The organism is Mumia sp. ZJ430, assembly GCF_011751845.1.
Lineage (GTDB): Bacteria > Actinomycetota > Actinomycetes > Propionibacteriales > Nocardioidaceae > Mumia.
This window is the reverse complement of record NZ_JAAHFK010000002.1, coordinates 673,705-901,938: the sequence shown is the minus strand read 5'-3', so window position 1 is coordinate 901,938 and position 228,234 is coordinate 673,705. Positions and strand designations below refer to the sequence as shown.

Genomic DNA, 228,234 nt, shown 5'->3' with positions numbered 1-228,234 from the left:
GCCGCGTGGACCGTCACATCGAGTTGCGGTGATGGCGGCGCCCCGGATGTCGCTCTTCGAGCTGGCGATCGTCGTCGAGGTGTTCGCGCTCGAGCGCCCCGAGCTCGACGTCGACCACTGGTACGCCGTCCAGGTCTTCACCCCTCACGACGCCGGAGTCGCGGCACTGGGCGGCATGCAGCTCGATGTCGAAGCAGGGGTCGAGGCCATGGCGGTGGCCGACACCGTCATCGTCCCCAGCTGGCCTGTCGACCTCGAGCCCTCCGAGGAGATCTGTAGAGGAATCAGGGCAGCGTACGAACGCGGCGCGCGCGTCGTCTCCATCTGCTCGGGAGCGTTCGTGCTCGCGGCCGCCGGTCTGCTCGACGGTCGCCGCACCGCCACGCACTGGCGCTACGCCGACGAGTTGGCTCGTCGCTTTCCCCGACTCCAGGTCGACCGCGACGTGCTCTACGTGGACGACGATCGGGTGCTCACCTCTGCCGGCTCGGCTGCGGGCATCGATCTCAGCCTGCACATCATCCGGAAGGATCACGGCGCCGCCATCGCGAACGCGGTGGCTCGCCGGCTCGTCGTGCCCCCGATCCGTGAGGGCGGGCAAGCACAGTACGTCGAGGCGCCCGTCGCGCGGGCAGACGACGACCGCATCCAGCAGCTGATCGAGTGGGTGGTCGAAGACCCGCGTCGCCCCGTGTCGGTTGCCGCCGCCGCGCAACGGGTCAACATGTCGGAGCGCACGTTCAGCAGGCATTTCAAGAAGGTCACCGGCTCGACCTTCTACGACTGGCTCACCGAGCGTCGGCTCCACCAGAGCACAGAGCTGCTCGAGACGAGTGACGAGACGATCGACGTCATCGCACAGCGCGTGGGGTTCACAGATCCCACGGCGTACCGGCGACAGTTCAAGGCCAGGTTCCTGACCACCCCGTCGGGTTATCGCAGCGCGTTCAGAAGGGTCAGCACTCCGCCGACCTCGTAGAGGACCCGTCCGGTGGTGGAATGTCTTCCATCCGTCGTGCGATCGAAGGAGTCGACCCGATGACCAAGTACCTCATCTCGTTCCCGAGTGCCGCCATGGACTTGTCCGGCGAGGATCTGCACGCCGTGTCGGAGGAGTCGCACGCCGTCGTGCAGGAGGCGAAAGATGCCGGCGTCTGGGTGTTCGGCGGCGGCATCGATGAGAGCGTTCCGCCGGTCATGGTCGACGCCGAGGGCACGGTGACCGAGGGCACCTACCCGCAGACGAAGGAGCTCGAGGGCGGCTACGCGGTCCTGGAGCTGCCGTCCCGCGAGGCCGCGCTGGAGTGGGCCGCGAAGATCGCGGCATCCTGCCGATGCGCGCAGGAGGTGCGGGCTTTCCAGTACGACCCCGCGAGCTGACGCGCCCGTCAGGTCGTACGAGTCAGGCCGCGCGCTGCAGGCGCCACACGTTGTCGACGCGCGTGCCCGTACGGCCGTCCGGTGCGGTCGAGGTGCTCGCGACGCCGTCGAGCGTCACGACCTTCCACTCGTCCTCGGGCAGGTCGAGCGCGGTCATCACCTCGTCGAGCGTCGGGAAGACGGCGCCGGGTACGGAGTGCTCGTGCGGCTCGGCCCACGACGGCCAGCCGCCGTGCATGACGACGAGGAGCGTGCCGTCGGGCGCGACCGCCTCGGCCGCGCTGCGTAGGACGCCGTCTTGGTCGAGGGCGACGGGGGACTGGAGGAACTGCGCGCTGACGAGGTCGTACGAGCCTGCAGGAAACGTGGTGCCGAGCTCGTGCTGCTCCCAGGCCGTACGGTCCGTGACTCCCGCGTCAGCCGCGTGAGCGGCGGCGCGGTCGAGCGCGGTACGGGAGATGTCGACGCCCGTCACGGTCCAGCCCTGCGTGGCGAGCCAGACGGCGTCCGCGCCCTCGCCGCAGCCGAGGTCGAGGGCGGTGCCGGGCGTGAGATCGGCGACTTCGCGGACGAGGAGCGGGTTTGGCTTGCCGCTCCACACGCGGTCGGAGCCGCCGTACCGCTGCTCCCAGAACTCGGTGGGGTCGGTCGGGGTGGTGGGGTGGTCGGCGTGGGTGGTCATCGCGCTCCTCGGGTCGTGCGGGTGTCCTTTAGGGATAGCCGACGGGAGGGGTGGGTGCCAAAGGCGTTTGCTGGAATGGCAAGGGGTCTCGACAGGCTCGACCGGCGGTGGGGCGGGTTTCGACAGGCTCAACCAACGGGTGGGTGGGAGCGGCCGTAGCCGGACTCGCGGGTCAGCTTCTCCAGCAGCGGCTGCACCCGATAGGGGAGCGGCGTCGAGATCGCCAGCGTCGACGTCGTGTGTCGGACACCGGGGGTGTCGATGATCCGCACGACGACCTCCTGGAGCTCGGCGTGCGTCACCGCCGCGACCCGCACCCGCAGGTCTTCGCGCCCGGCCTGCGTGATGATCTCGAGCACCTCGGGGATCTGCGCGACCTCCTGCACGACGTGCGCCATGCGCCGCTGGTCGAGCTCGATGTCGACGAACGCCTGCACCGGCACGCCGATCGCCTCGAGGTCGACGTCTGGGCGGAAGCCCCGTACGACTCCGGTGTCCTCGAGCCGCTTCAGTCGCGCCTGCACGGTGTTGCGGGCGACGCCGAGCGCCGCCGCGAGCTCCACGACGCCGGCTCGTGCGTTGCGGGTCAGTCTCCCGATGATCTCGGCGTCGAGGCGGTCCAGTCGCGGCACGGGGTCGAGTCTGTCAGACCAGCAGGTCGACCGGTACGCCTTCCTCGCGCAGCTGCTCGACGTACGTGGCGACGTTGCGCAGCTTCACGTCCTCGTACCCGCGCACGACGTCCGGCAGCGCAGCGATCCGCACCGCGCGCTCGTACGACTCCGCGCTGAGCCCGGCGACGAGCGTGTCGACCACGCCCTCGTAGTGGCTCACGAGACGCCGCTCGAGACGGCGCACCTTCGCGTAGCCGAACGGGTCGAACGGCGTGCCACGCAACCCCTTCATCCGTGCGAGCCCGCGCAGCACGACGTGCGAGCGCGGCGCGAAGCCGACCTTCTTCGAGCGGCCCATCGCCTTCAGCGCCGGCGGGTGGAGCTTGTAGGTCATCCGCGACCCGCCCGGCACCTGCCGCGCGACCTCGTCGGCGAAGGCGGCGTCGGTGAGCAGACGCGCGACCTCGTACTCGTCCTTGTATGCGGTGAGCTTGAACAGGGAGGTGGCGACCGCCTGCGTGAGCCGCTCGTCGGAGCCCACGACGCGCTCGGCGTCGCGGACGGCGGCGACCCGTGCGACATACCGCTCGGCCGTCGCCATCCCCTGGAACCGCACCAGGTCGCTCGCGCGCCGCGCCACCGTCGCGCGGATCGCGTCGGAGAAGCCCGCCGCGTCGACCGCCGGCACCGCGATCAGCGCCGCCTCGACCGTACGAGGGCTCGCCGCGGCGGCGAACGCAGCCGGGTCGGCGACCGCGACGCGGCCCCACCGGAACGCGGCGACGTTCGCGTCGACGGCGACGCCGTTGAGGCCGATCGCCTCCTCGATCGCCGCGGCGGGGATCGGGAGGGCGCCGGTCTGATAGGCAGCGCCGACCAGCAGGAAGTTCGCCGTGGTCGTGCTCCCGAACAGCTCCTCGGCCGCCTCGAGCGCGTCGAGTGTCATGACGTCGCGCGACACGGTGCCGAGCCGGTCGATGAGCTCAGCCGTCTCCGGATAGCCGACCGACGCGTCGTACACCATGTCGCCCGTCGGGGTCTTGCTCGTCGACGCGATCGCGACCGTCGTCGCCGGGTCCCCGTACGAGAGGCCCTTCGGGGATGTCGCCGCGAGCAGGTCGAAGGCGAGGACGCAGTCGGCGCCCTGCGGCGTGAGGCGGTTGGACGGCTCGAGGCCGCCGGAGGACGAACGCGGCGAAAAGCGCAGGTGGCCCGTCACCGGTCCGGCCTTCTGGCTCAGCCCGGTCTGGTCGAGCGTCTCGGTGTCGAAGCCCGCCCGCAGCGCCGCCGTCGCGAGCACCTGGTTGACGGTGAGGATGCCCGTGCCGCCGATGCCCGCGAGGAACACGTCGTGCGTGCCACGGAGCGGGGGAGCGGCAGGATCGGCGACGGCCGGAGGCGTCGGCGTCGCGCGACGCGGCGACTTCGTCGAGGGGTCGACCTCGACCGTCACGAACGACGGGCAGTCGCCGTCGAGGCACGAGTAGTCGGTGTTGCACGACGTCTGGTCGATGCGCGTCTTGCGGCCGTACTCGGTCTCGACCGGCTGCACCGACAGGCAGTTGCTCTTGACGCCGCAGTCGCCGCACCCCTCGCAGACGGCCTCGTTGATCACGACACGCGTGTTGCGGGCGGGGAGCGTGCCCCGCTTGCGCTGGCGACGCGCGTCGGCGGCGCAGTGCTGGTCATAGATCAGCACGGTCACGCCGGGGACGTCGCGCAGGATCCGCTGCGCCTCGTCGAGCCGGTCGCGATGCCAGAGCGTCGTGCCCTTGGCGAGCGCGCGCTTGCGGTGCCGCTGCGGCTCGTCGGCGACGACGATGATGCGGGCGACGCCTTCGTCGCTGAGCTTGTGCGTGAGCTGTGGGACGGTGAGCGCGCCCTGAGCATCCTGCGCGCCGGTCATCGCGACGACGTCGTTGTAGAGGATCTTGTAGGTGATGTTCACGCCGGCGGCCAGGCACGCCTGGATCGCGAGCTGGCCGGAGTGGAAGTAGGTGCCGTCGCCGATGTTCTGGAACGTGTGGCCCGCGCGCGTGAACGCGGACTGCCCGATCCACTGGCTGCCCTCGCCGCCCATCTGCGTGAAGCCCGTGACCGCGCTGTCCTCGCGGCCGGACGTCGACACCATGATGTGGCAGCCGATCCCGCCCGCGGCGAGCGAGCCCTCAGGCACGGCGGTGGAGCGGTTGTGGGGGCAGCCGCTGCAGAAGTACGGCGCGCGCGACGTCGTCAGGAGCGGGAGGGCGATGGTCTTCGGGCGCGGCGGCGTGATGGCGACGCGGTCGCCGAGGACGTGCCGCAGCGGAGCGAGGAGCCTGCCGGAGGTGACCTCGCCGTCGGCCGGTACGAGGGAGAGGCCGGCGGCGTCCTTCTTGCCGAGCACGCGCGGCGCGCCCGGACGGCCGTACAGGATCTCGCGGACCTGCATCTCGATGAACGATGTCTTGTCCTCGACCACGATGATCTCGTCGAGTCCCTCGGCGAAGCGCTCGACGGCACCGGGCTCGATCGGCGTGATCATGCCGAGGCGCAGCACGCGGATGCCCGCGGTCGCGAGGTCGTCGTCGGAGATGCCGAGGTCCACGAACGCCTGGCGCAGCGCGTCGTACGTCGTGCCGGCGGCGACGAAGCCGGTCGTCGCGTGCGGCGGATCGATGTCGAGGACGTCGAGCGCGTTCGCGGCGGCGTAGGCGCGGACCATCGCCGTACGAGGGCCGACGAGCTGCGCCTCCGCGCCGACGATGGCATCGGGGTTCACGATCATCGGAGCCTGCGCGTACGACCAGGGCTTGCCGCCCCACTCGAGCGACGGGACGACGGGGGAGAAGGAGTCCGCGGGGCGGTCGACCACCCAGGATCCGTCCGCGACGTCGGCGACGATCTTGAGCGCGACGAGGCAGCCGGACGCGCGCGAGAGTGCAGCGGCGTGCAGACCGTACGAGATGACCTCGGCGGCGTTGCGCGGAAAGAGGACCGGGATGCCGAGCGCGGCCAGCGTCCGCTCGCTCACGGCAGGGACGGTGGACGACTTCGAGGCCGGGTCGTCGCCGGCGAGGATCACGGCACCGCCGCGCGGGTCGACGCCATACATGTTGGCGTGGCGCAGCGAGTCGGTCGCGCGGTCGACGCCGGGCGCCTTGCCGTACCAGTAGCCGACGACGCCGTCGTGCGTCGCGTCAGCCGGGTCGACCGGCTGCTGGCTGCCCCACACCGCGGTCGCGGCGAGCTCTTCGTTGAGCCCGGGGACGAAGCGGATGTCGTGCGCCTCGAGCACGTCCGGCATGTCGGCGAGCATGCGGTCGACGCCGCCGAGCGGACTGCCCTGGTAGCCGGACACGAACGACGCCGTACGCCGGCCGCAGCGGCGGTCGTGCGCGCGCTGCTCGACCAGGAGCCGCGCGATCGCCTGGACGCCCGTGAGCAGCACCGGCGGCGAACCCGCGCGATAGCGGTCGGCCAGATCGTACGGGGCCGGGGCGGTCGGCATTGCTTCGACGGGACGGATCGCCAGCTCGGTCACGGCGGGGCTCCTTCGCACTGCGGGGGCACGTGCCTGGATCAGGCTGTTGCGTGGCTCACATACGGCGATGTGATGTGCTCACAGTGCCCAAGAGTGCCGAGACGCGCAACAGCCGCCTGATCATCGGCGCAAAATGCTCAGATAGGCGGTGCGAGCGGGGTCCGCGAGGCGCAGCGTGACCAGCATCACGCCGACCTGCTGACTACCGCCCCAAAGAAGGGTTGTGCCAGGAGAGCCCGTCGAAGCGAGCGAAGTCGCTGTCGAACGAGCACACGCCCACGCCGTTCTCGAGGGCGAGGGCAGCGAGGTGAGCGTCCGGAACAAGGTTGGCCCGAAGGTCACCGTCGACGAGAAGACGTCCGAGAACCTCGGCGTGGCGCGGCCCCGGCACCGGGATCCACGCCTGCTCTGCCTGGATCCAGTCCTCGACGAAGCTCCACGCCTCGGCCGGTGACAGTGGCGACGCCGAGGCGCGCGGGTGTGTCGCGATGCGTGGGAAGGCAAGAAGTGTGGGCCAGGGGAAACCGATCCGCGTGGTGCCGCTCAGTGCGCCTTCGAGCCAGTCTGCGGCCACCTCGTGAAAGGGGCTCGTCCTGTCGACCGCGTAGAGGAGGACGTTGGCGTCGACGATCACGTGGTCGGCTCAGCCTCGTCGAGGAGATCGAGCGCCTCAGCGACATTCGACACGTCGATGCGAAGGCCTAGCTCGGAGGTGCGTTGGCGAAACGGGGTCGGTGAGGTCGACGACGTGCGGGTCATCCCCGCTCTTGCCAGCTCGTTCACCGCCTCGCTCAATCCGACGTGACGCTCGCGGCGCAGGCGATCTGCGGCTGCGGCGACATCAGGGTCGAGTCGGACGGTCGTGCGCGTCATACCGTCAGCCTAGCATCAGTGATGCGAGTACGGGTGCATCACTGATGCGCCTGCTGGCCTACGCGTGCCGGCCCTCGTGGTCGAGCACGGCCATCGCCGCGTTGTGCCCGCCGATGCCGCTGACCGCACCACCGCGCCGCGCGCCCGACCCGCACACCAGCACGCGCGCGTGCCCGGTCTGGACGCCCCACCGCTCCGCCGGTGTGCGACCGAGCCGCTCGACCCACGGCCAGCGCAGGTCGCCGTGGAAGATGTGGCCGCCCGGCATCGCGAGATCCGACTCGATGTCGGCCGGCGTCTTGACCTCGACGCAGCGGTCGCCGTTCGCGTCGCGCGCGAGCACGGACTCGATCGGCTCCTCGAGGTAGGCGTCGATCGCCGCCGCGAAGGCGCGCCAGCCGCGCTCCTTCGCATAGGTGTCGGAGGCCTCGTACGGCCAGTGGATCCCGAAGTACGTGAGGGTCTGCGCGTCGCTCGCCGCCAGCTCCGGCCCAAGGATCGACCGGTCGGTGAGCGTGTGGCAGTAGAGCTCGCCGCACGCGAGGTCCGGCGACGGCGCGGCGTACGCGTGGGCGAGCTCGGAGTAGGTCTCGCCGAGGTGGAACGTGCCTGCGAACGCGACCTTCGGGTCGACGCCCGACTTCAGGCGCGGCAGCCGGTCCACGAGCAGGTTGATCTTGAGCTGCGAGCCCTGCGGCTTCGTGGGGAGCGGGTCGCCGAGCAGCCCCGCGAGCACGTACGGGGCGACGCCCGACAGCATCCACCGCGCCTCGAGCGTGAGTCCGTCGGCGTGCACGACGACACCGTCGAGCCCGGCGTCGACCGACGTCACCTCCACGCCCGTACGGATCTCCGCGCCGGCCTTCTCCGCGACCCGGCGCAACTCGTCGGTCACCGCACCCATGCCGCCGACCGGGACGCGCCACTCGCCCGTGCCGTTGCCGACCAGGTGATAGAGGAAGCACCGGTTCTGCAGCAGCGACTCGTCCTCCAGCGACGCGTAGGTGCCGATCAGACCGTCGGTCGCGACCACGCCGCGGACCAGGTCGCTGGCGAAGCGCCGCTCGACCGCACGACCAAGTGGCTCCGCCACGAGGTCGCGCCAGACGCCGTCGCCGACCTGCTCGCGCAGCGACTCCGCGGTCGGCAGCGGCTGCAGGAGGGTCGGCGCGACGCTCAGCGCGAGCGTCTCGGCATCGCCGTAGAACGCCCGCCAGGCCTCGTACTCGCTGTCGGTCCCCGTCGCCTGCCGGAACGACTCCGCTGTCGCGCGCCCCTCGTGCGTCTCGACGAGCAGCCCGCCGCCCTCGTACGGGGTGTACGAGGCGGTGGCGCGGGAGCGGAGCTCGAGCTTCAGGCCGAGCTCGCGGACCAGCTCGTGGGGCATGAGCGAGACGAGGTAGGAGTAGCGCGACAGCCGCGCGTCCATGCCAGGGAACGGGCGCTCGCTCACCGCGGCGCCGCCGGTGTGGTCGAGGCGTTCGAGCAGCACCGTACGGAGGCCGCTGCGGGCGAGCAGGGTTGCGGCGACCAGACCGTTGTGGCCGCCTCCGACGATGACGACGTCGTGAGTCATGCGGGTCAGCCTAGGCTGGCTGGTCGAGTGGGCGAGGTCGAATATGCGCCGGGCGAGCCCAAGGGCACGCCGTGGCACCCGCACCGCGGCTTCGAGACCGTGACCTACATGCTCGATGGCGTCTTCGACCACGCCGACTCCCACAGCGGCGGATCGATCACCGACGGCTGCGGCCTTAGCGGCGGACCGGGGCCCCTACACCCGCGACCCGCTCCCGATCCGCTGACCCCCGGCCCCTGGCACCCTTACTCGGATCCGGGGGCTTCGCTTTTGCCCTGAGCGGCGCGCGGCGCCCTGGCGGACTCCCTCCCCGATCGTTCCCTGACGTCCTAAGAGGCCACATGAGGTTCAAGAAGTCGCTCACCGCGCTCGCTGGTGTCGTCGCTATCGGCATGCTCACGACGGCGTGTTCAGATGATGCGGTGGTCGTGAGCGAAAACTTGTCGAAGGCGGCCGACAACTTCGAGATCGACCGCCGCGTCGTGTTCTTCAACGGGATCACGGACAAGTACCTTCTGACGATCGAGGGCCGGTGCGCGATCGAGGACGATGGCGGGCAACTCGAAGTGACGTGCAAGGTCGGGAAGGGCGCCTACAAGAAGCACTTCCTCGGGCTGTCTGACAACGTCTCGTACTTCGTCGAGCAGATCGAAGGCTCGTACGCGGACCCGAACCACTATCGGGTCACGTTTAAGCCGGAGGCGATCGTCCCATCGATCGACCTGCGCACGTCTGCCGACGACTGACCGTTGCCTTTTGCGTGAGCAGCGTCCGGCGTCCTGGCGGACTGCGCGCTCATGTCTCCCTGTTACGTCAGGAGGTCATGGAGGCGTACGAGGACTTCAGCAAGGGACGGTTCGGCCAGATCCCCGGCGAAGGAGATGCCGCACGGCGACGTCGGCGGAGCCGCGCTCGGCGCGTGAGGCACTGGAGCCGCGTTGGGCCCCGTTGGTCGGAGCGCTAGCGGAGCCCGCATCGAGATCCCTCGGCGCCCGCCGTCCCTCGAGCCACACCACGCAGGTCGAGGCCGCGAGAACCGCGCCGAGCAGACTCACCGCACCCCAGCCGCCGGCGACCCACGCGACGGTCGTCGCCGCCGACCCTGCGGCCCCGCCGACGAAGAACGCCGCCATGAACGCCGCGTTGAGCCGGTTGCGCAGCTCGGGCGCCAGCGCATAGATCGCGTTCTGGTTGGCGTTGAGCAGCATCTGCTGCGCCACCACGAGCACCAGCACGCCGAGGAGCAGCCACCAGAGCCCGACCGTGCCGCCTCCTCCGCCGAGCGCGATCGCGCCCCACGCCACCGGGAGAGCGAGCGTCGACGCCCGTGCGACCGTACGGGCGCGCCCCGCGTCGACGAGCCGACCCGCGACCGGCGTCGCCACGACGCCCGCGATCCCCATCAGGCCGAACGCGCCGATCGCCGCCTCCGCCCACCCGTACGAGGTGGCGAGCAGGAACGTCGACGCGGTCCAGAACGTGTTGAACGACGCGAGGGACAGTGCGCCGACCAGGGCACGGCGTCGCAGGACCGGCTGCGTAGCAAAGAGCGCGAGCGTCGACCCGATCAGACGCGGGTACGCGATCCCGCTCGGCGTGTGCAGCGTCGGCAGCCGGTGCCACAGCGCCACCGCGACCGCCGCCACGAGCACCCCGCACACCACGTACACCGTGCGCCATCCCGCGAGCTGCGAGAGCACCCCGGAGATCGGGCGCGACACGATGCTCCCGAGCAGGAGCCCGCTCATCACCACGCCGACGACCTGCCCGCGTCGCGCCGGGTCTGCGAGCGTCACCGCGAACGGGACGACGACCTGCGCAGCGACCGACGTCAGTGCCGTCAGCGTCGTCGTGACCAGCAGTGCGCGCCCGCTCGGTGCCAACGAGGACGCCACGAGCAGGACGGCGGTCGCGCCGAGCAGCGTGACCGCGAGCCGGCGTCGCTCCAGCAGGTCGCCGAGCGGGACCACGAGCAGCAGCCCGACCGCGTACCCGACCTGCGCTGCCGTCACGATCGTCCCCGCACTCGCCTCGGAGATGCCGAGGTCGCTCGCGAGGACGTCGAGCAGCGGCTGCGCGAGGTAGTTCGCGGAGACCGACAGGCCGGTCGCGAGAGCCATCAGGAGGAGGAGCGGGCGGGTCATCCCTCCAGCGTCGCGGTCGGCAAGCCATGAGTCCAACACATGGATGTCACAGCAAGCATGACTCAAATTGATCGACCTGCGACGATGGAGGGATGGAGCTCCAGCAACTCCGCTACGTCATCGCGGTCGCCGAGACCCGCAGCTTCACGCGCGCCGCGCAGCAGTGCCACGTCGTGCAGTCCGCGCTGAGCCACCAGGTCGCCAAGCTCGAGCGCGAGGTCGGTGCGCGGCTGTTCGACCGTACGAGCCGGCGTGTCGTGCCGACCGCGGCGGGCGAGGCCTTCCTGCCCGCCGCACGCGAGGCGCTCGACGCCGCCGAACGCGCGCGTGCCGAGGCGGCCGCTGTCTCCGGCGTGGTGAGCGGACGCCTGCGGCTCGGGGCGATCCCGACGGTGACGGTGATCGACCTGCCGAGCGTGCTGCGCGGCTTCCACGAGACCCATCCCCGGGTCGACGTCTCGCTGCGCACCGGCGGCAGCCAGGAGCTGGTGGCGCAGATCGCCGCAGGCTCGGTGGACGTCGCGTTCCTCGGGCTGCCGCCCGGACGCGTGCCGCAGGGCGTGCGCAGCAGCATCCTCGGCCGGGACGAGCACGTCGCCGTCGTCGCCCTGGACCACCCGCTGGCGGGGGAGCGTCGTACGGACCTCGCGACCCTCGCCCCGTACCCGTTCGTCGACTTCACCGCGGGTACGCCCGGGCGGCTGCAGTCGGACGAGGCGTTTGCCGCCGCAGGGCTGGAGCGGCACGTCGCGTTCGAGGTGACGACCGGCGACCTCGCGGCACGACTCGTCGCGCAGCGGCTCGGGATCGCGCTGCTCCCCGGCGCGTACGCGTCGACGCTCGCCGACGTCCGTACGGTCCCGATCGCCGACGCGCCCGCGCGGGAGGAGCACGTCGCGTGGAGCCGCTCCCAGCCGACGCCGGCAGCGGCAGCGTTCCTGGACCTGCTCCACGCGCGCTGGGGTCGGACCTAGCCGGCGAGCAGGCGCTCCAACGTCCAGTACGCGCCCACCAGCGTGACGGCGCCGGCCGCGGCCGCCGTCCCCACCCGCGCCACCTGAGGAGCGCGGCGCGCCATCAGCATCAGCGCGGGGAAGACCAGCACGACGATCACGAGCTGCGTCACCTCGATCCCGACGTTGAAGCTGACGAGCGCCGCCAGCAGACCCCACGACCACGGCTCGTCGATCCCGAGCGCTCCCGCGAACCCGAGCCCGTGCACGAGCCCGAACGCGAACACGACCGGGAACCGGAGGCGGTCGACCACCGACGGACGTGTGCGCTCCAGGTCGGTGCGCACGACGACGCTCCACAGGCAGACGGCCGCCGTGAGCGCGATGGACGCCGCGATCACCGGCTCCACGACGATCGCCGGGACGTCGACCAGGCCGAGCGCGGCGAGGAGGAAGGTGACGCTGTGGGCGACGGTGAACGCGGCCGTCGTCAGCACGATCTCGCGAAGCGATCGCGACCCGAGGATGAGAATCAGCAGGAAAAGCACGTGGTCGAGCCCGAACAGCAGGTGCTCGGCGCCGTGCACGAAGAACTCCCCGAGCTCCTCGGCCGTGCTCTGCTCACCTGCGATGAACGTGGGCGTCTGCGCGTCGAGCAGCGTCTCGCCGCTTCGCTCGTCGAGGTCGTACACGAGCAGCGCCTCGGTGCTGTGCACGAACCCCTCGGCGTCCGGGAAGAGCGTGCTGGAGACGGCGTGCACCGCTTCTGCACCGGGGTCGCCGGCCGGGCAGCCGAAGGTCACGGGGACCACGGCGTGGGCACGTCTGCGGCGCTCCCGCATGTCGGCGGTGCCGGCCGTCGGCGTGCACTCCTGACCTTGGTACGCGACCTCGAGCCGATCGGTGACGTACCTCCCGACGGCGTCGGCGTTCAGCGCGAGCTGGCGCCGTTGCTCGTCACGGGCCGTCGCCTCGTACGCCGGCGCCTCCAGCCACGCGGACTTCATCAGCAGGTCGTACTCCGCCTCGACCGTGACCTCGACGTCGGTGGTGCCGGCGACCTGGGTGGCCTCGAGGTACGCCGTCGTGGTCGCGTCGTGCGCGGCGGCGGGACCGCTCGGCGCGATCGCCAGCAGCGTGCCGGCGACCAGCACGAGCAGGCCGGTGAGACGGCGTCGGGACACGGGCATGGGACGTTGGTGCCTTCCAGGAGGAGCGGGGAGGGCGTCGCCCGGGCCGCGGTGGCCGGGGCGACGCCCATGGACCTCAGGAGCTCACGGCCTCACTCGCCTCGCTTCCCCGCGAAGTACGGCCACGCCGGGTGGTCCGGACCGAAGTGGCCCGGCCGCCCGTCCGCGTCCTTGGTCACGAAGACGCTCGGCAGCGACGACGTCTCGCCACCACCCGAGGACCGTGCGGTCACGAACCACGTGTGGACCGTGTCCGGCCGCAGCCTGGTCCACTGGACCGACGCAACCTCGCCCGAGTCCACCGTCGTCGAGGCGATGACGTCCGAGGGGACGTACAGCGCCAGCGCGTCCGTCGAGAACGTCGTCGCACGGCTCGAGAGGTCGACCGGCAACACCGTGTCGTCCTCGGAACCGTCGTACCGGGCGTCTGGGTCGAAGTCGTTCGCACCGAAGTCGTCCAGGAACGGCGAGTACGTGTCGACCACCATCTGCGACCGCTCCACGTCGAACTGCAGCATCCGCAGGAAGCTCGCGCCGAAGCGCAGCCGGTCGGTCGGGAGGTAGCCGCCGATCTCGGTGAGCCCGAGCCGGTCCGCGTCCACCGTGTACGCCTGGTAGTCGGCGAGCAGCTCGACCACGCCGTGCCCGACGTCGCCGACCTTCGGCTTCACGTTCGTGCCGACTCCGTGCCGGTGCCCGGCGAGCACCAGGAACACGTTCGGGTTGTCGAGCACGACCGTGTTGAACAGCGTCGACCCGTCCGGCGTCGCCAGCTCGGAGTCGCGGCCGTCGGCACGGACCGACGGCGTCAGGTAATCGTGCGTGAGCAGGATGCCGTTGCGGTCGGGGTAGGCCTTGAAGACGGACTCGGCCCAGTCGGCCTCCTCCTTCGTCACGCCGAACGACAGCCCGACCACGACGAAGTCCAGGCCGCCGGCGCTGAACAGGTCGTAGTGATTTTGGTTGTCGCCCTCACGCCACGGACCGCCGTACGACGCGTGCTCCCAGGATGCGGCCGCGGACGCGTAGCGACCCGGACCGTAGTACTGGTTGAACGTCGACTCCGGTCCGATCTCGAGACCGCGCTGGTTGTCGTGGTTGCCGGCCACGACACCGTTCGGTACGCCGGCGGCGTCCAGGATCCCCTGCGCCCCCGAGGACGTCTCGAACTCGCCCGTGATCTGCTGACGCATCTCGTCGGTCGTCGGTGCGTTGATGTTGTTCTCGGTGATGTCGCCGGTGTGCGCGACGTAGGCGATCTTGCGGTCGTCGGCGTTCTCAGCGATCCACTCGGTGAGCCTCGTGTACGCCGTCGCCCACACCGCACGCTCGGCCGCCGTCTCCTGCTCGACCGCACCCTCGGACAGGTACTGCGTGTCCGTGTAGTGCGCGATCGCGAAGTCGTACCCGGCCGGGTCGGCAAAGCTGGTGTCGACGGTGGACTCCAGGTCGTCGGCGAACGGATCCTCACCGGTGACCATCGCGTGCACCTTGCCGCGGTCGACGTAGTCGGCGTCGATCGTGGCGTCGAGCACGGTCGCGGCACCGACGCTGCCGGGGGAGGAGGCCACGACGTCCCACGCGCGGGTGTCGCGGTTCCACACCCGCAAGGACGCCACGCGCTCGGGGTCGATCGTGCCCTCCCACCTCAGGACCGGCGCCTCGACCCGGCCGCGGACGGCGATGTCGAACCGCTGGAACGTCACTCCGGACCCGCGGGGCGCAGCCAGGGTGCGGTCGTCGCCGGGGGCGAGCGTACGCAGGTCGCGTACCCCGTCCTCGCCGGCGACCTGGAGGGTCGTCGGCACCGCATCGGCCGTGCCTTGCCAGCCACGGTGGGGCTCGAGGATCTCGGCCTCCGAGAACGTCGCCCTGACCGGGCCCCCGTCCGGCTCGGCGACCGTGGCCGAGAGGGTCGCCGTGCGTGCGACGTCGCGCGAGCCCGAGGCGGGCGCGAGGTCCGTCGGCTCGTCCGGGATCCCGGCCGACCTGAACACGACGCTCCGGGCAGCCGTGTTGCCGAGCGCGTCCGTCGCGGTGACCGCGAGGGTGTGCTCGCCCGCCGACAGCCCGGGACCGACCACGGCACCCTGCTCGATCGGCTCGCCGTCGAGCGTGAGCACCGGGCCGTCGCTGACCCCGGAGGCGTCCTCGACCTCGACCGCGAGGACCGTTGCGGCGGTGATCGTCTCCCCGGCCGCCGGCGCGCTGGACGCGACCGCCGGGGCGGTGTTGTCGGTGACCAGCGTGCGCGTCGCCTTCTCGCCGGTGGTCGACGCGGCGACGACCTGGTGCTCGCCGTCGGCGAGGTCGGCGGTCTGCACGTCAGCGCGGCGCCCCCGCGCCGCGGCGTCGACCTCGAAGTGCAGGTCGACCTCGGTGAACGACGTGACGTTCGAGCCGCAGCCGCCGTCGCCCATGCCGTAGGTGGGCTTGAGCCCGATCGGTGCCGCCGACCCGTCGGCCGGGACGAGCTCGACGTTCGAGAGGACGAAGTCGTCGCGGTTCGGGCACTCGCCGGCGTACGTGCCGGTCACGATCTCGACGACGTTGTGCCCCGGCAGCAGCCAGTCGTTGGGCACCGTGATCCGTGCCCGCTCGCCGGCGTAGTTCTCGACCTCCTGCCGCATGCCGTTGACCAGAAGGTAGTTGCCGGCCGCGGCGTCCATCGCGTTGCTGCCGACGTCGAAGGCGAGGACGGCGTCGCCGGAGCCGAGGGTCTGGTACGTGCTGACACCCGTCGCCTCGACGTCGAACCGCAGCTCGACCTCGCGTGGCTTCGTCGACGACCCGCAGTTGCCGTCGCCGAGGGAGTACGACGCCGCGACGTCGACCGGTGTCGCCGTCCCCTCGCTCGGGGTGAGGGCCAGGTTGGCGATGTCGAAGTCGTCGCGGTTCGCCCCGCAGGTCGAGCCGATGTCGCCCGTGACGACGGTGAGCGTATTCCGACCCGGCACCAGGTAGCGGTTCGGCACGGCCAGGTCCACCCGCGTGCTCGCGTGGTCACCGCCGAGGGAGACCGTGTGACCGTTGACCCGCAGGGAGTTCTGGTAGCGGAACTCGATCGCGTTGCTGCCGACGTCGAAGCTGAACGTCGATGCCCCGGTGCCGAGGGTCGTCCTGGTCGGCGGCGCCTTCCCATCCACCGTGATCGACCCGACGCCACCGTCCGAGGCGGCCGGCTGGGAGGCGATCACGGGCTGACGCCCGTTCGCGAGCGTGCCGTCGGTCGGGGTGAGGGAGGGGGCACCGACCGGCGTGTTGTTGACGCGGACGGCGTTCGTCGTACGGGCGCGGGACCTAGTGGTCGCGACGATCTTGTGACGCCCGTTCGCCAGGGTCGTCGTGTCGACCTCGGCGGACAGGCCCGTCGTCCGTCGCGGGTCGCCGTCGACCGTGAAGGTGAGCGTCGCCGTCTTGGTCAGTCCGGGGTTCGAGCCGCAGGAACCGTCGCCCATCGCGTACGTGTACTCGTTCTTCTCGCCGTCGGCCGTCTCGCCGAGTAGCTCGAGGTCGACGTCGGAGATCGTGAAGTCGTCGAAGTTGACCCCGCAGTCGGCGTCCCGGCCGCCGGCCTGGAAGACGACGGTGTTGTCGCCGGCGACGAGGAACTCGTTCGGCACCTCGAGGGACACGCGCTCAGAGACGGCCGTGCGCAGAGGGTCGATGCGGTGTCCGTTGACCTCGACGTGGTTGCCGAACGCGGCGTCCATCGAGTTCGTGCCGACGTCGTACACCAGGTGGGAGACACCGAGCGTCGTCTCGGCGATGACCGGTGTGCCGTCGACGGTGAGGCTGGTTACCGAGTCGCCGGCGGTCACGGGCGTCGCGGCGAAGGTGGCCGTTCCTTCCAGGAACGAGCCGTCGGCGGGGGTGAGCAGCGGAGGTGAGAGGGGTTGAGGTCGCGCGGCGGAGGCCGGGCCGGCCACGGCGATGCCGGCTGCGACCACGGCGAGACCGGCTGCGGCGGCGATCCACGGGCGCGGAGTTCGAGGGAGACGGTGCTTCCCGATCGTGTGTGAGCGCATGGGCGCACACGTCCTTCCTGTCGTCGTCATGAGGAGTGGGCGCCCGCCCCCGGAACGCGGGAGCCCGACGAGACGTTCTCGGACGCCGATGAACTCGTGCTGATCCTCAGGCGACCGTGAGACAAACAACGGGGCATGACGCGGAGCGGTCGCCTCTGTGGCCGCTTCCTGTCGCTCAACCGCTGCGCGACCGTGTAGAAACGTTCCATGGCCGACTTCGTGGGATCTGTGGACCAGGGCACGACCAGCACCCGCTTCATGATCTTCGACCACGACGGCAACGAGGTCGCCCGTCACCAGCTCGAGCACCAGCAGATCCTTCCGCGCAGTGGCTGGGTCGAACACAACCCGGTGGAGATCTGGGAGCGCACCAGCGCCGTCGTCCAGACTGCACTCGCGAAGGCGAGCCTGACCGCCTCCGACCTCGCCGCGATCGGCATCACGAACCAGCGCGAGACCACCATCGTCTGGGACCGCCGCACCGGACGCCCGTACGCGCCCGCGATCGTCTGGCAGGACACCCGCACCGACCGGCTCGCGTCGCGGCTCGAGGTCGACGGGCACGGCGAGACCATCCGTGCGAAGGCGGGCCTTCCTCCCGCGACGTACTTCTCCGGCGGCAAGATCGCCTGGATCCTCGAGAACGTCCCCGGCGTTCGCGCGGCCGCCGAGCGCGGCGACGCGCTGTTCGGCACGACCGACTCGTGGGTCACCTGGCAGCTCACCGGCGGTCGGCGCGGCGGCGTCCACGTCACCGACGTGACCAACGCGAGCCGCACGATGCTCATGAATCTCGAGACGCTCGACTGGGACGACGAGCTGCTCGAGATCTTCGACATCCCTCGCGCGATGCTCCCCGCGATCCGCCCGTCGTCGGTCGCCGACCCGTACGGGGTGACGCTGGAGACCGGCCCGTTCGCCGGCGAGGTCCCGATCACCGGCGTGCTCGGCGACCAGCAGGCGGCGCTCGTGGGGCAGGTGTGCTTCGCGCCGGGGGAGGCCAAGAACACCTACGGCACCGGCAACTTCCTGCTGCTCAACACCGGCACCGACATTGTCCGGAGCAAGGCCGGCCTGCTCACCACCGTCGCGTACCAGCTCGGCGACGACGCTCCCGTGTACGCGCTGGAAGGCTCGATCGCGGTGACCGGCTCGGCCGTGCAGTGGCTGCGCGACCAGCTCGGCATCATCTCCGGCGCCGCGCAGTCCGAGGCGCTCGCGCGGCAGGTCGAGGACAACGGCGGGGTCTACTTCGTGCCCGCATTCTCCGGGCTCTTTGCCCCGTACTGGCGCTCGGACGCCCGCGGCGCGATCGTTGGCCTCTCCCGCTACAACACCAACGCGCACCTGGCCCGGGCGACGCTGGAGGCGATCTGCTTCCAGTCGCGCGACGTCGCCGAGGCGATGCGCGAGGACTCCGGTGTCGCCGTCGACGTCCTCAAGGTCGACGGGGGAGTGACCGAGAACGAGCTGTGCATGCAGATCCAGGCCGACGTGCTCGGGACCACCGTCAGCCGCCCGGTCGTCGCCGAGACCACGGCGCTCGGCGCAGCGTACGCAGCAGGCCTGGCGGTCGGCTTCTGGGAGAGCACCGACGAGCTGCGGCGCAACTGGCAGGAGTCGAAGCGCTGGGAGCCGCAGTGGGACGAGGAGCGGCGTGAGCAGGCGTACGCCCGCTGGAAGAAGGCCGTGCAGCGGACCCTCGACTGGGTGGAGGTGGACTGACGTGCGGCCCCTTGCGCTCGACCACGCTGCCCGCGCGGATGCGCTCGCTGCCCTGCGTGCGACGGCCGCTGCGGACGGTGTGCCTCTCGACGTGCTGGTCATCGGCGGCGGAGTGGTCGGCGCCGGCTGCGCGCTCGACGCGGCGACCCGCGGGCTGACGACCGGGCTCGTCGAGGCGCGCGACCTCGCCTCCGGCACCTCGAGCCGCTCGTCGAAGCTCATCCACGGCGGGCTCCGCTACCTCGAGATGCTCGACTTCGCGCTCGTCGCCGAGGCGCTGGCCGAGCGCAGCCTGCTCGTCGAGCGCCTCGCCCCGCACCTCGTGCACCCGATCCCGTTCCTCTATCCGCTCACGCACCACGGGTGGGAGCGGGCGTACGCGGGCGCGGGCGTCGCGATGTACGACTCGCTGGCGTGGGCGTCCGGGCAGTCGCGAGGCGTCCCGCGACACCGGCACCTGACCCGGCGCAAGGCGCTGCGGCGGATGCCGGCGCTGCGCAAGGACGCGCTCGTCGGCGCGATCGAGTACTACGACGGCCAGGTCGACGACGCGCGCCACACGATGATGCTGGCTCGCACGGCTGCCTCGTACGGGGCGCACGTCGCGACCCGTACGCGCGTCACGGGCATGCTGCGTGAGGGCGAGCGCGTGACCGGTGTCGTGGTGCGCGACCTGGAGTCGGGCGAGGAGTTCGAGATCCGGGCCGCGCAGGTCGTCAACGCGACCGGGGTGTGGACCGACGAGACGCAGGCGATGGCCGCCGAGCGCGGGCAGTTCCAGGTGCGGGCGAGCAAGGGCGTGCACCTCGTCGTGCCGCGCGACCGCATCCAGGGGGAGGCCGGTCTGATCCTTCGTACGGAGAAGTCGGTCCTGTTCGTGATCCCGTGGAAGCGGCACTGGATCATCGGGACCACCGACACCGACTGGTCGCTCTCGAAGGACCACCCGGCCGCGTCGCGTACGGACATCGACTACCTGCTCGCGCACGTCAACACGGTGCTCGCGACGCCGCTCAGCTATGCCGACGTGGAGGGCGTGTTCGCAGGGTTGCGGCCGCTGCTGCGCGGCGAGTCCGAGGCGACGTCGACGCTGTCGCGCGAGCACGCCGTCTCGCACTCCGTACCGGGGCTCGTGGTGGTCGCGGGCGGCAAGTACACGACCTACCGGGTCATGGCCCGCGACGCGATCGACGCCGCCGCCGACGCGCTCGGCGGGCAGCTGTCGCGGGCGATCCCGCAGTGCGTGACCGAGGACGTGCCGCTGCTCGGAGCCGACGGTTTCGCGGGGCTCTGGAACCGGCGCAGGCTGCTCGCGCGGCGCAGCGGACTCCACGAGGTGCGGGTCGAGCACCTGCTGCGCCGGTACGGGGCGCTGGTCGAGGAGGTGCTTGCGCTGATCGCGGACGACCCGACGCTGGCGGAGCCGCTCGGCGGTGCCGACGACTACCTTCGGGCGGAGGTTGTCTACGCGGTCACCCATGAAGGCGCACTGCACCTCGACGACGTGCTCACGCGTCGGACCCGGATCTCGATCGAGACGTTCGACCGCGGGACGGCCTCGGCCGAGGAGGCCGCCGCGTTGATGGCGGGACCGCTCGGGTGGGGTGCCGAGCAGGTCGCGCGCGAGGTCGAGCACTACCTCGCGCGGGTGGCTGCCGAACGCGAGAGCCAGACGATGCCGGACGACGAGACGGCAGATGCCGCACGGATGGGCGCACCCGACGTCGTCCCGGTGGTGCCGCGGGTCGAGTAGCTTCCTCCCGGGACGTCATACGAACGGAGGGTGATACCCCTCGATTCGTATGACGTCCGGGGAGGAGCGACGAGCGGCACCTCCGTACGATCGAAGCCGTGCCTCCCCGCTCCCCACTGCCGCCGCGCGACGGTCTCAACGCCGTCTGGCTGCGCACCCCCGACCGTGGCCGCGAGCCGGAGGCCTGGACCACCATGGGGGAGTGGCTGCGCTGGCGCCTGCCGGAGAAGGTCGACGTGACCGCGATGCTCACGGCCGAGCGCATCGTGGACGCCTCCGGCGCACCGGTCGCCGATGCCGCCCCGTACCGCCCGCACACCTTCGTCTGGTTCTACCGCGACCTCCGCGAGGAAGCGCCCGTCCCCGGTGAGCTGCACGTGCTCCACCGCGACGAGCGCCTCGTCGTCGTCGACAAGCCGCCGTTCCTCGCGACGATCCCGCGCGGGCGACACGTCAAGGAGAGCGTCGTCGTACGGCTGCGCGACCAGCTCGGACTCCCCGAGCTGTCCCCCGCGCACCGCCTCGACCGGATCACCTCCGGCGTCCTGGTCCTCACTACCGAGCGGCGGTGGCGTGGCCCGTACCAGCTGGTCTTCCAGCGGCGGCAGGCGCGCAAGATCTATCGCGCCTTCGCGCCCGTCAACCCCGACCTCGCGCTCCCGACGACGGTGACCAACCACCTCGTCAAGCGGCGCGGCTCGTTCCAGGTCGAGGTGGTCGCAGGCGCGACCCCGAACGCGATCACCCGGATCGCGCTCGAGGGCCGCCACGGCGACCACGGCGTCTATCGCCTCGAGCCCGAGACCGGTCGTACGCACCAGCTCCGCGCGCACCTGTACGGCCTCGGCATCCCGATCGTCGGCGACCCCGTCTATCCGGAGGTCCTCGACGTCGACCTCGACGACTTCCGCCACCCGCTGCAGCTGCTGGCGAGCGAGCTGGCGTTCACCGACCCGGTCGACGGGAGCGAGCGCCGGTTCGTGAGCCGTCGCACGCTCCCGCTGCACGCCGAGGAGTGAGCGCGGCTCAGTCGTGGAGCGTCCCGACCGCAAGGACGGTGACGCGCGGGGTGACCGAGAAGCCCTCACCGCCGCTGCACTCGACCCAGACGTCGCTGGTCGCCGTCACCGTGAACGCGTCGGACACGGCCAGCGTCGCGACGGCGTTCGCCCCGGTCAGGAAGGAGCCGATGCCCGAGCTCCCGGTCGGCGAGTCCTGATGCCAGACCCAGCACTGTGCGGTCGCCGACGCCCTGCCGAAGTAGACGGTGCCGTTGACGACGTACGAACCCGCCGGCACCTTCACCGCCTCCGCACGGTTGAGCGCGCCGATCCTCCATGCGTCCGACGGTCCGCGGGCACCCGCGACGCCGGGCGCACCCCGAGACCCTGCAGGGCCCCGGACGTTGATCGCCTGCTTCTTCGACTTCTTCGGGCACCTGCCCTTGGCGTCGGCCGAGCGCACGACACCCTTCTTGGTGGTGCAGACCTTCACGGTCTTTGCCGACGACGCGGCAACAGCGACGGTGGTACCGCCGGCGACCAGGCCGACGATGACACCTGCGGACACGAGGACCGCCGTACGTGAGAGCGACATGCGCTCACGATGACGGAGCCGTGGCCCGTGCGGGTCCCCGTTGCGTCACGGCACGCGCGCGGTCCACTCCTCGGTGCCGTACTTGCTGCGCGCCAGCGCCTCCATCTCGGCACGTGTCGCCTCGTCGACGCCGACACGAGTGAGCCCGTAGCTGTCCGCGAAGTGGCCCACCATCGCCCGTACGACCTCGTCGCGCGGCATGCCGGTCTGGCTCTTGAGCGGGTCCACCCGCTTCGCCGCGCTCGCGGTGCCCTTGTCGGACAGCTTCTCGCGCCCGATCCGCAAGATGTCGAGCATCTTGGTCGCGTCCATGTCGTACGACATCGTCACGTGGTGCAGCACCGCGCCGCCGGCCAGGCGCTTCTGCGCGGCGCCGCCGATCTTGCCGTGAGGTGTGGCGATGTCGTTGAGCGGTACGTACGAGGCGTCGATGCCCAGGCCTTTGAGCGCGCGCAGGACCCAGGCGTCGAGGAACGCGTACGACTCGGCGAAGCTCATGCCCTCGACGAGCGACGCGGGGACGTACAGCGAGTACGTGATGGTGTTGCCGGGCTCGACGAACATCGCGCCGCCGCCGGACATCCGCCGTACGACCGTCACGTCGTGGCGTGCAGCGGCGTCGAGGTCGACCTCGTTGGACAGCGACTGGAACGAGCCGATGATGACGGCGTTGGACGCCCACTCCCAGAAGCGCAGCGCGGGCGGCCGCTCGCCCCTGGCGACCTGGGTCGCGATCACCTCGTCGAGCGCCATCTGCTCGGCCGGGTGCAGCGGGCCCGAGTCGACGAGCGCGAACGCGTGGTCGTGCCAGGACGTCGAACGCCCGAGCGCCCGGGTCACCGCGAAGCCGACCGCACGCGGGTCGAAGCCGATCATCGACGCGCCGGCGAGCGACCCCTCAACGGCGGCCGCGTACGAGGTGACCGACGCGTCGGCAGGCATTCCTTCGAGGGCTCCGGTGATCCGCTCCAGGGCCTCGTCGGGCTCGAGGAAGAAGTCGCCCGACAGCTGGACGTCCTTCAGGTGGTCGCTGACGATCTCGAGGTCGATGACGACCAGCTTGCCCCCGGGAACCTTGTACTCGCCGTGCACCGCGACCTCCTCGTCGACCGACCGACGCGGGCGCGTCGGTCCGACAGGGTCAACGCCTGCGGGGCCCCTTCGCTTCCCCGGGCAGGTCGGCTTCCCCGGGCAGGTCGAGGTAGGCGCCGATGAGCCGGCGGAGCAGCTCGAGGGCCTCCGTACGGGACAAGGACGGGGCATCGCCGTGGCCTGCGTGCGCGTCGTCACGTCCGTACGTCGCGCACACCTGGACGATCAGCGCGTTCACCAGCGAGGCCATCTGGTCGACGTGCGGCTCGCCGAGGTCGTGCAGGGCAGCGACCAGCGGCTCCTGGAGCTCGGCGTGGAACCGCTGCATCGGGGCCTGCAGGACGGCGGGCTCGACGACGCTGCTCAGCACGTGCGCGACCGCCTGCTCCGAGCTGGCGAAGAGGTCGATGTTGGCCGCCATGTACTCCCAGACCCGCTCGCCCGGTGCCTCGGCCGCCTCGACGCGCTCGCGGACGTGGCGTGACCACTCGGGGAACACATCGGCGACGACGCCCGCGAGCAGCTCCCCACGCGACGGGAAGTACTGGTAGAGGCTCGGCCTCGCCATCCCCGCCCGCTTGGCCACCGCCCCTAGCGAGGGCGCCTCGCCGGTCTCGGCGATGAGGGCCCGTGCCGCGTCCAGGATCGCCCGCTCCTGGCGACGGCGGTGCTCGACCACCGTGGGCGCCTGGATGCGGGGCACGGGTCCTCCTGGGTCAGTCGGGCGACGCAGCAGGGACGCCGAGTCGTCCGTCGATCATCTCGTAGACCCGGTCGCAGTGGTGCAGCACGTCGTGGTCGTGCGTCACCATCACGGTGGCGACACCGTGCTCGTGCGTCTCGCGAGCGAGCAACGACACGATGTCCTGGCTGCGTTGGCGATCCAGCGCAGCTGTGGGCTCGTCGACGAGGAGCAGTCGCGGGCGGGTCACCAGGGCACGGGCGATCCCGACGCGCTGCCGTTCCCCGCCCGAGAGCTGGTGGGGCCGACGGCGCGCCTTGTGCTCCATCCCGACCTCGGCCAGCAGGTCGTACGGGTCGCGTGGCTCGGAGACCTTGCCGAACGTGAGGGGAAGCCGGATCTGGTCGATCGCGGTGAGCGCGGGGACAAGGTTGCCGCTCTGGAAGACGAAGGCGAGCCGCTCCCGCCGGATCCGCGCCAGCTCGCGGCGTGAGGCCGTCGCGAGGTCGACCTCGCCGACGCGAACCTCGCCGGAGGTCGGGGTGGTCAGGGCGCCGGCGACGGCGAGCAGGCTCGACTTGCCGGATCCGGACGGCCCGACGATCGCGACGAGCTCTCCGGGCGCGACACGCAGGCTGACGGCGTCCAGCGCCGTGACGGTGTCCTCGCCGTCGCCGTGGACGAGCGTGACGTCGGTGAGCGCGAGTGCGGGGGTCATCGGTTGCCTCCGAGTGCGGTCAGCGGGTCGACCCGGGTGACGCGGACGACCGCGACGGCGGCTCCGACGACACCGAGGGCGATGAGGAGTGCGGTGGCGGCGGCGATCGGACCCGCCTCCAGGGCGAACGGCATGGGCGTGGAGGCGAGGGCGGCGCCACCGGCGAGGCCTATCCCGACGCCGACCCCGGCCGAGACGATCAGGAGGATCAGGGACTGCAGCAGGCTGTCGCGCAGAAGGTAGCCGGTGCTCGCTCCCATTGCCCGCATCACGGCGATCTCCTGGCGGCGCTGGATGACGAGCACGGTGAAGAATGCGCCGACGACCAGCGCGGAGATGGCATAGAGGAAGACCTGGATCAGCTGGAGGGTCGACGTCTCGGCGGTGTACCCGGGCGAGGCTCCGAACGACTCCTCGAGGGTCATCGAGGTCGTCGACGCGGCTTCGTCTCCCGCAGCGAGATCCACGTCGTCGCCGTCAGCGGCCCGTACCGCGACGGCGGTGAACTCGTCGTGCACGTGCGCCGGTACGGGGTCTCCCGTCCGTACGCCGGCGCGGACCTCCTGCCACGTGGTCAGCGGTACGTACGCCACGTCCACGTGCCCGTACGTGTGCTGGCCGTCGAGGATCCCGACGACCGTGAGTGCCGTCCCGGTGGGCTCGATGCGGACGACGTCGCCGAGCGCGATGCCCTCGTCGGCGGCGGTCTCGCTGATCACGATCCCGTCCGCCTCGTCGCCGAGCGGGGCGCCGGTCGCGGGGGAGGGGGCGAGGAAGGAGTCGGTCTCGACGCCGAAGAGGGCGAGGTCGACCTCGGTGCCGTTGTCGGCGCGCGCGTTCACCAGGGTATTGCCGAACGGCGCCGCGTCCTCGACGCCCGGACGGTCGGCCCACGCCTCGACAGCCTCCGACGACACGACGCTGCGCGAGAACGCCGAGTCCTTGGCAACGTCCTGCTGGAACGCGAACGAGGTCACCGGGACCTTCTTGAGTCCCGAAACGCCGTCGTTGACCAGTCCGACCGACAGGCCCGACAGCAGCACCATGAGGATGGCGATCAGCGCTACCACGGATCCCATGAGGGCGAACCGCCCTCGAGCGAACACGAGCTCACGAATGGCGAGAAACATCATCACGTCCTCATGCGAGAATTAACCGACACCATGTCGACAACATATCGACGGGATGTTGGGAACATACGTGAGGGTGGTGGCCCTACGCCGATGAGACGGTTCCCTCGTGGGCCGCGAGGATCGCACGGGTGGCCGCGGCGAGCCGGTCCGCGCCATGCGGGTCGAGTGTCCTCAGGCTGAGCGGCAGTGACGTCTCGCGGTCGATCGCGCTGAGCGGTGCGCGCGGCGGCTCCTCGATGAACCGGTGGAGGGGAGCGACTGCCCTCTCGACGGGGCGTGCCGCCAGGGCCGCGAGTGCCCGCAACGTCACCCTGAGCGCCGGTCGCAGCGGGGTGAGGTCGCCGCTCTTGGTGAACCCCGGGTGATAGAGGACGTACGGAACCGGGTTGTCCGGCTCTGCGGCGAACATCACCCCGAGGAGGTCGTTCGCACGTGCAGCCTGCAGCTGTGCGGCCACCATGCCGTACTCGCCCTCGCCCTCGAGCTGGAGATCGTCCCAGTGCAGGCGCCCCTTCGTCATACCGACGCCGGCGACGTTGACGATGACCGGCGTCCGGCTCCGGCGCAGCAGGGGACTGAGCTCGTAGCTGAGCAGGTAGCGGCTGAGGTAGTACACGGCGAACACCTGCTCGAGGCCGTCCGCGGTGACTGTCCGCCTCGGAGCCTGGCGGTTGGCGAACAGGGTGAGGGCGTCGACAGCCTCGTGACGAGCCGCGATCCGCCGAACAGCCGCACGGGTGTCGTCGATGCTGGACAGGTCGACCCGCTCGAACTCGAGCGCCCCTGTGCCATCGAGCCGAGCGGCCTCTTCCAGAACGCGCTCTCCCTTCTCCCTGTTGCTGCCGAGGACGACGACCGTGTCTCCACGGGCGGCCCTGCCGAGGGCGAGGGCGCGCCCCATCCCGTCCGTCCCTCCGCTCACGACGACCGTCCGCGGTGTCCTGTCGCCCCTCGGGGTGACGGCTTCCGGGCTCATGTTCCTCCTCGACTCGACGGTGGTTGCCACTAGCATCGAGAACCTTCGGCGAGTGCGGAAGGAGGCAGTTGAATGTCCGGTACGCACGCGGATGTGCCTACCCTTGTCGACACGCCCTTGCCCGGGCCGGTCCCTGCGGATGAGTACGAACGATGTCCCGTGACCGACGTGATCCGTCGGATCGGTGACAAGTGGACGCTCCTGGTGCTCGTGCTCCTCGGACGGCGCGCGCACCGGTACAACGAGCTCCACCGCGAGATCGAGAGCATCAGCCAGCGGATGCTGACCCGCACCTTGCGCGCTCTGGAGGAGGACGGCCTGGTCGGTCGAGAGGTGTTCCCGACCGTGCCGCCAAGCGTCGAGTACACCCTCACGCCGCTGGGGAGGTCGCTGCTCGAGCCGCTCTCAACCCTGGCGGATTGGGCGGTCGCGAACGGGGCGGAGATCGCCGCGGCGCGACGTCGCCCGCTGGCGCAAACGAAGGACGCCAGGCCGGGAACGATGTCCTGACCTGGCGTCTTTGGGGGTGGATGACGGGACTTGAACCCGCGACCACCGGCACCACAAGCCGGTGCTCTACCAACTGAGCTACACCCACCGCGCGCGACACGGCATCACCGTGTGCGGCGTGCACGAGTGTAGCGGGTCAGTCCTGACGGCTCGAAATCCGGGTCCCTACGAGGCGTCGTCTGAGGAGTCGCTGCCGCGCAGCGCGCCGGAGTGCTCCGCGGCGAGCGCCTTGGCGGTGTCGCTGTCGGGCCCGGGCGGCGGCACGAAGACAGCCGCGCGGTAGTAGCGCAGCTCCTCGATGCTCTCGAGGATGTCGGCGAGAGCGCGGTGGTTGCCGGTCTTGGCGGGGGAGTTGAAGTAGACCCGCGGATACCAGCGACGCGACAGCTCCTTGATCGAGGAGACGTCGACCACGCGGTAGTGAAGGTAGCCCTCGAGCTCGGGCATGTCCCGCAGCAGGAACGCGCGGTCGGTGCCGACCGAGTTGCCCGCGAGCGGAGCCTTGCCCGCGTCGGGGACGTGCTGCTTGATGTAGTCGAGAACGACCTGCTCCGCGTCGGCGAGCGCCAGACCGGCGTCGAGCTCGTCCAGCAGCCCGGAGCTGGTGTGCATCTGCGTCACGACGTCGTTCATCTGGTCGAGCGCCTCACGCGGCGGCTTAATCACGACGTCGATGCCCTCAGCGACCGGGTTGAGCTCGAAGTCGGTCACGATCGCTGCCACCTCGATCAGCGCGTCGTGCTCGAGGTCGAGCCCTGTCATCTCACAATCGATCCATACAAGCCTATCCATCACGACCAACCACCTTAGCCGTTGACTCTGACCGGTAGCCTGGTCGCGGTCGCAAGGGAACGCGAGCACCGGCTCGTACGTTGTCCCGGCGACACGTGTCCGTACGCGAAGGATGGATGACCCAGGTGGCCAGCAAGGATGACAAGCGCGCCCGTCGTGAGCGCGCGGAGCAGATGCGCAAGGACCGCGAGCGCCAGGCGAAGCGGCGCCGCAACCTCATCACCGTGGCGATCGTCGCGGTGGTGCTGGTCGTGATCGCCGGCGCCGGCTTCGCAGTGAAGGCGGCGGTCGACAACTCCGCCGACTCTCCGACCCGCACCCCGGACGGCATCACCGACACCGGCGGCGTGAATCTCACCGCGACCGACCTGGGCGGTACGGCGGCCGAGGACCCGGTCAAGGTCACGATCTTCGAGGACTTCGCGTGCCCGCACTGCAAGTCGTTCGAGGAGACCACCGGTCAGGTCCTTGACCAGCAGGTTGCCGCCGGCGCGATCGACGTCGAGTACCGCCCGGTCGCCTTCCTCAACGAGTTCTCCAACGACGCGATGGCCGCGGCGATGTGCGTGTTCGAGGAGGACGGCGCGAAGGTCTTCCGCGACTACGCCAAGCTGCTCTTCGCCAACCAGCCTCAGGGCGGTTCGCTCAGCGACAAGGAGTTCCGCGACCTCGCCGAGGAGGCGGGCGCGAGCAAGGCGGCGACCGACTGCATCACGGGTCGCCCGTTCCGTGACTGGACCGAGGAGCAGACCGAGAAGGCGTTCGACCAGCCCGACTCCGAAGGCAACAAGCTCTCGGGCACCCCGACCGTCTGGGTCAACGGCACCACCGTGAACGGGCCCGAGGGTCCGGACGGCACCCCGGGCGTCCCTGGCACCGAGGAAGTCCTGGCCGCCATCGAGGAAGCCAAGGCCGGCTGACCCGTCTGACCTGCCGAGACACCCGCGAGGCCCCGTACGCATGATGCGTACGGGGCCTCACGTCTCTACGGTGGAGGTTCGAGCACACGACGACGGGAGCGACACCATGGCGACACGTACCGCGACGACGCAGTGGACCGGAGGGCTGCAGGACGGCACGGGCCGCGTCACCCTCGACAGCTCGGGGACGGGCACGTTCGACGTGTCCTTCCCTCGCCGCATCGCCGACGAGGCCGAGGGGAGCACCAGCCCTGAGGAGCTCATCGCGGCCGCGCACGCCTCGTGCTACGCGATGGCGCTGTCCGGCGGGCTCGCCAACGCCGGGGGGACGCCGCAGTCGGCGTCCGTACGGGCTGATGTCACCGTGCGGCCCGATCGCGACAACGGCGGCCTGCTGATCTCGAAGATCGTCCTCACCGTCCGCGCGAAGGTCGACGGGCTCACCGCCGAGCAGTTCGCAGAGGTCGCCGAGGAGACCAAGAAGGCCTGCCCGGTCAGCAAGGCCCTGGCTTCGGTGCCGGAGATCGTCCTCGACGCCGTCCTGGAGAGCTGAGCGCGCCCGGAGGGACTCGAACCCCCGACCCGCGGATTAGAAGGCCGCCGCTCTATCCAACTGAGCTACGGGCGCCCACAGGCAACCCTAGCGGCGCAGGACTGGTCTGCGTACGCCGCTAGGGTTCTCGTGTGTCCCAGCCGTGGGCGGCATCCGCGCCGCACTCTCCGTCAGCGCCGGTCCCGCCCGGGCCGCTGCCGCGGCTGCGCGACCCCATGTGGCAGCGCGGCCACACACTGCTGATGGTGCTGATGTTCGTCACAGCCGCGATCGGCGTCGTAGGGGTCTGCTTCTTCGCGATCACCAGCGGGGACGCCGCGGGCAGCGGTCTGAGCCTCCTCTACGCAGTGCTGCCGCTGCCGGCGATGCTCGGCTGCTTCTTCTGGCTCGACCGGTACGAGCCGGAGCCGTGGCACTACAAGCTCGCTGCCGTCGTGTGGGGCGGCGTGGTCTCGGTCGCGATCGCGCTGCTGGCCCAGATCCTGATCTCGAACACCTTCGACCTGTCCGACTCGGCGCTCGCGACGTTCATCGCGCCGGTCACCGAGGAGCCGGCGAAGTGCCTGTTCCTCGTTCTCACGTTCCTGCGGATGCGCCGCGTCATCGACGGTCTCGTGGACGGGCTCGTCCTGGCCGGTTTGGTCGGCCTCGGCTTCGCCTTCGTCGAGAACGTCGTCTACTACGCAGGCGCCTATGGCGGCATCGACGAGACGGGCGTCGACGGCCCGGCGGCGACGACGGTGACGTTCGTGCTCCGCGGCATCATGAGCCCGTTCGCCCACCCGATGTTCACCGCCGCGTTCGGCATCGCCGTCGGACTGTCGGTGCGTCAGCGCTCCACGGCGGTGCGTGGCCTGATCTGGGCTGCAGGTCTCCTCGGGAGCATGCTGCTGCACGGCATCTGGAACGGCGGCGTCAGCTATCTCGGCGGGACGGGCTTCCTCCTCGCGTACGGGTTCACCGGGCTGCTGCTGGCCGGCACGATCGTCCTCGCCGTCCTCGCGCGGCGTGACCAGGGCCGCTACCTCGTCCGCGCCCTCACCGACATCGCCCGGCGCGGCTGGCTGGTCGCCGACGAGATCCCCTACATCGCCTCGCTCAGCTATCGTCGCAAGGCCGTCAAGCACGCCAAGCTCCACGGCGGCGAGATCTCGGCCAAGGCGACCAAGCTCTATCAGCGCGACGCCATCACGATGGCCTACCTCTATGCCGGCGTCATGGACCGGATGCCTAAGCCGCAGGCACCGCAGCGCGTCGACGCGTTCCTCTCGGAGATGCGGGTGCTCCGCCCGTACGTGGTCCTGCCGCCGCCCCTGCGCTTCTCGTACGCGCGGCCGAGCGCCTACGGCAACCCTCCGTACGGAGCCGTCCCGCCGCCGTCGTCATACCCGATGAACACCCCGTACGGCCCCCGCGCGCCCTACGCCGCCCCTCCTGTCACCCCGTCCAGCCCCGACATTCCACCGAACGCCCCAGGGCAGCACCTCCCGGGCGGTCGGCCCCCGCAGCAGCCCCGCAGGTGACCGCCGACACTGTCTCGGACATCCCGCGAGGTCACCGGTGCGTGATCCGCCCCGCTCTCCATTACTCTGAGGTCGGGCATGTCCCCCCCTTCTCCGGAGGTTCGAGTGTCGACGGATGGCTCCACTGCGACTCTGCTCGCTGCGCTGCTCAAGCTGCGCACCGAGCTGAGCGGTGCTGCCCTCGGGCTGGACATCCCCGGGGCTTCGGACGGACGTGAGGCTCAGCGGGCGCTGCTGACACAGCTCGACGACTACGTGCTGCCGCGCCTGGTGCAGCTCGACGCCCCTCTCCTGACGGTCGTCGGCGGCTCCACCGGCGCCGGCAAGTCGACCCTGGTCAACTCGCTGATCGGCCGTCGGGTCACCGAGTCGGGCGTCCTGCGGCCGACCACGCGCTCGGCCGTGCTGGTGCACAATCCGGCTGACGCCGACTGGTTCCAGCCCGACCGGATCTTGCCCGACCTGGCCCGCGCCACGACCCAGTCCCATGACACCCGCTCGCTGACGCTCGTGGCCGCGCACACGGTGCCCAAGGGTCTCGCGCTCCTCGACGCGCCCGACGTCGACTCGATCGAGACCGAGAACCGCCGCCTCGCCACCGAGCTGCTCGCGGCGGCCGACCTCTGGCTGTTCGTGACGTCGGCCGCCCGTTATGCCGACCAGGTCCCGTGGGACTACCTGCGTGAGGCGGCCGACCGCAGTGCGGCTGTGGCCATCGTCCTCGACCGCACGCCGGACACGTCGATGGGCGAGGTCCGCGGCCACCTCGCACGCATGCTGACTGCGCGCGGCCTCAAGGACTCGCCCCTGTTCACGGTGCTCGAGACCGAGGTCGACGACGACGGGCTGCTGCCCCCGAGCTCGGTCGCACCGATCCTCAACTGGCTCCACGACCTCGCTGCCGACCCGGAGGTCCGCTCCGCGATCGTCACCCAGACCCTCGACGGCGCGGTGCGCAAGATCGTGTTCGGTGCGTTCGACGTCGCCGACGCCGTGGCCGACCAGGGGTCGGTGCTGAGCGCGCTGGTCGAGGACGTCGACCGTGCCTACACCGGCGCCGAGGCGGCGTTCGCCAAGGCCGTCTCCGACGGGACGCTCATGCATGGCGAGCTGACCGCGCGTTGGCGCGACTTCGCGGGGTCGGGCGACCTCCTGCGCGGCGCCGACGACCGCATCGGCCGGATCCGTGACCGCATCGTGGATAGCGTCCGCGGCCGTCGCGCGCGTGTCGCCGAGGTCCACGAGAGCCTCGCGCACAACGTCGAGCTCCTCCTCCTGGAGCAGGCTGAGGCCGGCGCCCACGGGGCGTACCAGGCATGGGAGCAGAACCCTGCGGGCTCCGGCCTGATCGAGGGGCCGGGCCGCGAGCTCGACCGTGCGACCCGCACCCTGCGCTCGCGAGCCGAGCGGATCTCCTCCGACTGGATCGAGGCGTGCACCGAGATCGTGCGCGCCGAGGGCGGCGAGCGCCGCATGACCGCGCGGTTCCTCGCGCTGGGTACGGCAGGGTCCGCGGTGACCCTCGGCATCTGCGTCGTCAACGAGCTCGCCCCCCGCGAGGACGAGGCGAACACCGGTGCTGCGATAGCCCGCGAGCTGCTCTTCGACGTGTTCGGAGACGCGACGGCACGGCGGCTCGTCGAGCTCGCCAAGGAAGACCTTCTCCGCCGGGCGGGCGCCGTCCTGCGTGATGAGCGGCAGCGGTTCTATGACGTGATCGCACGCACTGCCGCTGCACCCGCTGCAGCCGATAGCATTCGAGCCGCTGCACGCGCAGCAGAGGACGCGCGGCACACCGACCTGATCCCCGAGGACTGGGACTGACGTGACTGACACCCCTCCCGCACCGCTGTTCAGCACGACCGGCGGTGACGTCGCCGCACGCGTCGACGGGCTCGCCCGCGCCGTGGAAGCATCTGCAGGCCGCCTCGACCCCGCACTCGTGGCGGAGGGGGCAGCGGTCGTCCAGCGCGCCAGCGCACGCCTCCGCCTCGCCAGCGACCGTACGGTCGTCGCCCTCGCTGGAGCGACCGGCTCCGGCAAGTCGTCGCTGTTCAACGCCGTCGCCGGCGTCGAGCTCTCTGCGGTCGGCGTCCGCCGTCCGACGACGTCGTGGGCGATGGCGGTCGCCTGGGGCAACGACGGCGGCCGTGCTCTGCTCGAGTGGATCGGCATCCCCGAGCGCCAGCAGATGTCGCTCGGCAGCCCGCTCGGCCTCGTCCCAGAAGACACGAACCTCGACGGGCTCGTCCTCCTGGACCTCCCTGATCACGACTCGACCGAGGTGGCGCACCACCTCGAGGTCGACCGCCTTGTGAAGTACGCCGACGTGCTGGTGTGGGTCCTCGACCCGCAGAAGTACGCCGACGCCGCCATCCACGAGCGCTACCTGCGCCCGCTCGCTCGGCACGCCGAGGTGACGATGGTCGTCCTCAACCAGATCGACAAGCTCCCGCCGGAGCAGTGGGACGGCACCCTCCAGGACGTCCGCCGACTCCTCGCCGAGGACGGTCTGGCAGGGGTCCCGGTCATCGCCGTGTCTGCCCTGCGCGGCGACGGCGTCGACGACTTCAAGCGCGCGCTGGTGCGCAGGATCCGCGACAAGCAGGCTGCTGGCCTTCGTACGGGCGCCGATGTCGAGCACCTCGCCAAGGCGTTCGAGCAGATCAGCGGCGACGCGCCGGCGCTCGGTCTGACCGACTCCGACCGTGCGCAGCTCGCGGACACCCTCGCCGACGCGGCGGGCGTCTCGGCGGTCGCTGACGCCGCCGAGAAGTCGCTCGTGTCGCGCGCGGTCTCGGCGACCACCTGGCCGCCGCTGCGCATGATCGGCCGCTCCAAGAGCACGTCGTCCGGGCCCGGTTCCGCGTTGCACGCCCTCGGTGCCGAGGGCGTCTCCGCGCGGGTCCAGCGCCCGGCCGTCGACGTCGCTGTGCGCGACGTCGCCGAGAAGGCTGCGATCGGGCTCACGCCGTCGTGGGTGCAGTCGATGCGCCGTGCCGTCGTCGTCCCCAACCGCGACCTCGCCGATGTCCTGGACGACGCGATCGCCCGTACGGGGCTGGGCATCGACAAGACGCCGACGTGGTGGTCGTTCGTCAAGCTGGTGCAGTGGGCCGCGCTCGCCGTCATGATCGCCGGCCTCCTCTGGATGCTCGCGCTCACCGGTGCCGAGCTGACCGGTTCGGCGTCCGCGCCGACGGTGGCAGGGGTGTGGCTACCTGCCTACCTGGCCGGAGGCGGCCTCGTCGTCGGACTGCTCTTGGCGCTGGTGACCACGGTCGCCGCGAAGTCCTCGGCTTCGCGACGCGCCCATGGCGCCGAGGACCGGCTGCGCGCGACGATCGCCGAGGTGACGCGTGAGCGGGTGCTCGCGCCTGTCGATCACGAGCTCGCCGCGTACGAGCAGGCTCGTCGCGGCATCGCTGCCGCGCTCGGCCGCAACGTCTGACCTTCTCCTCGTACGTCCACAGCGTCCGGCCGTCCCCAGGGCGGCCGGACGTCGTGCGTACAGGGCTCTTGGGGACCCACGCTGTGTGTGTCCCCGACGAGCAGGAGAAGTCATGAGCGACAACCAGATGACCGTGTACGGCAACCTCGGCACCCCGGTCGACTACCGGGAGAGCAAGGGCTTCGGGTGGGCGATGTTCAGGGTCGGTTCCACCCCGCGCTTCTTCGACCGCCAGCAGGGCCGCTGGCGTGACCTGGAGACGGTCTGGATCACCGTCAAGGCCAGCCGCACGCTCGCGCAGAACGTCGCCGCCTCCCTCAAGACCGGCGATCCGGTCGTGGTGATCGGACGCCTGCGCAGCCACACCTGGGAGGACAAGGACACCCGCGAGCAGCATCAGCGAGATGTCCTCGAGGCCACCGCGGTGTGCCACGACCTCAACCGCGGCACGTCGACGTTCACGCGCAACGAGCCGGCAGCAGTGCAGGAGCAGGCGTCATCAGACGGTGAGGCGGTCGCGGAGTTCGAGAGCAGCCACACCGCCCCGGCACCCGGAGCGCGTGCGGAGCCCGTCGCGGTCTGAGGCGGGCGGTCGGGGGCGGTCCGGGGGCGGTCAGGGCGTCCGATTCACGCATGCTGTGGTCGAGCGCCTAGGCTTGACCCACCATGGCTGATTACGTTTTCACCCTGCACAACGTCCGCAAGGCGCTGGGCGACAAGGTCGTTCTCGACAACGTGACGTTGTCGTTCCTGCACGGCGCCAAGATCGGCGTCGTCGGCCCGAACGGCACCGGCAAGTCGACGCTCCTCAAGCTGATGGCCGGCATGGAGCAGCCGAACAACGGCGACACCTACAAGGACCCCGACGCGACCGTCGGCATCCTCCTCCAGGAGCCGCCACTGACCGAGGGCAAGACCGTCCTCGAGAACGTCGAGGAGGCCGTCGCCGACATCAAGGGCAAGCTCGACAGGTTCAACGCGATCAGCGAAGAGCTTGCCAGCCCCGATGCCGACTACGACTCCCTGCTGGCCGAGATGGGCGAGCTCCAGACTGATCTCGGCCACGCCAACGCGTGGGACCTCGACTCGCGGCTCGAGCAGGCCATGGACGCCCTGCGGTGCCCGCCCCCGGACGCGATCGTCGACCCGCTCTCGGGCGGTGAGCGTCGCCGCGTCGCGCTGTGCAAGCTGCTCCTCCAGCAGCCCGACCTGCTGCTGCTCGACGAGCCCACCAACCACCTGGACGCCGAGAGCGTGCTGTGGCTGGAGCAGCACCTCGCGAAGTACCCCGGTGCCGTGCTCGCCGTGACCCACGATCGCTACTTCCTTGACAACGTGGCGCAGTGGATCCTCGAGCTCGACCGCGGCAAGACCCACCCGTACGAGGGCAACTACTCGACCTACCTCGACACCAAGCAGCAGCGCCTCGTCGTCGAGGGCAAGAAGGACGCCAAGCGTCAGAAGATCCTGGAGCGCGAGCTCGAGTGGGTCCGCTCCAACCCCAAGGCCCGCCAGGCCAAGAGCAAGTCCCGTCTGGCGCGCTACGAGGAACTGGCCGCCGAGGCGGAGCGTCGCCGCTCGGTCGACCTGTCGGAGATCAACATCCCGGCGGGCCCGCGCCTGGGCGACGTCGTCCTCGACGCGAAGAACCTGACCAAGGGGTTCGGCGACCGTACGCTCATCAGCGACCTCAACTTCTCGCTCCCGCGCGCCGGCATCGTCGGCATCGTCGGTCCGAACGGCGTCGGCAAGACCACGCTGTTCAAGATGATCGTGGGGGAGGAGGAGCCTGATGCGGGCAGCCTGACGGTTGGCAGCACGGTCAAGATCTCGTACGTCGACCAGTCGCGAGGCGGCATCGACCCCTCCAAGAACGTCTGGGAGGTCGTCTCCGACGGGCTCGACCACATCAAGGTCGCCAACTTCGAGATGCCCAGCCGCGCCTACGTCGCGTCGTTCGGCTTCAAGGGCCCCGACCAGCAGAAGCGCGCCGGCATCCTGTCCGGTGGTGAGCGCAACCGCCTCAACCTGGCGCTGACGCTCAAGATGGGCGGCAACCTGCTGCTGCTCGACGAGCCGACGAACGACCTGGACGTCGAGACCCTGCAGTCCTTGGAGGACGCGCTGCTCGAGTTCCCGGGCTGTGCCGTGGTGATCTCCCACGACCGGTGGTTCCTCGACCGCGTGGCGACCCACATCCTCGCGTGGGAGGGCGACGCCGACGACCAATCCAACTGGTACTGGTACGAGGGCAACTTCGCCGACTACGAGGCCAACAAGGTCGAGCGCCTCGGGCCGGACGCAGCGCGTCCGCACGCCCTGACCTACCGTCGCCTCACGCGCGACTGACGGACGGTTCAGAAACGACGGTGCCTCCCGACCAGACATCGGTCGGGAGGCACCGTCGTTCCTGCCTCGCCCTGGGTCAGCTCGGGAGGACCCTGATCGCGTCGACCACGAGGTCACCGGTGCCGGTGAGCGGATCGAGTCGCAGCTGCGTCAGCGAGGCGTCCTGACGCGGGATGACGATCCGGTAGGTCCTCGTCCCGCCCGACTCGACGGAGAACCGTCCACTGCGCGACTCGGCGAAGCCGCCGTCGGTCGTCGCCCAGAACAGCTGTCCGCCGCCCCCGGCAGTCGACGACATTTCGACCTCGACCACGGCACCGTCGGCCAGCGGGACTGACACCTGCGGTCCCACGAGGAACGGGTCGCCGCCGGTCGACGAGAACCGGAGCGCGCCACCGGACGCCGCCAGCCCCTCGATCTGGTTCGCCGCGGACCAGCCCTCCGTCTCGCCGTCGATCTCGAACTCCCACGCGGCGAAGGAGTGCACGACCGTGACGTGGACGGTGCGTGCGACGGTGCGTCCGTCCGGACCCGCCAGCGTGAGCGTCACTGGCACCGTGCCTCCGTCCGCGTCGGACGGAGGCGTGACGAGCACGTCCACGCTGGTGCGGACCTGCGTGCCGGACGACGGCTCGGTGATCTCGACGGTCGCGGGGTCGACGGTCCACCCCTCCGGAACGGCGGTGCTCAGCGTCGCGGTCAGGTCGTCGGGGGCGATCCCGCTCACTGTCGCGGTGAACCGGGCCGGCCGGCCGGGAATGACCGATGCCGAGCCAGGCTCGACAGCGAGGTCGAGCGACGTCACCTGAGTGCCCTGGGTGAGGGCGAGGTCGACGACCTTCTGCGGGCGCAGCGCCACGGGTCCGAGCAGGCCGGACGGCGCAGCGCTCCCGTCGACCGCGTTGGCTGACGCGTTGGTGACGCGCACCTCGATCACGTTCTTGCCGTCGCGCAGCAGGTCGGTGACGTCGACGGTGTACGGCGACCAGTCGACCGAACCCGCCGTACGGCCGTTGACCGTCACCTCGGCCAGCTCGCGCACGCGACCCAGGTCGAGCTGCAGCCGCCGGTCGTCCGCGCGGAACCCGTCAGGGACCGTGAACGTCTTGGTGTAGGTGCCCGATCCCGAGTAGTCGCGGTCCAGGTCCGTCCAGGACCCGAGCGGACGCGTCACCGACTGCGCGCCGTCCTGGTCGAACCGGAACTGCCAGTCACCGCCGAGGGACAGCGCCTCCAGCGGGTCGTCGACCGTCGTCACCGCCCCGTACTCGCGCCCGCGGTACTCGCCACGGGCATAGACCTCGCCCGGCCGGTCGGCCACCAGCGTCGTCCGCAGGGTGCCCTTGGTGAACGTGACGTCCTCCGCCTGGGCGTTGGTCGCCGTGAGGTGCGCGACCTTCCCCTTCGGGTGCGCCCCGGGTCGGAAGGTGACCCACCGTGCCTCGTACGGCTCCATCGTCAGCGGGACGACCGTCTGGTCGCCGTCGCGACGGAACACCGGCGCGACCTGGGTCTCCCCGGTCTCGGGGTCCCAGTTCTCGGGCGTGCCGGCGACGTCGAATCGTGCCGTCGTCCGGACCTCGTCCCCGGACAGGTTCACCACGAGGAACGCGTCGTCGGCCTTGCGCTTCACATGCCGCACACGCAGGTCCGGTGCGGCGCCGAGCGTGACGCCCGGTGTCACCCGTGCGCTGACGACCTCGGCAAGCGTGCTGCGGTCGGGCAGGTAGGCCGCGAGCCCGCCGCGACGGTGCTTCTTGGCCGAGGCGACCGGCGCTGCCGGATCGGTGCCGAACAGCGCGGTCAGACGTCGCTGGAGCGCCGCGTCACGGCCGGACGCCTCGCGTGTCGCGAGGCCGTCGACGGCAACCACGGTGCCACCGTCGGCGACCAGCCGCTCGAGGGTCCGTACGGACTCGAGCGACAGCACGGTCGTACGGGGGAGGACCACCGCCTGCCAGCGCTGCTTGTGCAGTGCCAGCTCGCCGTCGCGTACCTTCACGTCCACACCCAGGTCCTCGTCGCCGGCCAGCGCCAGCTCGTCGAGGTAGTCGAAGTCCAGCTGCGCGCGCAGCAGGTCGTTCGACGTGCCCGTCCACGAGTCGTCGACCGGCCCGAGGTCGGAACCATTGCCCGCGAACCCGCGGACGTCCCACGGCGTCCCCGTCGCCATGATCGACGAGCTCGGATAAAGCACGCCGACCGGGTTCATGGCCGTCGCGCCGCGTGCGGGCTCGGTGAGCCGGCCCACCATCTCGGCGTACTGGGAGAAACGGGGCCAGAACGTGTTCTGGAAGAACTGGCTCGGCGGGGACTCCGCCGCGCGCTCGCCGTCGGTCGAGTAGTAGAACGCGTGGTTGTCGATGAGGTCCACGCCACCTGCGGCCTCCCATGCGACGGTCCGCTTCATCTCCTCCATCGTGAGGTCCCAGCCGAACGCGCCGAACGTCTCCGCGAGGTTGCGCTTGCGGTCGAACAGGTGGGCGACCGAGGAGTTCAGCTTCGGCGTGATCGCCGAGGTGTTGAGCCCGCTGATCAGGTCCATGCCCGGCAGCTGGTAGTGCCGGCTCATCTCGAACCAGCTCCCGCCCTCGATCAGCTTGTGGCTACCGAGGTCCTCCTCCACGAGCGGGTTGGAGATCAGTGCGATGTCGTGCTCGGCCGCCCAGTCGGCGAGGGGCTTGGTGTGCGCCTCGTTGTAGCGGTCGGAGAGAGCGTCGTAGTAGTCGACGCGCGCCTTGGTCGTGGTCGCGCCGGCGTCGTACCAGATCCCGAGCAGATCCTGCGTCAGGTCGTAGCCCGCGTTGTCCGCGAGGTACGCCCGGAACCCCGGCGTCCACGGGATCGAGCCGCGTGAGTCGAGCCCGCCGCGGTTGTCCGGGAAGTTGTTGTAGAAGCCCGGCTCGTCGTTGAAGATGCCCGGGATCGTCGACCCGAAGTGGCGGCCGAAGCGCTCGTAGTACGTCTCGTGCGTGATGTCGATGAACTTCTCGGTCACGTCCGGGTTGAGCATGTCGACGTACGGCTCGTCCGGCTCGAGGTCGGGGTGGTAGTTCTCCAGCGGCCGCTGGACGAGGTGCACGAGGCACCAGTCGCCGGCAGGCGCCTTCCACGTCAGACGGCCGTCCTTGATCTGGTCGGTCAGCTCGATGGTGGACGCGCCGTCGAGGCGGACGCCGCGCGCCTCACCGTTCGTCGCGCACGCCCCGTCGCCGGACTTGCGTGCCGCCAGGGTGGCCACCAGCTCCGGCTGCGGGGTGTCGGACCCGTCGCTGCGGCCGGGAACCTCAGCGTCGTACGTCGTCCCACCGGCCACCTCGGTGGCGCTGGGGGAGAGATACCACGGGACGTACGACGGATCGGCCTCGATCGTGCGTCCGTCCACGTCGCCGCCGCGGACCGTACGGCCGCCGGCGAACCCGCTCGGCCAGTTGAGGTCGTCGTACAACCACGCCTTCATCTTGCGGCTGCGGGCCTCCTTGAGGACGAAGCCGACCTTGTCGAAGTAGTCGGTCGACAGGTAGTACGTGTTCTCGGTCTTGCCGAACTCGCCGCCGAGGCCCTGGCGCGGGTGGATGAAGAACTCCTCCACGCCGTTGTCCTGCATCTCGTCGAGCTGGCGCTCGAGCTCGGCCTCGGTCAGCTTGCCGTTCCAGAACCAGAACGCGTGCGGCCGACTCGTGGACGGCGGGTCGGCGAACGCCGCCGGGTCGAGACGACCGGTGGCGTCGTCCCAGGCGGGTGAGCTGGGTGTGCGGTCGGTCGCGCTCGACGCGCTGGTCAGCCCGAGGGTCAGCGCGACGACCGCGAGAGCGGCAGCCGCCGTGCGCGTGCGACGGCGCCAGGCCGTGGATCGCCGGGTCATGCGTCCTCCTTCACGGTGAAGCGGTAGGTGCCAGAGCCCAGCTCGGCGACGACGGCGTCGCCCTCGACGCGGACGTCGCTGACGCCGGCGGCCTTCGTGACGGGCCGGCCGCTCTCGGTCACCGCGCGGACGCGCGAGCCCGGGATGGTGACGGTGGCGGTGGTGTTGACCGGCACCGTCACCGTCATCGTCAGGCGGCCGTTCTTGCGCGCCCACTGCGAGCGGATCTCGCCGTACCCGGACTCGAACCGCGCGTCGGCGTGGTCGAGCCCGCCGCCAGGCTGCGGGGCGACCGTGAAGTGCCGGTAGCCGGGCTGCTCGGGATCGGGCGCGATGCCGCCGATCGTCTGGTACATCCAGTTGCCGACCGCGCCGTAGGCGTAGTGGTTGAAGGAGTTCATGCTGACGTCGCCGAAGCTGCCGTCAGGCATGATCGAGTTCCAGCGCTCCCAGATCGTCGTGGCGCCGTTCTCGACCTCGTAGCCCCACGACGGGTAGGTCTTCTGGTTGATCAGCTTGTACGCCACGTCGGTGTGGCCGGTCTTGGTGAGCACCGGGAGCAGGTCCGGCGTGCCGAGGAAGCCGGTCGCCAGGTGCCAGTCGTGCCGCTCCAGGTTGGCGACCAGGCGGTCGGCGGCGTCGTCGACGAGCGCGTCCGGGACCAGCCCGAAGGACAGGGCGAGGACGTAGCCGGCCTGGGCGTCACCCGGGAGCGCACCGTCGTCACCGACGTACCGCTCGATGAACGCGTCCCGCACCTCGGCGGCCAGATCGGCATAGCGGTCGGCGTCGGCGTCCTTGCCGATCGCGTCGGCCATCTGGGACAGGAGTGCGGTGACGTGCGCGAAGTACGCGGTGCCGATCAGGTCGCGCGGCGTGTTGTCGTCGAGGTTCAGCCAGTCGCCGTACCCGGCATCCGGGCGGATGAGGTCGTCGCTGTTCTTCTCGAGGTAGTCGATCCACGCCGTCATCGAGGCGTAGCTCTCCTCGATCACGGCGGTGTCGCCGTACGTCTGCCAGACGGTGTACGGCACGGTGACCGCCGCGTCGCCCCAGCCGGCGTTGCCGGCGCCGACCACAGGCACGTACGGGACGACGTCCGTGACTGCGCCGTCGGGACGCTGCGCGTCTCGCAGGTCCTGCAGCCACTTGTCGCCGAGGAACGTGGAGACGTCCATGTTGAACGCGGCCGTCGGGGCGAACACGTTGATGTCGCCGGTCCAGCCCATCCGCTCGTCGCGCTGCGGGCAGTCGGTGGGCACGCTCAGGAAGTTGCCGCGCTGCGACCACACGATGTTGCTCTGGAGCTGGTTGAGCATCGGGTCGGACGTCTCGAAGTGACCGGTCAGCGGTGCGTCGGTGCCGAGCACCTTGCCGACCAGGTCACGCTTGCTCGGCTTGTCGGACAGCCCGGTGATCTCGACGTAGCGGAAGCCGTGGAACGTGTAGCGGGGCTCGTACGCCTCGACGCGGTCGCCGCGGGCCGTGTAGTAGTCGATGACCCGGGCACTGCGCATGTTCTCCGTGTAGAGCGTCCCGTCGGGATTGATCTCCTCGCCGTAGCGCAGGCGGACCTTCTGTCCTTCGGCGAGGCCACGCAGGGTGAGTGCGACCGTGCCGACCATGTTCTGACCGAGGTCGAGGACGTACGCGCCGGATGTCGGCTCGGTGATCTTCTGGACGGGCATCTCCTGCGTGACGGTGACCGGGGGAGCGGACTGGGCGACGAGTGCGGTCTCGACGTCGGTCTTCTCGACGACCGGGGCCCAGGAGCGGTCGTCGAACCCGGTGCGGGTCCAGCCAGGCGTCTCGAGGCGGGCGTCGTACTCCTCGCCGTCAAGGATGTCCGCGTGGGTGACCGGGCCGGCGGTGCTCTTCCACGAAGTGTCGGAGACGACGCGCTCAGTCGTCCCGTCGGTATAGGTGATCTCGAGCTGGCTGAGCAGACCAGGCAGCTTGCCGTACAGGTTCGGGCCGTAGATCGCGATCTTGCCGGCGTACCAGCCGGTCGAGAGGCGCGCGCCGAGCGCGTTCGCGCCCTGCTTCACCAGCGCCGTGACGTCATAGGTCTGGTAGGGCGTGCGCTTGGCGTAGTCGGTCCAGCCCGGGGCCCAACGGTCCTCGGAGACCTCGCGGCCGTTGAGCTGGAGGTCGTAGATGCCGAGCGCCGTCGAGTACAGCCGCGCCGACTTCACGCGCTTGTCCGCGGTGAACGTCGTACGGAGCTGCGAGGTGAGCTCGGCCTTGGCCTCGGTCGTCGGGTTCCAGCGGATGGTCCGGTCACCGGTCGCCGGTGCGCCGTCCGCAAAGGCCTGGCCCTCGGTGAAGACGTCGTCGGTGTGGCTCCACCACCCCGCCTGGCCTTCGAGCTGGGACATCTCGAGGTAGTAGTCGCCGGGCTCCGCGGGGCTCTCGAGCTCGAGCTCGGCCCAGCTGTTGTCGGCGTGGTCGACGAACCGGTGCTCGGCGACGGCCTCGCCATCGGGCCCGCCGCGGCGCAGGGTGAGGGTGAAGTCTGAGTCGGACGTGCCCCAGGTCGGGAAGCTTCCGCCGATGCGGTCGAACGGACGGTCCGTGGTGACGGACTGGCCGAGGGTCTTGCCCGTACGGAGTGCGGCGGGGGAGTTCTGCTGCGAGTTCGAGGTCGGCAGCGGGAGGTCGGTGTCGTGCGCGATCCACTGCGCGGACCAGTCCGAGGCGTCCAGGAGGCCGGTCTCGAACCACGTCGGCGAGCTCCAGCGCCCGGCGTGGCCGGTGACGTCCCATGCCATCACCTTCCAGTGATAGCGCGTACGGGACTCGAGCTGCGGGCCGCCGTACCGGACCTGCTGCGACTCGGACGAGTCGACCTTGCCCGAGTCCCAGACGTCGCCCTTGCCGCGGGCGAGGAGGGCCGGGCTCGAGGCGACCAGGACGCGGTACGCGGACTGCGACTGCGCGCGCTCGTGCGCGGTCAGCTGCCATCCGAAGGCGGGGAGTCGTTCACCGACCCCGAGGGGCCGGGTCTGGTGGTCGGTCGCGAGGGCGTGGGGGCGGACCTCGCCCGGCGGCGAGGCCTGGGCGGGTGCGAGCGGGAGGAGGAAGGTGGCGGTCGTGAGTGCGACCGCGAGCTTGAACAGACGTGTGTTCATCGAGCGGGATCCCTTCGGCGCGTGTGCATAGACGAAGCAGAGCCGGGCGGTTGAATCGTTTCACTGTGACCTTCGCAACATATGTGTGCAGAGGTCAACCATCACGTCCGGTTTCGGCCACGCGCCCGGGTGGACGTACGACCCGACAAAAGGACCCGACGTTAGCCCCCCATATGCGGGGTGAAACGTCGGGTCCTGATGTCGGGTCGTACGTCGAAGAGGGTGCCTAGAAGCGCGAGCCTCCGAGATCGGTGAGGATGCGCTCGAAGACCCGCCCGACCACGGCGAACTCCTCGTCGGTCGTGTTGTCGAGGAGGTAGCGGCGCACGCCGCCGACATGGGTGTGGGCAGCCTCGCGCAGCCGCTCCATGCCGGCCTCCGTGAGCTGGGCGTTGACGCCGCGCCCGTCGGAGGCGCACGAGCGGCGCTCGACGAGACCGGCGCGCTCGAGGCGGGCGACGGTGTGCGTGATGCGGCTCCGGGAGTGGGCGACCTTGTCGGCGACCTCGGCCATCCGGAGCGTCCAGTCGTCGGCCTCGGAGAGGCGGACGAGGATCTCGTACTCGGGCATCGAGAGGTCGTGCTCGCGTCGCAGATCGCGGTCGAGCTGGTCGAAGAACACCGTCGAGCCGCCCAGGAACGACCGCCAGAGCGCCTGCTGACGGTCGTCGAGCCAGCGTGTCTCGGGGGAAGCCTGCGTGGTCGAGGTCATGAGCAGAAGTGTACCCAGGGAATAGTTGTGGATTCAATTAGTTGTGGATACAGTGAGGCTCGTTGGTTTAAACCGCAACAACTTACGGGGATGCCGACACCTCGACCACAAGGATCCCGCACGACACCCGAAGGGCACACATCGACATGGCACAGATCACCGCAGGCACCTGGAACTTCGATCCCACGCACACGGAGATCGGGTTCACCGTCCGCCACCTCATGAGCAAGGTGCGTGGCAAGTTCGAGAAGTTCGAGGGCAGCATCACCACCGCGCCCGAGATCACCGAGTCGACTGCCACCGCGACGATCGACCTGAGCTCGATCAACACCGGCACTCCTGATCGCGACGCGCACCTGCGTTCGGCCGACTTCTTCTCAGTCGAGAACCACCCCACCATGACGTTCACCTCGACCGGTGTCGTCGAGAAGTCCGACACCGAGTTCGTCGTGACCGGCGACCTCACCATCAAGGACGTGACGCGCTCGGTCGAGCTCGCGGTCGAGTTCCTCGGCGAGGGCAAGGACCCGTGGGGCGGCACCCGTGTGGGTGTCGAGGCCACGACGGTGATCAGCCGCAAGGACTTCGGCATCGACTTCAACATCCCGCTCGAGGGTGACAAGGTCATGATCGGCGACAAGATCAGCATCGCCATCACCGGTGAGGCCGTCCTCGCCCAGTGACCTCGTCGACGCGCTGACATCGGCGCGTACGAGACGCTTACGCGGCCGTCCTGGAGTCCCGCCGGCTTCAGGGCGGCCGTTCGCCTGTCTGGTGGAGCCCTTCGGTCAGGCCGTACGGGCGCCGACCGCGCGCAGCGCCAGCTCGGCGTACAGGCGTGCGACGGAGTCGGGGGTGCGGGGTCCGTCCGGCTGGTACCAGCGGACGAGGTCGATCGCCATCGAGATCAGCGCCAGCGCGGTGCCGGGCACGTCGTCGACCTCGAAGACCCCCTTGTCGACGCCCTCGGCGACGGCGTCGCGATAGATGCGCTCGATGTCGCGCCGGTAGCCCGCGACCTCGCGACGGTGCTCCGGGGACAGTGCTGAGAACTCGTACTGGACGACGCGGGCCTTGCGGCTGTGCACGGCGTGCCACTTGGTGAACTCGTACTGCATCTCGGCCAGGCGCTCGACCGGGTCGGCGGTCGAGGCGTAGGCGATGGCGAGCATGTCACGCGTCGAGCGGTGGCCGTCCGAGCTGATCTCGTACAGCAGCTCCTCTTTCGAGGCGTGGTGCACGTAGAGCGCGGCGGGGCTCATGCCGGCCCGCGTGGAGATGTCGCGGGTGGTCGTGGCGTGGAAGCCGCGGTCGGCGAAGGCCTCGACGGCGGCGTCCATCAACCGCTGACGGGCGGGTACCTCGGTCATGGGCCTCTCCTGCACGACGAACCAGCGGAGGGTGGGGACCCTCCTCCACGCTAAGCGAGCGCTTAGTACACTCTAGGTGATCGCGACCTGTCACCCGGAGGCACTCCCATGAAGCGAGCCATCTTCGACGAGGACCACGAGGCGTTCCGTGCGTCCGTCGCCGCGTTCGTCGAGCGTAGCGTGCTGCCGCACGTCGAGCAGTACGCCGACAACAAGGGTCTCCCACGTGCGTACTGGCTCGAGGCCGGCAAGCAGGGGCTGCTCGGGCTCGAGGTTCCCGAGGCGTTCGGCGGGGCCGGCGCGCAGGACTTCCGCTTCAACGCGGTGCTCGCCGAGGAGCTGTCGAAGGTCAACGCCGCGCTGCCGTCGTGCACCGGCATCCACTCCGACATCGTCGCCCCGTACCTCATCGAGTTGACCACGGATGAGCAGAAGGAGCGCTGGCTCCCCAGGTTCGTGACCGGCGAGCTGCTCACCGCGATCGCGATGACCGAGCCGTCGGGCGGGTCCGACCTTGCCGCCCTCAAGACCACCGCCGTGCGCGACGGCGACGAGTGGGTCATCAACGGCTCCAAGACCTTCATCACCAACGGCTGGTCGGCCGACCTCGTGGTCGTCGCCGCCCGTACGAGCCCCGAGAAGGGCGCCAAGGGCATCACGCTCTTCGCGGTCGAGACCGGCATGGATGGCTTCACCCGCGGCCGCAAGCTCGACAAGGTCGGCCAGAGCGAGTCTGACACTGCCGAGCTGTTCTTCTCCGACGTCCGGGTCAGTGACGCGCAGGTCATCGGCGAGGTCGACCGCGGCTTCATCGCGATGATGGAGCGCCTCCCACAGGAGCGGCTGACGTGCGCCGTCTCCAACGTCGCCCACGCCAAGCAGATCCTGCTCGAGACGATCGCGTACGCGAAGGAGCGGCACGCGTTCGCGCAGCCGATCGGGTCCTTCCAGCACAACAAGTTCCTCTTCGCCGAGCTCGTCACCCGGATCGAGTCGGTGGAGGCGTACGTCGATGCGGCCGTGCTCGCCCACACCCGGCGCGAGCTCACCGCGATCGACGCAGCCAAGGTGAAGTGGCTGTCCTCCCAGGTCCAAAACGAGGTGCTGGACCACTGCGTCCAGCTGCACGGCGGGTACGGGTTCATGAACGAGTACCGCGTCGCCCGTGCCTGGCGCGACGCCCGCGTGACCAAGATCTGGGCCGGCTCCAACGAGATCATGAAGGAGCTCATCGGTCGCGACCTCGGTCTCTGACCCTGTCGGAGCAGCCGCTCACCACGCCACACTTTCTCGGGACCTCGCCGCCAGTCCGCTCGTCGAACCAGAAGGAAAGCTCATGACAGAAGCCGTCATCGTCTCCACCGCGCGATCGCCCATCGGTCGCGCGTTCAAGGGCTCGCTCAAGGACATGCGCCCGGACGACCTCTCTGCTCAGATGGTGCGCGCCGCTCTCGACAAGGTGCCCGAGCTGGACCCGCGCGACATCAACGACCTCATCCTCGGCTGCGGTCTGCCCGGCGGTGAGCAGGGCATGAACATGGGCCGTGTCGTGTCGGTCCTGCTCGGCTACGACTTCCTCCCCGGGACGACCGTGACCCGCTACTGCTCGTCGAGCCTGCAGACCACGCGCATGGCGTTCCACGCGATCAAGGCCGGTGAGGGCGACGCCTACATCTCCGCCGGCGTCGAGACGGTCAGCCGCTTCGTCAAGGGCAACAGCGACGCGATCCCCGGCCAGGAGATCACCAACCCGGTCTTCACCGACGCCATGCAGCGGACCGAGTCCCTCGCGCAGGGCGGGCAGAAGTGGGCCGACCCGCGCCAGGACGACCACCTCCCTGACGTCTACATCGCGATGGGCCAGACCGCGGAGAACGTCGCGCAGGTGCTCGGCATGAGCCGCGAGGAGCAGGATCGCTTTGCCGTCCGCAGCCAGAACCTCGCCGAGCAGCGCATCAACGAGGGCTTCTGGGCGCGTGAGATCACGCCCGTCACGCTCGCCGACGGCACGCAGGTCACCGCCGACGACGGCCCGCGCGCGGGCACCACGTACGAGGCCGTTTCGCAGCTCAAGCCGGTCTTCCGCCCTGACGGCACCGTCACCGCCGGCAACGCGTGCCCGCTCAACGACGGCGCGGCCGCGCTCGTCATCATGAGCGACCAGAAGGCCAAGGACCTCGGCCTGACCCCGCTCGCACGCATCGTGTCGACCGGCGTGACCGGCCTGTCGCCCGAGATCATGGGCCTCGGTCCGGTCGAGGCGATCCCGCAGGCGCTCAAGCACGCGGGCATGTCGCTCGGCGACATCGACCTGTTCGAGATCAACGAGGCGTTCGCCGTGCAGTCGCTCGGCTCCGCGCAGCAGCTCGGCATCCCCGAGGACAAGCTCAACGTGAACGGCGGCGCGATCGCCGTCGGTCACCCGTTCGGCATGACCGGCGCCCGCATCACCGCGACGCTGATCAACTCGCTGCAGTGGCACGACAAGCAGTTCGGTGTCGAATCGATGTGCGTGGGCGGCGGCATGGGCATGGCCATGGTCATCGAGCGTCTCTCGTGACCGGCGGCGGCGCGAAGCGGTTCGAGGGCCGCACCGCGATCATCACCGGCGCGAGCCGCGGCATCGGCCTCGGCATCGCCCAGCGCCTCGTCGACGAAGGGGCCCGCGTCTGCATCACGGCCCGCAACGACGAGGCGCTCCAGGAGGCCGTGGTCCACCTCGGCGGCCCGGAGGTCGCGATCGGCGTCGCGGGCAAGGGCGACGACCCTGACCACCAGGACGAGGCGGTCGCACGGACGGTCGAGGCGTTCGGGTCCGTCGACCACCTGGTCAACAACACGGGGATCAACCCTGTGTACGGCCGGATGATCGACATCGACCTCGCGGCGGCGCACAAGATCTTCGCCGTCAACGTCCTCAGCGCGCTCGCGTGGACCCAGAAGGTGTTCCACACCTGGATGGACGAGCACGGCGGCACCGTCGTCAACCTCGCGTCGGTGGCCGGCATCAAGCCCGCGCCCGGCATCGGGTTCTACGGGGCCAGCAAGGCGATGCTCATCCACGTCACCGAGGAGCTCGCGGTCGAGCTCGGCCCGTCGGTGCGAGTCAACGCCGTCGCACCGGCGGTGGTCAAGACGAAGTTCGCCACGGCGCTGTACGAGGGGCGCGAGGAAGAGGTCGCGTCGGCGTACCCGATGAAGCGTCTCGGCGTCCCCGACGACATCGCCTCCGTGGTCGCGTTCCTGCTGTCGGACGACTCCGGCTGGCTCACCGGCCAGAACATCGTCGTCGACGGCGGGCTCACGCTCACCGGCGGAGTCTGACGTGCTCCCCGATCGCGCGGGCGTCGTCGTCACCGGCGGAGGCAACGGGATCGGACGTGCGATCGCGCACCGGCTGAACGCAGCCGGTGCGCGTGTCGTCGTCAACGACCTCGACCCGGAGGCGGCCGCGCAGGTCGCCAACGAGGTCGGCGGTCTGGCCGTCCCCGGTGACGCCGCCACCGAGGAGGGCGTCCGCGCCCTGGTGGACGCCGCGCGGGCCCACCTCGGGGCGATCGACGTGTACTTCGCCAACGCGGGCATCGCGCGCGGCGACGCGGAGACGGCGTCGGACGCCGACTTCGAGGCGTCGTGGCAGGTCAACGTGATGGCCCACGTCCGGGCGGCGCGGGCGCTGTTGCCCGAGTGGCTCGAGCGAGGGGAGGGGCGGTTCGTCGCGACCGCCTCGGCGGCAGGGCTGCTGATGATGCTCGGCTCGGCCCCATACACGCTGTCCAAGCACGCCGCCGTCGCTCACGCCGAGTGGCTGTCGGCCACGTACCGGCACCGCGGCGTCGTCGTGCAGGCGCTCTGCCCCCAGGGCGTCCGTACGGCGATGCTCGACGACACCGGCCCGGCCGGCGACGTCACGCTCAAGGATGCGGCGATCACGCCGGAGCAAGCGGCCGAGGTCGTGTACGACGCGCTGCAGGACGATCGGTTCCTGATCCTGCCGCACCCGGAGGTGGCCGACTACGCCCGTGCGAAGGCTGCCGACCCGGACCGGTGGCTCGGCGGCATGAACCGGCTCCAGCGGCGCATCGAGGACCTCCGCGCCGACTTCTGACGCCGGGTCACTTCCTAGCAATGCCGGGTCGCTCTTTGGCAGCTCCGGGTCACTTTCAGTGACCCGAGGTCGCCAAAGAGCGACCCGGCGTCGTTGGGGGAAGCGTCAGAGGTGCTTGCGCAGCTCGGCCTTGGCGAGGGAGTTCTTATGGACCTCGTCTGGGCCGTCGGCGAAGCGGAGCGTACGGACGCCCGCGAACGACGCGGCGAGCGGGAAGTCCTGCGAGAGGCCACCCGCACCGTGGGCCTGGATCGCCTTGTCGAGAATCCACTCGACCGTACGGGGGGTCGCGATCTTGATCGCCTGGATCTCCGAGTGCGCACCCTTGTTGCCGACGGTATCCATCAGCCAGGCCGTCTTGAGGGTCAGCAGGCGCAGCTGCTCAACCTTGACCCGCGACTCCGCGATCCAGTCGCGGATGACGCCCTGTTCGGCCAGCGGCTTGCCGAATGCGACGCGCTCGTTGACGCGCTTGCACATGAGCTCGATCGCACGCTCGGCGATGCCGATCGAGCGCATGCAGTGGTGGATGCGGCCCGGGCCGAGACGCGCTTGCGCGATCGCGAACCCGTCGCCCTCGCCGGCGATGAGGTTCGATGCCGGCACGCGGACGTCGGTGAACTCGATCTCGGCGTGGCCTCCGTGGTCGCGGTCGTCGTAGCCGAGCACGTGCATGCCGCGCTTGACGTTCACACCCGGGGTGTCACGCGGGACGAGGATCTGCGACTGCTGGCGGTGCCGTGCTGCCGTCGGGTCGGTCTTGCCCATGACGATGAAGATCTTGGCGGCGGGGTTCATCGCGCCGGTGATCCACCACTTGCGCCCGTTGATCACGTAGTCGTCGCCGTCGCGCACGATCGACGTGGCGATGTTGGTCGCGTCCGACGAGGCGACGTCGGGCTCGGTCATCGCGAACGACGACCGGATCTCGCCGGTGAGCAGCGGCTCGAGCCACTGCTTCTTCTGCTCTTCGGTGCCGAAGTCGTGCAGCACCTCCATGTTGCCCGTGTCGGGTGCGGCGCAGTTGAGCGCGACGGGGGCGATCGCGCCGCTGCGTCCGGTGATCTCGGCCAGCGGGGCGTACTGGAGGTTGGTGAGGCCTGCACCCTCCTTGCCAGGAAGGAAGAGGTTCCACAGCCCCTGCCGCTTCGCCTCCTCCTTGAGGCTCTCGATCATCGGCGGCGGACCCCAGCGTTCCGGGTTCGCGTCGATGTCGGCGTGAAAGGCCTCCTCGGCGGGATAGACGTGCTCGTCCATGAACGCGAGGAGCGTGGCGCGCAGCTCCTCCGTACGGGCGTCGAGTGCGAAGTCCATCGGTGCTCCTTCTGGCGGGGGGAGGGAGGATCAGCGGTGCGCGGCGTCGAGACCGAGGGCGATCAGCGGCTCGGTGACGTCGCCGATCCGGTCGAAGCCCTCACCCACGGTCTGCCCCTGGGTGTAGCGGTAGTGGATGCCCTCGGTGATGATCGCGAGCTTGTAGAACCCGAGCGCGAGGTGGAAACCCATCGAGGAGACGTCGCGTCCGCTGCGGGTCGAGTAGCGCTCGAGCACCTCGTCGACCGACGGGTAGCCCGACGCGCGGGTGGCGTCCGAGACAGCGCTCGCACCGGGGGTGCGTCCCATCTCCTGATAGACGATCGACAGCGCGATGTCCGACAGCGGGTCGCCGAGCGTCGCCATCTCCCAGTCGAGGACGGCCGTGATGCGGTCGCCGCCGGACGGCGTCGTGTCCACGAGGGCGTTGTCGAGCCGGAAGTCGCCATGCACGATCGCCGCGTCGGAGTGCGAGGGGACGTGGGCGGCGAGGTAGTCGTGCAGCGCGTCGTACCCGGCGAGCTCGCGGCTCTTGGACGCCTCGGCCTGCTTGGTCCAGCGCCGGACCTGGCGCTCGAGGTAGCCCTCGGCGCGTCCGAAGTCGCTGAGCCCGACCGACGCCGGGTCGACGGCGTGCAGGTCGGCGAGGGTGTCGATGAGGCGACCGGCGATGGTGGCGGTCCGCTCCGCGCCGAGCTCCTCGAGCTCGGCGGCACGTCGCATCGCACGACCCTCGGCCTTGCCCATCACGTAGAACGGCGCGCCGATGACCTCGGTGTCCTGGCACAGCGCGAAGACCTCGGGGACCGGTACGTCGGTCGGCGCGAGCGCCTCGATGACGGTGTGCTCGCGCGCCATGTCGTGGGCGGTCGCAAGGACGTGGCCGAGCGGCGGGCGGCGGACGATGAGGTGCGTCGTGCCGTCGGTCACGTCGTATGTGAGGTTCGAGCGGCCGCCGGGGATGACCTCCCCGGTGAGCGCGCCCGCGACGAGGCCGGGCGCCTCCTTGTCGAGGTAGGTGCCCAGCCGGTCGAGGTCCAGACCAGGGAGGTCGGCCATGGTCAGTCCCTCGGTCCGCCGGCGACGTAGATGACCTGGCCGGACACGAAACCGGACTCCTCGCTGGTGAGGAACGACGCCGTCGCCGCGATGTCCTCGGGCTGTCCGACGCGGGCGACCGGGATCTGCTGGGCGCTGAACTTCTTGAAGTCCTCGTAATCGACGCCCAGGCGCGCGGCCGTCTCGGCGGTCATCTCGGTCTCGATGAATCCTGGGGCGATCGCGTTGGCGGTGACGCCGAACTTGCCGAGCTCGATGGCGAGGGTCTTGGTGAAGCCCTGCATGCCCGCCTTGGCGGCCGAGTAGTTGGCCTGCCCGCGGTTGCCCAGCGCCGAGGTCGACGAGAGGTTGACGATGCGTCCGAACTTGGCCTCGACCATGAACTGCTGGGCGGCGCGGGCCATGAGAAAGGCGCCACGCAGGTGCACGTTCATGACCGAGTCCCAGTCGGAGACCGACATCTTGAACAGCATGTTGTCGCGGATGATGCCCGCGTTGTTGACGAGGATCGTCGGGCCACCGAGCTCGGCGACGATGCGCTCGAAGGCGCCGGCGACCGCCTGCTCGTCCGACACGTCTGCACCGACCGCGAGGGCCTTGCCCCCGGCTGCGGTGATCGCGTCGACGGTCGCGGCGCAGGAGGCCTCGTCGAGGTCGATCACCGCGACGGCGTGCCCGTCGGCGGCGAGTCGCTTGGCGACGGCGGCACCGATCCCGCGGGCCGCGCCAGTGACAATGGCAGTTCGCTGCTGGCTCACACGTACTCCTCGTTGCTTCTGCTGGTGCTCACGACCACGGGCTAAGCGATCGCTTAGCAACGTACCGCATTCGTCGTGAGCAAGGACACAGGGGAGCCGGGTGCGCGAGCGCCCTCGCCATCTCTGCCACGATCGATGCGTGCGACACCTCTTTGCCTGCGACCTCCGCTGGGCCGACATGGACGCGTTCGGGCACGTCAACAACGTCACGTACGCCGACTACCTGCGTGAAGCCCGCCTCGCGGCCGCCGAGGCCGAGGGTGCGCGTCCGGCACGCGTCCTGGCACTCGAGATCGACTACCGCGCTCCGCTCGTCTTCCGGCCCGAGCCTGCGCTCGTGGAGACGACGATGAACGCCGACGGCGTGCTGGTGCAGGAGATCGCCGACCGTCACGAGGACGGCGGCCGCACCGTCTATGCGCGGGGGAGGACGACGCTCGTACCCGACGGCGCAGTGCCGCTCGTGCGCCCCGATCCGTCGCTCACGGGCCGCCTTCCTGTGACCGTACGGGCGCGCGACCTCGGCAGCGACGGGTACGTCGACGAGGTCGCGACGCTCGAGCTCCTCCAGGAGGCCCGGGTCGCGTACGCCGACGCCATCGGGGCCCGCGACGAGCCCTGGGTGGTCGGGCGCAGTGAGACCACCTTCCTCCGCCCCTTCGGACGGCGGTCCTCGTGCGCGGTGCACGCCGGCATCGGCCGTCTCGGGACCTCGTCGTTCGTGATCCTCACCGAGCTCGTCGACGAGGCGCCGGACAGTGGCGGCGAGCCGGTCGTCGTGGCGAGCGGACACAACGTCATGGTCGGGTTCGACCCGCAGACTCAGCAGTCCCGCCCGCTCACCGCTCACGAACGCGCTCATCTGGAGCCTCACGTCGTCGCCGGTTGAGCCGACCGGGAGAATGGACGCGTGAGCCAGGACCAGGCGGAGCAGCAGCAGACCTTCTACGACGCGATCGGCGGGTACGACACGATCGCGTCGATCGTCGCGGCCTTCTACGAAGGGGTCGCCGAGGACCCGGTGCTCCGGCCGATGTATCCGGAGGAGGACCTTGGCCCGGCTGAGGAGCGGTTCACGCTGTTCCTCGTCCAGTACTGGGGCGGGCCGACGACCTACTCCGAGCGTCGCGGCCACCCGCGTCTGCGCATGCGGCACGCGCCGTTCGCCGTCACCCCGACGGCGGCCGAGCACTGGCTGCGGCACTTCCGCGCGGCGCTCGACCGCGTGGCCCTGTCGCCCGAGCACGACCGTGAGTTCTGGGCGTACGTCACCCATGCGGCTCAGTTCATGATCAACACGCCCGAGGACCTCGGCTAGCGCCTACCGGCGTCGCCCGCGCTCGGGCTCGTCCTCCGGCTGGGCCGCAGGACCGCCGTCGCCCTCCGGCGCGTCGCCGTCCGGGTCCTCCTTGGGCTCCGGCGCGACCTGCGGGGGAGCGCCGTACGCGGCGGCGTGGGCGTACGGGATGTCGATGTGCAGCGTGTCGAAGCGGTCCTTGATGAGCTCGCGCATCTCGCGTGCGACCTCCCACTGCTTGAGCGGCGCCGTCTTGAGCACGACGCGGACGACGACACCCTCGGCGGTCCAGCGCTCGACGCCCCAGACCTCCGGCTCCTCGAGGATCGCGCCGCTCCACTCGGGGTCCTGCCACAGCGCGTGCGCGACCTCATGCAGGACCTCGCGGACCCGCCTGAGGTCCACGTCGTACCCGACCGGGATGTCGAGCACGGTCCGCGCCCAGTTCTGGGACTGGTTGCCGACCCGCAGGATCTCGCCGTTGCGGACGTACCAGACCGTGCCGTTGACGTCGCGCAGCCGCGTCACACGCATGCTCACCGCCTCGACGGTGCCGACCGCGTCGCCGAGGTCGACGACGTCGCCGACGCCGTACTGGTCCTCGAGGATCATGAAGATGCCCGAGATGAAATCCTTGACGAGGCTCTGCGCGCCGAAACCGAGGGCGACACCGAGGATGCCGGCGGACGCCAGCAGCGGCGCGATGTTGTAGCCGAGCGTCGCGATCACCATGAACGTGACGACGGTGAAGATCACGATCGTCGCGATGTTCTTGAGCAGCGAGCCCATGCTCTTGGCGCGCTGCTCGCGGCGCTCGTGCAGCAGGGGGGTGACCGCCTCCGCGGCACGTGCGCCGGGCACGGTGCCCGCGGCCGCCGAGCGGGTGACGCGATCGATCACGCGGTTGATCAGCCAGCGCGCCGCGACCCCGCCGAGGATCAGCAGCAGGATCGCCATCGGCTTGGCGAGCAGCAGGTCGGCGAGCTCGGCGAGGGTGTCGTTGTCGGTCCACCGATGGACCAGGCTGCACACCTGGTGGTCGGGGTCCTGCCAGCAGTTCTGGCTGAGGAGGCCCTCAGGGACCAGCTCGGGAACCAGCTCGTTGTCGGAGGCGAGGGCGGCAGCGGACATGCCCAAGACGTTAGCGGGCGCCCACCAGCGTCTGCGGACGCCTCCACGGGTCGCCCGGCGCCGAGCAGGCGTCCTCAACCTGAGCGGCAAGGCTCATCAGGAGCACGTCGGCGCCTGGATGGGCCGCCAGCATCGTCCCGATCGGCAGGCCTTCGGTGCTCCAGCCGGTCGGGAGCGAGACGGCCGGAGCGCCAGCGATGTTCCAGACGGACGTGTACGGGGTGAACGCCTTCTGCGCCGCGAAGTCCGCCGCAGGGTCGGAGTCGTCGCGCAGCGAGCCGACCGGCGCCGGGAGCTGCCCGAGCGTCGGGGTGAGGACCATGTCGTAGGCCTCGTACGCCTCGAGGGTCCGCTGCTCGGCCTGGCGCATCGCCAGCAGCGCCGCCGCGTACTCCGTGCCGCTCGCCGCGCGGCCGCGCTCCCGCTCCCAGCGGGTCAGCGGCCGCAGAAGCTCCTCGCGCTCGCGCGGCACCGGCGCGGACGCCGCCCCGACGAACCACACCGTCTCGAAGGCAGCGACGGTCTCCGGACCGAACGGGGGAGCGACATCCACGACGTCGTGGCCGAGCTTGACCAGGAGGCGGCTCATCTCCTCGTACGCGTCGAGGACCTCCGGGTCGGGCGGAAGGTCGCCGATGACCGGGTCGGCGAAGCGTGCCACCCGCAGGCGCCCCGGTGCGCGCTCACAGGCGTCGCTGAGCCGAGCGCCGGTGAGTGCGAGGACGTCGAGCAGGGCCGCCGCGTCGGCGACGGTGGTCGCGAGCGGGCCGGGGACGGCGAGGCCCGAGACATCGATCTCCTCAGGCGTGCCAGGGACGAGGCCACGGGTCGGCTTGAAGCCGACGAGGCCGCAGGACGAGGCGGGGATGCGGATCGAGCCGCCGCCGTCCGACCCGACCGCGACCGGGAGCAAGCCGGCCGCGACAGCGGCGGCTGCGCCCCCGGACGAACCGCCCGCACCTCGGGTCAGGTCGTACGGGGTGCGCGCCGGCGGGGCGACGTCGGGCTCGGTGTAGCAGGGCAGGCCGAGCTCGGGGGTGTTGGTCTTGCCGAGGCTGATCATGCCGGCGGCAGCGACCCGCACGGCCGCTGTGCCGTCGGCGTCGGGGACGAGGTCGGCGAACGCCGCCGACCCGAAGGTCGTCCGTACGCCAGCGGTGGGGGTGAGGTCCTTGAGTGCGGTGGGGATGCCGAACAGCGGCGGGAGGAGGTCGGCGCTGGGGCCACGCAGGGCGTCCCGGGCGGAGGCGGCCGCCGCCCGCGCCTCGTCGGCCGTGACGGTGACGAAGGCGCCGACCTCCGCGTCGAGCGCCTCGATGCGTGCGAGGAGCGCGTCGACGACGGAGACGGGGTCGGTCTCGCGCCGCCGGTAGGCGGCAGCGAGGTCGAGTGCGGACGCGAGAACGCCGTCGGGGTCGGAAGGCATACCGCCGAGACTAGGGGAGTGAGGTGCTCGGTTAGAATGACCGTCATGCTGAGCCGGAGCCGTACCGCTGTCCGTTCCGCCGTCGCCGGTGCTCTCGTCGCATCGCCTCTGATCGCCGTCGCCGCCGCCACACCGGCCGCTGCTGACGTGCCGATTGGCTGGGAGGAGGGGACCCCGATGTCGACGCTCGACGTCCTGCTCGTCTTCGCCGGCATCCCGCTGGCGATCGCTGTGGTGCTCGCGCTGTTCGGCCTCATCCTCGCGCGTCGCACGACGCCGAGCTACCTTCCTTACGTCGCGGCGCCCGGTGCGGCGCTCACGTCGCCTGCCGAGCGCGCGGAGCTCACCTCCGGGCACTGACCGTTCTGATGACTTCGACACCCGAGGAGACCCGCCGATGAGCTTCTCGCGTCCTGGCGCCGTCGACCTGTCCGCTCTCAAGAAGCCGGCCGCACCCGCCGGCGCCTCCGCGGCGGGCCCTGCGCCCGCCGGTGCGTCGTGGGTGCTCGACGTCGGCGAACAGAACTTCCAGCAGGTGCTGCAGGCCTCGGTCGACCACGTGGTCGTGCTGTCCCTGTGGTCGTCGCGCTCGCCTCAGAGCAGCACGTTCAACCAGGTCCTCGCCGACGCCGTCAACGCGTACGCGGGCCGCATGCTGCTCGCGCAGATCGACGTGGACGCCAACCCGCAGATCGCCCAGATGCTCGGGGCGCAGGGCGTCCCGTTCGTGCTCGGGGTGGTCAAGGGCCAGCCGGTGCCGCTGTTCCAGGGCACGGCCGAGGAGGCACAGGTCCGTCAGTACCTCGACGAGCTGCTCCGCGTCGCCGAGGCCAACGGCGTGACCGGCACCGCGGCGCCCGTCGGTGGCGCGGCGGCCTCTGACGAGGAGGAGCCTGCGGACGATCCGCGCTTCGCCGCTGCGGACGACGCGTACGCCGAGGGCGACTACGCCAAGGCGGTCGCCGAGTACGAGAAGCTGCTCGCCACGAACCCGGCCGACACCGAGGCCGCCGAGCGGCTTGCCGGCGCCAAGCTGCTGCAGCGTACGGAGGGTGCCGAGCTGTCCGCAGCGCGTGACGCGGCGGCCCAGAACCCGGACGATATCGATGCGCAGCTGCTCGTCGCTGACCTCGACCTGTCCGGCGGGCACGTCGACGACGCGTTCGGGCGTCTCATCGACGTGGTGCGCCGTACGGCCGGTGACGACCGCGAGCGCATCCGCGCGCGGCTCGTCGAGTACTTCACGATCGTGGGCAATGATGATCCGCGAGTCGGCCAGGCCCGTCGGGCGCTCGCGACCGCGTTGTTCTGAGTGCGCTCGCGACCGCGTTGTTCTGAGTGCGCTCGCGACCGCGTCCCGCGACGCGCGTGAACTGAACGCACGGAGACTTCGGACGCCCGGCATACTTGCTCCATGCGACGGGTGGCGGGGATCGGGCTGCTCGCGCTCGGAATCCTCCTCGCGCTGGCCGGTGCGGTCGTCGCGGTGGCGATGGGTCCGGACGACCGCCTGACGACAGGCCCGCACGACGTGCGGGCCGACGGTCGCGCCGTCGTGACGCGGCCCGCGGTCCTGGCCCGGTACGGGCCGCAGGTGAGCGTCCTCGTCGAGGTCCCGGGCGACAAGCCGGTGTTCCTCGGGCTCGGGCACACGGTCGACGTCGAGGACTACGTCTCGTCGACCGCGCGGGTGGAGGTGACACGCTTTCGCGTGCCGTGGTCGCTGAAGTCCCGTGTCGCCACTGGCGAGCCGCAGCTCCGAGCCGCCCCGACCGCGCTCGACTGGTGGATCATGCAGGCGGCTGGTGTCGGGGGTGCGGAGCTGCGGTTCACGCTGCCCGACGAGCCGGTGTCGCTCGCGGTGCTCGCGGTCGGCGACTCCGACCTGAAAGGTCTGCGGGTCACGGCGTCGTACGAGGTTCCCGGGGCGTTCGGCGTCGGCGTCGGGATGGCCGCGACAGGTCTGGGTGCCGCGCTGCTGGGCCTGGTCGCGCTGAGGCTGGTCCCGGGGGTGGGGCGACGGACGCCACCGGTCGAAGCATCCGGCTTCGTCGACGACGAGTGGGACGTACCCTGGCCCGAGACCGACCCGTCCGACGCGGACACCTGGGACGACTTCCTGTCCGAGGAGGGCACGGCGGAGGGTCCTGCGACCAGGGCCGACCGCCCGTCCGCGCCGCCGAAGAAGCGCGGGGCGAAGCCGCGGTGGCCGAGGAAGGGCAAGGTCGGCAAACCGGGGCCTGGCACCGACAAGGAGGTGGCGAGATGAGTGAGAGAGCGGCCCGTACGGGCGCGCCGCGGTCGCTCGTCGCCGTCGGTGCCGCGTTGCTCGTCGTCTCGCTCGGCGGGTGCGGGGTGGTCCCGCTGGAGAAGACCAGTGCCGATGTGTCGAAGCTGGCGGCGGAGACGTCGACGGTGCAGCGGACGTACGACAACTACGAGAAGGCGCGCGGAGCTGCCTTCGCCGCGCTCGATCCCGAGGTGCTCGCGCTGGTCGAGACGGGCCCGGTGCTCGCGGTCGACACGGGCGCCATCGACGTGGCGAAGCGCTTGCACGGCAACGCGTCGACCGGGCGCGAGACGGCGCCGGCCGAGATCGAGGACGTCTACACGCCGCGGCTCGACGCGTACCCGCTGTGGTTCGTCGCCACCGCCCGCGACGAGGGGCGGGGGGTGCGGCGCATCCAGGTGTTCGAGCGCGCCTCGTCGACCGATCAGTGGGAGCTCACGGCCTCGCCGGAGGCGTTGCTCAGCACGGTGCTGCCGGTTCCGGAGACGGTCGACGGCGTGCTCCAGACGGTCGGGCCCGACGACGCCGACGGCCTCGTGAGCGCGCCGTCGCAGGCGCTGATGGCGTACGCCGCGACGCTGGGCAACCCGAGCTCGCCCCGTTCCACCGAGGTGACGGCCGACTCGTTCGTCTCGCAGATGCGGGCCCAGGCGGCGGGGCTCGCGCAGCCGGGCACGACGTTCCGGCGCACGTGGGCCTCCCAGCCCGTCCAGCACGCGGTGCGGACCAAGGACGGCGGCGCGCTCGTGTTCGGGACGCTGATGCGGCAGGACGGGTGGGTGCTGACGCCGGGCGCGACCGTACGGTGGCCGGCGGAGTCGGAGCACAAGGCCTATTTCGGCGACCCGATGTCGCGCTCGGGGGTCCTGCGCTACTACCACCAGGTGCTCATGTACATCCCGCCCACCGGCGGCGTCGGGCTCCCGCGGGTGCTCGCGCAGTACGGCGGTGTGATCGGGTCCGAGGACACCGGGCCGGTCGCCGCGCCCTGAGCCTCAGGCGGTCCCGCGGAACACGTGCCCCGCTTCGCGGTAGGCGTCGGCAGGGTCGTCGTCGAGGCTGTCGAGCAGCTCAATCGTCGCCCCTGTCGCGCGCTCGCGGACGAGGTCGCGGTCGCACCAGTGGACGGCGGCGATCTCGGTCGGCTGCAGGACCAGCGGGGTCTCGGGACCCCAGGCCTCGACGTCGAAGACGAACAGCACCGCGTCGTCCCACGCGCTCCACGGTGGGAGCCAGTTGACCGTACGAAGGCCCCTGACGCGTGCGTCGACGCCGAGCTCCTCGCGCAGCTCGCGCACGACCGCGTCGGCGGGAGACTCGCCGGGGTCGACGACACCGCCGGGCAGGTCCCACTCGCGCTTGTAGGTGAGCTCGCACAGCAGCACCCGCCCGTCCTGGTCGCAGACGAGCGCCTGTGCGATCGCGCGCTTCTTGGGCAGGGCGGCGTTGAGCATCGCGACGAACCCCTCCCGCGTCTGCGGGTGTGGGTCGTCGGCGAGCCGCGACAGCAGCTCCTGGTCGGGTCCTTCGACGTGCCGCAGCATCCCGTCGCGGCGCATGCCCGCGCGCGCCGCCGCGCGGCGGTCACCGACGGCGTCCTCGTCGATCAAGGTCTGGACGCGCGTCGCGCCGAGCTCCTCGAGCACGTACGTGACAGCGAGGTTGACGGCCTGCGACCGCCGCGGCTCCTCTGTGCTGCCGAGGTCCCACGAGAGGGTCGCGGTGCGCGCATCGTCGCGGTGCACCGTGATCGTGCCGAGGACGGCGTCGCCCTCGTGGATCTCGAGGCTGTCGCCGTCGGGGTGGAGCGTGAGGTCAGCCATCGGCCCGCTCCAGCCAGGTGACCGAGAGGGCCGGGAGGGTGAGCATCGCCGAGTGCTGCTGGCCGTGCCAGGGCTGCTCATCGGCCACCAGCGTGCGTACGGGATCGGTGCTCGCCCCTCCGTACGCGGCATCGTCGGTGCACATCACGACGTCCCACGGGCCGGGTGTGGGCAGCCCGACACGGTAGGAGTCCCAGGTCGCTCCGGACATGTTCGCCACGCAGACGAGACTACGACCGTCTGCGCGCCGGACGAAGGCATAGACGTTGTGCGTCGCGTCATCGGCCTCCAGCCATGCGAACCCGCCGGGGGAGTGATCGCCGGACCACAAGGCCGGGTTCGCCGCGTAGCGCGCGTTGAGGTCACTCACCAGCCGCTGCACGCCGGCGTGCGCGGTGGCGTCGTGCGCATCGGTGTCGAGGAGGTCCCAGTCGAGCGAACGCTCGTCGGACCACTCGCGCTCCTGCGCGATCTCGCCGCCCATGAAGAGGAGCTGCTTGCCGGGGTACGACCACTGGTAGGCGAGCAGCGCGCGCAGCGACGCGAACTGCTGTGCGTCGTCGCCGGCCATCTTGGTCAGCAGCGAGCCCTTGCCGTGAACCACCTCGTCGTGGGACAGCGGGAGGACGAAGTTCTCGGCGTGGTGGTACATCGTCGCGAACGTCAAGCGGTGGTGGTCCTGGCCGCGGAAGAGCGGGTCGGTCGCGAGGTAGCCGAGCGTGTCGTGCATCCAGCCGAGGTCCCACTTGAACCCGAAGCCGAGCCCGCCGTGGGCCACGTCGCGCGTGACGCCGTCGTAGGCGGTCGACTCCTCGGCGATCATCGCGATCCCGGGGAACCGTCCGTAGCAGGAGGCGTTGAGCTCCTGGAAGAACGAGACGGCGTCGAGGTCGATGTTGCCGCCGTGCAGGTTGGGGACCCAGTCGCCGGGCCCGCGCGAGTAGTCGAGGTAGAGCATCGACGCGACGGCGTCCACGCGCAGCCCGTCGACGTGGAACTCTTCGAGCCACCAGAACGCGTTGGCCAGCAGGAACTCGCGGACCTCGGGCTTGGTGAGGTCGAAGACGTACGTCCCCCAGTCGGGGTGCTCGCCGCGGCGTGGGTCGGGATGCTCGTACAGAGCCGTGCCGTCAAAGCGGCCGAGCGCCCACTCGTCGCGCGGGAAGTGCGCGGGGACCCAGTCGAGGATCACGCCGATGCCCGCGGTGTGGAAGGCGTCGACGAGCGCCCGGAAGTCGTCGGGATCGCCGAAGCGGGACGTCGGCGCGTAGTAGCCCGTCACCTGGTAGCCCCACGAGCCGCCGAACGGGTGCTCCATCACGGGCATCAGCTCGACGTGGGTGAAGCCGCGCTCGGCGACGTACGGGACGAGCGTGGTTGCCAGCTCGGCGTACGAGAGGCCGCGCCGCCACGAGCCGAGGTGCACCTCGTACACGCTCATCGGCTCAGCCCACGGGCGGCGGGCGGGGCGGGTGCTCATCCACGCGTCGTCGCTCCACTCGTGCCGCGAGGTGAAGACGCGCGAGGCGTTGGCCGGCGGGACCTCGGCCCACGCCTCGAACGGGTCGGCCTTCTGGCGCCACACACCGTCGGCTCCGTGGACCGCGTACTTGTAGAGCGCGCCGTCGCCGATGCCGTCGACGCGGCCGCGCCAGACTCCGTCGGCGTCGCGAGCGAGGCCGTGGCCGGCGCCGTCCCAGCCGTTGAAGTCGCCGAGGACCTGCACATCCTGGGCGTGCGGCGCCCACACGGCGAAGGTCACGCCGTCGTCACGGACATGAGCACCGAGGTCGCGCCACAGGTCTCGCGTCATGCGGTGGAGTCTTTCACGGGCGCACGGCTGCCCGTGAGCGGCTTCAGCCCTCGCGCGCCGCCCGTCCGGGTCAGAGAGGGCCCGGCCGCGGGCCGCGGGACGGGGGCGGCGGGGGAGCCGGCGCCGGAGGGGGTTCGGGAGCCGTCGGGGCCGGGCGCGGATCGTGGCGGACAGGGCGACCAGGGGTGGTCGGCTTCGGCTGCGGCTCGTCTCCCGGCATCGCATCCTCCTCGAGTCGAGCAGGGGGTCTGCCCAGTCGCCAGTCTGCCGCTGGCGCGGTGCCGCGAGGGCGGTCTTTCAGCGACCCCGCATCCGTTCTAGAGCGGCGCGCGGGATCGCGGCCCAGTCGGGGCGGTGGTCGCGCTCGTACACGTACTCGTAGAGGGCCTTGTCCACCTCGTACGCATCGAGCAGGGTCTCGACAGGCTCGACCGGCGGGGTGGCCGCGGTCTCGACCTGCGGGGTGGCCGCGGTCTCGACCTGCGTGGTGGCCGCGGTCTCGACCTGCGGGGTGGCCGCGGTCTCGACCTGCGTGGTGGCCGCGGTCTCGACCGGCGGTTGTTCGCTGGTCGAGCCTGTCGAGACCCCGTACCCGCGCAGGAACGCCGCCCGGTTGCGCGCGACCCATGCCTGCGCCCGCGTCACCTGGTCACCCTCGCCGCCGCCGGTCTGGACGAGGTAGGAGTGCGCCGCGTAATCGAACGAGCGCAGCATCCCTGCGACGTCGCGCCACGCGGAGTCGAGCGCCACGCGGGCGGCCAGTGTCGCTGTGGGCTCACCCTCGAAGTCGACGAGCTTCCAGCCCATGGTCGTCCGCAGCGTCTGACCGAGGTGCAGGTCACCGTGGACGCGCTGTGCGAGCACGGGCCCGGAGGCCGAGCGGAGCCGGTCGTAGCGGGCACGCGCCACGTCGGCGTACCTGTCGAGGTCCGGCATGCGGGTGAGGAGATCCGCGAGTCGCGCATCGAGCCTGTCAGCGAGGGCGGTGAGCCCGCCCTCGTCCCAGGTGGCCGTCGCGAGGCGCTGCGCCATCAGCGCGTGGACGAGTCGTACGGTCTCGCCCAGCCGCTCGGACTCCGCCGCGAAGTCGCCCCCCGCATCCTCGGGCGCGAGCTCGGGCTCGGCCAGGAGGTCCCGTACGCTCGCCCGCGCGCTGTCCCAGCCGTTGCTCGCCGTGCGGAGGAAGCGCTGCAGCATCGCCAGGTCATACGAGGTCCCGACCGGCGCCGTCGTGCCGGACGACGTCGTGCTGATCGCGCCCCACAGCGTGGCGATGGCCTCGTCGCCGGGGCCCGCGAGCGCGTCGTGCACCTCCACGTCGGGGTTGCGGCCGGCGACGACCTTGCGGAACACCTTCAGCAGCGCGGTCTCGTCGATCACCATCGACGTGTTGGACTGCTCGACCACCAGCAGCACCGACTCCGACCCGGTCCCGATCACCGGCTCGCCGTCGTCGCCGGCCGGGAGCAGCGAGAGGTACGTCGTGTCGTCGGGCGTGTCCGCGAAGAAGCCCCGTACGAGCACCTGCCGTGCCTCGGAGTCGTGCAGCGCGTCGTACACGAACAGCTCGTCGGCCAGCTCGCCGTGGCCGGGCGCGTACGCGCCGACGAGCCCGTACGCGTTGGCCTCGACCGGCTCGTGGCGGTAGGCCAGCGGCATGTTGTAGGTCTGCGTGCCGCCGGGCCCGCGTACGGTCACGAGCTCGAAGCGCACTCCGAGACCCGTGCTGGGCCGCTGGAGCCATCCGCGCGGCTCGATCGTTGCCAGCTCCCACCCCTCGCCCTCGCCGGCGAACCACCGCTGGCGGACCAGGTAGTCGAGAACCTCGCTCCGGCCGTGGACACTGCGCTCGCTGCTCATCGGGCCCCCTCGCTGTCGACCGTACGGCCCAGGCGGAACCAGTAGAAGCCGTGGCCCGCGAGGGTCAGCAGGTACGGCAGCTCGCCGATCGCCGGGAACTCGACGCCGCCGAACATCTCGACCGGCTGGATCCCGTCGTACGCGTGCAGGTCGAGCTCGACCGGCTGCGGGAAGCGCGACAGGTTGTTGACGCACAGCATCACGTCGCCGTCGTGCTCGCGGACGAACGACAGCACGGACGGGTTGGAGCCGCCGAGGTCGCGGAACGTCCCGACGCCGAACGCGCGGTGCTGCTTGCGGATGTGGATCATGCGGCGCGTCCAGTGCAGCAGCGAGGAGGTGTTCTCCTGCTGCGCCTCGACGTTGACAGCCTGGTAGCCGAAGACCGGGTCCATGATCACGGGCAGCCCGAGCTTGCCGGGGGTCGCCACCGAGAAGCCGGCGTTGCGGTCGGGCGTCCACTGCATCGGCGTACGGACGCCGTCGCGGTCGCCGAGCCAGATGTTGTCGCCCATGCCGATCTCGTCGCCGTAGTAGAGCACCGGCGAGCCCGGCAGGCTCAGCAGCAACGCCGTGAACAGCTCCATGCGGTTGGTGTCGTTGTCGAGCAGCGGTGCGAGGCGCCGCCGGATGCCGATGTTGGCCTTCATCCGCGGGTCGGTGGCGTACTCACGCCACATGTAGTCGCGATCCTCGTCGGTCACCATCTCGAGGGTGAGCTCGTCGTGGTTGCGAAGGAAGATGCCCCACTGGCACCCCGCGGGGATGTCGGGCGTCTGCTCCATGATCTCGCTGATCGGGTAGCGCGACTCCCTCCGTACGCCCATGAACAGGCGCGGCATCACGGGGAAGTGGAAGCACATGTGGCACTCGTCGCCGCCGACGGCGGGGTCGCCGAAGTAGTCGACGACCTCGGAGGGCCACTGGTTCGCCTCGGCGAGCAGCACACGTCCGGGGTAGTGGTCGTCGACATAGCGGCGGACCTTCTTGAGGAAGTCGTGCGTCCGGGGAAGGTTCTCGCAGCTGGTGCCCTCCTCCTCGTACAGGTACGGGACGGCGTCGAGCCGGAAGCCGTCGACGCCCAGGTCCAGCCAGAACCGCAGCGCGTCGATCATCGCGTCGTGGACGGCGGGGTTCTCGAAGTTGAGGTCGGGCTGGTGGCCGTAGAAGCGGTGCCAGTAGTACTGGCCGCGTACCGGGTCGTACGTCCAGTTGGACGCCTCGGTGTCGACGAAGATGATGCGGGTGTCGGCGTACGCCTCGCCGGTGTCGTGCCAGACGTAGAAGTCCCCGTACGGACCCTCGGGGTCGGTCCGCGACGCCTGGAACCACGGATGCGCGTCGGACGTGTGGTTCATGACGACATCGATGATGATGCGGATGCCGCGCGCGTGAGCGGCGTCGAGCAGCACCTTGAAGTCGTCGACCGTGCCGAGCTCGGGGGAGACGGACGTGTAGTCGGCGACGTCGTAGCCGCCGTCGCGCAGCGGCGACGGGAAGAACGGGGGAAGCCACAGGCAGTCCACGCCCAGCCACGACAGATAGTCGAGCTTGCTCGTCACCCCGGCGAGATCGCCGATCCCGTCACCGGTCGAGTCGTGGAAGGAGCGGACGAGGACCTCGTAGAAGACGGCGCGCTGGAACCACAGCGGGTCGTCGTCCCGCCGGTCTGGGGGAGTCACCGGCGCGGGGGCGGGGGCGTTCATGCGCGCCACCCTAACCCCCAGCGTCCTGCCCGCCTCCCGGGTCGGGCGCCTGTACGGCACTAGGCTGGTGCGCATGCTTCTGGCCGCGTTCGCCGCCCTGCTCTGCGGGATCGCCCTCGGCGGTGTCCTGGTCTGGTGGTCGAGCCGCCGCGAACCACCCGAGCCGGTCACCGGACGGCGCCTCACGCCGATCGCGCCGGAGCTCAAGCAGGCTCAGCTCGACACCCGTGGCAACCGTCCGGTCGACGACGTGACGCGTTCGGAGATCACGCGCCTGCTCCAGACCGGGCGCAAGATGGAGGCGATCCGGCTCTTGCACGCGAGCACGGACATGTCGCTGCTCCAGGCGAAGGCGCGTGTCGAGGAGTGGTCGGACGCCGTCGAGCGGCGGCTCATTGCGCAGGCGTACGCCGATGCGCGCGACCTCGCTCACGACGAGATCGACGAGGCGCTCGCGGACGACCTGCGGGAGCTGCTCGGCCTCCGGCTCGGCCGCTGGCGCGCGCTCAAGCTGCTGCGCCGCCGGACCACGATGCGGCTCGCGGACGCGTTCGACTACATCGACACGATCCGCCGCACCTCGCTGGTCGAGTAGGGCGAGGAACGGCCCGTATCGAGACCCCGCTGCCGTCACCAGGCGTCAGATAAGTACACCGGGCGCCGCGTATGCCCGTCGCTCCGTGCACAGAACCGGAGCCTCGTAGGGGGCCTGGCGCATAGCTCAGCGCAGCACGGTCAGCACGTGCGCGACGGGGGAGTCGCCGCCGAGCTTCACGTAGTCGTCCTCGCCCCACTCGAACACGTCCCCGGTCAGCTCGTCCCGTACGGCGAACCGCTCACCCCATCCGATCCCGAGCGCCGGCAGGTCGAGGTGCACCGTCGTCTCGTGCGTCACCGGCGGCTCGAGGTTCGCGACGACGATGACGACGTCGTCGCGGTCGTCGCCGACGTACCGCCGCGAGAAGCACAGGACGTGGTCCGACTCCGTCTCGTGCACGCGCAGCCGGTGGAGCTGACGCAGCGCGGGGTGCTCGCGGCGGATCTCGTTGAGCCGTGCGATGAACGGCGCCAGCGAGTGTGGCGCGTCGAAGTCGCGGTGCTTGATCTCGTACTTCTCCGAGTCGAGGTACTCCTCCGACCCCGGCCGCAGCGGCGTGTGCTCGAGCAGCTCGAAGCCCGAGTAGACACCCCACGTCGGCGCTCCCGTCGCCGCCAGCACCGCCCGCAGCCGGAACATCGCCGGATCGCCGGACTGCAGGTGCACCGGGAGGATGTCCGGGGTGTTCACCCAGAACGCCGGCCGCATCACCGCAGCCTTGCGGCCCGACACCTCCTCCAGATAGGCGGCGAGCTCGTCCTTGGTCTCGCGCCAGGTGAAGTACGTGTACGACTGGTGGAACCCGACCATCCCAAGCGCCCGCATCATCGCGGGGCGCGTGAACGCCTCGGCGAGGAAGACGACGTCGGGGTCCGTACGCCGTACCTCGGCGAGAAGCCGCTCCCAGAACGGCACCGGCTTCGTGTGCGGGTTGTCGACGCGGAAGATCCGGATGCCGTGCGCCATCCAGTGGCGGACGACGCCGAGGACGGCCTCGTACAGGCCATCGGGGTCGGTGTCGAAGTTGAGCGGATAGATGTCCTGGTACTTCTTCGGCGGGTTCTCCGCGTACGCGATCGTGCCGTCGGCGCGGTGCGTGAACCATTTCGGGTGGGCGGCGACCCACGGGTGGTCGGGTGCGCACTGCAGCGCGAGATCGAGCGCCACCTCCATGCCCCGCTCGCGGGTTGCGGCCACGAACGCGTCGAGGTCGTCGAGCGTGCCGAGGTCGGGATGCACTGCGTCGTGCCCGCCCTCCGCGGCGCCGATCGCCCACGGGGAGCCGGGGTCGCCGGGCTCGGCCACGAGGGAGTTGTTGCGCCCCTTGCGGTTGACGCGCCCGATCGGGTGGACGGGCGGCAGGTAGACGACGTCGAACCCCATCGCCGCCACGCGGTCGAGCTCGCCGATCGCGCCGCGCAGCCCTCCGTACGAGCGGGGGAACAGCTCGTACCAGGCGCCGGCCAGCGCCCGCTCCCGGTCCGCGAACAGCGGGTACGACCGCGTGCTGCCGAGCAGGTCGCGCACCGGGAAGCGGCTCATCACGTCGAGGACCTCGGGCGTCGTCGCGGCCTCGAGACGCTCGGAGGGGGAGCGGCGATTGTCGCGCAAGACCTTCGCGGCCGCCCGCAGCGTTGCGCGCTCGGCGGTCCGGCCGCGGGGGAGCGCCTTGGCCGCGCGTTCGAGCAGCACGGCGCCCTCGACCGGCATCAGCTCGGTGTCGACGTCGGCGGCGACCTTGATCGGCGCGTCGTGCAGCCACGTGCCGTACGGGTCGGACCAGGTCTCGATCCGGTACGACCAGGGGCCGACCGCGTCGAGCGTCACCCACAGCTCGTGGTGGTCGTTGTCGAGGTGGGGGAGCGCAAGGCGCGGTCGGTCCTTGCCGTCGGGGCCGGTGAGCACGACTCCGGCGCCGAGCTCGTCATGGCCCTCACGGAAGATCCGCGCCCGGATCGGGAAGGGCTCACCGACCGTGGCCTTCGCGGCGTACGTCCCGTTCTCGACGACCGGGCACACGTCCATCACCGGGATCCGCAGCATGCGCGCCACGCTATCCGACCCCGGTCGTCGCCCCTCTCGCCCGGACGTCATACGTCCTGTGGGTGGGGACCACCGATTCGTATGACGTCCCGGGCTCGTCCACAGGTGGTGACGCAGACGAGCTCCGTACGGACTTGGCGGACACACGCTCAAGGCATGCACAAGCAGATGACGAGGGACGAGGCACGGCGCGCGCGGCGCCGCCGGGTACGGCGCGAGGCGCAGACACAGGACGGGGTTCTGTCACGCCGACAGCTGTACGGGACGGGGCTCAGCCGTTGGGAGGTCGGGGCAGAGCTGAGGGCAGAGCGGTGGAGGCTGCACGGGCGTCAGACCATCGCCGTCCACACCGGTGACCTCGCGGGCGACGCGATGTTGTGGCACGCGGTCATCGAGGCCGGAGCACGCGGTGTCCTCGACGGGGTCAGCGCCCTCGTCGCCGCCGGTCTCACGGGCTTCACGATCCCCGCCGTACGGGTGTCGGTGCCACGTGGCGCGCGGGTCGTGAAGATCGCGGGGATCGACATCCGGCAGACGAGGCGGCTGCGACCGTCCGACCGCGTCGGCGCCGGAATCCCGCGCGTCTGGCCCTGGATCGCCGCCGTACGGGGAGCGTTGTGGGCCCGCACGGATCGGGAGGCGGCGACGCTGCTCGCGATGGTCGTGCAGCAGCGGCTCACGACCGCCGAACGGATCGGGCTCGCCCTGCTCGACGTGCGACGCGACCGCCGTCGACGCTTCGTGGAGATGATCGTGCTGGACCTCATCGGTGGGGCGCAGTCGCTCGGCGAGCTCGACTTCGCCGGGATGGCGCGACGGCGCGGTCTGCCCCAGCCGGATCGACAGGTCGTACGGCGGGGACGCGACGGCAGAATCTACCTGGACGTCATTTGGGAGGCGTTCGCGGTCGTCGTAGAGATCGATGGCATCCACCACGCGTTCGCGCAGAACCTCGTCAACGACGCGCTGCGCCACAACGCGGTGACGCTGCGCAACGCGACGGTGCTCCGGCTCCCGTTGCTCGGCCTGCGCGTCGCGTCGGACGCCTTCTTCGCGCAGATCGCCGAGGCGCTCGTCGCCGGCGGATGGATCCCTCCGGACGTCATACGTTCTGCGGGTTCCGACCCTCAGAACGTATGACGTTACGGAAGGGGCGCGTCAGGCGCCGACGAGGAGGACGAGGGAGTGTGAGGCGACCGGCAACGTGTGCGCCACGGCGCCGCTGCGCTCGAGGTCGGCGGTGTCGAGCGCGACCTCGTACGAGGCCGGCCACGGCGCCTCCGGGAGCTGCCACGACACCGTGGAGTCGCCCCCGTTGAGCAGCAGCACCGCGCAGCGATCGTCCGGACCGCCGTCCAGCGCCATCCCGAGCGTACGAAGCGCGCCGTCGTGCCAGTCGTGCACCTCCCAGTCCCGCCCGTCGGGGTGCAGCCAGCGCACGTCCTGCCGCCCCGTCTGCGCCGCCACCTCCCCGGTGAAGAACCGCGTGGTCCGCAGCACGGGGTGCGCCGCCCGCAGCGCGGTGAGTCGGCCGACGACGCCGCGCAGGTGCTCCCACCCCACGTCCGGGATCCACGGCACCCAGGTGAGCGCGCTGTCGTGGCAGTACGCGTTGTTGTTGCCGTGCTGCGTCTGCCCGTGCTCGTCGCCGGCGCGCAGCATCGGCACCCCTGCGGCGAGCAGCGTGGTGGCGACGAGGTTCGCGGCCTGGCGTCGGCGCAGGGCGAGCACGCCGACGTCGTCCGTCTCGCCCTCGGCCCCGCAGTTCCAGGAGCGGTTGTCGGCGTGCCCGTCGCGGTTGTCCTCGCCGTTGGCCTCGTTGTGCTTCTCGTCGTACGAGACGAGGTCGCGCAGCGTGAACCCGTCGTGGGCCGTCACGAAGCTCACCGACGCCTGCGGCGGACGCCCGCTCGGCTCGAACTCCTGCGACGACCCGGCCAGCCGTCGGGCGATCCCGGCGACCCCGCCGGCGCCGCCGTGCGCAGGCCCCCGCCAGAAGTCGCGCACGTCGTCGCGGAACCGGTCGTTCCACTCGGCCCACCCGTGCGGGTAGCCGCCGACGAGGTAGCCGTCCATGCTCGCGTCCCACGGCTCGGCGATCAGCTTGACCCCGCGCAGCACCGGGTCGCGCCCGATCGTCGCGATCAGCGACTGCTCGACGTCGACGCGTCCGCGCCCGACCCGCGCGAGCGCCGACGCGAGGTCGAACCGGAATCCGTCGACGTGCATCTCGCGCACCCAGTAGCGCAGCGACTCCACGATCAGCGCCGCCGCCGGCGCCGCGTCGGCGCGCACCGTGTTGCCGCAGCCGGTGACGTCGAAATAGTGCCCCTGCGCGTGCCGGTAGTAGCCGGTGTCGTCAAGCACCCGCAGGTGGATGCGCGGCCCGCCCGCTCCGCTCTCGCCGGTGTGGTTGTAGACGACGTCGAGCACGACCTCGAGCCCGCGCGCGTGCAGCGCCCGCACCATCTCCTTGAACTCACGCACAGGATCGCCGCCGGCGGCGTACGGAGCGTGCGGCGCGAGGAACGCGACGGAGTTGTAGCCCCAATAGTTGACGAGCCCGCGCTCGGCGACGGTCGGCTCGGTGACGAAGTGGTGCAACGGCATCAGCTCGACGGTCGTCACGCCGAGCGCGACGAGGTGGTCGACCACCGCCGGGTGCGCCAACCCGGCGTACGTCCCGCGCAGCTCCTCGGGCACGTCGGGATGCCGCATGGTCAGCCCCCGCACGTGGGCCTCGTACAGGACCGTCCGGTCCCACGGGATCCGCGGCGCGACATCGGCGCCCCAGTCGAAGGCGGTGTCGGCGACGTACGCACGCAGGCGCGAGGTGTTGCCGTCGAGCCCACCGGTGACGTGCAGCGCGTACGGGTCGAGCACCTGGACCCCGTCGACGACGAACGCGTACTCCTGCCCCGGACCGACCCCGAGCACCTCGACGTGCCACACCGAGCCCGTACGCGACTCAACCTCGTACGTCCCGATGCCGGGCAGATCGAGGACGACCTGGCGTGCGCGTGGGGCGTGGATCGCGAAGTTCACGCCCGAGACGACCCGGCGGGCGCCGAGGGGGTGCGGGCTCCCCGTCGCACTCGGGTGGCGCTCGTACGCCCATGCCTCGGCCATGCCCCCATCATCGGGCACCCCAGACCTCCGGCCGTACGCGCCCGGTCCGGCGCGTACGGGGTTCGCTACCCTCGGTAGCCACGACGTCGACAGCAGGACTGTCACGACACGCCACACGGAAGGCAGCGCGCATGGGTGAGCTCGTCAGGCTCGAGGTGACCGACGGCGTCGGCACGATCCGTCTCGACCGACCCAAGATGAACGCGATCAGCGCCCAGCTCCAGGACGAGTTGCGCGAGTGCGCCGAGGAGGCGACCGCGCGTGACGACGTCGCCGCCGTGGTCGTGTACGGAGGCGAGCGGGTCTTCGCGGCCGGGGCGGACATCAAGGAGATGGCCGATCTCTCGTTCCCCGCGATGAACGTCCGCGCCCAGGCGCTGCAGGCCTCCCTCAACGCCGTCGCCGCGATCCCGAAGCCGACCGTCTCGGCGATCACCGGCTACGCGCTCGGTGGCGGCTGCGAGCTCGCGCTGTGCACCGACGTCCGCTTCGCGGCCGACAACGCCAAGCTCGGCCAGCCCGAGATCCTCCTCGGCATCATCCCCGGCGCGGGCGGCACGCAGCGCCTGTCGCGGCTCGTGGGCCCGGCCAAGGCGAAGGACCTCATGTTCACCGGCCGCCAGGTCGACGCCACCGAGGCGCTCGCGATCGGGCTCGTCGACCGGATCGTGCCGGCCGAGTCGGTGTACGAGGAGGCGCTCGCGTGGGCCCGCCAGTTCGTCGGCGCCGCCTCGCTCGCACTGCGCGGCATCAAGGAGGCCGTGGACCGTGGGCTCGAGGTCGACCTCGTGACCGGCCTCGAGATCGAGCGCCACCTCTTTGCGGCGCTGTTCGCGACCGAGGACCAGGCGACCGGCATGCGCTCGTTCGTCGAGAACGGGCCCGGCAAGGCCACCTTCGAGGGGAAGTAGTACCCGTGAGCACCGACACCACCACCCCCGGCACGCCTGCCGCGCCCAACCCGCACGCGAGCGCGGACGAGGTCGAGGCCGCCTGGTCCGACACCAAGCTCGCCCAGGTGCTCTACCACGACTGGGAAGCCCAGACGTACGACGAGAAGTGGTCGATCTCCTTCGACGAGCGCTGCATCGACTACGCACGCGACCGCTTCACCGCCGTCGCCGGCGAGAGCGGCTGGCCGTACGGGCGCAGCCTGGAGATCGGCGCCGGCACGGGCTTCTTCACGCTCAACCTCATGCTCGCCGGCGTCATCGACAAGGGCACGGTCACCGACATCTCGCCCGGCATGGTCGAGGTCGCCAAGCGTAACGCGGACGGTCTCGGCTTCTCGCTCGACGGCCAGGCGGCCGACGCCGAGGAGCTGCCGTTCCCCGACGAGTCGTTCGACCTGGTCATCGGTCACGCCGTCATCCACCACATCCCTGACGTCGAGAAGGCCTTCCGCGAGATGCTGCGCGTGCTGCGTCCCGGCGGCCGCGTGGTGATCTGCGGCGAGCCGACCACCCGCGGCGACTTCATGGCGCGGCGCCTGTCGCGGCTGACCTGGTGGGCCACGACCCACGCCACCAAGCTCGGCCCGCTGCGCGAGTGGTCGCGTCCGGCCGAGGAGCTCGACGAGTCGTCGCGCGCTGCGGCGCTGGAGGCCGTCGTCGACCTGCACACGTTCGAGCCGGCCGACCTGGAGCGTACGGTGCTGCGCGCCGGCGGCGTCAGCGTCCGTACGGCGACCGAGGAGCTGACCGCGTCCTGGTTCGGCTGGCCGGTCCGTACGTTCGAGGCGGCGGTGCCGGAGGAGAAGCTCGGCCTGCGGTGGCGCATGTTCGCCTACAAGTCGTGGCTGCGACTCTCCGCGCTCGACAAGGCGCTCAGCCCCGTCGTGCCCAAGGGTCTCTACTACAACGTGTCGGTCTCGGCGACCAAGCCGTAGATGAGCGCTCCCCGCCAGGCCCGCTTCCTCACCGTGGACTCCCTGCGGTGGGTGCGGCGTCACCGTGCGTGGTCGCGCTACCACCTGGTGCGTTACTGGCGGTTCTGGCGGTTCAAGCGGCGTCACCCCGACGTCATCACCGAGGGGTTCGTCTTCCTCGGACGCGGGGTCGAGATCGAGACCAAGCCCCCGTACGGGCGGGTGGTGCTCGGCAAGTTCGTGCACCTCGGCGACCGTACGGCGCTGCGCGCCCACAACGGCACGCTGCGCCTCGGCGACAAGGTCGTCATGGGGTCCGACAACACGATCAACGCGCACCTCGACATCGAGATTGGGGCGGCGACGATCATCTCGGACTGGACGTACATCTGCGACTTCGACCACGTGACGCTCGACCTCGCGAAGCCGATCAAGGACCAGGGGCTCGTGGTCTCGCCGGTGCGGATCGGGCCGGACTCGTGGATCGGCGTGAAGGCGAGCGTGCTGCGCGGCACGCGGACGGGGCGCGGCGTCGTGCTCGCCGCGCACACCGTGGCGCGGGGCGAGTACCCGGACTTCGCGATCGTCGCCGGGCTGCCCGGTCGCGTCGTCAAGAGCCGCCGCGACGACCTGGCGGAGTGGGCGGAGATCCAGCGCTACACCGCCGAGGTCGCCGAGGAGCAGCGCGAGGCCCGCGGCAGCTGACGCGTACGGCCGCGGGCGTGCAGCGCCTGACGTCGCCTCGCTGACCACGGACGCACCGTCGGACGGGAGCCGCTCTGCCGAGAGCAGAATGCCTGGCGACGGCCGGGTGGCGTGGCCTAGCCTCGGGCCATGGGAGACGTCGTACGCCTCGGCCCTCGGCGCGCCGCGCCGCTCGCGCCGCCCGAGCCCGAGCCGCTGTGGCGCGAGGTCGTCGGTCGGCGCCTGCGAGAGGCGCGCCTGGCCCGTGGCCAGCGCCTCGCGGACACCGCCGCCGCGGCCGGCATCTCCCCTCAGTACCTGTCGGAGGTCGAGCGCGGCCGCAAGGAGCCGTCGAGCGAGATCCTCGCCGCGGTCTCGGGCGCTCTCGACCTCACCCTTCTTGACCTGACCGAGCACGTCAGCGGCGAGCTGCGCCGTACGGCCTCGACGTCGGTTCCGCGCGGGCCGCTCGCCCTCGCCGTCTGACGCCGCGGCGTCACCGCGCCTCGCCGCCGAGCACCGCTCGCGGCGCCATGACCGCGTCGACGAGCCCGTACGCCCGTGCCGCCGCCGCGGAGAACACCCGGTCGCGGTCCGTGTCGTGCCGCAACGTCTCGACGCTCTGGCCGGTATGGGTCGACAAGATCGCCTCCATCTCGTTGCGCACCCGCACCACCTCGTCCGCCTGGAGGATCAGGTCGGGGATCGTCCCCTGACCCCGCGCCGCGGGCTGGTGCAGCACGAACCGCGCGTGGGGGAGCGCCGCCCGACGGCCCGGCTCGCCACCGGCGACGAGGACCGCGCCGGCGGCGATCGCCTGACCCACACAGAACGTCGCGACGGGCGAGCGGACGTGCTGCATCGTGTCGTAGATCGCGAGCATCGCTGTCTCATCGCCGCCCTCGCAGTTGACGTAGAGGTTGATCTCGCCGTCGGGGTTGTCCGCCTCGAGATGCAGCAGCTGGGCGATCAACGCGTTGGCGACGCCCGCGTCGATGGCCGTCCCGAGATAAACGATGCGCTCAGTGAGCAGGTGCGAGTAGACGTCCATGACGCGCTCACCACGCGGATGGTTCGCGATGACGTTCGGGATCGTGTACGTGCTCATCGCACGCCTCCCATCTGGGCCGCCCCGATCCCCACGCCGCGGCGCCGCTTCGGCATCACGTCGTCGAACGCGCTGACGACGTGGTCGACGAACCCGTACGCCTGCGCCTCGACGGCGGTGTACCAGCGGTCGTGCAGCGAGTCCTCGAAGATCCGCTCGAACGGCTGGCCTGTGTCTGCGGCGATCAAGCCGAGCACGGTGTCGCGGGTGTGGCGGAGGTCGTCGGCCTGGACCTCGATCTCGACCGCGCTGCCGCCGATCCCCGCCGAACCCTGATGCATGAGGATCCGTGCGTGGGGGAGGGCGTACCGCTTGCCGGGCGTCCCGGCCGACAGCAGGAACTGCCCGGCGCTGCAGGCGAGGCCGAGGGCGAGCGTCGACACGTCGCAGGGGATGAGCCGTACGACATCACGCAGCGCGAGCATCGACGGCACCGAGCCGCCGGGGGAGTGGATCCACAGCGCGATGTCGGCGCCGGGGTCGTCGGCGGCCAAGGACAGGAGCTGGGTGGTGAGGAGGGTGCCGTTGTCGTCGTCGAGGACGCCGTCGAGCACGAGGATCCGCCGGCCGAGCAGCTGTTGACGACTGACCGTGTCGAAGAGGTGGGGTGCGGTGTCGTGTGCCATGCCTCCACCGTGGCGCGGCGCGTCCACCAGGATCCAGCCGATCAGCCGGCGGCAGATCTGCCCAGAGCAGCGCGGTCAGAGCAGCGCAGTCAGACCTGAGCGGTGACCACGAGGTCGAGCGACGCGGCGAGGTCGGCGTCGTCGCCCGTCCGCAGGACGAAGTCGCCTGTCGACACCGACCGTACGAGCTGCGCGACCGCCGCGGGCCACTGGTCGTACGGCCCCGCGATCTGCGCGTCGACGAGCGAGCCGTGCGTGTCCTCCCAGGCCGCGAGACGCGGACCGTGGTGCAGTCCGGCCAGCGACTCGACGCGTGCGTGGGCGGCGACGAGATCACGCAGCTCGTCGGGCTCGAGCTCCTTGGGGTGGTAGATGTTCCCCGGCGGGAACGTGAGCGTGTTGGGCGTGCTGACGACCAGCGTGCCGCTCGGCCGCAGCACGCGGACGCACTCGGCGACGAACGCGTCCTGGTCCCAGAGGTGCTCGATCGTCTGCAGGCTGACCACGACGTCGAACGACGCGTCAGCGTACGGGAGGGCGACGAGGTTGCCGCGGACGACCGGGACCTGCGGGTACGCGGCGCGGACGTGGCCGGTCGCGTACGCGTCGTAGTCGAGCGCGACGAGCGATCCCGCCACGTGGCTCAGCAGGTCCGCCCCGTACCCCTCGCCGCACCCGGCCTCGAGCGCCGCGCGACCGCGGACGACGTCGCGCAGCGCCTCGTACACGACCTCGTGCCGGCGGAACCAGTAGTTCTCGTGCCAGATGCCGGGCACCGTCCGCTCGCCGGTGATCACCATCTGCGGCTTCGTGTCGTCGCCGCCTGCGCCCTTGCTACTCACGCCCGCAGCGTACGGCCGCGGTGCGACCTCAGGCGCGCGGGGCGTTGCGGACCGCGCGCTGGGCGGTGCCAGAGACCAGCGAGCCGATGATGACCGTGATGAGGACCCCCACCGCGGCGCTGGCGACCTGCTCCTCGAGCGGGATATCGACCGTGAACGGGAGGACGCCGATGATCACGGCGATCAGCGCCACGATCCAGCCGAAGAAGAGGCGCGGACGCGGGGTCGTCAGGAGCAGCAGGTGCATGAGGCCCGTGGCGAGGAGCGCGGCACCGGCGGCGAGGAACGCGTACGGCAGTGTCGAGGTGACGTCCCAGCGACCGCCGCCGCTCGGCACCAGCACGGCGATGTCGAACACGCCGCGGCAGACGAGCAGGCCGACGGCAGCGGCGAGCGCGGCGACCACGGCTGTCGCGACCCCTCCGGCCCACAGCTTGCCCGCGTCGACGGACAAGCCGCTCGGGGTGCCGGGCTCGGGCTGACCTGCGGGCGGTTGCTGGTAGGACATCGTGCCTCCTCGCTCGGGGTGGCCGTCACGGTACCGGTTCCCGGCCGGCGATGATGGGCGATATCCAGCGGGCGTCGGGATCGCTGTCGACGAGGAGCTTCTTGACGAGCAGCGTGGCCGGGATGGCCAGGATCGCCCCCCACGCCCCGAGGACCAGCGTCCAGAAGATCAGCGACAGCATGCTCACTGTCGCCGAGAGGCCGACGGAGTTGCCGACGATCTTGGGCTGGAAGACCGACTGGATCACGAAGTTGATGACGCAGTAGCCGACGATCACCCACACTGCCGTCTGCCATCCGGAGTCGAACAGCGCGAGCATGGCGGGCGGGATCAGGCCCAGGATGAACCCGATGTTGGGGATGTAGCCGGTGATGAGCGAGAGCACGCCCCACAGCCACGGCTCCGGGACACCGAGCGCGTACAGCAGGATCACGTCAGCCACCGCGACGACGAGCCCGAACACGGTCGCGACCACGAAATAGCGGCGCGTGCCCGTCGCGAAGTCGGCGAGCGCGTCGACGGTGGCGCGGTGACGCTCGGGGACCCGGCGCGCAAGCCGGGGGATCACCGAGCCGTCCAGCGCCATGAAGAGCAGCAGGATCAAGATGAGGAGCAGGTTGCCGGTGACCGTGGTGGCGCTGGAGACGACCTCGGCGACGTACGGGGCGAGCGAGCGGATGTCGAGGTGTTTGAAGATCTGGTCGAGGTCGCTCTGCTGGACGCCCCAGTCGTTGAGCAGGCTCTTGACGTCGACGAGCCATCGCTGGAACTCGTCCTCGTACGCGGTGAGGAGCTGGCCGAACCGCGCACCGGCGAGCACCAGCGACCCCGCGAGCAGCAGGAGGATCGCGTAGACGGCGACGACGCAGGCGACCGTGCCGGTCCAGGACGGCATGCCCATCCGGTCGAAGACGTGGCGGAGCGGGTGCACCGTGACCGTGAGACAGATCGCGAGGAAGGTCGGGCCGACGATCCCGTTGATGCTCATCACGCCGGCGACGATCACCACGAACGCCGCAGACCCGACCAGGATGGTGAGCGTCCGCAGGCGTGCCCTAGGCTCGGTCATGTGGTTCAGTGTCGCAGCGTGTCACGCGCTCGACCTCTCAAAAGGCCCTCGGCGTAAAGAGCCACCGACGTGGGAGCGCCGTGGGTGTGCGGTTCGCCGTGTGACCCATGCCACCCGTGACGACCTCGTCAAGATGGTTACCTGTCGGTAACATCAGGGTTGTGGAGACGTCTCACGGCTCCGCACCGCAGTCGCCCACGGCTGCCGCGACGCGCGTCCCGTGCGAGCGCCGTGTACGAAGTCGACTCCACAGGAGGGGCCGAGAAGGCCATGAACATCGTCGTCTGTGTGAAGTACGTACCGGACGCTACGGCGGACCGGTCCTTTGACTCGTCGGACAACACCGTGGATCGCGAAGGCGTCGACGGTCTGCTGTCGGAGCTCGACGAGTACGCCGTCGAGCAGGCTCTGCTTGCTGCAGAGGAGAGCGATGGCGAGGTGACGGTGCTGACCGTCGGCCCCGCCGATGCTGCCGACGCGGTCCGCAAGGCGCTGCAGATGGGCGCTGACAAGGGTGTCCACGTCGAGGACGACGACATCGCCGGCTCTGATGCCGTCGCGACGTCGCTGGTCCTGGCCAAGGCGCTGGGCACGTTGGAGTACGACCTCGTCTTCTTCGGCATGAGCTCGACCGACGGCACGATGGGTGTCGTCCCGACCATGGTCGCTGAGCGTCTGGGTCTGCCTGCGGTCACTTATGGCTCGCAGATCACCGTGGACGGCTCGACCGTGACCGTGCGCCGTGACGGCGACGTCGCGACCGAGACGATCACCGCCACCGCGCCTGCGGTCGTGTCGGTCACCGACCAGTCCGGTGAGCCGCGCTACCCGTCGTTCAAGGGCATCATGGCGGCCAAGAAGAAGCCGGTCGAGGACCTGACGCTGTCCGACCTGGGCATCGACCCGTCCGAGGTCGGCCTGGATGCGGCCGGGACGAAGGTGCTGTCCTTCGCACCGCGTCCGCCGCGCAGCGCCGGCGAGATCGTCACCGACGAGGGAGACGGTGGCGTCAAGCTCGCCGCGTTCCTCGCCTCGAAGAAGTTCGTGTGAGGAGCAGCCACAGATGAGTGAGATTCTCGTTCTCGTCGACCACGTCGACGGTGCAGTTCGCAAGACCACCGGCGAGCTCCTGACGCTCGCCCGCCGCCTCGGCACCCCGTCGGCGGTGTTCATCGGCTCCGGTGCCGACGCCGCTCAGGCGTACCTGGCGCAGTACGGCGCCGAGAAGGTGTACGTGCTGGACGCACCGGAGCTGACCGAGTACCTGGTCGTTCCCAAGGCGGAGGCGCTGGCCCAGCTCGTCGCCGACAAGCAGCCTGGTGCGGTGCTGATCGGCAGCTCGGCCGAGGGCAAGGAGATCGCCGGTCGTCTGGCGATCAAGACCGGCTCAGGGCTGCTCACCGACGTCGTCGACGTGCGTGCTGGTGGCGAGGGTGTCGAGACGACGCAGTCGGTCTTCGCCGGCAACTTCACCGTCGAGGCGACCATCACCAAGGGCACCCCGATCGTGACCGTCAAGCCCAACTCTGCCACCCCGGAAGAGTCCCCGGCGGCCGGCGCGCTCGAGCCCGTCTCGGTGACGGTCTCCGATGCGGCCAAGGCGGCCAAGATCACCGACTCCAAGCCCCGCGAGGCCACCGGCCGCCCGGAGCTGACCGAGGCCGCGATCGTCGTCTCCGGCGGTCGTGGCACCGGCGGTGACTTCTCGCAGGTCGAGGCGTTCGCCGACTCCCTCGGTGCGGCCGTTGGCGCCTCGCGTGCCGCGGTCGACTCCGGCTGGTACCCGCACAGCTTCCAGGTCGGTCAGACCGGCAAGACGGTCTCGCCGCAGCTGTACGTCGCCAACGGCATCTCCGGTGCGATCCAGCACCGCGCCGGCATGCAGACCTCCAAGACGATCGTCGCCGTCAACAAGGACGAGGAGGCGCCCATCTTCGAGCTGGTCGACTTCGGCGTCGTCGGCGACCTCAAGGAGGTCCTGCCGCAGGCAACCGACGAGATCAACAAGCGCAAGGGCTGACCCCCTTACGTCGTACGACACACGCAGGCCGCCACGTCCCGCAGCAGCGAGGCGTGGCGGTCTTGCGTGCGCCCGGACGGGCCCCTCGAAGGGCGCTTTGGGCTGGTCTGATAAAAATGCTGTCACGATCAGGGGGCCTGGTGGTTGTAACACTTCGGTAAGTGTCCGGCCCCTGACCTGTTCTGGTTGATGATCCGGAGTAACCATGGGTGTGCGGAAGTTTTTCTGCGCGTTCCCAACACATTCAGGAGGATTCCAATGCGACTCTCCCGGCGTACTCGCCTCGGAGGCGTGGCGCTGCTCGCTGCGATCGGACTTACGGTGTCCGCGTGCGGCGGCGGCGGGGGAGATGACGACGAGTCGAGCGATTCGACCACGTCCGTCATCACCGCTCGTACGACCGAGCCTCAGAACCCGCTGGTTCCGCAGGCCACCAACGAGGTCGGCGGCGGCAACGTCATCGACATGCTCTATGCAGGCCTGATCACCTACAAGGAAGACGGCTCGCAGGAGATGGAGGTCGCGGAGTCGATCACCTCCGACGACAACAAGCTCTGGACCGTCAAGCTCAAGGACTGGAAGTTCAGCGACGGCACCCCCGTCACCGCGACCTCCTTCGTTGACGCCTGGAACTACGGCGCCCTGAGCACGAACGCGCAGAACGCCTCCTACTTCTACTACCCGATCGCGGGTTACGAGGCTGTTCAGGAGGAGAACCCGACCGTCAAGACGATGTCGGGTCTGAAGGTCATCAACGACAAGACCTTCACCATCGAGCTCAACCAGGCGGAGTCGGACTTCCCGCTGCGCCTCGGCTACTCGGCCTACTACCCGCTGCCTGAGTCGGCCTACGCCGACATGAAGGCCTACGGTGAGAACCCGATCGCCAACGGCCCGTACAAGCTCGAGGCCTGGGAGCACAACAAGGAGCTCCGTCTCGTCCCGAACGAGGAGTACGACGGTCTCCGCAAGGCTCAGAACGGTGGCGTGACCTTCGTGGTCTACACCGACACTGAGGCTGCTTACACCGACCTGCAGGCCGGCAACCTCGACGTCCTGGACACCGTTCCGGACAGCGCGCTGCAGACCTTCGGCGACGACGACACGGTCCAGGCCGTCACCGCGCCGGGCTCGGTCAACGGTTCGTTCCAGTTCCCGGTCGACCTCCCCGGTTTCACCGGTGAGGCCGGCAAGCTCCGCCGTCAGGCCGTCTCGATGGCACTGAACCGCGAGGAGCTCACCGAGAAGCTGTTCTTCGGCACCCGCACCCCGGCGCTCGACTTCAGCGCGCCGCCGATGCCGGGCTGGACCGACGAGATCCCCGGCAACGAGGTTCTCGAGTTCAACGCCGACGAGGCCAAGAAGCGCTGGGCCGAGGCTGAGGCCATCGAGCCGTGGGGCGACAAGAAGCTGCTGATCGCCTCCAACACTGATGGTGCCGGCAACAAGGCGTCGATCGACGCGATGGCCAACCAGATCAAGAACACCCTGGGCATCAAGGCCGAGCCGAAGTACTACGCCACGTTCGACGAGTTCCTCGACGACCGTGACAACAACAAGACCGGGGCCCTGTTCCGCGCCGGTTGGCAGCCGGACTACCCGTCGATCTCGAACTACCTCGGCCCGATCTATGGCACCGGGGCGGCCTCGAACGACGCCGGCTACTCCAACCCGGAGTTCGACGCCCTGATCGCTAAGGCGGCGGGCGCTGAGACCGACGAGGATCGCTACAAGGCGTTCGTCGACGCGCAGGCCATCCTCATGGAGGACCTGCCGGGTCTGTCGATGTGGTACACCGACGCCACTGGCGCTGCTGCCAAGGGTGTCAAGAACGTGAAGTTCAACTGGCAGAACGTGCCGGTCTACCAGAACATCACGAAGTAGTAGGTCCCACACCACCGCATGCGGGGCACGCGGGGGTCGGCTCACCAGCTGCCCCCCGCGTGGCCGTGCGCGGGCTCCCGGTGCCTACCGGCGCCGACGGGCCCCTGAAACCATATCTCTCCTCGTAGGAGAGCCCATCCCGTAGGAGGCCACTGATGTGGTGGTATGCCGCGCGGCGAATCTTGCAGACGATCCCCGTGATCCTCGGGTCGACGCTGCTCATCTACGCGCTCGTCTTCCTTCGCCCAGGCGACCCGGTCCGTGCACTGTTCGGTGACAAGCCCGTCTCCGAAGCCACGATGAACCAGGTCAGGGAGCAGTACAACCTCGACGAGCCGTTCCTCGTCCAGTGGTTCCTCTTCCTCAAGGGCGCCGTCACCGGTGACTTCGGACAGTCGTTCACTGGTCGCCCGGTCATCGATCTCGTGGCCGACGCCTTCCCGGTCACCATCAAGCTCGCCCTGATGGCCCTCGTGATCGAGGCCGTTCTGGGCATCGTCGCCGGCACGATCGCGGGCCTCCGCAAGGGCAAGCTGTTCGACTCGACGATGCTCGTCGTCTCGCTGGTGGTGATCGCCGTCCCGATCTTCGTCTTCGGCTTCGTGCTTCAGCTCATCTTCGGCGTCAAGCTGGAGTGGTTCCCACCGACAGTCGGCAGCAACACGTCGTTCTACAACCTGTTGCTACCAGCCTTCGTGCTCGGACTGGTCTCCTTCGCGTACGTGCTGAGACTGACGAGAACGTCGGTCGCCGGCAACCTCAGTGCCGACCATGTGCGCACGGCTCGTGCCAAAGGGCTCTCCGAAGGCACCGTCGTCCGGCGCCACGTCCTCCGCAACTCGCTGATCCCGGTCGTGACCTTCCTCGGCGTCGACATCGGCGCCTTGATGGCGGGTGCGATCGTGACCGAGGGCATCTTCAACATCCCCGGCGTCGGCAACCTCGCCTACCAGGCGGTCATCCGTGGCGAGACGCCGACGATCGTCTCCGTCGTGACGATCATGGTCCTCGTGTACGTCCTGGCGGCACTGGTCGTCGACCTGCTGTACGCCTTCCTCGACCCAAGGATCCGTTATGCCTAAGCCCACGCTCCCGGGGCAGGAGCGCTATGTGGCCCCGATCGAGGAGACACCGCTGGCCGCGGTCGACTCCCTCCAGGTCGACGAGGCGCCCTCCAGCCAGTGGGGTGAGGCCTGGAAGCAGCTGCGCAAGAACCCGATGTTCATCGCGTCCGCCGTGCTGCTCACCATCCTCGCCGTCGTCATCGCCTTCCCCGGACTGTTCACCAACGCCGACCCGCGCTTCTGCGAGCCGGGCCGCAGCCTCGACCCGGCCGAGCCCGGACATCCGTTCGGCTTCAACTTCCAGGGCTGCGACGTGTGGTCCCGCACCTTGTACGGAGCGCGCGCCTCGGTCGCCGTCGGCGTCCTCACCACGCTTCTCGTGGTCCTGCTCGGTGCCCTGACGGGTGCCATCGCCGGGTTCAAGGGAAGCTGGGCCGACGCGATCATCTCGCGCGTGAGCGATATCTTCTTCGCGATCCCGCTGATCCTGGCTGCCATCGTCTGCCTCTCGGCGATCAACAACTGGTTCCCTGAGCGGCAGTTCTGGGGCGGCATCTCCGCGGTCGTCCTCACGCTGGCGCTGTTCGGCTGGCCGCAGATCGCACGCATCATGCGTGGCTCGGTCATCGAGGTCAGGAACTATGAGTTCGTCGATGCGGCCCGGGCGATCGGGGCGAGCAACACCCGCAACCTGTGGCGCCACATCGTCCCGAACGCGATCTCCCCAGTGATCGTGACCGCGACCGTGTCACTCGGCATCTTCATCGTCGCCGAGGCGACGCTGTCGTTCCTCGGGCTGGGCCTGCCGTTCTCGGTGGTCTCCTGGGGCAATGACATCGCAGAGGCCCAGCGGCTCGTCCGCTCCGGCACCCGGCTCGGCGTCATGTTCGTCCCGGCTGCCGCGCTCGCGCTCACCGTGCTGAGCTTCATCCTGCTCGGTGACGCCGTCCGTGATGCCCTCGACCCGAAGGCGAAGAAGCGATGAGTCAGCAGCCCCTCCTCGAGGTCCGCGACCTCGACGTCGCCTTCTTCTCCGACAAGAAGGCCGTCCCTGCAGTGCAGGGTGCCAACCTGACCGTCTACCCAGGCCAGACCGTCGCCATCGTCGGTGAGTCGGGCTCGGGCAAGTCGACCACCGCGCACGCGATCATCGGTCTGCTCCCGGGCACCGGCAAGGTCACCGGCGGCGAGATCCTGTTCGACGGCAAGGAAATCGCGCACTCGGGCAAGAAGGACTTCCAGGCCCTGCGCGGCGACCAGATCGGTCTCGTTCCTCAGGACCCGATGTCGAACCTCAACCCACTCTGGCGGGTCGGGACGCAGATCAAGGAAGCCCTGATCGCCAACGACGTCGCCAAGGGCAAGGACGCCGACCGACGCGTGCACGAGCTGCTCGCCGAGGCGGGTCTCAACGACGTGGAGCGGCGGGCCCGCCAGTACCCGCACGAGTTCTCCGGCGGCATGCGTCAGCGGGCGCTGATCGCGATGGGTCTGGCCGCACGTCCGAAGCTTCTCATCGCCGACGAGCCGACCTCTGCGCTCGACGTGACCGTCCAGAAGCAGATCCTGGACCACCTCGACGGCCTGACCGACGAGCTCGGCACCGCGGTGCTGCTGATCACGCACGACCTCGGTCTGGCGGCAGAGCGTGCCGACCACATCGTCGTCATGTACAGGGGCCGCGTCGTGGAGTCCGGCCCGGCGTTGGAGATCCTCAAGAATCCCGAGCACCCGTACACGCGTCGTCTCGTGTCGTCGGCGCCGTCGATCGCTTCGCAGCGGCTGAGCTCCGTCGAGGCACGCGAGGAGGTGCGCCAGCAGGCACTGCAGACGGCTGGCGAGATCGCGGCCGAGATCGCCACCGCCGAGGGCGTGGTCGGCAAGGGTGAGGACGACATCATCGTCGTCGAGAACCTCACGAAGGTGTTCATGCTCCCGGGCGACCGTCCGTGGCGCAAGACCGAGCTTCGCGCCGTCGACGACGTCAGCTTCCGGCTGCGTCGGGGCACCACCACCGCGATCGTGGGCGAGTCCGGCTCGGGCAAGTCGACGGTGGCGCGGATGGTGCTCGGCCTGCTCGAGCTGACAGAGGGCACCGTCACGTTCGACGGGTACGACACCGCGCAGCTGAAGGGCAAGCGCCTGATGGCGCTGCGGCGCCAGATGCAGCCGGTCTTCCAGAACCCGTACGCCTCCCTCGACCCGATGTACACCATCTTCAAGTCCATCGAGGAGCCGCTGGCCACACACGGGATCGGCTCGTCGCAGGAGCGCGAGGCGAAGGTCCGCGACCTGCTCGAGAAGGTGTCGCTGCCGACCTCGGTGATGAGCCGCTACCCCAACGAGCTGTCCGGCGGACAGCGGCAGCGTGTCGCGATCGCGCGTGCGCTGGCGCTCGAGCCGGAGGTCGTCGTGCTTGACGAGGCGGTCTCCGCTCTCGACGTGCTGGTGCAGGCCCAGATCCTGGAGCTGCTCAACCAGCTTCAGGCGGAGATGGGCCTGAGCTACCTCTTCATTACCCACGACCTCGCAGTGGTCCGCCAGATCGCCGACGACGTCCTGGTGATGCAGGACGGCAAGGTCGTCGAGGCGGCCAGCGTGACTGAGGTGTTCGACAGCCCGCGCGAGCAGTACACGCGCAAGCTGCTCGACGCGATCCCCGGCCGGGACCTGCTGACCTCGGCCTGACCGCAGCAGTGAACGACGACGCCGCCGTGTCTCTCGCGAGGGACACGGCGGCGTCGTCGTTCACGCGGCGTCAGACAGGGACGTTGAACCCGAGCAGCGCGTACGAGGTGCCATCGGTGCGCAACGTCGTGAGCGCGCCGTTGGTCACCGAGGGCATCACCGTGCGGTAGCGGTCAGGGTCGATCCCCAGCAGGTCGCAGAGGACGAGCCGCAGGAGCGTGGAGTGCATGACCACGAGGACCTTGCCGTCCGGATGGTCCGTGACGAGGGCGTCGAGCGCGGGGCGCGCCCGGTTGATCGCGGCGGTGCCGGCCTCGCCGGATGGCAGCGGGTGCCGGGCAGGTGCGGCGAGGAAAGCCGCCAGCGCCTCGGGGAAGCGCTCGGCCATCTCCGTACGGGTCAGCCCTTCACCTGCACCGAAGTCGACCTCGCGCAGCCGCGGGTCGGTCTGCAGCGGCACACCGAGGGTGTCGGCCGCCGGTTGCGCGGTGAGCCGTGCGCGGGACAGGGTCGACGAGACGACGGCATCGACGGGGTGGGCAGCGGCCCAGCGGCCGAGGTGGTCCGCCTGCGCCGAGCCGCGGGCGGTGAGCCCGACGTCAGAGACCCCTGCGTACCGGTTCTCGGCGTGCCACATCGTCTCGCCGTGCCGTACGAGCACCAGCTCGGTCACGTCAACCATCCCTTCGCCTCGAACACACCTGTCAACGTCGCGTAGGCCTCGTCCATCCTGTGCACATCCTCGACGCGCGGTTCGACGACGGCTGCAACCGGGTTGGTGGCGCGAGCGACGGCGCTGAGCGATTCTCCTCCTCCTCCGACACCCCAACGGGCGAGGACGGCCATCCCTGTGGCCGGCTCCGCCGAGGTGAGCAGGGAGAGCGGGCGGTCGAGCGCGGCTGCGCGCAGGGCGTTCCAGAGCGGACTGCGGCTCCCGCCGCCGGAGGTGCTCAGGCGTCCGTCCGTCTGGGCCCCGCGCTGGTCGAGGATGTCGAAGCACAGCCGCTCGACCGACGCGACCCCGACCATCGTCCCGAGGAAGACCGCGGCCTCGTCGACGCCGGCGAGAGCGGACAGCGGCCTGACCCGGGCGTCGACGATCGCGAACCCGGCAGCGTCGGGGCGGACGAACGGGAAGCGTTCGCCGGTGCCGGTCAGCGGATAGACGAGGGGGAACGCCGCGCCGCTGTCCCAAAGTCGGCGCGCCTCAGCCTCGTGCGTGCTCGGAGCGGCCGTGAGCAACGTCGACAGGGCGCCCGCGCCGATGCTCGAGGCACCGCCTGGCAACCACGTGCCGGGCTCGGGGCCGCGGTGCGAGTAGACCGCGCCGGCCGCGTCGTGCACGGGGCTCGCGCTCGCCCCCTTGAGGACCAGCGTCGTCCCGATCACGCTGTGCCAGTCGCCGATCGCGAGCGCGCCCGCGCCGAGCTGTGCCGCGCAGCCGTCGGTCGTGCCGGCGACCACGGGCGTCGCGGCGGGGATGCCGGTCTGCTCGGCCCACGCTGCGGAGGTGACACCCAGCACGCTGCCGGGAGTGACCACGTCAGGGAGCACGTCGGGGTCGACACCGAGGCGGGTGAGGACGTCGGCGGGCCACTCCAGGGAGAGCAGGTCAAAGCCGCTCTTGAGGGCGTTGCTCCAGTCGGTCGCGACCGGCGTCCCCGTCATGGCGGAGATCACCGCGTCGGTCTGGTAGACGATCCGCGCCCCGGGCGGCAGACCCTGGCGGGCGAGCCACACGATCTTGGGGAGAGCCCAGGAGGGCTGCATGCGGTAGCCGAGCCGGGTCCACAGCGTCTGGCCGGCTGCGACGACCTCGTCGGCGAGGGCAGCGGCGCGGCCGTCGTCGTACATGATCCCCGGCCCGGTCGCGCGGCCCGTCGAATCGAGCACGGCGAGCGTGCCGGACGTGCCGTCGAGGGCGACGCCGGCGATCTGGTCGACCGCGGTCCCGAGGTCGCGCGCGAGGTGGCCGAGCACCGTACGGGCGGCGGAGACCCAGTCGGCGACCTGCTGCTCGTGCCGGACGCCGTCACGCGTCCCGGTGATCGGGGCCTGCGCAGACGCGTGCACGGTGCCGGTCTCGTCGACGGCCACCGCCTTCGCACTCTGCGTCCCCAGGTCGAGTCCGACCCACAGCGGCCCGGTCACGCCGTCGCTCCGGTGCCCCAGGATCCGCGTGCGGCGGTGAGGTCGTCGAGGTAGCGGCGGTAGCCGGCGTCGTACTGCTCGGCCGCGGCCGAGGGCCTGACCACGTCGCGGTCGGCGCGCCACGCCTCGATGTCGACCTCGACGCCGAGCGCCTCCCAGGCGACGAGCGCGGCACCTCGGGCGCCGACGAGGGGTTCGCGGGGGACGTGGACGTCGGTGCCGAGGACGTCGGCGAAGATCTGCAGCCAGGCCTGCGACCGCGTACCACCGCCGCACGCAGCGACCTCGCCGGAGAGCCCCAGCCGGTCGAAGCAGTGCCGTGCGGCGTACGCGACGGACTCGCACACGGCGCGGACGAGATCGGCCGGCGTCGTCGACAGCGTCATGCCGTCGAGCCGTCCGCGCGCCCGAGGGTCGACGAAGGGCGCACGCTCGCCGGCGCCGGACAGGTAGGGGAGGGCGCGCACGCCGCCGGCGCCGGGCGAGCTGCCGTCGAGCAGGCCGTCGAGCGCGGTGACCTCGAGGCCGAGCGTGCGCAACGCCCAGTCGACCCCCGCGGTGCCGACCATGGACGGCATGACGTGCAGGTACGTCGCCGGGTCAGGCGTGCAGAGCCACATGCCGGCGGGGTCGTCCCCCGGCCGTACTTTCGCGTCGGTCGTCAACACCTGGCACGCGAGCGTGGTGCCGACGACCATCGTCGCGTCGTGCTCGGCAACGGTGCCCGAGCCGAAGCCGCAGGCCTGGAGGTCGTACGGGCCGGCGGTGACCGGGGTGCCGACGGGGAGGCCGAGGAGGGCAGCGCCGTGGCCGTCGAGCGCGAACACGGTCTGCGGGGCAGCGGGCTCGGCGAGGAGGTGACGCCACTGCCCGACGCCGCACAGCGCGAGCGCGTCATCCACGTAGGTCCGGCTGCGGACGTCGAGGAAGGGCAGCGAGGCGTCGGAGGCGTCGACCGAGATTGTGCCGGTGAGGCGTTGGAGGACGGCGTCGATGCAGTAGCCCGCGACCGCGGCCCGCCGCAGCGACTCGGGCTCGTGGGTGTCGAGGTACGCCAGCAGGGCCGCGTGTGATCCGGGGAAGAGCCCTGACCCGGTGAGTGCGAACACCTGCGCCATGACGCCGTTCGGGTCGCCGTCGGCACGCCACTGCTCGACCATCGACGACGCGCGCCCGTCCTGCCACGAGATCGGCGGGCGTACGGCGTGGCCGTCCGCGTCGCGCAGCCACAGCCCGTCCCCCTGTCCGGTGAGGGCGATCGCCTCCACGGCGACGTCGAGGCCGGTGCAGACCTCGCGAACGACCGCGGCGACCGTCCGCAGGACGTCTTCGAGATCCTGCTCCACCTCGACACCGCGGCGTACGAGGTGGGAGGGGGCAGCGGCCGAGCGTACGGCGCGCCCGTCCGGGCCGATCAGCGCGGCCTTGGTGACGGTGGTCCCGACGTCGACCCCGACGATCACGAGCGCCCGCTCTCCAGCCGCTCGAGCACCTCGGGGTTGGCGACGTGCAGGCACGGCTCACCACGAAGGAAGCGGGCGGTCTCGTCGGCCGTGATCGCAGCCGCGCGCAACGCGGTCTGACGGGTCGCCCCGGCCAGGTGCGGCGACAGCACGACGCGTGGGCTGCTGAGCAGCGGCCAGTCGGCCGGCGGGGGCTCGATGTCGTACACGTCGAGCGCCAGCGCGCCGAGGCGCCCGGACTCGAGCATCTCGGGCAGCGGCGCGTAGTCGAGCAGTCCGCCGCGGGCGGTGTTGACGAGCACCGCGCCGTGGGGGAGCAGCTCGAGGCGCCGGCGGTCGATCAGGTGACGCGTCTCCTCGGTGAGACGGGCGTGGAGGCTGACGACATCGGACCGGCGCATCAGGTCGTCGAGCGCGACCAGCTCGACGCCTTCGCTGTCGGCGGCGTCCACATAGGGGTCGTACGCGAGGACGTCGGCGCCGAACGCGCGGAGGATCCGGGCGACGATGCGGCTGATCGCGCCGAAGCCGACCAGCCCGACCGTCGAGTCGCCGAGCTCGGTGCCAGCGTTGTCGTAGGTGTAGTAGTCGCCGCGCCAGATGCCGTCGTGGAGCTCGGCGTCGGCACTGGTGAGACGCCGCATCGCGGCGAGGATCATCCCGACGGCGAACTCCGCCGCAGCGGGCGCGTTGCGTCCGGGTGCGAAGGAGACGACAACGCCTGCCTCGGTCGCCGCCGCGAGGTCGACGTTCACCGGGCCTCCGCGGCACACGCCGACGAACCGGAGGTCGGGGCACGCGCGGAAGACCTCCGCCGTGAAGGGCCCCATCTGCGTCACCGCGATCTCGGCGTCGCCGAGTGCGGCGATCACGTCCGCCGCCGTGCCGCTGGCCTCGATCACACCGTCGACAGGCCCGAAGGGCTCGATCGGCCACGGGAGCGCGAGGGGCGTGACCTCCACGTCACCGTCGACCCGGGCTGCGATCGCCTCCGCGAACATCTCGGGGAGGACGAAGTGGTCTCCGGCAGCGAGGATGCGTGTCATCGGCTTCTCCTTCTCCGGCACCCCGGAGCTCTTGTGACGTACGTCGCGCACCATAACATGTTGGCTGTTAAAGATCTCAAACTGATAGTGACGTTGTCGTAGCCCCGGCGGGGCGGCCGTCAGCCAATCGCGGCGATGTGCACGCGGGTCTGGTCACGCATGGCCTGCAGGACGGCCGGCGAGGCGTCGTCGGTGACGATGACGTCGGTGAACTCCGAGAGCGCCACGAACCGGTGGAGGCTCGTACGCCCCGTCTTCGTGCCGTCGATCATGAGGACCTTGCGGGTTCCCGCCCGCAGCATCACCCGCTTCATCACCACGACGTCCTGCTCCTGGTGGTATGCGGTGGTCTCGTCGACCGTCGACGTCGACTGGAACACGATGTCGACGGCGTACGCGTCCAGGCCCGTGTCGCTCGGAGGGCCGATGAAGGAGTCGTGCGTGCGGGAGTACTGGCCGCCGATCGCGATGAGCTGGACGTCCGGCTCCTCGCGCAGCGTCTCCATGGCCAGGCGGTAGTTCGTCAGGACGGTCAGCGGCGCGGACTGGGGGAGCAGACCTGCGAGGGCGAGCACGGTGGTGGAGTCGTCGAGGAGGACCGACATCCCTGGCTCGACGAACTCCATGGCCGTCCGAGCCAGCGCCGCCTTGGCCTCGGCGTTGCGCTGCAGGCGGAAGTCCGAGCTCGACTCGAAGACGCTCGTCGGCAGCGCAGAGACGCCTCCGTGGAGCTTCCTGACCAGGCCCCGGGACGCCAGGTCGTCCACATCGCGATGGACCGTCATGATGCTCACGCCTGTCATCTCCACGAGCTGGCTGATGCTCGCGAACCCCGACGTCAGGACGGTGTCGATGATCTGACGCTGCCGCTGCGTCCGTGACGGGCGGGACGTCTTCTGCTCGGTCATCGCTTCTCCTCGTTCGATGCCGGGGGTCGTGACTTATCACGATTATTGACAGGTATAACGTACGTGATGTTACGATCCCGGCCACTGATGTGAGAGCCATCACAGCCCTCTCCATCATCCACGGACGAGGCCGATCAGGTCGGCGACTCGAAGGAGCTTCCATGAAGAACTTTCCCGTGCGGATCGCCGCACTGAGCGGCGCCGCGGTTCTCGCGGCCCTGGGCCTCACGGCCTGCGGGTCCGACGACGACGGCGGCTCCGGCGGCGGCGACGCGGGCGGCCAGATCGCCTTCCTCATGCCGGACCGCGCGTCGACCCGCTACGAGGAGCAGGACTCGCCGCTGTTCAAGGAGAAGGTCGCCGAGCTCTGCGCCGACTGCGAGGTCCTCTACCAGAACGCGGACTCCGACCCCGCGAAGCAGCAGCAGCAGGTCGAGTCGATGATCGCCCAGGGCGTGAAGGTCATCGTGCTCGACCCCGTCGACTCCAAGGCCGCGGCGTCGATGGTGACGCAGGCGCAGGGCGCCGAGATCCCGATCGTCACGTACGACCGCCCGGTCACCGACGTGCCGGCCGACTTCTATGTCTCGTTCGACAACGAGGCCATCGGCCGCTCGATCGCTGAGTCACTGGTCGAGCACCTCAAGAGCACCGGCGCGACCGGCGGTGTCCTGATGGTCAACGGATCGCCGACCGACCGCGCGGCCGGGCTCATCAAGCAGGGCGCCGAGGAAGGCGTCGGCGACACCAAGGTGCTCGCGTCCTTCGACACCCCTGACTGGGATCCCCAGAAGGCTCAGGACTGGGTGAGCGGCCAGATCACGAAGTACCGCGACCAGATCGCCGGCGTCGTCGCCGCCAACGACGGCACCGCCAGCGGCAGCATCGCCGCGCTCAAGGCGGCCGGCCTCACGCCGCTGCCTCCGGTGACCGGCAACGACGCCGAGGTGGCCGCGATCCAGCGCGTCATCGCCGGCGACCAGTTCAACACGATCTCCAAGCCGATCAAGACCGTGGCCGACGCCGCGGCCGAGGTGGCCGTCGCGCTGATGGAGGGCGAGGAGCCCAAGGCGACGACCGATCTCTTCGACACACCGTCGCAGCTGTTCGAGCCGACGGTCGTGACGCAGGAGAACGTCAAGGAGGTCATCTTCGACGGCGGCATCTACACCGCGGAGCAGATCTGCACGGCCGAGTACGCGGCGGCGTGCGCGAAGCTGACGATCAAGTAGCACCCTCATGGCTCGGCCTCCACGCTCTCGTGGAGGCCGAGCCGTGGCGGTTGAGATGAACCCGCAGGACGAGAAGAGGAAGGGACCTCAGATGTCTTCACGACCGGTGATCCAGCTCCGGGGTGTGTCCAAGAGCTTCGGTGCGGTGGCGGCTCTCACCGACGTCGACCTCGAGGTGTCGGCCGGTGAGGTGCTCGCGCTCGTCGGCGACAACGGTGCCGGCAAGTCGACACTCGTCAAGACGCTCGCCGGCGTGCACGCTCCCGACTCCGGGACGATCGAGTTCCTCGGTGACGAGGTGTCCATCCCCGGCCCGGACGCCGCCCTCAACCTCGGGATCGCGACGGTCTTCCAGGACCTCGCCCTCTGCGACAACCTCGACGTCGTCAGCAACCTCTTCCTCGGCAGCGAGATCCGCGGCCCCCGTCTCAACGAGGTCGAGATGGAGGTCCGGTCCTGGGAGCTGCTGCGGCAGCTGTCGGCGAAGATCCCGTCGGTCCGCATCCCGATCGCATCCTTGTCGGGCGGTCAGCGCCAGACCGTCGCGATCGCGCGATCCCTGCTGCGCGACCCCAAGCTGATCATCCTCGACGAGCCGACCGCCGCGCTCGGCGTCGAGCAGACCGCGGAGGTCCTCAACCTCGTCGAGCGACTCCGCGAGAACGGCCTGGCGGTCATCATGATCAGCCACAACATGGCCGACGTGCGTGCCGTGGCAGACCGGGTCTCGGTGCTGCGGCTCGGTCGCAACAACGGCACGTTCGCCGTCGCCGACGTGTCCCAGGAGGACATCGTCGCTGCGATCACCGGCGCCACCGACAACGCGGCCTCTCGCCGGATCGCCGCCGCGTCGACCTCGACCCCTTCGAACCACGACGTGCAGGAGTGAGCAGCGTGAACGAACCCAGCGCGACAACCATCGCACGCGAGCTCGAGGATGAAGCCGTCCGCGAGCAGCAGGATCTGCGCGGACTCCTCACCGGCACGTGGGGCCGCATCCGCAGCGGTGACCTCGGAGCCTTCCCGGTGCTCGCCGGGCTGCTCATCATTGCGGTGATCTTCCAGTCGCTGAACTCCAATTTCCTGTCCTCGGCCAACCTGGTGAACCTGCTTCTGCAGTCCGCGGCGGTCGGGGTCATCTCGCTCGGCATCGTCTGCGTGCTGCTGGTCGGTCAGATCGACCTTTCGGTCGGTTCGGTGAGCGGACTGGCGGCGGCCGTCTTCGCGACCCTGTTCGTGAAGGAGGGCTGGCCGCTCGTCTTCGCCGTGGTCGGTGCGGTGGCGGTCGGTGTCGCGATCGGCTGGGTCTATGGCCAGGTCTTCAACCGGTTCGGCGTCCCGTCGTTCGTCATCACGCTCGGCGGCCTGCTCGGGTTCCTCGGACTCCAGCTGTTCGTGCTCGGTCCGTCGGGCACGATCAACCTCCCGTACGACTCGTGGCTGGTGCAGTTCGGTCAGCTGTCGTTCGTGCCGGCCTGGCTGTCGTACGTGCTCGTCGTCGTGGCGTGCGGCGGATTCCTCGTCTCCCAGTGGCTGCTGGCCCGCGAGCGGCACCGGCGCGGGCTGGTCGCGAAGTCGGTCCAGGTGATGGCGGTCCAGGCCGGTGTTCTGCTGGTCGCTCTGCTCTTCGCCGTCTGGTATCTCAACCAGTCGCGCGGCGTCGGCTGGATGTTCGTGTTCTTTGTCTCGCTGGTCCTGGTGATGCACTACGCCCTCACTCGCACCAGCTGGGGCCGGCACGTCTTCGCCGTCGGCGGCAGCGTCGAGGCGGCCCGGCGTGCTGGCATCAACGTGCGCCGGATCTACACGTCGGTGTTCGTGATCTGCTCGACGCTGGCCGCAGTCGGCGGCCTGCTGGCGGCGGGCCGGATCGCCGCCGCCTCGCAGAGCAGCGGCACCGGCGACGTCAACCTCAATGCGATCGCCGCCGCGGTGATCGGCGGCACGAGCCTGTTCGGCGGGCGTGGGTCGGCGTTCTCGGCCCTGCTGGGCATCCTTGTGATCCAGTCGATCTCGAGCGGCCTGATCCTGCTCAACCTGAGCTCGTCGCTGCGGTTCATGGTCACCGGTGCGGTGCTCGTGCTCGCGGTGATGGTCGACTCGCTGTCGCGCCAGAGCCGTACCTCGCACGGGAGAGGCTAGCTCCCGAGGTGGACGCCCGTTTGACTCCTTCGAACATGTGTTCGAACATGGAGGAGTGACGGGTGCAGCAGTTCTCGACCAGCTCGCCGCGCGGGTCCGCGCGATGGAGGGCACGGCGCCCGTACGCGATCGCTTGCCCACGCTGCCTGCGCTGAGCCAGGTCGTCCCTGGCGGTGTGCTCCGCGGGGCGACGTACGAGGTGAGCGCGTCGCTCAGCCTCTCCACCGCGCTCCTGGCGGGGCCCTCGACCGCCGGGGCGTGGTGCGCGGTCGTCGGTGTCCCTGAGCTGGGAGCCGAGGCGGCCGCCGCGCTCGGGGTGGCGCTGGAGCGGACGATCCTCGTCCCGACCCCCGGTGAGCACTGGCCCCACGTCGTCGGGGCGCTGGTCGACGTGACCGACGCGATCCTCCTGCGCCCGCCCACGGCCGTACGGGATGGCGAGGCGCAGCGGGTCGCGGCCAGGCTCCGTCAGCACCAGACCACCCTCGTCGTGCTCGCGACGGGGCCGGGGGCGTGGCCGCGTCCGCAGGGCCGGCTGGAGGTCAGCGAGAGCAGCTGGACGGGCATGGGCGGTGGCCACGGCCACCTGCGGCGTCGCCGCGTCACCGTCTCGGCGACCGGACGCTGGGGTCGCCCCCACCGGACGCAGCTGTGGCTGGACGCTGCGGCCCTGCCGGACGTCCCCGTCGTCACGCTCCCGGCGGACGACACCTGGCGTCGTCCCGGCCGACTCGAGGTGGCGAGCTGATGTCGCGCACTCTCGTGCTGTGGTGCCCGGACTGGCCAGTGCGGGCGGTGACGCACACCGGGGCAGGTGTCGACCTGCCCCGTGGTGCGCCGATCGCGTTGTTCGAGCACGGCGAGGTGAGGGCGTGCTCCGCCTCGGCCCGTGCCGACGGGGTGCGGCGCGGTCAGCGGATGCGTGACGCGCAGGCCCGCTGTCCCGAGCTCGTGACGCTCGACTACGACCCCGGCCTGGACGTCCGTGCCTTCGAGCCGGTACTGGCCGCCGTGGAGGAGATCGCGCCGGGTGTGCAGCCGCTGCGCCCGGGGACGTGCGCCGTACGGGTGACGGGGCCGGGTCGCTACTTCGGCGGCGAGGAGCACGCGGCGGCGGTGCTGGCGGAGCGGCTCGTCGAGCTCGGTGTCGACGACGTGCGGTTCGGCGTCGCCGACGCGGTGTTCGCCGCCGAGCAGGCTGCGCGGCAGGCGCTCCCGCAAGGCAGCGTGGTCGTCCCGCCGGGGGAGGCGGGCGCGTTCCTGCGCGACCTGCCGGTGGGGGTGCTCGACCGGCCCGACCTGGTGAGTCTGCTGCAGCGTCTCGGGCTGCGCACGCTCGGCGCGTTCGCGGCGCTGCCGCAGACCGACGTGCGCACCCGCTTCGGCGACGACGGGACGCTCGCCCACCGGCTCGCCCGGGGGGTAGACGACCGTCCCTTCGCGGGGCGGCGCCCGCCCTCGGACCTGGAGCGCGAGGTGACGTTCGAGCCGCCGCTCGAGGACGCGGAGGCGGTCGCCTTCAGCGTGCGTCGTACGGCCGAGACGTTCGTGTCCGCGGTCGCCGCGCGGCAGATGGTGTGCACCAGCGTCTGGATCGAGGTGCACACCGAACGCGGTGAGACCTCCGAGCGGCAATGGCTGCACCCGCGATGGTTCGACGCCGGCGATCTCGTCGACCGGGTGCGCTGGCAGCTGCAGGCAGGGGCCGTGTCGGCAGTGGCCGCACCGGTGAGCGCGGTGAGGTTCGTCCCCGCCGACGTCGCCCCGGTCACCGACCATGCCGAGGGCCTGTGGGGGAGCGGCGCCGACGCGCGGGTCCACCGGGCTGCCTCAAAGGTGCAGAGCATGCTCGGCCGGGAGGCGGTGCTGTCGGCGGTGGTCGGGGGCGGACGGGGCCCAGCGGACCGGCAGACGCTGGTGCCCTGGGGTGACCCGCTCACGGCTGACCGGTCGGCGAGCCCGCCGTGGCCGGGCAGCCTGCCCGCTCCGGCTCCGGCGACCGTGTACGACCCGCCGCGCCCGGCGCAGGTGGTCGGGGCCTCGGGCCAGCAGGTCACGGTGAGCGCGCGGGGGATGGTGACGGCGGCGCCGGCACGGTTCGGCGTGGAGGGTCGACCGGCGCAGGGACTGCAGCCTGTCGCCGCATGGGCCGGGCCGTGGCCGGTCGACGAGCGCTGGTGGGACGCCGACCAGGCGGTGCGGGCGGCGCGGTTCCAGGTGGTCGGCGTCGACGGCAGCGCGTGGCTGCTGCGGGTCAGCGACGGCACCTGGTGCGTCGAGGCGCGGTACGACTGACCGCCCGGACGGGCCGGGACGTCATACGGAACGGGGGTCCCGACCCGCAGAACGTATGACGTCAGGGAGGAGGTGATCGGCTGATGGGGTTCAACAACCCGGACATGCCGTGGTCGGAGCTCGAGCGACGGTTGTCGGGTCGGCTGCTGCCCGAGGAGTCGAGCGACTTCGACGTCCCCGACGGCGGGGACGGGCCGGCGTTCTCGCGCAAGCGAGCCCCGTACGAGCCTTCCGACGCGGTCGACGCGCCCGTGCCCGACGAGCCGTACGTCCCGTACGCGGAGCTGCACGCCCACTCCGACTTCAGCTTCCTGGACGGCGCGAGCAGTCCCGAGGCGCTGGTCGAGGAGGCGGTGAGGCTGCGGCTGGCCGGGTTGGCACTGACCGACCACGACGGCTTCTACGGGGTGGTGCGGATGGCGGAGGCGGCCGCGATGCACGGCCTGCCGACGGTGTTCGGGGCGGAGCTGTCGCTGGCGCCCGACGGCGCCCGGCTGACGAGCCCTCGGCAGGCCAGCGCCGACCCCGAGGGTACGCACCTGCTGGTGCTCGCGCGTGGCCAGGAGGGCTATCACCGGCTCGCCGGCGCACTCACCGCTGCGCACCTGGCCGGTGGCGAGAAGGGGCGACCGTCGTACGACCTCGACGATCTCGCCGACCGCCTCGGCCGGCACGCGATGGTGCTGACCGGGTGCCGCAAGGGCGCCGTACGCCAGGCGCTCGTGGGCCCGTCCGGCGCGGAGGTCGACGACGTGGCGGCGGAGAAGGCGGTCCGCGCGCTGCTCGACCTGTTCGGCGGCGACCAGGTCCTCGTCGAGCTCACTGATCACGGCGACCCGTACGACTCGGTCCGCAACGACGCGCTCGCAGCGGTCGCGAACCGCCTGGGGCTGCCCACCGTGGCGACCGGCAACGTCCACGCGGCGACGCCGGCCGATCGCAGGCTCGCGGGGGCGGTCGCTGCCGTGCGTGCGCGCCGCAGCCTAGACGCGATGGACGGTTGGCTGCCCGCGGCCGGGCCCCCGTACCTGCGCTCCGGGGCCGAGATGGCGCGCCTGTTCGCCCGCTATCCCGGGGCGATGGAGCGGACCGTCGACATCGCCGCCGACCTCGCGTTCGAGCTGCGGCGGGCCAAGCCGCGACTGCCGAAGCAGAAGGTCCCCGCCGGTCACACACCGATGTCGTGGCTGCGCGCGCTCGTACGGAAGGGGGCGGCGGAGCTGTACGCGGACGCGCCGCCCAGCACGTACGAGCGGCTCGAGGCTGAGCTCGCGGTGATCGAGGAGCTCGACTTCCCGGGCTACTTCCTGATCGTCCACGACATCGTTGCGTTCGCGAAGGGCCGCGGGATCCTCTGCCAGGGCCGAGGCTCCGCGGCGAACTCCGCGGTCTGCTACGCCCTGGGGATCACCGCGGTCGACTCCGTGAAGTTCGACCTGCCGTTCGAGCGGTTCCTGTCCGCGAGCCGCGAGGAGGAGCCCGACATCGACGTGGACTTCGACTCCGACCGGCGCGAGGAGGTGATCCAGTGGGTGTACGCCCAGTACGGACGTCACAACGCCGCGCAGGTCGCCAACGTCATCTCGTACCGGCCGAAGTCCGCCGTCCGCGACATGGCCAAGGCGCTCGGCTACTCCCAGGGGCAGCAGGACGCGTGGTCCAAGCAGATCGACCGCTGGAGCAGCCTGCCGCGCGACGAGGCCACCGAGGACGTGCCGGAGCCGGTGCTCGACCTGGCCGAGGAGCTCCTCAAGGCGCCGCGACACCTCGGCATCCACTCCGGCGGCATGGTGCTCACCGACCGGCCGGTGGGGGAGGTGTGCCCGATCGAGCACGCGCGCATGGAGAACCGCACCGTCCTGCAGTGGGACAAGGACGACTGCGCGTGGATGGGGCTGGTCAAGTTCGACCTGCTTGGGCTCGGGATGCTCGGCGCGATCCAGCACACCTTCGACATCGTGGCCGAGCACATCGGCGAGCAGTGGAGCCTGGCGTCGATCCCGAAGGAGGAGAAGGGCGTCTACGACCAGCTCTGCCGCGGAGATTCGGTGGGGGTGTTCCAGGTGGAGAGCCGGGCGCAGATCGGGACGCTGCCCCGGCTGAAGCCGCGCGAGTTCTATGACCTGGTGTGCGAGATCGCGCTGATCCGACCGGGCCCGATCCAGGGTGGCGCGGTGCACCCGTTCATCCGGCGGCGTACGGGGCAGGAGCCGATTACCTACCTCCACCCGGCGCTCGAGCCTGTGCTGCGTCGTACCCTCGGCGTCCCGCTGTTCCAGGAGCAGCTCATGCAGATCGCGATGCAGATCGGCGGCTGCACCGGCGACGACGCCGATCTGCTGCGTCGCGCGATGGGGTCGAAGCGCGGCGTGGAGAAGATCGAGCGGCTCCGCGCCAAGCTGTACGCGGGCATGGCCGCGCACGGCATCACCGGCGACCTCGCCGACGAGATCTACCTGCGGATCGAGGCGTTCGCGAGCTTCGGGTTCGCCGAGTCGCACTCGATCAGCTTCGCGCTGCTGGTGTACGCGAGCACGTGGCTGCGGCTGCACTATCCGGGCGCGTTCCTCGCGGGGCTGCTGCGGGCGCAGCCGATGGGGTTCTACTCGCCGGCGAGCCTGGTCGCGGACGCGCGGCACCACGGGGTGGAGGTGCTGCGGCCCGACGTGAACCTGTCCGGCGCCGGAGTCGACCTCGAGGCTTCACCCGCGAGTCACTCTGCCGGGCACGACGCGTGCCTCGTCCAGGACCAGCCGCCGGTCGGGGAGTTTGACGCGAGCGTCCCGTTCGACCACACGTGGCACCGCCGCGACGGGCGGTTCGTCGTACGGCTCGGGCTCGCCGGAGTCACCTCGGTGGGCGAGGACGCCGCGATGCGGATCGTCGCCGAACGCGCCCGCGGCGGACCGTACGCCTCGATGACCGATCTCACCCGCCGTGTCGCGTTGAGCGCCGCCCAGGTCGAGGCGCTGGCGACCGCGGGGGCGTTCGAGGGGTTCGGGCTGTCGCGTCGCGAGGCGCTGTGGTCCGCGGGGCCCGCCGCTCAGGAGAGCCCCGGCCAGCTCGAGGGGACGACGGTGCTCAGCGGGGCGCCGATGCTGCCGGGCATGAGCGACGCCGAGATCACGATGGCCGACCTGTGGGCGACGGCGATCGCGCCGGACAGCCACCCGATGGACCACGTGCGCGAGGCGATGCGCGTACGAGGGGTGCTGCGGGTGGCAGACCTCGCGGGGGTGGAGCCGGGCTCGCGTGTCGAGGTCGGGGGCCTGGTCACGCACCGGCAGCGGCCGGCGACCGCGGGAGGGGTGACGTTCCTCAACCTCGAAGACGAGACGGGGATGCTCAACGTGATCTGTACGGCGGGCCTGTGGGCGCGCTACCGGCGGATCGCCCGCGACTCCAGCGCGCTGGTCGTCCGCGGGATCGTCGAGCGGCGCGACGGCGCGACCAACCTGCACGCCGACCGGCTGGAGCGGCTGCCGATCACGATGCGAACGACGTCGCGCGACTTCCACTGAGACGCGCGGTGGTCGCACGCGCGACTGCGATATTCCGGTCACCGTGAGCGGAAGGCGGCGTGACCGGAGGATCTCCTGGGATGCGGCCGGGGGCCCGCAAACCGTCTGGCACACTGAGGCGCGTGTCCAAGATCACATCGGACGGCGATGCCGTGCCGGCCCTTCCGTACGCCGTCATCGGCGCCGGGCCGTCGGGTCTCGCGGCCACCCGCGCCCTGACGAAGCGCGGCTTCGACGTCCTCGGGTACGAGATGGGGGACGACGTCGGCGGACTGTGGGACATCGACGGACCGCGCAGCACGGTGTACGAATCGGCGCACCTCATCTCGTCCAAGACGACCACGCAGTTCGCCGAGCACCCGATGCGTGACGACGTCGCCGACTACCCGAGCCACCGCGAGCTCAAGCGCTACTTCCACGAGTACGCCGACCGGTTCGGCCTGCGCGAGCGCTACCGCTTCGGTACGGAGGTGACGCGGGTCGAGCCGCATCCGGACGGGGGGTGGGTGGTGTCGTGGGTCTCGACAGGCTCGACCGGCGGGGGAGGGCGGGTCTCGACAGGCTCGACCGGCGAGGGAACAGGCGAGGACCGCGTCGCTGGTGTCGTCCTCGCCAACGGCACGCTGTCGGAGCCGAACGTGCCGCAGCTCAAGGGCCACTTCGACGGCGAGATCGTCCACACCAGCGCCTACAAGAAGGCCACCGTCTTCGCCGGCAAGCGCGTGCTCATCATCGGCGCGGGCAACTCCGGATGCGACATCGCCGTCGACGCAGTCCACCACGCCGAGTCGGTCGACATGAGCGTGCGGCGCGGCTACTACTTCGTCCCGAAGTATCTGTTCGGCAAGCCCGCCGACACGCTCAACCAGGGCAAGCCGCTCCCGCCGCGGATCAAGCAGGCGATCGACACCCGCGTGCTCAAGCTCTTCACCGGCGACCCGGTCAAGCTCGGCTTCCCGAAGCCCGACTACAAGATCTACGAGTCCCACCCGATCGTGAACTCGCTGATCCTCCACCACCTTGGCCACGGCGACCTCAGCATCAAGCCCGACGTCGACCACGTGGACGAGGCCACCGTGACGTTCGCGGACGGGACCACCCGCGACTACGACGTGATCGTCCTCGCCACCGGCTACCGGCTGCACTACCCCTTCGTCGATCCCGCACTCCTGCGCTGGAACGGTTGGTCGCCGCAGCTCTACCTCAACATCTTCACGCCGGCCGCCGAAGGCCTGTTCGTCATGGGCATGGTCGAGGCGTCCGGCCTCGGCTGGCAGGGCCGGTACGAGCAGGCCGAGCTCGTCGCGTCGTACCTCGACGCCAAGCAGCACCGTCCCGCCCAGGCCGCGGCTTTCGAGGCCAAGTCCCGGGGCCCGCTCCCGGACCTGTCGGGCGGCTACCGCTACCTCGGGCTGGAGCGCATGTCGTACTACGTCAACAAAGACGCCTACCGTACGGCGGTCCGCGCCGCGATCGAGGAGCTCTCATGACCGACCTCGCCCTCCTCTCGGCAGCCGACGTCGACGCGATCAGCATCTCGTTCAACGAGTCGTCCCTCACGCTGCTCAAGATCGTCATCGGCACGATCCTCTTCGGCATCGCGCTCGACACCCGGCTTGAGGACTTCCGCGCGGCCGCCCGCAAGCCGGTGGCGATGGGGGTCGCGATCGCCGGGCAGTTCCTCCTGCTGCCCGCGATCACGTTCGTCCTCACGCTGATGCTCAACGTCCGCGGCTCGGTCGCGCTCGGCATGATCCTCGTGGCGTGCTGCCCGCCGGGCAACGTCTCGAACATCCTCACCCACCGCGCCCGCGGCGACGTCGCCCTGTCCGTCGCGATGACGTCGGTCGGCAACGTGCTGGCGATCTTTCTCATGCCACTGAACTTCGCGTTCTGGGGCGGGCTCCATCCGACGGGCCAGGACTTCCTCGCCGACATCGAGGTGAGCCCGTGGGACATGCTCAGCGAGGTCCTCCTCGTGATCGGCCTGCCGTTCGTCCTCGGCATCACGATCGCCCGGCTCTGGCCGAAGGTCGCCGCCCGTGCCCATGGCATCGTCAGCAAGGTCGCGTTCCTGGCGCTCGGCGCGATCATCCTGGTCGGGATCTCCAGCAACTGGGACGTCTTCGTCGACTACATCGGGGTCGTCGTCCTCGCGGTGTTCCTGCACGACGCGCTCGCGATGGCGCTCGGGTACGGCATCGCACGCGGGGCCCGTCTGTCCGACCGGAGCACCCGCGCGATGACGTTCGAGGTCGGCATCCGCAACGCCGGGCTCGGGCTGCTGCTCGTCTTCGAGTTCTTTGACGGGCTCGGCGGCATGGCGCTGGTCGCTGCCTGGTGGGGGATCTGGGACATCATCGCGGGACTCGTCGTCGCGACCCTCTGGGCGCGAAGGCCTGTGCGCGCCGACAAGAAGGGGGTCCCGGCATGAGCCGACGTGTCCTGGTGACCGGCGGCTCCGGCTTCCTCGGCTCGTCCGTCGTCCCCGGCCTCGCGGCCGACCCCGGAGTCGCGCTGGTCGTGAGCGGCGACGTCCGCGACCCACACGAGCGCGTCGACGGCGTCACGTACGCGCACCTCGACGTCACCGACGCCGCGGCCGTCTCCGACGCCGTTGCCGAGCACGAGATCGACACGATCGTCCACCTCGCCTCCATCGTGAACCCGCCGCCGGGCATGACGGACGACGTCGCGTACCGCGTCGACGTCGAGGGCAGCCGCCACGTCCTGGACGCCGCGGTGGCACACGGGGTACGGCGCGTCGTCGTGTCCTCCAGCGGCGCCGCCTACGGCTACCACGCCGACAACCCCGCCTGGATCACCGAGGACCAGCCCGTACGAGGCAACGACGCCTTCGCGTACAGCCGTCACAAGCGGCTCGTCGAGGAGCTGCTCGCCGAGGCCAGGCGAGACCACCCCGCGCTCGAGCAGACCGTCCTGCGGATCGGCACGATCCTGGGGGAGCGGGTCGACAACCAGATCACCGACCTGTTCCGCAAGAAGCGGCTGCTCAAGATCGCCGGGTCCGACTCGCCGTTCGTGTTCGTGTGGGACACCGACCTCACCGCGATCGTCGTCCGCGCCGTGACCGCCGACGTGACGGGCACGTTCAACGTCGCGGGTGACGGAGCGCTGACGATCGACGAGATCGCGTCACGGCTCGGGCGCGGCACGCTCGCGATCCCGGAGGTCGCGCTGCGCGGGGCGCTCGCCGTCGCGAAGCCGTTGCGGCTCACGCAGTACGGCCCGGAGCAGACGACGTTCCTCCAGTACCGGCCCGTCCTCGACAACACGCGGCTCAAGACGGTGTTCGGGTACACCCCCGAGCACACCTCAGCGCAGGCGTTCGACGCGTGGAGGATCGCGCAAGGGCTCTGACGCGGGCCCCGGGCCAACGCCTACAACCCGGCCGCGGGCTCCACGACGTGCTCGACGACTCCGCGCGCGAACGCGACCAGATCCGGCTCCGGCGGCATCACGAACACCTCGTCGAAGCCGACCTCTGCGTACGAGGCGAGGGTGTCGGTGAACGCGCCGTCGAACGGCACCGGCCCGTTCCACAGGATCGTCTTGCGGATCTCCTCGTACGGTCGCCCGACCGCGGCGCAGTGCTCGCGCAGGACGGCGAGCTTGTGCGCCACGCCGTCGGTCCCGTACCCCGGCTGCGCAAACAGGTTGCACGCGTCCCCGTACTGCGCCGCCAGCCGCAGCGTCTTGCGCTCGCCGCCTCCGCCGACCATCACGGGCACGGGCCCGAGCGGCTTCGGGGAGCAGAGCGTCTCGGCGAGCTGGTAGTAGCGACCCTCGTACGGCCCGTCGTCGTCGCCGAACATCTGCACCACGATCTGCAGCGTCTCCTCGAGCCGCGCCAGTCGCTCGCCCGCCGGCCACACGGGCACGCCCAGCCCACGCTGCTCGCGCTCGTACCAGCCCGCGCCGATGCCGAGGCCTGCCCGACCTCCGCTGAGGACGTCGAGCGACGCGACGATCTTCGCGAGAAGCCCGGGGTGGCGGTACGGGACACCGGTGACGAGCACCTGCAGCCCCACGCGCTCCGTCCGCGCCGCGAGGAACGCGAGGGTCGTGTACGCCTCGAGCATCGGGTCGGGCGCACCGCCGGCGTAGTGCTCCATCTGGAAGTAGTGGTCCATCACCGACAGCGCGCGCAGACCGCCGCCGTCCGCGATCGCGCCCACCTCGGCGTACGTCGGCGCGATCGCCGCTGCACCTCCCGGGACGTCGAAGCGCGGGAGGTGCAGCGAGACGTCCATGCCTAGGCCGCCGCGTCGAGCTCGGCCACGGTCGCCGCGTCGAGGACGAGCTCAGCGGCCGCCAGGTTCTCCTCCAGGTGCGCGACCGACCCCGTCCCCGGGATCGGCAGCATCACCGGCGAGGTCTGCAGCAGCCACGCCAGCGCCACCTGTGCGGGCGTGGCGTCGTACGCCTTCGCCGCCTGATCGACCGGCCCGTCCGGCGAGGCGAGGTCGCCGGCGTCGACCGGTGCCCACGGGATGAAGCCGATGCCGTGCTCGGTGCAGTAGTCGAGCACGTCCGCCGACGAGCGGTCGACCAGGTTGTAGCGGTTCTGGACCGTCACCACCGGGACGTACGACCGCGCCTCCTCGATGTCGGCCACGGTGACCTGCGACAGCCCGACGGCCCGCACCTTGCCGTCCTCGCGCAGCTGGGCGAGGGTCTCGAACTGCTCCGCGCGCGGCGTCTTCGTGTCGATCCGGTGCAGCTGGAACAGGTCGATGACGTCGGTGCGCAGGCGGCGCAGGCTCATCTCGACCTGCTGCTGGAGGTACTCGCGGCGGCCCACGGGCCACCACTCGTCCGGACCAGTCCGTACGAGGCCGGCCTTGGTCGCCACGACCACGCCCGGGGCGTACGGCGCCAGCGCCTCGGCGATGATCTCCTCGCTCACAAACGGCCCGTACGAGTCGGCGGTGTCGATGAAGTCGACGCCGAGCTCGACGGCGCGCCGTACGACCGTCCGGGCGACCTCACGGTCGGCGGGCTCTCCCCAGATTCCGGGGCCGGTGATGCGCATGGCTCCGAAGCCGAGCCGGTTGACCGTGCCCACACCGTCGATGTCGAACGTCGTGCTCATCTCACTCCTCGTCGCTGGCGGCGAGCGTCTCGTAGTACGCCCGACCCGCAGGGTAGTAGGAGTCCCAAGCGGGCTCGACCTCGTCGGCCATGCGGGCGACCAGCCGGTCGAGCAGGTAGTCCCCGCGAGGCCCGCGCTCACCGAGCATCGCAGCATCGACGTCGTGGAGCACCAGCTGCATGTCGGTCGCACCGTCGTCGCGCTCGCGCAGATAGACGTCCATCACCGGCCCGCCGTCGCCGATGCGGACCGTCGCATGTTCGGGACGGTCGGTCGTCAGGACGGTCGCCTCCTCGTCGCCGAACGGGGGAGGGAACATCGCCTGGTCCCATGCGTCGGTGGGCGCTGCCGGGAGGATCCGGGTGTAGACGATGTCCGCGTGGTCCTCGTGCCGGCGCATCCGCCCGGTGGGGAGGTGCTTCATCTGCCCACCCTCGCACCCGGCGGCCGTACGCACACGACAGGTGGGCGACTAGTCTGGATTCGTCATGACTTCCGTGCCGACTCCGATCACGTACCTCGACCACGCGGCCACCACGCCGATGGTTCCCGAGGCGATCGCGGCAATGAACGCGACGATGCTCCAGGGCGGCAACCCCTCGTCGTTGCACGGCTCCGGACGCGCCGCCCGGCGTACGGTCGAGGAGGCCCGCGAGCTGATCGCGCACCGGATCGGGGCCCGTCCGAGCGAGGTCGTCTTCATGTCCGGCGGCACGGAGGCCGACAACCTCGCCGTCAAGGGCCTGTACTGGTCGCGACGCAGTGCCGATCCCGCCCGTCGCCGTGTCATCGCCTCGGCCGTCGAGCACCACGCGCTGCTCGACCCGCTGACCTGGCTCGCCAAGGACGAGGGCGCCGTCGCCGACCTCGCGGTGGTCGACGGGCGGTGCCGCCTCGACGTCGACGCCTTCCGCGCGCAGCTCGAGCGCGATCCCGCCGACGTCGCGCTCGTCAGCTGCATGTGGGCCAACAACGAGGTCGGGACGGTTCAGCCGATCGCCGACATCGTCGCCCTCGCTTCCGACTACGGCATCCCCGTCCACAGCGACGCCGTCCAGGCGATCGGGCACCTGCCGGTCGACTTCGCCGCCAGCGGCCTCGACGCGATGACGGTCTCGTCTCACAAGCTCGGCGGGCCGACCGGGGTCGGCGCGCTCATCGTCCGCCGTGAGCTCGACGCCGTCCCTCTGCTGCACGGCGGCGGGCAGGAGCGCGACCTGCGCTCCGGCACGCTCAACACCGCCGCGATCGCCGCGTTTGCGGCCGCCCTCGACCTCGCCGTCGGCCGTCGCGACGAAGAGGCGGCGCGCCTCGAGACCCTGCGTATGCACCTGGTCGACGGGCTCCGTACGGCGATCCCGGAGGCGGTCGTCAACGGGGACCCCGAGGCGGGGCCTGAGCACCGGCTCCCGCACGTCGCCCACGTGACGTTCCCGGGAGCCGAGGGCGACTCCTTGCTCATGCTGCTCGACGCCCAGGGCATCGAGTGCTCGACGGGGTCGGCCTGCTCTGCGGGTATCCCTCAGGCCAGCCACGTCCTTCTCGCCATGGGCATGGACGAGCTCGCGGCCCGTGGCTCGCTGCGCTTCAGCCTCGGCCACACCAGCACCGAGGCGGACGTCGACCGCCTGCTCACCGCCCTTCCCGGTGTGTACGAGCGGGCGCGTGCCGCCGCCCGGGTCGGGGCGAGGGCCTGATGCGCGTCATCGCCGCGATGTCCGGCGGGGTCGACTCCGCCGTCGCCGCCGCGCGCGCCAAGGACGCGGGCCACGACGTGACCGGCGTCCACCTCGCCCTCTCGCGCAACCCGAAGTCCTACCGGACCGGCGCCCGCGGCTGCTGCTCGATCGAGGACAGCAACGACGCCCGCCGCGCCGCCGACGCCATCGGCATCCCGTTCTACGTGTGGGACATGAGCGACGAGTTCCACGACGAGGTCGTCGAGGACTTCGTTGCCGAGTACACCGCCGGCCGTACGCCCAACCCGTGCCTGCGCTGCAACGAGAAGATCAAGTTCGCCGCCGTCCTCGACCGGGCGCTCGCGCTCGGGTTCGACGCCGTCGTCACCGGGCACTATGCGCGGCTCGAGACCGGGGCCGACGGCGTGGTCGCGATGCACCGCGCTGCCGACCACGCCAAGGACCAGTCGTACGTGCTCGGCGTGCTCACTGCCGACCAGCTCGCGCACTCGCTCTTCCCGCTGGGCACCGACACCAAGGACGAGGTACGCCGTGAGGCCGAGCGTCGCGGGCTCCAGGTGGCCCACAAGCCCGACAGCCACGACATCTGCTTCGTCGCCGACGGTGACACCCCCGGGTGGCTCCACGACAAGCTCGGCACGAAGCCGGGCGTGATCGTCGACGAGGCCGGCGAGGTCCTGCGCGCGCACGACGGCGCCTTCGCCTACACGATCGGGCAGCGCCGCGGGCTGCGGCTCGGGCGCCCCGCCGCCGACGGCAGGCCGCGCTTCGTCCTCGACATCGAGCCGGTCTCCGGCACCGTGACCGTCGGTCCGCGCGAGCACCTCGCGGTCGGGGTGATCGAGGGGATCCGGCCGCTGTGGTGCGGCACGCCGCCCGAGGGCGAGGTCGACTGCACGGTCCAGCTGCGCGCGCACGGCGACGAGCACCGCGCGACCGTACGCGTCGAACGCCGCGACGACGGCGATCGCGTCCACCTCACCCTTCACGACCCCGCGTACGGGATCGCACCCGGCCAGGCGGCTGTCCTGTACGACGGCACGCGCGTCGTCGGGTCCGCGACCATCGCCGCGACGACCCGCGCCGACGCCACCGCTTCCGCAACCGAGCGGTGACCGGTGGGGCATTCGCGCGACAACAACAAGGAGCACGCATGAGAGCCACCGGTGTCGGATCGATGCCGGGGGAGGACTTCCGGGGTGTCGTGCGGTTCGTCGCCGAGACGTGCCCCGACCTCCCCTTCCTGCCCGAGCTCCCTGCACGCGGCGACGGTGCGGGCATGATCGGGCGCGGCGCGGCCCTGCTCGATGGGATCGGCGCCGACCTCCAGCCCGCAGGGTGGCGGCTTACCGACAACCCGGGGCACGACCAGCGCCGGGCACGGTCGCTGCTCGCGCAGGACCTCGACGTCCTCGAGGAGGAGCTGCAGGGGTATGAGGGCGACCTCAAGATCCAGGTCCCTGGCCCGTGGACCCTCGCTGCCACGATGGAACGACCGCGCGGCGACCGCGTCCTCGCCGACCACGGTGCGCGCCGCGAGCTCGCCCAGTCGTTGGCCTCCGGCATCGGCGCCCACGTCCTCGAGGTGGGGCGACGGGTCGCCGGCGCCTCGGTCGTCGTCCAGGTCGACGAGCCGGGCGTACGGGCCGTCCTCGACGGGCAGATCCCCACCGCCAGCGGGATCGGTCGGCACCGCCGCATCCACGAGCCGGAGGCTGACGCCGCACTTCGCGAGGTCGTCTGCGAGATCCGCGGCGCAGGAGGCCGTCCGGTCGTGCACAGCTGTGCCTCCGACATCCCGGTCACCCTCCTGAGCGGGGCGGGCTTCGAGGCGGTCTCGTTCGACCTCCGGCTCGTGGCGCCTCGGTCGTACGACGCGTTCGCCGCCGTCTTCGAGACGGGCGTGGACCTCTGGCCGGGTATTCCCGACACGCATCTCGATCCGAGCGCGCTGCGCCGTACGGCCGACGCGTTCTTCGCCGCCCTGGGTTTCGGTGACGCCGACGTGATCCCCAGGGCGGTGCTCACGCCCACCTGCGGGCTGGCCGGAAGCCCTCCTGACCAGGCACGACGTATCTTGAAGGTGCTCGCGGACGCGGCACACCTCTGACGCCGTTCCGAGTCGCGGAGCGGCGCGCCTCACGTACCCTGCCTGGAGGAACACACTGGCTTGGGGGCCCCCTATGACGTCTCGGATCAAGACTGCGTTCGCCGTGCTGCCACTGGCGGTGGCAGGGCTCGTCGCGATCCCGGTGATCTCGTGGAGCGAGACGGTGGTGGTCGGCACGACACCGGATCCGCATCGCCACACGCTCGCCTCGTACGCGGTCGACGGCGCGCAGGGACCGAGCACCGAGCCACCGGTCGAGGGTGCGCTTGCCCAGGACGGGACGCCCGCGCCTGATCCCACCCGTGAGGTCGCGACCGCCGTCGACACCCCGAAGCTGCCGACCGATGAGTTCCGCGTCGCCGGTGTCACCTGGGACACGGGCTCGGTCGAGGGAGAGGTCCTCACGTACGTCCGGACGCGCGAGGAGTCGGGCTGGACCGACTGGTACAGGCTGGACGACGTCTCCGACGACGGCCCTGACCCGGGCACCCGCGAGGCCGCGAAGGCCCGCGCCGGCACCGCCCCGCTGATCGTCGGCCCGTCGGACGCCGTCCAGGTGAAGGTCGCCACGTCCGACGGCGACGCCCCTGCGGACGTCCAGGTCGATCTCCTCGACCTCGGCAGCACGACCACCAAGGAGGCGAAGCCGCTCGCCGCTGCGGAGGCCGCGACGCCGATGCCGACCATCCGCTCGCGCGCGACGTGGGGTGCCGACGAGCGGATCCGCGACAAGTCCGCGCCCGACTACGGCAAGGTGCAGGGTGCGGTCGTCCACCACACAGCCGGCTCCAACTCCTATACGCAGGCCGAGGTGCCCTCGGTCATCCGGGCGATCTACGCCTACCACGTGAAGGCGCTGAAGTGGCGTGACATCGGCTACAACGTCGTCGTCGACAAGTGGGGCCGGGCGTGGGAGGGCCGCTGGGGCGGTCTGACCCGCAACGTGGTGGGTGCACACGCGCTCAACAACAACACCACGACCTTCGGCGTCTCGGTCCTCGGCAACTTCGAGTCGGCCGCTGCCTCGTCGGCGGTCGTCGAGACCGTCTCGCGCGTCATCGCCTGGAAGTTCTCGCTCAACCACGTCGTCCCGACCGGCACCCGGACGTTCACGACCAACAGGGGCAAGAAGGTCGTCAAGCCCAAGATCGTCGGCCACCGCGACGTCGGCCAGACGGCCTGCCCAGGACGCAACCTCTACGCCAAGATGGGCACGATCCGCACCAGGGTCAACGCCGTCATGAAGAACTCCGGGCTCAAGCCGACGATCACCGCCTCGGCGGTCCCGACGACCTACACCGTCGGCGGCAACCGCACGGACGTCGCCGTCGGGGTCACTGCCGCCGGCCGGGTCCCGACGGGCTCGGTCCAGATCTTCGACACCCAGCGTGGCGACGTGCTCGGCGAGACCACCCTTGACGCGGCCGGCAAGGCGTCGATCAAGCTGCCGAAGCTGATGTATGCCGGCGCGCGCCGCCTGGCCGTGCTCTACAGCGGCGACGCCGCGGTCGCCTGGGGGCAGAGCGGGACGTTCGTCGTCTCCGTGGTCCGCGCGGCGACGACCACGTCGGCGACGTACGACAAGACCTCGGTCACCTCGGGCGACCAGGTGACGGCGCGCGTCACGGTGAACGGGGCCAACGTCAAGCCGCGCGGAACGGTGACGATCCTGTCCGGCTCGACGGTCATGGGACGGGCGACCGTGGCGATGTCGTCGACGGGAGACTTCTCCACCGCCACGGTGAGGCTGCGCCGAGACCTCGCCGCCGGGACGCACCGCCTCGTCGCCCGGTACGACGGCCACTACGCGATCGCGCCGTCGTCGGCGACGAGCGCGGCGACCCTTGCGGTGGCGAAGGGACGCAGCGCCCTCTCGGCCTCGTACGTGGGCGTGCCGCGCTGGCGGGCTCAGCCGGTGCTGCGCGTGCGTGCGGCCGCCAACGGCCAGCATCCCACCGGGACCGTCGTCGTCCGCGAGGGCGGCAGGGTCGTGGGCCAGAAGGCGCTGTCCGGCGGCTACGCCGACGTGCGTCTGCCCGCGAACCGCACCAAGCGCCGTACGGTGACGGTCTCGTACGGAGGGTCCGCCAACCTTCACGCGGCGCCGACGATCTCGAAGGCGGCGACGATCCACAAGGCCAAGCTCAAGGTCTCCCGCAAGCTCAGCGCCAAGAAGGTCAAGCGCGGCAAGAAGGTCGTCCTCCGGGTGAAAGCGACGGCGCCGGGCTACTCGCGCATCACCGGACGGGTCTTGGTCTATCGGGGTGGCAAGGTGCTGCGCTCGGCCAAGATGACCAAGAAGCTCAACAACAAGGTCACGATCCGCATCCCGACCTCGCGCAAGGGCACCCAGAAGCTCCGGGTGCAGATCGACCCGAACGGCTACGTCCTCCCGTACCGGTCCAAGACGCTCACGCTCAAGGTGCGGTGACGGCGGGAGGGTTGACGGCGACGCCGACCGAGAGCGCTGTGAAGAACTTCGGCGCGCCCTCCTCATAGAAGCTGTCGACCTCCGCGACCTCGAACCCGGCGTCGGTGATGCTGTCGACGATCTCGCGCGTGAGGTGACAGCCGCCGGCGACCCGCTTCTGGACCGGCTCGAGGCGGTGCTGCCAGCGGCGTACGGACTCGTCCGGGGCGAGGCCGTGCTCGACGAAGTGGAGCGTGCCACCGGGACGTAGGACGCGCCGCAGCTCGGCGAGGGCGGCGTCGAGATCCGGGATCGTGCACATCGTCCACGTGCTCAGCGCGGCGTCGAACGAGTCGTCCGCCAGCGGCAGCGCCTGGCCGTCGAGCCCGACCCGCCGGATCGGGACCGTGGACGCCTGGACGCGTGGCTGCGCCAGCCGCCACGCGAGGTCAGCCGGCTCGACGGCGGCGACCGAGCGTACGGAGGGTGGGTAGAAGCGGGTGTTGAGGCCGCTCCCGAACCCGATCTCGACCACGTCGCCCGACAGTCCCGTGCACGCGCGCTCGCGGGAGGGGTCGGTGTTCTTCGTGCCGCACGCGACGTCGACGATGCGGGGGACCACGTGCTCGCGATACCAGCCCATGGGCGCCTCCTTCGGCCCCATTCTCCTCGGACCCGTGTCGGTGTCCAGGGGTAGATTGTCGCCCGTGCCCAGCTTGGATGAACCCGATACGGATCAGCCCATCGAGAGCCCGCCCGACGAGGCCGCCGCGCGGGCGCGCCATGCCGAGCTGAGCGAGATCATCGAGCAGGCACGCACCCGCTACTTCGTCGACGACACCCCGACGATCTCCGACGCCGAGTACGACCGCCACATGGTCGAGCTGCGTGAGATCGAAGACGAGTTCCCCCAGCTTCGGACCCCGGACTCACCGACGCAGACCGTCGGAGGCACGGTCTCCGAGGCGTTCTCGGCGGTGCGCCACCGCCGTCGCATGGAGAGCCTCGACAACTGCTTCTCGTTCGAGGAGCTCGCTGCCTGGGGCGCGCGCGTCGAGAAGGAGGCCGGGACCGAGAGCGACTTCCTGGTCGAGCTCAAGGTCGACGGGCTCGCGATCAACCTGACGTACGAGCAGGGTCGCCTCGTACGAGCGGCGACACGCGGCGACGGCACGGTCGGCGAGGACGTCACGGCGAACGTCCGGACGATCGAGGGCATCCCACACCGGCTGACACCCTCTGACGACCACCCGGTGCCCGCGCTGCTCGAGGTGCGCGGTGAGATCTTCTTCCCGACGCAGGCGTTCGAGGAGTTCAACACCGCCTGGAGCGAGGCCGGCAACACCCCGTTCTCCAACCCCCGCAACGCCGCCGCGGGGTCGCTGCGCCAGAAGGACCCGCGTGTCACCGCGACGCGCCCGCTGCGGATGGTCTGCCACGGCATCGGCGACCGCGAGGGCTACGTGCCCGAGCGGCAGTCCGAGGCGTACGCCGCGCTGGCCGCCTGGGGGCTGCCGACCAGCGACCGGATGAAGGTCCTCCCGACGATGGGTGAGGTCGAGGAGTTCATCAGCTACTACGGCGAGCACCGCCACGACGTCGAGCACGACATCGACGGCATCGTCATCAAGGTCGACCAGATCGCACTCCAGCGCGCGCTCGGCTCGACCTCGCGGGCGCCGCGGTGGGCGATCGCCTACAAGTACCCGCCCGAGGAGGTCAACACGACGCTCCTTGAGATCCGCGTCAACGTCGGCCGGACGGGCCGGGTCACCCCGTACGGCGTGATGGTGCCGGTGTTCGTGTCCGGCTCGACCGTCGAGATGGCGACGCTGCACAACGCGTCCGAGGTGGCCCGCAAGAACGTCCGCCCCGGCGACACCGTCGTCCTGCGCAAGGCCGGTGACGTGATCCCGGAGATCGTCGGGCCCGTCCTCGCGCTGCGTCCGGACGACGCCGAGCCGTGGGTGATGCCGACGACCTGCCCGTCCTGCGGGACTGACCTCGCACCCGCCAAGGAGGGCGACGCCGACCTGCGGTGCCCCAACACGCGCCACTGCCCGGCCCAGCTCCGCGAGCGGTTGTTCCACGTCGGCAGCCGGGGTGCGCTCGACATCGAGGTGCTGGGCTATGAGGCCGCGAGCGCCCTGCTCGACGCAGAGGTGCTCGAGGACGAGGGGCGGCTGTTCGCGCTCGACGAGGCCGACCTGCTGCGCGTCCCGCTGTTCACCCGCGCCGCCAAGAAGGCTGAGAAGGAGGCCGGTGCGGGCGATCGTGTGCTGTCGGCCAACGGGCGCAGGTTCCTCGACAACCTCGGCAACGCCAAGCAGCAGCCCCTGTGGCGGGTGATCGTCGCGCTGTCGATCCGCCATGTCGGGCCGACCGCCGCTCGCGCGCTGGCCGCCGAGCTCGGCAGCATCGACGCGATCCGCGCGGCCGACGCCGAGACGCTCGCCGCCGTCGACGGGGTCGGCCCGACGATCGCCGCCTCGGTGGCGGAGTGGTTCACGGTTCCGTGGCACTGCGAGATCGTCGAGCAGTGGGCGGCCGCCGGCGTGCGCATGGCCGACGAGCGGGACGAGTCGATCACCCGGACGCTCGAAGGCATGACGATCGTCGTCACGGGCTCGCTCCAGGGATTCACCCGGGACGAGGCCAAGGAGGCGATCCTGGCGCGCGGTGGCAAGTCCGCCGGGTCGGTCTCCAAGAAGACGAGCTTCGTGGTGGTCGGAGAGGCAGCGGGCTCCAAGGCGGCCAAGGCCGAGGAGCTGGGGCTGACGATCCTCGACGAGGAGGGGTTCGTCGATCTGCTGCGTGACGGGCCGCCAGCGGTGGACGACGACGCTGCGGACGGCGACGCTGCGGACGGCGACGCTGCGGACGCCTGAGGCCAGGCGCCCGCAGCGTCTCGAGGGTCAGCGCTTGACGACGCGGACGACGACCTTGCCGTTGGACCCGCGGACGGTGGAGCTGCCCGCATAGACGACGCGCAGCCGGTGCTTGCCGGCCTTCAGCGCCTTCTTGCGCAGCGTGACGGTCGCCTTGCCGTTGGCGAGCCGCTTGGTGGCAAGCAGTTTCTTGCCCTTGTAGACGCGGACCGTGCCGGACGCCTTGCGAGACGAGCGGACGGCGACCTTGACCTTGCCGGCCTTGCCGTACGCGATCTTCTTGGCGGTCGCCTTCACCGTCGACGCCGACTTGGTGACGGCGACCGGCTTCGGGGCGGGGGCGGGGGCCGGGTTCTGGCCGGGGACGGTGGTGATCGGGCCGACCATGAGGTCGAGGGTGTTGCCCTCACCGCCCATCAGCGTGTTGAGCGCCCAGTTGCTCAGCGGGATCGTGAGAACCTTCGGACACCCCGTGATCTCGGGGATGGTGAACGTGGCCTTCATCGGGAAGGCCTCGGTCAGGCTGAGCGGCTCGGTGCTCGTGAGCGTGGTCGTGATGACGTCCGTCTTGCAGTCGGGGCCGCCGAGGTTGAGCTTGTCGGCGAGCGGCAGGTCGCTCCGGACCTCCGGCAGCGCGATCCGGAAGCTGGTCTTTGCGGTCACGATGCCGCCCTCGCCGGCCCGTGCCTCGGTCTTGCCGACCGGCTCCAGCACGACGGTCGAGGTCGTGTCGCCCAGGACGGGGATGCCGAGGGCGCGCACCTTTGCCGTGATCGGCGGGATCACCATGTCGCCGACGAGCAACGGGTCACGCAACAAGTCGAAGTCGCCGGTGAGCTTTGCTCCAGCGGGCATATCGAGGACGGCGCCACCGGCGAGCGGGTTGGCGAGCGACGTCGTGCCGGTGATCGGCAGGACGACCTGGCTGCCGGCATTCGCGGCGGGTGCGCCTGCGAGTCCGGCGGTGACGAGTGCGGCGGTCGCCAGTGCGGCGACGACGGGCCTACGCATGTCTGTCCCTCCCAAGACGATGGCGCCGGGGGCGGGGGCGCCCCGTGGCGCATGCGAACGTGAGGTTACTGCTGGGTTGCACGGTTTGTCACGCGTCGTGGGCGGCCGAAGTCGTGACCTCGCCCTGGCGATCCCGGGTGCGGCGCGCGACCACCGACTGTCCACAATGGAGCGCCACCCTTCCCCGGAGGACCGATGTCGCACCCGAACGGCCCGCAACCGCCCGTCCCGCCGTACGGGCCTCCTCCGCAGGGACCCGCTCCGTACGGACCTCCGCCGCAGGGCTGGGGGCCGCCACCTCCCCAGATTCCCCCGACGCCGCAGCACTGGAGTCCGCAGGGTCCCGGCGGCTACCCGCAGCAGTCCCCGTACGGCGCCCCGCAGTGGGTCCCACCGTCGCCCGACGGCGGCAACGGGGGCAGCAACCGGCGACGCAACCTCGTCCTCCTCGTCGTGGGAGCAGCGGTCGCGCTCGCCCTGATCGTCGCCGCGGTCGTGGTCGGGGTCAGCGTCATCGACAAGAGCTCGGACCCGAACTCGGACTCGACCGAGCCTGTTTCGTCGGCTTCGCGTCAGGCTGGTGGGTCCGATGGAGGGGGCGAACCGATGACGGAGAGGGCTGTCGGTGACCTGACGGCCGCTCTGGAGGCGCAGGAAGGCTGGTCCTGCTACACGACGGTGGCCGGCGCTCTCGTGCGTTGCCACTCCTTCGTTGCCGGCGAGGACCCGCAGCGCGCGACGCTTCGTGTCGACCTCGCGGATGGCGTCGTCACGAACGTGGACCTCGCGGCCTACCTCGTCACGGATCCCGCGGCGGTCACCGCGGTCGCGGCGCAGGCCGTCGGCGAGACGCTCTTCGACGGATTGGGCGACGAGCTGACCGCCGCTGCCGCGGCAGACACCGACCTCGGTCCCGACGACCTCGGCACCGCCGCCACCTTCACCGCGTACGGTGACGGCTTCCAGATCCGCTCCGAGGGTGCCGAGGCGATCCCGGGCGCCGGGCCGTCGCCCGGGACCACCGCCACGCTGGCTCCGACGCTGGCGGCCAAGGGGTTCACCTGCAAGAAGGACGACGCGGAGTCGATCTCGTGCGAGAAGGACGACGGCCGCACGTCCGTCCACGTCCTCGGGATGGATCACGAGACGTCGACCAGCTGGAACCTGTCGGTCCGCGGCGCGACGTACGACACCCCGCTCGACGAGAAGCAGGCCCGCGCCGCCCTCGGTCTCGAGCTGGTCGGGCTCGGTCTCAGCGACGAGGCCGGGTCCTCGTGGGTTGCCGCCGCCGCGGAACGTCAGGAAGGCGACTTCGCGGGGTACTCGCTCGAGCTCGCGATCTATTCGACAGGTGCGGACGCGAGCATGATGGCGTCGGTGCGTCAGGTCCGGTGACCGTGCGAGGACGAGGGCAAGGGCCGACGCCCTAGGATGGATCGGTAATCCCCACCCACGCTCGAAGGGACTCTCCGTTGTCCGACGGGATCTCGCGCGCTGACGTCGCCCACCTGGCGAACCTCGCGCGCATCGACCTCACCGACGCCGAGCTCGACCGGCTCACCCCGGAGCTGACGGTCATCCTGGAGTCGGTCGCCCAGGTTGCGGAGGTGGCCGACGTCGACGTCCCGCCGACCTCCCACGCCGTGCCGCTGTCCAACGTGTTCCGCGACGACGTCGTCACGCCGGGCCTCACCCCGGAGCAGGCGCTCGCCGCTGCTCCCGCAGTCGAGCAGCAGCGCTTCGCGGTGCCGCGGATCCTCGGGGAGGAAGCATGAGCACCATCCGCCTGAGCGCCGCCGAGATCGCCGGCAAGCTGGCCGCGGGTGAGGTCTCGTCCGCCGAGGTCACCCAGGACCACCTCGACCGCATCGCCGCCGTCGACGGCGACCTCAACGCCTTCCTCGCGCTCGACGCCGAGGGCGCGCTCGCGACCGCGCGTGACGTCGACGCCCGCCGTGCCGCGGGAGAGCAGCTCCACCCGCTGGCCGGTGTGCCGATCGCCGTCAAGGACGTCGTCGCCACCGAGGGCATCGCGACCACCGCGGGCTCCAAGATCCTCGAGGGCTGGGTGCCGCCGTACGACGCGTTCCTCACCCGCCGGATCCGCGCCGCGGGCCTGCCGATCCTCGGCAAGACCAACATGGACGAGTTCGCGATGGGGTCGTCCACCGAGCACTCCGCGTACGGACCGACCCGCAACCCCTGGGACCGCGATCGCATCCCCGGTGGTTCCGGAGGTGGCTCGGCCGCCGCTGTCGGAGCGTACGAGGCTCCGCTCGCGATCGGCACCGACACCGGCGGCTCGATCCGTCAGCCCGCCGCCGTCACCGGCACAGTCGGTGTGAAGCCGACGTACGGAGGCGTGTCGCGCTACGGCCTGATCGCGCTGGCCTCGTCGCTGGACCAGGCGGGCCCGGTCACCCGTACCGTGCTCGACGCGGCGCTGCTGCACGACCTGATCGGCGGCTACGACCCGCTCGACTCGACCAGCATCGACGCCCCCGTCCCGCCCGTCATCGAGGCGGCCCGCCGCGCTGACGTCTCGGGTCTGCGGATCGGGATCGTCCGCGAGCTCGGCGGCGAGGGTTACCAGCCCGGCGTACGCGCCCGGTTCGACGAGGCGATCGCGCTGCTGACGAAGGCCGGCGCCGAGATCGTCGAGGTCTCGTGCCCGAGCTTCACGTACGCGCTGTCGACGTACTACCTGATCCTCCCGGCGGAGGCGTCCAGCAACCTCGCCAAGTTCGACGCGATGCGATACGGCCTGCGGATCAACCCGCAGGGCGTGGCCGCGCCGAGCGCCGAGCAGGTGATGGCGGCGACCCGCGAGGCCGGCCTCGGTGACGAGGTGAAGCGCCGCATCATCATCGGCACATACGCGCTGTCGAGCGGCTACTACGACGCCTACTACGGCTCCGCCCAGAAGGTCCGTACGCTCATCGCGCAGGATTTCGCTCGCGCCTTCGAGCAGGTGGACGTGCTTGTCTCGCCGACGACGCCGACGACGGCGTTCCCGCTCGGGAGCAAGCTCGACGACCCGATGTCGATGTACCTGCAGGACGTCGCCACGATCCCGGCCAACCTCGCCGGCATCCCCGGCCTGTCGCTCCCGGTCGGTGTGACCGACGAGGACGGACTGCCCGTCGGTCTCCAGGTGCTCGCTCCGGCGATGGCCGACGATCGTCTCTACAACGTCGGCGCCGCCCTCGAGCGGATGCTGCTCGAGCAGTGGGGAGCGCCGCTGCTGAGCCGTGCGCCCGAGCTGGCTGCGACCTCCGAGACCGTGTCCTCGAAGGAGGAGACCCGATGACCGCCACCCGTACCGAGCTGGTCCCGTTCGACCAGGCGCTCGAGACGTACGACCCCGTGATGGGGCTCGAGGTGCACGTCGAGCTCAACACCGCGTCCAAGATGTTCTGCGGCTGCTCGACGGTGTTCGGCGCGGAGCCCAACACACAGGTCTGCCCGACCTGCCTGGGTCTGCCGGGCGCGCTGCCTGTCGTCAACGGCAAGGCCGTCGAGTCGGCGATCCGGATCGGCCTCGCGCTCAACTGCTCGATCGCGCCGTGGTCGCGCTTCGCGCGCAAGAACTACTTCTATCCGGACATGCCGAAGAACTTCCAGACCTCGCAGTACGACGAGCCGATCTGCTTCGAGGGCTGGACCGACGTGACGATCGAGACCGGCGAGGGGCCGCAGGTCTTCCGCGTCGACATCGAGCGTGCGCACATGGAGGAGGACACCGGCAAGTCGCTGCACGTCGGCGGTGCGACCGGCCGCATCCATGGCGCCGACTACTCGCTGGTCGACTACAACCGTGCGGGCATCCCGCTGATCGAGGTCGTCACGAAGCCGATCGTCGGTGCAGGGAAGTACGCGCCGCAGGTCGCTCGGGCGTACGTCGCCTCGCTGCGCGAGCTGGTCAAGGCGCTCGACGTCTCCGACGCGCGGATGGAGCAGGGCTCGATGCGCTGCGACGTCAACCTGTCGCTGATGCGCAAGGACGCCGACGTGTTCGGCACGCGGTCCGAGACCAAGAACGTCAACTCGCTGCGTTCGGTCGAGCGGGCGGTCCGCTACGAGGTCGAGCGTCACGCGGGCATCCTCGACGCGCGCCAGAAGATCGTCCAGGAGACGCGCCATTGGCACGAGGACACCGGCGTGACGACCTCGGGTCGCGAGAAGTCGGACGCTGAGGACTACCGCTACTTCCCCGAGCCCGACCTGGTCCCGGTCGCGCCGTCCGAGGCGTGGGTCGAGGAGCTGCGGGCGACTTTGCCCGAGCCGCCCGCCGAGCGCCGCGCGCGGCTGCAGGGCGAGTGGGGCTACTCCGATCTCGAGATGCGTGACGTCGTGGGCGCGGGTGCACTCGACCTCATCGAGGCGACGGTCGCCGCTGGCGCCACGCCGACGTCGGCCCGCAAGTGGTGGCTCGGCGAGCTCGCACGTCGTGCGAACGACACGGGCGCGCCGATCGACGAGCTGGGCGTCACCCCCGTACAGGTCGCGGAGGTGCAGGCGCTCGTCGATGCCAAGCGCATCAACGACAAGCTGGCGCGTCAGGTCTTCGACGGGCTCGTGGCCGGTGAAGGGACGCCCGAGGAGATCGTCGCCGCGCGAGGGCTCGAGGTCGTGTCGGACGACGGTGCGCTCGCCGCCGCGGTCGATCGCGCGGTCGAGGCCAACCCGGACGTCGCTGCCAAGATCCGCGACGGCAAGGTCGCCGCTGCGGGTGCGCTGATTGGCGCGGTCATGAAGGAGATGCGCGGCCAGGCCGACGCCGGGCGCGTGCGCGAGCTGATCCTCGAGAAGCTCGCCTAACCCCTCGCCCCGGGTCGGTCCCTGCGGCCCCCGGGTCGGTTTCTGCGGCCCCCGGGTCGGTTTCTGCGGCCCCCGGGTCGGTTTCTGCGGCCCGCGGGTCGGTTTCTGCGGCCCGCGGGTCCGTGACCCGGCGGCGCGACTCAGTGACCCCGCGGTGCTAGGGAGTGACCCGGGGGCGCTAGGGAGTGACCCGGCGGAGGAGCGCGAGGAGTTCGGCGTGCACGGCATCGGGGTGCTCGAGCGCGACGAAGTGCGAGGCGTCGAGCTCGACGTACCGGGCGCCGGTGATGCGCGCCGCCGCGCTGCGCATCTGGCGCGCTCCAGCGAAGACGTCCCAGCGGGCCCCGACCAGCGTCGTCGGCTGGGTGACCTTCGACAGACTCACGCGTTCGTGCCGCGCCAGGTGCAGGGCGAGGTGCATGTACCAGCGCCAGTCGAGCTCGAAGAACGCCTTGAGCGTTTCGGCCGCCGCTGCGGGCTCGGCACGAGGGAGCATCAGCCCGGTGTAGCGGGCGGCGTCGAAGAGGTACGGGACGCGGTGCAGCCGCTGCGTGAGCGGGTTGAGCGCCGCCCCGGCGACCTGGACCAGCCGCGCAGCCGAGACGGTGGTCGCACGGGCGACGGGTCTCGGGAGGCGTGCCGGGCCGAGCATGGTCGCGAACGTGTCGCCGGGCACGCCCGCCACCCCGAGCACGGCATCGACGCGCTCCGGCCATCGCACGGCGAGCTCGAACGCGAGATTGACCCCGATCGACCAGCCCACCACCGTCGCGTGGTCGATCGCGAACGCGCGCATCACCGCGTGCGCGTCTTCGAGGTGCGCGTCGATGTCGACGCGGGAGCGGTCACGCGGACGCTCGGACCCGCCGATCCCGCGGTGGTACCACGACACCACGCGGACGCCGCAGCCCGGATCGAGCAGCGCCGGCCAGGCGTACGGGCTGGTGCCGAGGCCGTTGCAGAGCAGCACGGTCGGTCCTTCGGCGCGATTGGTCCACGCGCGGATGCGGGTGCCGTCGTCGCTGAGGACGTCCCGGTGCACGACCTGTCTCTGCTCCCGTGCCTGTTCCGCTGAACCCTGCGCGCCCACCGCTCCGACGTTACATCACCGCTGTCACAGTTTTGGTGTCAGTACGCCGGCTCTAGGGTGTCCACCATGCCGCTCGTCCTGTCTCCGTTCCCCGCCGACGCCTTCGAGGTCCCGCCCGGCGTCGACGTCGTCTCGTACTCCGGCGCGACCGCCGACCTGCCGCCCGACGACGTGCTCGCCGACGTGACGATGTGGGTGCTCCCGTACGTGCTGTCGGCCGACCTGCGCGCGACGATCAGCCGGATGCCGCGCCTCGAGGTGGTCCAGGCGCAGTCCGCCGGTACGGACGGCATCGCCGCCCAGATCCCCGCCGGGGTGACGCTGTGCAACGCTCGCGGCGTCCACGACGCGGCGACGGCCGAGCTCGGTGTCGGGCTCATCATCGCCGCGCTGCGCGGCATCCCTGCGTTCGTCCGTGCGCAGGACGAGCAGCGCTGGCTGGCGTACCGGTGGTGGGACGCGCTCGCCGACAAGACCGTCATGATCGTCGGGTACGGCAGCATCGGCCAGGCGCTCGAGCGTCGGCTCGCGGGCTTCGAGGTCGAGGTCGTCCGGGTCGCCCGCCACCCCCGCGACGGCGTCCACGCGACCACCGAGCTGCCTGAATTGCTCCCGCACGCCGATGTGGTCGTCCTGCTGACGCCACTGACCGACCAGACGCGTCACCTCGCCGACGCCGGGTTCCTCGCCGCGATGAAGGACGGCGCGCTGCTGGTCAACATCGCCCGCGGTCCGGTCGTCGACACCGATGCGCTCCTGGCCGAGCTCGAGACCGGGCGCCTGCGCGCGGCCCTCGACGTCACCGATCCGGAGCCGCTCCCTGCTGGTCACCCGCTCTGGGCTGCGCCCGGCGTCCTCATCAGCCCCCACGTCGCCGGAGGGACGACGGCCATGCGCCCGCGCGTCCTGGCGCTGGTGCGTGAGCAGGTACGGCGGCTGGCGGCGGGCGAGGAGCTGCTCAACCCGGTGGCGCGGCCGCGCTGACGGGTGGTCTCGATACGTCCTCGCCGAGCGGCTCGGGCTAGTCGACCGGCGACGGTAGCTCGGGCGGCCGCATCGCCCAGCGGATCGTGCTCGTCGCCGCGCCGCCGGCGACGCGGAACGCGGTCGCCTCCGTGATCGGCAGCCACGGGAGGCGCAGCGGCGCACGCGCCCACACCGGCAGCAGGCCGACCGCTGCGGCGCCGAGCGCGGTATAGCCGGCGCGCAATGACCACGGCACGGGCGGGGTCAGCAGGATGAACCGCGCCGCCTCCCTGGCCGCGGGCGTCGAGGCGAGCTCGGGCCGGTACGCCTCGATCCGCTCCCGCAGTCCCTCGGTGTCGGTCGGTGGGTCATCGGCGCCGAGCGCGTACGCGACCTCCGCGGCCTGCGCGAGGTAGGTGTCGCGCTCCGCGGAGGTCAGGCGGCGCGCCCCGTACCGGTCGTGCGCACGCAAAAAGCTGTCGACCTCCGCGACGTGCACCCAGGTCAGGAGGTGCGGGTCGTCGGCGGCGTACGGACGCCCGTCCGGCGCGGTGCCGTGGACCCGCCCGTGGATCGCGCGGACGATGCGCACCGCCCGCTCGGACGTCTCGAGCGTGCCGAACGTCGTCTCCGCGAGGAAGCCGCTCGTCCGCTGCAGCCGGCCCCAGGGGTCGCCGCGATAGCCGGAGTGCTGGTCGACGGCGGCCATCGCGAGCGGGTGCAGCGACTGGAGGAGCAGCGCGCGGATCCCGCCGACGAACATCGACGCGTCCCCGTGGACGGTCCAGATCGGGTCGTCGGGGCCGAAGCGGCGCGGCCCTTCTGCACCGTGGATCCGGGCGCGCCGTCCCTCGCCGTCGTCGCCGGCGATCCTGGCGAAGACCGCCTCGGCGAGCACCTCTCGGACACCCATGGAGCCAGCCTACGGGTGCTCGCTGTCAGACCCGGCCCATCGAGGCCACCGACACCGTGACCGCGCGCGCGAAGGTCTCCGCTGCGCCGTCGACGTATGGCAGGAAGAGCGCCGGCTCGGTCAGCTCGAGCTCGATGACCTGAGGCTTGCCGTCGGGCCCGGTGACGAGATCGACCCGGGCGTACAGCAGGTCGATGCCCCCGCCGAGCGACTTGCGAGCCGCCCGCAGGGCCTCGGCCGCGACGCGGAGCTGGTCGGTCGTCGCCGTCGTCGGCGTGATCCGCTCACGGGCGTCGCGGACCTCGCGCACGCCCTCGCCAGGAGCGAGCATCGCCCCCTTGACGACCGCGTGCGAGTACTCGCCGCCAGCGAACAGCACCGCGGTCTCGCCCTCGGTGTCGACGGAGGCGACGTACGGCTGGAGCATCGACGTCCGTCCGGCCCCGACGAGGGCGCGGCTGTGCTCGAGCGCATCGGCGGGGTCCGCCCAGCGCGCGGTGTCGGCCGAGCCCGCGGACACCGCCGGCTTCACGACCCATTCGACACCGTCGACGGCGATCCCGAGCGCGGTCGCGTGTCCGACGAGGGCCTCCTCGTCCGTCACGTCCCACGCCGTCGGGATGACGGGGCAGCCGTGGACGGCGAGGTCGCGCAGATAGGTCTTGTGGGTGTTCCAGGTGAGGACGTCGGCGCGGTTGCGCAGGCGTGGCACCTGACGTGCCCAGGTGAGGAACTCGTCGCGGCGGGGCGTGTAGTCCCAGGTGGTCCGTACGACCGTCAACGCGTAGCGGTGCCAGTCGACGTCCGGGTCGTCCCAGACCTCGACGCTGACCTCGTGGCCGAGGGCGCCGAGCGCTTCGCTCAGCAGCTTGATCTCGGGATCGTCGGTCGTGGAGGCGGCGCTGGCCAGGGCGATGAGGGCCACGGTGTTCCTTCGTACGGGACTGCAGGGGCGGGTCTGACGCTACGTGACGGCCCCCCCGTCGCCGTCGGCCACCTGCTTGCGAAGGTCGTGGGAGATGGCGGACTCGCTCGCGAAGTAGGCCAGTCCCCACTCCGCGACGCGTGCCGGAGAGCGCCGCCGGGGGTCGTCGCCGAGCATCTCGCGCACTGCCCGCAGGTCGGCGGTCCGCTCCTCGAGCTGCGCGATGTAGGTGGAGAGCCACTGCTCGACCTGCTCGGGTCCGACCATGTGGCCGAACATCAGGCGCAGGGCGACCGGGTGCTTGAGCACCGGGAAGTCGGGCTCGCTGGTCGTGAGCCAGGTGAGCAGGCGCTCGCGACCAGCGGTGTTCAACGCGTACCGGCGGGTGCTCCGGCGCACGTTGCCCGCGTCCGTGGCGTCCACGAGGCCGAGCCGGGCGAGGCGCGCGAGCTCGGTGTAGACCTGGCTGGTCGCGGGGGAGACCCAGTAGTAGCGCATGGTCTGGTCGCAGCGCTGCTTGAGCTCGTACCCGGTCAGGCCCTCGGGGTCGTCGTCGGGATCGAGCGCGAGCAGGCCGAGGAGTGCGTACGAGGTCGTTGACAGGTCTGCCGCCATGTCCTTAGCGTAGCGAGTATTCCAATTAGGAATATCGTACGAGGAGGGCGCGATGGATGCGGTGCTGCTGATCGGGACGCGCAAGGGCCTGTGGATCGGCCGGTCGGGTGACCGGGTCTCGTGGGAGCTCGAGGGGCCGCTCTTCCCGATGACCGCGGTCTACGCGACGTGCATCGACACCCGTGGCGACAAGCCTCGGCTGCTGGTCGGCACGATGAGCGAGCACTGGGGCCCGCAAGTGAGCTGGTCCGACGACCTCGGGGCGACCTGGTCGGAGACGAACGGCGGCGGCATCCGCTTCCCCGAGGGGACCGACACTGCGCTCGAGCAGGTGTGGCAGCTGACGCCGGGCTCGCAGCCGGACGAGGTTTGGGCGGGGACGCAGCCGTCCGCGCTGTTCCGGTCGACCGACCGCGGCGAGACGTTCTCGCTCGTGCAGGGCCTGTGGGACCACCCGCACCGCCCGGAGTGGGGTGCGGGGTTCGGGGGCCAGGCGATCCACACGATCGTGCCCGACCCGACCGATCCCGAGCGGGTCACGGTCGCGATGTCGACGGGCGGTGTCTATCGCACCGAGGACGGCGGCGCGTCGTGGTCGCCGTACAACACGGGCATCAAGGCCTACTTCCTCCCCGACCCGTGGCCGGAGTTCGGCCAGTGCGTCCACAAGGTCGCGATGCACCCCGCGCGGCCGGACGTGCTCTTCGCGCAGAACCACCACGGGGTCTATCGCTCGGACGACGGCGGCGACTCGTGGACGTCGATCGCGGACGGGCTGCCGAGCGACTTCGGCTTCCCGATCGTCGTGCACCCGGGGCGCCCTGAGACCGTGTACGTGTTCCCGCTGGTGGCCGACTCCGATCGCATGCCGCCGGGTGGGGCGCCGCGCGTGTGGCGCTCCGACGACGCGGGCACGACGTGGCGCGAGCTCGGCAAGGGGCTCCCCGACACCTCGTACGCCGCGGTGATGCGCGACGCGTTCAGCGCCGACGACGGGCCTTCGAACGGCCTGTCTGCGGGGCTCTATCTCGGCGCGCGCGACGGCTCGGTCTACGCGAGCGAGGACGAGGGGGAGTCGTGGCGGGAGGTGGCGGCTCACCTGCCGGACGTGATGAGCGTTCGCGCTGCGCTGCTCTGAACGACCGCACGGTCAATGGCTAAGGCTTGATTTCGTACGATCAAGCGCGCATGCTTGATTCATCACGATCAATGTCTAGCCATTGACGAGGGGGTCACGTCATGTATGTGATGACGCTCGACCAGCGCGACAGTCGCCGCGGCCACGACGCCGTGCCCGAGCTCCTGGACGGCCTCGAGTCGGTCGCTCAACCCGTGCGGGCCTTCGAACGTACGGCGGGCGACGAGGTCCAAGGCCTGCTCGATGATCCGGAGGACGTCGTCCGGATCATCGCCCACGCGCTGCGCGACGGCCGGTGGTGGATCGGCGTCGGTGTCGGCGAGGTCGAGGGACCGCTCCCCGAGACGACCCGAGCGGGCCGCGGCCCCGCGTACGTGCGTGCCCGTACGGCCGTCGAGCGCGCCAAGTCCGAGCCGCAGCCGGTCGCGGTCCGTGCCGAGGACGCCGAGCCCGCCGACGATGCCGAGGCCGCGCTGTGGCTGCTCGCGAGCCTGCTGGGTCGCCGCAGCGAGGCGGGCTGGGAAGCGGTCGACGCCATGGCGTCGGGCGACCTCACCCAGCGCGACGCCGCGTCCGCGCTCGGCATCTCCGCCCAGGCGATGAGCCGCCGGCTCGCGGTCGCGGGGTGGACCGAAGAGCGCCGGGGCCGTACGCTCGCCGCGCACCTGCTGGCCGCGAGCGACCCCGAGCAGAAGGCGAGCCGATGAGGACGGACCCCCGATGACCGCGTACGTGATCGTGATCGCCGCAGCCGCGGTCGGCCTGGTCGGATGGGCGTTCGCCCGTACGACGACGGTGCGGGTGGTGACGGGCGCTGGTCTGGCCGTCGCCCTCGCCCTCGCGGTGGTGGCGACGATCTTCGAGGATCCGGTCACCGGCTCGCGGCACGACGTGATGGTGCTGTTCGCGCTCGTGCTCGCCGTCTGCGGGGGAGCGGTCGTCACGACCGCGGCGTTCGAGGTCATCGACTCCGCGCGGCCGGCGGTCGGCGAGGGCGCCACGGTCAAGGCCGCCGCGGACGTCCTGCGCGGCGGCGCGTGGATCGGCGCGCTCGAGCGCCTCGCGGTGTTTGGGGCGCTCGCCGCGCGCTGGCCCGAGGGGGTGGCGATCGTGCTCGCCGTGAAGGGCCTCGGCCGCTATCCCGAACTGCGGGCGCAGGAGACCGGTGGGACGCCGCACTCGGGCGCCGCCGAGCGCTTCATCATCGGGACGATGGTGAGCGTGATCTGGGCTGTGGCATGCGTGTACGTCGCCTTCGCCCCGTACGTCGTGGGCGTGCGCTGAGCGAAGACGCCAGCCCGGCGCCTCCGGAGGGAGGCGCCGGGCCCGAGCGCTCAGAGTCTGTGCGTCAGACCGTGCCGAGCGAGCGCCAGTAGGCGTTGAGCGCGCCGTTGGTCTTCACGAACCACACGATCGGGCCGACGATGATGAAGCTGCCCGGGAAGTACCAGAGGCCGGTCGCGCCTCCGACGGGCTTGCGCTCGCCGCGGCGCTCGTACAGGCCGCCCACCTCACTCGAGGTGACGAAGGCCAGGACGAACGGGACGAACAGCGCGAGCAGGAGCGCGACGCCGCCGCCGACGCCGACGCCGCTGTGCCGCTTCATCTCGCTGTGGGTCTTGAACCACCACACCCACGTGTAGATACCGAGGGTGACGATCGTCAGCAGGATGCAGACGCCGGTGGAGCGGATCTTGCCGGTCGGGGTGCCGACGGGGGCAGCTGTCGGGGGTGCGGGAGCGTTCTGGGTGGGGGTGTCGTTCACGATCGTCCTTCATTGAAGTGCGGGGTCGGACGGACCGTAGCGGTTGGGGAGGTCGCTGGGGAAGGTTTTCGTACGAATGGTTCTCGCGGAGCGGTCCCGCGGCGCCGTGGGGTGCGCGGCGGTCGTAATCTTGCGGGCATGGCCTCCGAGACCCCCGACATCAAGCCGCGCAGCCGTGACGTGACCGACGGACTGGAGAGCGCCGCGTCGCGCGGCATGCTCCGAGCCGTCGGCATGGGAGACGAAGACTGGGAGAAGCCCCAGATCGGCGTCGCGTCCAGCTGGAACGAGATCACGCCCTGCAACCTCTCCCTCGACCGGCTCTCGGACGCGGTGAAGAACGGCGTGCACGCGGCCGGCGGCTATCCGCTGGAGTTCGGCACGATCTCGGTCTCCGACGGCATCTCGATGGGCCACGAGGGCATGCACTACTCGCTCGTGTCGCGCGAGGTCATCGCCGACTCGGTCGAGACCGTGATGATGGCCGAGCGGCTCGACGGCTCGGTGCTGCTGGCCGGCTGCGACAAGAGCCTGCCGGGCATGCTCATGGCGGCGGCACGCCTCGACCTGTCCAGCGTGTTCCTGTACGCGGGCTCGACGATGCCGGGGCAGGTCGACGGCAAGGACGTCACGATCATCGACGCCTTCGAGGCCGTCGGCGCGTGCCTCAAGGGCCTCATCTCGCGCGACGAGGTCGACCGCATCGAGCGGGCGATCTGTCCGGGCGAGGGTGCCTGCGGTGGCATGTACACCGCCAACACGATGGCGTCGGTCGCCGAAGCCCTCGGCATGTCCCTCCCGGGATCGGCCGCGCCGCCGGCCGTGGACAGCCGGCGCGACGGGTTCGCCCGCCGCTCCGGCGAGGCCGTCGTCAACCTGCTCCGCCAGGGCATCACGGCGCGCCAGATCATGACCAAGCCCGCCTTCGAGAACGCGATCGCCGTCGTCATGGCGCTCGGTGGCTCGACCAACGCGGTGCTGCACCTCCTCGCGATCGCGCGTGAGGCCGAGGTCGACCTGACGCTCGAAGACTTCGTCCGCATCGGCGAGAAGGTCCCGCACCTGGGCGACCTCAAGCCGTTCGGCCGCTACGTGATGAACGACGTCGACAAGGTCGGCGGCATCCCCGTGATCATGAAGGCGCTGCTCGACGCCGGGCTCATGAACGGCGACACCCTCACCGTCACCGGCAAGACGATGGCCGAGAACCTCGCCGAGCTCGTCACCACTTCCGTCGACGGTGACGTCATCCGCAAGCTCGACAACCCGATCCACGCCACCGGTGGCCTCACGATCCTCGAGGGCACGCTCGCGCCGGAGGGTGCGGTCGTCAAGAGCGCGGGCTTCGACGAGTCCGTGTTCACCGGCACCGCCCGCGTGTTCGACGGTGAGAAGGCCGCGATGGCCGCGCTCGCCGACGGCACCGTGGCCGCGGGCGACGTCGTCGTCATCCGGTACGAGGGCCCCAAGGGCGGCCCCGGCATGCGCGAGATGCTCGCGATCACCGGTGCGATCAAGGGTGCCGGTCTCGGCAAGGACGTCCTGCTCCTCACCGACGGGCGCTTCTCCGGTGGCACCACCGGTCTGTGCGTCGGGCACGTCGCCCCCGAAGCCGTCGACGGGGGGCCGATCGCGTTCGTCACGGACGGCGACCCGATCACGCTCGACGTGGCCAACCGCCGCCTCGACGTCGAGATCGACCCCGACGAGCTCGAGCGCCGCAAGGTGGGCTGGACCCCGAAGCTCCCCGTCGTCCCGCCGCGCGGGGTGCTCGCGAAGTACGCCAAGCTCGTGGGCTCCGCGGCCGACGGCGCCGTCCTCGGCTGACGCGTACGACCCCCATACGACCCTGCTGCACGACGATGCGTTCCGACCTGTCCGTGGTCGGAATGCATCGTCGTTCCGGGGGACTGGCGTGGACGCGCCGCGATGTGGGACGGCGATCTCATGATGCGAGACGGGCTGGAGCCTGGCTTGACCCTTTCGGACGGTTCGCGCACTCTTGACTCGTGCGCAACCTCCTTCTCGTACGTCACTGACGCGCGACCGGCCTCCCGGTCCCGCGTCACCCCTCGAATGCCCATGCGGGCCGAGGGGTTTTTTCTTGCCAAGCGCAGCCTTGTCGAGAAGACGGCATCACGAGCAAGCAGTCAGCCGCACGAGGGCACCCGCCCGACCCGATGTACCGGCGCCGAGCCGGTCGGCATGAAGGGACAGCGATGAGCGAGCAGATCACCGGGGCTCAAAGTCTCGTCCGGGCGTTGGAGCACGCCGGGGTCGAGGTCGTCTTCGGTATCCCGGGAGGGGCGATCCTTCCGGCGTACGACCCGTTGATGGACTCCGAGAAGATCCGCCACATCCTCGTACGTCACGAGCAGGGTGCGGGCCACGCAGCCCAAGGCTATGCCGTCGCCAGCGGCCGCGTCGGCGTCTGCATGGCGACCTCCGGACCGGGCGCGACGAACCTCGTCACCGCCATCGCCGACGCCTACATGGACTCTGTGCCGATCGTCGCCGTCACCGGTCAGGTCCCGAGCCGCGCGATCGGGACGGACGCCTTCCAGGAGGCCGACATCCGCGGCATCACGATGCCGATCACCAAGCACAGCTTCCTCGTGACCGACCCGGCCGAGATCCCGCGCGCGGTCGCCGAGGCGTTCCACATCGCCTCGACCGGACGCCCCGGGCCGGTCCTCGTGGACATCTCCAAGGACGCCCTCCAGGCGCTGACGACCTTCACGTGGCCGACCGAGGTCCAGCTGCCGGGCTACCGCCCGACGACCAAGCCGCACGGCAAGCAGGTGCGCGAGGCGGCGCGACTGATCGCCGAGGCACAGCGCCCCGTCCTGTACGTGGGTGGCGGCGTCGTCAAGGCCAACGCGTCCACCGAGCTCAAGGTGCTCGCCGAGATGACCGGCATCCCCGTGGTCACCACCTTGATGGCGCGCGGCGTGTTCCCCGACAGCCACCCGCTGCACCTCGGCATGCCGGGCATGCACGGCACGGTGGCGGCCGTCGGCGCGCTCCAGAAGAGCGACCTGCTGATCTCGCTCGGCGCGCGCTTCGACGACCGCGTGACCGGTGAGCTCGCGTCGTTCGCCCCGGACGCCAAGGTCATCCACGCCGACATCGACCCTGCCGAGATCTCCAAGAACCGCACGGCGGACGTGCCGATCGTCGGCGACGCCCGCGAGGTCATTGCCGACCTCGTGGTCGCGCTGCAGGCCGAGTACGCCGAGAAGCCTGCCGACTACTCCGCGTGGAGCGCGCACATGCAGGACGTGGCGCAGCGCTGGCCGCTGGGGTACGACGAGCCCACCGACGGCTCGATGTCGCCGCAGCGGGTGATCCAGCGCATCGGCGAGATCGCCGGCCCGGACGCCACGTACACCGCCGGCGTCGGCCAGCACCAGATGTGGGCCGCCAACTTCATCGGCCACGAGCGTCCCGCCCGCTGGATCAACTCCGGCGGCATGGGCACCATGGGTTTCTCCGTCCCCGCGGCGATGGGTGCCCAGGTCGCTCGACCGGGCGAGGTCGTGTGGGCGATCGACGGCGACGGGTGCTTCCAGATGACCAACCAGGAGCTTGCCACCTGCGCGCTCGAGGGCATCCCGATCAAGGTCGCGATCATCAACAACTCGTCGCTCGGCATGGTGCGGCAGTGGCAGACCCTCTTCTATGAGGGCCGCTACTCCAACACCGACCTGCAGACCGGCCCGGACGCCGCCCGGATCCCCGACTTCGTCAAGCTCGCCGACGCGTACGGGTGCGTGGGTCTGCGCTGCGAGAGCCCCGACGACCTCGACGACGTGATCGCGAAGGCGATGTCGATCACCGACGTGCCCGTCGTCATCGACTTCGTGGTCCACCGCGACGCGATGGTGTGGCCGATGGTTCCGGCCGGCGTCAGCAACGACCTGATCCAGATCGCGCGCGACATGGCGCCCGACTTCGGCGACGAGGAGCTCTGACCTGATGAGCAAGCACACCCTGTCAGTCCTGGTCGAGAACACCCCCGGTGTCCTCGCCCGCGTCGCGAGCCTGTTCATGCGTCGCGGCTTCAACATCGAGTCGCTCGCGGTCGGGCAGACCGAGATCCCCGAGATCTCGCGCATGACGATCGTCGTGAACGTCGACGAGCTGCCGCTCGAGCAGGTCACCAAGCAGCTCAACAAGCTCGTGAACGTGCTCAAGATCGTCGAGCTCGAGCCGTCCGTGGCGGTCGAGCGCGAGCTGATGCTGATCAAGGTCCGCGCCGACGGCCAGACCCGCGGGCAGGTCCTCGAGACCGTCCAGCTGTTCCGGGCGAAGGTCGTCGACGTGGCGGTCGACGCCGTCACCATCGAAGCGACGGGCGACCCGGGCAAGCTCTCAGCGATGCTGAGGGTGCTCGAGCCGTTCGGCATCCGCGAGATCGCCCAGTCCGGGCGGGTCGCGATCGGCCGCGGCGGGCGGTCGATCACCGACCGCACTCTGCGCGCTGTCCCCGGCGGGTCCAGCCAGACCGCCTGAGCGTACGGTCGTACCCACGGCCGCACCTGACTCAACCACCGGCACCGACAGGTGTCACTCGGCACCACCAAGAAGGAGTTACCCCGTGCCTGAGCTGTTCTACGATGACGACGCCGACCTGGGCGTGATCCAAGGCCGCAGCGTGGCCGTCCTCGGCTACGGCAGCCAGGGCCACGCCCACGCGCTGTCGCTGCGCGACTCCGGCGTCGACGTCCGCGTCGGCCTGCCCGAGGGATCGAAGAGCCGCGCCAAGGCCGAGGCCGAGGGCCTGCGTGTCCTCACGCCCGCCGAGGCCGTCGCCGAGGCCGACGTCATCGTCGTCCTCGCACCAGACCCGGCCCAGCGCTCGCTGTATGCCGAGGCCATCGAGCCGAACCTCAACGACGGCGACGCGCTGATCTTCGGCCACGGCTTCAACATCCGCTACGGCTACGTGAAGCCGCCGGCCGGTGTCGACGTCGGCATGATCGCGCCGAAGGGCCCCGGTCACCTGGTCCGCCGCGAGTACGTCGAGGGTCGCGGTGTCCCCGTGCTCGTCGCCGTCGAGCAGGACGCGACCGGCAACGCCTGGCCGCTGGTCCTCTCGTACGCCAAGGCGATCGGCGGCCTGCGCGCCGGCGGCATCAAGACGACCTTCACCGAGGAGACCGAGACCGATCTCTTCGGCGAGCAGGCCGTCCTCTGCGGCGGCGTGTCCGCGCTGGTCCAGGCGGGCTTCGAGACGCTGACCGAGGCTGGCTACCAGCCGGAGGTCGCCTACTTCGAGTGCCTCCACGAGCTGAAGCTGATCGTCGACCTCATGTACGAGGGCGGCATCGCCAAGCAGCGTTGGTCGGTCTCCGACACCGCCGAGTACGGCGACTACGTGTCGGGCCCGCGGGTCGTCGACGCGCGTGTCAAGGACAACATGAAGGCCGTCCTGGACGACATCAAGAACGGCGCGTTCGCCGAGCGCTTCATCGCCGACCAGGACGCCGGTGCGCCGGAGTTCAAGAAGCTCCGTGCCGAGGGCGAGCAGCACCCGATCGAGGCCACAGGCCGCGAGCTGCGCAAGCTCATGTCGTGGGTCAAGAGCGCCGACGACGACTACACCGAGGGCACCGCAGCGCGCTGACCCTCGTACGTTCCGACCGGCGGTGAGTCCGGTCCCACGCGCATCACCGGCGTGGGACCTGGCTCACCGCCGTCGTCGTTGGCGGGGCGGAGGGATGTCTCCTGGATAGATGAGGCGGGCGAGCCAACGGCGGGACGCGAGGTAGACCTCGCGCACCCCTCCGCGGCGCCACGCGCGGCGGACGCGACGGGCGGGAGCCATGCATACCCCTCGGGGGAAGGAGTCGGGTGGGTTGCCCGCACGCTAGCGGTCGAGGCGGCGTCGCGGAAGGGTCTCGGGCACGTTCTGTTATCGTCGCCAGCAGTTGCAAGGCCGGGGTGCCCGAAGGGCTGAGAACACACCCGCCGAACCTGATCCGGGTCATACCGGCGAGAGGGAGCCTGATGCTCGATCCACGTACTGCTGCCCACGTCCACGACCAGCTCCGGGCGCAGGGCCCGCTGGTGCAGGTCATCACGAACTATGTGTCGATGGACATCGCCGCGAACCTGCTGAACGCCGCAGGCGCGTCGCCGGCGATGGTCCATGACGCCCGCGAGGCCGGTGAGTTCGCCGGCATCGCCCAGGCCGTCGTCGCCAACATCGGCACGCTCTCCCCGCCATGGGTCGACGGCATGCTCGCCGCGGTCGAGGTTGCCTCGGCCTCCGGCAAGCCCTGGATCCTCGACCCGGTCGCGGTCGGTGCCACCGCCTACCGGCGCGAGTCCGTCGCCGCCCTGATCGAGCACCGGCCGACCGTGATCCGGGGCAACGCGAGCGAGATCCTCGCGATCGCGACATCGACGGGCGCCGGGCGCGGGGTCGACGCTGATGCCGACACCGCCGACGTGCGTACGGACGCCGAGGCGCTGGCCTCCAAGCTCGAGACCGTGGTCGCGATGACCGGCGCCGTCGACATCGTCACCGACGGCACCCGTACGGCCGAGATCCGCGGCGGCGACGCGAGGGCGCCGATGATCACGGCGCTCGGGTGCTCGGCGAGCGCCCTGGTTGGTGCGGCGTGCGCGGTGCACGACGACGCGTTCGAGGCGTCGGCGAGTGCGCTGGCGATCCTGACGGCCGCGGTCGAGCAGGCCGCGCCGCTCGCCGAGGGGCCCGGCTCGCTGCGCTGGCGGCTGCTGGACGCGCTGTCCACGCTGTCGTCCGACGCGGTCGCCGAGGTCGTCGCGCGCTGATGGTCGGCCCGGCTGGAGACGTCCGTCTCTATCTCGTCACCGGGGCGGTGCCTGGCCGCGCTGACCTCGTCGACGTCGTCGCTGACGCGGTCGACGGAGGAGTGACGACCGTCCAGCTCCGCGACAAGGCAGCGACGACCGACGACCGCGTCCGACTCGCGGCACGGATCGCCGAGCGGGTCGGTGCCCGGGCGTCGTTCGTCCTCAACGACGACCTCTCGGCGGCGCGTGCTGTCCCTGGTGCCGGTCTCCACGTGGGCCCGGACGACCTCCACCCCGCCCGAGTGCGGGAGGTGCTCGGCGACGACGTCGTGGTCGGGTGGTCGCTGCACCGCGTCGAGCAGCTCGACGACGAGGAGGCTCTCGCCGCGTGCAGCTATCTCGCGGTGAGCCCGGTGTGGCCGACGCCGACGAAGACCGACACGACGGCGCCGTGGGGACTCGACGGCGTACGCCGCCTGCGCGACCTCGTACCCTCCGACCTGCCGCTCGTCGCGATCGGCGGCATCTCCGCGTCGAACGCCGCGTCGGTCATCGACGCCGGCGCCGACGGCATCTGCGTCGTCTCCGCGATCTGCGCGGCGCCCGCTCCGCGCGCAGCCGCCCGTACGCTGCGCGACATCGTCGACACCGCCCTCGCCGCCCGCCCGGAGGCCCAGCTGTGAGCACCGTGCCCGTCATGCTGTCGATCGCCGGCTCCGACCCGTCGGGGGGTGCGGGCATCCAGGCCGACCTCAAGACCGCGTCCGCCCTGGGCGTGTACGGGGCCGCGGCGTTGACGGCGCTGACCGTCCAGAACACCCGTGGCGTCACCGGCATCCACGCCGTGCCGCCGGACTTCGTGGCAGACCAGGTCCGGGCGGTCCTCGACGACCTCGAGGTGGGCGCGATCAAGATCGGCATGCTCGGGACCGCCGACGTGGTCGTTGCGGTGGCGGAGGTGCTCCGTACCGCTGACCTGCCGGTCGTGCTCGACCCGGTGATGGTGGCGACTTCGGGTGACCGGCTGGTCCCCGTCGACACGATCGACGCGATCCGGACGACACTCCTGCCGCTGGTCGCGGTCGTCACGCCCAACGTGCCCGAGGCGGCGGTGCTCGTGGGAGCTGAGGAGGCGGCCGACGTCGCTGGCCTCGGGGCGGCGGCGCTCGCCCTGCGGGAGAGAGGCGCCGCGGCGGTGCTGGTCAAGGGCGGCCACCTCGGCGGCGCCGAGAGCGTGGACGTGCTGGCTGACGCCGAGGGTGTGCGGTCGTACGCGGCGCCGCGCATCGACACCCCGAACACGCACGGCACCGGGTGCTCGTTGTCGTCGGCGATCGCCTCCGGGCTCGCGCTCGGGATGCCGTTGCGGGACGCCGTCGCGATGGCCAAGGACTATCTCACCGGTGCGCTGCGCAGCGGTGAGACGCACTCCGTCGGGCACGGTCACGGCCCGATCGACCACCTGTGGAGGACACGCGGATGACGTTCTCCGACGAGGCGTGGAAGCACGTCGCCGGCTGGTACGACGCGATCCTCGCGCACCCGTTCGTCGCGGGACTGGCGGACGGCACGCTGCCGGAGGACGTGTTCGCGCGCTATCTGCTCGACGACGCCCACTACTTGACGTCATACGGCAGCACGCTCGCGATGCTGGCGGCGCGTGCGGGCGATCCGGCGCTGTCGGCGGGGCTCGCACATGCGGCTGCCGAGGCGGTCGAGGCAGAGCGGCTGATGCATGAGGAGTTCCTCGTGCCCCGCGGACTCGATCCTGACGGCCCGGACGCCGCTGAGCCGACGCCGACCTGTCGGGCGTATGCCGGCACGCTGCTCGCGGATGCCGCGTACGCGCCGGTCGAGGTCGGGCTTGCGGGAGTGCTGCCCTGCTTCCGCGTCTATCTGGAGGTGGGGCGCGCGATCGCTGCGCAGGCGACCGATCCGGCGCATCCGTACCGCGCTTGGATCGACACCTACTCCGACCCCGCCTTCGACGCCGCCGTCACACGTGCAGAGGGGTGGACCGATCGCCTCGCAGAGGCGGCGACGCCCGAGCGCCGTACGGAGATGCTTGCCGCGTACGCCCGGGCGACGCGGTTCGAGTGGATGTTCTGGGACGCCTCCTGGCGCGGAGAGACCTGGCCGACGGCCTGACCTCCCCGCGCCCGCGAGCCTTCACTGACAGCCGGACATCTCGCGGATCTTGATCGTCTGGACGCCCTCTGCGACGGCGTCGGCCACCGCCCGCACCCCGTCGGCGTACTCGCCCTCGGCGTCCATCGGCGCGAGGAGCGGCCAGTCGCGCCCGCTCGCCAGCGCGTCGGCCGCGACCTTCCTCGCAGGAGCGTCTCCGGCCTCTTCGGCGCGCTGGAGCTCGCGGACCCAGCCGCACACGACCGGCTCGAGCACCTGGGCGCTGAGCTGGTAGCGGTCGTTCGTGCCGAGGTCGTCGAGCGCCGCACGGTCGAGACCCGGCGGGATGGGCACCCCGGTGAGGAGCTCGCCGACCACCTTTGACGCCTTGTCGGGTGTGACGATCTCGGGCGGCATCGCCGCGAGCCACTCCTCGACCGAGACTGCTCGTATGGTGCGCAGGACCGCGGCGATCTCTGCACGGTCCTTCCACCCGGCGATGCCCGTGCGGATCTCGGAGAACGTGCCGCCGGACGGTCGGAGCATCACGGCGATGTCCTTGGACGAGTACCGGAACTCACTGCCTTCCTGCCCGTCGATCGAGAACGGCGTCGGCTCGGAGACGTCGAGCCGATCCTCGTAGTAGCCGTCGTAACTGTCGGCGGGGTACCACGTCATGTCGAGCTCGCGCTCGCCGTTCGCGAAGACGATCGTGCCCTCGTCGGCGCGGAACCCGTAGACGTGGGCCGCTTTCCAGCCGGGCTCGCCGATCAGCAGGCGCGGCTGGCGGCGGGCGACCTCCACGACGGCAGCAGCGTAGGTGACGGGGGCCGTGACCACGGGCGGCTCGGAGGAACTCGGAGGTGCGGCCGGTGTCGTCTCCGGATCGCCGCCCGAGCCCACCCAGGCGGGGACCACCAGGGCGGCGGTGAGGACGGCGGCAGTCGCGACCACCCCCGCCAGCGGCAGCCGCCGGGATCGCTGTGACCGTTGTGACTGCTGCGGATCGGCGGTCACGATCTCCTCCAGGAGCGCGCGGTCGGCTCCGTGCAGATCAAGCAGCGCGGTGTCGACGTACGGGTCGGCGGCGCCCAGCAGACGGTCGAGGTCGAAGTCGTTGTCGTTCATGATCCCTCCTCGGGACTGGGTACGGTGCGGATGCTCATCTCGTGTCCGGCAACGGGGTCGGCGTCACCGAGGGCATCGCGGAGCCTTCGGCGGGCGCGCGACAGACGGGTCCGTACGGCGGTGGGGCTGATGTCGAGGACGTGGGCGATCTCGCGGGGCTCGAGACCCTCCCATGCCGACAGCATCAGGAGCTCGCGGTCGCCTGCTGCCAGTCGTTGCAGGGCAGCGCGTACGGCTGCGCGCTCGGTGACATGGTTGGCAGGGTCGGGAGTGAACGCGTCCGTCAGCTGCTGACGCAGTCGCTCGCCGAGGCGCTCGCGGCGCCGCCCGCTGCGTTCGGCGTTGGAGCGGACGTGGCGGGCGACCACGTACAGCCACAGGCGGCTGTCCTCCCCGGCCGGCATCGTGTCCATGCGCCGCCAGGCGACGAGGAACGTCTCCGCGACGAGGTCGGCAGCATCGTCAGGGTGACGCGTGCGGCGTACGGCGTACGCGAGGAGCGCGTCGAAGTGGGCGGCGTAGAGCTCGCGAAAGCGCTCCTCGCGAGCCGGGTCGGGGTTCATCACGTCACTTCATGTCCGGCGCATAGCCGATCGTGACACCGACTACGCCGTCAGCGCGGGGCGGCGGCGAGGCGGTGCCGTCGGTGTCGCGCGGCCAGCGAGCACCGTCTCCCACGCGAGCGCGAGGCGGTCGACGGCGTCCGCGAGGTGCTCGGCGGTGCGGGCGTACGGGAGCCGCAGCGAGGTCTCGCCGCCCCCGTCGGGGAAGAACCGTGGCCCCGCAGTGAGCAGCAGGTCATGCGCTTCCGCAGCGACCGCGAGGCGGCTCGACGCACGCGAGGGCAGGCGGATCCACAGCGACAGGCCACCGACGGGGGAGTTGAGCCCCCAGTCCGGAAGGCGCTCGCGCAGCGCCGCGGTGAGCTCCTCGCGCCGTGCGCGGAGCCGTTCGCGCCGGCCGTCGAGCAGCTCCTCGCGGACGCGCAGCAGCTCGGCGACCGCCAGCTGCTCGAGCACCGGCGTCCCGATGTCGAACGTCTCGCGCGCCGCGACGAGTCGTGGGACGACCGCATGCGGTGCGCGGATCCACCCGATGCGCAGCCCTCCCCAGAACGTCTTGCTCGCGGACCCGAGGGTGATCGCGCCGGGATGGTGCGCGGCTAGCGGGACCGGCATCGCACGCTCGTCGACGTCAAGGGCGAGCTCGGCCATGGTCTCGTCGACGATCGGCGTGGTCGTCGAGCGACGCAGGATCGATGCCACCTCGTGACGCGTGACGTCGTCCATGAGGGCGCCGGTCGGGTTCTGGAAGTCGGGGATCAGGTACGCCCAGGCGACCGGAGCCGCCCGTACGGCTGCCGCCAGCGCATCGAGGTCGAGCCGGTGGCCGTCGTGCGGGACCCCGACGACGCGCAGGCCACTCCGGCGCAACGAGTCGATCGCGTTGGGGTAGGTCGGGCTCTCCACCGCGACCCGGTCGCCCCGCGTGGCGAGGGTACGGGCGACGAGGTTGAGCGCCGACTGTGCGCCGGAGGTGATGAGGATCTGGTCGGGATCGGTCGGCAGCCCGCGCTCGGCATAGCGCTGCGCGACCAGCTCGCGCAGCACCGGCACGCCGACCGTCTCGTACCCGGTCTGCGCGAGGTACTCCGGGAGCTGCTCCAGCGCGCGCCCGTACGCCAGCCCGACTCCCGGGGCGGCCTGGCCGGCGGCGATCGTCCAGCCGACCATGCTCGAACCGGCGGGAGGCATGTACGGAGGGCGGGTGCCGCGGGGGAGGGCGACGACGCTTCCCGAGCCGCGGCGCGAGACCAGCAGCCCGGCCTCGCGCAGAACCCCGTACGCGCGGGTGACCGTCGTGCGGCTGACGGGGAGTGCGGCGGTGAGCTCACGCTCGCTCGGCAGGCGGGTCCCGGCAGGGATGCGTCCGTCCAGGACGAGGAGCCGGACGAGGTCGGCCAGCTCGCGATAGCCCGGAGGGTCCTCTGGAGCAAGGTCGAGCAGCGCGTGCAAGCGGCTGGCGGAGAGATTGGCGGTGGCCATGTAGGCCAATCTGCCACGATTGGCTATCGAAAGGTAGTCCAGTCAAGCCTCATGATGGCGCTATGGCCCGCGCTCCTTACACCCCGATCTCCGCCTCACCGCTCGAACAGCTCCGCTCGGGCGGTCTCGGACGGAGGCTCCCGCAGCTGGTGTTCGGACTGATGCTCTATGGCTGGTCGATGTCGCTGATGATCGAGGCGGGCCTCGGCCTGGACCCGTGGGACGTCTTCCACGAAGGGCTGACACGCTATCTGCCGCTCACCTTCGGCCAGATCACCATCCTCGTCGGCGCCCTCGTCTTGCTGCTGTGGATCCCTCTGCGGCAATGGCCGGGCGTCGGCACGATCCTCAACGTGATCCTCATCGGCGTCGCCGTCGACCAGGGCCTGTGGCTCCTCGAGCAGCCGGACTCTCTCGGGCTTCGTGCCGTGATGCTGGTCGCCGGCGTCGTGCTCAACGGTCTCGCCGGCGCGCTCTACATCGGCGCGCACCTCGGTCCCGGGCCCCGCGACGGACTCTTTTTGGGACTCGTCCGTCGTACGGGGTACAGCGTGCGGCTGATGCGGACGTCGGTCGAGATCGCCGTGCTCGCTCTCGGCTGGGTGCTCGGCGGGACCGTCGGGGTGGGCACCGTGCTCTATGCGCTCGCGATCGGCCCGCTCGTCCAGGCGTTCCTGCCGCTCGTCCAGGTGCAGATGCGTGAGCCGGAGATCGCGCCCGAGCCCGCTTGACCCGAATGTCTCAGATGCGGGTCGCGAGGATGACCGAGGCGTCCTCGGCGACCATGACCTCGACGGAGATGAAGCGCTCGTCGGTCAGCCACTGCTCGCGCACGACGTCGACGCGGCCCTCGTAGATCGGGGGCCAGGTGAACGACGGAGTGAAGTCATCGAGCACGACGATCCCGCCCGGCTCCATCAGGTCGGCGACGACGTCGACACTGCGCTTGACGTCGCGGACATCGACGAACAGCAGCGAGAACGGCGCGTGCTGCTCGAGGGAGCTCCAGTCGCCTGAGGTCACCTCGATCGCCGGCGTGTCGGAGAACAGGTCCTGGACGGCCTCGGCGAGCGTGGGGTCGAGCTCGGCGCTGACGATGTGGGAGCCCTTCGCGACGCCGCTCGACAGCCAGGCCGATCCGACGCCGCAGCCTGTGCCGAGCTCGGCGAGGGTGCCCGTACGGGACGCGGCGAGCGCTGCCAGCAGTCGGCCGGTCTCGTTGCGCGTGGCCGTGATGAAGCCCTTGCGCCTCGAGAGATCGAGGGCGCGCGCGACGAGGAGAGGTACTTCGGTGGGGGCGCTCACATGACGAGTCTTTCACATGTCAGAGGCCGGACAAGAGTCTCAGTCATCGAGATCATTGCCAGAACTGGTGGCGTGATCGCGAGAGCCCGCTTAAAGTCGTCGGCATCATGCGGACACAGGTCGTATTCCTCATTTGCCGCGGCGGGGCCACTTAGGCCGACACCTCGCCGCGGTGCTTGGCGTTGGCCGACTACCCGCAGCGAGGATCCCGCAGCACCACTCTTGACCTCCTCCCATTCGGGGAATCGGTTCTTCTGCCTTTCGGCCGCCGCTTCCTTTCAGGCGAACGCACGCCTATCCCGAACAGGAGAGACCGATGTACGAGATGCAGTACTCAGAGTGGGGCCCGAGCCGTCACTGGTCCGAGAGTGCCTGGAACGACGAGGGGCGCGACGAAGGTCCGCGCAACCCCGTCCAGACCGCGCTCGACCTGCGCGACAACGGCGGGCCGCGACCGGACGACAACTGACCGCCCGGCCTGACCAGATGGTGAGATCCCAGTATCAGATGCTGGGACCCGTGTGAGTAGAGTACGAGACATGACACGCAGCTTCTCCCTGGCCGTGATCCCCGGAGACGGGATCGGCCCCGAGGTCGTCTCCGAGGCGACCCGCGTCCTCGACGAGGTCGCGCGCGCCCACGACGTGACGTTCGCGCAGACGACGTACGTGCTCGGTGCCGAGCACTACCTCGACACGGGAGAGGTCCTGCCTGACGCGACGCTGGCCGAGATCCGCAGCCACGACGCGATCCTTCTCGGCGCGATCGGTGGCAAGCCGGGCGATCCCCGACTGCCCGCCGGACTCCTGGAGCGCAACCTGCTCCTCCGTCTTCGCTTCGAGCTCGACCACTACGTGAACCTCCGTCCCACGAAGACGCACTCACAGGTCGATTCCCCGCTCCGCAACCCCGGCGACGTCGACTTCGTCGTGGTCCGCGAGGGCACCGAGGGCCCGTACGTCGGCAACGGCGGCCGGCTCCGGGCCGACACGCCTCACGAGGTGGCGACCGAGGTCAGCCTCAACACCGCCTTCGGGGTCGAGCGTGTCGTCCGCGACGCCTTCGCCCGTGCGCAGGCCCGTCGCAAGAAGCTCACGCTGGTCCACAAGACCAACGTCCTCGTCCACTCCGGAAGCCTCTGGTCGCGCATCGTCGACGCCGTCGCCCCGGAATTCCCCGAGGTCACCGTGGACTACCTCCACGTCGACGCCGCGACGATCTTCTTCGTCACCGACCCGGCGCGCTTCGACGTGATCGTCACCGACAACCTGTTCGGCGACATCCTCACCGACCTCGCCGGCGCCATCTCCGGTGGCATCGGCCTTGCGGCGAGCGGCAACATCAACCCCAGCCGTACGGCACCGAGCATGTTCGAGCCGGTCCACGGCTCCGCGCCCGACATCGCCGGGCAGGGCATCGCCGACCCGACGGCCGCGATCGGCTCCGTCGCACTGCTGCTCGACCACCTCGGGCTTCCCGAGGCCGCCGCGCAGATCGACCGTGCGATCGCCGCCGACATCAGCGCTCGTACGGGCAAGCGCAGCACCAAGGAGGTGGGGGAGGCCATCGCGGCGCGCGTGGCCGGTGACGTATCAGGGGTGTGACCCACATCCCCTCTCGTCACCGCACCGTTAGGTCAAGTACCGTGCCAATCATGACCACCTCCGCCGACGCCACGTTCTCGTACGCGCTGGAGCCGACGCCTTCGCCCGTGCCTGAGCAGCGTCGCGCCGAGATCCTTGCCAACCCCGGGTTCGGGCTGCACTTCACCGATCACATGTTCACCGCCGAGTGGACGCCCGAGACCGGATGGGCCGCTCCGACGGTCAAGCCGTACGGCCCGCTGCAGCTCGATCCGGCGACTGCCGTCCTGCACTACGCGCAGGAGATCTTCGAGGGCCTCAAGGCGTACGCGCACGCCGACGGCTCGGTCTGGACGTTCCGTCCGGACGCCAACGCCGAGCGGTTCCAGCGCTCCGCGCACCGCCTCGCGCTCCCCGAGCTGCCCGTCGACTGGTTCGTCGGCTCGATCGACGCCCTCGTCCAGGCCGACCGCGCGTGGGTCCCGACCGGGGGAGAGACAAGCCTCTACCTGCGCCCGTTCATGTTCGCCTCCGAGGCGTTCCTCGGTGTGCGGCCGAGCAAGCACGTCACGTACTGCGTGATCGCCTCGCCCGCCGGTGCCTACTTCGCCGGCGGCGTCAAGCCTGTCAACATCTGGCTCTCGCGCGAGTACGCCCGCGCGGGCGCCGGCGGCACGGGTGCGGCGAAGTGCGGCGGCAACTACGCGTCGAGCCTGCTTCCTCAGCAGATCGCGGCCGAGCACGGCTGCGACCAGGTGGTGTTCCTCGACTCCGAGCAGCACACCTACATCGAGGAGCTCGGCGGGATGAACCTCTATTTCGTCCACGACGACGGCACCATCGTGACGCCGGCGAGCGACTCCATCCTCGAGGGCATCACGCGTGACGCGCTCGGCACCATCGCGGCCGACCTCGGCCACACCGTCGAGCACCGCCGCTTCAGCATCGACGAGTGGATCGACGGTGTCTCGAGCGGGCGTGTGACCGAGGTGTTCGCGTGCGGGACTGCTGCGGTCGTCACGCCGGTCGGCGCGCTGCGCTGGGACGGTGGCGAGGTCGTGAGCAGCGAGGGCGACGGCGGCAAGGTCACGATGGCGATCCGCGAGGCGCTCATCGACCTGCAGTACGGCCGTACGCCCGACACCCACGACTGGATGCACCGCGTCGTCTGATCGCGCTGGCGTGGGGCGCCGCGGCGTAGCGCGACGCCCCACGTGGTCGCTCAGCGCACGCGGACCTTTCCGATCCTTCGGTTGTCTGCCGACGACGACCCGACGTACACGGCGGTGTTGCCCTCAGGCGTCACCCAGCCGTGGGTGTCCTCGTCCCAGTACGACAGGGACTCCTTCGGCACCTTGATCGTGATCGTCTTGGAGCGACGGGGCGCGAGTGTCACGCGCTCGTACCCGGCGAGCTGTCGCGGCGGCGACTCGACGCCGGGCAGGCGCCCGACGTACACCTGCGGCACGGCGGTGCCGCGGCGGTTGCCGGTGTTGGTGACGCGGACGCGCACCGACACCTTCTTGCCGCCGCGGTTGCCCTTGACGACCTGCGCTCGTGAGAAGCGGAACTGTGTGTACGACAGCCCGTACCCGAACGCGTACGAGGGCTCGACCCGGTTCTCGAGAAATCCCCGGTAGCCGACGAAGATGCCCTCGTCGTACACCTCGGTGCCCTCGTTGGGCGTCGGGACCTGATCTTCGTTGCGTGGCACGGTGACCGGCAGGCGGCCGGACGGGTTGACGTCGCCGAAGAGCACGTCGGCGATCGCGTTGCCCTGCTCCTGCCCCGGGTACCAGGCCTGAAGGATGCCCCGGACCCCGCGCTGCCAGGACGCGACGGTCGTCGGAGAGCCCGTCGTGATCACGACGATCGTGCGCGGGTTGACGGCGGCGACCTTGCGGATCAGCTGCTCCTGCTCCTTCGGGAGGCCGAGGTTCGGTCGGTCGACGCCCTCGGTCTCGTAGTTGCGCACCACCACGACGGCCGTGTCGGCGTCGTCCGCAGTGTCGACCGCCTCCTGCATCGCCGGGCTGGTGATCGTGTCCGCGTGGGTCCACCAGAACCGGAGCTGGCCGCCCTGGTAGCTGTTGAGCGCCGGTGCGGCGTAGTCGATCGCGACCGCGTGCGGCTCGCCCGCCTCGAAGAAGATCCGCTCGCCGGACGTCCCGAGGTCACCGCTCCGGTCGACGACCTCCTCGCCTTCGATGGTGAGCGTCGCATCGCCGCGGGCGGTGAGCCCGAGCGTGTAGAACCCGTCGGTCGGCGCGGTGAACGTCCCGCGCCACTGCACCGACAGGTCGCCGGTCAGCCCGAAGTCACCTCGTGACGTCGGGATCTTCGGAGAGGCGGCGTTGAACCCCGGGAAGTTCTGGAACCCGAAGTTGATGTTCGCGTTCGGATCATCCTGGACGAGGTGTGGTGCACCGGAGAACGTCGTGTTGCTCCAGTACGTGGCGCTCAGCCCCGTACCGCTGCCGTCCTCGGGTGTCAGCACGGACGACGGGACGGGTGCCGGACCGGGCAACAGGTCTCCTTCGGAGATGCCGTCGGTCCCTGCTGCGTACGAGACGTCGACGCCAGATCCCGCCCGGTTCTCGATGCCCTCGAGCGGGCTGACCGAGGCGGTCGGCATGGAGATCTGGGACGAGCCGCCGCCCTGTGCCGACGTGTTGTCCGCGTCAGGTCCGATGACGGCGATCGACCGCGAGCGGCGGGTCAGAGGCAGCGCCTCGCCGCGGTTCTTCAGCAGGACCGTGCCCTCGGCGGCGACCTTGCGAGCAAAGTCGCTGTTGCGCTCCTTGTCCCACTCGGTCACGACGGGGCGATCGTCGAAGAGCCCTAACCCGATCATCGGGCGCAGGATCCGTCGCGCCATGTCGTCGAGGCGTTCCATCGACACCTCACCAGCTGCGACGGCGGCGACGAGCCGTTCGCCGAAGTTGGCGCTGCCCGGGCCCTGGTCTCCGGGCTGCTCCTGGTCGAGGCCGGCGTTGGCGGCCTGCACGGTGCTGGGCGTCGCGTTGTAGTCGCTCATGATGAACCCGCGGAAGCCGAGCTGCTGCTGCAGGATCGTCGTCATTGCGTCGTTCTCGCACGAGTACGTGCCGTTGAGCTTGTTGAACGAGCACATCATCGCGCCGGGCTTGCCGTCGCGCTGGACGATCCCGAACGGGCGCACATAGATCTCCTGGAGCGCGCGCTCGTCGACCACGGCGTTCACGTTGAAGCGGTCCGTCTCCTGGTTGTAGGCGAACGGGTGCTTGGCGGTCGCGACGACGGGATGCGACTGGATGCCAGCAACCACGGATGCGGCGAGGTTGCCGACGAGCAGCGGGTCCTCGCCGAATCCCTCGAAGCCACGACCCCACAACGGGGTACGGGCGATGTCCGCTGATGGCGCGAGCGAGAAGTTGTGTCCGCTGTCGAAGGCCTCCTGGCCGAGCAGGGAGCCCCACTCCTCGGCGAGGTCGTCGTCGAAGGTCGCGGCGAGCGCGGTGCCCGAGGGGAGCTGGGTCGAGCTGCGGTCGATGGCCGGGTCGGCGATGCGGACGCCGAGCGGGCCGTCCGCCATCGTCGAGGCCGGGATGTCGAGGCGGGCGATGGCGTTGTTGAAGAAGCCGTAGTTGTTGTTGAGCTCGCCGGTCGCGAGGTCGGCCTTCTCCTCGGTCGTCATCTGGGCCAGGATCTCCTCGACCCGCTGCTCGACCTCAGGGGAGTCGTCCCAGTCGGTGATTCGGTACGAGTGTTCGCGTTGAGCGCCACCGGCGCCGTCACCCGGTGGGGCGGCGGCGCCGGTGGAGGCCAGTGCGACGGTCGTGGTTGCCGCGACGACGAGTGCGGCGCCGCGGAGCTTGGCTCTGTTCATGGCATGTCTCCTCCTGAGGAACCCGAGAGCACGGTTCCTGCGCGCCGTACCCGGACAAAACGGACACAAACGGCATCGAGTGGAGGAGAAGTCTCGGCGTGGTGAACGCTGAGCCCGGCTCGACGAGGGCTAGGCGAAGAGGGCGGTCGCCGGGTCGTCGTGCAGGGCGACGACCAGCAGGTCGTCGTCAGGGTCGTACGTCAAGGTGACGTCGACACTGCGCGCCAGGGTCGGATCGTCCCCGCCGGCCGAGGCGTCGCCGTACCCTCTCGCCACGTCGCGGAGCGTGATCGTCGCCGGTCCGACGGGGTCGTTGTCGGGCCACTCCTCGACCATCCGCTGCGCGATGCCGGTGAGCACCGCGTCGTACATCGGAAGCCGCCCGGCCTCGATGCCCGAGACGACGAGCTCGGGCAGTCCGAACCGCGCGAGGCCGTGCGTCGTCGACACCTCGTCGGACGGGTGCTCGAGGACGAACCAGTCGCTGGCGCGGACGACGTCGGGGTGCGGCGCCGTCGAGAGCAGCCTGGGCACCGCCGAGTCGATCACGACGCCGACGTGCTCGGCGGCGAGTGCGCGGGCGGCCGCCTGCGTACGCCGTTGCGTCTCGAGCGCGTCACCCGGTGCCGACTCGCCCGTGACCGCGGTCGCGTACGGGAGCGACTCGGCGAAGCGCACGGCTTTCGGGCTCGACCCGCGCGCGAGCAGCAGGCTCGGGGGCGGGACCGGGGGATCAGCGAGGTCGGACTCCAGCGGCTCGTCGGTGAGCACGACGTAGAGCGCAGACACCGTCCCCGGCACGGACACGGGTCGGCTCACGAGGACGCCGTCGTGGCGGGAGGAGGCGTCGTGGGGTCGTCGCCGACCTGGACCACGAGCTTGCCGAAGTTCTCGCCGCGCAGCATGCCGAGGAACGCGGCCGGGGCGTTCTCGAGGCCCTCGACCACGTCCTCGCGGTAGCGGATCTTGCCGTCGGCCAGCCAGCCGCGCACGTCTTCGAGGAAGTCGCGGTAGTGCGCCCGCACGAACTCGCGCTGGATGAAGCCACGCACTGTCAGGCTCTTGGTCAGGATGCGGCTCATCAGCATCGGGACACGGTCGGGGCCGTCGGGCAGCGAGGTCGCGTTGTACTGCGAGACCAGACCGCACACGGGGATGCGCCCGAACTCGTTCATGCGGGGAAGCACCGCGTCGAACACCTTGCCGCCGACGTTCTCGAAGTAGACGTCGATGCCTTCGGGTGTCGCTGCGGCGAGGCTGTCGACGAAGTCGGGGGCGGTGTGGTCGAGCGCCACCTCGAAGCCCAGCTCGTTCTTGACGTACGCGACCTTCTCGGGGCCGCCGGCGATGCCGACGGCGCGAGCGCCCTTGAGCTGCGCGATCTGGCCAACCGCCGAACCGACCGGACCTGCGGCCGCCGCGACGACGACCGTCTCTGATGGTCTCGGTGCGCCGATCAGCAGCAGCCCCGCGTACGCAGTGAAGCCGGGCATCCCGAGCACGCCGAGAGCGGTCGAGATCGGCGCACGGGTCGGGTCGAGCCTCCGGACGGCCTTGTCGGACGCGACAGCGTACTGCTGCCATCCGGTGTGGGCGAGGACGATGTCGCCAACGTCGACCATGTCAGTCTTCGAGGCGATGACCTCGCAGACCGTCCCGCCTTCCATCACGCCGCCGACCGGGACGGGTTCGGCGTACGACTCGGCCTCGGACATTCGGCCCCGCATGTACGGGTCGAGGGAGAGGTAGATCGTCCGCAGGAGCACCTCGTTCTCGCCAGGCGAGGGCGTCGACTCCAGAGCGAGCGCGAAGTTCTCGGCCGTCGGTTCGCCGTGCGGTCGGCTCGCGAGCCTCACAGTGAGGTTGGACTCGGACTCAGGGGTTGTGGTGGAAGTCATGGTCCGGCCAGTCTAGAGTGGCTTCATGCCTCGTGTGACCGGCCTCTTCATTAGACAGCGCGTCTGACCTACCTCCCAGGTCCGACGCGCAGCCTCTCGTACTCCGAGGGGCATTTTTTATGGGCGGGCGCACCTGCCCACTCGGGAGGAGACACCGGACACGGACCCGAGCAGGAGAACGAGATGACCGAGCCGACCCGCACCGAGGCGGACCCGACCTTCCACGTGTACGACACGACGCTGCGTGACGGCGCTCAGCAGGAGGGACTCAACCTCTCCGTCGCCGACAAGCTCGTGATCGCTCGCCACCTCGACGCGCTCGGCGTCGGCTACATCGAGGGCGGCTGGCCGGGCTCCAATCCCAAGGACACGGACTTCTTCGCGCGTGCCCGTACGGAGCTGACACTGCAGCACGCGACCCTGGCGGCGTTCGGCGCGACCCGGCGCGCGGGCGTGGCCGCCGCGGACGACCCGCTGGTCGGCGCGCTGAGAGAGTCCGGCGCGTCGGTGGTGACGCTCGTGGCCAAGAGTCACGACCGACACGTCGAGCTGGCCCTGCGGACGTCGCTCGAGGAGAACCTCGCAATGGTCCACGACACAGTCACGCACCTGCGGGCGCACGGGCAGCGGGTCTTCCTCGACTGCGAGCACTTCTTCGACGGCTATCGCCAGAACCGTGCGTACGCGCTGGAGGTCGTCCGTACGGCCGCGGAGGCGGGCGCGGAGGTCGTCGTGCTGTGCGACACCAACGGAGGCATGCTCCCGCACTGGGTCGGCGAGATCGTCGGTGATGTGGCGGCGTCGACCGGCGCGCGGCTCGGCATCCACGCGCACAACGACACCGGGTGCGCGGTCGCCAACTCGCTCGCCGCGGTCGCCGCGGGTGCGACGCACCTGCAGGGGTGCGTCAACGGGTACGGCGAACGGACCGGCAATGCCGACCTCATCACCTGCGTCGCCAACCTCGAGCTCAAGCTGGGCCAGAAGGTCGTCCCGGCGGGCGCGCTGCGCGAGGCGAGCCGGATCGGCCACGCGATCGCGGAGGTCACGAACTACCCGCCCGCGGCGCGCCAGCCGTACACGGGCGTCTCTGCGTTCGCGCACAAGGCGGGCCTGCACGCGAGCGCGATCCGGGTCGACCCCGACCTCTACCAGCACATCGATCCCGAGCTTGTCGGCAACGACATGCGGCTGCTCGTCTCGGAGATGGCCGGGCGGGCGACGATCGAGCTCAAGGGCAAGGAGCTCGGCTTCGACCTCAGCGGAGACACCGAGACGCTCTCGCGCGTCACCGACGTCGTCAAGGTCCGCGAGCAGGCCGGCTACACGTTCGAGGCGGCCGACGCCTCGTTCGAGCTGCTGCTCGCGGAGATGGTTGAGGGTGCGCGTCCTTCGTACTTCGACGTCGAGTCGTGGCGGGTCATCACCGAGTCGCACCACGCCGCCGGTGAGGAGGCGCCGTCCGAGGCGACCGTCAAGATCGTGGCCGGCGGGCAGCGCTACGTCGTGACGGGGGAGGGCAACGGACCGGTCTCCGCGCTCGACCACGCACTGCGGCAGGCGATCGAGCGGGCGTTCCCCGACGTCGCGTCGTTCGGACTGAACGACTACCGCGTGCGCATCCTCGACGAGGCCGGCGGTACGGACGCCGGCATCCGCGTGCTCATCGGCACCACCGACGGCACCGACACGTGGACCACGGTCGGCGTCGGTCACAACATCGTCGAGGCGTCGTGGGAGGCGCTGCTCGACGCGTTCACGTACGGGCTGCGCCGCGTCCTGACCTGACGTACGACCCGACAAAAGGACCCGACGCTTCACCCCCAGATCCGGGGTGAAGCGTCGGGTCCTTTTGTCGGGTCGTACGTCAGCAGGTCACCAGTTGGTGGCGCCGCGGGGGAGCTTCACGTGGGACGGGTGATACAGGTACGAGACGCCGTCGGTCGAGTCCTGCCACACCTTCTCGAAGTTCTCGCGGGTGTAGACGTTGCGGACCGCCTCGTTGCTGTTCGACGCAGGGTCGTTGAGGATCGGGTCGCCGTCGGCGGTGAACCCGATGATGACCATGAGGTGGCCGTCGGTCTCGTAGCCCGCCTCGGGCATCTCGTCGAGGTCCCACGAGAGTGACGTGATGACCGGGATCCCGGCGGCAACGAGCCGCTCGGCCTCCGCGAGCGACCGCAGCCGCGTCACGAACGTGTCAAGGCCGAACGTATGGGCGTACGCGGCGTTGAAGGGCCAGTTGCCGGCGCCCTCGTACGTGTAGTCCCACGTCATCATCGCCGCGTAGTCGACCTGCGGGTCGCCGTTGGGGGCGACGATGTCGCGCAGCTCGTGGCGCGGGACCTGGTGCTTCTTGCCCCAGTAGTACTGCACCATCGTCGTGGAGGTCGGGGAGCACCAGACCTGGCCGCCGCCCCCGAACTCCGGGTACTCGCCCTTGTGGATGTTCTGCGAGAACCGCGGCACGTCGAGCTCGACGTGCCGGCCGAGCGTGAAGTCGCTGGTGACGCCGTCGTCGCCACCGAGCAGCTCGTTGGTCATCGTCGTGACGCCGTTGAGCCGCGGTGTCGCGTGGCTGCCCTCGGGACGCAGGAGCGTCACCCGGGTCTGGTAGGCGACGGGCTCCTTGCCGGTACGTGCCGAGAACGTGTCGGTGTAGACGGTGGCGTCGGTGTCACCCTGGCCGTTGAGCGAGGTGCGGTGGATGTCGCCGCCCTCGAAGTCGTCGCCCGAGGCCCAGCGCCCCAGGACGTACCACTTCGTCCACGTGCCATCCGGGCGCTGGCCGCGGAACGTGGTCTCGACGAAGGTGCCGGTCGGCGTGATCGCATTCCAGGAGGTGATCGACTCGTCGATCGCGTAGCCGGGAGTCATGACGGGTGACGTCCAGGTGCCGTACTCGTACGTCCGGGCGACGCCGTCGCCGTGCGGGTCGGCGTAGGTGGTGGTCTGGGTCGTACGGGGCGAGACGACCAGGCTCCCGCCGGCGCCGGGGCGTACGCCGTCCCAGCTGCCCTCGCGGAAGTCGGCGATCCCGTCCCAGTGCTCGGTGGTGATCTGGGTCGTGGCGGGCTCGACAGCGGGCGCCGATGACGGCGCGGCGGTCGCCGGGGCCGTCAGGGTGAGCAGGGTGGCGAGACTTGCGATACCGATCGATGTCTTGCGGAACATGGCCGCTCCTCAGGGTCGTGAAGGCGAGGATCCTGTCGCGCGACCAGAGTGGCAGGGAAACCGCCCTCTCCGCTAGAGGTGCGGGGAGGTGTGATGGGGAGTCGGTGCCGTCAGATGAGGAACGTATCTCGCCGCATTCTCAGGCGGGCTGCAGCCGCACCACCGTCGACGCCGAACGCGACCGCCGCGTGTTGCGGGTGCGCTGGACCAGTCGCGAGTGCCGGTCGAGCGCGGCGTGCGGGTCGCGGTAGACCGGGCCGAGCGCGATCGCCCCGGCTGCTGCTGCCTGGACCTCGGCGCCGAACCGCGACAGCGTGATCGGCACGGGCCCGAGCCCCGTCGTGCGGCGGAACGCGTCGAGCACGACCGACGCGGCGGCCGGGTATGCGGTGAAGGCCTGGCCGGCGAGGACGACGCGGTCGGGGTCGAGGAGGTCGCGGATGATCGCGACCGCGCGGCCGAGGTGGTCGGCGCGGTCGATGAGGAGCTCGTGCGCGTCGACGTCCCCGGCGAGCGCGGCGGCATGGACCAGCTCGACGTCGGGCCGTTCGACGATACCGGCGGCCGCAGCCCGCGGGCCGATCGTGGCGACGGTGGCGCCGAGGCAGCCCCGTGCGCCGCAGGGGCACGGGGCGTCGGAGGTCGTCGGGAGGTGCGTGACGCTGCCCGTACGGCGTCCACTGGAGGGGATGACCCCGTCGTGGACGGTCGCGACGCCGACGGTCTCGCGTGCATAGACGTACGTTGACGTCCCGTGTGCGTGCTCGGGGGAGAAGAGGAGGTCGGCGGCGGCGACAGCGGCGACGTGGTCGGCGGTCGAGGTGGGGAGTGTGGTGGTGTCGCGCAGCGTCCGACCGGCGACGGCGGGGGAGCGGTCGAGAGCTTCCCACGGTGCGACGACCGCGGCGGTGATGAGCGTACGGCCGCCGATCCCGGCGTGCAGTCCGATCAGACGGCGGGCGGCGGCCTTGACCAGGTCGGCGTCGCCTCCGCGGGTCGGGAGGTGGGCGACGCCGAGCACGTGGCCGCGCAGGTCGGTGAGCGCGACGGTCGTGACGAGGCGCCCGATGTGGACGGCGCCGGCGGCGAGCAGGCGGTCATCGACCTCGACGGGGACGCTCGGGCGACCGACGTGCCCGGAGCGAGTGCAGTCGGGTCGCTCGCGTAGCAGGCCGCGGCGGACGAGCGAGGTGACCTGACGGCCGATCGTGGCCGCGCTGAGACCCGTGGACTCAGCGATCTGGTCGCGGAAGGCGACGCCGTGGTGGAGCACGGTGCGGAGCACGAGCCCAGCGGTTGAGCTGTCCTGCGTCATGGTGTTCACGTGCCCTCGCTTCTCCCCGGGTGACAAGGCATCCGTTTCAAGACGTACTACTAAGTGCATAAAGTTAGGTGACAAGAAGGACCTTATCCGGACACGAGGGTCGTGTGCAGGTGTCTCGGACGCCGAGAAGGCGCGTGTCGCGTTGAGATCACGGTGAGCGCAACCCTCCGCCACCCCCGTACGAGCAGGCATCGTGGGCGGTGACGGAGCGGGTGGAGGGCAGACGGCGGCTCTCCACCCGCCCGGTCTCGGGGTCAGCGGGTGCCACCCGGACGTCATACGAATTGAGGGTCGGGACCCACCGTTCGTATGACGTTGCGGGGTGGGGTCAGGCGGCGGCCAGGACGCGGTCGTAGTCCGCGAGGAGTCGCACGCGCAGGGCGGCGGCGCACTCGGCGTGCTCGCGCTGCAGGCGGACGTACTCGGCCTTGCCCTCCGCCGTCTCGATCCGTACGGGCTCGTAGCCCAGCGCGGCGAGGTCGTACGGCGCCGCGCGCATGTCGAGCTCGCGCACGTCGCGGGCCAGCGCGAAGCAGTCGAGCAGCAGGTCGGAGTCGCCGTACGGGACGAGCTTCATCGCCCACTTGTAGAGGTCCATGTTGGCGTGCAGGCAGCCGGGCTGCTCGAGCGCACGCTGCGTCTCGCGGCTCGGCGCGAGCGCATTGCGCGGCACCGCGTCGGGCGTGAAGAACCGGAACGCGTCAACGTGGCTGCAGCGCAGCTGGTGCGACTCGACGACGGCGTCGGTGCCGTCCGCTCCGAGACGCAGCGGCCATGCCACGTGGCGCACCTCGTGGGGCGTCTGCCGATAGACCATCGCCCACTCGTGCAGCCCGAAGCAGTCCAGCCGCGCCGTGCGCCCGGCCGTCATCGCGAGCAGGCCGCGGATCCACTCCATGCCCTCGCGGCGGCCCGCGAGGCGGCTCACGTCCGCCCCCACGGCCGTACGGCCGTCGGGGAGGTCGACGGTGCGGTACGACCCGAGCGCCGCGTACTCCGAGGCGTCGCCCCCGAGCAGCACCCCCACGCCGGGATGCCAGCGAGTCAGGCGCGCGGGCTTGTAGCCGTAGTACTCGAACAGGAAGTCGTCGACCGGATGCTTCTCACCGCGACCACGACGCGCCAGCCGGCCCGCGACGTACGGCACGGCGCGCTCGCGATGCGCGTCGGCCCGCGCCCGCCAGTCGGCCTCGTCGAGGATCATCCACACCGGTCACAGGTCCCGAAGATCTCGAGGGTGTGCGACATCTGGCCGAAGCCGTGCTCAGCGCCGACCTGCTCGACCCACCTCTCCAGCGCCGGGCCCTGGACCTCCGCGGTGCGTCCGCACTCGCGGCACACGAGGTGGTGATGGTGGTGGTCGGTACGGCAGCGGCGATAGAGCGTCTCGCCGTCGTCGCTGCGCAGCTGGTCGACCTCGTCGGCGTCGGCGAGGGCCTGGAGGTTGCGGTAGACCGTCGACAGCCCGACCGACTCGCCGCGGTCGCGCAGCGCGTCGTGGATCTCGCGGGCGCTCGCGAAGCCGTCGAGGTCGTCCATCACCGCGGCCACCGCACGGCGCTGGCGGGTCGTACGGACGGGGGTCTCGGTCATGCTGCCTCCTCCACGGGCACCGGGACGGGCGTCTCGCGCCGTCGGTGCGAGCGTACGAGATGGCCGAGAGGCGCCACCGCGAGGAACACCGCGAGCGCCACGATGACGATCGTCGGGCCCGGTTGCGTGTTGATCTGGTAGCTGCCGAGCACGCCGGCGACGGCGGCGAAGGTGCCGATCACCATCGCCAGGACGAACGTGCCACGGAAGCTGCGGGTGACCTGCTGCGCCGCCGCGACCGGGACGACCATCAGCGCCGAGACGAGCAGCAGGCCGACGGTGCGCATCGAGACCGTGACGGTGACGGCCGCGAGCACGGCGATGAGTAGCGCGTACGCCCGTACCGGCACGCCGGACACCCGGGCGTGCTCCTCGTCCTGGCACACGGCGAACAGCTGCGGCGACAGGCCCGCGGACAGCAGCATCACCACCGCACCCAGGACCACCACGATCGTGAGGTCGGTGCTGTCGATGGTCGTGATCGAGCCGAACAGATATCTGTTGAGCGTCGCCGCCGAGCCGCCGGCGAGGTTCGTGAGCATGACGCCACCGGCGATCCCGCCGTAGAAGAGCAGCGCCAGCGCGACGTCGCCGCTGGTGCGGCCGTACGTACGCATGAGCTCGATCGCGACGGCGCCGAGGATGCTCACGATCACGGCGGTCACGAGCGGCTGCGTGTTGGTGAGCAGTCCAGCCGCGACCCCGGTGAGGGCGATGTGGCCGATGCCGTCGCCGAGCAGGGCGAGACGGCGCTGGACCAGGTACGTCCCGATGGCGGGTGCGGTCAGTCCGGTGATCAGCGCAGCGAGCAGCGCCATCTGCATGAAGTCGTACGAGAGGATCTCGTTCACGTCGGCCACGCTCCTGACTCCTCGATGCCCACGTGGTGCGTAGGGAGCACGAGGTGGGGGTGGTGCTGGTTGTGGGGCTCGGCCTCGGCGGCGAGGTTGCCGCCCGAGCACGGGCCGTCATAGGCGACGCGTCCGTCGCGCAGCACCACGGCGCGGTCGATCATCGGCTCGAACGGGCCGAGCTCGTGGGCGACCATGAAGATCGCGCGGCCTTCGCCGAGCAGGCGGGCAAAGAGGTCCGCGAGCGCGACCTGGCTGCGTGCGTCGACGCCCGCGGTCGGCTCGTCCAGCACGAGCAGGTCGGGGCGCGATGCGAGACCGCGCGCGATCATGACCCGCTGCTGCTGGCCGCCCGACAGCTCGGCCGCGGGCGACCCGGCGTACTCGACGAGGTCGACGAGCGCGAGGGCCTCGGCGACGGCGGCCTTGTCGTCTCGCGAGGCGAGGCCCACGACCGGTCGGCGCGAGAGACGGCCGCTCATCACGACCTCGTGCACCGTCGACGGCACGCCGGCGGCAGCAGTGGAGCGCTGCGGGACATAGCCGATGCGCTGGTGCTGGCGGAACCGGCGCAGCGGCGTCCCGAACAACCGCACCTCGCCGGCGGCGACCGGGATCACGCCCATCGCCGCCCGCATCAGCGTCGTCTTGCCCGAGCCGTTGCTCCCCAGGAGCACGACGAACTCTCCGGGCTCGACGGTCAGCGACACTCCGCGGACCACCTCGCGTCCGGCGAGGGAGACGTGGAGGTCGTGGACCGCCAGTGGTGCAGCGTCGGTCATGAGCAGCGGCTCGCCTTCTGGAGAGCGGCGAGGTTCTGCCGCATGAGCGAGAGGTAGGTCTCGTCTTCGGTCGCGTCGCTCAGCCCCTCGATCGGGGAGAGGACTGCGGTCGCGACGCCGGCTTCGCGGGCGATCGTGTCGGCCGTACGGGGGCTCGTGAGCTCCTCGGTGAACACGGTCGTGATGCCCTCGGACTTCACGAGCTCGATGATCTCGGCGAGCTGCTGGGTCGACGGCTCGGTGTTGGGCTCGATCCCTGCGATCGCAATCTGCTCGAGGTCGTACGCGTCGGCGAGATAGCCGAACGCGGCGTGGCTGGTGACGAACGTGCGCGTCTCGCACTGCGCGAGGCCGGTACGAAAGTCCGTGTCGAGCGCGGTCAGCTCGGCGTCGAACGCGTCGGCGTTCTCGCGGTAGGCCTCGGCGTTGTCCGGGTCGATCTCGGCGAGGCGGTCGGCCACGGCGTCGGCGATCGCCGCCATGCGCTTCGGGTCGAGCCACACGTGCGGGTCGGTGGCGCTGTGGTCGTGGTCCTCCTCGGCGTGGCCGGGCTCCTCGCCCTCGATGTGCGTGTGGCCGTCGTCGGAGGCGTCGAGCAGGTCGACCACGTCGGCGACGTCGAGGAGCGCGTCGGCGTCGAGCTCGGCCTGGTCGATCGCGTCGTTGACCTGCGGCTGGAAGTCGTCGAGATAGACGACGAGGTCGGAGTCGCGGATCTCGCCGAGCTGGCGTGGAGTCAGCTCGGCGTCGTGAGGCTCGACGCCGGGGCTGGTCAGGTTGTCCACGTCCACCATCGTGCCCCCGATCCGCTCCGCCGCGTACGCGAACGGGTACGCCGCAGCGGTCACGCGCACCGCGTCGCCGGAGCCGCCGCCGTCGGAGCCGCAGGCCGCGAGGACGAGGGCGAGCGGGGCGACGGCGAGCACGGCCAGGGGGCGGCGCCGAGTCCGACGCAGCGAGGAGGGGCGAGGCATGACGGCAGATTATTGCATTTGGGAATCATTCTCAAACCAGTTGCCCGTGGCATGGCTCATCGTGATCGCCGAGCTGGCCATCACCCCTGACAGACCGGTCTCAGCCCAGCACGGCGGTGAGGAAGCGCCCGACGGCCACGGCGACGAGGATGCCGACCACGAGGAGGCGGAGTCGCGCGAGGCCGGACGTCGGGTCGGGGGACCGGTATGCCATCCAACCCACGAAGGCGACGAGGACGAGCAGCGCGGGGATGCCGATCCGCGGCGTGGCAGCCAAGCCGGTGATGAGCAGCACGGCCGCCACGACCGGGACGGCGACGCGCGCGCCGCGAGACGTCAGCATGCGCTCGTACGGATCGCTCATGGCCGCCATCCTGCCGTACGGGCCCGGGGCGCCACTAGGCTGCGCGCGTGCTGGTCATCACGCGTTTCCGCGCCCCTTCCGAGCGAGCCGACACCTTCGCCGCCGAGCTCCGCGCCGTGGTCGACGCGCTCGCCGCTCGTCCCGGCTACGTCCACGGCTTCGCCGGACGCAACCTGGACGACCCGACCCTGTGGACGCTCACCACCCGGTGGGAGAACGTCGGCGCCTACCGCCGTGCGCTGTCCTCGTACGACGTCAAAGTCGCGGCCGCGCGGCCGTACGCCCACGCGTTGGAGGAGCCGAGCGCCTACACCGATGCGTACGAGGATGTCGTCGACGACGACCCGACGACGCGCCGTTGAGAGGGAATAGGTGAGCGGCGTCACATCTTGGGTGTCGGTATGAGCGTGAACGACATCATCCTGGGAGACGGGCTGCGCACCAGCCCGCAAGGTTTCGGCGCGATGGCGCTGACGACGGTGTACGGCGGAACCGACCCCGAGAGCGCCCTCGCGACGCTGGAGCACGCCGTCGACGTCGGGGTCACGTTCGTCGACACGGCGAACGTGTACGGCAACGGGACCAACGAGGAGCTCGTCGGCCGGCTACTCGCGAGCCGCCCGGGCCAGGTGCAGGTCGCGACGAAGTTCGGGGTCGCCGGCAACATCCGCGTCGGCGAGCGTGCCGCGCGTGGTGACGCCCCGTATGTCCGCGAGTGCGCCGAGGAGTCGCTGCGGCGGCTCGACACCGACGTGATCGACCTGTACTACCTCCACCGGATCGACACCCAGGTCGAGATCGAGGAGACGGTCGGCGCGATGGCCGAGCTCGTCGCGGAGGGCAAGGTCCGCCACCTCGGAGTCTCGGAGGTCACGGCCGACGAGCTGCGTCGCGCGCACGCCGTGCACCCGATCGCGGCCGTGCAGAGCGAGTGGTCGATCTGGAGTCGCGACGTCGAGCGTCACGTCGTGCCCGCCGCCGCCGAGCTCGGGGTCGGCTTCGTCCCGTACTCGCCGCTGGGGCGGGGCTTCCTCGCCGGCTCGGTCGGGACAACGATCCCCGAGGGTGACATGCGCCGGACCTTCCCGCGCTTCGACGCCAGCAACCTCGACGCCAACCAGGTCGTGGTCGAGACCGTACGCCGGGTGGCGGGCGAGATGGGCGCGACGCCGGCGCAGGTGGCGTTGGCGTGGGTCCACGCGCAGGCAGAGCGGTGGGGCCTGCCCGTCGTGCCGATCCCCGGCACGCGCAGGGCTGAGCGGGTCGATGAGAACCTCGGCGCGCTGGCCGTACGGCTCGATGCCGACACGATGGCGACGCTGGACGAGGTGTCCGCTGCGGTCGTCGGCGGTCGGTCGGCTGATCCGACGTGGGTGTCGGCGGGGCGGGAGTAGGGGTCTCGACAGGCTCGACCAGCGGGGGGTCTCGACAGGCTCGACCATCGGGGGGTCTCGACCAGCGGGGGTCGAAACCGCGGGGTCACTCTGCCCCCCGAGGGCGTCCGGTAGCCTGGACCGACCCACTCGGGCGCGGCACGCCACGGCGCGCCGCCGATGCCCGCCGACACCCAGCCGGAAAGCGAGTTCTCTCGTGCCTGCCTCCGTCATCGACAACGTCGTCAGCCTCTCGAAGCGCCGGGGGTTCGTCTTCCCCAGCGGTGAGATCTACGGAGGCACCCGCTCCGCCTGGGACTACGGTCCGCTGGGCGTCGAGCTCAAGGAGAACATCAAGCGCCAGTGGTGGCGTGCGATGGTGCAGCGCCGTGACGACGTCGTCGGCCTCGACTCCTCGGTGATCCTGCCCCGCAAGGTGTGGGAGGCCTCCGGCCACGTCGACGTGTTCACCGACCCGCTGATCGAGTGCCAGCACTGCCACAAGCGCTTCCGCCAGGACCACCTCCAGGAGGCGTACGCGGAGAAGAAGGGCATCGCCGATCCCGACGACGTCGCGATGTCCGACGTCGTCTGCCCGCACTGCGGCACGCGTGGCCAGTGGACCGAGCCGCGCCAGTTCTCTGGCCTGCTCAAGACCTTCCTCGGCCCGGTCGACTCCGAGGAGGGCATGCACTACCTCCGCCCGGAGACCGCTCAGGGCATCTTCGTCAACTTCGCGCTCGTGATGGCCGCCGCGCGCAAGAAGCCGCCGTTCGGCATCGCGCAGATGGGCAAGTCCTTCCGCAACGAGATCACGCCCGGCAACTTCATCTTCCGCACCCGTGAGTTCGAGCAGATGGAGATGGAGTTCTTCGTCAAGCCCGGCACCGACGAGGAGTGGCACCAGTACTGGATCGACGAGCGCATGCGCTGGTACACCGACCTCGGTGTGTCCGCCGACAACCTGCGTCTGTACGAGCACCCGCAGGAGAAGCTCTCGCACTACTCCAAGCGCACCGTCGACATCGAGTACCGGTTCCGCTTCGCCGGCTCGGAGTGGGGTGAGCTCGAGGGCGTCGCCAACCGCACCGACTTCGACCTCGGCACGCACTCCAAGCACTCGGGCAACGACCTCACGTACTTCGACCAGGAGCTCGGCGAGCGCTGGACCCCGTACGTCATCGAGCCCGCAGCCGGCGTCAACCGTTCGCTGATGGCGTTCCTCGTCGACGCCTACCGCGAGGACGAGGCCCCCAACGCCAAGGGCGGCGTCGACAAGCGCACGGTGCTCGCGCTCGACCCGCGCTTGGCGCCGATCAAGGCCGCGGTGCTTCCGCTGTCGCGCAACGAGCGCCTCAGCCCGGCCGCGCGCGACCTGGCCGCCGAGCTGCGCCAGTCGTGGAACGTCGACTTCGACGACGCCGGTGCGATCGGCCGCCGCTACCGCCGTCAGGACGAGATCGGCACGCCGTTCTGCATCACGGTCGACTTCGACACCCTCGACGACAACGCGGTGACGATCCGCGAGCGCGACACGATGACGCAGGAGCGGGTGGCCCTTGACCAGGTCACGGCCTACCTCGCCACGCGTCTGATCGGCGCATGAGGGCGCCTCGTACGGGCCGGCGCGCGGCGTTCGTCGCGCTGGCCGGTGCGACGGCACTCGTGCTCGGTGGGTGCAGCGGCGGCGACGAGGAGCCTGCGAAGGGCGCGTCCGAGGGCACGTCGGCCGTCGACGTCCCGGAGGGCGTGACGCTGACCGAGGCCGGCACCGAGGTCGCGGTCGGCAAGCCGGCGACGGTCGGCTATCCGGTGGGTGAGGCGGCCAGTGCGCTCACTGTGACGGTCGCCTCGGTGAAGCCGGGCAAGGCGAGCGACCTCTCGGGCTACGTCCTCGATCCCGCGTCCGCGGCCTCAACGCCCTACTACGTGTCGCTGGACCTCCGTAACGACGGCCCCGACCCGCTCGGCGGCGCGGCGGTCCCCGTGTACGGGTTCGACTCGACGAAGACGTTCTTCCCGCCGACGACGTTCGCGGGGGAGCCGTTCACACGCTGCCCCGGTGGTGCTTTGCCGAAGACGTTCGACGCAGGCGCGACCGCGAAGGCGTGCTTCGTGCTGCTCGTCCCACAGGGCGCCACGCTGAGCTCCGTGCAGCTGCGGACCGACGACCTCTCGAAGCCGGTCTCCTGGCCCGTGAGCTGAGTCACGCTGGCATGCTTGGTGCATGCGTGAGGTGATGCAGTCGACGAAGCTGGCGGACGTCCTGTACGACATCAGGGGTCCGGTGCTGGAAGAGGCCAGGCGTCTCGAGGACGAGGGCCACCGCATCCTCAAGCTCAACATCGGCAACCCGGCACCGTTTGGCTTCGAGGCTCCCGACGAGATCCTCGTCGACATCATCGCCAACCTCCACCAGGCCCAGGGCTACAGCGACTCGCAGGGGCTGCTGCCGGCGCGCCGCGCGGTCGTGCAGCACTACGAGGAGCGCGTGCCCGGCATCGACGTCGACGACGTCTATCTCGGCAACGGCGTCTCCGAGCTCATCGTCATGGCGATGCAGGCGCTGCTCGACGACGGCGACGAGGTGCTCGTGCCGATGCCGGACTACCCGCTGTGGACGGCTGCGGTCAGCCTCGCGGGAGGCACGGCGGTGCACTACCGCTGCGACGAGGCTTCCGACTGGAACCCCGACATCGACGACGTCCGCGCCAAGGTCACCGACCGGACGAAGGCGATCGTCATCATCAACCCCAACAACCCGACGGGCGCGGTGTACTCGCCCGAGGTGCTGCGCGACCTCGTGCAGGTGGCGCGCGAGAACAACTTGATCGTCTACGCCGACGAGATCTACGACAAGATCCTGTACGACGACGCCGAGCACACCTGCGTGGCCTCGCTCGCCGAGGACCTCCTGTGCGTGACGTTCAACGGCCTCTCCAAGGCCTACCGGGTCGCGGGCTTCCGTAGCGGCTGGATGATCCTGTCGGGCCCCAAGCACCACGCGCGCTCGTACGTCGAGGGCCTCAACATGCTCGCGAACATGCGGCTGTGCCCCAACGTCCCCTCGCAGTACGCGATCGCGACGGCGCTCGGGGGACGGCAGTCGATCAACGACCTGCTGCTGCCGGGCGGTCGGCTGCTCGAGCAGCGCAACCGCGCGTACGAGCTGCTCACGGCGATCCCGGGGGTGACCTGCGTGAAGCCGAAGGGAGCGCTGTACATGTTCCCGAGGCTCGACCCCGAGGTCTATCCGATCGTCGACGACGAGAAGTTCGCGTACGAGCTGCTGCGGGAGCAGAAGCTGCTCATCGTGCAGGGGACGGGCTTTAACTGGCCGACCCCGGACCACTTCCGCCTCGTCACGCTGCCGCGCGTGGAGGACCTCGAGGACGCGATCGGCCGCATCGCGACGTTCCTGGAGACGTACGCCGCCTGAGTCCCGCGCCGCCGCCCTCGCCACGCCCCGACGCGGCGCCTGTGCGCGCGGTTGCACGCGCCTGGGAGAATGGACGCCATGCCCACCACCGCCCCCGTACGCCCGCCGCTGCGCCTCGGCACCCTCGAGGTCGCGACGCCGGTCGTGCTCGCGCCGATGGCAGGCGTCACCAACGCGGCGTTCCGGCAGCTGTGCGCCGAGCAGGGCGCCGGGCTCTACGTCTGCGAGATGATCACGTCGCGCGGGATCGTCGAGGGCGACCCGATCAGCCTGCGGATGCTCAGCTTCGCCGAGGCCGAGACGGTGCGGTCGGTGCAGCTGTACGGGATCGACCCCGTCTACATCGGCAAGGCGGTGCAGATCCTCTGCGAGGAGCACGGCGTCGGCCACGTCGATCTCAACTTCGGCTGTCCCGTCCCGAAGGTGACCCGCAAGGGCGGGGGAGCGGCGCTGCCGTGGAAGGCGACGCTGCTCGGCGAGATCCTCACCGAGGCGGTGCGCGCGGCGAGCCCGTACGGGGTCCCGGTCACGATGAAGACCCGCAAGGGCATCGACGACGACCACCTCACGTACCTCGATGCAGGGCGCATCGCGCAGGACGCGGGGTGTGCCGCGATCGCGCTGCACGGGCGTACGGCGGCGCAGCACTACTCCGGTCAGGCCGACTGGGATGCGATCGCGACCCTCAAGCAGGCCGTCGACATCCCCGTCCTCGGCAACGGCGACATCTGGGAAGCCTCCGACGCCCTCGCGATGATCGAGCAGACCGGCGCCGACGGCGTCGTGGTCGGACGCGGCTGCCTGGGGCGCCCGTGGCTGTTCCGCGACCTGGCGGCCGCGTTCGCCGGTGAGCAGGAGACGGCGATGCCGAGCCTCGGTGAGGTGGCCGCCTGGATGCGCCGGCATGCCGAGCTGCTCGCGGCGGACATGGGGGAGGAGCGGGGCTGCATCGAGTTCCGCAAGCACGTCGCGTGGTACCTCAAGGGCTTCCGTGCCGGTGGGCAGATGCGACACGCGCTGGCGACGATCAGCTCGCTGGCCGACCTGGACGCGCTGCTGGCCGACCTTGATCACAACGAGCCGTACCCGATCGGTGAGCTCGGCAAGCCACGCGGCCGTCAGGGCAACCCCAAGCGCGTCGCGCTGCCGGACGGGTGGTTGACCTCGCGCGAGGTCAGCCGCATCGATGCCGCGGCCGAGGACGCCACCTCCGGCGGTTGAGCTAGGCGGAGAGGCCCACCGGGACACCGGCCCGTACGACGGTCCGCGGACGCGACTCGTCCCACAGCACTTCGACGTCGTCCATCGGGTCGGCGGCCAGGGCGACGAGGTCCGCCGGCGAGCCCACCGCGAGCCGACCGAGCTCCGGCCGCCGGAACAGCGCGGCGTTGACCGTTGTGAGCGAGCGCAGCAGGGCCTCGGGCGTCTGCACCTCGGCCTGCAGCTGCAGACCGCGCAGCTGGTCGTTCTCGAGGTCGCCCATCAGGTCGCTGCCGAACCCGACCGGGACACCAGCCTCGGTGGCCAGCGTGATGGCGTCCTTGCCCGAGCCGAGCACCTCGGCGTTCTTGGCGCGACCCACGGGCGACAGCCCGACCTCGTCGGCGCGTCGGGCCATGGAGTCGTACGCGACCAGGGTCGGAACGAGATAGGCGCCGTGCTCGGCCATCGTCCGTGCCGCGGCGGAGTCGATGAGGTTGCCGTGCTCGATCGAGCGGACGCCGTGGGTGACCGAGTGGATGACGGCCTCGCTCGAGTAAGAGTGCGCGGCGACGTAGCTGCCGCGACGGGTCGCCTCGTCTACGACCGCGGCGATCTCCTCCGCCGAGTACTGGGGGATACGGATCGGGTCGACCGGTGACACGACGCCGCCCGACGTCATGATCTTGATGACGTGGGCACCCTGCTGGAAACGCCGCCGGACGGCGCGGCGGAGGTCGTCGACCCCGTCCACGATCTCGTTCATGTGGCCCTCGTGGAAGCACACGTCGAGGTCCGCCGGACGGGGGTCGCCGTGACCGCCGGTCTGACTGAGCGCCGGCCCGCTGTAAAGGTAGCGAGGAGCGGCGACCAGCTGCTGATCGAGCGCCTGCGCGAGGCCGGCGTCACCGCCGGCCACGTCGCGGACCGTGGTGAACCCGCGTGCGAGGGCCGCACCGAGGCGTCTCGTCGCATTGATCGCGACGAAGCTCAGCGCGCGGCGTTCGAGCTCGAGCCCACCCATGCACGTGCTGAACGCGTGGAAGTGGGCGTCCAAGAACCCGGGCACGACCGTGGCTCCGCCGAGGTCGAGCGCCGGTGCCTCGGTCGCCCCGACGCTCCCGATCTCTTCGATGACACCCCTCTCGACGAGGAGGTCGCCCTCGACGACCGAGCCGCTCTCGGGATCGCGGAAGCGACCGTTGCGCAGGACCAGGCTGCCGCTCATACCGCAGCACGATACCGGCGGCGGCCGTCAGCTCTCCCCGAGAGCCTCGCGTGCCTCGCGCGCCAGGGCCAGCTGCTTCTCGGCCAGCCCGCGTACGTCCGCCGAGGCCAGGGAGCGCCCCATCGCCTCGACCGGGCCGTCCGGCGTGTGCACGGTCAGGTCGGCGACGCCGCGCCACCGCTGGAGCGGACCCTGGGTGATCACGACGGACTGCGTCTTGGCGTGCGGGACGACGTCCGTACGGTGCGTCACCCACCCGCGGTCGGCGACGAACGCGTGCGCGTCGGACCCTGCGGACCGGAAGCGCCACCCGATCGGCGCGAACAGCCGCGAGCGTCTCGGAGCGCGAGCCCGCGGGACCGTCTCGGGATCGACGTCGGCGAACAGCTCGCCCAGCACCATCCGGACCTCCTGCGGCGTCGCCACGGGAACGAGCGTCGCGCTGCTGCCTCCGCCGTCGGTGTCGCGTGACGCACCGGCCACGGTGACGTCGGCGCGCTCGAGGTGCAGCGGGCGCCACAGCGCGGCCTGGTGCACGACGACGGCCTGCACCCGGTCGTACGGGATCGTCTGCGAGATCCGCGACAGCAGGCCGCGCGTCACGTGGAGCCCGGTGGGTGCGCGTCGCAGCGTGAAATCCCACTGGGCGATCACGCGCGACATGATCACCTGCCCGGCCCAGAACAGGAACGGCAGCAGGCCGACGATCACGAACCCGGGGAACACGAGGCCGACGACGAGCAGGACGAGCATGAACGCCGCGGGCGTGAGGAACTCCGCCGACAGCAGGGTCGCCACCACCAGCCGCACCGGGCGGACGATGAGGATCGGAGGTGAGAGATCGACGTGCAATCCTTGCACCGCGACGCCGCCGTCGGGCTGGCCCGGCTCGCCCTCGGCTGCCTGGCTCGGCGCGGGAGCACCGACGGCCTGCGAGCCCGCCTCGTATGCGCGCTGGAGCAGGAGGTGACGCAGGCGGTCGGCGTCGCTGTGGCGCAGGTACTGCAGGGAGAGCCGCGAGTCGTCACCGCCCGCGAGCTCGATGCGCAGCTCGCACAGGCGGAAGATCCGGGCGGCGAAGGGCTCGGCGATGTCGACCGACTGGATGCGCTCGTACGGGGCACGCCGTGACTTGCGCGTCAGGATGCCGCTCTCGATGCGGATCTCACGGCCGTCGATGAAGTAGCGGGTGAAGCGCCACGAGAGGTAGCCGAACACGACCCCGAGCAGCGCCGCCACGCCGACGAGCGCCAGGCCGACCCACAGGACCGAGAGCAGGCTGCGGTCGCCGCCGCCCTCGAGGACGTCGCGGCCGAAGGCGAACAGGCCCGCGGCGACCCAGATCCAGACCCGGACGAACGCACTCGCCGGGTGCGTACGCTGCCCTTGTGCCGCCGGCGGCTGCTCGAACGGGGCGGCCTGCGGCTCAGATTCCGGAGCCACGGGTCTTGCCCAGCTCGGTGAGGCGGTCGCGCAGACGGACGGCGTCGTCGGCGGTCACCCCGGGGATCACCGCCGAGGTGTTGGACGACGCCGTGTGCAGCGAGACCTTCGCGATGCCGTAGGAGCGCTCGATCGGGCCGGCAGTCACATCGACGTACTGGACCCGCCCGTACGGGACGGCGACGATCCGCCGCCACGCGACACCGTGGCGTACCCACAGGTCCTCGGCGTTCTCGGCGAACCCCCACGCGGCCTGGTTGCGTGCCGCCCAGAGCCAACCCCAGACGATCCCGGCGACGGCGGCGACCGCGATGAGCGCCACGAGCCACCACCACTGGAGGAGCAGGGCGACGGCGACGCACGCGATCACGGCGGGGATCGTGATCCAGAGGACGAGCATCAGCCGGTGGAGCGTACGGAGCTTGACCGAGACCGGCTGCCACGCACCTGCAGGCGGGTCGAAGAGGGAGTCCACGCGCCGACACTACCCGTGCGGCGGCCGAGCCTTGTGCGGGTCGGTCACGATTCCGCACACGCCATGGACGGATAAGTCCTCCTCGGCAACAATAGGCGCAGACCCGGACCCGGGTCGTCTCCACTTCACTCGGATCGTGCGGCACGTTCCTGCCGCTGAAGGGATGTATCAGTCATGGCATCTGTCACCTTCCAGAAGGCGACCCGTATCTTCCCGGGCCAGGACCGCCCGGCCGTCGACGAGCTCGAGCTCGAGGTCGCGGACGGGGAGTTCCTCGTCCTCGTCGGCCCGTCGGGCTGCGGCAAGTCCACCTCGCTGCGGATGCTCGCGGGGCTCGAGGAGGTCGACGCCGGCCGCATCCTCATCGGCGACCGCGACGTCACAGACCTCGCACCGAAGTCGCGCGACATCGCGATGGTCTTCCAGAACTACGCGCTCTACCCGCACATGTCGGTCGCCGAGAACATGGGGTTCGCGCTCAAGATCGCCGGCACCCCGAAGGCGGAGATCAAGCAGCGTGTCGCGGAGGCGGCCGAGATGCTGGGCCTCACCGAGTACCTCGCGCGCAAGCCGAAGGCCCTGTCCGGTGGGCAGCGCCAGCGCGTCGCGATGGGCCGCGCTATCGTCCGCTCGCCGCAGGTCTTCCTCATGGACGAGCCGCTGTCGAACCTCGACGCCAAGCTCCGCGTCCAGACCCGCGCCCAGATCGCGCAGCTGCAGCGCCGGCTCGGGACGACGACGGTCTACGTCACGCACGACCAGGTCGAGGCGATGACGCTGGGTGACCGCGTCGCGGTGATGAAGGACGGCGTGCTCCAGCAGATCGACACGCCGCGCGCCACGTACGACAAGCCGAACAACGTCTTTGTGGCGGGCTTCCTCGGCTCGCCGGCGATGAACCTCTTCGACGTGCCCGTGACCGCGGGTGGCGTGAAGGTCGGCGACACCGTGGTGCCGGTGGCACGCGAGGTGCTCGCGCAGACAGACTCCCCGGTGGTCACGCTCGGCGTCCGCCCGGAGGACATGACGCTCGGCGACCGCGGCATCGCGACCGTGGTCGACGTGGTCGAGGAGCTGGGTTCCGACGCGTTCGCGTATGGCCACACCAAGCACGGGGAGAACGACCAGACCCTCGTCTCGCGCGTCAACTGGCGTACGCCTCCGCAGATCGGCGAGGTCGTCAACCTCACCGCCGATCCCGAGCGCGTGCACGTCTTCTCGAAGGAGACCGGGCTCCGTCTCGGCTGAGGCCGAGGTCCCGTCCCCGATTCGGGCGGTTCTCCACCGAACCTGCGACCGGGTTCGGTGGAGAACTGCCCGAATCGCGGACGGGACGGGACCCTCAGAAGCCCTGCCAGGCGGGCTTGCGCGCGAACGTGTGCCGGTAGTAGTCCGCGAAGTCCAGGCGCGACGCCGCCGCGTCGTCCACGAACACGGTCGCGTGCGGGTGCCACTGGAGGATCGACGCGGGGCAGCGCGCCGACAACGGCCCCTCGACCGCGGCCGCAATCGCGTCGGCCTTGCCCTCGCCGGTCGCGACCAGCACGAGGTGGCGCGCCTCGCGGATGGTGCCGAGGCCCTGGGTCAGCACATGGGTCGGCACCTCGTCGACGGAGGCGAAGAAGCGCGCGTTGTCCTGGCGGGTCTGCTCCGTCAGCGTTTTGGGCCGGGTGCGTGACGCCAGCGACGACATGGGTTCGTTGAACCCGATGTGACCGTCGGTCCCGATCCCGAGCAGCTGCACGTCGATGCCGCCCGAGGCCGCGATCGCCGCGTCGTAGCGGGCGCACTCGGCAGCAAGGTCGGATGCCTCGCCGTGCGGAGAGTGCACCTGCGCCGGGTAGAGGTCGACGTGCTCGGTCAGCTCCCGCCGGATCACCGCGGCGTACGACTCCGGGTGCGACGCAGGCAGTCCGACGTACTCGTCGAGCAGGAACGCCGTCGCGTGCGCAAACGACAGCCCGTGCTCGCGGTGCCGCCGGATCATCTCCTGGTAGGCGGCCAGCGGCGAGGAGCCGGTCGCCAGCCCGAGCACGGGCGCGGGGCCGCGAAGCACAGCCTCGTACACGTCCGCGACGTGCTGGCCGATCTCCTCGGCGGACGCGCAGATCACGACCTCCACGACGACAGTCCTTCCTCGTCGGACGCACCCTCGGGCGCGGCCAGCTCGGCAGCCCCGAGCGCGGCGGCAGGGTAGGCCTGCGGCAGCGCGGTCGTCCGGTCGCGCAGCCGCAGGCTCGCGACGAACGGCGACACGCCCTCGGTGGCGTCGAGCTGGGCGAACAACGGTTCCATGACCCGTGCGCCGAGCCGCATCACGCCACCGGCGAGGACGACGTGCGCGGGGTCGACGCTCAGGGTGACGATGCGGATCGCCTCACTGAGCCAGTGCACGAACGAGTCACGGATCGCGAGCGCGCGCTCGTCTCCCGCGTCGGCGGCGTCGAACAGCGCGGCCGGCTGCGGGCCGGGACCGCCGTACGGCCACTGGCGGGCGAGCCCGCGGCCCGACGCGTACAGCTCGAGGCATCCGTGCTGCCCGCACGTGCACCGGGGCCCGTCTTCCACGACGGAGAGGTGCCCGACCTCGCCGACCACCCCGTACGCTCCGCGGCGCAGGCGCCCGTCCAGCACGAAGCCGGCAGCGAGCCCGGTGCCGACCGAGATGAGTGCAACGTCATCAGGCTGCCCCTGCTCGGAGAGCCACGTGGCGACCCCGCGGGCGGCGGCGTTGACGTCGTTGTTCACCGTGACCGGCACCGACAGCGCGCTCGTCAGGGCGCCGCGCAGGTCAAATGCTGCATCGATGTCGAGGTTGACCGCGTTGGTGAGGACGCCGGCAGCGTCGACCGCCCCCGGGATGCCGGCACCGACGGCGGCCAGCGTCGTCCCAGCCGGAAGCGCCTCGACGAGGTGCTTCACGACCTCCAGCGAGGTCGCGACGACACCCGCAGGGCCGACGACGGTCGGCATCCGCACGTCGGCGAGGACCTCTCCGGGGCGCGTCACGTCTGCGGCGATCCCGTGGACCTTGGTGCCGCCGATGTCGAGCCCGATCCTGACGGCGGTCATCGTTCCTCTCCGGTCGACTCGGCGAGCGCGGACGCGATCGCCGTACCCACGACCCGTGACACCGTCGCCGATGCACCCCACCCGCGGACGACGCGGGGGAGTGTCATGACCTCGGGTGAGGGCCACCCGAGCTCGACGACGAGAGTGTCGGGTCGCTGCTCCACGAGGGAGCGCAGCCAGGTCCACGCGCGGTCGTCGGCGGCGGCTGAGCGAGCCACCACGATGACCGGCCCGTCGTACGAGGCGACCTCCGCGACGTCGAGGCCGCCGTCCGCACCCGGCACGAGCGTCGTCGCGTCGATCCCCAGGTCTCCCCAGGCAGCGCCGCCGACGGCCATGTTGGCGCCGGTCTCGAGCCGGACGACCAGCGGCGTGCCGGGACGAAAGGTACCGATCTCGTCGAGGACGGCAGCAGCCGCCGTACCGCCGAGCGTCAGCCCGCGGTCGACGACGGCGGGATCTGCGGGGACGACGTCGGTCCCGTACGAGGCGGCGAGGGCGTCGACACGGGCGGCAGCGTCGTGCAGCCGCGCGGCGGACAGGTCGCCGGACGCCACCGCGGCGACGATCGCGGCGACGACGTCCCGTACGTCGTCAGGTCCGCGGCCTCTCAGCGACGGGCCGATGCACAGCAGATCGGCTCCCGCGGCGAGCGAGGCGACCGCCGCGGCAGGGATGCCGATCGTCGCGCTCGCTCCTGCCATGTCGAGCGCGTCGGTGACGATCACGCCGTCGAAGCCGAGTTCGTCGCGCAGCAGCCCCGTGAGGATCGCGTGGCTCAGAGTCGCGGGGCGGTCTGCGTCGAGGGCCGGCAGCACGATGTGCGAGGTCATGATCGTGGCGGCACCAGCCTCGATCGCCGCGACGAACGGCACGAGCTCGCGTGCGCGCAGCGTCTCCAGGTCGGCGTCGACCCGGGGGAGCGCGAGGTGCGAGTCAGCCTCGGTGTCGCCGTGGCCGGGGAAGTGTTTGACGCACGCCGCGACGCCCTGCTCCTGGAGCCCGCCGACCCACGCGGCGGTGTGCCGCGCGACGAGATCCGGGGTGTCACCGAAGCTGCGCGTGCCGATGACGGGGTTGCGCGGGTTGGAGTTGATGTCCGCGTCGGGGGCGAGGTTGAGCCAGATGCCGGCGCTCTTCAGCGTGGCGCCGATCGCCGCGGCCACGGCGTCGGTGGTGGCGGGGTCGTCGTACCGGCCGAGCACGGCGTTGCCCGGGTACGGGCTGCCAGTGGCGTAGTGCAGGCGCGTGACGTCGCCGCCCTCCTCGTCCAGCGCGAGGGTCAGAGCAGGGGAGAGGGCGCTGACCTCGCGGGCGAGGGTGAGCGCGTCGGCCGGGTCGGCGGTCAGGTTGTTGCCGTACAGGCAGATCCCGCCCAACCCGTCCTCGACCAGCCCGGGCAGCCAGGCTGGGACGTCGGGGCCCTCGAAGGCGCCGAGAACCACCCGATGCGCGGCGCGGCGCACGGCGGCGTCGGGGCTCATCCCTTGACCGCCCCGGAGACCATGCCGCTGGTCATCTTGTTCTGGACGAACATGAACAGCCCGATCACCGGCACGGCGACGAGTGTGGCACCGGCCATCACTGCTGGCCAGTCGATTGCCTGGTTGGAGACCGTCGTCATGCCCTGCAGCCACAGTGGGATCGTACGGTTGGACGGGTCCATGACGACGGTCGCGAGAGTGATCTCGTTCCAGCACTGGAGGAATCCGTACACGCCCGAGGCGACCAGACCGGGCGCCAGCAGCGGGAACGTGATCGTGAAGAACGCACGGAAGCGGCTGCAGCCGTCCACCATCGCCGCCTCCTCGAGCTCGGCCGGTACGCCGGCGACGAACCCGCGCAGCATCCACACCGTGAACGGCAGGATCATCGCGAGGTAGAGCAGCGTGAGCCCGGCGACCGTGTTGAACAGGCCCCAGCCGGACAGCATCTTGTACTGCGAGATGAACAGCGCCTCCGCAGGGATCATCTGCACGACGAGGATGACGATGATGAACGCGCCCTTGCCGCGGATGCGGAAGCGCGAGATCGCCAGCGCCGCGAGGAACGCGAACGCCAGGCCTGCGACGACCGCGAGGACCGTGACGGTGAGGCTGAGCTGCATCGAGTGCCAGAACGACGCGTCGACCACGCGCCCGTACGCGTCCGTGCTCGCCTCGTCGTTGAACGGGAGCCACGCCGGGTCGGGAGCCCGTAGACGGCTGCTGCTCTGGAACGAGCTGTTGACCATCCAGTAGACGGGGAACGCCCACACGGCCGCGACCAGGATCGCGACGGCGCTGGAGAGCCTGCGGCCCTTGCGAGGACGGCGACGGCGGAGTGTCGGGGTAGCGGGTGCGGTCATGACGCGCGCTCCTCACGCAGCAACGAACGGACGTAGCCGAACGTCAGGACGAGTGTCAGAAGCAGCATGAGCATCGCCACGGCAGAGGCCATGCCGTACTCGCTCTGCGCGACGCCGAGCTGATAGAGGTAGGTGCCGAGCAGGTTCGTCTCGCTCACCGTGCCGCCCGCGCCTTGGAGGTACTTGATCTGCGCGAACAGGCGCAGGTCCCACACGATTTGCAGCAGCATCACGATCGAGAGCACCGGGCGGATCGTCGGCAGGACGATGAAGCGGAACCGCTGGGTCCGCGAGGCGCCGTCGAGCTGCGACGCCTCGAGCGTCTCCTCGGGCACCTGCGTCAGCGCCGCGTACAAGCTGAACGCCACGAACGGCACGCTCATCCAGACCACGATCACGCCGGCGACGAGGAAGAAGGTCCACGGGTTCGCGAGCCACGAGTAGCCGTCGAACGAGGCGAACCCGACCTTCACCAGCAGCCAGTTGACGACGCCGTAGCGGGTGTCGAACAGCCAGTTCCACACCGTCAGGCTGGCGATCAGCGGGCTCGCCCACGCGGCGAGCAGCGAGACCTGCAAGATGATGCGGGCGGCCGTGGACACCTGGCGCATCAGCAGCGCGAGCGCCATCCCGATCACCATCGTCAGGGAGGCCGCGGCGAAGCAGAAGGCCACCGAGCGGGCGATGACGAGCCACGTCGTCTTGTCGGTGAGGACGTGGACGTAGTTGTCGAGTCCGATCCAGCCCGGTTCTGCGGTGCCGAACTGCTGGGCCAGGCCGAACTCCTGGAACGACATGAGGATCTGGCGGACCAGCGGGTAGCCGAGACCGAGGGCCAGCGTGAGCAGCGCAGGGACGAGCAGGAGGTACGGAGCGGGGCGCCGCCGCCGGTTCCGCAGCGGCGGGGGATCCGCCTCAGTCTCCGTCGGGGGCGCGTCGTAGGTCATCGCCTGAGCCATGGTCTGCCTGTCGTGGTGAAGGGGTACGGGGCCCGTCGCGGCGGGGGAGTCGCGACGGGCCCCGTACCTGGTCGTACGTACGGGACGAGTCCCGAGGGCCTACTTGTTGAGGATGGCCTCGAGCTTCGCGTCGTACTCCTTGGCGGTCTTCGCGACGTCCTCGCCGCCGGCGAGCTTGCCGAAGAACTCCTCCATCACCTGCGTCGTCTCGACCTCGGTCCAGTGCGGGGAAGTCGGGGTCAGCTTGGAGTTCGAGGCAGCCGCGATCGACGCCTGAGCGAACTCGTCGTCACCCATCTTGGCCGTGAACTCCGGGTTCGCCGGGCCGAGACCGTTCTCGGCGAGCATCGTCTGGTACTCGTCGCTGTAGATGAGCTTCAGCAGCGCGTACGCCTCGTCCTGCTTCTTGGACTTGGCCGAGATGCCGATGTTGGAGCCGCCCGCGAACACCGGCGCGGCGTTGCCGTCAGTGCCCGGCAGTGCGAAGCCGCCCAGGTCGGTGGCCATCTCCTCGGGGACGCTCCAGCGTGCCCAACCCGGCGCCATGAACATCGCGGCCTCGCCGTTGTTGTACGGAACCCACGCCTCGGCGTCGAGCCCGTCCTTCGGGGCGGCGCTGGCGTTGTCGGAGAGGTTCTTCCACTCCTCGAGGCCCTTGACGCTCTCGGGGGAGGAGAGCTTGCCGACCCAGCTGTCACCCTCCTGGGCGGCGATGTCGCCACCGTTGGCGAACAGCCACGAGATGCCGTTGCGCCAGTCCTGGCCGGGAACCCAGAAGCCCGAGTAGTCCTTGCCGCCCTTGGCCTTGAGCGTGACCGCGGCCTTGTTGAACTCGGCGAGAGTCTTCGGCGGCGTGATGCCGGCGTCGGCGAAGGCCTTCTTGCTGTAGAAGACGTAGCGCGAGCCCCAGTAGTAAGGAAGGGCGAACTGCTTGCCGTCGTACGAGCCGGCCTCGACGAAGCTCTCCGGCGCGATGGTGTCGCCGAGGTCGCTCACCTTGTCGGTGAGGTCGGTGAACGCGCCGACCGATGTGAAGGTCGCCGCCTGCGTGTTGCCGACCTCGAAGACGTCGGGCGTCTGGTTCTCGTCGCTCAGTGCGGTCTGCAGTCGCGGGATCAGCTGGCCCCAGTCGATGCGCTCGATCTTGAGGTCGGTGCCCTCGTTCTGGGCCTCGTACTCCTTCTCGAGCCACTTGGTCAGGTCCTCGGGCGTGTCGGTCTCGCCGGCGAGCCAGAGCTTGACGACCTGGGTGCCCGACGCGGAGTCGTCGCCGGAGTCGGAGCCACAGGCGGTGAGGGCGAGTGCGGAAGCCACACCCAGCGCCGCCAGTCGAGTCAGATTCTTCATTGTTTCGTTCCTTCGGGGGGTGAGAGGGCCGCGGCCGGCCATCTGGTGAGGGGTGGGTGACGACACAGGAGTGCGATCGCGTGGCGACGGATCCGGTGTCAGACCACCCCTAGCTGGGCGAAGCGGACCTGAGCCGCTGCACCCGTGAGGACGACGTCCCGCGCGAGCGAGGCCATCCGCACGTCAAGGTTCTCGGCGACGACCGGCATGCTCCGTTCGACCACCGCAGCGCGGACTGCCTCCAGGAGGGGGCCGTCCAGCAGCTCGACGGGGCCGTAGAGCACGACATCGGTGATGCCGAGGGTGGTGACGATGGGAGCGAGGACGGTCCCCAGCGTCGTGCCGACCGTGCGCAGCTCCGCGTCGGCGGCGTTGGGCGCCGCGTCGGCGAGGCGGTCACGGAGGCGAGGGATCGCGAGCACCGTCTCGAGGCAGCCGCGGTTGCCGCAGGCGCACGGGGTGCCGCCGGGCTCGACGACCACGTGGCCGACCTCGCCGGCCGACAGCAGCGGGCCGCCGAGCATCGCGCCGTCCATGAGGATGCCGCCACCGACGCCGAGGCCGATGGCGACGAGCAGGAGTCCGTCGGCGTTGCCGGCGCCGAAGGTGCACTCGGCGAGGGCGGCGATGTTCGCGTCGTTCGCGATCGACACCGGCAGGCCGACGCGGTCGCTGACGATCTCGGCGAGCGGGAGCTCGTACCAGCCGAGGTTGGGGGCCTGACGGACGACGCCTCGGTGGTCGACGACGCCGGGGGTGCCGATGCCGACTCCCAGGACGGGACGCGGGGAAGCGTCGACGAGGGAGCGGACCAGCGCGACGACGAGGTCGACGGCGTCCTCGCCCCGGGCGTCACCGAGCGCGGCGCTGTCTCGCGCGACGATCTGACCTTCGAGATCCATGAGCGCGCCGCGGAGGATCGTGTCGTCGGAGAGGTCGAGCGCGGCGATGAGCACCGCGTCGGAGACGAGACCGAGCAGGGTTGCAGGCTTGCCGGGACGAGCACCGGGCTTGGTGCCGAGCTCGGCGACGAGACCGTCGGCAAGGAGCTCGGTGACCAGGTCGGAGACGGTGACGCGGGTCAGGGACGTGGCGCGCGCGAGGTCGGCGCGACTGAGCGACCCCTCGTCTGCGAGGCACTGCAGGAGCAGCGAGAGGTGGTGCCGCCGGGTGTCGGCGGGCAGCACCTTGTCGGTCGCGCGGCGGGCTGGACGCTGCCGCAGGGGAGGCATCGTCCGGGCTTCGCCGGGGAGGGTGGTCCGCTCGATCACGTTGTTAGTTCAGCCTACTAACAAACCTTCGGTCAAGCGTCGTGGGCATTTCGTTATCTTCGCCTCGCCTCGGCTCGCGCGCCCCGCACCGGCCGTCGGTCGCTCGGTGTCCACGGCGCCGGTCTGGGGGGTGACGTCGCCGGGGCCACATTGACCGGGTACGTCACCAGGTGCGACACTGGGAGACGGCGTAGTCCGCCGTCCCGGCTCGCTTCTCGCGGATCGGCGCGTGCGCCACCTGCTCACTCCCGATGCGAAGGATTCCGATGGCCAAGGCTCTCCTCGGCTACGTGGCGACGCCGAACGTTCACCAGGCCCGCGAGGCGCAGCTCCGACGCCGCATCGCCGATCTCGAGGCCGAGGTGATCCGGCTCAAGCACGAGAACGACGAGCTGGTCGCCGGCTCCGACCTCGGTCCCGTGGACCTCTCGACCGCCGATCTTCTCGAGCCCGCCCGCTCCTGATCCGCGGTTCCCGGTGCGCGTCTCCTGTCGCGCTGCCCGGGCGTGGCGCGACGGACCACCCCCGTCGGTCACCTACTCTGAGGACGGCATCCTTCCCCGCTGCCCGTAGCCGACCGGCTGCACTTCAGCGCCGTCCGACCGTCGTCGTGCGAAGGAGCATGGCTTGCATCTCAAGAGCCTGACGCTGCGTGGGTTCAAGTCCTTCGCGTCCGCCACCCACCTCCAGCTCGAGCCCGGCATCACCTGTGTCGTCGGACCCAACGGCTCGGGCAAGTCCAACGTCGTCGACGCCCTTGCATGGGTGATGGGCGAGCAGGGAGCCAAGTCCCTGCGCGGCGGCAAGATGGAGGACGTCATCTTCGCCGGCACCTCCGCCCGAGCCCCGCTCGGGCGTGCCGAGGTGGTCCTCACCATCGACAACGGCGACGGCGCTCTGCCGATCGACTACGCCGAGGTGACGATCTCGCGGACCATGTTCCGCAACGGCGGTTCCGACTACGCGATCAACGGCAACCCGTGCCGCCTCCTCGACGTCCAAGAGCTCCTGAGCGACTCGGGCATCGGCCGCGAGATGCACGTCATCGTCGGCCAGGGCCAGCTCGACTCCGTCCTGCGCGCGTCGCCGGAGGAGCGCCGCGGCTTCGTCGAGGAGGCCGCCGGCGTCCTCAAGCACCGTAAGCGCAAAGAGAAGGCGCTCCGCAAGCTCGACGCGACCGAGGGCAACCTCACGCGCCTCCAGGACCTCCTCGCCGAGATCCGACGCCAGCTCAAGCCGCTCGGCCGCCAGGCGGAGGTCGCCCGCAGGGCCGCCGTCGTCCAGGCCGACGTCCGTGACGCGCGTGCCCGTCTGCTTGCCGACGACGTCCTTCGAGCGCGTGATCAGCTGCAGTCCGAGCTCGCCGACGAGGAGGCGCTGCGGCTCAAGAGGACCGCCGTCGAGGGCTCCGTCGCCCAGATGCGGACCGAGGAGGCGGCGCTCGAGGACGCGCTGCGCGAGGATGCGCCGCGGATGCAGGCGGCGCAGGACACGTGGTACGGGCTCAACAACCTGCGCGATCGCCTCCAGGGCACGGCGAGCCTGGCCGCAGAGCGGGTGCGCAACGCCGCGGCGATGCCGGCCGACGAACGGCGCGGGCGTGACCCGGAGGAGCTCGAGGAGGAGGCCGGCCGCTTCGAGGCCCAGGAGAAGGCCATCTCCGAGGAGGTCGGCGCCGCCGAGAAGGGGCTCGAGGACGCCATCACCGTACGCAAGGCGGCCGAGGCGGCGTACCAGGCTGAGGAGCGGCGCATCGCCGACCTCGTCCGCGCCGCGTCCGACCGCCGCGAGGGGCTGGCGCGCCTCACGGGGCAGGTCAACACCCTCCGTACGCGGGTGCTCGCCGCCGAGGAGGAGATCGGCCGGCTGGAGGAGAGCCGCGACCTCGCCGAGAAGCGTGCCGAGCGCGCTCAGCACGAGTTCACCGTCGCCGAGACCCAGGTCGCCGGGCTCGACTCCGGAGAGACCGGGCTCACCGCCGAGATTGACGGCGCTGAGGCCGCGCTCGCCGACGCCTCCGACCGCCTCGCCAAGACCACCGACGCGGTTCACGTCGCCGACCGGGAGCGCGCCGGGCTCGAGGCCCGAAAAGAGGCTCTCGAGATGGGCCTGTCGCGCAAGGACGGCGCGGGGGCGGTGCTCGGTGCGTCCGAGCGCCTCGGTGGCGTGCTCGGCTCGGTCGCCGCCGTCGTCACCGTCCAGGCCGGGTACGAGGCTGCGGTCGCCGCGGCGCTCGGACCGGCCGCCGACGCAGTGGCCGTCGACTCCTTGGTCACCGCGCTGTCCGCGGTGGAGTCGCTCAAGGCGACGGAGGACGGTCGCGCCGGGCTGGTCGTCGGATCCGCGCCTGCGACCGACCGCGCCGGCTGGCCGGCGCTGCCCGACGCGGCCACGTACGCGCTCGACGTGGTGGAGGCGCCGCACGGCGTGCTCGCCTCGCTCGGCCGCCTCCTCGACCGGGTCGTGGTCGTCGACGACCTGGCGACGGCCCGCGACGTCGTCGACCGAGAGCCGACCGTCACCGCGGTGACTCGCGAGGGTGACGTGGTCGGCAGCCACTACGTGGCCGGCGGTTCACAGGACATCCCGAGCCTGATCGAGGTGCAAGCCGCGGTCGACCAGGCGGCCGAAGGCCTCCGTGACGTCGCTGGGCGCCGTACGGAGCTGGACGCCGAGGTCGTCCGTCTGAAGGGCCAGCGCGACGAGGCTAAGCAGCGCCTCGACGTGGCCATGGCCAAGCGGCGCGAGTCCGAGGCCAAGGCCAACGCCCTCACCGAGAAGCTCGCCCAGCTCGGCTCGACCGTGAAGGCGGCCCGCGACGAGGCCACCCGCCTCGCGGCCGCGATCACGAACGCTCAGAAGGCCCGCGACGACGCGTCCTCCGGGCTGGAGGCGCTCGAGCAGCGGCTGACCGAAGCCGAGAACGCGCCGGAGGACGAGCCGGACACGGAGCCGCGCGAACAGCTCGCGGAGACGGCCAAGCAGCGCCGCGCGGCCGAGACCGAGGCTCGCCTGGCCCTACGCACGAGCGAGGAGCGTGCCCGCGCGATCTCCGGCCGTGCCGCAGGTCTGCGTCGTCGTGCCGCCGAGGAGCGTGCCGCGCGCGAGCGTGACCGCGTCCGTCGTGAGCGGATGCGCCGCGAAGGTGTCGCCGCGCGTGCGGTGGGCGAGGCGACGCAGGTCGTCCTGGAGCACCTCGCGGTGTCGCTGGCCGCCGCCAAGACGGCGCGCGACGCGATCACGGCGGCGCGCGCGGAGCGTGAGCAGAAGCTCGCCGACGTACGGCGCCGCCTGCGTGACCTGTCCGTCGAGCTCGCGCGTCTCACCGACTCGGTGCACCGCGACGAGGTCGCCCGCGCCGAGCAGCGCCTGCGGATCGAGGCGCTCGAGACGCGAGCGCTCGAGGAGATCGGGATCGAGCCGGACTCGCTCGTCACGGAGTACGGTCCCGAGGCCCTCGTCCCCGTGCCACGTCCCGTCGACGCTGCCGAGGACGATCCCGACCCCGAGCCCGTCCCGTACGTCCGTGCCGAGCAGGAGAAGCGGCTGCGTGCCGCCGAGAAGTCGCTCGCGCTGCTCGGCAAGGTCAACCCGCTCGCGCTTGAGGAGTTCTCGGCGCTGGAGGAGCGGCACAAGTTCCTGTCCGAGCAGCTGGAGGACCTGCGCAAGACCCGCAAGGACCTCCTCGAGATCGTCACCGAGGTCGACCGGCGCGTCGAGCAGGTGTTCACGAGTGCCTGGGAGGACGTGAGCAGGGAGTTCGAGGGCGTCTTCTCGCGGCTGTTCCCCGGAGGCGAGGGCCGTTTGATCCTCACCGACCCGTCGTCGATGCTCACCACTGGCATCGAGGTCGAGGCCCGGCCGCCGGGCAAGAAGGTCAAGCGGTTGTCGCTGCTGTCCGGTGGAGAGCGGTCGCTGGTCGCCGTGGCGTTCTTGGTGGCGTTGTTCAAGGCGCGGCCGAGCCCGTTCTACATCCTCGACGAGGTCGAGGCGGCGCTCGACGACACCAACCTCGGGCGCCTGCTGGAGATCTACGAGGAGCTGCGCGAGAACAGCCAGCTCATCGTGATCACGCACCAGAAGCGCACGATGGAGGTCGCTGACGCGCTGTACGGGGTCTCGATGCGCGGCGACGGGGTGTCCGCGGTGATCAGCCAGCGGATGCGCGAGGCCGAGCCGGCGTAGGTCTCGACAGGCTCGACCAGCGGGGTGTTCGTGGGTTGAGCTTGTCGAAACCTGGCGGCGGGGTGTGCGCTTGTCGTAGCCTCGCCCGGTATCGTCCGGCGCGTGACTGTCCTCCCCACGCGTGACGATTTCCCGGTGCTGCGCCGCCTCACGACGCGGTGGTCCGACGAGGACGTGTACGGCCACGTGAACAACGTGACCTACTACTCCTACTTCGACACCGCGGTGAACGGTTACCTCATCGACGCCACCGGCACCGACATCCGCCGCCTCGACGCGATCGGGCTCGTCGTCGAGACCGGCTGCCAGTTCAAGCGCGAGCTCGGCTTCCCCGAGGACGTCGAGGTCGGGCTGGCGGTCACGAGGCTGGGCAGCTCCTCGATCGTGTACGAGATCGGGCTGTTCCAGGGGGAGTCGCCCGAGCCGGCCGCGATCGGCCGTTTCGTCCACGTCTACGTCACCCGCGAGGACCGCACGGTCACCCCGGTCCCGGAGGCGATCCGCGACGCGGTCACCCCTCTCGTACGGGGCTGAGCGGGGCGCAGGCGGCTGCCGACGAAGGCGCTGCCGAGAGCGCGGTCGACCGGGGAGACACCGCGCACCTAGGCCTGAGGCCGTGCGGGCCGTTCGTACACGAGCTCGAGCCCGTCCTCCTTGTCCCACTGCTCGCCCACGTGGACGAATCCGAACGGCAGCGCGAGGTCACGCGACGGCGTGTTGTCCGGGGCGATCGTCACCCGGACGACCGCCACTGTCGGGTCAGCGTCGGCGCGGGCGATCAGTGCGGTGAGGGCCGCACGGGCAAAGCCACGGCGCCGGTACGAAGGGTCGACCTCGTACCCGATCTCCACCATGCCGTCGGTGTCGGGAGGCCCGTGGAATCCTGCCCTCCCGACCGCGACCTCGGCGTCCTCGTCCCAGATCACGCCGGTGACCCACTCCGCGCTGGCGGGGTCGTCGACGACCTGGCGTGCGCGCATCCGCCAGACGGCGCGGAACGTCTCGCTGACGAACGGCTCAGTCAGCGGCACGGGTGAGGTGGCGTTGGCGGCGTCGAGGTCGCCGTCGGCCAGCGCGCTGATCGTTTCGGGCGCGAGGTGGACGATGCAGGCGCGGGGGAGAGGCACCGGCAGAGCGTACGTGCGTCCGGCGCCTCAGTCGAACGAGATCCGCCCCTCCCGCGTGAGGTCGTCGACCGCGTTGAGCTGCAGACCACCGTCGGAGAGCGTCCAGACCGTGTCGCCGATGACGAGCGCGCGGCGGATGCCGCCGTCGTATGGGTTCGCCCCCTCCTGGTGCGAGAGCGTGCCGAGCTCTCGCAGGGAGTCGCCGTCCACGCGCACGGCGAGGATCTCCGTGCGTCCGTCGCCGGTCCAGTCACGCAGCGGGACGAAGGCCGTCCGCGTGGCCTCCCACCAGAGGAACGCATGCGGATCGGCGACGTCGGAGGAGTCCTTGTGCCTGTGGAGCAGCCGGCTCAGCAGCGCGGGTCGCGTCGGCTCGGCGACGTCGAACAACGAGACCTGGGCGCCGGTGGTGCGGCCTCGTCGGGTCGCGTCCATGCCGACCCCGAGCAGGCGGCCGTCGCCGACGACGTGGAGATAGTCGGAGTAGCCGGTGATCTTGAGCTCGCCGGAGGCGACCGGCCGGGCGGGGTCGCTGAGGTCGACGACGTAGAGCGGGTCGATCTGACGGAACGTCACGAGGTAGGCGTACGGGCCCACGAACCGCACGCCGTACACGTCCTCACCCTTGCCGAGCCCGCCGACACTGCCGCGGGCGGCGAGCGTGTCGGCGTCGAGGGCGGACACCGACGTCGCCCGCGACCGCTCGGAGCTGCCGCTGGTCGTGACCACCCGCAACGTGCCGTCGTACTCCGACAGCGAGTACGAGTCGAGCACCTGCCCGGCGACCTTGCCGGACCCGAGATAGAGCGGCTTGCCGGCCCGCGCGAGGTCGAAGCGGTGGATCTCGGTGCTGCCGGCGGCCGGAGCCGTGTCGGAGCTCGTGAGATAGAGGCTCGTGGGACTCGCGTACGCCGTGGCGCCGTCGGCGGTGAGCGTGACGGGGGAGAGGTCGCCGAAGGAGTCTGCGCCGAGGTCGACCGTGTAGACGGTGACCAGGCTCGCACCCGTGTAGTCGGGGGGCCGGACGACGCTGGTGCACGGCACGGTCGTCGTGGTCGACTCACCGCCCGTGGTCACCTCGTACGAGGGCAGCCAGGCATCGAGCGGCGCCTTCGCGAGCACGTCGCGGCGGGTCGCATCGCTCTGCTCGCTCTGTCGGAGCGTCGGGAGGGTGATGTCGGCCGCGCTGCGTACCACGAGACGCACGCGCCCGTCGACGAGGCGGGCGTCGACCAGGCCGCCGTCGGGGCGCAGCATCGACAGCACGCGAGGCGCCTTGCCGGAGAGGTCGACAAGGACGAACAGGCTGCTCGGCGGGCCTGGAGCGGCGAACCTGCTCTCGACCGCCGGGCCCAAGGCGACCGAGCCGGACGCGCCCAAGGTGACGAGCGCGCGGTCGCCGTCCACGAGGAGCGAGGCCGACTCCGCACCTGCATAGGCTGTGAGGTTGAGCGTGCCGACGACCGTACGGGACTCCACGTCGGTGATGCGCAGGACGCCGCCGGTGATCGAGACGAGGCGCGCGCCGTCGGTCTTGACGACGTCGGGCTCGTCGACGCCGACCTCCTGGTTGTTGGTGGTCGAGTGCGCGGGTGTGCCCTTGGCGCTGGCCCCGAGGTCTCCGGACGTCTTCTCCAGTGCGGCTACCGGCATTACGTAGAGCGAGAACGGGTCGTACGCGTCGACGTTCTTCACCGCGTGCGCGCGCAGGTCGGCGAGCAGGGCGTCGCAGCTGTCGCTGGCCGACAGCGTGTGCGCGACAGGGCGGGCGCCGGCGAACGCGACATCGCCACCTGGGCTGCGCGGTGGCGGAGCGTCCACGCCTCCCGGAAGCGAGACAGCGACGGTGGCGACGGCCGCCACCGCGACGGCGGCGAGGCCGAATCGCAGCCGGTGTGCGCGAGGTGCGTGGCCCCTCGAAGCGGAGACAGCGGTGGCTGCGCGGACACGAGCGAGCAGGCGTTCACCTGCACCGGACTCCGCCCACCCGTCGTCAGCGGGAGTCGGGGGACGCAGCGCGCGGAGCCTGCGGTCGAGGTCGTCGTCAGTCATGGGTCGCTCCCGCCCGTGTGCTCGGGTCGGTCCGGCGCTCGGCCTGATCCGACGCGTCGAGCCGCTCGGCGAGCCGACGCCGGGCACGATGGAGGCGTACGCGGTAGGTCGCCCGCGAGCACCCGAGCGCCCGTGACGCCTCATCGGCGTCAAGGTCGTACCAGGCGCTGAGCGAGAGGACCTCCTGGTCCGCGGGGGAGAGCGCGCTGAATGCGCGGGCGAGGCGGTCGGTAGTGCCCATGTCGTCGCCCGACGCGCCTGCGGACACCGCGGCCTCGACGGCGATCCGCTCGGTCAGCCGATCACGCCGCCGAGACGAGCGGCGATGGTTGGCGAGCACCCGTCGCGCGGTCCCGAACAACCACCCGAGCGCGGGCTCCGGGACGACATCGGCCTTCTTGAAGGCGATCACGAACACCTCCTGCATCACGTCCTGCGCCGTCTCCGGGTCGGTCCGGTGCATCAGGTACGCGAGCACACGGTCGGCGTACGCGTGGAACCACGCCTCGAGCATGTCGTGCCGCTCGACGTCGTCCACGGGCGCCTCCTCCGGTCGGCCGGTCATGAAGTGAGTGTCCGGATCGTCGTGGAGAGTTACAGACGGCGTCAAGGTTTCGCATGTCCCTGTTGCGTGCGTCATCCGGGCCCGATATGCAGGGGGTCACGCTCGCATCGCCGTTCCGCCGAAAGGATCACCATGCGCAAGACCGCTTCCATCGCCTCGATCGTGCTGGGCGCCATCATGATCGTCGCGGCGATCGTCACCTGGGTGATGGTCTCCACCACCCTGTCCGACCAGAAGATCACGGTCGCCGATGACGCCGACTGCGCGGCGGGAGACCCCGTACGAGGGCCGATCAGCGCCTACTGTCAGGCCAAGGTCATCGACAAGCACACGCTCGAGTCGACCGACGGGAAGACGTACGCTGAGCTCGACCAGGAGGACCCGCTGCGGGAGACGGCGATGACGTCGGCGTTCTTGCAGGCGTCGCTGTTCACCTCCGTCGTCGCCTTCGGCGTCGCGGCGATGGCGGCCGCGATGGGAGTGATCTTCATCCTCATCGGGCTCGGGATCCGCGACGTGAGCAGCCGTGCGGACCCGCGGGCAGGTGGTCCCGTGCCCGATGGATCCACGCGGGAGTGACCAAGGTCATCGCGCCTGGATCGGCCTCTAGACGATCTGTGTGAGAGCCTGATGCAGTCCGTTTGAGACCGATCCCGGGGGGTCTGCGCTACATGTCGTCGGCAGTCGTCATCGTGCCCGTCATGCTGCTCATCGTCATCGCCGCCGTGTTGTTGGCGGCGGTGCTCGCCTATCCGTACCGGGGGCGGGTGGTGCCTGCGCGGGTGCCGGGATCGGCGGCGCTCGACCGGATGCTCACGGCGATCGCGGAGTGGGCGCAGATCGGTCACCACCCCGACGCCGGCCACGAGGGCGACGTCAGCTCAACGTTGCCCAGGCTGAGCTCATCCACGGCACCGCGAGACTGACCGTCGGTCCGACGACGACGACCGCGGCCATCACGTAGCAGGCGACCGCCTCTCGGCGGCCCGGCCGCTCCTCCTCCAGCCGCTCGATGCGACGGACGAGGGTGGTCGTGGCGCCGAGGGCCCCGGCAGGTGCCGGCCGCGTGCCGATCTTGACCAGCGCGCGCGCCAAGGGAGTGGTGCCGCTCGCGCGTCGCGCATGGTCGTCGGCCAGCAGCTCCACGAGGACCCGGGTCGAGGCCAGCGCGGCCTCGCTGCGCAGGACGCGCGGGAACGCGCGGTGCAGCGCGGTGAAGGCGTCGAGCACGAGGTCGTGACGTGCGCGCAGGTGCGCGCGCTCGTGGGCGAGCACCGCGTCGAGCTCGGACGGATCCAGCGAGGCGACGGTGCCGCGCGAGAGGACCACGCGGGCGTCCATGCCCGGGAGGCAGTAGGCGAAGGGCTCGCTGGTGTCGAGGATGCGCACGGAGCGTCGTGACGCGTCACGGCTCGCGACGAGGTCCACCAGGGTCCGGTGGCGCCGTCGTACGGCACGCACCTCGAGGGTGACCGACACCATCGACCAGGCCGTACGGAACACCACGACCAGCGTGAGTGCGAGGAATGCGACGTGCAGCGCGACCCGCCAGGCACCCGGCTCGGGGTTCGGGGCGCCTTCGTGCACGACCAGCCACAACGACGCCGACAGGCCGGCGCCGACGACGGCGAGGATCGCGGCGAGCGCCAGGGCCTGCCAGAGGACGACGGCGGCACGCGGGGCGCGATAGGGCCACTCCATCCGCGCCAGGACGGCGGGCACGGGCTGGGCGAGCGCGAGCCCGATCAGGCCCAGCAGGAGCGGGGTGGTCATGGGGTCTCGACAGGCTCGACCGGCGGGACAGGCTCGACCGGCGGAGGCTCGACCGGCGGGTTCTTCGCCTCGATGCGGGCGAGCGCGGCGCGCAGCGCCTGGGCGTCGTCGTCGCTGGCCGTCTCGGCGAAGTAGACGAGCGCTGCCGTACGGTCTTCGCCGGCCGACGCGAGCACCTCGTGCATGAGCGTCACGGTGAGCTCGTCACGGCCGACCTGCGGTGCGTACGTGAAGGCGCGGCCCTCGCGGCGGCGTGCGACGACCCCCTTGCGGGCGAGCCGGTCGAGGACCGTGGTGACCGTCGTATAGGCGAGGTCGCGGCTGGGGGTCAGGAGATCGAGGACCTCACGTCCGGTCAGCGGGTCGTCCGCGTCCCAGAGGAGGTCCATCACCTCGCGTTCGAGCTCGCCAAGTCGTGCCACGAGTTGAGTGTACGGGCTGCTACGACACCGTGTCGTACCCCACGTACTGATCTACGACGCAGCGTAGTAGGTTTTTCCTACAGCGTGTCGTCATCGACCTCGCGGGACTGGATCTTCTGGGTCGCCGGGCCGGGCCGCTGGTACTAGCGTGACCTGAAGTTCGAGCCATGGGAGAGACATGGAAGCCCTCGAGTTGGCGCGGTGGCAGTTCGGCATCACGACCGTCTACCACTTCTTCTTCGTCCCGATCACGATCGGGCTCTCGTTCCTCGTCGCAGGCCTGGAGCTGGCCTGGGTAAGGACGCGCAACGAGAAATGGCTGAGACTCACGAAGTTCTTCGGGAAGGTGTTCCTGATCAACTTCGCGATGGGGATCGTCACCGGCCTCGTGCAGGAGTTCCAGTTCGGCATGAACTGGTCCGACTACTCACGTTTCGTCGGTGACATCTTCGGTGCGCCGCTCGCAGTCGAGGGCCTGCTGGCCTTCTTCCTCGAGTCGACCTTCCTTGGCCTCTGGATCTTCGGATGGGACAAGCTCTCACCCGCGGTGCACAACGCCTGCATGTGGATCGCGGCGATCGGCACCGCTCTCTCTGCGTACTTCATCCTCGCGGCGAACTCCTTCATGCAGAACCCGGTGGGCTACACGTTCAACGCCGAGCGCGGACGTGCGGAGCTGGAGAGCTTCACCGAGGTCCTGACCAACAAGGTTGTCCTCATCACGCTGCCGCACACGCTGTTCGGCGCCTTCATGGTGGCCGGCGGCCTCATGGCCGCGGTCTCGATGTGGTGGCTGATCCGACGCAAGCCCGTCGATGCGGACGCGTTCCGCTCCACCCTTCGTCTGGGCGCCGTGACCCTGCTCGTCGCCGGGCTCGGCACCGTCGTCACCGGCGACATCCAGGGCAAGGTCATGACCGAGGTCCAGCCGATGAAGATGGCCGCGGCCGAGGCGCTGTACGAGACCAAGCAACCAGCGCCGTTCTCGATCCTCACGGTCGGCTCGCTCGACGGTGACAAGCCCTTCTACCAGCTCGAGGTCCCGCACCTCCTGTCGTACCTCGCCACCGGCACGTGGAACGGTGAGGTCCAGGGGATCAACAACCTGCAGGCGGAGTACGAGGAGACGTACGGGCCCGGCAACTACAAGCCGTACATCCCCGTCACGTACTGGTCGTTCCGGCTGATGATCACCTGTGGCGCGCTCGCGATGGCGATCGGCGCCTGGATGCTCTGGGTCACGCGCAAGGGCCGCGTCCCCCGCAGCGACCGGCGATGGCCGATCTGGCTCGCCGTCGCGGCGACGCTGCTCCCGCTGTTCGCGAACTCCTTCGGCTGGATCTTCACCGAGATGGGTCGTCAGCCCTGGATCGTGTTCGGGTTGATGCGGACCGAGGCCGGTGTCTCGCCGAACGTCGGGGCCGGCACCGTGCTCACGTCCCTGATCGTCTTCACCCTGCTGTACGGAGCGTTGGCGGTCGTCGAGGTCAAGCTGCTGCTGTCGGCGATCAAGAAGGGGCTGCCGGAGGTCGATCCTGACAACGAGACCGGCAAGCAGCCCGACGACAAGCCGATGGCGTTCGCCTACTAGGAAGGGAGAGGAATCATGGAGCTCACCACCGTTTGGTTCTGCGTCGTCGCGTTCCTCTTCGTCGGGTACTTCGTACTCGAGGGATTCGACTTCGGCGTCGGCATGCTGCTGCCCTTCCTGGGCCGCGACGACCGCGAACGCCGCACGATGATCAACACGATCAGCCCGCTCTGGGACGGCAACGAGGTCTGGTTGATCGTCGCCGGCGCCAGCATCTTCGCCGCGTTCCCGGAGTGGTATGCGACGTTGTTCAGCGGGTTCTACCTCCCGCTGCTTCTGATCCTGGTCGCGCTGATCGTGCGTGGCGTGGCCTTCGAGTACCGCCACCAGCGCGAGGACGCGGCCTGGAAGCAGCGCTGGGACGCCGCGATCATCTTCGGCTCATTCGTCCCCGCCCTGCTGTGGGGAGTGGCGTTCGGCAACATCGTGCGTGGCGTGGAGATCGACGCCGACAAGAACTACGTCGGCACTTTCTTCGACCTGCTCAACCCGTACGCACTGCTGGCCGGGGCGGTCACGCTGACCCTGTTCCTGACCCACGGAGCGAACTTCCTCGCGCTCAAGACACGCGGCATCATCCACGAGCGGGCGCGCGACGCCTCGCTCAAGGTCGGTCTGGTCGCCGCGGTGCTCGCGGTCGCCTTCCTGCTGTGGACGTGCCTCGACCACGACGACGTCTGGGTGTGGGCGCTGTCTGGCCTCGCCGCGCTCGCCTTCGTCGGTGGGCTCGTCGCTGCCTGGGCTCGTCGCGACGGCTGGGCGTTCGTCGGCACGATGGCCGCGATCGGTCTCGCTGTCACCGCCCTGTTCGTGGCGCTGTTCCCCGACGTGATGCCCTCGACGCTCGATCCGGCGTACAGCCTCACGACCGAGAACGCGGCCTCGACCGACAAGACGCTCGAGATCATGAGCTGGGTCGCCGTGATCTTCCTGCCGATCGTCATCGGATACCAGGCCTGGAGCTACTGGGTGTTCCGCAAGCGGATCAGCGTGGAGTCCATCGCGGCGGACGTGCCGGCGGAGCACACGCCGGCATGAGCAGTACGGCCGTACAAGCTGGGTCGACCCGCCCGCTGGACCCACGCCTGGTGCGTCGCTCGCGTGCGGTGCGGTCGTACCTGGTCACCAGCGTCGCCCTCGCGACCGTCATGGCCGCCCTGGTGGTCGCCCAGTCCTGGTTGATCGCGCGGATCGTGTCGGACGGGTTCGAGGGCTCGGGCCTCGTCCCCGCCGTCACGGCCGCGGTGGTCGCCCTCGCGGTGGCCGTGCTGGCGCGGGCGGGGCTCGGGTGGATCCACGAGGTGGTCTCCGCCCGCGCCGCCGTCCGGGTGAAGACGCAGCTGCGTGACGAGGTGGTCGCGAGCCTGCTCGACGGCGCGCCTCGGCGGGGGCCACGCCCGGAGTCGAGCCATGTCGTGACCCTGCTCGGGCCGGGACTCGACAAGCTCGACACCTACTTCGCCCGCTACTTGCCGGCGCTCGCACTGGCGCTGACCGTGCCGGCGGTCGTGATCGTCGCGGCATTCGTGGCCGATCCGCTGTCGGGCGTCACGATCGCGGTGACCCTGCCGCTGACCGTCCTGTTCATGGTGCTCGTCGGCTATATGACGCGCGACCGTACGGAGCGGAGGTGGCGCGCGATGGTCCGGCTCGGCCACCACTTCTCGGACGTCCTCGACGGACTGGTCGTGCTCAAGGTGTTCGGCCGCTCGCGCAACCAGACCAAGGGCATCGCCGAAGTGGGGGAGCGCAACCGTGAGGAGACGATGGGGGCGCTGCGGCTGGCGTTCCTGTCGTCGTTCGTCCTCGAGCTGGTGGCGACGATCTCGGTGGCGCTGGTCGCCGTCTCGATCGGGCTGCGGATCGTCGAGGGCCACATGTCCCTGATGACGGGCCTGTTCGTGCTCGTGCTCGCCCCGGACGCGTACTTGCCCCTGCGGCAGGTCGGCTCGCACTTCCACGACTCCGCCGAGGGACAGTCGGTCGCTGACGACGTGTACGAGATCCTCGACGGTGAGGCTGGTGGTCGAGCACCCGCGTATCGAGACCACCCTGCCCCCGACCTCACCGGCGCCACGATCGCCGTCGACGGCGTGACCGTCTCGTACGAGGGACGCAGCATCCCCGCGCTCCCTCCGACGACGCTGACCATCGAGCCGGGTCGGGTCACCGCACTGACCGGCCCGTCGGGCTGCGGCAAGAGCACGCTCGTCGACGTGCTCATGGGGTTCGTCGCGCCCACCGCCGGCCGCGTCACCATCCGTGCCGCGGACGGGACGTCGTACGACCTGGCCGACCTCGACCTCGCTTCTTGGCGGACCCGCATCGCGTGGGTCCCCCAGGTGCCGGGGGTCCTCGAGGGCACGATCGCGGCGAACGTCCGCCTGGGCGCACCCGACGCGTCCGACGACGACGTGACCCGAGCGCTGCGCGACGCCGGCGCGCCCGACCTGCACCCCTGGCGCGAGGTCCACGAGGCCGGTGCCAACCTCTCCGCGGGTGAGCGGCGCAGGCTCGCCGTCGCACGTGCGCTGCTGCGCGTACGGCGTGGGGGAGCGGCCGTGATGCTCCTCGACGAACCGACGGCGGGTCTGGACGCGGCCACCGAGCGGGAGGTCCGGCGCAGCCTGCGCGACGCACTGGTCACCGTCGTGGTGGTCGCGCACCGCTCTGCGCTGGTCGCGGACGCCGACACCGTCATCGCCCTCACCGCACCGACGGGGGTGACCGCATGACGACCGCACGACGCCGTCTCGTCCTCGGAGGATTCTTCGGCCTGCTCGCCAGCCTGGCCTCGATCGGGCTGCTGCTCGTGTCGGCCTGGCTGATCTCGCGGGCGGCACAGCATCCTCCGGTTCTCTACCTCATGCTCGCGATCGTGGCGGTGCGCGCCTTCGGCGTCGCCCGCGCGGCGCTGCGCTACGTCGAGCGGCTGTTTACCCATGACGGGGCGCTGAGGATCGGGACGCAGATCCGGCTCGCGGTCTACGAGGGGCTCGAGCGCCTCTCGCCGTCGACGCTGGCAGCCGGACGGCGCGGCGAGCGCATCAGCCGCATCGTCTCCGACGTCGAGGCCCTCCAGGACCGGATCGTGCGCGTCGCGATCCCGCGGGTCGTCACTGCCCTGTCCGCAGCCGTGGTCGTCGGGCTCGTGCTCGCGGTGTTCCCGCTGGGCGGCGCGATCCTCGCGGCGGCGGTTCTCGTCGCGTGGTGCGGGGTTCTCGTGGCCGTACGCCTCGGCGGCGACCAGACCAACGCGGCCACCGCGGACCTCCGGGGTGCGCTCGCCGCCGAGGTCTCGCAGATCGTACGCTCCGCGAGCGACCTGGTCGCGTACGGCGCCGCGGACCAGGCACGCGACGAGGTCGTCCGTACGGGGGATCGTCTCGCGTCCACCGAGCGTCGTACCGCCTTCCTCGACGGGTTCGGGGTTCTCCTCGTCCGGGTGTGCCTCGGTGCCGCGACCTGCGCGATCGCGTGGATCGGTGTCGCCGCGGTCGCCGACGGGGCCCTCTCGCCGGTGCTCCTCGCGGTGGTCGTCCTCGCCCCCGTGGCGCTGGCCGAGCCGCTGGAGGGCCTGAGCGGCATCGAGCAGCAGGACCTCCGCTCGGCCGCGTCGCGACGCCGGGTCGACGAGCTCGTCTCGGCTCCCGAGGATGTCGTGGATCCCGTCGACCCGGCTGCGGATCCCGTCGGCTTCGACCTGCACCTGCGTGACGTCGCGCTCGGCTGGGGCGACGCGCCGGACCTCGTACGGGGCCTCGACCTCGACCTGCCAGAGGGCGCCGTGGTTGCCGTCGCGGGTCCGAGCGGGTCCGGCAAGTCGACGCTCGCCGCGGTCCTGCTGCGCCTCGCCGCGCCGCGCGCCGGCACGATCACGCTCGGAGGCACGCCGATCGACACGCTCACCGGCGAGCAGGTCCGCCGGGTCGTCGCGACCCTGCGCCAGGACGAGCACGTCTTCGACACGACTATCCGCGAGAACTTGCGGATCGCCGATCCCGACGCCGACGACGCGACCTTGCGTGCGGCACTCGACGCGGCGGGGCTCGGGTTGTTCGTGGCCGGGCTGCCCGACGGGCTCGACACCGAGGCCGGCGAGAACGGCAACCGGCTGTCCGGCGGAGAGCGGCAGCGGCTCGGACTGGCCCGGCTCCTGCTCGGGGACCACCGTGTCCTCGTGCTTGACGAGCCGACCGAGCACCTCGACGCCGCGACCGCCGAGGCGCTGCTGCGCGACCTCGTCGCCCTCGCCCCGTACCGGTCGATCCTGCTGGTCAGCCATGACGAGCGAGCCCTCGCGGCCGCGTCGCACGTCGTACGCCTCGGAGCGGCGACTAGGATCGTTGACCGTGTCTGACACCACGCAGTACCTCTTCATCGGTTTGGTCATCGCTGTCCTCCTGATCGGCGGTATCGCCGCCTTCGTAGTCGGCTCCCGCGGCAAGGCCTTGCCGCCCGCCGACACGGTCGACCGGCGCCTCGACGACCTCCGCGAGCACCCCGAGCACGAGCCGGCGCCGACCGGCGACGGACTCGAGCCGTTGCTGCCCGAGCCGGGGGAGATCGACGAGTCGGACTCCGACAACGAGCCAAGCGCAGTCGCCACCGAGGGGGCACCGACCGCGCCGGAGCTCGAGCAGCCTGCGCCCACGGCCGGCCGTCTCGTCCGCCTGCGCGAGCGCCTGTCGCGCTCGCAGTCGTCGCTCGGTCGCGGTCTGCTCGCGCTCCTGGGTCGGGACCGGCTCGACGAGGACACCTGGGAGGAGATCGAGGACACCCTCCTCGCCGCCGACGTCGGCGTCGCTCCGACCCAGGAGCTCGTCGAACGGCTGCGGACCCGCATCAAGGTCGAGGGCGTCGCGGATCCCGAGCGGGCCAAGTCGATCCTCCGCGAGGAGCTCGTGGCGCTGGTCGACCCCTCGTACGATCGTGCGGTCGCCGCGAAGGGTGCCGACGGGACGCCGGGCGTCGTGCTCGTCGTCGGCGTCAACGGCACCGGCAAGACCACGACCGTCGGGCGCCTCGCGCGCGTGCTGGTCGCGGATGGCGACACGGTCCTGCTCGGCGCCGCCGACACGTTCCGCGCCGCGGCGGCCGACCAGCTCCAGACCTGGGGCGAGCGCGTGGGCGTGCCGACCGTCCGTGGCCCTGAGGGCGGCGACCCCGCGTCGATCGCGTTCGACGCGGTCAAGACCGGCAAGGAGGGCGGCTACGACACCGTCGTCGTCGACACTGCTGGTCGCCTGCACACCAAGACGGGCCTGATGGACGAGCTCGGCAAGGTCAAGCGCGTCATCGAGAAGCAGGCTCCGGTCACCGAGGTGCTGCTGGTCATCGATGCGACCACCGGCCAGAACGGTCTGACCCAGGCGCGCGTGTTCGCCGAGGTCGTGGACGTGACCGGCATCGTGCTGACCAAGCTCGACGGGACGGCCAAGGGCGGCATCGTGATCGCCGTCCAGCGCGAGCTCGGCGTCCCGGTCAAGCTCGTCGGGCTCGGAGAGGGCGCCGACGACCTTGCACCGTTCGAGCCCGAGGAGTTCGTGGACGCCCTCCTCTCCTAACCTCCCGGGTCGGTTTCTGCCCCCGCCGGGTCAGCCTGCGGCCAGAAACCGACCCGGCGACCGCAGAGACTGACCCGCGGCGGGCAGAGACTGACCCGCGGTCAGGGGGTGCCGGCGAGGAAGCGCTTGAGGAGCGGGCCCGCGGTCTGCGAGCCGGACTCGCCGGTCTCCACGAACACCGCCACCGCGAGGTCGCCGTCCGTCCCGACCATCCACGTGTGGGTCTTCACCGGCGAGCCGTACTCGGCCGTGCCCGTCTTGGCGCCGACCTCGCCCCCGAGGCTCGCGAGCCCGCGCCCGCTGCCGTTCGTGACCACGCGCCGCATCAGCGCCTGCAGCGCGCGCCCCTCGGCGGCCGTCAGCGTGGAGTCGGCCTTCGGCGGCGTGACCTCCGGAAGAAGCACCGGGACGACCGTACGGCCCGCCGCGACGGACGCGGACACGGTCGCCATCGTGAACGGCGACGCGAGCACCTTGCCCTGACCGATCATCGACGCCGCATGCTCGGTCTCGGGAGCTTGCGAAGGCACCGATCCGAAGTACGAGGGGAACCCGAGATCCTGGTCAACCCCCATCCCCAGCGACGCTGCCGCCGAGGCGAGATCGGACTGGGCGACCTTGCCGCGCAGCCCGATCATCGCGGTGTTGCACGACTGCGCGAACGCCTCGGCGAACGGGACCCGCCCCAGCGCGCTCGCCGGGTAGTCGTCGTAGTTCTTGAACGACTTGCCGTCCACGACCGTCGTCGCAGGGCATGGTGTCGTCGTCTGCGGCGTCACGCCCGCACGCAGCGCAGCCAGCGCGGTCACGATCTTGAACGTCGACCCCGGCGCGTACTGTCCGGTCGTCGCGATCGCCTGCCCGTCGGCGCCAGGCCCGGTCGCCGCAGCGAGCACCGCACCGTCGGACGGGCGGATCGCGACGAGCGCGCTGGGCGGCTTCGTGCCGGCGAGGACGCGTTCGCCGAGCTCCTGCATCCGGAGGTCGAGCGTCGTACGCAGCGGCTTGCCGGGGACCGGCTCCTGCTCGAAGACTGGTGTGTCCTTCATCTCCGGGGACGGGTTCGCGGGGTCCTCGGCGGAGTCGCTGACGACGTCCACGACGTAGCCGTTGCGCCCTCGCAGCGTCTCGTCGTACCGGCGCTGGAGGCCCGACAGGCCCGTCACGTCCCCGGAGCGAAGCCGCCCCTTGCTCTCGTCGACCAGCTCCTTCGTGGCGTCGCCGACCGACCCGAGGACCCCGGCAGCGAACGTCCGCGACGGCGCCAGCGGCAGCGTGTCGGTGATCACCGCGCCGCCCTGGATCGCCTCGACGGCGCCGAGCGGCGGCGCCTGCTCCGTACGGACGACGAGCGCTTCGACGAAGGCCTTCGGACCGGACTGGGACACCCTCTTCGCGAATGCGGCGGGGTCGATCTCGACGAGCCGCGCGATCGCCCGGGCCGAGCTGTCGTGGCGGGCGGGCTCGACGGCTGCCTTGTCGAGACCGACGCGCAGGACGGAACGTTCCGTGACCAGCGCCGTGCCCTCGCCTCCCATGATGTCGCCGCGCTCGGGCATGACGGTACGGATGCGCAGCCGCTGTCCGTCGGCGAGGTCCGGCGCCACCAGCGTGGGGTCCCACGCGACCGTCCAGGAGTCGTCCTTGCGGGTCATCGCCGCCTCGGTCTCGTACGACCAGGTCGCCTCGGGGCCGAGCGTCCAGCGGTACGACAGCGTGACGGTCGCGCGGTCGTCGTCCTCCTCGACGCTCTCCACCGAGACGGTCGGCTTGAGCTCGTCCATGCCGCGGGTGATGGTCGCGAGCGCCTCTGAGGCCTGCGGATCGTCGATCGGGACCTTGGCGAGGTCGAGTGCGGAGAGCCCCTCGGCGAGGCGCTCGGCCTCGGGGTCGGCGGAGGGACCGCTGCAGGCGGCGAGGGTGCCCGCGGCGACCATCGCGACGACGGCACCGGAGGCGAGACGGCGTACGGAGGTGAACGGCATGCCCCCATCCTTACCCGACCGAGGTTCGGAGCGAGAACGCACGGGCGGCGCGCGTCGGCAACTCGGAAACGCCGACGTAACACAACCGGGGGAAGTGTCACTTGAGCGAAACAGACAGTCGCTCAACCCGAAACGAACCGCAGCGAACCTGATCGTCAACGAAGCCGTCCCCGGACACAGCCGTTCGAGCGCCGGCACTGTCGCAAGTTCTCACCCTGGAGGTTCCATGGACACCGGCCACGCAGCCTGGATCCTGACCTCCGCGTCGCTCGTTCTCATGATGACGCCGGCCCTGGCGCTCTTCTACGGCGGAATGACGCGGACCAAGTCAGTCCTCAACATGATGATGATGTCGTTCAGCGCTCTGGGCGTCGTCGGCGTCGTCTACGTCCTGTGGGGCTGGTCGATGTCGTACGGCTCGGAGGACGTCGGCGGCTTCTTCGCCAACCCGTTCGAGCTGTTCGGGCTCGACGGCGTCGAGGGCATCGGCTACATCAGCGTCGCCTTCCAGCTGACGTTCGCGGTGCTGACCGCGGCGCTGATCAGCGGCGCGCTGGCCGAGCGTGTGAAGTTCTCCTCGTGGCTGGTCTTCCTGCCGCTGTGGGTCACGCTCGCCTACTTCCCGCTGGCGCACATGGTCTGGGGCGGCGGATTCCTCTCCGGCAGCGCCGACGGCCTCGCCGCGATGATCTTCGGGACGACCGGCTCGGGCGCCGACGAGGCCGCGACGGTCGCTCCGATCGACTATGCCGGCGGTACGGTCGTCCACATCAACGCCGGTATCGCCGCGCTGATCCTCGTCCTGCTGATCGGCAAGCGCAAGGGCTTCGGCAAGGAGCCGACCCGTCCGGGCAACCTCCCCCTGACGATGCTCGGCGCTGGCCTCCTGTGGTTCGGCTGGTTCGGGTTCAACGTCGGCTCGTACGTCGACGCCACCGGCACGGAGCCGATCTCCAGCGGTGCCGAGGGCTTCATCGAGAACTCGATCGCCTATGCCACCGCGTTCACCGGCGAGGTCGGGCTGGTCTGGATCAACACCGCCGTTGCTGCCTCTGCCGCGATCATCGGCTGGCTCGTCGTCGAGAAGATCCGCGACGGCAAGGCCACCTCGCTGGGTGCCGCTTCGGGCATCGTCGCCGGTCTCGTCGCGATCACCCCTGCGTGCGGCGCGCTCAGCCCGATCGGCGCGATCATCCTCGGCCTCGTCGCTGGCGCGGCCTGCGCCCTGGCGGTCGGCCTGAAGTTCACGTTCGGCTACGACGACTCGCTCGACGTCGTCGGTGTCCACCTTGTCGGTGGTCTCATCGGCACTCTGGGCATCGGCCTCCTCGCCGTCAACGGCGGGCTGTTCTATGGCGACGGCATCAAGCTGTTCGTGGTCCAGGTCTCGATCGCGCTCTTCGCGATGGTCTGGTCGGGGGTCTTCACCCTGATCATCGGCCTGGCCATCAAGGCGGTCATGGGCTGGCGCGTCGCCGAGGAGGACGAGGTGGAGGGCATCGACCTCTCCGAGCACGGCGAGTCGGCCTACGACCTCGCGCCCGCCTCCGGTGTGGCCCGCCCGTCGGTCGCCGCTACGCTGACCCACACCCCTGAAGGAGCCAAGGCATGAAGCTCGTCACCGCGGTGATCAAGCCGCACAAGTGGGAAGAGGTCCGCGAGGCCCTCGAGACTTTCGGCATCACCGGCATGACCGTCACCGAGGCCAGCGGCTACGGCCGCCAGAAGGGCCACACCGAGGTCTACCGCGGCGCCGAGTACGACGTCTCGCTGGTCCCCAAGATCCGGGTCGAGATCGTGACCGAGGACGAGGACGTCAAGGACGTCGTCGACGTGGTCGTCAAGGCCGCCGCGACCGGCAAGATCGGTGATGGCAAGGTCTGGGTCGTCCCCGTCGAGTCCGTGGTCCGGGTCCGCACCGGCGAGAAGGACGAGGCGGCGCTCTGACCGAGGAGCTCAGCGCACGGCGCCGGTCCCGGGCTGATGACCTGGACCGGCGCCTGCGCGACTGCTTCACCAAGGCCGTGTCCGATCTGCCCGAGGCAGGCCGGCGCGGCCTTGCGCTCGTCGCGGTGGGCGGGTACGGACGCGGCGAGATGTCCCCGTTCTCCGACGTCGACGTGGTGCTCGTGCACCGTACGGACGTCCCTGCGGCGCGAGTCGCCCAGGTGGCCGAGCAGGTCTGGTATCCCCTCTGGGACGACGGCGTGGCCCTCGACCACGCGGTCCGCAGCACCGAGGAGATGCTGAGCACGGCCGCCGTCGACTACCGCGCGGCGCTCGGCATGCTCGATGCCCGCGCCGTCGCCGGCGACTCCGCCGCAGTCGTCGCCCTGCGGTCGGAGGTCCTCGCCGCCTGGCGACGTACGGCCAGGACGCGGTTGCCCGAGCTGCAGCGCGCCACCCACGAGCGCGTCGCGCGCGTCGGCTGGCTCGCGCAGTCGGCGATCATGGACCTCAAAGAGTCCGGCGGGGGGCTGCGCGACGGGACGACGATGCGGGCGCTGGTCGCGAGCTGGCTCGTGGACGTCCCGCACCGCGAGCTGGAGGCACTGCGCGCGGCGATGCTCGACGTCCGCGACGTGCTGCACGAGGTTGCAGGACGCCCGACGGACCGGCTGACCCCCGAGCTGGTCCCCGAGGTCGCTGCGGCCATGGGGTACGCGCCCGACCAGCTCGACCTGCACGTCCGTGACCTCGGCCGTCGTACCGCGCACCTCACGACCACCACGTGGCGCCGTCTCGACGCCGTCTTCGCCGACGGCCCGCGTACGAGATCCGCTCCCGGGCCCCGCCTCGACCCGATCGCCCCGGGCGTCGCGCTCGCCGGCGGCGAGATCGTGCTGACCGGCGCGCCTGATCCTGCCGAGGACCCGTTGGTCGCGCTGCGTGCGGTCGCCGAGTCGGCGCGCCGCGGCGTGGCGTTGTCGGCGGCGTCGGCCAGACGGCTGGCGAGCGTGCCGCCTCCGCCCGAGCCGTGGTCGCCAGAGGCGCATCGCCTCCTGGTCGAGACCCTGACGGCCGGGCGTGGGCTGGTGCAGGTCTGGGAAGAGATCGACCTCGCGGGTCTCGTCGACCGGTGGCTCCCCGAGTGGACGCCGATCCGCCTGCGGGGCTCGTCCTCACCGGTGCACCGCTTCACCATCGACCGACACTCGGTGGAGGCCTGTGTCGTCGCCAGCGAGCTCATACGCGATGTCGCACGTCCCGACCTGCTCTGCACCGCTGCGCTGCTGCACGACATCGGCAAGGGCCGCGAGGGCGACCACAGCGAGGTCGGCGCGCCGATCGCCGAGCAGATCGTCCTGCGGTGGGGGTTCGAGCCCGCCGACGCTGCGACTATCGGTGCGCTCGTACGCCAGCACCTCCTGCTGCCGACTCTCGCCACCCGCCGAGACATCGAAGACCCCGACACCGCCGCCAACGTGGCCCAGCGGGTGGGCGATGTCGCGCACCTCGACCTGCTGGCGGCACTCACCGAGTCCGACGCACGCGCGACCAGCCCCGCCGCGTGGTCGGCCTGGCGCGCCGGCCTGATCCGTGGCCTGGTCGCCAAGGCCCGTACGGTGCTCGGCGGTTCGGGTGCGCTCGCGGACCCCTCGTACGAGGGCTGGCCGGCGGCCGTGCCCCTGCCGGACGCGCCACGCGGCGAGCCGTTCACCGTGGAGGTGCGCCCGCACCACGACGGCTCGCTCGTCCAGATCACCGCCGGCGACCGGATCGGGCTCCTGGCCGACCTCGCGGGCGCGCTCAGCGTGGCGGGACAGCAGATCCGGTCGGCGCGCCTGGTCGAGCGGGATGGGCTGACCACCAGCATCTGGGAGGTCACCGACGCCGCCGTCGATCCGGCGCGGCTGACCCGACGGGTCCGTCAGGTGCTGGCGGGCGAACTGTCCCTCGAGCAGCGGATCGGGCTGGGGGAGGCCTCGGCGGCGATCCCGCCCCAGGTGGTCGTCCACGCGGGCTCCTCGACCTCGGCGACCGTGCTGGAGGTACGCGCGCAGGACCGCCGGGGTCTCGTGTGGGCGGTCGCCCGTGCGATCGCCGAGGCCGGGCATGCGATCCGGTCGGCGCACCTGTCGACGTTCGGTCCGCAGGCGCGCGACGTGTTCTACGTCGTGGCGCCGGGCGGCTCCGCCCTGCGCGAGCCCGAAGCGGCCGAGCTGGCCGAGCGGATCCGTGCGCTCCCGCTCTGACGAGGTCGTACGAAAGACGCCTGCGGGGTCCGGGCTACAGGCGAGCGGCTAGGCTTGAACGCACGTGCCGCGACCCGCGGGACCCGTCACGACACCTGAGGAACGGCTGTCTTGTTCGACACACTCCAGAACCGCCTCCAGACCACCTTCCGCAACCTGCGCGGCAAGGGCAAGCTGTCCGAGGCCGACATCGATGCCACCGCCCGGGAGATCCGCGTCGCGCTGCTCGAGGCCGACGTTGCCCTGCCCGTGGTCAAGGAGTTCGTCGCCCGGGTCAAGGAGCGTGCCCGCGGCGAAGAGGTCAGCCAGGCCCTCAACCCGGCCCAGCAGGTCATCAAGATCGTCAACGACGAGCTCGTCAAGATCCTCGGCGGTGAGACGCGTCGCCTGCGCCTGGCCAAGAACCCGCCGACCGTCATCATGCTCGCGGGCCTCCAGGGCGCGGGCAAGACGACGCTCGCCGGCAAGCTCGGCCTGTTCCTCAAGAACCAGGGCCACTCGCCGATGCTCGTCGCGGCCGACCTCCAGCGGCCCAACGCGGTCAACCAGCTCCAGGTCGTCGGCGAGCGCGCCGGCGTCGACGTCTATGCCCCGCAGCCGGGCAACGGCGTCGGTGATCCCGTCCAGGTCGCGAAGGGCGCGCTCGACGAGGCGCGCAAGACGCTCCACGACGTCGTCGTCATCGACACCGCCGGTCGCCTCGGCATCGACGAAGAGCTGATGAAGCAGGCGTCGGATATCCGCGACGCCACCGATCCCGACGAGGTCCTCTTCGTCGTGGACGCGATGATCGGTCAGGACGCCGTCCGTACGGCAGAGGCTTTCCTCCAGGGAGTCGACTTCACCGGCGTCGTGCTGTCGAAGCTGGACGGCGACGCCCGCGGTGGTGCGGCCTTGTCGATCGCGGAGATGACCGGCCGTCCGGTGATGTTCGCCTCCAACGGCGAGAAGCTCACCGACTTCGACATCTTCCACCCCGACCGGATGGCCTCGCGCATCCTCGACCTCGGCGACATGATGACGCTGATCGAGCAGGCCGAGAAGGCGTTCGACGTCGAGCAGGCGCAGAAGACCGCCGAGAAGCTGGCCGGCAAGACCGGCGACTTCACTCTGGAGGACTTCCTCCAGCAGATGCAGGCCGTCCGCAAGATGGGCTCGCTGAGCAAGATCCTCGGCATGCTGCCTGGCGCCGCTCAGATGAAGGACCAGCTCGCGAACTTCGACGAGCGCGAGATCGACCGCATTCAGGCGATCATCTACTCGATGACCCCGGCCGAGCGTCAGAACCCGAAGGTCATCGACGGCTCGCGCCGCGCCCGCATCTCCCGCGGCTCCGGTACGCAGGTCAGCGACGTCAACCAGCTCGTCGACCGCTTCTTCGAGGCGCGCAAGATGATGCAGCAGATGGCCAAGGGCGGCGGCATCCCCGGGATGCCGGGGATGCCGGGGATGCCCGGCATGGGCGGCAAGCGCGCCGGAGCCCGCCAGCAGGCCAAGAAGGGCAAGGGCAAGGGACGTCGCGTCTCCGGCAACCCCGCCAAGCGGGCGGCCGCGGCGCAGGGTGAGGTCGCGAAGCCGGCAGCGGACGGTGCGTCCGCGTTCGGCTTCGGCGGCAAGCCGCAGGCCGACGGCGACATCGAGATCCCCAAGGAGCTCCGCGACCTTTTCTAGGCCGCACGCCGCTCCGCCCCCCCGTACGTACCCGTGCCCGTGGTGAAAGCAACCTGACGTTCTCGCGATTGCGAAAACGTCAGGTTGCTTTCACGACGCGGACGGCGAGCTGGTCAGGACGCGGGGAACCACCCGGCCCGACCGAGTTGTGCGGGCGCCTGCGCGAGGCCGAGCTGGTCCGAGACCCACGTCCCCGTACGCGCGACCTGCTCGGGATCGACGCCCGTCTCGTAGCCGCTGCGGTGCAGCAGGTAGAGCAGGTCCTCCGTCGCGATGTTGCCTGTCGCGCCAGGGGCGAACGGGCAGCCGCCGATGCCGCCGGCTGACGCGTCGAGCACGCTCACGCCGGACTGCACGGCGGCGATCGCGTTCGCGTAGCCGGTGTTACGCGTGTTGTGGAAGTGCGCGCGCAGCGGCAGGTCCGGCGCGAGATCGGCAAGTCCCGAGACGAGACCGACGACCTGGCCGGGCACGCCGACGCCGATCGTGTCGGCGATCGCCAGCTCGTCGGGCGCGTCGTCAAGGACGGCCTTCGCGACGTCGAGCACTCGCCCCGACGGAACCTCCCCGTCGAACGGGCACCCGAAGGCCGCCGCCAGGATTACCGACGTACGCAGCCCGGCCCCGCGTGCCACCGGGGCGATGGCGTGCCAGGCCGCCACCTGGTCGTACGTGCCGACGCCCTGGTTGCGGACGGCCAGCCCCTCTGAGGCGACGACGACCACCGTGACCTCGTCACACCCGGCGGCGATCGCACGGTCGAGCCCGCGCCGGTTGAGCACCAGCCCGATCGCGCTCAGCCGTGGGTCGTCGCGCACCAGCGCCATGAGCGCCTCGGCATCGGCCATCTGCGGCACGCGGTCGGGCCGGGCGAAGGCTGTCACCTCGATGCGCCGTACGCCGGCGTCGAGGCTGCGCCGTACGAGCTCGGCCTTGACCGGCGTCGGGAGGATGCGGGCCTCGTTCTGGAGCCCGTCGCGCGGAGCGACCTCCACGATCTCGATCGCTGCGGCGTGGCGGGATGTCATAGTGCGTCCTCCTGGGGAAGGCTGGGAGCGGCGAGTCTATCTGATATACGATCTGATCCATGTCTACCGAGCAGACTCCTGGCGCCCTCGCCGGGGTACGTGTCATCGAAGCCGGCCAGCTCCTGGCCGGACCCTTCGCCGGTCAGCTGATGGGAGACCTCGGCGCCGACGTCGTCAAGGTCGAGGCCCCCGGTGTGGGCGACCCGATGCGGCAGTGGGGCCGTGAGAAGCCCCACGGCCACTCGCTGTGGTGGCCCATCGTGGCGCGCAACAAGCGCTCGGTGACCCTCGACCTGCGCCGTCCGGAGGGCCAGGAGCTGTTCCTCCGCCTCGTCGAGCACGCCGACGTCGTCGTCGAGAACTTCCGGCCCGGCACGCTCGAGCGCTGGAACCTCGGCTACGAGCGTCTCAAGGAGCGCAACCCCGGCATCGTGCTCGTCCGCGTCAGCGGGTACGGGCAGACCGGGCCATACTCCGAGCGCGCCGGCTACGGCTCCATCGGCGAGGCCATGGGCGGCCTGCGCTACATCACCGGTGAGCCGGACCGTCCGCCGTCGCGGACCGGCCTGTCGATCGGCGACTCCCTCGCCGCCACCCATGCGACGGTCGGCACGCTTGCCGCCCTGCTTCACCGCGAACGGACGGGGGAGGGGCAGGTCGTCGACAGCGCGATCTACGAGGCCGTCCTCGCGATGACCGAGAGCCTGGTCACCGAGTGGGACGTCGCCGGCTACCAGCGCGAGCGGACCGGCCCGATCCTGCCGAACGTCGCGCCGAGCAACGTCTATCCGACCGCCGATGGGCACACGATCCTCATCGCGGCCAACCAGGACACCGTCTTCACGCGGCTCGCCGCGGCGATGGGGGAGCCGGAGCTCGCCGAGCTGCCCGAGTACGCGACGCACGGCGCTCGTGGCGCCCGGCAGGAGGAGCTCGACCAGCGGATCGCCGCGTGGACGGCGAAGCACGACGCCGAGGAGCTCCTCGTCCTCCTGCACGACTCCGGCGTCCCCGCCGGGCGGATCTTCCGCGCCGCCGACATGCTCGAGGATCCGCACTACGCGGCTCGTGAGGCGATCGTCCGCGTGCCCGACCCGACCTTCGGCACCCTCGCGATGCCCAACGTCGTCCCGCGGCTGTCGGGCACGCCCGGCAGCGTCCGGTGGACGGGGCCGACGCTCGGCCAGCACAACGACGAGGTGTACGGAGACCTCCTCGGCATCGCCGCGGACGAGCGTACGGCGCTTGCCGAGGCCGGGGTGATCTGATGGACCGCGGCGACGACTACGCCGCAGCGGGGTTCCTCGGGCGCGTCGGCTTCGGCACCCGCCCGGCGGTCGTCGTCGTCGACGTCGTCACGGCCTACCTCGACCCGGCTTCGCCGCTGAGCGACGCCGGCGGCCGGTTCGAGAGCGCCCGTGCGGCCAGCGCGCAGCTCGTGGAGATCGCGAGGGCGCACGACGTCCCGGTGGTCTTCACCGAGGTGCGGCTCACGACCGACGGGGTCGACGGCGGCCACTTCCGCCGCAAGGTCCCCGCGCTCGCCGCGTTCGAGCCCGGCTCGCCATGGGCGGAGTTCCCCGAATCGCCTGCTCCGCTGCCCGGCGAGGTCGTGATCACCAAGCAGTACGCCTCGGCGTTCTTCGGCACGTCTCTCGCGTCGACGCTGCGCTTCTGGGGGGTCGACACGGTGCTCGTCGTCGGCTTCTCGACCAGCGGGTGCGTCCGTGCGACCGCGACCGACGCGCTGCAGCACGGGTTCCGCCCGATCGTCGTCGACGAGGCCTGTGGCGACCGCGACGTGCAGGTGCACGCGCACAACCTCTTCGACCTCGACGCGAAGTACGCCGACGTCGTGCCTCTCGCAGACGCGGTCACCTACCTCCGTACCCCGACACCGACCCCCGACCCCCGAGAAGGAGCCATGCCGTGACCGAGCAGGCTGTGACCGAGAAGGACCTGTACGACGAGGCGCTGGAGTGGACGAGCTTCGCCCCCGCCGGCGCCGAGCAGAAGGCGGAGATGGTGATGCTCCGCGCGTCGGCCGACGCCACCTCCCGTACCGTCCTCGTCCGCTTCCCCGAGGGGTGGAAGCGGGCGATGACGGGACACCAGCCCGCGGGCGAGGAGATGCTCGTCCTCGAGGGGGCGCTGGCGATGAGTGGCGAGACGTGCCGCCCGGGATCGCTGCTCGTCGTGGAGCCGCGGGCGACTCGTTCGCAGACCGGTACGCAGGTCGAGACGCGGGCGCTGGTGTGGTTCAGCGGTGCGCCCGGCGGCTGGGCTGAGGGGCCGGCCGACGATGCCGGCACGCTCGGCGTGCACACGGTGGCGTCGGGTGCGGTACGACCTGCCGGCGGTGCCCTCCCGGGCTCGGTCGAGGTGCTCGACGGCGCCGAGATCAGCACCTTCGCGGCGGACGTCGACCTCTACTGGACGGCGGAGCGCCGCTGGGCGCACGTTCCAGCCGGGGAGGCCGCGCCTGCGTACGACGGCCCGGTCGTCGTACGCCACTGGGCCTGACGCCCCTCGGACCCTGTGATCGGTGCGCCAGCGTCCATGCCGCGCAGGCGTTTGGACGCTGGCGCGCCGACGGGTCAGCCGCCTGCGAGTGCCTTGCGCGCGTCGTCGTCGTACGTGACCGCGGCCCACCGCAGGATCAGCACGCTGGCGAACAGCGGCGGCACCAGCGCGAGGAACGCGATGTTGATGGAGCCGGTCGCGTCGGAGACCACGCCGATGAGGAACGGTCCGAGCGCGCCACCGAGCGACAGCAGGAACTGCACGGCGGCGAACCCGAGCCCTCGGCGCGAGGCGGGAACGACGTCGGCGGACGCGGCCGTGAGGTTCGGGATGGCCCCGGCGAAGCCGACGCACGCGAGGGCGACGAGGCCGATGCGCAGCGCGACTCCGGGGAGGACCACGACGCCGGTGATCGAGAGCGCGCCGACGAGGAGGAACCAGAGGCTGACCCGGATCCGCCAGCCGGCCTTCACGCCGTGGCCGCGGTCGCCGATCCGGCTGCCGAGGATGATGCCGATCACGATGCCGACACCGCCGACACCGCCCGCGACGCCTGCCGCCGTGTCGTACGCCATGTCCTCGGTCCGCTCCAGCAGCGTGGGGAGCCAGTAGAAGAGCCCGCCGAGCCCGAGGTAGAGCAGCGCCAGGCTGAGGGTGATGCCGCGCAGCGAGGTGATCTGGAGGACCGCGCGAGCTTCGGCGAACATCGACGTCGGTGCAGCCGACGCGGCCCCTTCGGTCGTGGGCTCGGTGTCGCCCATGCCCCGGAGGCGGTCGATCCGGTCGCCGATCCCACGGACCGGCTCGCGCACCGTGAGGACGAGCGCGGCCACGAGCACGCCGGGGATCGCCACGATGAAGAACACCGCGCGCCAGTCGAGCGCCTCGGCCACGGCACCACCGAGAGCGACGCCGACCGGCAGGCCCATGTAGTAGCCCGCACGCTCGAGTCCGAACGCCTTGCCGCGGGTGCTGCCCGGGAAGTAGTCGGCGAGGAGGCTCGACGCCGGGGGGTTGTAGAGCTGTCCGGCAGCGCCGAGAAGGATGCGGATGACGAAGAACATCGCGAACGTCGTCGCGAGACCGCTGGCTACCGAGAACAGCGCCCAGGTGAGCACCACGAGCGCGACGATCCAGGTCCGCCGCCCCTTGTCGGCGAGCCGACCGGCCGGCAGGAGCAGGACGACCGCGGCGAGCGACGCAGCGGTCGGGATGGCGCCGGCCCAGGTGTCGCTGAAGCCGAACTCCTCCTGGATGGCCGGGAGGGCGCCGGCGATCAGGTTGACCTCGATCCGGTCGATGAACGCGACGAGCGCGATCACGATGGCCGCCCACCAGCCGAACGGCGCCGGGCGTGCCAGGTCGACGTCCATCGGAGGGCGACCGACGAAGGCCGTCAGGGGTACCGTGCCCAGAGCAGTGGCCGCCGAGGCAGTCTCCTCCTGCTCAGGTGGGCGATCGTCGGTCGGCTGGTTGCTCACATCCGGCTCCTGTCATCGGGCAGAGCAGCGTCGGGGAACGTCTCTGAGAAACTCTAGGGGAGAATCGTAGAAGGATATATGGTTTCGCCCATGACTGTCGTACGCGTCGCCGCCGTCCAGCTCGCTGCCAGCGAGGACGTCGCGGCCAACCTCGCCTCCGCGGTCCGCCTCGTCGAGGACGCGGCCGGACAAGGGGCCCAGCTGGTCGTTCTGCCGGAGTTCGGCAACCACGTCTCCTGGTACGCCGATCGCGAGCACGCCCGCCGCATGGCCCAGACCCTCGACGGCGACTTCGTCCGTACGCTCGCTGCCACGGCCGCGAAGCACCGGATCCACCTGCTCGTGAACTGCACGCTCGCCCGCGAGGACGGCCGCACGACGGGGAGCAACATCCTCATCGGCCCCGACGGCGAGGTCCTGGCGACGAGCGACAAGCAGGTCCTCATGGGCAGCGAGCGTGATCACCTCGATCCCGCGACCGAGGCCTCGCCGGTCGTCGAGACGCCGCTCGGCCGTCTCGGCCTCTACTCGTGCATGGACGGCGTGATCAACGAGACGCCTCGTCTGCTGGCGGTCGGCGGCGCGCAGCTGCTGCTCAACAGCCTCAACTCGTTCGCGCTCGACGAGGCCTCGCTCCACGTCCCCGTACGCGCGGTCGAGAACCGCGTCTGGGTGGTGGCGGCCAACAAGGTCGGACCGCTCGTCCCCGAGCACAGCATCAACACCGTCGCGCAGGCGGTCGGAGTCCCGGTCGAACGTCTCCACGGCGCGGGGGAGAGCCAGATCGTCGCGCCCGACGGGACCGTCGTCGCACGCGGCCCCCTCGCCGGCGAGGCGGTCGTGATCGCCGACATCGACGTCTCGGCGGCCGACGACAAGCGGCGCCCGGACGGCACCGACGTCCTAGCGGTGCGGCGCCCGGATCTGTACGGCCCGATCGTCGCGCCGCCGCACGGACGCCGTGCTCCCGCCGGCTCCGCGTCCCTGCTGACGGCCGTGATCTGCCCGGCCGACGGGGACGACGTGGTCGCCCTCGTGCGCGAGGCCGTCGAGGGGGGAGCGCAGCTCGTCGTCCTCCCCGAGCTCGCGGCCTGGCCTGGTGGGATCGTGACGGACGAGGTGACGCCGCGCTTCGATCCCGATGCCCTCCGTGCTGTGCTCGCCGACACCACCGCGACGCTCGTGACGACGGTACGAGACGGGGACCAGCACGTCGGCCTCGCCATGGACGCTCGCGGCGTCGTCCTCCGCCAGCCGCAGCTCCACTCAAGTGCCCGCCACGCAGAGTGGGTGACCCGCCTCGGCGAGGCGCTGGAGGTGATCGACCTCCCGTGGGGCCGCCTCGCCCTCGTCGTGGGCGATGACGCTCTGCACCCAGAGACGTTCCGCCTCGCCTCGCTGCAGGACGCTGACGTCGTCGCCGTGCCGTTCACCACCGCGGCCGCGCACGACCTCGACCTGCTGCTGCTCGAGCGGTCGGCGGAGAACCGCCTCAACCTTGCCGTCGCCTCCAGGCCCGGTCCGTTCGGGGCCGGGATGCTCGTCCCGCTGTCGTCGGACTTCACCCTCTGGAGCGGGAGCTGGCAGTTCGACGGCGTCATTAGTCGGCCCCAGCCGGTCATGTCGGAAGGGTCCGTCACCGCCGCCGCGCTCAGCCCGGAGCAGGCGTCCAACCGGTTCGTCTCACGCGGGACCGACGTCGTCGATGGCCGCCCGTGGGCGATCGCCGACGCGCTCGTGAAGCCCTAGGTGGTGCTGCTCAGGCGGAGTCGGCGACCGCGCGGTTGCCGAGCGCGGCCATCAGGGAGCGCTCGCTGCCGTCGAGGTGGGCGATCCACGCCTTCTTGAACGCCGCCGACTTGCGCGCGCGGGCGAGCTCGAGCAGCTCGCGGTGCTCGTCGATGCGGTGCTCCTTGGTCTCGGGTGCGTGGTCGAGATCCTCCATCAGGAGGTGCAGGTAGCGGTCGGCCGAGTGCCACAACAGCTCGAGGACGTTCTTGTCGGCGGTGCCCATGACGTCGGAGAGCAACGTGGCGTGGAAGGCGTGGTGCGCCGCTGCGAGGGCGGCCGGCTCGCGCTCGATCGCGACGTACTCGTCGAGCGCCTGCTCGGCCTCGGTGACCAGCTCGTCCGTCATCTGACGGGCGGCCTTGGCCGCGAGGTCGCCCTCGATGAGGCGCCGCAGGCGGTAGATATCGGCGAGGTCCTCCGTGCTCAGGGCGGCGACGAGCGCCGACCGGCCCGGGCGCAGGCTCACGACGCCCTCGCTCTCGAGACGACGAAGCGCCTCGCGTACGGGGATGTGGCTCACGTCGTACAGCTCGCAGAGCTCGACGATGGAGACCGATGAACCGGGCTGGATCTCGCCGGTGAGGATCGACGCGCGGAGTTCGCTGGTCACGCGGTCGACGAGTGACACGTGGGCGATCGGCCGGGCGGTGCGGTCGGATCGGCTACGTCGTGCCATGCGGGTGCTCCTCTATGAGTCAGATGACGCGTGTGCGTCTACATCATAGATTCTCGCAGGCCAGGTCGTTCTTAGCGATGAACACGTGGCACAACCCCAAGTTGATATTGTATATTCTCTACCACCTTGAAGGAGGTGGATCAGTGGTCGAGGCTTCGACGTTCCGCGACGTGCTGGCCCAGTGGCCCAGCGGCGTCACCATCGTCACTACCGTCGTCGACGGTGTGCGGCACGGCATGACAGCGAGCTCGTTCTCCAGCGTGAGTCTCGATCCGCCGTTGGTCTCGATCTGTCTGGACCGGCGGCTCTACAGCCACGGCCTGGTCGAGTCCAGCGGTGTCTTTGGGATCAGCGTCCTCGCGAAGGACCAGGCCGAGGTGGCGCGCCGCTTCGCCGGGATGGCCGGTGAGGTTGCCGACCGTTTCGACGGCGAGACGTGGTCCACAGCTGCTACCGGGGTCCCGTTGCTCGACTCAGCCCTCGGCTGGCTCGACTGCCGGGTCCTCCACGCCTATCCGGGCGGAGACCACACGATCTTCGTCGGGGAGGTGCTCGCGGGCCACGCCGCCCGTCGTACGGCACCTCTGCTCTTCCATTCCCGCGGATGGGGCCAGTTCGCCGACGTCCTCCCCGACGTCGCGACACTCGCCGACAGCGGTCTCGTCACCTCGTTGGCGGCACGCGGCGAGGTCGGCGACTCGGTCCACCGGACAGCCCGCCACGTCCGCCGCTCGGGCATCCGCGTGCGTGTCGCCGACCTGACGGCCGGCGCGTCTCTTGAGACCTTCCCGTGGGGGAGCGGCGCAGCGGTCGACAGCGCGGATGCCGCTCACCGAAGCGCGCTCGTGGAGTCCGCGGCGCAGGCGCGTCGGGCAATCGACCGGGGCATCTCGGTCCTCGAGGTCAGGGCCGACGGCCACGACCCCCGCTCGGTCGAGCGTGCCGCCGTGCTCGCCCGGGAGCTCGCGGGCGATGACGCCGCGACGGGCCGCGTCGTGATCCTCGACGACGCGTTCGCCGTGGCCGGCAGCGAGTCGGCGCTCGCGGCGATCGACGTGCTCGCGCACTCGGGCGCCACCGAGATCTGCCTCGACGACACCTCCGGCTCGGCGACGCCGCTTCAGGTGCGGGCCCTCCTGCAGGACGCCGTCGGCCTCGCCCGGCCCGTCCCGCTCCGCCTCCGGCTGCGTGACAAGGACCGGCTCGGCCTGGTCAACGTGCTCACGGCGCTGAAGTCGGGAGTCCACCACTTCGACACCACGCTCGGCGGCCTCGACGGCGCCGTCGCAACCGAGGACCTCGTGCGCCTGCTCGGGACCCTCGACGTCACCACCCCCGCGGACGCCGTGGCACTGGACCGCCTCGCGCGCCGCCTCCGAGAACACCCGCCCGGCTCCTCGGCCCCGCCGTCCCCGCACGGTTCGCCCGCGAGCACCTCCCATCCCACCCCAATGCCTTCCCTGTAGGAGCTGATGACGGCCATGCTGACCGCCGAACACCTCTTGACCGACCTCAGCCCCGAGGAGCGCGAGCGCGCTGCCCGGGTCGAGGCGATCCTCCCCGCCATCCGTGACGCCGCCCAGGAGGCCGACGCCCGTGGCGCGTTCCCCGAGGGCCACGTCAAGCTCCTCGCCGAGGCCGGGCTGCTCGGTCTTGTCGTCCCGAAGGAGTACGGCGGCCTCGGCGGGGGCCTCCGTGACCTCGTCGCCACCACGTACGCGCTCGGGACGGTCTGCGGTTCGACCGCGCTCGCGTACTTCTTCCACTGCTCGGCATCGTCGCGCGGGCTGCTGCCGCTCGCTGCGCTCGAGGCCGGGCTCTACACCGACGACGAGGCGGACGAGGTCCGTGCGTTCGCCGAGCGTGTCCTCCACCTCATGGGCACCGAGGAGCGCTGCCTCGCCAACTTCGCGAGCGAGGCCGCCAAGGCGAGCAACGCCAACGTCCTCATCTCGACGACGGCCACGCCGGTCGAGGGCGGCTGGCTCCTCAACGGCGAGAAGTCGTTCGGCTGCCTCTCCGGCACCGCCGACTTCTACCTCGTCACCGCGCGCCGTGCCGACATCGACGGCATCGACGGCATCTCGCTGTTCCTCGTCGCCCGCGACTCCGAGGGCATCCGCCCCCGGCAGGAGTGGAGCGGTCTCGGCATGCGGGCCTCGGACAACTTCGGGCTCGTGATGGAGGACTGCTTCGTCCCCGCCGACCACGCGCTGGCGGTGCCGGCGGGCTTCGCCCGGGCGACGTCGATGTCGCGCGGGTCGTGGGTCGGCAACCAGATCGCGATCGCGGCGATCTATGCCGGCATCGCGAAGGGTGCCTGGGACTACGCCTTCGAGCGGACCATGAAGGCCAAGTTCGCCGACACCGGCAAGCCGATCGCGTCCTCGCCGATGCACCAGGTGCTGATCGGTGAGGCCCAGCACGACCTGACCGACATGCACCTGTGGCTGCGCTACCAGGTCGAGCTCGAGTCGAGCGACCCGCCGATCCTGCCCAAGCCCGAGGTCGTCAAGAACTGGAAGCTCGCCAAGGGGTCGGTTTGCGAGAAGGCCTTTGCCGTGGCGGTCGGATCGTTGAAGATGTGTGGAACGTCCGGTGCGTTGATGGACAACGTCATCGGCCGCGCCGTGCGTGACACCGCGATGGGTCTGGTCCAGGCGTTCCCCGCCGAGCGGGGTCGCCTCGACCTGGCTCAGCTGCTCGTCAGCGACGAGTCGTGGATCGGCCTGACCACGCCCGACGCGGTGGACGCGAAGGCGAAGGCGGGACAAGGATGACGAGTACGGCGCACGGTGGGGCGATCGCCGCGGTGACGCTGCCAGCCCTGGTCGAGGTGGTCGCGGGTGAGGTCGCTCCCGCGACCGGCACCCTCGACCTCGTCCTCGAGGATCCGTCGACCGGAGAGTCTCTGGGGCACGCCGTCGAGAGCGCACCGGACTCCGTGGAGCGGGCCCTGGCCGCTGCCGACGCGGCCCACACCAGCGAGACGTGGTCGTCGACGTCGCCGGACGAGCGGGCCGCCCTCCTCGACGCCGTGGCGGTCGCGCTCGAGGCCCGCCAGTCCGAACTGGCGGCGCTGGAGGCGTTCGCGACCGGCGTCCCGGTCCGTCAGACCTCCATCGTCGGCATGATCGTCCCGGGTGCCTTCCGCCTCGCCGCCGAGATGCTGCGGTCGGGGACCCTGGTCGATGCGCCGGTGACGGGCGCGAACGGTCAGGCCGTCGAGGTGCTGCGCCTGCCGGTCGGGCCCGCGATCTGCCTGGTCCCGTGGAACGCGCCCGCGCCGATGGCCGCGCACAAGGTCGCGAGCGCGCTCGCCGCAGGCTGCCCCACGATCCTCAAGCCCAGCGAGTACGCCCCGTACGCGACGACGCTGCTCGGCACTACGGTCGCTGAGGTCCTGGCCGAAGCCGGGGTCGACGGTGGGGTCTTCCAGCTCCTCCAGGGTGGACCGTCCGTGGGCGGAACGGTCGTCACCGACCCGCGCATCCGCGCCGTGTCGTTCACCGGTGGCGCTGTCGGAGGACGTGCGGTCGCAGCCGCGTGCGCCGAGAAGCTGGCCGCGCTCCAGCTGGAGCTCGGCGGCAACAACCCGCTCGTCGTGATGCCCGACGCCGATCCTGAGGCGGCCGCGCACGCTGCCGTCGACCTGCTGACCACCCTCAACGGCCAGTGGTGCCGCGCGCTCGGACGCTTGATCGTGCCCGAGGCGATGGCCGACGAGGTCGTCGAGCTGGCGCTCGAGCGGCTGACCGCTCTCACCGCGGGGGACCCGCTGGACGAGGCATCAGATCTCGGCCCGATCGTCCACTCGGTCCACCGGGCCCGCCTGGAGTCGGCGCTCGAGGCGCTGGGCACCGCCGGCGGCACTGTCCACCGCGCGACGCCCGTCCCCGACACGGGCAACTACCTGGCGCCCGCACTGGTGACCGGCGTGCCGGTCGCGGCTGCCGCGGAGGAGATCTTCGGCCCGATCGCGACCGTGCACACCTACGCGACCGAGGACGAGGCCCTCGCGCTCGCCAACGGCACGTCGTACGGGCTTGAGGGATACGTGGTCGGCACCGACACCGACCGGGCGCTCGCGCTCGCCCGCCGCGTGCGTGCCGGCGAGGTCAAGGTGAACGGCTCGACGATCATGAGCCTGCACCTCATGACGCCGCGGCCGGCGTGGGGCCTGTCGGGGCTCGGCGAGGAGGGCACGGTGGAGACGATCCGATGCTTCACCAACGCCCGGGTCGTCGGGGTCGAGGGCAGCTTCGCGCTGCACGGGCGATGACCGGCGCCACCTCTCCCGCCGCCACCCTCCGTACCCTGCTCGCCGGTGACGAGGTCGTCCACCTGCCCGGCGTGTACGACGCGGTGACCGCGCGGCTCGCGGTGGTCTCCGGCGCACGCGCCACCTGTCTCTCGGGCGCGGTCGCGTCGGCGGTCGGCCTCGGCCTGCCGGACCTCGGCTTCGTGCACGGCAGCCAGATCGCCGCGCGTGCCCGTGAGGTCGTCCCGGCACTGGACGACGTCCCGCTGCTCGCCGATGCCGACACCGGCTACGGCAACGCGTTGCAAGCGCGGCACACGACGCGCGCGTACGCGGCGGCCGGCATCGCAGGGCTGCACCTGGAGGACCAGGTCGCCCCCAAGCGGTGCGGTCACATGACCGGCAAGGCTGTCGTCGGGCTTGCCGAGGCGGCGGGCCGGGTCCGTGCCGCGGTCGAGGCGGGCACCGACGTCGTGATCGTCGCCCGTACGGACGCGCTCTCGGTCGACGGTCTCGACGCCGTCGTCGCGCGGGCCCACGCGTTCGTCGCGGCGGGTGCCGACGCCGTGTTCGTCGAGGGCGCAGGCCTGTCTGAGCTGCGCGAGGTCTCGGCGGCGCTCGGCGGCGAGGTGCCCCTGGTGATGAATCGTTCTGAGGCGGCCGGCGCGATCGAGGGTCCCGATGCGGGCCATCCCGATGACGGGACCCTCGCCGAGCTCGGCGTACGCCTCGTGATCCACCCGGTCTCCGCACTGCTGGCTGCTGCCCGAGCGGCAGCCGACACGTACGCGGCGATCGCCCGCACCGGCCATGCCGGTGCCGTCCCACGGATGGCGTGGGACGACCTGACCGAGCTCGTCGGGCTGGGAGACCAGCTCGTCCTGGAAGCGGCGTACGCCGAGGAGGCAGCACGATGACGAACGACATCCTGGTCGTGGGAGCGGGGCCCGTCGGACTCACCACGGCGCTCGTGCTGGCGCAGGCCGGTCACGCGGTGACCGTGCTGGAGGCGGGGGAGTCACTGTCCGCGGAGTCGCGGGCGAGCACCTACCACCCGCCGACGCTGGAGATGCTCGCCGACCTCGGCGTGCTCGACGCGCTGCGGGAGCACGGCATCGTCTCCCAGGCCTTCCAGTACCGCGACCGCCAGGACGGCCCCGTCGCTGAGCTGGACCTCGGCATCCTCGCCGACGACACCCCGTACCCGTTCCGGGTGCAGTGCGAGCAGAGCAAGCTCACGCCGATCCTGCTGGAGCGACTCCGGCAGCACGACGGGTGCACGGTCGAGTTCGGTGAGCCGGCGACGTCGGTCACGCAGGCTGACGACCGGGTCACCGTCACCAGCGCCAGCGGACGTTCCTGGACCGCCGACTGGGTGGTCGGTGCCGACGGCGCGAGCTCGGTCGTACGCAAGAGCACCGGTGCGGAGTTCGAGGGCATCACCTACCCGGAGCGCTTCCTCGTCGTCTCGACCACCGAGGATCTGGCGGCCGTGCTCCCCGGCATCGCCGACGTCAACTACGTCTTCGACCCGACCGAGTGGCTGGTGCTGCTGCGGACCCCGGAGCACTGGCGCATCCTGTTCCCGACCGACCCCGACAGCCCGGCCGACGCCGAGGTCGCCGACGCGCGCGTCCAGGAGCGCCTGCGCGGCGTCGCCGACCTCGGCCGCCCGTGGGAGCTGCTCCACTCCTCGCTCTACCTCGTCCACCAGCGGGTCGCCGAGCGCTTCCGTACCGGCCGGGTCGTGCTCGTGGGCGACGCGGCGCACGTCAACAACCCGCTCGGCGGGATGGGCATGAACAGCGGCATCCACGACGCGGTGCTCACCGCTCGCGCGCTGGTGGCGCTGCTCGCGGGGGAGGCCGACCTCGACGCGCTCGACGTGGTGCTCGCCGGTCGCCGGGACGTCGCACTGTCCTACGTCCGTACGGTCACGCACGACAACTGGAAGCAGCTGCGCGAGCAGGACCCCTCCGCGCGCGCCGCGCACCACGCCGAGCTGCGCGCGCTCGCCGCGGACCCGGTGGCAGCGCGGGCATACCTGCGCCGGACCTCGATGATCGACTCGCTGCGGCCGCTCGAGCCGGCGGGCGACGCGCTGTGACGATCGCGGCCACCGGCTCGCGCCGCGAGAACCCCGCCCGTACGAGCGAGGTGGTGGGGGAGGTCGTGTTCGACGATCCGGCGGCAGTCGACCGCGCCGTCGGGCGTGCCCGTGCGGCGCAGGCGACGTGGCGCGACCAGCCGGTGGCCTCGCGGTCAGCGGCGCTGCGGGCAGCCGCCGACCTGCTCGATCCGGTGCTCGACGACGTCGCCGCGCTGATGGCGCGCGAGACCGGGAAGCCGCTGGCCGACTGTCGGGGCGAGGCGGGCTTCGCCGTCACCGTGCTGCGCTGGGTCGCCGCGCGCGCTGAGACGTTGCTCGTCGACAGCGAGATCGACGACGCCCAGGGACGGCTCGTGCTGCGCCACCGGCCGTACGGGGTCGTCGCTGCCGTCACGCCCTGGAACGCCCCCGTGATCCTCGCCATGCTCAAGGTCGCTCCGGCGCTGGTCGCGGGCAACGCCGTCGTCGTGAAGCCGTCACCGCTCGCGCCGTTCGCGGTCGAGAAGGTCGTCGCCACGATGTCAGCCGTCCTGCCTTCCGGCCTGCTCCAGGTCGTCCACGGCGATGCCGAGACCGCGACCGCACTGGTCGGGCACCGCGGTGTCGACCGGGTCGCCTTCACCGGCGGCGACGTCGCGGGGCGTGCACTCGCCCGTACGGCCGCCGGGGCGCTGACACCGTCGCTGCTGGAGCTCGGCGGCAACGACCCGGCGATCCTGCTCGCGGACGTCGAGCTGGACGAGTCCATCGCGGAGCGCCTGCTGATGGCCGCGTTCGCGACCAGCGGGCAGGTCTGCATGGCGATCAAGCGCCTGTACGTCCACCGGTCGCGCTACGACGAGGTAGTCACGGCCCTGCGTGCCGCGGCCGACCGGATCCTGCGCGTCGGCGACCCGTTGACCCCCGGCGTGACGATGGGGCCGGTCGTGAGCGCGGCCTCGGCCGAGCGCGTACGGGCACTGGTCGACTCCGCAGCGGCGGCGGGCGCGGAGGTCGTCCCGATCGGGACCATCGACCCCGAGGCGCGGCTCGACGAGGGCTACTACGTTCTGCCGACCCTCGTTCTGGGTGCGTCGGACTCGGACGACGTCGTCGCGACCGAGCAGTTCGGTCCGACCCTGCCGATCCTCGCGTTCGACGCCGAGGAAGAGGTCGTCGCGCGCGCCAACGCCGGCGAGCTGGGACTCGGTGCGTCGGTGTGGTCGGTCGACGAGCAGCGCGCCTTCGACCTGGCCGCGCGGCTCGACGCGGGCTTCACCTTCGTCAACACGCACAACCGGACGGGCATGTCGTTGCGGGCGCCGTTCGGGGGCGTCAAGCGGTCCGGATGGGGGAGGGAGTACGGCGACGAGGGGATCTTGGAGCACGTGCAGACCTGTGTCGTCCATGCGCCTGCGGCCTTCAGGGCGGGCGGCGAGGGGCTCGGCGCGACCGCGTATCCGTCCTGACAGCACGTCATCAAGATTCGGTTACGTCTCCGGACATCAGCGCCGAGCGGGCCGCCGGTCGGGTCAAGATTCTCTTCCCGAACTCTGTCCGTCCAGGGTATAGATCATATATAGTCTCAACGTAACGTGAATCACGTCGCACGACACGTAAGGAGCCCCCGTGAGCCAGAGTCTGAAGTACGTGCAGGAGCACCTCGACGAGTCGGGCCCGACCGACGTCAGCGAGACCTTCGCGACCTGGTTGGCCCTCGTCGAGCGTCTCAAAGACCGGGTCGCTGAGCGGTTCGAGCTCGAGCGCGACCCGTCGTCCGAGGCGCTCGAGGACTTCGGCGGTGACACCGGCGCCAAGGGCCGCGTCCGCACGTACGCCGGCCCCGAGATCGACTGGATGGTCCACTCCCACATGGAGAACGCGACCGCCGGGTTCTGCAACGTCCACCTGACGATCTGGCTCGGTCCGCAGGTCAAGGTCCCGCACTTCGGCATGGCGCTCGGCTGCTTCCCGCAGGGCTGGTTCTTCCTCGACTCGGTGCCGCGCAGCTATCTCGTGACCGACACCGACTCGTTCGACCGCTACTACGAGCCTGTCAACGCTCGCTGGGAGCAGCTCCAGAACGAGAGCTTCCTCGAGCCGTTCGTCAGCCGTTCGGCCTTCGTGCGCGCCGGCCTCTCGCCGACCGCGTTCTGCCACATGGCGCCCGCCGGCGAGGAAATGACCAAGCTCGTGACCGAGGTCGCTGAGGAGCACCTCGACCGCTGGCTCGGGTGGGTCGACGCCGCGGAGGCCGTTCCGGTCGCCGAGCGCGCCGCACTGGCGGCCGACGATGAGGCGATCCGCCGCAACATCGCCGAGCGTGACCCCGCCAACGTGATGGGCGACCGTTACTTCGGCGCCGAGACGACGCAGCGCCTCGTCCGTGCGCTCTGGGGCGGCGACCGCACGCTGCCGCGCGCTCACGAGCACGAGGTTCACTCGGCACGATGAACGACCCCGTCCTCGCCCGCGCGCTCCGCACGGCCGTCCGCATCCCGGGAGCCGAGGCTCCGTACGACACGGCGCACGTCACGGTGCGCTACCCGGCGCTGCCCGCGACGACGACGGCCGAGCGGATGAGCGGCCGTCTCGCGGCGGACCCGGCGGGTGCCCCGTACCCGCTGGCCGTGATCCTCTCGGGCGTCAACGTCTGCGCCGACGCCTACGCGTGGTTGGCCGTGCGGCTGGTCGAGGCCGGCTTCGTCGCGGTCACGTACGACTGGGTGGGGGAGCTCTTTCCTCCCAGTGAGCACAGCGCGGGCGAGTACGGGCTGACGCCCGGTGTCGACCTCGGCACCGTCGGCCCGGACACCTACGGCAGCGGGCCGACGACCCAGGCGTTGCGTCCGGTGCTCGGCGCCGTCACGGCGCTGGGGGAGTCCGGCCCGCTCGCGGGGCTCCTCGACACCGGCGCCGTCGCGCTGTTCGGTCACTCGGCCGGCGGCACCGTGGCCCTGCAGTCGGCGAGCCCGCAGTGGTTCCCCGAGGTGCGCGCCGTCGCGACGTACGGTGCCCACACGAAGGCCTCGCAGATGCTCGGGCACCCGCCGAGCACCCTGCTGCCGGCGCCGGTCGAGGCACCGGTCATGCTGCTGGCCGGCACGGCGGACGGTGTGGTCGCCGCCAGCGCCATCCGGTACGGCGAGGACCCGGACGCTCCCGCTCACGACCCGATCACGGCGACGTGGGAGCGGGCGCTCCCGTCGACGACCGAGGCCTGGCTCGTCCACCTCGCGGACGCGACGCACATGCTCGCGATCCACCCCGAAGACCCCACCACGGCACGCGGTTTCCTCGAAGACCCGTCCACCGGTGACGCCGCCGCCCAGCGCGACGCGCTCGCCACCACCGTCACCTCGTTCCTCCGCGCGACCGTGCGCGGGGATGTCGAGGCCAAGAACGCACTGGAGCTGCTGGCGGAGCAGCCCCGCTCGGAGATCGCCGAGATTCGGCGACGCTAGGAGGAGACCCGCGATGTTCAAGAATTTCTGGTACGCCGTCGAGTTCAGCGAGGATCTCCCCGCCGGGACCCCGAAGAAGGTCAAGCTTCTCGGACAGCAGCTCGTCATCTACCGCAAGTCGAGCGACAACAGCGTCGTCGCCATGTCCGACCTGTGTGTGCACCGTGGTGCGGCGCTGTCGGGCGGCGAGGTCAAGGACGACTGCATCGTCTGTCCGTACCACGGCTGGGAGTACGAGCCCGACGGGTCCGTGCGCAAGATCCCCGCGCACCCCGGCAAGGGCATCCCGCGCAAGGCGCGCATCGACGCCTACCCGGTCCAGGAGAAGCACCGCTTCATCTGGATCTACATGGGCGACCTGCCCGAGGCCGAGCGCCCGCCGCTGCCCGACTGGTCGGCCATCGACGACACCGAGACCTACCGTGCGGTCACGGGTTCGTTCCTCTGGAAGTCCAACTACGAGCGCATCCTCGAGAACGGCGTCGACGTCGCGCACACGCCGTTCGTGCACGGCGGCGTCTTCGGCAACAAGGAGAAGCCGGAGGTCCCCGAGTTCGAGATCGAGGAGTCGGAGTGGCACTGCAAGGTGTCGGTCAAGCTCAACCCGCCGAACTCCAAGGGCATCTGGGGCATGCTCAACCCCAACAAGACCAAGGACCTCATGAAGCGTCCGCAGGTGCCGGTCTCCACCACCTGGTGGCTGCCCAACATGATCCTGCTCGAGGTCGACACCCCGATGGGCAAGCTCAAGATCTTCGACGTCAACATCCCGATCGACGAGGAGACCACACTCGTCAAGTTCGTCGCGCTGCGGACGTTCTTCAAGGGCAAGTGGGCCGACCGTGACGCGCGCCGCCGCGTGTTCAAGGTGCTGTACGAGGACGAGGCCGTCGTCAACGGGGTGCGCCCCGAGCTCCTCCCGTTCGACCTGTCGGCAGAACTGCACGTCAAGAGCGACTACAACGCCGTGCTCTACCGCCGCCGCCGTCAGGAGCTCATCGACAAGGGCTGGTCGGTCGAGGGCAACACGATCGTCGGCGAGGGCCCTGCCCGGGTCGAGGCGCGCGTGATCCCGTCGCCGACCCGCAAGGAGGTCCCCGAGCTGGCTTCGGCGTGGAACTTCAAGGAGGTCCGCAGCAAGGAGCTGCTCGGCAAGCGGGTCGAGCGCGAAGAGCGCGGGGACGTCCCGCGCACCGACAGCACCAAGACGACGACGCGTGAAGAAGAGGTCCCCGCATGAGCACCACCGAGTCCGAGGCGTCTGTGAGCCTTCCGCGCGGCTTGTGCGAGCGCGCATGGGAGCGCATCGTCGCCGAGCGTGGCTTGGTCGAGGTGACCGCCGACGACGGTTCCGCGTTCCGTACGCTCACGTCGCCGATGACGCCGGACCCCGTGGGTGACGTTCGCGTCTTCGTCCCGACCGACGACTCCAACCCGATCGGCAAGGTCGTGTACGTGGGCCTCGCGGTCGACATGATCGGTCTGGACAGCCACATGGTGTTCGCGTTCGCTCGTGACGGACTGCCGATCCCGCACTTCACGCTCGACTCGGTCAAGGGCCAGGGCACCTACGCGTTCCACCTCGATCTCATCCCGCGGGCCGACCTGGGCACGCACCTGGCCTACCTCGACTGGGCGCACGAGCCGCTGACAGAGACGTACGAGGAAGTCGAGACCTGGGAAGGCTTGACCAAGGCCGCGATCGGTCCTCGCCAGAACGCCATGATGTCGCCGTGGATGCTCGTGCACCGCGCCGACGCGGACGCGTTCGTCTCCATCGAGAGCGCCGTCACGACCTACCTCGAGCACTGGTTCGGTCTGCTCGACGCGTCGGTGCCCGCCGAGGTGCTGGCCGACGTGGCCGACACCGACCTTCCGGCACGTGACGCCCGCAACCGGGCGCTCATCTTCAGCCCCGAGGTCGACAAGGTCTGGGCGCAGGTCGCTCGCCTCATCGGTGACGACGCCGCCGAGGACGTCCGGGCGCACTTGCTCGACAACGAGGTGCGCAAGTGACGGCGACCAGCGAGACCGACCAGGAGTCGGTCGACACGAGCGCGTGGCAGCAGCGCATCGAGGGGGAGTGGCACGGCCGTCCCGCGCTGTTCGACCCCGAGGGCAACCACGTGGGCTTCGAGCGCATCGCACGTGCGAGCGTCATCGAGGACGGCGTGGCGCGCTACTGGATGCGTCCGACCCTCGAAGGCGCCGGCCCGCTGCGCAACCGGTTCCAGCTCGGCGCCGACTTCGACTTCCGCATCGTCGACTCCGACGAGAATCGTGTCTACTGCGGTCCGGACTTCTACGGGACCGGCCAGCCGTACGGGTTCTTCGTCGAGGCCAACTACTACTCGCCGGGCTGGCAGGCCGACCTGCGCACCTGGAACCAGGTGCTCCCCGACGGCGTGACGCAGGTCTACTCGTCGGTCCTGCACGACGGCTGGGCGGTCTGCGCGGTCTTCAACGGCGTCTACAAGCGGACGCTCGACCACGACACGAACCCCGAGACGCAGGCGTTCGTCGACGAGTGGATCGCGGCCGAGACCCAGCGCGGCCCGACGCCTCAGGTGCTTCCCACCAAGGAGAAGGGCACCTGGACCGGGTCGCTCTCGGTCGAGGACGCGGCTACCCAGAAGACGCTCGGCCAGACCCAGGTGCAGATCGAGCACGAGCCCCTCTCGCTCCTGCGGACCCGCCAGCGCGTCACCTGGAGCGGCGCGCTCGACCGTTCGTATACCTTCGAGCGCTACCGCGACGGTGCCCGCACCCAGTACGAGGGCGACGTCTTCGGCAACGCCGTCTCGTACGGCCGTGCGCTGTTCACCACCCAGCACCTCATGGGACCCGACGCGCGCGGTGTCGAGAAGATCCGCGGACGCGAGTTCCTTCTCGACTCCCAGACGCGTGACCTGTCGGTCGTCTGGCAGCTGTTCTCGGGCGAGCGCACCACCCACTTCCTTCACGGCCTGCTCACCTGGGAGCCGGCGTGACGGAGTCCAGGGTCGTCGTCGTGACCGGTGGGACCCGGGGCATCGGCCTCGGGCTCGCCGGCCAGCTCCTCGACCGAGGGTGCCGTGTCGTCGTGTGCGGACGGTCCTCGGCCGCGGTCGACGCCGCCCTCGCCGAGCTTGCGCCACGCGGTGGCGACCGCATCAGCGGCATCCCTGCCGACGTCACCGACCGTGAGTCCCTGCAGAAGCTGTGGGACCACGCGTCGCAGACGTTCGGTCGCGTGGACGTGTGGATTAACAACGCCGGCGTCTCGGCGCCGCGTCGTCCGCTCCCGGAGATCTCGGCGGACGTCACCGACACCGTCGTCCGTACCAACCTCGTCGGTGCGATCAACGGTTGCACCGTCGCGCTGGCGGGCCTGAGTGCGCAGCCGGGCGGCGGATGGATCTGGAACATGGAGGGCTTCGGCTCCGACGGGCAGCTCCAACCCGGGATGGCGATCTACGGCGCGAGCAAGCGCGCGGTCACCTATCTCACCGCGGCGCTGGTCAAGGAGTCCAAGAACACCGACGTCCGCGTCGGCTACCTCTCCCCGGGCATCGTCGCGACCGACCTCCTCGTCGACGACTACGACGGGCAGCCTGAGGCGTTCGAGAAGGCTCGCAAGATTTTCAACATCCTCGGCGACCGGGTCGAGACCGTCACGCCGTGGCTCGCCGACCGCGTCCTTGCGGCCAGCAAGAACGGTGCCAGGGTGGCCTGGCTGACCCGGTCGAAGGCGATGGGGCGCTTCATGACCGCGGGCTTCCGCAAGCGCGACATCTTCACCCCGACCGAGCGCGAGGAGGCCTGATGGCAATCGATCCCTGCACCGAGTACGGTCTGGCTCTTGCGATCCAGGACTTCACGCCCGTCGTGCTCGCTGGCGCCGGTCTCGTTGTCCTCGCCCAAGCGCTGGGCAAGTCGATCCCCGCCGTACGGGTGGGAGCGCTGCTCGGCGGCCTCGTCGTCACCGCCGGTGGCCTCGGCAAGGCGGTCTGGAAGCTGCTCGTCGCCGGACCGTGCATCGAGATCCCGTTCCTCGAGCAGATGCTGTTCCCATGCCTCGCGATCGGCTTCTCCGCGCTCGCGTGGGCCCTGGCGAGCGTGTACGTCGGCAAGGTCGTGTCGTGGGCGCCGTTCGCCCTGGTGCCGTTCGTCGGCGCGTGCATCTCCGGAGCTGCGCGCAACCTCACCCCGATGCTCGCCATCGCGGCGCTCGCTGCGGTTGCGGTCGGGGCGATGGCCTCGGCGCTCGCCGCTCGTCACGGTGACCAGCTCGGCCGCTGGTTGTTCCTCTTCTATCTCGTCGGCACGCTCGTGCTCCCTCCGCTGGCGGCTCGGCCTCATCAGACCGAGGCGCTGCAATGGATCGAGCAGCTCACCAACACCGGTGTCCAGCTCTGCTTCCTCATCGGTGCGCTCCGGCTCAGCAGGCGTCTCCCGCACGCCGAGCGTCCCTCCGTCTCCGAAGGAGCCTCCCTCTCATGACCGACCGCCTCGGCTACCGCCGCAAGTTCGGGGTGATCGCCCCGAGCACCAACACGATCGTCCAGCCGGAGTTCGACTCGATGCGGGTTCCTGGCGTCACCTCCCACTACGGCCGGATCCTGATCCGCGACGGCCGGATCGCCGACGACGAGGGCATGCAGAACCTCCTCGTGCAGATCCGCGCCGCGATGGCCGACTGCGTCGAGGGCATCATGACGATGGAGCCCGACTACATGGTCATGGGCATGAGCGCCGAGACCTTCTGGGACGGCGTCGAAGGCAACCGCCAGTTCGTCCAGCAGATCAAGGACCTCTCCGGTGGCCTCGGTGTCGCGACGGGTGCCGAGGCCTGCGAGCGTGCGCTGCAGCTGTTCGGTGCCAAGAAGATCGGCATCGTCACGCCGTATACCCCGATCGGCGACGAGAACGTCCGCAAGTTCTTCACCGAGCTCGGCTTCGAGGTCGGCAAGATCAAGGGCCTCAGCTGCGAGAGCGCGGTCGCGATCGCCCACGTGAGCGAGCAGACGCTGCGTGAGGCGATCCTCGAGGTCGACGAGCCCGACGTCGACGCGATCGTCCAGTGCGGCACCAACCTCTGCATGGCCGAGCTTGCGGACGAGGCCGAGCGCTGGCTGGGCAAGCCGGTCGTCGCCATCAACGCCGCCACGTGGTGGATGGCGCTGCGCGAGAACGGCATCGAGGACAAGATCCACGGCTACGGGTCGCTGCTGCGCGACCACTGATCCTCCGTGTGGGGCCGGAGTTCCCCCGGCCCGGCCTCGCACGGTGTTCCACGCGAGGATGCCCCCCGAGCCATGCGGCTCGGGGGGCATCCTCGTGCGGGTGACGCCTGGTCACATCCGCATCACGTCCGCGGGCAAGAGGTGCCAAACGCGGGACAGCGTTCCAGTCAGGAGGTTACGGTGCGGCGGACGAGGTCGGCTCGGACTCGAGCGTGATCTGGTCGAACGGCAGCATCGGCTGCACCGCAGGGAAGGCCCAGAGGAACAAGATGGCGACGAGCGTGACGAAGAGCGTGAGGGCGAGCAGCGCCTTGACGGCGCTCGGTCCTGGCAGGACGCGCCAGAGTGCTGCGTACATGTCATGCCTCCGTTCCGGAGCGGGTCTCGATCAGGCGGCCGTGGACGATCAAGCGCTCGCTGGATCCCCAGCGCGGATTGCACGTCACGATCGTGATCCGTGCCTTGCGTGGCGTCGCGTTCGGCTTGTCGGGCACCGGATACAGGACGCCGACCGCGGTCGGTGCCACGATCTCCGTGCGGTCGACGACGTAGGTGTAGGTCGAGCCGACGGCCTCCACAAAGATCTTGTCGCCCTTGCGGACGCGGTCGATGTGGGCGAACGGTTCGCCGTGCGTCGCCCGGTGACCGGCGACGCCGAAGTTGCCGACCTGGCCGGGCAGGGCGGTGTCGGGGAACCGTCCGGGACCGCGCGCGAGCTGCTCGTCGGACACGCCTTCCACCACGACCCACGACCAGTCGTCGCCGAGCCGGGGGATCTGCATGACCGCGACGCCGGCGCCGGTGGACGGTCGTACGGGCGCGGTCGGCGCCGCCTTGGAGGTGGCGGGGACGGCAGCCGCCTGCTGCTTGAAGTCGTCGCGCAGATCGACCTGCGCGGCGGCTGTCTGGACGTCGCTCCAGAAGACCAGGTAGACGGCGAAGAGCAGCACGACGACGCCGCCGGTGACCAGAGTCTCCGCGGCGGTTCGGGCGAGCGTCCTCACGACGTTGCCGGACCGGTTCATCAAAATCCTCTCGGATATATCATTGACAATATCGTCTCTGTGAATCAGCCTATCCCTACTTGCACTCCGGATGTGTGCAATGCAGTGGACAGGACTGCGACTGAGGTCGGGTCTCTCGGGACCCCCTACCCGAAGAAGGAGAGCGGGTAGATGAGATCGAAGAATCGCGTCGTCGCCCTGCTGGCTGGAGCCAGCATGCTTGCGACGACAGCAGTCGTCCTCGGAGCCGGGACCGCTGCTGCGGTCGCGCCCACCGGTGGATGCTGGGTCTACTCACCACCGAGTGGAGCTGACATCGAGGACACCACGCCAGCGAGCAACACGTCGTCGTCACTTGCTCCGTGGAGTGATGGCGCTGCCGACTACAACCTCACCACCAGTGGGGGCACCACCGTCGGCAGCACACGCAACTTCTCGCTCGTATTCGACAAGGGTCCGAAGAACGGTGGACCGCCTGCCAGTGGCACGGCGTACTACTACTTCTCGGTCAACGGGGTCTCCCTCCCTGCGATCACGAAGGCGTTCTCGGCCGGTGGCGGTGCTGTGATCCCCGGTGACACCATCACCGGGACGTTTACGATCACGGGTGCTGGCGCCAACACCGTCAAGCTCCGCAAGGTGATCTACGACATCCCGACGTTCCTGACCCGCGTCAACTGCAACGGTCAGAGCACGGGCGTGGCCGGCGGGGTCAACCCGGCGACCACTCCGGTCGACACCAACATCACCGCGAGTTTCTCAGCGGTGGGGCCGACGGCCACCGTCAGCGGCATCACCAACCAGGTGGTGACCAACGCGGCGCGCAAGAACGACGTGATCAGCTTCGGCGTCACGAACTTCTCGGCGGCCGGGACGGGCACGGTCGAGCTGTGCAACGTCAGCGGGACGAGCTGCGACGCCACGTCGTCGAGCGTCACGATCGCTGGCGACGGCTCGGGCTCGGGCACGATCGCGGTCGGGGCGACCCCGACCACGGGATCGCGCTCGATCAAGGTCACCTCGGGTGGTGAGACGAGCTTGACTCCGATCACCATCCTCGGTGACGTGACCGTCTCGACCAACGTCGTCGGCGGTGGCGCCGGCACGGTGGTCACGGTGACCGGCAGCAACTGGGATCCGAACCAGCCGGTGACGGTCGGTGGCTACAAGAACGGCCCGCCGTTCCCGCCGCCGGCTTCGTCGGATGCGACGGTCTCGACGACCGCCGACTCCGCAGGCAACATCTCGGCCTCGTTCATCGTGAACGATGCAGGGACCGCGTTCATCGGCGCGAGCCGTATCCACGCGGCCGGCCCTCCGCCGGTGGCCCTCTTCGGCTCGCAGGCCTTCACCTTCTCGGGTGACACCTGCACGGCGAAGCAGGGATCTGCGGCCACGGGCAGCTGTGCGCTGCTCGAGACGGTCGAGCTGACCGTCGTGGCCGGCGACCTGAAGATGTCGAAGGACGCGGGCAAGGTCCTGATGTCGGGCGTCACGCTCGACGGCACGGACCAGACCTCGACCGGCGACCTTCAGAACGTCACGGTGAAGGACTACCGCGGCGGCACGCTCGGCTGGTCGCTCGTCGGTCGCTTCTCGGGCCTCAACGGTCCCGCGAAGCCGGCCGGTGGCAACTTCACCATCGCCCCGACCGCCCTGTCCTGGACGCCCACCTGTGCGCCCCAGGCCAACAGCGACGACACCGTCGTCGCGGGTGCAGCGGGCTCGTTCGCCGATGCTTCGACCGACCTGCCGCTCTGCGCGGTGGCGACGTCCGGCCTCGGCGCGAACGGGACCAGCGGAGGCGACGCCGTCGCCGACGCCGGGCTCTCGCTCGAGGTCGGTTCCAGCCAGGCGGCCGGTAACTACTCCGGCCTCCTCACGCTGACGCTGTCGTGAGCCTGCTCTCGACACGTCATCTGTCATGACACGCACCACGTAGTACAGGTCCGGGTGGGCACCGCTTCAGCGGCGCCCACCCGGACCACCACGTCCCACCGGCCAGGAGTTGCCGACCGATGACTCGAGTGATGCGCCACGTGCGCGCCCTGATCGCCTTCGTCGTGCTTGCCGTGGCGATGGCCCTTCTGCCGTCGTCCGCGCACGCCGCTGACAACGGTGCTTGGTCGGTCACTCCCACGCCCGGCTCCGAGTCGTCACCGACGCCTCGGAGCTACTTCGTGCTCGAGGGCGCTCCCGGCACGACGCTCACCGACAAGGTGCGCATCCGCAACTACACCAACCGCCCGCTCACCTTCACGCTCTACGGAGCCGACGGCTACAACACCGAGCAGGGCGGCTTCTTCGCGCTTCGGACCCTTGAGCGTCCGCAGGTCGACGTCGGTGCCTGGACCAAGCTCCCTGTCCAACAGGTGAAGGTCGCCCGCCGCACGCAGGTCGATGTGCCCATCACGGTCCAGATCCCCGAGAACGCGACGCCGGGCGACCACGTGGGCGGGATCGTCGCGCTCAACGGTGCCGTCGAGGGGACGACCGAGTCCGGCGGCATCGACGTGGGCATTAAGCGTGCGGTCGCGGCCCGGCTCTATCTGCGCGTGAGCGGCCCGACGACCCCCGCGCTGAAGGTCAGCGACGTACGTCTCGAGCACGACCGTGGGTTCTTCCCCTGGTCAGGATCTGGAAAGGGCAGTGTGTCGTACACGGTCGAGAACACCGGCAACCTTCGGTTGTCTCCGGAGAGCGTGATCAGGCTCTCCGGCGTCGCGGGTCGTGAGCTCGACGAGGTCGAGACCGCCGCGGTCGTCGACCTGCTCCCGGGGCAGACGGCAAAGCTGCGCGCGGACGTGTCCGGTGTCGGGTGGGCCGACCGTGTGTCCGTCGACGTCA

At 70.7% G+C, this 228,234-nt stretch carries 202 protein-coding genes, 2 tRNA genes and 1 riboswitch (2 of these 205 cut by a window edge); of the genes, 115 read left to right on the top strand and 89 right to left on the bottom strand.

Annotated features, from left to right (window positions below):
• Together HCT63_RS10805 and HCT63_RS10800 are read left to right on the top strand one after the other, a co-directional pair.
• Positions 1-979: the 3' portion of a helix-turn-helix domain-containing protein gene (locus HCT63_RS10805; protein ID WP_167004007.1), read on the top strand. 5 nt of this gene lie to the left of the window's left edge; 979 of the gene's 984 nt are visible here — the last part of the coding sequence; the start codon falls outside the window, past its left edge; its stop codon occupies positions 977-979.
• A gap of 59 nt (positions 980-1,038) precedes the next feature.
• On the top strand, positions 1,039-1,380 hold the full coding sequence (locus HCT63_RS10800; RefSeq protein WP_167004004.1) for a YciI family protein: 342 nt from the start codon (positions 1,039-1,041) through the stop codon (positions 1,378-1,380).
• A 22-nt stretch (positions 1,381-1,402) separates the two neighbouring features.
• On the opposite strand, the gene HCT63_RS10795 is transcribed toward HCT63_RS10800, so the two are convergent.
• The 6 genes from HCT63_RS10795 to HCT63_RS10770 all read right to left on the bottom strand — a co-directional run bounded on the left by HCT63_RS10795 (position 1,403) and on the right by HCT63_RS10770 (position 8,648).
• The gene (locus tag HCT63_RS10795) at positions 1,403-2,062 is read right to left on the bottom strand and encodes a methyltransferase domain-containing protein (protein ID WP_167004001.1); all 660 of its coding nucleotides are present in this window, start codon (positions 2,060-2,062) and stop codon (positions 1,403-1,405) included.
• 128 nt (positions 2,063-2,190) lie between these two features.
• On the bottom strand, positions 2,191-2,694 hold the full coding sequence (locus HCT63_RS10790) for an Lrp/AsnC family transcriptional regulator (protein ID WP_167003998.1): 504 nt from the start codon (positions 2,692-2,694) through the stop codon (positions 2,191-2,193).
• Positions 2,695-2,707: 13 nt separating this feature from the next.
• A complete protein-coding gene (locus HCT63_RS10785) occupies positions 2,708-6,199 on the bottom strand; it encodes an indolepyruvate ferredoxin oxidoreductase family protein (protein ID WP_167003995.1) in 3,492 nt (1,163 codons plus the stop codon).
• Positions 6,200-6,401: 202 nt separating this feature from the next.
• Complete coding sequence (locus tag HCT63_RS10780) at positions 6,402-6,833, bottom strand: type II toxin-antitoxin system VapC family toxin (protein WP_167003993.1); 432 nt, start codon at positions 6,831-6,833, stop codon at positions 6,402-6,404.
• Positions 6,830-7,072: a ribbon-helix-helix protein, CopG family gene (locus HCT63_RS10775; RefSeq protein WP_167003991.1), complete on the bottom strand. Its 243-nt coding sequence runs from the start codon at positions 7,070-7,072 to the stop codon at positions 6,830-6,832. The genes HCT63_RS10780 and HCT63_RS10775 overlap by 4 nt, the downstream gene beginning before the upstream one ends.
• Before the next feature lie 58 nt (positions 7,073-7,130).
• On the bottom strand, positions 7,131-8,648 hold the full coding sequence (locus HCT63_RS10770; RefSeq protein ID WP_167003988.1) for an NAD(P)/FAD-dependent oxidoreductase: 1,518 nt from the start codon (positions 8,646-8,648) through the stop codon (positions 7,131-7,133).
• On the opposite strand from HCT63_RS10770, the gene HCT63_RS20455 reads away from it, so the two are divergent.
• Entirely contained in the window at positions 8,541-8,927 is a 387-nt protein-coding gene (locus tag HCT63_RS20455; RefSeq protein ID WP_347877931.1) for a pirin family protein, read from the top strand. The two genes, HCT63_RS10770 and HCT63_RS20455, sit on opposite strands and share 108 nt — an antisense overlap.
• A gap of 62 nt (positions 8,928-8,989) precedes the next feature.
• The gene (locus HCT63_RS10760; RefSeq protein ID WP_208322373.1) at positions 8,990-9,394 is read left to right on the top strand and encodes a hypothetical protein; all 405 of its coding nucleotides are present in this window, start codon (positions 8,990-8,992) and stop codon (positions 9,392-9,394) included.
• 96 nt (positions 9,395-9,490) lie between these two features.
• Here HCT63_RS10760 and HCT63_RS10755 read toward each other — a convergent pair whose 3' ends face one another.
• Entirely contained in the window at positions 9,491-10,792 is a 1,302-nt protein-coding gene (locus HCT63_RS10755; protein WP_167003985.1) for an MFS transporter, read from the bottom strand.
• Positions 10,793-10,884: 92 nt separating this feature from the next.
• Between HCT63_RS10755 and HCT63_RS10750 the strand changes: the two genes are divergently transcribed.
• A complete protein-coding gene (locus HCT63_RS10750; protein WP_167003983.1) occupies positions 10,885-11,766 on the top strand; it encodes a LysR family transcriptional regulator in 882 nt (293 codons plus the stop codon).
• Here the strand turns inward: HCT63_RS10750 and HCT63_RS10745 are convergent.
• Positions 11,763-12,935, bottom strand: a complete 1,173-nt coding sequence (locus tag HCT63_RS10745) for a HupE/UreJ family protein (RefSeq protein ID WP_167003981.1) — start codon at positions 12,933-12,935, stop codon at positions 11,763-11,765. The genes HCT63_RS10750 and HCT63_RS10745 overlap by 4 nt on opposite strands.
• A 92-nt stretch (positions 12,936-13,027) precedes the next feature.
• Positions 13,028-16,963 carry a metallophosphoesterase gene (locus HCT63_RS10740; protein WP_167003980.1) on the bottom strand — a complete coding sequence of 1,312 codons (3,936 nt, stop codon included), beginning with the start codon at positions 16,961-16,963 and terminating at the stop codon, positions 13,028-13,030.
• 207 nt (positions 16,964-17,170) lie between these two features.
• Here HCT63_RS10740 and glpK point away from each other — a divergent pair, with 207 nt between their 5' ends.
• From glpK to HCT63_RS10725, 3 genes are all read left to right on the top strand, one after another.
• Positions 17,171-18,688, top strand: a complete 1,518-nt coding sequence (glpK, locus tag HCT63_RS10735) for a glycerol kinase GlpK (protein WP_167003979.1) — start codon at positions 17,171-17,173, stop codon at positions 18,686-18,688.
• Position 18,689: 1 nt separating this feature from the next.
• The gene (locus HCT63_RS10730) at positions 18,690-20,441 is read left to right on the top strand and encodes a glycerol-3-phosphate dehydrogenase/oxidase (protein ID WP_167003978.1); all 1,752 of its coding nucleotides are present in this window, start codon (positions 18,690-18,692) and stop codon (positions 20,439-20,441) included.
• A gap of 194 nt (positions 20,442-20,635) precedes the next feature.
• A complete protein-coding gene (locus HCT63_RS10725) occupies positions 20,636-21,460 on the top strand; it encodes a pseudouridine synthase (RefSeq protein WP_208322414.1) in 825 nt (274 codons plus the stop codon).
• Positions 21,461-21,467: 7 nt separating this feature from the next.
• On the opposite strand, the gene HCT63_RS10720 is transcribed toward HCT63_RS10725, so the two are convergent.
• From HCT63_RS10720 to HCT63_RS10695, 6 genes are all read right to left on the bottom strand, one after another.
• On the bottom strand, positions 21,468-22,037 hold the full coding sequence (locus HCT63_RS10720; protein WP_167003975.1) for a hypothetical protein: 570 nt from the start codon (positions 22,035-22,037) through the stop codon (positions 21,468-21,470).
• 45 nt (positions 22,038-22,082) lie between these two features.
• Complete coding sequence (locus tag HCT63_RS10715; RefSeq protein ID WP_167003973.1) at positions 22,083-23,129, bottom strand: biotin/lipoate A/B protein ligase family protein; 1,047 nt, start codon at positions 23,127-23,129, stop codon at positions 22,083-22,085.
• Between the two features lie 49 nt (positions 23,130-23,178).
• Positions 23,179-23,832 (bottom strand): TetR/AcrR family transcriptional regulator, encoded by a 654-nt coding sequence (locus HCT63_RS10710; protein ID WP_167003972.1) that lies wholly within the window; start codon positions 23,830-23,832, stop codon positions 23,179-23,181.
• Between the two features lie 13 nt (positions 23,833-23,845).
• On the bottom strand, positions 23,846-24,529 hold the full coding sequence (locus HCT63_RS10705) for an ABC transporter ATP-binding protein (RefSeq protein ID WP_167003969.1): 684 nt from the start codon (positions 24,527-24,529) through the stop codon (positions 23,846-23,848).
• Positions 24,526-25,608, bottom strand: a complete 1,083-nt coding sequence (locus tag HCT63_RS10700; RefSeq protein ID WP_243842982.1) for an FtsX-like permease family protein — start codon at positions 25,606-25,608, stop codon at positions 24,526-24,528. The genes HCT63_RS10705 and HCT63_RS10700 overlap by 4 nt, the downstream gene beginning before the upstream one ends.
• Positions 25,609-25,744: 136 nt before the next feature.
• Positions 25,745-26,638 (bottom strand): SDR family NAD(P)-dependent oxidoreductase, encoded by an 894-nt coding sequence (locus HCT63_RS10695; RefSeq protein WP_167003965.1) that lies wholly within the window; start codon positions 26,636-26,638, stop codon positions 25,745-25,747.
• Positions 26,639-26,797: 159 nt separating this feature from the next.
• Here HCT63_RS10695 and HCT63_RS20705 point away from each other — a divergent pair, with 159 nt between their 5' ends.
• On the top strand, positions 26,798-27,148 hold the full coding sequence (locus HCT63_RS20705; RefSeq protein ID WP_279587734.1) for a helix-turn-helix domain-containing protein: 351 nt from the start codon (positions 26,798-26,800) through the stop codon (positions 27,146-27,148).
• Between the two features lie 11 nt (positions 27,149-27,159).
• Here HCT63_RS20705 and HCT63_RS10685 read toward each other — a convergent pair.
• A tRNA-His gene (locus HCT63_RS10685) sits at positions 27,160-27,237 on the bottom strand.
• 76 nt (positions 27,238-27,313) lie between these two features.
• Complete coding sequence (orn, locus tag HCT63_RS10680; RefSeq protein ID WP_279587733.1) at positions 27,314-27,940, bottom strand: oligoribonuclease; 627 nt, start codon at positions 27,938-27,940, stop codon at positions 27,314-27,316.
• Between the two features lie 125 nt (positions 27,941-28,065).
• On the opposite strand from orn, the gene HCT63_RS10675 reads away from it, so the two are divergent.
• Complete coding sequence (locus tag HCT63_RS10675; protein WP_167003959.1) at positions 28,066-28,860, top strand: thioredoxin domain-containing protein; 795 nt, start codon at positions 28,066-28,068, stop codon at positions 28,858-28,860.
• Between the two features lie 106 nt (positions 28,861-28,966).
• On the top strand, positions 28,967-29,413 hold the full coding sequence (locus HCT63_RS10670; protein ID WP_167003957.1) for an OsmC family peroxiredoxin: 447 nt from the start codon (positions 28,967-28,969) through the stop codon (positions 29,411-29,413).
• Between the two features lies 1 nt (position 29,414).
• Here the strand turns inward: HCT63_RS10670 and HCT63_RS10665 are convergent.
• A tRNA-Arg gene (locus tag HCT63_RS10665) sits at positions 29,415-29,488 on the bottom strand.
• Positions 29,489-29,544: 56 nt separating this feature from the next.
• Between HCT63_RS10665 and HCT63_RS10660 the strand changes: the two genes are divergently transcribed.
• The 5 genes from HCT63_RS10660 to ettA all read left to right on the top strand — a co-directional run bounded on the left by HCT63_RS10660 (position 29,545) and on the right by ettA (position 36,736).
• A complete protein-coding gene (locus HCT63_RS10660; protein ID WP_167003954.1) occupies positions 29,545-30,936 on the top strand; it encodes a PrsW family intramembrane metalloprotease in 1,392 nt (463 codons plus the stop codon).
• Positions 30,937-31,041: 105 nt separating this feature from the next.
• Complete coding sequence (locus HCT63_RS10655; RefSeq protein ID WP_243842980.1) at positions 31,042-32,760, top strand: dynamin family protein; 1,719 nt, start codon at positions 31,042-31,044, stop codon at positions 32,758-32,760.
• A gap of 1 nt (position 32,761) precedes the next feature.
• Complete coding sequence (locus tag HCT63_RS10650; RefSeq protein ID WP_167003952.1) at positions 32,762-34,387, top strand: GTPase; 1,626 nt, start codon at positions 32,762-32,764, stop codon at positions 34,385-34,387.
• 112 nt (positions 34,388-34,499) lie between these two features.
• On the top strand, positions 34,500-34,970 hold the full coding sequence (locus HCT63_RS10645; RefSeq protein WP_167003949.1) for a single-stranded DNA-binding protein: 471 nt from the start codon (positions 34,500-34,502) through the stop codon (positions 34,968-34,970).
• 83 nt (positions 34,971-35,053) lie between these two features.
• A complete protein-coding gene (gene ettA, locus HCT63_RS10640; RefSeq protein WP_167003946.1) occupies positions 35,054-36,736 on the top strand; it encodes an energy-dependent translational throttle protein EttA in 1,683 nt (560 codons plus the stop codon).
• A 76-nt stretch (positions 36,737-36,812) separates the two neighbouring features.
• Here the strand turns inward: ettA and HCT63_RS10635 are convergent, their stop codons facing one another.
• The 3 genes from HCT63_RS10635 to HCT63_RS10625 all read right to left on the bottom strand — a co-directional run bounded on the left by HCT63_RS10635 (position 36,813) and on the right by HCT63_RS10625 (position 44,444).
• On the bottom strand, positions 36,813-40,601 hold the full coding sequence (locus HCT63_RS10635) for a glycosyl hydrolase (RefSeq protein ID WP_167003943.1): 3,789 nt from the start codon (positions 40,599-40,601) through the stop codon (positions 36,813-36,815).
• On the bottom strand, positions 40,598-43,732 hold the full coding sequence (locus HCT63_RS10630) for a glycoside hydrolase family 78 protein (RefSeq protein WP_167003941.1): 3,135 nt from the start codon (positions 43,730-43,732) through the stop codon (positions 40,598-40,600). The genes HCT63_RS10635 and HCT63_RS10630 overlap by 4 nt, the downstream gene beginning before the upstream one ends.
• 226 nt (positions 43,733-43,958) lie before the next feature.
• The gene (locus tag HCT63_RS10625) at positions 43,959-44,444 is read right to left on the bottom strand and encodes a MarR family transcriptional regulator (protein WP_167003938.1); all 486 of its coding nucleotides are present in this window, start codon (positions 44,442-44,444) and stop codon (positions 43,959-43,961) included.
• Between the two features lie 146 nt (positions 44,445-44,590).
• Between HCT63_RS10625 and HCT63_RS10620 the strand changes: the two genes are divergently transcribed.
• A complete protein-coding gene (locus tag HCT63_RS10620; protein WP_182397098.1) occupies positions 44,591-45,127 on the top strand; it encodes a YceI family protein in 537 nt (178 codons plus the stop codon).
• Positions 45,128-45,232: 105 nt separating this feature from the next.
• Here HCT63_RS10620 and HCT63_RS10615 read toward each other — a convergent pair whose 3' ends face one another.
• Positions 45,233-45,814, bottom strand: a complete 582-nt coding sequence (locus HCT63_RS10615) for a TetR/AcrR family transcriptional regulator (protein ID WP_167003935.1) — start codon at positions 45,812-45,814, stop codon at positions 45,233-45,235.
• A 108-nt stretch (positions 45,815-45,922) separates the two neighbouring features.
• On the opposite strand from HCT63_RS10615, the gene HCT63_RS10610 reads away from it, so the two are divergent.
• From HCT63_RS10610 to HCT63_RS10595, 4 genes are all read left to right on the top strand, one after another.
• Positions 45,923-47,068: an acyl-CoA dehydrogenase family protein gene (locus tag HCT63_RS10610; protein WP_167003932.1), complete on the top strand. Its 1,146-nt coding sequence runs from the start codon at positions 45,923-45,925 to the stop codon at positions 47,066-47,068.
• Between the two features lie 82 nt (positions 47,069-47,150).
• Entirely contained in the window at positions 47,151-48,374 is a 1,224-nt protein-coding gene (locus tag HCT63_RS10605) for an acetyl-CoA C-acetyltransferase (protein ID WP_167003929.1), read from the top strand.
• A complete protein-coding gene (locus tag HCT63_RS10600) occupies positions 48,371-49,138 on the top strand; it encodes an SDR family oxidoreductase (protein ID WP_167003926.1) in 768 nt (255 codons plus the stop codon). The genes HCT63_RS10605 and HCT63_RS10600 overlap by 4 nt, the downstream gene beginning before the upstream one ends.
• Before the next feature lies 1 nt (position 49,139).
• Positions 49,140-49,922 carry an SDR family oxidoreductase gene (locus tag HCT63_RS10595; protein WP_167003923.1) on the top strand — a complete coding sequence of 261 codons (783 nt, stop codon included), beginning with the start codon at positions 49,140-49,142 and terminating at the stop codon, positions 49,920-49,922.
• Between the two features lie 105 nt (positions 49,923-50,027).
• On the opposite strand, the gene HCT63_RS10590 is transcribed toward HCT63_RS10595, so the two are convergent.
• The 3 genes from HCT63_RS10590 to fabG are packed head-to-tail and all read right to left on the bottom strand — an operon-like array spanning position 50,028 to position 53,053.
• Entirely contained in the window at positions 50,028-51,236 is a 1,209-nt protein-coding gene (locus HCT63_RS10590; RefSeq protein WP_167003920.1) for an acyl-CoA dehydrogenase family protein, read from the bottom strand.
• A gap of 30 nt (positions 51,237-51,266) precedes the next feature.
• Positions 51,267-52,295, bottom strand: coding sequence for a phosphotransferase family protein (locus tag HCT63_RS10585; protein WP_208322372.1), 1,029 nt, complete (start codon positions 52,293-52,295; stop codon positions 51,267-51,269).
• A 2-nt stretch (positions 52,296-52,297) separates the two neighbouring features.
• A complete protein-coding gene (fabG, locus tag HCT63_RS10580) occupies positions 52,298-53,053 on the bottom strand; it encodes a 3-oxoacyl-ACP reductase FabG (RefSeq protein ID WP_167003917.1) in 756 nt (251 codons plus the stop codon).
• A 139-nt stretch (positions 53,054-53,192) separates the two neighbouring features.
• Between fabG and HCT63_RS10575 the strand changes: the two genes are divergently transcribed.
• On the top strand, positions 53,193-53,942 hold the full coding sequence (locus HCT63_RS10575) for a hotdog domain-containing protein (RefSeq protein ID WP_167003914.1): 750 nt from the start codon (positions 53,193-53,195) through the stop codon (positions 53,940-53,942).
• 21 nt (positions 53,943-53,963) lie between these two features.
• Positions 53,964-54,371 (top strand): globin, encoded by a 408-nt coding sequence (locus HCT63_RS10570; RefSeq protein WP_167003911.1) that lies wholly within the window; start codon positions 53,964-53,966, stop codon positions 54,369-54,371.
• A gap of 3 nt (positions 54,372-54,374) precedes the next feature.
• Here HCT63_RS10570 and HCT63_RS10565 read toward each other — a convergent pair whose 3' ends face one another.
• Complete coding sequence (locus HCT63_RS10565; RefSeq protein ID WP_167003908.1) at positions 54,375-55,481, bottom strand: mechanosensitive ion channel family protein; 1,107 nt, start codon at positions 55,479-55,481, stop codon at positions 54,375-54,377.
• 10 nt (positions 55,482-55,491) lie between these two features.
• Positions 55,492-56,907, bottom strand: coding sequence for an amidase (locus tag HCT63_RS10560; protein ID WP_167003905.1), 1,416 nt, complete (start codon positions 56,905-56,907; stop codon positions 55,492-55,494).
• Positions 56,908-56,952: 45 nt separating this feature from the next.
• Here HCT63_RS10560 and HCT63_RS10555 point away from each other — a divergent pair, with 45 nt between their 5' ends.
• The 4 genes from HCT63_RS10555 to HCT63_RS10540 all read left to right on the top strand — a co-directional run bounded on the left by HCT63_RS10555 (position 56,953) and on the right by HCT63_RS10540 (position 60,189).
• Positions 56,953-57,267 carry a hypothetical protein gene (locus HCT63_RS10555; RefSeq protein ID WP_167003902.1) on the top strand — a complete coding sequence of 105 codons (315 nt, stop codon included), beginning with the start codon at positions 56,953-56,955 and terminating at the stop codon, positions 57,265-57,267.
• A gap of 37 nt (positions 57,268-57,304) precedes the next feature.
• Positions 57,305-58,219, top strand: a complete 915-nt coding sequence (locus tag HCT63_RS10550; protein ID WP_167003899.1) for a tetratricopeptide repeat protein — start codon at positions 57,305-57,307, stop codon at positions 58,217-58,219.
• A gap of 102 nt (positions 58,220-58,321) precedes the next feature.
• Complete coding sequence (locus tag HCT63_RS10545; RefSeq protein WP_167003896.1) at positions 58,322-59,176, top strand: hypothetical protein; 855 nt, start codon at positions 58,322-58,324, stop codon at positions 59,174-59,176.
• The gene (locus HCT63_RS10540) at positions 59,173-60,189 is read left to right on the top strand and encodes a hypothetical protein (RefSeq protein WP_167003894.1); all 1,017 of its coding nucleotides are present in this window, start codon (positions 59,173-59,175) and stop codon (positions 60,187-60,189) included. The genes HCT63_RS10545 and HCT63_RS10540 overlap by 4 nt, the downstream gene beginning before the upstream one ends.
• Positions 60,190-60,192: 3 nt before the next feature.
• Here HCT63_RS10540 and HCT63_RS20700 read toward each other — a convergent pair whose 3' ends face one another.
• The 4 genes from HCT63_RS20700 to treS all read right to left on the bottom strand — a co-directional run bounded on the left by HCT63_RS20700 (position 60,193) and on the right by treS (position 66,399).
• A complete protein-coding gene (locus tag HCT63_RS20700; protein ID WP_279587732.1) occupies positions 60,193-61,020 on the bottom strand; it encodes an NUDIX hydrolase in 828 nt (275 codons plus the stop codon).
• Positions 61,013-62,833 (bottom strand): 1,4-alpha-glucan branching protein GlgB, encoded by a 1,821-nt coding sequence (glgB, locus tag HCT63_RS10530; RefSeq protein WP_167003892.1) that lies wholly within the window; start codon positions 62,831-62,833, stop codon positions 61,013-61,015. Before glgB ends, HCT63_RS20700 begins: the two co-directional genes overlap by 8 nt.
• A gap of 297 nt (positions 62,834-63,130) precedes the next feature.
• Positions 63,131-64,693: an aminoglycoside phosphotransferase gene (locus HCT63_RS10525; protein WP_167003890.1), complete on the bottom strand. Its 1,563-nt coding sequence runs from the start codon at positions 64,691-64,693 to the stop codon at positions 63,131-63,133.
• A complete protein-coding gene (treS, locus tag HCT63_RS10520) occupies positions 64,690-66,399 on the bottom strand; it encodes a maltose alpha-D-glucosyltransferase (RefSeq protein WP_167003887.1) in 1,710 nt (569 codons plus the stop codon). The genes HCT63_RS10525 and treS overlap by 4 nt, the downstream gene beginning before the upstream one ends.
• On the opposite strand from treS, the gene HCT63_RS10515 reads away from it, so the two are divergent.
• Positions 66,398-66,994: a hypothetical protein gene (locus tag HCT63_RS10515; protein WP_208322423.1), complete on the top strand. Its 597-nt coding sequence runs from the start codon at positions 66,398-66,400 to the stop codon at positions 66,992-66,994. The two genes, treS and HCT63_RS10515, sit on opposite strands and share 2 nt — an antisense overlap.
• A gap of 126 nt (positions 66,995-67,120) precedes the next feature.
• On the opposite strand, the gene HCT63_RS10510 is transcribed toward HCT63_RS10515, so the two are convergent.
• Entirely contained in the window at positions 67,121-69,040 is a 1,920-nt protein-coding gene (locus tag HCT63_RS10510; RefSeq protein WP_208322368.1) for an alpha-1,4-glucan--maltose-1-phosphate maltosyltransferase, read from the bottom strand.
• Positions 69,041-69,196: 156 nt separating this feature from the next.
• Between HCT63_RS10510 and HCT63_RS10505 the strand changes: the two genes are divergently transcribed.
• The gene (locus HCT63_RS10505) at positions 69,197-70,180 is read left to right on the top strand and encodes a hypothetical protein (RefSeq protein ID WP_167003880.1); all 984 of its coding nucleotides are present in this window, start codon (positions 69,197-69,199) and stop codon (positions 70,178-70,180) included.
• Positions 70,181-70,198: 18 nt separating this feature from the next.
• On the opposite strand, the gene glgX is transcribed toward HCT63_RS10505, so the two are convergent.
• Positions 70,199-72,169 carry a glycogen debranching protein GlgX gene (gene glgX / locus HCT63_RS10500; protein WP_243842979.1) on the bottom strand — a complete coding sequence of 657 codons (1,971 nt, stop codon included), beginning with the start codon at positions 72,167-72,169 and terminating at the stop codon, positions 70,199-70,201.
• 131 nt (positions 72,170-72,300) lie between these two features.
• On the opposite strand from glgX, the gene HCT63_RS10495 reads away from it, so the two are divergent.
• The 4 genes from HCT63_RS10495 (at position 72,301) to HCT63_RS10480 (ending at position 75,206) form a co-directional block, all read left to right on the top strand.
• Positions 72,301-73,080 (top strand): enoyl-CoA hydratase-related protein, encoded by a 780-nt coding sequence (locus tag HCT63_RS10495; protein WP_167003877.1) that lies wholly within the window; start codon positions 72,301-72,303, stop codon positions 73,078-73,080.
• Between the two features lie 5 nt (positions 73,081-73,085).
• Positions 73,086-74,057 (top strand): class I SAM-dependent methyltransferase, encoded by a 972-nt coding sequence (locus tag HCT63_RS10490; protein WP_167003874.1) that lies wholly within the window; start codon positions 73,086-73,088, stop codon positions 74,055-74,057.
• Positions 74,058-74,741, top strand: a complete 684-nt coding sequence (locus HCT63_RS10485) for an acyltransferase (RefSeq protein WP_167003872.1) — start codon at positions 74,058-74,060, stop codon at positions 74,739-74,741.
• A gap of 129 nt (positions 74,742-74,870) precedes the next feature.
• On the top strand, positions 74,871-75,206 hold the full coding sequence (locus HCT63_RS10480; RefSeq protein ID WP_167003869.1) for a helix-turn-helix transcriptional regulator: 336 nt from the start codon (positions 74,871-74,873) through the stop codon (positions 75,204-75,206).
• 10 nt (positions 75,207-75,216) lie between these two features.
• Here the strand turns inward: HCT63_RS10480 and HCT63_RS10475 are convergent, their stop codons facing one another.
• The 5 genes from HCT63_RS10475 to HCT63_RS10455 all read right to left on the bottom strand — a co-directional run bounded on the left by HCT63_RS10475 (position 75,217) and on the right by HCT63_RS10455 (position 78,873).
• Positions 75,217-75,828 carry an ATP-dependent Clp protease proteolytic subunit gene (locus HCT63_RS10475; protein WP_167003867.1) on the bottom strand — a complete coding sequence of 204 codons (612 nt, stop codon included), beginning with the start codon at positions 75,826-75,828 and terminating at the stop codon, positions 75,217-75,219.
• Entirely contained in the window at positions 75,825-76,454 is a 630-nt protein-coding gene (locus tag HCT63_RS10470; RefSeq protein WP_167003864.1) for an ATP-dependent Clp protease proteolytic subunit, read from the bottom strand. The genes HCT63_RS10475 and HCT63_RS10470 overlap by 4 nt, the downstream gene beginning before the upstream one ends.
• A gap of 89 nt (positions 76,455-76,543) precedes the next feature.
• Entirely contained in the window at positions 76,544-77,296 is a 753-nt protein-coding gene (locus HCT63_RS10465; protein ID WP_243842978.1) for a methyltransferase domain-containing protein, read from the bottom strand.
• 28 nt (positions 77,297-77,324) lie between these two features.
• Positions 77,325-77,804, bottom strand: coding sequence for a DUF6069 family protein (locus HCT63_RS10460; RefSeq protein WP_167003862.1), 480 nt, complete (start codon positions 77,802-77,804; stop codon positions 77,325-77,327).
• A 25-nt stretch (positions 77,805-77,829) separates the two neighbouring features.
• The gene (locus HCT63_RS10455) at positions 77,830-78,873 is read right to left on the bottom strand and encodes an AI-2E family transporter (protein WP_167003859.1); all 1,044 of its coding nucleotides are present in this window, start codon (positions 78,871-78,873) and stop codon (positions 77,830-77,832) included.
• 270 nt (positions 78,874-79,143) lie between these two features.
• On the opposite strand from HCT63_RS10455, the gene HCT63_RS10450 reads away from it, so the two are divergent.
• From HCT63_RS10450 to HCT63_RS10425, 6 genes are all read left to right on the top strand, one after another.
• Positions 79,144-79,923 carry an electron transfer flavoprotein subunit beta/FixA family protein gene (locus HCT63_RS10450; RefSeq protein WP_167003856.1) on the top strand — a complete coding sequence of 260 codons (780 nt, stop codon included), beginning with the start codon at positions 79,144-79,146 and terminating at the stop codon, positions 79,921-79,923.
• A gap of 13 nt (positions 79,924-79,936) precedes the next feature.
• On the top strand, positions 79,937-80,893 hold the full coding sequence (locus HCT63_RS10445; RefSeq protein ID WP_167003854.1) for an electron transfer flavoprotein subunit alpha/FixB family protein: 957 nt from the start codon (positions 79,937-79,939) through the stop codon (positions 80,891-80,893).
• A gap of 258 nt (positions 80,894-81,151) precedes the next feature.
• A complete protein-coding gene (locus HCT63_RS10440; RefSeq protein ID WP_167003851.1) occupies positions 81,152-82,777 on the top strand; it encodes an ABC transporter substrate-binding protein in 1,626 nt (541 codons plus the stop codon).
• A 155-nt stretch (positions 82,778-82,932) separates the two neighbouring features.
• Positions 82,933-83,859, top strand: a complete 927-nt coding sequence (locus HCT63_RS10435) for an ABC transporter permease (protein ID WP_167003849.1) — start codon at positions 82,933-82,935, stop codon at positions 83,857-83,859.
• Positions 83,852-84,826, top strand: coding sequence for an ABC transporter permease (locus tag HCT63_RS10430; protein WP_167003846.1), 975 nt, complete (start codon positions 83,852-83,854; stop codon positions 84,824-84,826). The genes HCT63_RS10435 and HCT63_RS10430 overlap by 8 nt, the downstream gene beginning before the upstream one ends.
• Positions 84,823-86,529 (top strand): ABC transporter ATP-binding protein, encoded by a 1,707-nt coding sequence (locus HCT63_RS10425; RefSeq protein ID WP_167003843.1) that lies wholly within the window; start codon positions 84,823-84,825, stop codon positions 86,527-86,529. The genes HCT63_RS10430 and HCT63_RS10425 overlap by 4 nt, the downstream gene beginning before the upstream one ends.
• 70 nt (positions 86,530-86,599) lie before the next feature.
• On the opposite strand, the gene HCT63_RS10420 is transcribed toward HCT63_RS10425, so the two are convergent.
• The 5 genes from HCT63_RS10420 to HCT63_RS10400 form a co-directional block, all read right to left on the bottom strand.
• Positions 86,600-87,211, bottom strand: a complete 612-nt coding sequence (locus tag HCT63_RS10420; protein WP_167003840.1) for a histidine phosphatase family protein — start codon at positions 87,209-87,211, stop codon at positions 86,600-86,602.
• Positions 87,199-88,680: an FGGY-family carbohydrate kinase gene (locus HCT63_RS10415; protein ID WP_208322367.1), complete on the bottom strand. Its 1,482-nt coding sequence runs from the start codon at positions 88,678-88,680 to the stop codon at positions 87,199-87,201. Before HCT63_RS10415 ends, HCT63_RS10420 begins: the two co-directional genes overlap by 13 nt.
• Positions 88,677-90,143: an FGGY-family carbohydrate kinase gene (locus HCT63_RS10410; RefSeq protein ID WP_167003838.1), complete on the bottom strand. Its 1,467-nt coding sequence runs from the start codon at positions 90,141-90,143 to the stop codon at positions 88,677-88,679. The genes HCT63_RS10415 and HCT63_RS10410 overlap by 4 nt, the downstream gene beginning before the upstream one ends.
• On the bottom strand, positions 90,140-91,189 hold the full coding sequence (locus tag HCT63_RS10405; RefSeq protein ID WP_167003836.1) for a 2-hydroxyacid dehydrogenase: 1,050 nt from the start codon (positions 91,187-91,189) through the stop codon (positions 90,140-90,142). The genes HCT63_RS10410 and HCT63_RS10405 overlap by 4 nt, the downstream gene beginning before the upstream one ends.
• 119 nt (positions 91,190-91,308) lie before the next feature.
• Positions 91,309-92,097 carry a DeoR/GlpR family DNA-binding transcription regulator gene (locus HCT63_RS10400; protein WP_167003834.1) on the bottom strand — a complete coding sequence of 263 codons (789 nt, stop codon included), beginning with the start codon at positions 92,095-92,097 and terminating at the stop codon, positions 91,309-91,311.
• A 161-nt stretch (positions 92,098-92,258) separates the two neighbouring features.
• Here HCT63_RS10400 and HCT63_RS10395 point away from each other — a divergent pair, with 161 nt between their 5' ends.
• The 9 genes from HCT63_RS10395 (at position 92,259) to HCT63_RS10355 (ending at position 104,668) form a co-directional block, all read left to right on the top strand.
• Complete coding sequence (locus tag HCT63_RS10395; protein ID WP_167003832.1) at positions 92,259-93,329, top strand: substrate-binding domain-containing protein; 1,071 nt, start codon at positions 92,259-92,261, stop codon at positions 93,327-93,329.
• Between the two features lie 91 nt (positions 93,330-93,420).
• Entirely contained in the window at positions 93,421-94,218 is a 798-nt protein-coding gene (locus HCT63_RS10390) for an ATP-binding cassette domain-containing protein (RefSeq protein WP_167003830.1), read from the top strand.
• Positions 94,219-94,223: 5 nt separating this feature from the next.
• Positions 94,224-95,471 carry a sugar ABC transporter permease gene (locus tag HCT63_RS10385; protein ID WP_167003828.1) on the top strand — a complete coding sequence of 416 codons (1,248 nt, stop codon included), beginning with the start codon at positions 94,224-94,226 and terminating at the stop codon, positions 95,469-95,471.
• A 55-nt stretch (positions 95,472-95,526) separates the two neighbouring features.
• Positions 95,527-96,219, top strand: a complete 693-nt coding sequence (locus HCT63_RS10380; protein ID WP_167003827.1) for a hypothetical protein — start codon at positions 95,527-95,529, stop codon at positions 96,217-96,219.
• Positions 96,219-97,766, top strand: coding sequence for a DNA polymerase Y family protein (locus tag HCT63_RS10375; RefSeq protein ID WP_167003825.1), 1,548 nt, complete (start codon positions 96,219-96,221; stop codon positions 97,764-97,766). The genes HCT63_RS10380 and HCT63_RS10375 overlap by 1 nt, the downstream gene beginning before the upstream one ends.
• 83 nt (positions 97,767-97,849) lie before the next feature.
• Positions 97,850-101,287, top strand: coding sequence for an error-prone DNA polymerase (locus HCT63_RS10370; RefSeq protein ID WP_167003823.1), 3,438 nt, complete (start codon positions 97,850-97,852; stop codon positions 101,285-101,287).
• Between the two features lie 122 nt (positions 101,288-101,409).
• A complete protein-coding gene (locus HCT63_RS10365) occupies positions 101,410-102,777 on the top strand; it encodes an NAD(P)/FAD-dependent oxidoreductase (RefSeq protein ID WP_208322366.1) in 1,368 nt (455 codons plus the stop codon).
• Entirely contained in the window at positions 102,774-103,721 is a 948-nt protein-coding gene (locus HCT63_RS10360; RefSeq protein WP_167003819.1) for a bile acid:sodium symporter family protein, read from the top strand. Before HCT63_RS10365 ends, HCT63_RS10360 begins: the two co-directional genes overlap by 4 nt.
• Positions 103,718-104,668, top strand: a complete 951-nt coding sequence (locus HCT63_RS10355; RefSeq protein WP_167003817.1) for an SDR family oxidoreductase — start codon at positions 103,718-103,720, stop codon at positions 104,666-104,668. The genes HCT63_RS10360 and HCT63_RS10355 overlap by 4 nt, the downstream gene beginning before the upstream one ends.
• Positions 104,669-104,688: 20 nt before the next feature.
• On the opposite strand, the gene HCT63_RS10350 is transcribed toward HCT63_RS10355, so the two are convergent.
• The 3 genes from HCT63_RS10350 to HCT63_RS10340 are packed head-to-tail and all read right to left on the bottom strand — an operon-like array spanning position 104,689 to position 106,827.
• The gene (locus tag HCT63_RS10350) at positions 104,689-105,561 is read right to left on the bottom strand and encodes an LLM class F420-dependent oxidoreductase (RefSeq protein WP_167003815.1); all 873 of its coding nucleotides are present in this window, start codon (positions 105,559-105,561) and stop codon (positions 104,689-104,691) included.
• 2 nt (positions 105,562-105,563) lie between these two features.
• Entirely contained in the window at positions 105,564-106,403 is an 840-nt protein-coding gene (locus HCT63_RS10345) for an aldo/keto reductase (RefSeq protein ID WP_167003813.1), read from the bottom strand.
• Position 106,404: 1 nt separating this feature from the next.
• A complete protein-coding gene (locus HCT63_RS10340; RefSeq protein WP_167003810.1) occupies positions 106,405-106,827 on the bottom strand; it encodes a hypothetical protein in 423 nt (140 codons plus the stop codon).
• 64 nt (positions 106,828-106,891) lie between these two features.
• On the opposite strand from HCT63_RS10340, the gene HCT63_RS10335 reads away from it, so the two are divergent.
• From HCT63_RS10335 to HCT63_RS10320, 4 genes are all read left to right on the top strand, one after another.
• Complete coding sequence (locus tag HCT63_RS10335; protein ID WP_208322365.1) at positions 106,892-108,100, top strand: cysteine desulfurase family protein; 1,209 nt, start codon at positions 106,892-106,894, stop codon at positions 108,098-108,100.
• Entirely contained in the window at positions 108,100-109,218 is a 1,119-nt protein-coding gene (gene mnmA, locus HCT63_RS10330) for a tRNA 2-thiouridine(34) synthase MnmA (RefSeq protein WP_167003808.1), read from the top strand. The genes HCT63_RS10335 and mnmA overlap by 1 nt, the downstream gene beginning before the upstream one ends.
• 38 nt (positions 109,219-109,256) lie before the next feature.
• Positions 109,257-110,213, top strand: coding sequence for a methionine synthase (locus HCT63_RS10325; RefSeq protein ID WP_167003806.1), 957 nt, complete (start codon positions 109,257-109,259; stop codon positions 110,211-110,213).
• Between the two features lie 73 nt (positions 110,214-110,286).
• The gene (locus tag HCT63_RS10320) at positions 110,287-112,644 is read left to right on the top strand and encodes an Ig-like domain repeat protein (RefSeq protein WP_167003804.1); all 2,358 of its coding nucleotides are present in this window, start codon (positions 110,287-110,289) and stop codon (positions 112,642-112,644) included.
• Here HCT63_RS10320 and HCT63_RS10315 read toward each other — a convergent pair.
• Positions 112,631-113,266: a class I SAM-dependent methyltransferase gene (locus HCT63_RS10315; RefSeq protein ID WP_167003802.1), complete on the bottom strand. Its 636-nt coding sequence runs from the start codon at positions 113,264-113,266 to the stop codon at positions 112,631-112,633. The two genes, HCT63_RS10320 and HCT63_RS10315, sit on opposite strands and share 14 nt — an antisense overlap.
• Before the next feature lie 100 nt (positions 113,267-113,366).
• On the opposite strand from HCT63_RS10315, the gene ligA reads away from it, so the two are divergent.
• Complete coding sequence (ligA, locus tag HCT63_RS10310; RefSeq protein ID WP_243843010.1) at positions 113,367-115,511, top strand: NAD-dependent DNA ligase LigA; 2,145 nt, start codon at positions 113,367-113,369, stop codon at positions 115,509-115,511.
• 27 nt (positions 115,512-115,538) lie between these two features.
• Here the strand turns inward: ligA and HCT63_RS10305 are convergent, their stop codons facing one another.
• Positions 115,539-116,522, bottom strand: coding sequence for an Ig-like domain repeat protein (locus HCT63_RS10305; protein WP_167003798.1), 984 nt, complete (start codon positions 116,520-116,522; stop codon positions 115,539-115,541).
• 195 nt (positions 116,523-116,717) lie between these two features.
• Between HCT63_RS10305 and HCT63_RS10300 the strand changes: the two genes are divergently transcribed.
• The 4 genes from HCT63_RS10300 (at position 116,718) to gatB (ending at position 121,343) form a co-directional block, all read left to right on the top strand.
• The gene (locus tag HCT63_RS10300; RefSeq protein ID WP_167003796.1) at positions 116,718-117,917 is read left to right on the top strand and encodes a hypothetical protein; all 1,200 of its coding nucleotides are present in this window, start codon (positions 116,718-116,720) and stop codon (positions 117,915-117,917) included.
• A gap of 77 nt (positions 117,918-117,994) precedes the next feature.
• Positions 117,995-118,297, top strand: a complete 303-nt coding sequence (gatC, locus tag HCT63_RS10295; RefSeq protein WP_167003794.1) for an Asp-tRNA(Asn)/Glu-tRNA(Gln) amidotransferase subunit GatC — start codon at positions 117,995-117,997, stop codon at positions 118,295-118,297.
• The gene (gatA, locus tag HCT63_RS10290) at positions 118,294-119,832 is read left to right on the top strand and encodes an Asp-tRNA(Asn)/Glu-tRNA(Gln) amidotransferase subunit GatA (RefSeq protein ID WP_167003792.1); all 1,539 of its coding nucleotides are present in this window, start codon (positions 118,294-118,296) and stop codon (positions 119,830-119,832) included. Before gatC ends, gatA begins: the two co-directional genes overlap by 4 nt.
• Positions 119,829-121,343 (top strand): Asp-tRNA(Asn)/Glu-tRNA(Gln) amidotransferase subunit GatB, encoded by a 1,515-nt coding sequence (gene gatB / locus HCT63_RS10285; RefSeq protein ID WP_167003790.1) that lies wholly within the window; start codon positions 119,829-119,831, stop codon positions 121,341-121,343. The genes gatA and gatB overlap by 4 nt, the downstream gene beginning before the upstream one ends.
• Positions 121,344-121,521: 178 nt before the next feature.
• Here the strand turns inward: gatB and HCT63_RS10280 are convergent, their stop codons facing one another.
• On the bottom strand, positions 121,522-122,385 hold the full coding sequence (locus tag HCT63_RS10280; protein ID WP_167003788.1) for an alpha/beta hydrolase: 864 nt from the start codon (positions 122,383-122,385) through the stop codon (positions 121,522-121,524).
• A 114-nt stretch (positions 122,386-122,499) separates the two neighbouring features.
• On the opposite strand from HCT63_RS10280, the gene HCT63_RS10275 reads away from it, so the two are divergent.
• Complete coding sequence (locus HCT63_RS10275; protein WP_167003786.1) at positions 122,500-123,417, top strand: 2-hydroxyacid dehydrogenase; 918 nt, start codon at positions 122,500-122,502, stop codon at positions 123,415-123,417.
• A gap of 37 nt (positions 123,418-123,454) precedes the next feature.
• On the opposite strand, the gene HCT63_RS10270 is transcribed toward HCT63_RS10275, so the two are convergent.
• The 3 genes from HCT63_RS10270 to HCT63_RS10260 are packed head-to-tail and all read right to left on the bottom strand — an operon-like array spanning position 123,455 to position 125,852.
• Positions 123,455-124,312 carry an oxygenase MpaB family protein gene (locus HCT63_RS10270; protein WP_167003783.1) on the bottom strand — a complete coding sequence of 286 codons (858 nt, stop codon included), beginning with the start codon at positions 124,310-124,312 and terminating at the stop codon, positions 123,455-123,457.
• Between the two features lie 25 nt (positions 124,313-124,337).
• On the bottom strand, positions 124,338-125,237 hold the full coding sequence (locus HCT63_RS10265) for a hypothetical protein (protein WP_182397095.1): 900 nt from the start codon (positions 125,235-125,237) through the stop codon (positions 124,338-124,340).
• A 39-nt stretch (positions 125,238-125,276) separates the two neighbouring features.
• Complete coding sequence (locus HCT63_RS10260; RefSeq protein ID WP_167003781.1) at positions 125,277-125,852, bottom strand: PadR family transcriptional regulator; 576 nt, start codon at positions 125,850-125,852, stop codon at positions 125,277-125,279.
• A 52-nt stretch (positions 125,853-125,904) separates the two neighbouring features.
• Between HCT63_RS10260 and HCT63_RS10255 the strand changes: the two genes are divergently transcribed.
• The 3 genes from HCT63_RS10255 to HCT63_RS20255 all read left to right on the top strand — a co-directional run bounded on the left by HCT63_RS10255 (position 125,905) and on the right by HCT63_RS20255 (position 128,274).
• A complete protein-coding gene (locus HCT63_RS10255; RefSeq protein ID WP_167003779.1) occupies positions 125,905-126,990 on the top strand; it encodes an exo-alpha-sialidase in 1,086 nt (361 codons plus the stop codon).
• Positions 126,991-127,091: 101 nt separating this feature from the next.
• Positions 127,092-127,697: a hypothetical protein gene (locus HCT63_RS10250; RefSeq protein ID WP_167003778.1), complete on the top strand. Its 606-nt coding sequence runs from the start codon at positions 127,092-127,094 to the stop codon at positions 127,695-127,697.
• 13 nt (positions 127,698-127,710) lie between these two features.
• Positions 127,711-128,274, top strand: coding sequence for a hypothetical protein (locus HCT63_RS20255; RefSeq protein WP_208322364.1), 564 nt, complete (start codon positions 127,711-127,713; stop codon positions 128,272-128,274).
• Between the two features lie 64 nt (positions 128,275-128,338).
• Here the strand turns inward: HCT63_RS20255 and HCT63_RS10240 are convergent, their stop codons facing one another.
• Positions 128,339-128,755 (bottom strand): DUF4234 domain-containing protein, encoded by a 417-nt coding sequence (locus HCT63_RS10240; protein ID WP_208322363.1) that lies wholly within the window; start codon positions 128,753-128,755, stop codon positions 128,339-128,341.
• Between the two features lie 138 nt (positions 128,756-128,893).
• Between HCT63_RS10240 and ilvD the strand changes: the two genes are divergently transcribed.
• From ilvD to HCT63_RS10200, 8 genes are all read left to right on the top strand, one after another.
• Positions 128,894-130,582, top strand: coding sequence for a dihydroxy-acid dehydratase (gene ilvD / locus HCT63_RS10235; protein ID WP_167003776.1), 1,689 nt, complete (start codon positions 128,894-128,896; stop codon positions 130,580-130,582).
• Between the two features lie 353 nt (positions 130,583-130,935).
• Complete coding sequence (locus tag HCT63_RS10230; protein WP_167003774.1) at positions 130,936-132,729, top strand: acetolactate synthase large subunit; 1,794 nt, start codon at positions 130,936-130,938, stop codon at positions 132,727-132,729.
• A 4-nt stretch (positions 132,730-132,733) separates the two neighbouring features.
• A complete protein-coding gene (gene ilvN, locus HCT63_RS10225) occupies positions 132,734-133,270 on the top strand; it encodes an acetolactate synthase small subunit (protein WP_167003773.1) in 537 nt (178 codons plus the stop codon).
• Positions 133,271-133,355: 85 nt separating this feature from the next.
• Complete coding sequence (ilvC, locus tag HCT63_RS10220) at positions 133,356-134,384, top strand: ketol-acid reductoisomerase (protein ID WP_167003770.1); 1,029 nt, start codon at positions 133,356-133,358, stop codon at positions 134,382-134,384.
• 303 nt (positions 134,385-134,687) lie between these two features.
• Positions 134,688-134,779, top strand: a riboswitch (TPP riboswitch).
• Entirely contained in the window at positions 134,768-135,559 is a 792-nt protein-coding gene (thiM, locus tag HCT63_RS10215) for a hydroxyethylthiazole kinase (protein ID WP_167003768.1), read from the top strand. It overlaps the preceding riboswitch by 12 nt.
• Positions 135,559-136,224 carry a thiamine phosphate synthase gene (gene thiE, locus HCT63_RS10210; RefSeq protein WP_167003766.1) on the top strand — a complete coding sequence of 222 codons (666 nt, stop codon included), beginning with the start codon at positions 135,559-135,561 and terminating at the stop codon, positions 136,222-136,224. The genes thiM and thiE overlap by 1 nt, the downstream gene beginning before the upstream one ends.
• Positions 136,221-137,024: a bifunctional hydroxymethylpyrimidine kinase/phosphomethylpyrimidine kinase gene (gene thiD / locus HCT63_RS10205; protein WP_243842975.1), complete on the top strand. Its 804-nt coding sequence runs from the start codon at positions 136,221-136,223 to the stop codon at positions 137,022-137,024. The genes thiE and thiD overlap by 4 nt, the downstream gene beginning before the upstream one ends.
• Positions 137,021-137,689, top strand: coding sequence for a TenA family protein (locus tag HCT63_RS10200; RefSeq protein ID WP_167003764.1), 669 nt, complete (start codon positions 137,021-137,023; stop codon positions 137,687-137,689). The genes thiD and HCT63_RS10200 overlap by 4 nt, the downstream gene beginning before the upstream one ends.
• A gap of 21 nt (positions 137,690-137,710) precedes the next feature.
• On the opposite strand, the gene HCT63_RS10195 is transcribed toward HCT63_RS10200, so the two are convergent.
• Genes HCT63_RS10195 through HCT63_RS10185 form a run of 3 tightly spaced genes read right to left on the bottom strand, consistent with a single transcriptional unit; the run spans position 137,711 to position 140,841 of the window.
• Positions 137,711-138,796 carry a hypothetical protein gene (locus HCT63_RS10195; RefSeq protein WP_167003762.1) on the bottom strand — a complete coding sequence of 362 codons (1,086 nt, stop codon included), beginning with the start codon at positions 138,794-138,796 and terminating at the stop codon, positions 137,711-137,713.
• Entirely contained in the window at positions 138,793-139,359 is a 567-nt protein-coding gene (locus tag HCT63_RS10190) for an RNA polymerase sigma factor (protein WP_167003760.1), read from the bottom strand. The genes HCT63_RS10195 and HCT63_RS10190 overlap by 4 nt, the downstream gene beginning before the upstream one ends.
• A 42-nt stretch (positions 139,360-139,401) precedes the next feature.
• A complete protein-coding gene (locus tag HCT63_RS10185) occupies positions 139,402-140,841 on the bottom strand; it encodes a PLP-dependent aminotransferase family protein (protein WP_167003758.1) in 1,440 nt (479 codons plus the stop codon).
• A 62-nt stretch (positions 140,842-140,903) separates the two neighbouring features.
• Here HCT63_RS10185 and HCT63_RS10180 point away from each other — a divergent pair, with 62 nt between their 5' ends.
• The gene (locus HCT63_RS10180) at positions 140,904-141,572 is read left to right on the top strand and encodes a hypothetical protein (RefSeq protein WP_167003756.1); all 669 of its coding nucleotides are present in this window, start codon (positions 140,904-140,906) and stop codon (positions 141,570-141,572) included.
• Positions 141,573-141,582: 10 nt separating this feature from the next.
• On the opposite strand, the gene HCT63_RS10175 is transcribed toward HCT63_RS10180, so the two are convergent.
• Positions 141,583-142,146, bottom strand: coding sequence for a class I SAM-dependent methyltransferase (locus HCT63_RS10175; protein ID WP_167003754.1), 564 nt, complete (start codon positions 142,144-142,146; stop codon positions 141,583-141,585).
• Positions 142,147-142,462: 316 nt separating this feature from the next.
• On the opposite strand from HCT63_RS10175, the gene HCT63_RS10170 reads away from it, so the two are divergent.
• The 3 genes from HCT63_RS10170 (at position 142,463) to HCT63_RS10160 (ending at position 144,901) form a co-directional block, all read left to right on the top strand.
• Positions 142,463-142,615: a hypothetical protein gene (locus HCT63_RS10170; protein WP_167003752.1), complete on the top strand. Its 153-nt coding sequence runs from the start codon at positions 142,463-142,465 to the stop codon at positions 142,613-142,615.
• Positions 142,616-142,685: 70 nt separating this feature from the next.
• Positions 142,686-143,750 carry a 3-isopropylmalate dehydrogenase gene (locus HCT63_RS10165; RefSeq protein WP_167003750.1) on the top strand — a complete coding sequence of 355 codons (1,065 nt, stop codon included), beginning with the start codon at positions 142,686-142,688 and terminating at the stop codon, positions 143,748-143,750.
• A 50-nt stretch (positions 143,751-143,800) separates the two neighbouring features.
• A complete protein-coding gene (locus HCT63_RS10160; protein ID WP_167003748.1) occupies positions 143,801-144,901 on the top strand; it encodes a branched-chain amino acid aminotransferase in 1,101 nt (366 codons plus the stop codon).
• Between the two features lie 50 nt (positions 144,902-144,951).
• Here the strand turns inward: HCT63_RS10160 and HCT63_RS10155 are convergent, their stop codons facing one another.
• From HCT63_RS10155 to HCT63_RS10145, 3 genes are all read right to left on the bottom strand, one after another.
• Positions 144,952-147,597, bottom strand: a complete 2,646-nt coding sequence (locus tag HCT63_RS10155; RefSeq protein ID WP_167003747.1) for a glycoside hydrolase family 3 C-terminal domain-containing protein — start codon at positions 147,595-147,597, stop codon at positions 144,952-144,954.
• A 129-nt stretch (positions 147,598-147,726) separates the two neighbouring features.
• Positions 147,727-148,416: a hypothetical protein gene (locus HCT63_RS10150; protein WP_167003745.1), complete on the bottom strand. Its 690-nt coding sequence runs from the start codon at positions 148,414-148,416 to the stop codon at positions 147,727-147,729.
• Positions 148,413-149,495 carry an NADP-dependent oxidoreductase gene (locus HCT63_RS10145; protein WP_167003743.1) on the bottom strand — a complete coding sequence of 361 codons (1,083 nt, stop codon included), beginning with the start codon at positions 149,493-149,495 and terminating at the stop codon, positions 148,413-148,415. Before HCT63_RS10145 ends, HCT63_RS10150 begins: the two co-directional genes overlap by 4 nt.
• Positions 149,496-149,678: 183 nt before the next feature.
• Between HCT63_RS10145 and cimA the strand changes: the two genes are divergently transcribed.
• Entirely contained in the window at positions 149,679-151,283 is a 1,605-nt protein-coding gene (cimA, locus tag HCT63_RS10140) for a citramalate synthase (RefSeq protein WP_167003741.1), read from the top strand.
• An 87-nt stretch (positions 151,284-151,370) separates the two neighbouring features.
• Here cimA and HCT63_RS10135 read toward each other — a convergent pair whose 3' ends face one another.
• The 8 genes from HCT63_RS10135 to HCT63_RS10100 form a co-directional block, all read right to left on the bottom strand.
• Positions 151,371-152,669: a C39 family peptidase gene (locus HCT63_RS10135; RefSeq protein ID WP_167003739.1), complete on the bottom strand. Its 1,299-nt coding sequence runs from the start codon at positions 152,667-152,669 to the stop codon at positions 151,371-151,373.
• A 139-nt stretch (positions 152,670-152,808) separates the two neighbouring features.
• Positions 152,809-153,984 carry an ROK family transcriptional regulator gene (locus tag HCT63_RS10130; RefSeq protein WP_243843009.1) on the bottom strand — a complete coding sequence of 392 codons (1,176 nt, stop codon included), beginning with the start codon at positions 153,982-153,984 and terminating at the stop codon, positions 152,809-152,811.
• Between the two features lie 337 nt (positions 153,985-154,321).
• Positions 154,322-155,197 carry a 3-methyladenine DNA glycosylase gene (locus HCT63_RS10125; protein ID WP_167003735.1) on the bottom strand — a complete coding sequence of 292 codons (876 nt, stop codon included), beginning with the start codon at positions 155,195-155,197 and terminating at the stop codon, positions 154,322-154,324.
• The gene (locus HCT63_RS10120; protein ID WP_167003733.1) at positions 155,194-155,586 is read right to left on the bottom strand and encodes a transcriptional repressor; all 393 of its coding nucleotides are present in this window, start codon (positions 155,584-155,586) and stop codon (positions 155,194-155,196) included. Before HCT63_RS10120 ends, HCT63_RS10125 begins: the two co-directional genes overlap by 4 nt.
• A complete protein-coding gene (locus HCT63_RS10115; protein WP_243842974.1) occupies positions 155,583-156,446 on the bottom strand; it encodes a metal ABC transporter permease in 864 nt (287 codons plus the stop codon). Before HCT63_RS10115 ends, HCT63_RS10120 begins: the two co-directional genes overlap by 4 nt.
• On the bottom strand, positions 156,434-157,219 hold the full coding sequence (locus HCT63_RS10110; RefSeq protein ID WP_167003731.1) for a metal ABC transporter ATP-binding protein: 786 nt from the start codon (positions 157,217-157,219) through the stop codon (positions 156,434-156,436). Before HCT63_RS10110 ends, HCT63_RS10115 begins: the two co-directional genes overlap by 13 nt.
• On the bottom strand, positions 157,216-158,193 hold the full coding sequence (locus tag HCT63_RS10105) for a metal ABC transporter substrate-binding protein (protein ID WP_167003729.1): 978 nt from the start codon (positions 158,191-158,193) through the stop codon (positions 157,216-157,218). Before HCT63_RS10105 ends, HCT63_RS10110 begins: the two co-directional genes overlap by 4 nt.
• Positions 158,194-158,293: 100 nt before the next feature.
• Positions 158,294-158,557 carry a hypothetical protein gene (locus HCT63_RS10100; RefSeq protein WP_167003727.1) on the bottom strand — a complete coding sequence of 88 codons (264 nt, stop codon included), beginning with the start codon at positions 158,555-158,557 and terminating at the stop codon, positions 158,294-158,296.
• A 47-nt stretch (positions 158,558-158,604) separates the two neighbouring features.
• Here HCT63_RS10100 and HCT63_RS10095 point away from each other — a divergent pair, with 47 nt between their 5' ends.
• The 6 genes from HCT63_RS10095 (at position 158,605) to dusB (ending at position 164,590) form a co-directional block, all read left to right on the top strand.
• Positions 158,605-158,919 (top strand): antibiotic biosynthesis monooxygenase family protein, encoded by a 315-nt coding sequence (locus tag HCT63_RS10095; protein WP_167003726.1) that lies wholly within the window; start codon positions 158,605-158,607, stop codon positions 158,917-158,919.
• 39 nt (positions 158,920-158,958) lie between these two features.
• Positions 158,959-159,951 (top strand): aldo/keto reductase, encoded by a 993-nt coding sequence (locus tag HCT63_RS10090; RefSeq protein WP_167003724.1) that lies wholly within the window; start codon positions 158,959-158,961, stop codon positions 159,949-159,951.
• Between the two features lie 196 nt (positions 159,952-160,147).
• Complete coding sequence (locus HCT63_RS10085) at positions 160,148-161,536, top strand: glycine--tRNA ligase (protein ID WP_243842973.1); 1,389 nt, start codon at positions 160,148-160,150, stop codon at positions 161,534-161,536.
• The gene (locus HCT63_RS10080) at positions 161,533-162,135 is read left to right on the top strand and encodes a hypothetical protein (RefSeq protein WP_167003722.1); all 603 of its coding nucleotides are present in this window, start codon (positions 161,533-161,535) and stop codon (positions 162,133-162,135) included. Before HCT63_RS10085 ends, HCT63_RS10080 begins: the two co-directional genes overlap by 4 nt.
• 22 nt (positions 162,136-162,157) lie before the next feature.
• Positions 162,158-163,369 (top strand): pyridoxal phosphate-dependent aminotransferase, encoded by a 1,212-nt coding sequence (locus HCT63_RS10075; RefSeq protein WP_167003720.1) that lies wholly within the window; start codon positions 162,158-162,160, stop codon positions 163,367-163,369.
• Positions 163,370-163,438: 69 nt separating this feature from the next.
• A complete protein-coding gene (gene dusB, locus HCT63_RS10070) occupies positions 163,439-164,590 on the top strand; it encodes a tRNA dihydrouridine synthase DusB (RefSeq protein WP_167003718.1) in 1,152 nt (383 codons plus the stop codon).
• A gap of 1 nt (position 164,591) precedes the next feature.
• On the opposite strand, the gene HCT63_RS10065 is transcribed toward dusB, so the two are convergent.
• Genes HCT63_RS10065 through HCT63_RS10055 form a run of 3 tightly spaced genes read right to left on the bottom strand, consistent with a single transcriptional unit; the run spans position 164,592 to position 167,715 of the window.
• On the bottom strand, positions 164,592-165,797 hold the full coding sequence (locus tag HCT63_RS10065; protein WP_167003716.1) for an amidohydrolase family protein: 1,206 nt from the start codon (positions 165,795-165,797) through the stop codon (positions 164,592-164,594).
• Between the two features lie 27 nt (positions 165,798-165,824).
• Positions 165,825-167,240, bottom strand: a complete 1,416-nt coding sequence (locus tag HCT63_RS10060; protein WP_167003714.1) for a PH domain-containing protein — start codon at positions 167,238-167,240, stop codon at positions 165,825-165,827.
• Entirely contained in the window at positions 167,224-167,715 is a 492-nt protein-coding gene (locus HCT63_RS10055; RefSeq protein ID WP_167003711.1) for a PH domain-containing protein, read from the bottom strand. Before HCT63_RS10055 ends, HCT63_RS10060 begins: the two co-directional genes overlap by 17 nt.
• Positions 167,716-167,889: 174 nt before the next feature.
• On the opposite strand from HCT63_RS10055, the gene ugpC reads away from it, so the two are divergent.
• Positions 167,890-168,963, top strand: a complete 1,074-nt coding sequence (gene ugpC / locus HCT63_RS10050) for a sn-glycerol-3-phosphate ABC transporter ATP-binding protein UgpC (protein ID WP_167003709.1) — start codon at positions 167,890-167,892, stop codon at positions 168,961-168,963.
• A gap of 94 nt (positions 168,964-169,057) precedes the next feature.
• On the opposite strand, the gene nagB is transcribed toward ugpC, so the two are convergent.
• The 7 genes from nagB to HCT63_RS10015 all read right to left on the bottom strand — a co-directional run bounded on the left by nagB (position 169,058) and on the right by HCT63_RS10015 (position 176,711).
• Positions 169,058-169,837, bottom strand: coding sequence for a glucosamine-6-phosphate deaminase (nagB, locus tag HCT63_RS10045; RefSeq protein WP_167003707.1), 780 nt, complete (start codon positions 169,835-169,837; stop codon positions 169,058-169,060).
• Positions 169,825-170,787, bottom strand: coding sequence for an ROK family protein (locus HCT63_RS10040; protein WP_167003705.1), 963 nt, complete (start codon positions 170,785-170,787; stop codon positions 169,825-169,827). Before HCT63_RS10040 ends, nagB begins: the two co-directional genes overlap by 13 nt.
• Complete coding sequence (locus tag HCT63_RS10035) at positions 170,784-172,271, bottom strand: glycoside hydrolase family 3 protein (RefSeq protein WP_167003703.1); 1,488 nt, start codon at positions 172,269-172,271, stop codon at positions 170,784-170,786. Before HCT63_RS10035 ends, HCT63_RS10040 begins: the two co-directional genes overlap by 4 nt.
• Positions 172,268-173,134, bottom strand: coding sequence for a carbohydrate ABC transporter permease (locus HCT63_RS10030; protein ID WP_167003701.1), 867 nt, complete (start codon positions 173,132-173,134; stop codon positions 172,268-172,270). Before HCT63_RS10030 ends, HCT63_RS10035 begins: the two co-directional genes overlap by 4 nt.
• The gene (locus tag HCT63_RS10025; RefSeq protein WP_167004927.1) at positions 173,131-174,081 is read right to left on the bottom strand and encodes a sugar ABC transporter permease; all 951 of its coding nucleotides are present in this window, start codon (positions 174,079-174,081) and stop codon (positions 173,131-173,133) included. The genes HCT63_RS10030 and HCT63_RS10025 overlap by 4 nt, the downstream gene beginning before the upstream one ends.
• A gap of 111 nt (positions 174,082-174,192) precedes the next feature.
• Positions 174,193-175,440, bottom strand: coding sequence for an extracellular solute-binding protein (locus tag HCT63_RS10020; protein ID WP_167003699.1), 1,248 nt, complete (start codon positions 175,438-175,440; stop codon positions 174,193-174,195).
• A 98-nt stretch (positions 175,441-175,538) separates the two neighbouring features.
• Complete coding sequence (locus HCT63_RS10015; protein ID WP_243842972.1) at positions 175,539-176,711, bottom strand: ROK family transcriptional regulator; 1,173 nt, start codon at positions 176,709-176,711, stop codon at positions 175,539-175,541.
• Positions 176,712-176,977: 266 nt separating this feature from the next.
• On the opposite strand from HCT63_RS10015, the gene HCT63_RS10010 reads away from it, so the two are divergent.
• The 3 genes from HCT63_RS10010 to HCT63_RS10000 all read left to right on the top strand — a co-directional run bounded on the left by HCT63_RS10010 (position 176,978) and on the right by HCT63_RS10000 (position 181,430).
• The gene (locus HCT63_RS10010; protein ID WP_167003697.1) at positions 176,978-177,175 is read left to right on the top strand and encodes a hypothetical protein; all 198 of its coding nucleotides are present in this window, start codon (positions 176,978-176,980) and stop codon (positions 177,173-177,175) included.
• A gap of 163 nt (positions 177,176-177,338) precedes the next feature.
• Positions 177,339-180,896 (top strand): chromosome segregation protein SMC, encoded by a 3,558-nt coding sequence (gene smc / locus HCT63_RS10005; RefSeq protein WP_167003695.1) that lies wholly within the window; start codon positions 177,339-177,341, stop codon positions 180,894-180,896.
• 102 nt (positions 180,897-180,998) lie between these two features.
• Entirely contained in the window at positions 180,999-181,430 is a 432-nt protein-coding gene (locus HCT63_RS10000) for a thioesterase family protein (protein ID WP_208322362.1), read from the top strand.
• 68 nt (positions 181,431-181,498) lie between these two features.
• Here the strand turns inward: HCT63_RS10000 and HCT63_RS09995 are convergent, their stop codons facing one another.
• Genes HCT63_RS09995 through HCT63_RS09985 form a run of 3 tightly spaced genes read right to left on the bottom strand, consistent with a single transcriptional unit; the run spans position 181,499 to position 184,640 of the window.
• Complete coding sequence (locus HCT63_RS09995; RefSeq protein ID WP_167003693.1) at positions 181,499-182,023, bottom strand: GNAT family protein; 525 nt, start codon at positions 182,021-182,023, stop codon at positions 181,499-181,501.
• 27 nt (positions 182,024-182,050) lie between these two features.
• On the bottom strand, positions 182,051-184,075 hold the full coding sequence (locus HCT63_RS09990) for a beta-propeller domain-containing protein (RefSeq protein WP_167003691.1): 2,025 nt from the start codon (positions 184,073-184,075) through the stop codon (positions 182,051-182,053).
• Positions 184,068-184,640 carry a sigma-70 family RNA polymerase sigma factor gene (locus HCT63_RS09985; protein ID WP_208322361.1) on the bottom strand — a complete coding sequence of 191 codons (573 nt, stop codon included), beginning with the start codon at positions 184,638-184,640 and terminating at the stop codon, positions 184,068-184,070. The genes HCT63_RS09990 and HCT63_RS09985 overlap by 8 nt, the downstream gene beginning before the upstream one ends.
• Positions 184,641-184,772: 132 nt before the next feature.
• Between HCT63_RS09985 and HCT63_RS09980 the strand changes: the two genes are divergently transcribed.
• Both HCT63_RS09980 and HCT63_RS09975 read left to right on the top strand, forming a co-directional pair.
• Positions 184,773-185,219, top strand: coding sequence for an aromatic ring-opening dioxygenase LigA (locus tag HCT63_RS09980; protein WP_167003690.1), 447 nt, complete (start codon positions 184,773-184,775; stop codon positions 185,217-185,219).
• A gap of 62 nt (positions 185,220-185,281) precedes the next feature.
• Positions 185,282-185,566, top strand: a complete 285-nt coding sequence (locus HCT63_RS09975; protein WP_167003688.1) for a hypothetical protein — start codon at positions 185,282-185,284, stop codon at positions 185,564-185,566.
• Here HCT63_RS09975 and HCT63_RS09970 read toward each other — a convergent pair.
• Positions 185,517-186,413, bottom strand: a complete 897-nt coding sequence (locus HCT63_RS09970) for a M56 family metallopeptidase (RefSeq protein WP_167003686.1) — start codon at positions 186,411-186,413, stop codon at positions 185,517-185,519. The genes HCT63_RS09975 and HCT63_RS09970 overlap by 50 nt on opposite strands.
• The gene (locus tag HCT63_RS09965; protein WP_167003684.1) at positions 186,410-186,835 is read right to left on the bottom strand and encodes a BlaI/MecI/CopY family transcriptional regulator; all 426 of its coding nucleotides are present in this window, start codon (positions 186,833-186,835) and stop codon (positions 186,410-186,412) included. The genes HCT63_RS09970 and HCT63_RS09965 overlap by 4 nt, the downstream gene beginning before the upstream one ends.
• A 178-nt stretch (positions 186,836-187,013) precedes the next feature.
• Between HCT63_RS09965 and HCT63_RS09960 the strand changes: the two genes are divergently transcribed.
• Genes HCT63_RS09960 through ftsY form a run of 5 tightly spaced genes read left to right on the top strand, consistent with a single transcriptional unit; the run spans position 187,014 to position 193,993 of the window.
• The gene (locus HCT63_RS09960; protein WP_167003681.1) at positions 187,014-188,426 is read left to right on the top strand and encodes a cytochrome ubiquinol oxidase subunit I; all 1,413 of its coding nucleotides are present in this window, start codon (positions 187,014-187,016) and stop codon (positions 188,424-188,426) included.
• Between the two features lie 15 nt (positions 188,427-188,441).
• The gene (gene cydB, locus HCT63_RS09955) at positions 188,442-189,464 is read left to right on the top strand and encodes a cytochrome d ubiquinol oxidase subunit II (RefSeq protein ID WP_167003679.1); all 1,023 of its coding nucleotides are present in this window, start codon (positions 188,442-188,444) and stop codon (positions 189,462-189,464) included.
• Complete coding sequence (gene cydD, locus HCT63_RS09950; RefSeq protein ID WP_167003678.1) at positions 189,461-191,161, top strand: thiol reductant ABC exporter subunit CydD; 1,701 nt, start codon at positions 189,461-189,463, stop codon at positions 191,159-191,161. The genes cydB and cydD overlap by 4 nt, the downstream gene beginning before the upstream one ends.
• Complete coding sequence (gene cydC / locus HCT63_RS09945; RefSeq protein WP_167003676.1) at positions 191,158-192,786, top strand: thiol reductant ABC exporter subunit CydC; 1,629 nt, start codon at positions 191,158-191,160, stop codon at positions 192,784-192,786. Before cydD ends, cydC begins: the two co-directional genes overlap by 4 nt.
• A complete protein-coding gene (ftsY, locus tag HCT63_RS09940) occupies positions 192,779-193,993 on the top strand; it encodes a signal recognition particle-docking protein FtsY (protein WP_243842971.1) in 1,215 nt (404 codons plus the stop codon). Before cydC ends, ftsY begins: the two co-directional genes overlap by 8 nt.
• Before the next feature lie 101 nt (positions 193,994-194,094).
• Here ftsY and HCT63_RS09935 read toward each other — a convergent pair whose 3' ends face one another.
• Positions 194,095-195,978, bottom strand: coding sequence for a penicillin-binding transpeptidase domain-containing protein (locus tag HCT63_RS09935; RefSeq protein WP_167003672.1), 1,884 nt, complete (start codon positions 195,976-195,978; stop codon positions 194,095-194,097).
• A 226-nt stretch (positions 195,979-196,204) separates the two neighbouring features.
• Here HCT63_RS09935 and HCT63_RS09930 point away from each other — a divergent pair, with 226 nt between their 5' ends.
• From HCT63_RS09930 to ffh, 4 genes are all read left to right on the top strand, one after another.
• Positions 196,205-197,590 (top strand): ammonium transporter, encoded by a 1,386-nt coding sequence (locus HCT63_RS09930; protein WP_167003670.1) that lies wholly within the window; start codon positions 196,205-196,207, stop codon positions 197,588-197,590.
• Complete coding sequence (locus HCT63_RS09925; RefSeq protein ID WP_149770640.1) at positions 197,587-197,925, top strand: P-II family nitrogen regulator; 339 nt, start codon at positions 197,587-197,589, stop codon at positions 197,923-197,925. Before HCT63_RS09930 ends, HCT63_RS09925 begins: the two co-directional genes overlap by 4 nt.
• Positions 197,859-200,174 carry a [protein-PII] uridylyltransferase gene (locus HCT63_RS09920; protein WP_167004915.1) on the top strand — a complete coding sequence of 772 codons (2,316 nt, stop codon included), beginning with the start codon at positions 197,859-197,861 and terminating at the stop codon, positions 200,172-200,174. Before HCT63_RS09925 ends, HCT63_RS09920 begins: the two co-directional genes overlap by 67 nt.
• A 111-nt stretch (positions 200,175-200,285) precedes the next feature.
• Positions 200,286-201,845 carry a signal recognition particle protein gene (gene ffh, locus HCT63_RS09915; RefSeq protein WP_167003668.1) on the top strand — a complete coding sequence of 520 codons (1,560 nt, stop codon included), beginning with the start codon at positions 200,286-200,288 and terminating at the stop codon, positions 201,843-201,845.
• 113 nt (positions 201,846-201,958) lie between these two features.
• Here the strand turns inward: ffh and HCT63_RS09910 are convergent, their stop codons facing one another.
• Entirely contained in the window at positions 201,959-202,873 is a 915-nt protein-coding gene (locus tag HCT63_RS09910; protein ID WP_167003666.1) for a hydroxymethylglutaryl-CoA lyase, read from the bottom strand.
• Positions 202,874-202,932: 59 nt separating this feature from the next.
• Here HCT63_RS09910 and HCT63_RS09905 point away from each other — a divergent pair, with 59 nt between their 5' ends.
• From HCT63_RS09905 to HCT63_RS09895, 3 genes are read left to right on the top strand one after another with little or no spacing between them, the layout of a single operon-like run.
• Positions 202,933-204,141 (top strand): CoA transferase, encoded by a 1,209-nt coding sequence (locus HCT63_RS09905; protein ID WP_167003665.1) that lies wholly within the window; start codon positions 202,933-202,935, stop codon positions 204,139-204,141.
• Complete coding sequence (locus HCT63_RS09900) at positions 204,141-204,806, top strand: isochorismatase family protein (protein ID WP_167003663.1); 666 nt, start codon at positions 204,141-204,143, stop codon at positions 204,804-204,806. Before HCT63_RS09905 ends, HCT63_RS09900 begins: the two co-directional genes overlap by 1 nt.
• Positions 204,803-205,396 carry a hypothetical protein gene (locus tag HCT63_RS09895; RefSeq protein ID WP_167003661.1) on the top strand — a complete coding sequence of 198 codons (594 nt, stop codon included), beginning with the start codon at positions 204,803-204,805 and terminating at the stop codon, positions 205,394-205,396. The genes HCT63_RS09900 and HCT63_RS09895 overlap by 4 nt, the downstream gene beginning before the upstream one ends.
• 74 nt (positions 205,397-205,470) lie before the next feature.
• On the opposite strand, the gene HCT63_RS09890 is transcribed toward HCT63_RS09895, so the two are convergent.
• The gene (locus tag HCT63_RS09890; RefSeq protein WP_167003659.1) at positions 205,471-206,877 is read right to left on the bottom strand and encodes an MFS transporter; all 1,407 of its coding nucleotides are present in this window, start codon (positions 206,875-206,877) and stop codon (positions 205,471-205,473) included.
• A 90-nt stretch (positions 206,878-206,967) separates the two neighbouring features.
• On the opposite strand from HCT63_RS09890, the gene HCT63_RS09885 reads away from it, so the two are divergent.
• Positions 206,968-208,626: a carbon-nitrogen hydrolase family protein gene (locus HCT63_RS09885; RefSeq protein WP_167003657.1), complete on the top strand. Its 1,659-nt coding sequence runs from the start codon at positions 206,968-206,970 to the stop codon at positions 208,624-208,626.
• A 10-nt stretch (positions 208,627-208,636) separates the two neighbouring features.
• On the opposite strand, the gene HCT63_RS09880 is transcribed toward HCT63_RS09885, so the two are convergent.
• Entirely contained in the window at positions 208,637-209,344 is a 708-nt protein-coding gene (locus tag HCT63_RS09880) for a GntR family transcriptional regulator (protein ID WP_167003655.1), read from the bottom strand.
• 143 nt (positions 209,345-209,487) lie between these two features.
• Here HCT63_RS09880 and HCT63_RS09875 point away from each other — a divergent pair, with 143 nt between their 5' ends.
• From HCT63_RS09875 to HCT63_RS09810, 14 genes are all read left to right on the top strand, one after another.
• The gene (locus HCT63_RS09875) at positions 209,488-210,810 is read left to right on the top strand and encodes a flavin reductase (protein ID WP_208322360.1); all 1,323 of its coding nucleotides are present in this window, start codon (positions 209,488-209,490) and stop codon (positions 210,808-210,810) included.
• A gap of 6 nt (positions 210,811-210,816) precedes the next feature.
• Positions 210,817-212,124, top strand: coding sequence for an acyl-CoA dehydrogenase family protein (locus tag HCT63_RS09870; RefSeq protein ID WP_167003651.1), 1,308 nt, complete (start codon positions 210,817-210,819; stop codon positions 212,122-212,124).
• Positions 212,121-213,626 (top strand): aldehyde dehydrogenase family protein, encoded by a 1,506-nt coding sequence (locus HCT63_RS09865; protein ID WP_167003649.1) that lies wholly within the window; start codon positions 212,121-212,123, stop codon positions 213,624-213,626. Before HCT63_RS09870 ends, HCT63_RS09865 begins: the two co-directional genes overlap by 4 nt.
• Positions 213,623-214,522, top strand: a complete 900-nt coding sequence (locus tag HCT63_RS09860) for an isocitrate lyase/PEP mutase family protein (RefSeq protein ID WP_167003647.1) — start codon at positions 213,623-213,625, stop codon at positions 214,520-214,522. Before HCT63_RS09865 ends, HCT63_RS09860 begins: the two co-directional genes overlap by 4 nt.
• On the top strand, positions 214,519-215,712 hold the full coding sequence (locus HCT63_RS09855) for an NAD(P)/FAD-dependent oxidoreductase (protein WP_167003645.1): 1,194 nt from the start codon (positions 214,519-214,521) through the stop codon (positions 215,710-215,712). Before HCT63_RS09860 ends, HCT63_RS09855 begins: the two co-directional genes overlap by 4 nt.
• Positions 215,709-217,163, top strand: a complete 1,455-nt coding sequence (locus HCT63_RS09850) for an aldehyde dehydrogenase family protein (RefSeq protein ID WP_208322359.1) — start codon at positions 215,709-215,711, stop codon at positions 217,161-217,163. Before HCT63_RS09855 ends, HCT63_RS09850 begins: the two co-directional genes overlap by 4 nt.
• 160 nt (positions 217,164-217,323) lie before the next feature.
• Positions 217,324-218,148, top strand: a complete 825-nt coding sequence (locus HCT63_RS09845; protein ID WP_167003643.1) for an oxidoreductase — start codon at positions 217,324-217,326, stop codon at positions 218,146-218,148.
• Positions 218,145-219,158: an alpha/beta hydrolase gene (locus tag HCT63_RS09840; RefSeq protein WP_167003641.1), complete on the top strand. Its 1,014-nt coding sequence runs from the start codon at positions 218,145-218,147 to the stop codon at positions 219,156-219,158. Before HCT63_RS09845 ends, HCT63_RS09840 begins: the two co-directional genes overlap by 4 nt.
• Positions 219,159-219,171: 13 nt before the next feature.
• Positions 219,172-220,398: an aromatic ring-hydroxylating dioxygenase subunit alpha gene (locus HCT63_RS09835; protein WP_167003639.1), complete on the top strand. Its 1,227-nt coding sequence runs from the start codon at positions 219,172-219,174 to the stop codon at positions 220,396-220,398.
• Positions 220,395-221,174, top strand: coding sequence for a hypothetical protein (locus HCT63_RS09830; RefSeq protein WP_208322358.1), 780 nt, complete (start codon positions 220,395-220,397; stop codon positions 221,172-221,174). Before HCT63_RS09835 ends, HCT63_RS09830 begins: the two co-directional genes overlap by 4 nt.
• Positions 221,171-222,148 (top strand): hypothetical protein, encoded by a 978-nt coding sequence (locus tag HCT63_RS09825; protein WP_167003637.1) that lies wholly within the window; start codon positions 221,171-221,173, stop codon positions 222,146-222,148. Before HCT63_RS09830 ends, HCT63_RS09825 begins: the two co-directional genes overlap by 4 nt.
• Positions 222,145-222,963, top strand: coding sequence for an SDR family NAD(P)-dependent oxidoreductase (locus HCT63_RS09820; RefSeq protein ID WP_167003635.1), 819 nt, complete (start codon positions 222,145-222,147; stop codon positions 222,961-222,963). Before HCT63_RS09825 ends, HCT63_RS09820 begins: the two co-directional genes overlap by 4 nt.
• Complete coding sequence (locus HCT63_RS09815; RefSeq protein ID WP_167003633.1) at positions 222,963-223,640, top strand: hypothetical protein; 678 nt, start codon at positions 222,963-222,965, stop codon at positions 223,638-223,640. The genes HCT63_RS09820 and HCT63_RS09815 overlap by 1 nt, the downstream gene beginning before the upstream one ends.
• The gene (locus HCT63_RS09810) at positions 223,637-224,383 is read left to right on the top strand and encodes an arylmalonate decarboxylase (RefSeq protein WP_167003631.1); all 747 of its coding nucleotides are present in this window, start codon (positions 223,637-223,639) and stop codon (positions 224,381-224,383) included. Before HCT63_RS09815 ends, HCT63_RS09810 begins: the two co-directional genes overlap by 4 nt.
• Before the next feature lie 175 nt (positions 224,384-224,558).
• Here the strand turns inward: HCT63_RS09810 and HCT63_RS09805 are convergent, their stop codons facing one another.
• On the bottom strand, positions 224,559-224,741 hold the full coding sequence (locus HCT63_RS09805; protein WP_167003629.1) for a hypothetical protein: 183 nt from the start codon (positions 224,739-224,741) through the stop codon (positions 224,559-224,561).
• Between the two features lies 1 nt (position 224,742).
• Positions 224,743-225,408, bottom strand: a complete 666-nt coding sequence (locus HCT63_RS09800; RefSeq protein WP_167003627.1) for a class E sortase — start codon at positions 225,406-225,408, stop codon at positions 224,743-224,745.
• Between the two features lie 150 nt (positions 225,409-225,558).
• Here HCT63_RS09800 and HCT63_RS09795 point away from each other — a divergent pair, with 150 nt between their 5' ends.
• Positions 225,559-227,286 carry a hypothetical protein gene (locus HCT63_RS09795; RefSeq protein ID WP_167003625.1) on the top strand — a complete coding sequence of 576 codons (1,728 nt, stop codon included), beginning with the start codon at positions 225,559-225,561 and terminating at the stop codon, positions 227,284-227,286.
• A 119-nt stretch (positions 227,287-227,405) separates the two neighbouring features.
• Positions 227,406-228,234, top strand: partial view of a DUF916 domain-containing protein gene (locus tag HCT63_RS09790; protein WP_167003623.1) — the 5' portion only. Its footprint extends 194 nt past the window's final position; 829 of the gene's 1,023 nt are visible here — the first part of the coding sequence; the start codon lies at positions 227,406-227,408; the stop codon falls past the right edge of the window.

Excerpts from the sequence above, each read along its gene's own strand:
- HCT63_RS10800 (WP_167004004.1), top strand. The coding sequence starts at position 1,039 with ATGACCAAGTACCTCATCTCGTTCCCGAGTGCCGCCATGGACTTGTCC.
- HCT63_RS10795 (WP_167004001.1), bottom strand. The coding sequence starts at position 2,062 with ATGACCACCCACGCCGACCACCCCACCACCCCGACCGACCCCACCGAG.
- HCT63_RS10775 (WP_167003991.1), bottom strand. The coding sequence starts at position 7,072 with ATGACGCGCACGACCGTCCGACTCGACCCTGATGTCGCCGCAGCCGCA.
- HCT63_RS10770 (WP_167003988.1), bottom strand. The coding sequence starts at position 8,648 with ATGACTCACGACGTCGTCATCGTCGGAGGCGGCCACAACGGTCTGGTC.
- HCT63_RS10760 (WP_208322373.1), top strand. The coding sequence starts at position 8,990 with ATGAGGTTCAAGAAGTCGCTCACCGCGCTCGCTGGTGTCGTCGCTATC.
- HCT63_RS10755 (WP_167003985.1), bottom strand. The coding sequence starts at position 10,792 with ATGACCCGCCCGCTCCTCCTCCTGATGGCTCTCGCGACCGGCCTGTCG.
- HCT63_RS10750 (WP_167003983.1), top strand. The coding sequence starts at position 10,885 with ATGGAGCTCCAGCAACTCCGCTACGTCATCGCGGTCGCCGAGACCCGC.
- HCT63_RS10745 (WP_167003981.1), bottom strand. The coding sequence starts at position 12,935 with ATGCCCGTGTCCCGACGCCGTCTCACCGGCCTGCTCGTGCTGGTCGCC.
- HCT63_RS10740 (WP_167003980.1), bottom strand. The coding sequence starts at position 16,963 with ATGCGCTCACACACGATCGGGAAGCACCGTCTCCCTCGAACTCCGCGC.
- glpK (WP_167003979.1), top strand. The coding sequence starts at position 17,171 with ATGGCCGACTTCGTGGGATCTGTGGACCAGGGCACGACCAGCACCCGC.
- HCT63_RS10725 (WP_208322414.1), top strand. The coding sequence starts at position 20,636 with ATGGGGGAGTGGCTGCGCTGGCGCCTGCCGGAGAAGGTCGACGTGACC.
- HCT63_RS10720 (WP_167003975.1), bottom strand. The coding sequence starts at position 22,037 with ATGTCGCTCTCACGTACGGCGGTCCTCGTGTCCGCAGGTGTCATCGTC.
- HCT63_RS10705 (WP_167003969.1), bottom strand. The coding sequence starts at position 24,529 with ATGACCCCCGCACTCGCGCTCACCGACGTCACGCTCGTCCACGGCGAC.
- HCT63_RS10700 (WP_243842982.1), bottom strand. The coding sequence starts at position 25,608 with ATGGGATCCGTGGTAGCGCTGATCGCCATCCTCATGGTGCTGCTGTCG.
- HCT63_RS10695 (WP_167003965.1), bottom strand. The coding sequence starts at position 26,638 with ATGAGCCCGGAAGCCGTCACCCCGAGGGGCGACAGGACACCGCGGACG.
- orn (WP_279587733.1), bottom strand. The coding sequence starts at position 27,940 with ATGGATAGGCTTGTATGGATCGATTGTGAGATGACAGGGCTCGACCTC.
- HCT63_RS10670 (WP_167003957.1), top strand. The coding sequence starts at position 28,967 with ATGGCGACACGTACCGCGACGACGCAGTGGACCGGAGGGCTGCAGGAC.
- HCT63_RS10645 (WP_167003949.1), top strand. The coding sequence starts at position 34,500 with ATGAGCGACAACCAGATGACCGTGTACGGCAACCTCGGCACCCCGGTC.
- ettA (WP_167003946.1), top strand. The coding sequence starts at position 35,054 with ATGGCTGATTACGTTTTCACCCTGCACAACGTCCGCAAGGCGCTGGGC.
- HCT63_RS10635 (WP_167003943.1), bottom strand. The coding sequence starts at position 40,601 with ATGACCCGGCGATCCACGGCCTGGCGCCGTCGCACGCGCACGGCGGCT.
- HCT63_RS10630 (WP_167003941.1), bottom strand. The coding sequence starts at position 43,732 with ATGAACACACGTCTGTTCAAGCTCGCGGTCGCACTCACGACCGCCACC.
- HCT63_RS10625 (WP_167003938.1), bottom strand. The coding sequence starts at position 44,444 with ATGACCTCGACCACGCAGGCTTCCCCCGAGACACGCTGGCTCGACGAC.
- HCT63_RS10620 (WP_182397098.1), top strand. The coding sequence starts at position 44,591 with ATGGCACAGATCACCGCAGGCACCTGGAACTTCGATCCCACGCACACG.
- HCT63_RS10615 (WP_167003935.1), bottom strand. The coding sequence starts at position 45,814 with ATGACCGAGGTACCCGCCCGTCAGCGGTTGATGGACGCCGCCGTCGAG.
- HCT63_RS10610 (WP_167003932.1), top strand. The coding sequence starts at position 45,923 with ATGAAGCGAGCCATCTTCGACGAGGACCACGAGGCGTTCCGTGCGTCC.
- HCT63_RS10605 (WP_167003929.1), top strand. The coding sequence starts at position 47,151 with ATGACAGAAGCCGTCATCGTCTCCACCGCGCGATCGCCCATCGGTCGC.
- HCT63_RS10590 (WP_167003920.1), bottom strand. The coding sequence starts at position 51,236 with ATGGACTTCGCACTCGACGCCCGTACGGAGGAGCTGCGCGCCACGCTC.
- HCT63_RS10585 (WP_208322372.1), bottom strand. The coding sequence starts at position 52,295 with ATGGCCGACCTCCCTGGTCTGGACCTCGACCGGCTGGGCACCTACCTC.
- HCT63_RS10565 (WP_167003908.1), bottom strand. The coding sequence starts at position 55,481 with ATGTCCGCTGCCGCCCTCGCCTCCGACAACGAGCTGGTTCCCGAGCTG.
- HCT63_RS10560 (WP_167003905.1), bottom strand. The coding sequence starts at position 56,907 with ATGCCTTCCGACCCCGACGGCGTTCTCGCGTCCGCACTCGACCTCGCT.
- HCT63_RS10555 (WP_167003902.1), top strand. The coding sequence starts at position 56,953 with ATGCTGAGCCGGAGCCGTACCGCTGTCCGTTCCGCCGTCGCCGGTGCT.
- HCT63_RS10550 (WP_167003899.1), top strand. The coding sequence starts at position 57,305 with ATGAGCTTCTCGCGTCCTGGCGCCGTCGACCTGTCCGCTCTCAAGAAG.
- HCT63_RS10545 (WP_167003896.1), top strand. The coding sequence starts at position 58,322 with ATGCGACGGGTGGCGGGGATCGGGCTGCTCGCGCTCGGAATCCTCCTC.
- HCT63_RS10540 (WP_167003894.1), top strand. The coding sequence starts at position 59,173 with ATGAGTGAGAGAGCGGCCCGTACGGGCGCGCCGCGGTCGCTCGTCGCC.
- HCT63_RS20700 (WP_279587732.1), bottom strand. The coding sequence starts at position 61,020 with ATGGCTGACCTCACGCTCCACCCCGACGGCGACAGCCTCGAGATCCAC.
- glgB (WP_167003892.1), bottom strand. The coding sequence starts at position 62,833 with ATGACGCGAGACCTGTGGCGCGACCTCGGTGCTCATGTCCGTGACGAC.
- HCT63_RS10525 (WP_167003890.1), bottom strand. The coding sequence starts at position 64,693 with ATGAGCAGCGAGCGCAGTGTCCACGGCCGGAGCGAGGTTCTCGACTAC.
- HCT63_RS10515 (WP_208322423.1), top strand. The coding sequence starts at position 66,398 with ATGCGCGCCACCCTAACCCCCAGCGTCCTGCCCGCCTCCCGGGTCGGG.
- treS (WP_167003887.1), bottom strand. The coding sequence starts at position 66,399 with ATGAACGCCCCCGCCCCCGCGCCGGTGACTCCCCCAGACCGGCGGGAC.
- HCT63_RS10510 (WP_208322368.1), bottom strand. The coding sequence starts at position 69,040 with ATGCTGCGGATCCCGGTGATGGACGTGTGCCCGGTCGTCGAGAACGGG.
- HCT63_RS10505 (WP_167003880.1), top strand. The coding sequence starts at position 69,197 with ATGCACAAGCAGATGACGAGGGACGAGGCACGGCGCGCGCGGCGCCGC.
- glgX (WP_243842979.1), bottom strand. The coding sequence starts at position 72,169 with ATGGCCGAGGCATGGGCGTACGAGCGCCACCCGAGTGCGACGGGGAGC.
- HCT63_RS10495 (WP_167003877.1), top strand. The coding sequence starts at position 72,301 with ATGGGTGAGCTCGTCAGGCTCGAGGTGACCGACGGCGTCGGCACGATC.
- HCT63_RS10485 (WP_167003872.1), top strand. The coding sequence starts at position 74,058 with ATGAGCGCTCCCCGCCAGGCCCGCTTCCTCACCGTGGACTCCCTGCGG.
- HCT63_RS10480 (WP_167003869.1), top strand. The coding sequence starts at position 74,871 with ATGGGAGACGTCGTACGCCTCGGCCCTCGGCGCGCCGCGCCGCTCGCG.
- HCT63_RS10475 (WP_167003867.1), bottom strand. The coding sequence starts at position 75,828 with ATGAGCACGTACACGATCCCGAACGTCATCGCGAACCATCCGCGTGGT.
- HCT63_RS10470 (WP_167003864.1), bottom strand. The coding sequence starts at position 76,454 with ATGGCACACGACACCGCACCCCACCTCTTCGACACGGTCAGTCGTCAA.
- HCT63_RS10460 (WP_167003862.1), bottom strand. The coding sequence starts at position 77,804 with ATGTCCTACCAGCAACCGCCCGCAGGTCAGCCCGAGCCCGGCACCCCG.
- HCT63_RS10455 (WP_167003859.1), bottom strand. The coding sequence starts at position 78,873 with ATGACCGAGCCTAGGGCACGCCTGCGGACGCTCACCATCCTGGTCGGG.
- HCT63_RS10450 (WP_167003856.1), top strand. The coding sequence starts at position 79,144 with ATGAACATCGTCGTCTGTGTGAAGTACGTACCGGACGCTACGGCGGAC.
- HCT63_RS10445 (WP_167003854.1), top strand. The coding sequence starts at position 79,937 with ATGAGTGAGATTCTCGTTCTCGTCGACCACGTCGACGGTGCAGTTCGC.
- HCT63_RS10440 (WP_167003851.1), top strand. The coding sequence starts at position 81,152 with ATGCGACTCTCCCGGCGTACTCGCCTCGGAGGCGTGGCGCTGCTCGCT.
- HCT63_RS10435 (WP_167003849.1), top strand. The coding sequence starts at position 82,933 with ATGTGGTGGTATGCCGCGCGGCGAATCTTGCAGACGATCCCCGTGATC.
- HCT63_RS10430 (WP_167003846.1), top strand. The coding sequence starts at position 83,852 with ATGCCTAAGCCCACGCTCCCGGGGCAGGAGCGCTATGTGGCCCCGATC.
- HCT63_RS10425 (WP_167003843.1), top strand. The coding sequence starts at position 84,823 with ATGAGTCAGCAGCCCCTCCTCGAGGTCCGCGACCTCGACGTCGCCTTC.
- HCT63_RS10420 (WP_167003840.1), bottom strand. The coding sequence starts at position 87,211 with ATGGTTGACGTGACCGAGCTGGTGCTCGTACGGCACGGCGAGACGATG.
- HCT63_RS10405 (WP_167003836.1), bottom strand. The coding sequence starts at position 91,189 with ATGACACGCATCCTCGCTGCCGGAGACCACTTCGTCCTCCCCGAGATG.
- HCT63_RS10400 (WP_167003834.1), bottom strand. The coding sequence starts at position 92,097 with ATGACCGAGCAGAAGACGTCCCGCCCGTCACGGACGCAGCGGCAGCGT.
- HCT63_RS10395 (WP_167003832.1), top strand. The coding sequence starts at position 92,259 with ATGAAGAACTTTCCCGTGCGGATCGCCGCACTGAGCGGCGCCGCGGTT.
- HCT63_RS10390 (WP_167003830.1), top strand. The coding sequence starts at position 93,421 with ATGTCTTCACGACCGGTGATCCAGCTCCGGGGTGTGTCCAAGAGCTTC.
- HCT63_RS10375 (WP_167003825.1), top strand. The coding sequence starts at position 96,219 with ATGTCGCGCACTCTCGTGCTGTGGTGCCCGGACTGGCCAGTGCGGGCG.
- HCT63_RS10370 (WP_167003823.1), top strand. The coding sequence starts at position 97,850 with ATGGGGTTCAACAACCCGGACATGCCGTGGTCGGAGCTCGAGCGACGG.
- HCT63_RS10360 (WP_167003819.1), top strand. The coding sequence starts at position 102,774 with ATGACCGACCTCGCCCTCCTCTCGGCAGCCGACGTCGACGCGATCAGC.
- HCT63_RS10355 (WP_167003817.1), top strand. The coding sequence starts at position 103,718 with ATGAGCCGACGTGTCCTGGTGACCGGCGGCTCCGGCTTCCTCGGCTCG.
- HCT63_RS10350 (WP_167003815.1), bottom strand. The coding sequence starts at position 105,561 with ATGGACGTCTCGCTGCACCTCCCGCGCTTCGACGTCCCGGGAGGTGCA.
- HCT63_RS10345 (WP_167003813.1), bottom strand. The coding sequence starts at position 106,403 with ATGAGCACGACGTTCGACATCGACGGTGTGGGCACGGTCAACCGGCTC.
- HCT63_RS10340 (WP_167003810.1), bottom strand. The coding sequence starts at position 106,827 with ATGAAGCACCTCCCCACCGGGCGGATGCGCCGGCACGAGGACCACGCG.
- HCT63_RS10335 (WP_208322365.1), top strand. The coding sequence starts at position 106,892 with ATGACTTCCGTGCCGACTCCGATCACGTACCTCGACCACGCGGCCACC.
- mnmA (WP_167003808.1), top strand. The coding sequence starts at position 108,100 with ATGCGCGTCATCGCCGCGATGTCCGGCGGGGTCGACTCCGCCGTCGCC.
- HCT63_RS10325 (WP_167003806.1), top strand. The coding sequence starts at position 109,257 with ATGAGAGCCACCGGTGTCGGATCGATGCCGGGGGAGGACTTCCGGGGT.
- HCT63_RS10320 (WP_167003804.1), top strand. The coding sequence starts at position 110,287 with ATGACGTCTCGGATCAAGACTGCGTTCGCCGTGCTGCCACTGGCGGTG.
- HCT63_RS10315 (WP_167003802.1), bottom strand. The coding sequence starts at position 113,266 with ATGGGCTGGTATCGCGAGCACGTGGTCCCCCGCATCGTCGACGTCGCG.
- HCT63_RS10305 (WP_167003798.1), bottom strand. The coding sequence starts at position 116,522 with ATGCGTAGGCCCGTCGTCGCCGCACTGGCGACCGCCGCACTCGTCACC.
- HCT63_RS10300 (WP_167003796.1), top strand. The coding sequence starts at position 116,718 with ATGTCGCACCCGAACGGCCCGCAACCGCCCGTCCCGCCGTACGGGCCT.
- gatA (WP_167003792.1), top strand. The coding sequence starts at position 118,294 with ATGAGCACCATCCGCCTGAGCGCCGCCGAGATCGCCGGCAAGCTGGCC.
- gatB (WP_167003790.1), top strand. The coding sequence starts at position 119,829 with ATGACCGCCACCCGTACCGAGCTGGTCCCGTTCGACCAGGCGCTCGAG.
- HCT63_RS10275 (WP_167003786.1), top strand. The coding sequence starts at position 122,500 with ATGCCGCTCGTCCTGTCTCCGTTCCCCGCCGACGCCTTCGAGGTCCCG.
- HCT63_RS10270 (WP_167003783.1), bottom strand. The coding sequence starts at position 124,312 with ATGGGTGTCCGAGAGGTGCTCGCCGAGGCGGTCTTCGCCAGGATCGCC.
- HCT63_RS10260 (WP_167003781.1), bottom strand. The coding sequence starts at position 125,852 with ATGGCGGCAGACCTGTCAACGACCTCGTACGCACTCCTCGGCCTGCTC.
- HCT63_RS10255 (WP_167003779.1), top strand. The coding sequence starts at position 125,905 with ATGGATGCGGTGCTGCTGATCGGGACGCGCAAGGGCCTGTGGATCGGC.
- HCT63_RS10250 (WP_167003778.1), top strand. The coding sequence starts at position 127,092 with ATGTATGTGATGACGCTCGACCAGCGCGACAGTCGCCGCGGCCACGAC.
- HCT63_RS20255 (WP_208322364.1), top strand. The coding sequence starts at position 127,711 with ATGACCGCGTACGTGATCGTGATCGCCGCAGCCGCGGTCGGCCTGGTC.
- ilvD (WP_167003776.1), top strand. The coding sequence starts at position 128,894 with ATGGCCTCCGAGACCCCCGACATCAAGCCGCGCAGCCGTGACGTGACC.
- HCT63_RS10230 (WP_167003774.1), top strand. The coding sequence starts at position 130,936 with ATGTACCGGCGCCGAGCCGGTCGGCATGAAGGGACAGCGATGAGCGAG.
- ilvN (WP_167003773.1), top strand. The coding sequence starts at position 132,734 with ATGAGCAAGCACACCCTGTCAGTCCTGGTCGAGAACACCCCCGGTGTC.
- thiM (WP_167003768.1), top strand. The coding sequence starts at position 134,768 with ATGCTCGATCCACGTACTGCTGCCCACGTCCACGACCAGCTCCGGGCG.
- thiE (WP_167003766.1), top strand. The coding sequence starts at position 135,559 with ATGGTCGGCCCGGCTGGAGACGTCCGTCTCTATCTCGTCACCGGGGCG.
- HCT63_RS10200 (WP_167003764.1), top strand. The coding sequence starts at position 137,021 with ATGACGTTCTCCGACGAGGCGTGGAAGCACGTCGCCGGCTGGTACGAC.
- HCT63_RS10195 (WP_167003762.1), bottom strand. The coding sequence starts at position 138,796 with ATGAACGACAACGACTTCGACCTCGACCGTCTGCTGGGCGCCGCCGAC.
- HCT63_RS10190 (WP_167003760.1), bottom strand. The coding sequence starts at position 139,359 with ATGAACCCCGACCCGGCTCGCGAGGAGCGCTTTCGCGAGCTCTACGCC.
- HCT63_RS10185 (WP_167003758.1), bottom strand. The coding sequence starts at position 140,841 with ATGGCCACCGCCAATCTCTCCGCCAGCCGCTTGCACGCGCTGCTCGAC.
- HCT63_RS10180 (WP_167003756.1), top strand. The coding sequence starts at position 140,904 with ATGGCCCGCGCTCCTTACACCCCGATCTCCGCCTCACCGCTCGAACAG.
- HCT63_RS10170 (WP_167003752.1), top strand. The coding sequence starts at position 142,463 with ATGTACGAGATGCAGTACTCAGAGTGGGGCCCGAGCCGTCACTGGTCC.
- HCT63_RS10165 (WP_167003750.1), top strand. The coding sequence starts at position 142,686 with ATGACACGCAGCTTCTCCCTGGCCGTGATCCCCGGAGACGGGATCGGC.
- HCT63_RS10160 (WP_167003748.1), top strand. The coding sequence starts at position 143,801 with ATGACCACCTCCGCCGACGCCACGTTCTCGTACGCGCTGGAGCCGACG.
- HCT63_RS10155 (WP_167003747.1), bottom strand. The coding sequence starts at position 147,597 with ATGAACAGAGCCAAGCTCCGCGGCGCCGCACTCGTCGTCGCGGCAACC.
- HCT63_RS10145 (WP_167003743.1), bottom strand. The coding sequence starts at position 149,495 with ATGACTTCCACCACAACCCCTGAGTCCGAGTCCAACCTCACTGTGAGG.
- cimA (WP_167003741.1), top strand. The coding sequence starts at position 149,679 with ATGACCGAGCCGACCCGCACCGAGGCGGACCCGACCTTCCACGTGTAC.
- HCT63_RS10135 (WP_167003739.1), bottom strand. The coding sequence starts at position 152,669 with ATGTTCCGCAAGACATCGATCGGTATCGCAAGTCTCGCCACCCTGCTC.
- HCT63_RS10130 (WP_243843009.1), bottom strand. The coding sequence starts at position 153,984 with ATGACGCAGGACAGCTCAACCGCTGGGCTCGTGCTCCGCACCGTGCTC.
- HCT63_RS10125 (WP_167003735.1), bottom strand. The coding sequence starts at position 155,197 with ATGATCCTCGACGAGGCCGACTGGCGGGCGCGGGCCGACGCGCATCGC.
- HCT63_RS10120 (WP_167003733.1), bottom strand. The coding sequence starts at position 155,586 with ATGACCGAGACCCCCGTCCGTACGACCCGCCAGCGCCGTGCGGTGGCC.
- HCT63_RS10110 (WP_167003731.1), bottom strand. The coding sequence starts at position 157,219 with ATGACCGACGCTGCACCACTGGCGGTCCACGACCTCCACGTCTCCCTC.
- HCT63_RS10105 (WP_167003729.1), bottom strand. The coding sequence starts at position 158,193 with ATGCCTCGCCCCTCCTCGCTGCGTCGGACTCGGCGCCGCCCCCTGGCC.
- HCT63_RS10100 (WP_167003727.1), bottom strand. The coding sequence starts at position 158,557 with ATGAGCGATCCGTACGAGCGCATGCTGACGTCTCGCGGCGCGCGCGTC.
- HCT63_RS10090 (WP_167003724.1), top strand. The coding sequence starts at position 158,959 with ATGAGCGTGAACGACATCATCCTGGGAGACGGGCTGCGCACCAGCCCG.
- HCT63_RS10080 (WP_167003722.1), top strand. The coding sequence starts at position 161,533 with ATGAGGGCGCCTCGTACGGGCCGGCGCGCGGCGTTCGTCGCGCTGGCC.
- HCT63_RS10075 (WP_167003720.1), top strand. The coding sequence starts at position 162,158 with ATGCGTGAGGTGATGCAGTCGACGAAGCTGGCGGACGTCCTGTACGAC.
- dusB (WP_167003718.1), top strand. The coding sequence starts at position 163,439 with ATGGACGCCATGCCCACCACCGCCCCCGTACGCCCGCCGCTGCGCCTC.
- HCT63_RS10065 (WP_167003716.1), bottom strand. The coding sequence starts at position 165,797 with ATGAGCGGCAGCCTGGTCCTGCGCAACGGTCGCTTCCGCGATCCCGAG.
- ugpC (WP_167003709.1), top strand. The coding sequence starts at position 167,890 with ATGGCATCTGTCACCTTCCAGAAGGCGACCCGTATCTTCCCGGGCCAG.
- HCT63_RS10040 (WP_167003705.1), bottom strand. The coding sequence starts at position 170,787 with ATGACCGCCGTCAGGATCGGGCTCGACATCGGCGGCACCAAGGTCCAC.
- HCT63_RS10035 (WP_167003703.1), bottom strand. The coding sequence starts at position 172,271 with ATGAGCCCCGACGCCGCCGTGCGCCGCGCCGCGCATCGGGTGGTTCTC.
- HCT63_RS10030 (WP_167003701.1), bottom strand. The coding sequence starts at position 173,134 with ATGACCGCACCCGCTACCCCGACACTCCGCCGTCGCCGTCCTCGCAAG.
- HCT63_RS10025 (WP_167004927.1), bottom strand. The coding sequence starts at position 174,081 with ATGACCTACGACGCGCCCCCGACGGAGACTGAGGCGGATCCCCCGCCG.
- HCT63_RS10020 (WP_167003699.1), bottom strand. The coding sequence starts at position 175,440 with ATGAAGAATCTGACTCGACTGGCGGCGCTGGGTGTGGCTTCCGCACTC.
- HCT63_RS10010 (WP_167003697.1), top strand. The coding sequence starts at position 176,978 with ATGGCCAAGGCTCTCCTCGGCTACGTGGCGACGCCGAACGTTCACCAG.
- HCT63_RS09990 (WP_167003691.1), bottom strand. The coding sequence starts at position 184,075 with ATGACTGACGACGACCTCGACCGCAGGCTCCGCGCGCTGCGTCCCCCG.
- HCT63_RS09985 (WP_208322361.1), bottom strand. The coding sequence starts at position 184,640 with ATGACCGGCCGACCGGAGGAGGCGCCCGTGGACGACGTCGAGCGGCAC.
- HCT63_RS09980 (WP_167003690.1), top strand. The coding sequence starts at position 184,773 with ATGCGCAAGACCGCTTCCATCGCCTCGATCGTGCTGGGCGCCATCATG.
- HCT63_RS09970 (WP_167003686.1), bottom strand. The coding sequence starts at position 186,413 with ATGACCACCCCGCTCCTGCTGGGCCTGATCGGGCTCGCGCTCGCCCAG.
- HCT63_RS09960 (WP_167003681.1), top strand. The coding sequence starts at position 187,014 with ATGGAAGCCCTCGAGTTGGCGCGGTGGCAGTTCGGCATCACGACCGTC.
- cydB (WP_167003679.1), top strand. The coding sequence starts at position 188,442 with ATGGAGCTCACCACCGTTTGGTTCTGCGTCGTCGCGTTCCTCTTCGTC.
- cydD (WP_167003678.1), top strand. The coding sequence starts at position 189,461 with ATGAGCAGTACGGCCGTACAAGCTGGGTCGACCCGCCCGCTGGACCCA.
- cydC (WP_167003676.1), top strand. The coding sequence starts at position 191,158 with ATGACGACCGCACGACGCCGTCTCGTCCTCGGAGGATTCTTCGGCCTG.
- HCT63_RS09935 (WP_167003672.1), bottom strand. The coding sequence starts at position 195,978 with ATGCCGTTCACCTCCGTACGCCGTCTCGCCTCCGGTGCCGTCGTCGCG.
- HCT63_RS09930 (WP_167003670.1), top strand. The coding sequence starts at position 196,205 with ATGGACACCGGCCACGCAGCCTGGATCCTGACCTCCGCGTCGCTCGTT.
- HCT63_RS09925 (WP_149770640.1), top strand. The coding sequence starts at position 197,587 with ATGAAGCTCGTCACCGCGGTGATCAAGCCGCACAAGTGGGAAGAGGTC.
- HCT63_RS09910 (WP_167003666.1), bottom strand. The coding sequence starts at position 202,873 with ATGACATCCCGCCACGCCGCAGCGATCGAGATCGTGGAGGTCGCTCCG.
- HCT63_RS09905 (WP_167003665.1), top strand. The coding sequence starts at position 202,933 with ATGTCTACCGAGCAGACTCCTGGCGCCCTCGCCGGGGTACGTGTCATC.
- HCT63_RS09900 (WP_167003663.1), top strand. The coding sequence starts at position 204,141 with ATGGACCGCGGCGACGACTACGCCGCAGCGGGGTTCCTCGGGCGCGTC.
- HCT63_RS09885 (WP_167003657.1), top strand. The coding sequence starts at position 206,968 with ATGACTGTCGTACGCGTCGCCGCCGTCCAGCTCGCTGCCAGCGAGGAC.
- HCT63_RS09880 (WP_167003655.1), bottom strand. The coding sequence starts at position 209,344 with ATGGCACGACGTAGCCGATCCGACCGCACCGCCCGGCCGATCGCCCAC.
- HCT63_RS09870 (WP_167003651.1), top strand. The coding sequence starts at position 210,817 with ATGACGGCCATGCTGACCGCCGAACACCTCTTGACCGACCTCAGCCCC.
- HCT63_RS09865 (WP_167003649.1), top strand. The coding sequence starts at position 212,121 with ATGACGAGTACGGCGCACGGTGGGGCGATCGCCGCGGTGACGCTGCCA.
- HCT63_RS09860 (WP_167003647.1), top strand. The coding sequence starts at position 213,623 with ATGACCGGCGCCACCTCTCCCGCCGCCACCCTCCGTACCCTGCTCGCC.
- HCT63_RS09855 (WP_167003645.1), top strand. The coding sequence starts at position 214,519 with ATGACGAACGACATCCTGGTCGTGGGAGCGGGGCCCGTCGGACTCACC.
- HCT63_RS09840 (WP_167003641.1), top strand. The coding sequence starts at position 218,145 with ATGAACGACCCCGTCCTCGCCCGCGCGCTCCGCACGGCCGTCCGCATC.
- HCT63_RS09835 (WP_167003639.1), top strand. The coding sequence starts at position 219,172 with ATGTTCAAGAATTTCTGGTACGCCGTCGAGTTCAGCGAGGATCTCCCC.
- HCT63_RS09830 (WP_208322358.1), top strand. The coding sequence starts at position 220,395 with ATGAGCACCACCGAGTCCGAGGCGTCTGTGAGCCTTCCGCGCGGCTTG.
- HCT63_RS09815 (WP_167003633.1), top strand. The coding sequence starts at position 222,963 with ATGGCAATCGATCCCTGCACCGAGTACGGTCTGGCTCTTGCGATCCAG.
- HCT63_RS09810 (WP_167003631.1), top strand. The coding sequence starts at position 223,637 with ATGACCGACCGCCTCGGCTACCGCCGCAAGTTCGGGGTGATCGCCCCG.
- HCT63_RS09805 (WP_167003629.1), bottom strand. The coding sequence starts at position 224,741 with ATGTACGCAGCACTCTGGCGCGTCCTGCCAGGACCGAGCGCCGTCAAG.
- HCT63_RS09800 (WP_167003627.1), bottom strand. The coding sequence starts at position 225,408 with ATGAACCGGTCCGGCAACGTCGTGAGGACGCTCGCCCGAACCGCCGCG.
- HCT63_RS09795 (WP_167003625.1), top strand. The coding sequence starts at position 225,559 with ATGAGATCGAAGAATCGCGTCGTCGCCCTGCTGGCTGGAGCCAGCATG.